The sequence below is a fragment of the Methylibium sp. Root1272 genome (assembly GCF_001425905.1).
In the GTDB taxonomy this organism is placed as follows: domain Bacteria; phylum Pseudomonadota; class Gammaproteobacteria; order Burkholderiales; family Burkholderiaceae_C; genus Methylibium.
The window spans coordinates 1-178,938 of sequence record NZ_LMDY01000018.1 but is presented as its reverse complement, the minus strand read 5'-3'; the positions used below and the strand labels follow the sequence as shown (position 1 = coordinate 178,938).

General features: G+C 69.9%; 175 protein-coding genes and 1 tRNA gene. 108 read left to right on the top strand and 68 right to left on the bottom strand.

Annotated elements, in window-relative coordinates; genetic code table 11:
- Positions 1 to 215: 215 nt before the first annotated feature.
- The 5 genes from ASC67_RS20735 to ASC67_RS19305 all read right to left on the bottom strand — a co-directional run bounded on the left by ASC67_RS20735 (position 216) and on the right by ASC67_RS19305 (position 3,138).
- On the bottom strand, positions 216 to 548 hold the full coding sequence (locus ASC67_RS20735; protein WP_156466835.1) for a hypothetical protein: 333 nt from the start codon (positions 546 to 548) through the stop codon (positions 216 to 218).
- A 415-nt stretch (positions 549 to 963) separates the two neighbouring features.
- Positions 964 to 1,215, bottom strand: coding sequence for a hypothetical protein (locus tag ASC67_RS20730; RefSeq protein WP_156466834.1), 252 nt, complete (start codon positions 1,213 to 1,215; stop codon positions 964 to 966).
- A 296-nt stretch (positions 1,216 to 1,511) separates the two neighbouring features.
- Positions 1,512 to 1,928 carry a hypothetical protein gene (locus tag ASC67_RS20725; protein WP_156466833.1) on the bottom strand — a complete coding sequence of 139 codons (417 nt, stop codon included), beginning with the start codon at positions 1,926 to 1,928 and terminating at the stop codon, positions 1,512 to 1,514.
- Between the two features lie 57 nt (positions 1,929 to 1,985).
- Complete coding sequence (locus tag ASC67_RS19310) at positions 1,986 to 2,588, bottom strand: hypothetical protein (protein ID WP_056325970.1); 603 nt, start codon at positions 2,586 to 2,588, stop codon at positions 1,986 to 1,988.
- A gap of 88 nt (positions 2,589 to 2,676) precedes the next feature.
- A complete protein-coding gene (locus ASC67_RS19305) occupies positions 2,677 to 3,138 on the bottom strand; it encodes a hypothetical protein (RefSeq protein ID WP_056325967.1) in 462 nt (153 codons plus the stop codon).
- Between the two features lie 472 nt (positions 3,139 to 3,610).
- Here ASC67_RS19305 and ASC67_RS19300 point away from each other — a divergent pair, with 472 nt between their 5' ends.
- The 8 genes from ASC67_RS19300 to ASC67_RS19265 all read left to right on the top strand — a co-directional run bounded on the left by ASC67_RS19300 (position 3,611) and on the right by ASC67_RS19265 (position 12,607).
- Entirely contained in the window at positions 3,611 to 4,633 is a 1,023-nt protein-coding gene (locus ASC67_RS19300) for an integron integrase (RefSeq protein ID WP_056325964.1), read from the top strand.
- A 132-nt stretch (positions 4,634 to 4,765) separates the two neighbouring features.
- Positions 4,766 to 6,043 (top strand): urea ABC transporter substrate-binding protein, encoded by a 1,278-nt coding sequence (gene urtA / locus ASC67_RS19295; RefSeq protein WP_156466832.1) that lies wholly within the window; start codon positions 4,766 to 4,768, stop codon positions 6,041 to 6,043.
- Positions 6,044 to 6,184: 141 nt separating this feature from the next.
- Positions 6,185 to 7,780, top strand: coding sequence for an urea ABC transporter permease subunit UrtB (gene urtB, locus ASC67_RS19290; RefSeq protein WP_056325961.1), 1,596 nt, complete (start codon positions 6,185 to 6,187; stop codon positions 7,778 to 7,780).
- Positions 7,777 to 8,913: an urea ABC transporter permease subunit UrtC gene (urtC, locus tag ASC67_RS19285; RefSeq protein ID WP_056325958.1), complete on the top strand. Its 1,137-nt coding sequence runs from the start codon at positions 7,777 to 7,779 to the stop codon at positions 8,911 to 8,913. The genes urtB and urtC overlap by 4 nt, the downstream gene beginning before the upstream one ends.
- Positions 8,910 to 9,794, top strand: coding sequence for an urea ABC transporter ATP-binding protein UrtD (gene urtD, locus ASC67_RS19280; RefSeq protein ID WP_056325953.1), 885 nt, complete (start codon positions 8,910 to 8,912; stop codon positions 9,792 to 9,794). The genes urtC and urtD overlap by 4 nt, the downstream gene beginning before the upstream one ends.
- Before the next feature lies 1 nt (position 9,795).
- Complete coding sequence (gene urtE, locus ASC67_RS19275; RefSeq protein WP_056325950.1) at positions 9,796 to 10,488, top strand: urea ABC transporter ATP-binding subunit UrtE; 693 nt, start codon at positions 9,796 to 9,798, stop codon at positions 10,486 to 10,488.
- 117 nt (positions 10,489 to 10,605) lie between these two features.
- On the top strand, positions 10,606 to 11,685 hold the full coding sequence (locus ASC67_RS19270; protein ID WP_056325946.1) for a GGDEF domain-containing protein: 1,080 nt from the start codon (positions 10,606 to 10,608) through the stop codon (positions 11,683 to 11,685).
- 151 nt (positions 11,686 to 11,836) lie between these two features.
- Positions 11,837 to 12,607, top strand: coding sequence for a hypothetical protein (locus ASC67_RS19265; protein ID WP_156466831.1), 771 nt, complete (start codon positions 11,837 to 11,839; stop codon positions 12,605 to 12,607).
- Positions 12,608 to 12,646: 39 nt separating this feature from the next.
- On the opposite strand, the gene ASC67_RS19260 is transcribed toward ASC67_RS19265, so the two are convergent.
- Positions 12,647 to 14,140 carry a deoxyribodipyrimidine photo-lyase gene (locus ASC67_RS19260; protein ID WP_056325940.1) on the bottom strand — a complete coding sequence of 498 codons (1,494 nt, stop codon included), beginning with the start codon at positions 14,138 to 14,140 and terminating at the stop codon, positions 12,647 to 12,649.
- 34 nt (positions 14,141 to 14,174) lie between these two features.
- Between ASC67_RS19260 and ASC67_RS19255 the strand changes: the two genes are divergently transcribed.
- From ASC67_RS19255 to ASC67_RS19225, 7 genes are all read left to right on the top strand, one after another.
- Entirely contained in the window at positions 14,175 to 14,777 is a 603-nt protein-coding gene (locus ASC67_RS19255; protein WP_056325937.1) for a YqgE/AlgH family protein, read from the top strand.
- On the top strand, positions 14,770 to 15,180 hold the full coding sequence (ruvX, locus tag ASC67_RS19250; RefSeq protein ID WP_056325934.1) for a Holliday junction resolvase RuvX: 411 nt from the start codon (positions 14,770 to 14,772) through the stop codon (positions 15,178 to 15,180). The genes ASC67_RS19255 and ruvX overlap by 8 nt, the downstream gene beginning before the upstream one ends.
- Positions 15,177 to 15,677 carry a bifunctional pyr operon transcriptional regulator/uracil phosphoribosyltransferase PyrR gene (gene pyrR, locus ASC67_RS19245; RefSeq protein ID WP_056325931.1) on the top strand — a complete coding sequence of 167 codons (501 nt, stop codon included), beginning with the start codon at positions 15,177 to 15,179 and terminating at the stop codon, positions 15,675 to 15,677. The genes ruvX and pyrR overlap by 4 nt, the downstream gene beginning before the upstream one ends.
- The gene (locus ASC67_RS19240) at positions 15,677 to 16,639 is read left to right on the top strand and encodes an aspartate carbamoyltransferase catalytic subunit (RefSeq protein ID WP_056325928.1); all 963 of its coding nucleotides are present in this window, start codon (positions 15,677 to 15,679) and stop codon (positions 16,637 to 16,639) included. The genes pyrR and ASC67_RS19240 overlap by 1 nt, the downstream gene beginning before the upstream one ends.
- Entirely contained in the window at positions 16,636 to 17,955 is a 1,320-nt protein-coding gene (locus ASC67_RS19235) for a dihydroorotase (RefSeq protein ID WP_056325925.1), read from the top strand. Before ASC67_RS19240 ends, ASC67_RS19235 begins: the two co-directional genes overlap by 4 nt.
- 28 nt (positions 17,956 to 17,983) lie before the next feature.
- Positions 17,984 to 18,733 (top strand): 1-acyl-sn-glycerol-3-phosphate acyltransferase, encoded by a 750-nt coding sequence (locus tag ASC67_RS19230; protein ID WP_056325923.1) that lies wholly within the window; start codon positions 17,984 to 17,986, stop codon positions 18,731 to 18,733.
- A 110-nt stretch (positions 18,734 to 18,843) separates the two neighbouring features.
- Positions 18,844 to 19,980 (top strand): HD-GYP domain-containing protein, encoded by a 1,137-nt coding sequence (locus tag ASC67_RS19225; protein WP_056325920.1) that lies wholly within the window; start codon positions 18,844 to 18,846, stop codon positions 19,978 to 19,980.
- Positions 19,981 to 19,989: 9 nt separating this feature from the next.
- Here ASC67_RS19225 and gpmA read toward each other — a convergent pair whose 3' ends face one another.
- Positions 19,990 to 20,733: a 2,3-diphosphoglycerate-dependent phosphoglycerate mutase gene (gene gpmA / locus ASC67_RS19220; protein ID WP_056325918.1), complete on the bottom strand. Its 744-nt coding sequence runs from the start codon at positions 20,731 to 20,733 to the stop codon at positions 19,990 to 19,992.
- Between the two features lie 93 nt (positions 20,734 to 20,826).
- Here gpmA and ASC67_RS19215 point away from each other — a divergent pair, with 93 nt between their 5' ends.
- The 12 genes from ASC67_RS19215 to ASC67_RS19160 all read left to right on the top strand — a co-directional run bounded on the left by ASC67_RS19215 (position 20,827) and on the right by ASC67_RS19160 (position 31,919).
- Positions 20,827 to 21,243: a rhodanese-like domain-containing protein gene (locus tag ASC67_RS19215; protein WP_056325914.1), complete on the top strand. Its 417-nt coding sequence runs from the start codon at positions 20,827 to 20,829 to the stop codon at positions 21,241 to 21,243.
- Between the two features lie 140 nt (positions 21,244 to 21,383).
- On the top strand, positions 21,384 to 21,659 hold the full coding sequence (gene grxC / locus ASC67_RS19210) for a glutaredoxin 3 (protein ID WP_056325911.1): 276 nt from the start codon (positions 21,384 to 21,386) through the stop codon (positions 21,657 to 21,659).
- Between the two features lie 184 nt (positions 21,660 to 21,843).
- Positions 21,844 to 22,332, top strand: a complete 489-nt coding sequence (gene secB / locus ASC67_RS19205; RefSeq protein ID WP_056325908.1) for a protein-export chaperone SecB — start codon at positions 21,844 to 21,846, stop codon at positions 22,330 to 22,332.
- A gap of 25 nt (positions 22,333 to 22,357) precedes the next feature.
- On the top strand, positions 22,358 to 23,359 hold the full coding sequence (locus tag ASC67_RS19200) for an NAD(P)H-dependent glycerol-3-phosphate dehydrogenase (protein WP_056325906.1): 1,002 nt from the start codon (positions 22,358 to 22,360) through the stop codon (positions 23,357 to 23,359).
- Between the two features lie 104 nt (positions 23,360 to 23,463).
- Positions 23,464 to 24,312: a GDSL-type esterase/lipase family protein gene (locus ASC67_RS19195; RefSeq protein ID WP_082536129.1), complete on the top strand. Its 849-nt coding sequence runs from the start codon at positions 23,464 to 23,466 to the stop codon at positions 24,310 to 24,312.
- Between the two features lie 55 nt (positions 24,313 to 24,367).
- Positions 24,368 to 25,564 carry an acyltransferase gene (locus tag ASC67_RS19190; RefSeq protein ID WP_056325900.1) on the top strand — a complete coding sequence of 399 codons (1,197 nt, stop codon included), beginning with the start codon at positions 24,368 to 24,370 and terminating at the stop codon, positions 25,562 to 25,564.
- A gap of 182 nt (positions 25,565 to 25,746) precedes the next feature.
- Entirely contained in the window at positions 25,747 to 26,688 is a 942-nt protein-coding gene (xrtB, locus tag ASC67_RS19185) for an exosortase B (protein WP_082536128.1), read from the top strand.
- Entirely contained in the window at positions 26,685 to 27,431 is a 747-nt protein-coding gene (locus tag ASC67_RS19180; RefSeq protein ID WP_056325898.1) for an exosortase C-terminal domain/associated protein EpsI, read from the top strand. Before xrtB ends, ASC67_RS19180 begins: the two co-directional genes overlap by 4 nt.
- 5 nt (positions 27,432 to 27,436) lie before the next feature.
- A complete protein-coding gene (locus ASC67_RS19175; protein WP_056325896.1) occupies positions 27,437 to 28,495 on the top strand; it encodes a glycosyltransferase family 2 protein in 1,059 nt (352 codons plus the stop codon).
- Entirely contained in the window at positions 28,495 to 29,685 is a 1,191-nt protein-coding gene (locus ASC67_RS19170; protein ID WP_056325892.1) for a glycosyltransferase, read from the top strand. The genes ASC67_RS19175 and ASC67_RS19170 overlap by 1 nt, the downstream gene beginning before the upstream one ends.
- A complete protein-coding gene (locus tag ASC67_RS19165; protein WP_056325889.1) occupies positions 29,682 to 30,566 on the top strand; it encodes a family 16 glycosylhydrolase in 885 nt (294 codons plus the stop codon). Before ASC67_RS19170 ends, ASC67_RS19165 begins: the two co-directional genes overlap by 4 nt.
- Before the next feature lie 183 nt (positions 30,567 to 30,749).
- Positions 30,750 to 31,919, top strand: a complete 1,170-nt coding sequence (locus ASC67_RS19160) for a hypothetical protein (RefSeq protein ID WP_235566391.1) — start codon at positions 30,750 to 30,752, stop codon at positions 31,917 to 31,919.
- Here the strand turns inward: ASC67_RS19160 and ASC67_RS19155 are convergent.
- The 8 genes from ASC67_RS19155 to ASC67_RS19120 all read right to left on the bottom strand — a co-directional run bounded on the left by ASC67_RS19155 (position 31,916) and on the right by ASC67_RS19120 (position 40,570).
- Entirely contained in the window at positions 31,916 to 32,737 is an 822-nt protein-coding gene (locus ASC67_RS19155) for a hypothetical protein (protein ID WP_082536127.1), read from the bottom strand. The genes ASC67_RS19160 and ASC67_RS19155 overlap by 4 nt on opposite strands.
- Before the next feature lie 22 nt (positions 32,738 to 32,759).
- The gene (locus ASC67_RS19150) at positions 32,760 to 33,773 is read right to left on the bottom strand and encodes a polysaccharide pyruvyl transferase family protein (RefSeq protein ID WP_235566390.1); all 1,014 of its coding nucleotides are present in this window, start codon (positions 33,771 to 33,773) and stop codon (positions 32,760 to 32,762) included.
- Between the two features lie 62 nt (positions 33,774 to 33,835).
- Positions 33,836 to 35,290 (bottom strand): lipopolysaccharide biosynthesis protein, encoded by a 1,455-nt coding sequence (locus tag ASC67_RS19145; RefSeq protein ID WP_056325880.1) that lies wholly within the window; start codon positions 35,288 to 35,290, stop codon positions 33,836 to 33,838.
- Positions 35,291 to 35,344: 54 nt separating this feature from the next.
- On the bottom strand, positions 35,345 to 36,463 hold the full coding sequence (locus ASC67_RS19140; RefSeq protein ID WP_082536134.1) for a glycosyltransferase family A protein: 1,119 nt from the start codon (positions 36,461 to 36,463) through the stop codon (positions 35,345 to 35,347).
- A gap of 26 nt (positions 36,464 to 36,489) precedes the next feature.
- On the bottom strand, positions 36,490 to 37,434 hold the full coding sequence (locus ASC67_RS19135; RefSeq protein WP_056325875.1) for a polysaccharide biosynthesis tyrosine autokinase: 945 nt from the start codon (positions 37,432 to 37,434) through the stop codon (positions 36,490 to 36,492).
- Complete coding sequence (gene epsF, locus ASC67_RS19130) at positions 37,431 to 38,867, bottom strand: chain length determinant protein EpsF (RefSeq protein ID WP_056325872.1); 1,437 nt, start codon at positions 38,865 to 38,867, stop codon at positions 37,431 to 37,433. Before epsF ends, ASC67_RS19135 begins: the two co-directional genes overlap by 4 nt.
- A 31-nt stretch (positions 38,868 to 38,898) precedes the next feature.
- On the bottom strand, positions 38,899 to 39,885 hold the full coding sequence (locus ASC67_RS19125; protein ID WP_082536126.1) for an EpsD family peptidyl-prolyl cis-trans isomerase: 987 nt from the start codon (positions 39,883 to 39,885) through the stop codon (positions 38,899 to 38,901).
- Positions 39,886 to 40,090: 205 nt separating this feature from the next.
- The gene (locus tag ASC67_RS19120) at positions 40,091 to 40,570 is read right to left on the bottom strand and encodes an FxDxF family PEP-CTERM protein (RefSeq protein ID WP_056325866.1); all 480 of its coding nucleotides are present in this window, start codon (positions 40,568 to 40,570) and stop codon (positions 40,091 to 40,093) included.
- A gap of 441 nt (positions 40,571 to 41,011) precedes the next feature.
- Between ASC67_RS19120 and ASC67_RS19115 the strand changes: the two genes are divergently transcribed.
- Both ASC67_RS19115 and ASC67_RS21220 read left to right on the top strand, forming a co-directional pair.
- The gene (locus tag ASC67_RS19115) at positions 41,012 to 41,689 is read left to right on the top strand and encodes a sugar transferase (protein ID WP_056325862.1); all 678 of its coding nucleotides are present in this window, start codon (positions 41,012 to 41,014) and stop codon (positions 41,687 to 41,689) included.
- A 68-nt stretch (positions 41,690 to 41,757) separates the two neighbouring features.
- Positions 41,758 to 42,993 (top strand): glycosyltransferase family 4 protein, encoded by a 1,236-nt coding sequence (locus ASC67_RS21220; RefSeq protein ID WP_082536125.1) that lies wholly within the window; start codon positions 41,758 to 41,760, stop codon positions 42,991 to 42,993.
- Here the strand turns inward: ASC67_RS21220 and ASC67_RS19105 are convergent.
- Positions 42,917 to 43,810, bottom strand: a complete 894-nt coding sequence (locus tag ASC67_RS19105) for an urease accessory protein UreD (protein WP_056325854.1) — start codon at positions 43,808 to 43,810, stop codon at positions 42,917 to 42,919. The two genes, ASC67_RS21220 and ASC67_RS19105, sit on opposite strands and share 77 nt — an antisense overlap.
- 271 nt (positions 43,811 to 44,081) lie before the next feature.
- On the opposite strand from ASC67_RS19105, the gene ASC67_RS19100 reads away from it, so the two are divergent.
- Together ASC67_RS19100 and ASC67_RS19095 are read left to right on the top strand one after the other, a co-directional pair.
- The gene (locus ASC67_RS19100; protein WP_056325851.1) at positions 44,082 to 44,981 is read left to right on the top strand and encodes a CmcJ/NvfI family oxidoreductase; all 900 of its coding nucleotides are present in this window, start codon (positions 44,082 to 44,084) and stop codon (positions 44,979 to 44,981) included.
- Complete coding sequence (locus ASC67_RS19095; RefSeq protein WP_056325847.1) at positions 44,978 to 45,613, top strand: 2-hydroxychromene-2-carboxylate isomerase; 636 nt, start codon at positions 44,978 to 44,980, stop codon at positions 45,611 to 45,613. The genes ASC67_RS19100 and ASC67_RS19095 overlap by 4 nt, the downstream gene beginning before the upstream one ends.
- 29 nt (positions 45,614 to 45,642) lie before the next feature.
- On the opposite strand, the gene ASC67_RS19090 is transcribed toward ASC67_RS19095, so the two are convergent.
- Positions 45,643 to 46,605: a LysR substrate-binding domain-containing protein gene (locus ASC67_RS19090; protein WP_056325842.1), complete on the bottom strand. Its 963-nt coding sequence runs from the start codon at positions 46,603 to 46,605 to the stop codon at positions 45,643 to 45,645.
- A gap of 230 nt (positions 46,606 to 46,835) precedes the next feature.
- Between ASC67_RS19090 and ASC67_RS19085 the strand changes: the two genes are divergently transcribed.
- The 7 genes from ASC67_RS19085 to ASC67_RS19055 all read left to right on the top strand — a co-directional run bounded on the left by ASC67_RS19085 (position 46,836) and on the right by ASC67_RS19055 (position 51,998).
- Complete coding sequence (locus ASC67_RS19085; RefSeq protein ID WP_056326014.1) at positions 46,836 to 47,996, top strand: MFS transporter; 1,161 nt, start codon at positions 46,836 to 46,838, stop codon at positions 47,994 to 47,996.
- On the top strand, positions 47,993 to 48,871 hold the full coding sequence (locus ASC67_RS19080) for an isocitrate lyase/phosphoenolpyruvate mutase family protein (protein ID WP_056325838.1): 879 nt from the start codon (positions 47,993 to 47,995) through the stop codon (positions 48,869 to 48,871). The genes ASC67_RS19085 and ASC67_RS19080 overlap by 4 nt, the downstream gene beginning before the upstream one ends.
- A gap of 67 nt (positions 48,872 to 48,938) precedes the next feature.
- Entirely contained in the window at positions 48,939 to 49,220 is a 282-nt protein-coding gene (locus tag ASC67_RS19075) for a putative quinol monooxygenase (protein WP_056325834.1), read from the top strand.
- Positions 49,221 to 49,275: 55 nt separating this feature from the next.
- On the top strand, positions 49,276 to 50,142 hold the full coding sequence (locus ASC67_RS19070; RefSeq protein ID WP_056325831.1) for a dienelactone hydrolase family protein: 867 nt from the start codon (positions 49,276 to 49,278) through the stop codon (positions 50,140 to 50,142).
- 30 nt (positions 50,143 to 50,172) lie between these two features.
- Positions 50,173 to 50,634: a cupin domain-containing protein gene (locus ASC67_RS19065; protein WP_235566389.1), complete on the top strand. Its 462-nt coding sequence runs from the start codon at positions 50,173 to 50,175 to the stop codon at positions 50,632 to 50,634.
- 34 nt (positions 50,635 to 50,668) lie between these two features.
- A complete protein-coding gene (locus ASC67_RS19060) occupies positions 50,669 to 51,505 on the top strand; it encodes a PhzF family phenazine biosynthesis protein (protein WP_056325824.1) in 837 nt (278 codons plus the stop codon).
- Positions 51,506 to 51,629: 124 nt separating this feature from the next.
- Positions 51,630 to 51,998, top strand: a complete 369-nt coding sequence (locus tag ASC67_RS19055; protein ID WP_056325820.1) for a DUF2917 domain-containing protein — start codon at positions 51,630 to 51,632, stop codon at positions 51,996 to 51,998.
- Positions 51,999 to 52,024: 26 nt separating this feature from the next.
- On the opposite strand, the gene ASC67_RS19050 is transcribed toward ASC67_RS19055, so the two are convergent.
- The 4 genes from ASC67_RS19050 to ASC67_RS19035 form a co-directional block, all read right to left on the bottom strand.
- Positions 52,025 to 53,818, bottom strand: a complete 1,794-nt coding sequence (locus ASC67_RS19050) for a PAS domain S-box protein (RefSeq protein ID WP_056325816.1) — start codon at positions 53,816 to 53,818, stop codon at positions 52,025 to 52,027.
- A gap of 101 nt (positions 53,819 to 53,919) precedes the next feature.
- The gene (locus ASC67_RS19045) at positions 53,920 to 55,692 is read right to left on the bottom strand and encodes a methyl-accepting chemotaxis protein (protein WP_056325813.1); all 1,773 of its coding nucleotides are present in this window, start codon (positions 55,690 to 55,692) and stop codon (positions 53,920 to 53,922) included.
- A 149-nt stretch (positions 55,693 to 55,841) separates the two neighbouring features.
- Positions 55,842 to 56,204 carry a hypothetical protein gene (locus ASC67_RS19040; RefSeq protein WP_056325809.1) on the bottom strand — a complete coding sequence of 121 codons (363 nt, stop codon included), beginning with the start codon at positions 56,202 to 56,204 and terminating at the stop codon, positions 55,842 to 55,844.
- Positions 56,205 to 56,277: 73 nt separating this feature from the next.
- The gene (locus ASC67_RS19035) at positions 56,278 to 57,705 is read right to left on the bottom strand and encodes a PLP-dependent aminotransferase family protein (RefSeq protein ID WP_056325804.1); all 1,428 of its coding nucleotides are present in this window, start codon (positions 57,703 to 57,705) and stop codon (positions 56,278 to 56,280) included.
- Between the two features lie 152 nt (positions 57,706 to 57,857).
- Here ASC67_RS19035 and ASC67_RS19030 point away from each other — a divergent pair, with 152 nt between their 5' ends.
- From ASC67_RS19030 to ASC67_RS19020, 3 genes are read left to right on the top strand one after another with little or no spacing between them, the layout of a single operon-like run.
- A complete protein-coding gene (locus ASC67_RS19030) occupies positions 57,858 to 58,049 on the top strand; it encodes a DUF2970 domain-containing protein (RefSeq protein WP_082536123.1) in 192 nt (63 codons plus the stop codon).
- Positions 58,050 to 58,787, top strand: a complete 738-nt coding sequence (locus ASC67_RS19025) for a cytochrome c (RefSeq protein ID WP_056325800.1) — start codon at positions 58,050 to 58,052, stop codon at positions 58,785 to 58,787.
- 10 nt (positions 58,788 to 58,797) lie between these two features.
- Positions 58,798 to 60,114, top strand: coding sequence for a cytochrome c (locus tag ASC67_RS19020; RefSeq protein ID WP_056325796.1), 1,317 nt, complete (start codon positions 58,798 to 58,800; stop codon positions 60,112 to 60,114).
- Between the two features lie 100 nt (positions 60,115 to 60,214).
- On the opposite strand, the gene ASC67_RS19015 is transcribed toward ASC67_RS19020, so the two are convergent.
- Positions 60,215 to 61,078 carry a dioxygenase gene (locus ASC67_RS19015; RefSeq protein WP_056325793.1) on the bottom strand — a complete coding sequence of 288 codons (864 nt, stop codon included), beginning with the start codon at positions 61,076 to 61,078 and terminating at the stop codon, positions 60,215 to 60,217.
- 162 nt (positions 61,079 to 61,240) lie between these two features.
- Here ASC67_RS19015 and ASC67_RS19010 point away from each other — a divergent pair, with 162 nt between their 5' ends.
- The 4 genes from ASC67_RS19010 (at position 61,241) to ASC67_RS18995 (ending at position 63,544) form a co-directional block, all read left to right on the top strand.
- The gene (locus ASC67_RS19010) at positions 61,241 to 61,570 is read left to right on the top strand and encodes a hypothetical protein (RefSeq protein ID WP_082536133.1); all 330 of its coding nucleotides are present in this window, start codon (positions 61,241 to 61,243) and stop codon (positions 61,568 to 61,570) included.
- A 136-nt stretch (positions 61,571 to 61,706) separates the two neighbouring features.
- A complete protein-coding gene (locus ASC67_RS19005; protein ID WP_056325785.1) occupies positions 61,707 to 62,087 on the top strand; it encodes a YciI family protein in 381 nt (126 codons plus the stop codon).
- Positions 62,084 to 62,923: a hypothetical protein gene (locus ASC67_RS19000; RefSeq protein WP_056325782.1), complete on the top strand. Its 840-nt coding sequence runs from the start codon at positions 62,084 to 62,086 to the stop codon at positions 62,921 to 62,923. The genes ASC67_RS19005 and ASC67_RS19000 overlap by 4 nt, the downstream gene beginning before the upstream one ends.
- 252 nt (positions 62,924 to 63,175) lie before the next feature.
- Complete coding sequence (locus tag ASC67_RS18995; RefSeq protein ID WP_056325778.1) at positions 63,176 to 63,544, top strand: DUF1428 domain-containing protein; 369 nt, start codon at positions 63,176 to 63,178, stop codon at positions 63,542 to 63,544.
- A 49-nt stretch (positions 63,545 to 63,593) separates the two neighbouring features.
- On the opposite strand, the gene ASC67_RS18990 is transcribed toward ASC67_RS18995, so the two are convergent.
- Positions 63,594 to 64,274, bottom strand: coding sequence for a hemerythrin domain-containing protein (locus tag ASC67_RS18990; protein WP_056325773.1), 681 nt, complete (start codon positions 64,272 to 64,274; stop codon positions 63,594 to 63,596).
- A gap of 186 nt (positions 64,275 to 64,460) precedes the next feature.
- Here ASC67_RS18990 and ASC67_RS18985 point away from each other — a divergent pair, with 186 nt between their 5' ends.
- The gene (locus tag ASC67_RS18985; RefSeq protein ID WP_056325769.1) at positions 64,461 to 67,124 is read left to right on the top strand and encodes a LuxR C-terminal-related transcriptional regulator; all 2,664 of its coding nucleotides are present in this window, start codon (positions 64,461 to 64,463) and stop codon (positions 67,122 to 67,124) included.
- Positions 67,125 to 67,830: 706 nt separating this feature from the next.
- On the opposite strand, the gene ASC67_RS18980 is transcribed toward ASC67_RS18985, so the two are convergent.
- The 16 genes from ASC67_RS18980 to ASC67_RS18905 form a co-directional block, all read right to left on the bottom strand.
- On the bottom strand, positions 67,831 to 68,526 hold the full coding sequence (locus ASC67_RS18980; RefSeq protein WP_235566388.1) for a cysteine hydrolase family protein: 696 nt from the start codon (positions 68,524 to 68,526) through the stop codon (positions 67,831 to 67,833).
- Positions 68,523 to 70,124, bottom strand: a complete 1,602-nt coding sequence (locus tag ASC67_RS18975; RefSeq protein ID WP_056325764.1) for an ABC transporter ATP-binding protein — start codon at positions 70,122 to 70,124, stop codon at positions 68,523 to 68,525. Before ASC67_RS18975 ends, ASC67_RS18980 begins: the two co-directional genes overlap by 4 nt.
- A gap of 163 nt (positions 70,125 to 70,287) precedes the next feature.
- Positions 70,288 to 70,983 carry a cysteine hydrolase family protein gene (locus ASC67_RS18970; protein ID WP_056325761.1) on the bottom strand — a complete coding sequence of 232 codons (696 nt, stop codon included), beginning with the start codon at positions 70,981 to 70,983 and terminating at the stop codon, positions 70,288 to 70,290.
- Between the two features lie 15 nt (positions 70,984 to 70,998).
- The gene (locus ASC67_RS18965) at positions 70,999 to 71,916 is read right to left on the bottom strand and encodes an ABC transporter permease (protein WP_056325756.1); all 918 of its coding nucleotides are present in this window, start codon (positions 71,914 to 71,916) and stop codon (positions 70,999 to 71,001) included.
- Positions 71,913 to 73,013: an ABC transporter permease gene (locus ASC67_RS18960; RefSeq protein WP_056325752.1), complete on the bottom strand. Its 1,101-nt coding sequence runs from the start codon at positions 73,011 to 73,013 to the stop codon at positions 71,913 to 71,915. The genes ASC67_RS18965 and ASC67_RS18960 overlap by 4 nt, the downstream gene beginning before the upstream one ends.
- A 609-nt stretch (positions 73,014 to 73,622) precedes the next feature.
- Complete coding sequence (locus ASC67_RS18955; protein ID WP_056325748.1) at positions 73,623 to 74,747, bottom strand: BMP family ABC transporter substrate-binding protein; 1,125 nt, start codon at positions 74,745 to 74,747, stop codon at positions 73,623 to 73,625.
- Positions 74,748 to 74,966: 219 nt separating this feature from the next.
- Positions 74,967 to 75,734, bottom strand: a complete 768-nt coding sequence (locus ASC67_RS18950; RefSeq protein ID WP_056325744.1) for a GntR family transcriptional regulator — start codon at positions 75,732 to 75,734, stop codon at positions 74,967 to 74,969.
- A gap of 31 nt (positions 75,735 to 75,765) precedes the next feature.
- Entirely contained in the window at positions 75,766 to 76,158 is a 393-nt protein-coding gene (gene hpxZ / locus ASC67_RS18945) for an oxalurate catabolism protein HpxZ (protein ID WP_056325739.1), read from the bottom strand.
- A 19-nt stretch (positions 76,159 to 76,177) separates the two neighbouring features.
- Positions 76,178 to 77,596 (bottom strand): AtzE family amidohydrolase, encoded by a 1,419-nt coding sequence (locus ASC67_RS18940; protein ID WP_056325733.1) that lies wholly within the window; start codon positions 77,594 to 77,596, stop codon positions 76,178 to 76,180.
- Positions 77,593 to 77,802: a DUF4089 domain-containing protein gene (locus ASC67_RS20720; protein ID WP_056325728.1), complete on the bottom strand. Its 210-nt coding sequence runs from the start codon at positions 77,800 to 77,802 to the stop codon at positions 77,593 to 77,595. Before ASC67_RS20720 ends, ASC67_RS18940 begins: the two co-directional genes overlap by 4 nt.
- Before the next feature lie 46 nt (positions 77,803 to 77,848).
- Positions 77,849 to 79,714: an allophanate hydrolase gene (gene atzF / locus ASC67_RS18930; RefSeq protein WP_056325723.1), complete on the bottom strand. Its 1,866-nt coding sequence runs from the start codon at positions 79,712 to 79,714 to the stop codon at positions 77,849 to 77,851.
- A gap of 82 nt (positions 79,715 to 79,796) precedes the next feature.
- Positions 79,797 to 80,297, bottom strand: a complete 501-nt coding sequence (locus tag ASC67_RS18925; protein WP_056325718.1) for a nucleoside deaminase — start codon at positions 80,295 to 80,297, stop codon at positions 79,797 to 79,799.
- 1 nt (position 80,298) lies between these two features.
- On the bottom strand, positions 80,299 to 81,528 hold the full coding sequence (locus ASC67_RS18920; protein ID WP_056325713.1) for an ArgE/DapE family deacylase: 1,230 nt from the start codon (positions 81,526 to 81,528) through the stop codon (positions 80,299 to 80,301).
- Complete coding sequence (gene uraD / locus ASC67_RS18915; protein ID WP_056325706.1) at positions 81,525 to 83,348, bottom strand: 2-oxo-4-hydroxy-4-carboxy-5-ureidoimidazoline decarboxylase; 1,824 nt, start codon at positions 83,346 to 83,348, stop codon at positions 81,525 to 81,527. Before uraD ends, ASC67_RS18920 begins: the two co-directional genes overlap by 4 nt.
- 82 nt (positions 83,349 to 83,430) lie before the next feature.
- Positions 83,431 to 84,366 carry an allantoinase PuuE gene (gene puuE, locus ASC67_RS18910; RefSeq protein WP_056325703.1) on the bottom strand — a complete coding sequence of 312 codons (936 nt, stop codon included), beginning with the start codon at positions 84,364 to 84,366 and terminating at the stop codon, positions 83,431 to 83,433.
- 39 nt (positions 84,367 to 84,405) lie between these two features.
- Positions 84,406 to 85,167 carry a GntR family transcriptional regulator gene (locus ASC67_RS18905; protein WP_056325697.1) on the bottom strand — a complete coding sequence of 254 codons (762 nt, stop codon included), beginning with the start codon at positions 85,165 to 85,167 and terminating at the stop codon, positions 84,406 to 84,408.
- A gap of 183 nt (positions 85,168 to 85,350) precedes the next feature.
- Here ASC67_RS18905 and uraH point away from each other — a divergent pair, with 183 nt between their 5' ends.
- From uraH to panB, 5 genes are all read left to right on the top strand, one after another.
- Entirely contained in the window at positions 85,351 to 85,704 is a 354-nt protein-coding gene (uraH, locus tag ASC67_RS18900) for a hydroxyisourate hydrolase (RefSeq protein WP_056325692.1), read from the top strand.
- 27 nt (positions 85,705 to 85,731) lie between these two features.
- Complete coding sequence (locus ASC67_RS18895; protein ID WP_056325687.1) at positions 85,732 to 86,937, top strand: urate hydroxylase PuuD; 1,206 nt, start codon at positions 85,732 to 85,734, stop codon at positions 86,935 to 86,937.
- 57 nt (positions 86,938 to 86,994) lie between these two features.
- Positions 86,995 to 88,596 carry a nucleobase:cation symporter-2 family protein gene (locus tag ASC67_RS18890; protein ID WP_056325684.1) on the top strand — a complete coding sequence of 534 codons (1,602 nt, stop codon included), beginning with the start codon at positions 86,995 to 86,997 and terminating at the stop codon, positions 88,594 to 88,596.
- Positions 88,597 to 89,178: 582 nt separating this feature from the next.
- Positions 89,179 to 90,549, top strand: a complete 1,371-nt coding sequence (locus ASC67_RS18885; RefSeq protein WP_056325679.1) for an 8-oxoguanine deaminase — start codon at positions 89,179 to 89,181, stop codon at positions 90,547 to 90,549.
- 104 nt (positions 90,550 to 90,653) lie between these two features.
- Complete coding sequence (gene panB / locus ASC67_RS18880) at positions 90,654 to 91,535, top strand: 3-methyl-2-oxobutanoate hydroxymethyltransferase (protein WP_056325673.1); 882 nt, start codon at positions 90,654 to 90,656, stop codon at positions 91,533 to 91,535.
- Positions 91,536 to 91,560: 25 nt separating this feature from the next.
- Here panB and ASC67_RS18875 read toward each other — a convergent pair whose 3' ends face one another.
- The 10 genes from ASC67_RS18875 to ASC67_RS18830 form a co-directional block, all read right to left on the bottom strand.
- Positions 91,561 to 92,322, bottom strand: a complete 762-nt coding sequence (locus ASC67_RS18875; protein ID WP_056325668.1) for a GntR family transcriptional regulator — start codon at positions 92,320 to 92,322, stop codon at positions 91,561 to 91,563.
- A 156-nt stretch (positions 92,323 to 92,478) separates the two neighbouring features.
- Entirely contained in the window at positions 92,479 to 93,294 is an 816-nt protein-coding gene (locus ASC67_RS18870) for a fatty acid hydroxylase (protein ID WP_056325663.1), read from the bottom strand.
- A gap of 146 nt (positions 93,295 to 93,440) precedes the next feature.
- Positions 93,441 to 94,364: an acyltransferase domain-containing protein gene (locus ASC67_RS18865; protein WP_056325659.1), complete on the bottom strand. Its 924-nt coding sequence runs from the start codon at positions 94,362 to 94,364 to the stop codon at positions 93,441 to 93,443.
- A gap of 12 nt (positions 94,365 to 94,376) precedes the next feature.
- Entirely contained in the window at positions 94,377 to 95,237 is an 861-nt protein-coding gene (mdcB, locus tag ASC67_RS18860; protein WP_056325654.1) for a triphosphoribosyl-dephospho-CoA synthase MdcB, read from the bottom strand.
- On the bottom strand, positions 95,231 to 95,920 hold the full coding sequence (gene mdcG / locus ASC67_RS18855; protein ID WP_056325649.1) for a malonate decarboxylase holo-[acyl-carrier-protein] synthase: 690 nt from the start codon (positions 95,918 to 95,920) through the stop codon (positions 95,231 to 95,233). The genes mdcB and mdcG overlap by 7 nt, the downstream gene beginning before the upstream one ends.
- Before the next feature lie 13 nt (positions 95,921 to 95,933).
- Positions 95,934 to 96,653, bottom strand: a complete 720-nt coding sequence (locus tag ASC67_RS18850; protein ID WP_056325646.1) for a biotin-independent malonate decarboxylase subunit gamma — start codon at positions 96,651 to 96,653, stop codon at positions 95,934 to 95,936.
- On the bottom strand, positions 96,646 to 97,590 hold the full coding sequence (locus tag ASC67_RS18845) for a biotin-independent malonate decarboxylase subunit beta (RefSeq protein WP_056325641.1): 945 nt from the start codon (positions 97,588 to 97,590) through the stop codon (positions 96,646 to 96,648). The genes ASC67_RS18850 and ASC67_RS18845 overlap by 8 nt, the downstream gene beginning before the upstream one ends.
- Positions 97,587 to 97,895 (bottom strand): malonate decarboxylase acyl carrier protein, encoded by a 309-nt coding sequence (gene mdcC, locus ASC67_RS18840; protein ID WP_056325634.1) that lies wholly within the window; start codon positions 97,893 to 97,895, stop codon positions 97,587 to 97,589. The genes ASC67_RS18845 and mdcC overlap by 4 nt, the downstream gene beginning before the upstream one ends.
- Positions 97,896 to 97,911: 16 nt before the next feature.
- Positions 97,912 to 99,558, bottom strand: coding sequence for a malonate decarboxylase subunit alpha (gene mdcA, locus ASC67_RS18835; RefSeq protein WP_056325628.1), 1,647 nt, complete (start codon positions 99,556 to 99,558; stop codon positions 97,912 to 97,914).
- Positions 99,559 to 99,613: 55 nt separating this feature from the next.
- On the bottom strand, positions 99,614 to 100,600 hold the full coding sequence (locus ASC67_RS18830; RefSeq protein WP_056325622.1) for a tripartite tricarboxylate transporter substrate binding protein: 987 nt from the start codon (positions 100,598 to 100,600) through the stop codon (positions 99,614 to 99,616).
- 246 nt (positions 100,601 to 100,846) lie between these two features.
- Between ASC67_RS18830 and dctA the strand changes: the two genes are divergently transcribed.
- Positions 100,847 to 102,160, top strand: a complete 1,314-nt coding sequence (dctA, locus tag ASC67_RS18825; RefSeq protein ID WP_056325618.1) for a C4-dicarboxylate transporter DctA — start codon at positions 100,847 to 100,849, stop codon at positions 102,158 to 102,160.
- 314 nt (positions 102,161 to 102,474) lie between these two features.
- Here the strand turns inward: dctA and xdhC are convergent, their stop codons facing one another.
- From xdhC to xdhA, 3 genes are all read right to left on the bottom strand, one after another.
- Complete coding sequence (xdhC, locus tag ASC67_RS18820) at positions 102,475 to 103,302, bottom strand: xanthine dehydrogenase accessory protein XdhC (RefSeq protein WP_056325614.1); 828 nt, start codon at positions 103,300 to 103,302, stop codon at positions 102,475 to 102,477.
- 7 nt (positions 103,303 to 103,309) lie between these two features.
- Positions 103,310 to 105,685: a xanthine dehydrogenase molybdopterin binding subunit gene (gene xdhB, locus ASC67_RS18815; protein WP_082536121.1), complete on the bottom strand. Its 2,376-nt coding sequence runs from the start codon at positions 105,683 to 105,685 to the stop codon at positions 103,310 to 103,312.
- A 309-nt stretch (positions 105,686 to 105,994) separates the two neighbouring features.
- On the bottom strand, positions 105,995 to 107,542 hold the full coding sequence (xdhA, locus tag ASC67_RS18810) for a xanthine dehydrogenase small subunit (RefSeq protein WP_056325609.1): 1,548 nt from the start codon (positions 107,540 to 107,542) through the stop codon (positions 105,995 to 105,997).
- 127 nt (positions 107,543 to 107,669) lie between these two features.
- On the opposite strand from xdhA, the gene ASC67_RS18805 reads away from it, so the two are divergent.
- From ASC67_RS18805 to ASC67_RS18760, 10 genes are all read left to right on the top strand, one after another.
- The gene (locus ASC67_RS18805; RefSeq protein ID WP_056325606.1) at positions 107,670 to 108,650 is read left to right on the top strand and encodes a LysR family transcriptional regulator; all 981 of its coding nucleotides are present in this window, start codon (positions 107,670 to 107,672) and stop codon (positions 108,648 to 108,650) included.
- Positions 108,651 to 108,670: 20 nt separating this feature from the next.
- A complete protein-coding gene (gene guaD / locus ASC67_RS18800; protein WP_056325599.1) occupies positions 108,671 to 110,008 on the top strand; it encodes a guanine deaminase in 1,338 nt (445 codons plus the stop codon).
- A gap of 199 nt (positions 110,009 to 110,207) precedes the next feature.
- Positions 110,208 to 111,068 carry an outer envelope protein gene (locus ASC67_RS18795; RefSeq protein WP_082536132.1) on the top strand — a complete coding sequence of 287 codons (861 nt, stop codon included), beginning with the start codon at positions 110,208 to 110,210 and terminating at the stop codon, positions 111,066 to 111,068.
- Positions 111,069 to 111,119: 51 nt separating this feature from the next.
- Positions 111,120 to 112,643, top strand: a complete 1,524-nt coding sequence (locus tag ASC67_RS18790) for an ABC transporter ATP-binding protein (RefSeq protein ID WP_056325588.1) — start codon at positions 111,120 to 111,122, stop codon at positions 112,641 to 112,643.
- The gene (locus ASC67_RS18785; protein ID WP_056325583.1) at positions 112,636 to 113,799 is read left to right on the top strand and encodes an ABC transporter permease; all 1,164 of its coding nucleotides are present in this window, start codon (positions 112,636 to 112,638) and stop codon (positions 113,797 to 113,799) included. Before ASC67_RS18790 ends, ASC67_RS18785 begins: the two co-directional genes overlap by 8 nt.
- Positions 113,796 to 114,716 (top strand): ABC transporter permease, encoded by a 921-nt coding sequence (locus tag ASC67_RS18780; protein ID WP_056325580.1) that lies wholly within the window; start codon positions 113,796 to 113,798, stop codon positions 114,714 to 114,716. The genes ASC67_RS18785 and ASC67_RS18780 overlap by 4 nt, the downstream gene beginning before the upstream one ends.
- A 58-nt stretch (positions 114,717 to 114,774) precedes the next feature.
- Positions 114,775 to 115,929 carry a BMP family ABC transporter substrate-binding protein gene (locus ASC67_RS18775; protein WP_056325575.1) on the top strand — a complete coding sequence of 385 codons (1,155 nt, stop codon included), beginning with the start codon at positions 114,775 to 114,777 and terminating at the stop codon, positions 115,927 to 115,929.
- A 105-nt stretch (positions 115,930 to 116,034) separates the two neighbouring features.
- Complete coding sequence (locus ASC67_RS18770; protein WP_056325570.1) at positions 116,035 to 117,012, top strand: aromatic ring-hydroxylating dioxygenase subunit alpha; 978 nt, start codon at positions 116,035 to 116,037, stop codon at positions 117,010 to 117,012.
- A 77-nt stretch (positions 117,013 to 117,089) separates the two neighbouring features.
- On the top strand, positions 117,090 to 118,154 hold the full coding sequence (locus ASC67_RS18765) for an adenosine deaminase (protein ID WP_056325566.1): 1,065 nt from the start codon (positions 117,090 to 117,092) through the stop codon (positions 118,152 to 118,154).
- Positions 118,155 to 118,562: 408 nt separating this feature from the next.
- Positions 118,563 to 121,142 carry an ABC transporter permease gene (locus ASC67_RS18760; protein WP_056325561.1) on the top strand — a complete coding sequence of 860 codons (2,580 nt, stop codon included), beginning with the start codon at positions 118,563 to 118,565 and terminating at the stop codon, positions 121,140 to 121,142.
- 25 nt (positions 121,143 to 121,167) lie between these two features.
- On the opposite strand, the gene ASC67_RS18755 is transcribed toward ASC67_RS18760, so the two are convergent.
- From ASC67_RS18755 to ASC67_RS18745, 3 genes are read right to left on the bottom strand one after another with little or no spacing between them, the layout of a single operon-like run.
- Entirely contained in the window at positions 121,168 to 121,476 is a 309-nt protein-coding gene (locus tag ASC67_RS18755) for a DUF1330 domain-containing protein (RefSeq protein WP_056325557.1), read from the bottom strand.
- Between the two features lies 1 nt (position 121,477).
- Complete coding sequence (locus tag ASC67_RS18750; RefSeq protein WP_056325552.1) at positions 121,478 to 122,263, bottom strand: hypothetical protein; 786 nt, start codon at positions 122,261 to 122,263, stop codon at positions 121,478 to 121,480.
- Positions 122,264 to 122,310: 47 nt separating this feature from the next.
- On the bottom strand, positions 122,311 to 122,979 hold the full coding sequence (locus tag ASC67_RS18745; protein ID WP_011828425.1) for a TetR/AcrR family transcriptional regulator: 669 nt from the start codon (positions 122,977 to 122,979) through the stop codon (positions 122,311 to 122,313).
- Positions 122,980 to 123,111: 132 nt separating this feature from the next.
- On the opposite strand from ASC67_RS18745, the gene ASC67_RS18740 reads away from it, so the two are divergent.
- From ASC67_RS18740 to tatC, 18 genes are all read left to right on the top strand, one after another.
- Positions 123,112 to 124,056 (top strand): ABC transporter ATP-binding protein, encoded by a 945-nt coding sequence (locus ASC67_RS18740; RefSeq protein WP_056326004.1) that lies wholly within the window; start codon positions 123,112 to 123,114, stop codon positions 124,054 to 124,056.
- A 94-nt stretch (positions 124,057 to 124,150) separates the two neighbouring features.
- The gene (locus ASC67_RS18735) at positions 124,151 to 124,906 is read left to right on the top strand and encodes an ABC transporter permease (RefSeq protein WP_056325547.1); all 756 of its coding nucleotides are present in this window, start codon (positions 124,151 to 124,153) and stop codon (positions 124,904 to 124,906) included.
- A 20-nt stretch (positions 124,907 to 124,926) separates the two neighbouring features.
- The gene (locus ASC67_RS18730; protein WP_056325544.1) at positions 124,927 to 125,205 is read left to right on the top strand and encodes a BolA family protein; all 279 of its coding nucleotides are present in this window, start codon (positions 124,927 to 124,929) and stop codon (positions 125,203 to 125,205) included.
- A gap of 95 nt (positions 125,206 to 125,300) precedes the next feature.
- Positions 125,301 to 126,578 (top strand): UDP-N-acetylglucosamine 1-carboxyvinyltransferase, encoded by a 1,278-nt coding sequence (gene murA / locus ASC67_RS18725; RefSeq protein ID WP_056325540.1) that lies wholly within the window; start codon positions 125,301 to 125,303, stop codon positions 126,576 to 126,578.
- Positions 126,579 to 126,654: 76 nt separating this feature from the next.
- Positions 126,655 to 127,299, top strand: a complete 645-nt coding sequence (gene hisG, locus ASC67_RS18720) for an ATP phosphoribosyltransferase (RefSeq protein ID WP_011828430.1) — start codon at positions 126,655 to 126,657, stop codon at positions 127,297 to 127,299.
- 2 nt (positions 127,300 to 127,301) lie between these two features.
- A complete protein-coding gene (gene hisD, locus ASC67_RS18715) occupies positions 127,302 to 128,645 on the top strand; it encodes a histidinol dehydrogenase (protein WP_056325535.1) in 1,344 nt (447 codons plus the stop codon).
- Positions 128,642 to 129,760: a histidinol-phosphate transaminase gene (hisC, locus tag ASC67_RS18710; RefSeq protein WP_056325529.1), complete on the top strand. Its 1,119-nt coding sequence runs from the start codon at positions 128,642 to 128,644 to the stop codon at positions 129,758 to 129,760. The genes hisD and hisC overlap by 4 nt, the downstream gene beginning before the upstream one ends.
- Positions 129,757 to 130,356, top strand: a complete 600-nt coding sequence (hisB, locus tag ASC67_RS18705) for an imidazoleglycerol-phosphate dehydratase HisB (protein WP_056325524.1) — start codon at positions 129,757 to 129,759, stop codon at positions 130,354 to 130,356. Before hisC ends, hisB begins: the two co-directional genes overlap by 4 nt.
- Before the next feature lie 31 nt (positions 130,357 to 130,387).
- A complete protein-coding gene (gene hisH / locus ASC67_RS18700; RefSeq protein WP_056325521.1) occupies positions 130,388 to 131,044 on the top strand; it encodes an imidazole glycerol phosphate synthase subunit HisH in 657 nt (218 codons plus the stop codon).
- A 23-nt stretch (positions 131,045 to 131,067) separates the two neighbouring features.
- Complete coding sequence (gene hisA / locus ASC67_RS18695; protein ID WP_056325518.1) at positions 131,068 to 131,814, top strand: 1-(5-phosphoribosyl)-5-[(5-phosphoribosylamino)methylideneamino]imidazole-4-carboxamide isomerase; 747 nt, start codon at positions 131,068 to 131,070, stop codon at positions 131,812 to 131,814.
- Positions 131,815 to 131,833: 19 nt separating this feature from the next.
- Positions 131,834 to 132,595 carry an imidazole glycerol phosphate synthase subunit HisF gene (gene hisF / locus ASC67_RS18690; RefSeq protein WP_056325513.1) on the top strand — a complete coding sequence of 254 codons (762 nt, stop codon included), beginning with the start codon at positions 131,834 to 131,836 and terminating at the stop codon, positions 132,593 to 132,595.
- A 170-nt stretch (positions 132,596 to 132,765) separates the two neighbouring features.
- Positions 132,766 to 133,155 (top strand): phosphoribosyl-AMP cyclohydrolase, encoded by a 390-nt coding sequence (hisI, locus tag ASC67_RS18685; RefSeq protein ID WP_056325508.1) that lies wholly within the window; start codon positions 132,766 to 132,768, stop codon positions 133,153 to 133,155.
- A gap of 7 nt (positions 133,156 to 133,162) precedes the next feature.
- Positions 133,163 to 133,525 carry a phosphoribosyl-ATP diphosphatase gene (locus ASC67_RS18680; RefSeq protein WP_056325505.1) on the top strand — a complete coding sequence of 121 codons (363 nt, stop codon included), beginning with the start codon at positions 133,163 to 133,165 and terminating at the stop codon, positions 133,523 to 133,525.
- On the top strand, positions 133,522 to 133,899 hold the full coding sequence (locus tag ASC67_RS18675; protein WP_056325501.1) for a hypothetical protein: 378 nt from the start codon (positions 133,522 to 133,524) through the stop codon (positions 133,897 to 133,899). The genes ASC67_RS18680 and ASC67_RS18675 overlap by 4 nt, the downstream gene beginning before the upstream one ends.
- Before the next feature lie 21 nt (positions 133,900 to 133,920).
- Complete coding sequence (locus ASC67_RS18670) at positions 133,921 to 134,271, top strand: histidine triad nucleotide-binding protein (RefSeq protein WP_056325496.1); 351 nt, start codon at positions 133,921 to 133,923, stop codon at positions 134,269 to 134,271.
- A gap of 82 nt (positions 134,272 to 134,353) precedes the next feature.
- Positions 134,354 to 134,587 carry a Sec-independent protein translocase subunit TatA gene (gene tatA, locus ASC67_RS18665; protein WP_056325492.1) on the top strand — a complete coding sequence of 78 codons (234 nt, stop codon included), beginning with the start codon at positions 134,354 to 134,356 and terminating at the stop codon, positions 134,585 to 134,587.
- 20 nt (positions 134,588 to 134,607) lie between these two features.
- Positions 134,608 to 135,123, top strand: coding sequence for a Sec-independent protein translocase protein TatB (gene tatB / locus ASC67_RS18660; RefSeq protein ID WP_056325489.1), 516 nt, complete (start codon positions 134,608 to 134,610; stop codon positions 135,121 to 135,123).
- A gap of 3 nt (positions 135,124 to 135,126) precedes the next feature.
- Positions 135,127 to 135,915, top strand: a complete 789-nt coding sequence (tatC, locus tag ASC67_RS18655) for a twin-arginine translocase subunit TatC (protein ID WP_056325485.1) — start codon at positions 135,127 to 135,129, stop codon at positions 135,913 to 135,915.
- A gap of 36 nt (positions 135,916 to 135,951) precedes the next feature.
- Here tatC and ASC67_RS18650 read toward each other — a convergent pair whose 3' ends face one another.
- Positions 135,952 to 137,112, bottom strand: a complete 1,161-nt coding sequence (locus ASC67_RS18650) for a S1C family serine protease (RefSeq protein WP_056325481.1) — start codon at positions 137,110 to 137,112, stop codon at positions 135,952 to 135,954.
- Positions 137,113 to 137,124: 12 nt separating this feature from the next.
- Between ASC67_RS18650 and ASC67_RS18645 the strand changes: the two genes are divergently transcribed.
- Positions 137,125 to 137,874 carry a Nif3-like dinuclear metal center hexameric protein gene (locus ASC67_RS18645; protein WP_056325478.1) on the top strand — a complete coding sequence of 250 codons (750 nt, stop codon included), beginning with the start codon at positions 137,125 to 137,127 and terminating at the stop codon, positions 137,872 to 137,874.
- A gap of 11 nt (positions 137,875 to 137,885) precedes the next feature.
- Entirely contained in the window at positions 137,886 to 138,899 is a 1,014-nt protein-coding gene (gene pdxA / locus ASC67_RS18640) for a 4-hydroxythreonine-4-phosphate dehydrogenase PdxA (protein WP_056325473.1), read from the top strand.
- A 13-nt stretch (positions 138,900 to 138,912) separates the two neighbouring features.
- On the opposite strand, the gene ASC67_RS18635 is transcribed toward pdxA, so the two are convergent.
- A complete protein-coding gene (locus tag ASC67_RS18635; protein ID WP_162245641.1) occupies positions 138,913 to 141,579 on the bottom strand; it encodes a DUF1631 family protein in 2,667 nt (888 codons plus the stop codon).
- 55 nt (positions 141,580 to 141,634) lie between these two features.
- The gene (mscL, locus tag ASC67_RS18630) at positions 141,635 to 142,048 is read right to left on the bottom strand and encodes a large conductance mechanosensitive channel protein MscL (protein WP_011828448.1); all 414 of its coding nucleotides are present in this window, start codon (positions 142,046 to 142,048) and stop codon (positions 141,635 to 141,637) included.
- Between the two features lie 206 nt (positions 142,049 to 142,254).
- Here mscL and petA point away from each other — a divergent pair, with 206 nt between their 5' ends.
- From petA to ASC67_RS18600, 6 genes are all read left to right on the top strand, one after another.
- Positions 142,255 to 142,854 (top strand): ubiquinol-cytochrome c reductase iron-sulfur subunit, encoded by a 600-nt coding sequence (petA, locus tag ASC67_RS18625; RefSeq protein WP_056325464.1) that lies wholly within the window; start codon positions 142,255 to 142,257, stop codon positions 142,852 to 142,854.
- A 16-nt stretch (positions 142,855 to 142,870) separates the two neighbouring features.
- Positions 142,871 to 144,271, top strand: a complete 1,401-nt coding sequence (locus ASC67_RS18620) for a cytochrome bc complex cytochrome b subunit (protein ID WP_056325461.1) — start codon at positions 142,871 to 142,873, stop codon at positions 144,269 to 144,271.
- A 20-nt stretch (positions 144,272 to 144,291) separates the two neighbouring features.
- Positions 144,292 to 145,059 (top strand): cytochrome c1, encoded by a 768-nt coding sequence (locus ASC67_RS18615; RefSeq protein WP_056325458.1) that lies wholly within the window; start codon positions 144,292 to 144,294, stop codon positions 145,057 to 145,059.
- 128 nt (positions 145,060 to 145,187) lie between these two features.
- Positions 145,188 to 145,802 (top strand): glutathione S-transferase N-terminal domain-containing protein, encoded by a 615-nt coding sequence (locus ASC67_RS18610; protein WP_011828452.1) that lies wholly within the window; start codon positions 145,188 to 145,190, stop codon positions 145,800 to 145,802.
- A gap of 22 nt (positions 145,803 to 145,824) precedes the next feature.
- Entirely contained in the window at positions 145,825 to 146,346 is a 522-nt protein-coding gene (locus ASC67_RS18605; RefSeq protein ID WP_056325454.1) for a ClpXP protease specificity-enhancing factor, read from the top strand.
- Between the two features lie 78 nt (positions 146,347 to 146,424).
- Positions 146,425 to 146,500, top strand: a tRNA-Thr gene (locus ASC67_RS18600).
- An 11-nt stretch (positions 146,501 to 146,511) separates the two neighbouring features.
- On the opposite strand, the gene styC is transcribed toward ASC67_RS18600, so the two are convergent.
- Positions 146,512 to 146,997 (bottom strand): styrene-oxide isomerase StyC, encoded by a 486-nt coding sequence (styC, locus tag ASC67_RS18595; protein WP_056325450.1) that lies wholly within the window; start codon positions 146,995 to 146,997, stop codon positions 146,512 to 146,514.
- Positions 146,998 to 147,152: 155 nt separating this feature from the next.
- Here styC and ASC67_RS18590 point away from each other — a divergent pair, with 155 nt between their 5' ends.
- A complete protein-coding gene (locus ASC67_RS18590) occupies positions 147,153 to 147,470 on the top strand; it encodes a muconolactone Delta-isomerase (protein WP_056325447.1) in 318 nt (105 codons plus the stop codon).
- Between the two features lie 7 nt (positions 147,471 to 147,477).
- Here the strand turns inward: ASC67_RS18590 and ASC67_RS18585 are convergent, their stop codons facing one another.
- The 3 genes from ASC67_RS18585 to ASC67_RS18575 are packed head-to-tail and all read right to left on the bottom strand — an operon-like array spanning position 147,478 to position 152,164.
- Positions 147,478 to 148,410, bottom strand: a complete 933-nt coding sequence (locus tag ASC67_RS18585; protein ID WP_056325444.1) for a DmsC/YnfH family molybdoenzyme membrane anchor subunit — start codon at positions 148,408 to 148,410, stop codon at positions 147,478 to 147,480.
- 14 nt (positions 148,411 to 148,424) lie between these two features.
- Positions 148,425 to 149,219, bottom strand: coding sequence for a 4Fe-4S dicluster domain-containing protein (locus ASC67_RS18580; RefSeq protein WP_056325440.1), 795 nt, complete (start codon positions 149,217 to 149,219; stop codon positions 148,425 to 148,427).
- The gene (locus ASC67_RS18575; RefSeq protein ID WP_056325436.1) at positions 149,216 to 152,164 is read right to left on the bottom strand and encodes a molybdopterin oxidoreductase family protein; all 2,949 of its coding nucleotides are present in this window, start codon (positions 152,162 to 152,164) and stop codon (positions 149,216 to 149,218) included. The genes ASC67_RS18580 and ASC67_RS18575 overlap by 4 nt, the downstream gene beginning before the upstream one ends.
- Positions 152,165 to 152,246: 82 nt before the next feature.
- Between ASC67_RS18575 and ASC67_RS18570 the strand changes: the two genes are divergently transcribed.
- Positions 152,247 to 153,221 carry a LysR family transcriptional regulator gene (locus ASC67_RS18570; RefSeq protein WP_235566387.1) on the top strand — a complete coding sequence of 325 codons (975 nt, stop codon included), beginning with the start codon at positions 152,247 to 152,249 and terminating at the stop codon, positions 153,219 to 153,221.
- 24 nt (positions 153,222 to 153,245) lie between these two features.
- On the opposite strand, the gene ASC67_RS18565 is transcribed toward ASC67_RS18570, so the two are convergent.
- Positions 153,246 to 153,812, bottom strand: coding sequence for a cysteine dioxygenase (locus ASC67_RS18565; RefSeq protein ID WP_156466827.1), 567 nt, complete (start codon positions 153,810 to 153,812; stop codon positions 153,246 to 153,248).
- Positions 153,813 to 153,936: 124 nt separating this feature from the next.
- Between ASC67_RS18565 and ASC67_RS18560 the strand changes: the two genes are divergently transcribed.
- The 14 genes from ASC67_RS18560 (at position 153,937) to ASC67_RS18495 (ending at position 166,902) form a co-directional block, all read left to right on the top strand.
- Positions 153,937 to 154,236 carry a YciI family protein gene (locus ASC67_RS18560; RefSeq protein ID WP_056325429.1) on the top strand — a complete coding sequence of 100 codons (300 nt, stop codon included), beginning with the start codon at positions 153,937 to 153,939 and terminating at the stop codon, positions 154,234 to 154,236.
- Between the two features lie 75 nt (positions 154,237 to 154,311).
- Positions 154,312 to 155,214: a MurR/RpiR family transcriptional regulator gene (locus ASC67_RS18555; protein ID WP_235566386.1), complete on the top strand. Its 903-nt coding sequence runs from the start codon at positions 154,312 to 154,314 to the stop codon at positions 155,212 to 155,214.
- A gap of 159 nt (positions 155,215 to 155,373) precedes the next feature.
- Complete coding sequence (locus tag ASC67_RS18550; RefSeq protein WP_235566385.1) at positions 155,374 to 157,059, top strand: alkaline phosphatase family protein; 1,686 nt, start codon at positions 155,374 to 155,376, stop codon at positions 157,057 to 157,059.
- Complete coding sequence (locus ASC67_RS18545) at positions 157,056 to 157,778, top strand: ABC transporter ATP-binding protein (protein WP_200946979.1); 723 nt, start codon at positions 157,056 to 157,058, stop codon at positions 157,776 to 157,778. Before ASC67_RS18550 ends, ASC67_RS18545 begins: the two co-directional genes overlap by 4 nt.
- Positions 157,775 to 159,001 (top strand): ABC transporter permease, encoded by a 1,227-nt coding sequence (locus ASC67_RS18540; protein WP_056325423.1) that lies wholly within the window; start codon positions 157,775 to 157,777, stop codon positions 158,999 to 159,001. The genes ASC67_RS18545 and ASC67_RS18540 overlap by 4 nt, the downstream gene beginning before the upstream one ends.
- The gene (locus ASC67_RS18535) at positions 158,998 to 159,462 is read left to right on the top strand and encodes a hypothetical protein (protein ID WP_056325422.1); all 465 of its coding nucleotides are present in this window, start codon (positions 158,998 to 159,000) and stop codon (positions 159,460 to 159,462) included. Before ASC67_RS18540 ends, ASC67_RS18535 begins: the two co-directional genes overlap by 4 nt.
- Positions 159,463 to 159,649: 187 nt before the next feature.
- On the top strand, positions 159,650 to 160,591 hold the full coding sequence (gene phnD / locus ASC67_RS18530) for a phosphate/phosphite/phosphonate ABC transporter substrate-binding protein (protein ID WP_056325993.1): 942 nt from the start codon (positions 159,650 to 159,652) through the stop codon (positions 160,589 to 160,591).
- Positions 160,578 to 161,429, top strand: a complete 852-nt coding sequence (phnC, locus tag ASC67_RS18525; protein WP_235566384.1) for a phosphonate ABC transporter ATP-binding protein — start codon at positions 160,578 to 160,580, stop codon at positions 161,427 to 161,429. Before phnD ends, phnC begins: the two co-directional genes overlap by 14 nt.
- A complete protein-coding gene (phnE, locus tag ASC67_RS18520; RefSeq protein ID WP_056325419.1) occupies positions 161,426 to 162,217 on the top strand; it encodes a phosphonate ABC transporter, permease protein PhnE in 792 nt (263 codons plus the stop codon). Before phnC ends, phnE (ASC67_RS18520) begins: the two co-directional genes overlap by 4 nt.
- A 17-nt stretch (positions 162,218 to 162,234) precedes the next feature.
- Positions 162,235 to 163,035 carry a phosphonate ABC transporter, permease protein PhnE gene (gene phnE, locus ASC67_RS18515; RefSeq protein ID WP_056325987.1) on the top strand — a complete coding sequence of 267 codons (801 nt, stop codon included), beginning with the start codon at positions 162,235 to 162,237 and terminating at the stop codon, positions 163,033 to 163,035.
- Positions 163,036 to 163,112: 77 nt separating this feature from the next.
- Positions 163,113 to 163,409 carry a cupin domain-containing protein gene (locus ASC67_RS18510; protein ID WP_056325415.1) on the top strand — a complete coding sequence of 99 codons (297 nt, stop codon included), beginning with the start codon at positions 163,113 to 163,115 and terminating at the stop codon, positions 163,407 to 163,409.
- 112 nt (positions 163,410 to 163,521) lie between these two features.
- On the top strand, positions 163,522 to 164,409 hold the full coding sequence (locus tag ASC67_RS18505; RefSeq protein WP_056325983.1) for a transglutaminase family protein: 888 nt from the start codon (positions 163,522 to 163,524) through the stop codon (positions 164,407 to 164,409).
- A gap of 89 nt (positions 164,410 to 164,498) precedes the next feature.
- Complete coding sequence (locus ASC67_RS18500; RefSeq protein ID WP_310731992.1) at positions 164,499 to 164,810, top strand: DUF4212 domain-containing protein; 312 nt, start codon at positions 164,499 to 164,501, stop codon at positions 164,808 to 164,810.
- Complete coding sequence (locus tag ASC67_RS18495) at positions 164,803 to 166,902, top strand: VC_2705 family sodium/solute symporter (protein WP_056325411.1); 2,100 nt, start codon at positions 164,803 to 164,805, stop codon at positions 166,900 to 166,902. Before ASC67_RS18500 ends, ASC67_RS18495 begins: the two co-directional genes overlap by 8 nt.
- Before the next feature lie 25 nt (positions 166,903 to 166,927).
- On the opposite strand, the gene ASC67_RS18490 is transcribed toward ASC67_RS18495, so the two are convergent.
- The 4 genes from ASC67_RS18490 to ASC67_RS18475 form a co-directional block, all read right to left on the bottom strand.
- Positions 166,928 to 168,412, bottom strand: coding sequence for an efflux transporter outer membrane subunit (locus ASC67_RS18490; RefSeq protein WP_200946976.1), 1,485 nt, complete (start codon positions 168,410 to 168,412; stop codon positions 166,928 to 166,930).
- Between the two features lie 44 nt (positions 168,413 to 168,456).
- Complete coding sequence (locus tag ASC67_RS18485) at positions 168,457 to 171,699, bottom strand: efflux RND transporter permease subunit (protein WP_056325407.1); 3,243 nt, start codon at positions 171,697 to 171,699, stop codon at positions 168,457 to 168,459.
- A gap of 63 nt (positions 171,700 to 171,762) precedes the next feature.
- Positions 171,763 to 172,992, bottom strand: a complete 1,230-nt coding sequence (locus ASC67_RS18480) for an efflux RND transporter periplasmic adaptor subunit (RefSeq protein ID WP_056325403.1) — start codon at positions 172,990 to 172,992, stop codon at positions 171,763 to 171,765.
- A complete protein-coding gene (locus tag ASC67_RS18475) occupies positions 172,989 to 173,903 on the bottom strand; it encodes an alpha/beta hydrolase (protein WP_056325400.1) in 915 nt (304 codons plus the stop codon). The genes ASC67_RS18480 and ASC67_RS18475 overlap by 4 nt, the downstream gene beginning before the upstream one ends.
- A gap of 166 nt (positions 173,904 to 174,069) precedes the next feature.
- Between ASC67_RS18475 and ASC67_RS18470 the strand changes: the two genes are divergently transcribed.
- Positions 174,070 to 175,029, top strand: coding sequence for a LysR family transcriptional regulator (locus tag ASC67_RS18470; protein ID WP_056325396.1), 960 nt, complete (start codon positions 174,070 to 174,072; stop codon positions 175,027 to 175,029).
- 16 nt (positions 175,030 to 175,045) lie between these two features.
- Here ASC67_RS18470 and ASC67_RS18465 read toward each other — a convergent pair whose 3' ends face one another.
- A complete protein-coding gene (locus tag ASC67_RS18465) occupies positions 175,046 to 175,972 on the bottom strand; it encodes a LysR family transcriptional regulator (RefSeq protein WP_056325392.1) in 927 nt (308 codons plus the stop codon).
- A gap of 181 nt (positions 175,973 to 176,153) precedes the next feature.
- On the opposite strand from ASC67_RS18465, the gene ASC67_RS18460 reads away from it, so the two are divergent.
- The 3 genes from ASC67_RS18460 to ASC67_RS18450 all read left to right on the top strand — a co-directional run.
- Positions 176,154 to 177,326 carry an ABC transporter substrate-binding protein gene (locus tag ASC67_RS18460; RefSeq protein ID WP_235566392.1) on the top strand — a complete coding sequence of 391 codons (1,173 nt, stop codon included), beginning with the start codon at positions 176,154 to 176,156 and terminating at the stop codon, positions 177,324 to 177,326.
- Between the two features lie 41 nt (positions 177,327 to 177,367).
- The gene (gene mmsB, locus ASC67_RS18455; RefSeq protein ID WP_056325383.1) at positions 177,368 to 178,267 is read left to right on the top strand and encodes a 3-hydroxyisobutyrate dehydrogenase; all 900 of its coding nucleotides are present in this window, start codon (positions 177,368 to 177,370) and stop codon (positions 178,265 to 178,267) included.
- Positions 178,268 to 178,379: 112 nt separating this feature from the next.
- The coding region (locus tag ASC67_RS18450) for an amino acid synthesis family protein (protein WP_156466826.1) at positions 178,380 to 178,938 on the top strand (559 nt) is incomplete at its 3' end.

Below are 178,938 nucleotides of genomic sequence, written 5' to 3'. Positions count from 1 at the left end.
CACTGTCTCTCCGACGCGTGGAAGGTGCATGAACTCCAACGGTCCGGAAACCCTTCCAACCGCGGAGCTTTCTGTAAGCAATGAAGCGTCAATCTCGACCAGCATAGGTATCTGCCTAACGTTCGACATGAGCGGCGGTTGGAGGCATGCGAAGCATGCCGGAGACCGTCCGCTCGATGAAGTGGTTAGACCGCATTTGATGCTCCTACTGTTGGCTAGTACGGGCGCTGCGGTAGCTGACCGAGCAGCCGTTCCTTCCACCACGCATAGCCGGATGGCAACCAGAAACGGGTGGCATTCACCTTGAACCTTGGCACGGACAGAGCGCTCACAAACGGATCATGGCCGAACCGGCGACGGTAGGCCGCAAGAAGGCGGAACCGAATACGGCGCTGCACCGACTTTGTCGACGAAGGATGCAGTAGCCGCTCACGATTTGCTGCGCCGCGAATGGCACCGCGAACGCGCTCCTGAGGCAGCAGCGCCAGCTGCCAAGGCTTGTGATTGATGTGCCTCAGCGGGCGGCCGTAGAACTGTGAGACGAGCATGATAGTGACAGGGCCGTGCGGTCTAACGTGCAAGGTAAGCGGCGTGCCGAAGGCACGTCCGCTTGAACGACGGGTTAGCTGTCATCGGACGCACTTCTCGATGAGAGATAGATAGCGAGTGCAAATAGCGACGCAATGCCTGCAAACGCGAGATGTACCCATGCGACACCTCTGGGCCCAAAGGACTCTTTGGCCCAAAGGAACAGAGACTCGGTGCGGCCAGAAGGCGTAAGCCCACCGGGATGTACCCATTCATATGCAGCCAAGCACAAGCACACGAACGCCATTCCCCAGCCGATAAGCAGAGCAGCCGATCGCGGCATCCCACCTGGCGAACCAATGTTGTTCATTGCTGGCAGCTAACGTTTGAGGTAAGCGGCGCCGTTAGGCGTCCGCTTGACCGAATGGTTAGGCCTCAGTGGCCGCGCCCGAATGGCTGTTCGATTGCCCAACCTTTGCCCATTGTGTACTCGGGTGCGAGCTTGGCGAGGACCAGCCCGCCCCAGATTGACCGTGGATCGGGGAACTGGGATGCAAGCGCAGGAACTATTGCGCCTGCTTGCCATGCAACGAGGTCGCCGGGCTGCAGCGCCGGGCCGTGGCTGCTGGCGGTGGCCGCCATGACCATGAAGCCGTTGTCTTTGGAGCAGACACGCAGCATCACCATTTGGGTACCGTCAGGCTGGCGCTTAACTGAGACCTCTCCTCAGACCGCCTTTGCGTCCAAGACGAGCGCGGGGAGCACGGCCCCTGCTGCGAGTTCGCTCTGCATGAACTCGCATGCGTATGCGAATGCTGCGGCTGCGTCTTTGAAGCGAAGTGGCGGCACAGCAGGGCCTTGAGGCTGGGATTTCGACTTCTTCAACCAACTGAACATGCGACTCCTCCGATTCTGAGGCCTAACGTTTGACATGAGGGGTGCACAAAAGGCGCAGCCTTTTGGGCATCCCCTCGATGGAAGGGTTAGGGCGCATTCTTCGCCTTGAGCTGAGTTGCCAATGCTTTGACGCTCTGCTGCAGAGCTGGAAGAAAGCTCTGATCGATTTCGAACGCACCTTTGAGAACGGTTGGGACCCCGGCCGGCCTTTCGCTCTCGAAGCTGAACTCGCCCAAGATGCCACCAAGTGGCTGCATTTCTAGGTGGACCAGAACATCTGGTTCGGCTGACGATAGCTCTGCGGTCACGGACTTTCCTACAGCCAGGTACATAGCACCGAGTTCCTGTTCGAATCGTTCGAGGTCAGCGAGTTGAAGCCACGCTTCAAAGTTTCCAGTGAAGCCGGTCGCCGCAAGAATGACTTGCACACGCACCCAGTCTTCCTCATCTGCGGCTCGGGCGGGCAGGAGTTGAATTTGGAGGCCTCGAGTAACGAGATTCATGCGCTCTAACGTTTGAGGTAAGCGGCGTGCCGTAGGCACGTCCGCTTGACCGAATGGTTAGGCCTTGGGCGGCAGAGGTGCATAGCATGCGGCAACGAAGGCTTGGACATAACGCGTGACCTCCGGTTGAAGGCGTGTGTAAACAGCGCCCAGTTCGGCCAAATCTTCGCCCACCTTCCAGGACGGAAACGAGCTTGCAAGCTCCTTCGAAACCTTGCCCTCATGCTTGACGGCGTTGTTTATGAGGCGCAACTCGTCGAATGCGCCGAAACATTGCAGTGACTCAAGTTTGAATGGCATGGCCTTCTTGAGCGCCGCAAAGTTGAACAGCTGCTCTGCATTCACAGACGGGAACCTCTTCTTCGCAACTCGCTTTGTGTGCAGTTCAAGTTGCTTGAACAGGGCCACTATGGCTAGCTCGTCGGCCAAGCGTTGCACTTCGTTGGTGAAGTACCAGCGATCTTCAAGGTGCATTGTGTAGTTCTGGAAGTCGTTCTCATCGTCAAACTGAAGCTCTGAGCAAGACGCCTCATCGTGCCCGATTGATTTGCGTTGTCGGCCGATGGACGCTGCGACGAGGTCGCGAAACTCATCCAGTTCTTCGGTCTCGAAGCGCCTGTCCCAGCTTTCAAGCAACTTCACGAGGGGCGGCATTGCCATGTTCACTCCTGAAAAGGCCTAACGTTTGAGCTCACCTGCGGGCGACAGACGGCGTAGCCGGCTGGCGAACGTCAGGTGGAGCGAAGGGTTAGACCGCACGGGTGACCCGAACATTCTTGTTCCACCGATAGTCGGCGGTATTGCTTGGAACGGGGATGATCTTCCGGTTCTCGAGCTGCTGAACTAAGCGCGCGTATGTGGCGGGTTTGTGCTCACCCGACCAGAAGGAGGGTGCAGGCAAGACGAACCGCTTGTTGTCTCCATGAAAGACGAGTGTGCCTCCGGTGCCAAACTCGACGTGCTTCACTTCGGACCATGCCATGCGGTAGTGCCAACCAATCGGAGTAACCGCGTACACAGCGGTTTCATCCACGGCATAGCGCCCGTACGCGCCGACAAGCAAGTAGATGCCCAGCAATGAAAAAACGACGAAGCCCAGGGCCGGCCACCTTGCGCCACTAGTGAAAGCAAAGCCGGCGGCGACAAGGAAGCCGACAAAGACCAGCCACCCAAGCGGGCGTACCGTACCTAAAGTGACGTACTGAAGCATACGAGTTGTGCGGTCTAACGTTCAAGCTCAGCCGCGGCCGGAGGCCGTCGGTTGGAGCGTTGGGTTAGCCAGCGTACGAAAGCGCCGGCCCAAAAGCACGGCAACTACTGAGCCACCCAGGCTCGCAATTGCGAGCAATCCTGCGACAGGAGGTTGCCTGCATCGCGGGTTCTGTGCGAACAGATCGTACTGGCCCGCGCAGTCGGTGAAGGCCATGCTTGAAGACGACACAACCCACAGCAAGCACCAGAGTGCAACAAGCAGCAGCATCAACGCCAGCGAGTACCAAGCGTATCGGCCAACGATTCGGGCGTTCATTTGTGATGGCTAACTAGATTTAGACATACGTGACCGTACTGGCGCTGTTGATCTAACGCAACCCCTGCGTCGGTGTCACGGCGTGCACGACGCCCGGGAGAGGGCCCCTTTCTGGCCGATGGGCGCGGGCGTTTAGCCGGCCTAAATTTCCTGGATGCCTGTTCCCGATCCAGAACCCGTAACGCCCGCCGAACCGTCGACGACGTCGCTCGCGCCGCCGCCCCGTCTGCTCGACCAGCTCCGCGAGCGCATCCGCGTCAGGCATTACGCCTTGCGCACGGAGCGCATCTACGTGGGGTGGGTGCGCCGCTACATCCTGTTCCACGGCAAGCGTCATCCGCGCGACATGGGCGCGTTGGAGATCGAAGCCTTTCTCAGCCACCTGGCCGTGGAGCGCGGAGTGTCCTCGGCCACGCAGAACCAGGCCAAGGCAGCTCTGTTGTTCCTCTACAAGGAGGTGCTGGGCGCGGTCGATCTGCCCTGGCTCACCGAGGTGGTGGCCGCCAAGGCCTCGCGCCGGCTGCCGGTGGTGCTGACGCAGCGTGAAGCGCGCGAACTGCTGATGCAGCTCCACGGTGCGCACTGGCTCGCCGCGTCGCTGCTCTATGGCAGCGGCCTGCGGTTGTTGGAGTGCCTGCGGCTGCGCGTCAAGGACGTGGAGTTCGAACGCCGCGAACTCATCGTGCGCCAGGGCAAGGGCAGCAAGGACCGCGTGACGGTGCTGCCTGAGAACCTGCTGCTGCCGCTGCGCAACCAGCTCGCGCAGGCCCGCGCGCTGCACGAGCGCGACCTGGCCGCCGGGCGCGGCGCGGTCTGGCTGCCCGACGCGCTGGCGGTCAAGTTCCCGCGGGCGGCCCGCGCCTGGGGCTGGCAGTGGGTGTTTCCGTCGCGGTCGCTGTCGGTCGACCCGCGCGGCGGCACGGAGCGCCGGCACCACCTGGCCGAGCAGGGGCTGCAGCGCGCGGTGTCGCTGGCGGCCCGCCGCGCCGGGATCGACAAGCCGTGCTCGCCGCATGTGCTGCGCCATTCCTTCGCCACCCACATGCTGCAGGCCGGCTACGACATCCGCACGGTGCAGGAGCTGCTGGGCCACGCCGACGTCAAGACCACCATGATCTACACCCACGTGCTCAACCGCGGCGGCCGCGGGGTGCTGAGCCCGCTTGACGCGCTCTGAGCCGGCGGTGGCTCCGGTCTGCCGGCGCCGGCGGGTGTCTCTACGCCACCTTGCGTATTCCGCCGCCCGGGGGTTCTGCCTAACCTGCAGCGGTCCGTGAACCCAACCGATCCCCCGAGGAGGAAACACCCCATGTCCCACACCACCCGCCGCGCCTTTGCGGCCTCGCTTTCCGCCGTGGCGCTGGCCGCCGCCGGCGCCTTCGTGCCCAGCGCCTTCGCGGCCGACACCATCAAGGTCGGCGTGCTGCACTCGCTGTCGGGCACCATGGCCATCTCGGAAACCGTGCTCAAGGACACGGTGCTCATGACCATCGACGAGATCAACGCCAAGGGCGGCGTGCTGGGCAAGAAGCTCGAGCCGGTGGTGGTGGACCCGGCCTCCAACTGGCCGCTGTTCGCAGAGAAGGCCAAGCAGCTGATCAGCCAGGACAAGGTGGCCGTGGTGTTTGGCTGCTGGACGTCGGTGAGCCGCAAGTCGGTGCTGCCGGTGTTCGAGGAAACCAACTCGCTGCTGTTCTACCCGGTGCAGTACGAGGGTGAAGAACTGTCGAAGAACGTGTTCTACACCGGTGCGGCGCCCAACCAGCAGGCCATCCCCGCGGTGGAATACCTGATGAGCAAGGACGGCGGCAGCGCCAAGCGCTTCGTGCTGCTGGGCACCGATTACGTGTACCCGCGCACCACCAACAAGATCCTGCGCGCCTTCCTCAAGAGCAAGGGCGTCGCCGAGGCCGACATCATGGAGGAGTACACCCCCTTCGGCCATTCCGATTACCAGACCATCATCGCCAAGATCAAGAAGTTCTCGTCCGAAGGCAAGAAGACCGCGGTGGTGTCCACCATCAACGGCGACTCCAACGTGCCCTTCTACAAGGAACTGGGCAACCAGGGCCTGAAGGCGACCGACGTGCCGGTGGTGGCGTTCTCGGTGGGTGAGGAAGAACTCCGCGGCGTCGACACCAAGCCGCTGGTGGGCCACCTGGCGGCGTGGAACTACTTCATGTCGATCAAGAACCCGACCAACACCGCCTTCATCAAGCAGTGGAGCGACTACGCCAAGGCCAAGGGCATCGCCGGCCACAAGGACAAGCCGCTGACCAACGACCCGATGGAAGCCACCTACATCGGCATCCACATGTGGGCGCAGGCGGTCGAGAAGGCCAAGTCCACCGACACCGACAAGGTCATCGCCGCGATGGCGGGCCAGACGGTCAAGGCGCCGGGCGGCTTCACCAGCACCATGGACAAGGAAAACCACCACCTGCACAAGCCGGTGTTCATCGGCGAGATCAAGGCCGACGGCCAGTTCAACGTGGTCTGGAAGACGCCGGGCCCGGTGGTCGCCGATCCGTGGAGCGACTACATCGCCGAGAACAAGGGCAAGAAGAACGTGCCCGAGAAGAAGTAATAGCAAGCCGGCTCTCGATGTTGGCGCGCGCCGGCCGGGCCGGCGGCGATCGGACTGTCCACCCGGTCGCCGCCGGTCCTGCCGGCGCGCAGCCTCTTCTTATGGCTTTCTACTCTCCACGGTGACGACGAATTGAATGCCTTGCGTGCTTTCCTGCTGAGTCTGTGCGCTGCCGGGTTGCTGTTGCTGGCCGCGGCACCCGCCCGCGCCATGACTCCGGCGCAGGCACTCGCCATCGCGGCGGGTGACACCGACGCCCGCGTCGCCGCCCTGCAGCAGGCCATCGCCGCGCTCGACCCGCGCGTGCCGGTGCTGGTGCAGGCGCTGCTCGACGGCGAGGTGAAGGTCGACGACAAGCAGGCCTACATCGTCGCGGCCGACGGCTCGGCCGTCGACGCCGCCAGCGGCCAGCCGGCCACGCCCCCCGAGACCGCGGAAGACGCGGTCAACAACAACCGCATGCGCGGCGAACTGCAGGCCGCGCTGGCCGCGCTGCAGCTCATCACCGGCGATCTGTCGCAACGCCGCGCCGCCATCGGCTCGCTGCGCGAGGCGATGGACGAGGCTAAGCTGCCGCTCATCGAGCAGGCGCTGGCGAAGGAGGTCGATCCCGCCATCAAGTCCGAGCTGGAAACGCTGCGCGCCAAGGGCCTGATCGCCTCCACCGACCCGGCCAAGCGCCTGCTGGCCGCGCAGGCCCTGGCCAGCAGCACCACGCCGGCCACCCGCAGCCTGCTGCTAGAGCGCCTGAAGCCGGCCACCGAAAGCGGCGAGCCCGACCCCGCGGTGCGCGCGGCGCTGCAGGCCTCGCTCGACGGCGTGAACTCCATGCTGGCCTGGGGCGAGCGCGCCGGCGTCGTGTTCACCGGCATCAGCCTGGGCTCCATCCTGCTGCTCGCGGCGCTGGGCCTGGCCATCACCTACGGGCTGATGGGCGTGATCAACATGGCGCACGGCGAGCTCATCATGATCGGTGCCTACGCCACCTACCTGACGCAGAACGCCTTCCGCGCCTGGCTGCCCAATCACTTCGACTGGTACATCGTGGCCGCGATCCCGCTGTCCTTCCTGGCCGCGGCGGCGGTGGGTGCGGTGCTGGAGCGCGGCGTCATCCGCTTCCTGTACGGCCGCCCGCTCGAGACGCTGCTCGCCACCTGGGGCATCAGCCTGGTGCTGATGCAGAGCGTGCGCTCGCTGTTCGGCGCGCAGAACGTTCCGGTCGAGAACCCGGCCTGGCTGTCGGGCGGCGTGCAGATCATGAGCAACCTGGTGCTGCCGTGGAACCGCATCGCCATCGTGGTGTTCGCGGCCATCGTGCTGGGCGGCATCGCCTTCCTGATCGCGAAGACGCGGCTGGGGCTGTTCGTGCGCAGCGTCACCCAGAACCGGCCCATGGCCTCGTGCATGGGCGTCAACACCGCGCGCGTCGACACGCTGGCGTTCGCGCTCGGGGCCGGCGTGGCCGGGCTGGCGGGCTGCGCGGTCAGCCAGGTCGGCAACGTGGGGCCCGACCTGGGGCAGGGCTACATCGTCGACTCCTTCATGGTGGTGGTGCTGGGCGGCGTGGGCCAGCTCGCCGGCACCGTGTACGCGGCGCTGGGGCTGGGCGTGATCAACAAGTTCCTCGAAGGCTGGGCCGGCGCGGTGCTGGCGAAGATCATCGTGCTGGTGATCATCGTGGTGTTCATCCAGAAGCGGCCGCAGGGGCTGTTCGCATTGAAGGGGAGAGAGGCATGAGCGCTGTGCTGACTCCGCCTCTGCCCGTGGCGCCGCCGCGCAGCCGCCTGCTGCAAGGCAAGGCCTGGACGGCGCTGCTGGCCGCGGTGATCACCGTGACCGTGCTGGTGCCGATGCTGAACCTGGTGGTGCCGGCCGGCAGCGCCTTCCACCTGAGCGACTACGCGGTGGCGCTGATCGGCAAGATCATGTGCTACGCGATCTGCGCGCTGGCCATGGACCTGATCTGGGGCTACACCGGCATCCTGTCGCTGGGCCACGGCCTGTTCTTCGCGCTCGGCGGCTACGCGATGGGCATGTACCTCATGCGCCAGATCGGCCGCGACGGCAACTACCAGTCGGACCTGCCCGACTTCATGGTCTTCCTCGACTGGAAGGAGCTGCCCTGGCACTGGAGCTTCAGCGACTCCTTCGTGGCCACGCTGTTCCTGATCGTCGCGGTGCCGGGCCTGCTGGCCTTCGTGTTCGGCTTCTTCGCGTTCCGCTCGCGCATCAAGGGCGTGTACTTCTCCATCATCACGCAGGCGCTCACCTTCGCCGCGATGCTGCTGTTCTTCCGCAACGAGACGGGCTTCGGCGGCAACAACGGCTTCACCGACTTCAAGCGCATCCTGAGCATCCCGATCGCGCAGCCGTCCACGCGTATGGTGCTGTTCGTGTTGACCGGGCTCACGCTGATCGGCTTCTTCCTGCTGGCGCGCTGGCTCATCCACACCAAGTTCGGCCGCGTGCTGCAGGCCATCCGCGACGCCGAGAACCGCGTCATGTTCTGCGGCTACGAGCCGCTGAACTACAAGCTCGCGATCTGGACGCTGTCGGCGGTGATGTGCGGCATCGCCGGCGCGCTGTACGTGCCGCAGGTCGGCATCATCAACCCGGGCGAGATGTCGCCGGCCGCCAGCATCGAGATCGCGATCTGGGCAGCGGTGGGCGGCCGCGCCACGCTGATCGGCCCGATCGTCGGCGCCTTCTTCGTCAACTTCGCGAAGAGCTGGTTCACGCAGGTCTTCCCCGAGTTCTGGCTCTACTTCCTGGGCGCGCTGTTCATCGCGGTCACGCTGTTCCTGCCGGACGGCATCGTCGGCGGCGTGAAGCGGCTGCTGGGCCGCGGCGGCAAGGAGAAGCGCGCATGACGCCCGACCTGATGGAAGCCGGCGTTGGCACCCGCGAGCGCGCGGCCGCGAAGCCCGATGCCGGCAAGTCGGGTGGCCGGACCGCGAGCTACAGCCGCGTGGTCGAGCCGGGGGCGCTGGACACCGCGCACGGCGGCATCCTGTACCTGGAAGACATCACCGTCAGCTTCGACGGCTTCCGTGCGCTGAACAAGCTGTCGCTGAACATCGCCGCCGGCGAGCTGCGCTGCATCATCGGCCCCAACGGCGCCGGCAAGACGACGATGATGGACGTGATCACCGGCAAGACGCGGCCGGACGCCGGCAGCGCCTTCTTCGGCTCCACCATCGACCTGCTGCGCCTGCGCGAGAGCCAGGTGGCGAGCATCGGCATCGGCCGCAAGTTCCAGAAGCCCAGCGTGTTCGAGCAGCTCTCGGTGTTCGAGAACCTGGAGCTCGCGCTGAAGGCCGACCGTCGCCCGCGCGCAGCGGTGTTCGCCAGGCTGTCGGGCGCGCAGCTCGACCGCATCGGCGAGATCCTCACGCTGATCCACCTGAAGGGCGAGGCGCAGCGCCTGGCCGGGCTGCTGTCGCACGGCCAGAAGCAGTGGCTGGAGATCGGCATGCTGCTGATGCAGGACCCCAAGCTGCTGCTGCTCGACGAGCCGGTGGCCGGCATGACCGACGAGGAGACCGAGCGCACCGCGCAGCTCTTCGTGTCGCTGCAGGGCGCGCATTCGCTGGTGGTGGTGGAGCACGACATGAAGTTCATCGACGAACTCACCCGCGACGACCCGGCCAAGAAGGTGACGGTGCTGCACGAAGGCAGCGTGCTGGCCGAGGGGTCGCTCGCGCAGGTGCAGGCGAACGACAAGGTGGTCGAAGTCTATTTGGGGCGCTGACATGCTGAAGGTCGAAAGCGTCAACCAGTACTACGGCGGCTCGCACATCCTGCGCGGGCTGGACTTCGAGGCCAGGGCCGGCGAGGTGACGGTCGTGCTGGGCCGCAACGGCGTGGGCAAGACCACGCTGCTCAAGAGCTTGGTCGGTCTGGTGAACATCAAGTCCGGCAGCATCAGGCTCGACGGCACCGAGGTGCAGCGCCTCACGCCCTACGAGCGCGTGCGCCGCGGCATCGGCTATGTGCCGCAGGGCCGCGAGATCTTCGGCCGCCTTACGGTGGAGGACAACCTGCGCATGGGCCTGGCCAGCAAGCCCGGCAGCACGCCGATCCCGGCCGAGCTCTACGAGCTGTTCCCGGTGCTCAAGCAGATGCTCGGACGGCGCGGCGGTGATCTGTCGGGCGGGCAGCAGCAGCAGCTCGCGATCGCGCGCGCGCTGGCGGCCGGCCCCAAGCTGCTGATCCTGGACGAGCCGACCGAGGGCATCCAGCCCAGCGTCATCAAGGACATCGGCCGCGTGATCCGCAAGCTGGCCGACCGCGGCGACATGGCGATCATCCTGGTCGAGCAGTACTACGACTTCGCCGCCGAACTGGCCGACCAGTACCTGGTGATGGAGCGCGGCGAGATCGTGCTGCGCGGCCGCGGCGCCGACATGGAAGCCGACGGCGTGCGCCAGCGCATGTCCATCTGAGCGCGTCGCCCCGCGCGGCCGGGGCCTGGGTGCGTGCATACTGCGCGCGCCCGGCGCGGGGGTTCTCAAGCGTGCAGTGGGCGCACCGATAGCCGATCGAGCCCAATCCACACGCCCATGACAGACCTGCTCGGATCCGTCGTCAGCCTCACCGGCTACCGTGACCGCGACCTGCTCGACGCAGCCGCGGTGACGATGCTGGCCGACTGGCTGCGACCGCTGAGCCTGAGCCTGTACCGCTGCGTGGGCGAGGCCGGCGACACGCGGCTGCTGCTGCAGGCCTGCGCGCGCGACGGGCCGCCGGCGGTGGCGGGCGACCCGCCGTGGACCCCGCTGGAGGCCTTGCCTTCGCTGGACGACTGGCCGCCGCACCGTGACGCGCTGACCGGTGGCGAGCCGCTGCTGGCGCTGCCGACCAGCCGCCCCGGCCCGCGCGGCCGTCCGGTGCTGCTGAACGTGTTCCCGCTGTGGATCGGCACCGAGCGCTTCGGGCTGGTCGAGGTCCTCGCCGAGAAGCCGCTCGACGCCGAGCAGCTGCGCTTCGTCGATGCCGTGCTGAAGATCTACCGCAACCAGGTCGGCCTGCTCGACTACAGCGAGCGCGACACGCTGACCGGCCTGCTGAACCGCAAGACCTTCGACGAGCAGTTCAGCAAGTGCCTGCACGAATGTGCCCGCTCCGCACCGCTGTTCCTTCCGCCGCCGACCGACGACCAGTCGCCCGAGCGGCGCGCCCGCGAGTCGCTGAGCTACTGGATCGGCGTGGTCGACGTCGATCACTTCAAGCGCGTGAACGACCGCTTCGGCCACCTGATCGGCGACGAGGTCCTGCTGCTGATGGCGCGCATCCTGCGCGGTGCCTTCCGCCACGGCGACCGCCTCTACCGCTTCGGCGGAGAGGAATTCGTCATCGTGCTGCGTGCCGATTCGCGCGTGCACGCCTCGCTCGCCCTCGAGCGCTTCCGCGCCCGCATGGAGATCTTCCGCTTCCCGCAGGTCGGCAGCGTCACCGTCAGCATCGGCATGACCGAACTGCGCGCCGGCGACACCCCCAGCGCGGCCTTCTCGCGCGCCGACCTGGCGGTCTACCACGCCAAGCAGAACGGCCGCAACCAGTTGCAGTGCCACGACCAGCTGGTCGAGCGCGGTGCACTGGTCGAGGCGGGCGGCAAGGTCGGCGAGATCGAGCTGTTCTGACGCCGGCGCTGCGCCGGCACGGCAGCTCCCCGCTGCCGTAAGCGAAAACTTCCATGGCCGCAAGCCCCCTGTACGGCAGGCGGGGCAAGCGCGTTCAACCTTCCTTGGTGCCCACAGAATCCGGCGATTCAAGAACCGGGGAGGATGACAAATGGGATATCGAGTTTCGGCGCTGGGTCTGACATGGGCTCTCGCGGTGTGTCTGGCCGGCTGCGGTGGCGGAGGCGGGGGCGGCGACGACGCAACCGAAGGCCCGGCCACGGACGCGACGCCGCTGGAGGGCGGCTATCTCGTGGCCAGCAGCACCGGTGCCAGCGGGCAGGCGCTGGTCCTGCCGGACCGCTCGTTCTGGAGCCTCAGCGGCTTCGAGTCGAGTGGCGTGCTCTACATCGACACGCTGACGCAGGGCACCGTGAGCCGTGCTGGTGCGACGGTGAGCGCGAGCGATCTGCGCCAGTACGACTTCGGGAATGGCGTGGTCCGGACGGCCGGCTTCTCGGGCTCGATGACGGTGTCGGGCGTCGTGTCCGGCACGTTCAGTCCGAGCGGCGCCTCGGTGACCAGCCTGACGCTGACGCCGGCCGAGGCCTCCGATTTCGATTACCACGCCGCCGCGAGCCTGGGCACGATTGTCGGCACCTGGAATGGAGACTCCCTCGACGGCAGCAGCGGCAGCGTCACGGTAAGCGCCGGTGGCGCCGTCACCGCCTCGCTGAGCGGCTGCAGCATCACGGGGAACGTGGCGCCCCATCCCAGCGGCAAGAACCTCTACGCCGTGTCGGTGGCCTTCGGCCCGGCGCCCTGCATCCTGGCGAACTCGACGGCCAGCGGGATCGCGATCATCGGCACCGCGCAGCAACTCGTGGTGGCCCTGACGAGCGCCGATCGTTCGGCCGGCACGGTGTTCCTCGGAACCCGTTGACGGACCTCGGGCGCGCGGTGGCCCCGCGCCGCCACCGTCTCATCGCGCGCCCTTCACCACCGCATAACGCTCCAGCGTGCGCTCGCGCGCCAGCTCGTGGCGCACGATGGGCTCCGGGTAGTCGCGCCCGAGCACCAGGCCGGCGGCGACCAGGTCGAGCGGCTTGGCGTCCCACGGCGCGTGCAGCGCGGCGTCGGGCAGGGCGGCGAGCTGCGGCAGGTAGCGGCGGATGAACTTGCCCTGGGCGTCGAACTTCTGGCTCTGGCTCACCGGATTGAAGATGCGGAAGTAGGGCTGGGCGTCGCAGCCGCTGGAGCTGGCCCACTGCCAGCCGCCGTTGTTGGCGGCGAGGTCGTAGTCGTTCAGCTTCTCGGCGAAGTAGCGCTCGCCGCGGCGCCAGTCCAGGCCCAGGTCCTTGCACAGGAAGCTCGCCACCACCATGCGAAGGCGGTTGTGCATGTAGCCGGTCTGGTTGATCTGCAGCATCGCCGCATCGACCAGCGGATAACCGGTGCGACCCTCGCACCAGGCGGCGAACAGCGCGTCGGCGTGCTTGCCGTGCTCCCACTTGATCTTGTCGTACTCGGGCTTGAAGCTGCGGTCGACGACCTGCGGATGGTGGTGCAGCACCTGGTGATAGAAGTCGCGCCAGATCAGCTCCGACAGCCACACCTCGGCGCCACGCGAGCCGGCGCGCGCGCGGTCCCAGGCCAGCCGCGCCAGCTCGCGGATCGACACGGTGCCGAAACGCAGGTGCACGCTCAGGTAGCTGGGGCCCTTGACGGCGGGGAAGTCGCGCGTCTGGTCGTAGCGATCGATGCGTTCGTCGCTGAAGTCTTCCAGCAGCGCGCGGCCGCCGGCGGTACCGGGGGCGAGTTTCAGCGCCGCCAGGTTGGTGGGTTCGAAGCCGATCGTGGCCAGCGACGGCACGCCGGCGGCCTCACCCGCCGGGCGCGGCGCCAGCGCGCCGGCATGTCGGGCCACCGGGTAGGCCTGCAGGTAGAAGGATTCCAGCTTCTTCAGCCAGGCGTTCTTGTAGGGCGTGAACACGCCATAGGGCGTGCCGGCGGCGGTCAGCACCTCGTCGGTGTCGAACACCACCTGGTCCTTGGCCGGGTGGAAGGCGATGCCGGTCTGGGCCAGCGCGCCGCGCACCTGGGCATCGCGCGCGACGGCGGCGGGCTCGTAGTCGGTGTTCGCGTAGACCGCCTGCACATGCAGTGCGGCGGCCAGGCGCGGGATCTCGTCGCGCGCGCGGCCGTGGCGCACGATCAGCCCGACGCCTTCGGTGCCGTGGCTGCGGCCCAGGGTGTGCAGCTGTGCGTCCAGGTCGACCAGGCTGTCGCGGATGAACTCGACGCGGCGGTCGGTGCGCGGCAGCGGGTCCAGGATCTCGGTGTCGAACACGAACGCCACCCAGACCCGCCGCGCGGCGCGCAGTGCGTGGTAGAGCGCGGCATGGTCGTGGGCGCGCAGGTCCCGGCGGCACCACACCAGCGCGGCGTCGAGTGTTTTTACCGGGGCCTTGTCCATGCGCCGGAGTGTGCCCGGTCACTACAATCGCCGCATGGCCTCGGACTCCGCCACCAACCTGACGAATCAGTTCCTGATCGCCATGCCCGGCATGGCCGACGACAACTTCGCCGGCTCGGTGGTCTACCTGTGCGAGCACACCGAGCGCGGCGCGCTCGGGCTGGTGATCAACAAGCCCAGCGACATCAAGCTTGGCCGCCTGTTCGAGAAGGTCGACCTGCCGCTCGACCGCGAGGAGCTGGCCGAGCAGCCGGTCTACATCGGCGGGCCGGTGCAGACCGAGCGCGGCTTCGTGCTGCACGAGCGCGGCGAGGACGACGCGGCCGACATCGACGCCGACGGTGCCACCTACACCTCCTCGCTGCGCATCCCCGGCGGCATGGCCATGACCACCAGCAAGGACGTGCTCGAGGCGCTGGCCAACGGCGCCGGCCCGAAGCGCGTGCTGGTCACGCTGGGCTACGCCGGCTGGAGCGCCGGCCAGCTGGAGGACGAGATCGCCCGCAACGGCTGGATCACCGTCGACGCGCAGCCCGAGGTGATCTTCGAGACGCCGATCGAGCAGCGCTACGACAAGGCGCTGTCGCTGCTGGGCATCGACCCGCGCATGCTGAGCAGTGAAGCGGGCCATGCCTGAGCCGGCCGGCACCCCGCAGCCCCTGCAGACCCTGCTCGCTTTCGATTTCGGCCTCAAGCGCACCGGGGTGGCCGCCGGCAACACGCTGACGCGCAGCGCGCAGCCCTTGCGCACCGTGGCCGCCGAGGGCGACGCGCGCTTCGACGCCATCGCCAGGCTGATCGCCGAATGGCAGCCCGCCGCGCTGGTGGTCGGCGTGCCGTTCCACCCCGACGGCGCGCCGCACGACAATACCCGGCGCGCACAGCGTTTCGCCCGCCAGCTGCACGGCCGCTTCCGGTTGCCGGTGCACGAGGTCGACGAGCGCTGGTCCACCACCGAGGCCCTGGCCGACGGTGCGCGCGACGCCGATGCCGCCGCGGCGGCGATCCTGCTCGAACAGTATTTCCGGGAGCATGAATGACGACCCTGCACCTCGACGCGGAAGCGCTCTACGCCGATCTGCTGACCCGCGTGCGGCCGCTGCTCAAGCCCGACACCGTGCTGGTGGGCATCTGGTCCGGCGGCGCTTGGCTGGCCGAGCGGCTGCAGCGCGACCTGGGACTGGCCGGTCGCCACGGCGTGATCTCGAGCGCGCTGCACCGCGACGACTTCGGCTCGCGCGGCATGAGCGCCACCACCGACGCCACGGCGCTGCCTTTCGAGATCGAGGGCCGCCACATCCTGCTGATCGACGACGTGCTCTACACCGGCCGCACGGTGCGTGCGGTGATCAACGAACTGTTCGACTTCGGCCGGCCGGCCAGTGTCGGCCTGGCGGTGCTGGTCGACCGCGGCGGTCGCGAGCTGCCGATCGAGCCTGCCGTGTCGGCCGCCCGCGTGGTGGTGCCGCGACACCAGCGGTTGGCGCTGGTGCGTGACGAGGCCGGCGGCTTCACCCTCCAACTCGAAAGCGCCTGATGCTGAACAAGCGCAATCCGCAGCTCAACGCCCACGGCGAGCTGATCCACCTGCTGTCGATCGAAGGCCTGCCGAAGGCGGTGCTGACGCAGATCCTCGACACCGCGGGCACCTTCCTGAGCGTCAACGACCGCGAGGTGAAGAAGGTGCCGCTGCTGCGCGGAAAAAGCGTGTTCAACCTGTTCTTCGAGAACAGCACCCGCACCCGCACCACCTTCGAGATCGCCGCCAAGCGCCTGAGCGCCGACGTCATCAACCTCGACATCGCGCGCAGCTCCACCGCCAAGGGCGAGAGCCTGCTCGACACCATCGCCAACCTGTCGGCGATGCATGCCGACATGTTCGTGGTGCGCCACGCCGAGAGCGGCGCGCCCTACCTGATCGCCCAGCACGTGGCACCCCACGTGCACGTGGTCAATGCCGGCGACGGCCGCCATGCGCACCCCACGCAGGGGCTGCTCGACATGTACACGATCCGCCACTACAAGAAGGACTTCAGCAACCTCGTGGTGGCGATCGTCGGCGACATCGTGCACTCGCGCGTCGCGCGTTCCGACATCCACGCGCTCACCACGCTGGGCGCGGCGGAGGTGAGGGCGGTCGGCCCGCGCACCCTGGTGCCGGCCGACCTGAAGCACATGGGCGTGCGCGTCTGCCACGACATGAGCGAGGGCATCCGCGACGCCGACGTGGTGATCATGCTGCGGCTCCAGAACGAACGCATGAGCGGTGCGCTGCTGCCCAGCGCCGGCGAGTACTTCAAGAGCTTCGGCCTCACCGAGGAGAAGCTCGCGCTGGCGAAGCCCGACGCCATCGTGATGCACCCGGGCCCGATCAACCGCGGCGTCGAGATCGACTCGGCGGTGGTCGACGGCCGGCAGAGCGTGATCCTGCCGCAGGTGACCTTCGGCATCGCGGTGCGCATGGCGGTCATGAGCACGATCGCGGGGAACAACGCATGAAGATCCTGATCAGCAACGGCCGCGTGGTCGACCCCGCCTCGGGCCGCGACGGGCCGGCCGACATCGCCATCGCCAATGGGCGCATCCTCGCCATCGGCAAGGTCGCGCCCGACTTCGCCGCCGACCGCACGATCGATGCCGCGGGCATGGTGGTGGCGCCCGGCCTGGTGGACCTGGCGGCGCGCCTGCGCGAGCCCGGCCACGAGCACGAAGGCATGCTCGAGAGCGAGCTCGCGGCCGCGGCCGCCGGCGGCGTGACCAGCCTGGTCTGTCTGCCCGACACCGACCCCACGCTCGACGAGCCCGGGCTGGTGGAGATGCTCAAGTTCCGCGCCCGCAAGCTCAGCCGCTGCCGGCTGTTCCCGCTCGGTGCCCTGACGCGCGGCCTCGCCGGCGAGGTGCTGACCGAGATGGCCGAGCTCACCGAGGCCGGCTGCGTGGGCTTCTCGCAGGCCGATGCGGTGCTGCGCGACACCCAGGTGCTGTCGCGCGCGCTGCAGTACGCGGCCACCTTCGGCTACACGGTGTGGCTGCGCCCGAACGACCCGTGGCTGGGCGGCGGTGTGGCGGCCAGCGGCGCGGTCGCCACGCGGCTGGGTCTGTCGGGCGTGCCGGTCGCGGCCGAGACCATTGCGCTGCACACGCTGTTCGAACTGGTGCGCTCCAGCGGCGCGCGCGTGCACCTGTGCCGGCTGTCCAGCGCGGCCGGCGTGGCGCTGCTGCGGGCGGCCAAGGCCGAGGGGCTGCCGGTCACGGCCGACGTCAGCATCAACTCGCTGCACCTGACCGATGTCGACATCGGCTACTTCAACCCGGCGATGCGCCTCGTGCCGCCGCTGCGCCAGCAGCGCGACCGCGACGCGCTGCGCGCCGGGCTCGCCGACGGCACGATCGACGCACTGGTGTCCGACCACACGCCGGTCGACGAGGACGCCAAGACCCTGCCGTTCGCCGAGGCGGAACCTGGTGCCACCGGCCTGGAACTGCTGCTGAGCCTGGCGCTCAAGTGGGGCGAGGACAGCGGCGCCGGCCTGCACCGCGCGCTGGCCACCGTGAGCTGCGAGCCGGTGCGCGTGCTGGGCGACGCGCTGGGCTCGCTGGCCTCGAGCGCTGGCCGGCTGGTGGAGGGCGGCGTGGCCGATGTCTGCGTGTTCGACCCCGACGCGCGCTGGACGGTCACGCCGGCCGCGCTGCGCAGTCAGGGCAAGCACACGCCGTTCGCCTTCGACACCAGCGGCTTCGAGCTGCCGGGTCGCGTGCGCGCCACGCTGGTGGCCGGGCACGTGGCGCACGAAGCGGCGCGCGACGCGGCATGAGCCGCTGCGTCCTCTTCGCGCTCTGCTGATGGGCCGCCGACTCCGCGCCGCGTGGCGGCTGCTGCGCGTGCTGCTGCACGTGTTGCACGGCGTGGCCATCGTGCTGACGAGCTTCCGGGCGCTGGGCCGCACCGAGCGGCGCGAGCGCGTGCGCTGGTGGGCCGGCAGGATGCTACGCGTCGCGGGCGTCGGCTACCGCAGCAGCGGAGAGCCCTGGCCCGGCGGGGCGCTGCTGGTGGCGAACCACATCTCCTGGCTGGACATCGTGGCGATCCACGCGTTCTGCCCGCAGGCCCGCTTCGTGTCCAAGGCCGACGTCAGGCACTGGCCGCTGCTGAGCCGGCTGACCGAAGCGGCCGACAGCCTCTACCTCGAGCGCGAGCGCAAGCGCGACGCGCTGCGCGTGGTGCACCAGATGGCCGAGGCACTGACGGCCGGCGATACGGTGGCGGTGTTCCCCGAAGGCACCACCGGCGAGGGCCACACGCTGCTGCCGTTTCACGCCAACCTGCTGCAGGCCTCCATCGCCACCGGCACGCCGGTGCAGCCGGTCGCGCTGCGCTATCACGACCGCTTCGATGCGGTCAGCCGGGCGGTGGCCTACGTCGGCGACACCACGCTGGTGCAGAGCCTGTGGTGGGTGGCCTGCGCCGACGACTTGCAGGTGCACGTGCAGTTCCTGGTGCCGCTGGCGAGCGCGCACGCCGAGCGTCGCGCGCTCGCCGAGCGCCTGCGTGCCGCGATCGACGACGCCCTGCAAACGCCACCGACCACGTGACGCTCGGAGTGCGGCTATGTCCGCATTGCCGCACCGCCGTTCGCGCCCTAGCGTTCAGGCACGCTCCGCCATCGACGGCACAGAGAGCGGTCGAACATGGAGGGGTCGCCATGCAGCTGCTGAGACTGGTCGCGCACCACATCAAGGTCGGCGTGCCCTTGCCGTTCGGCGTGCGCAGCGAAGATGCCAAGCTGCTGCTGGCCTGCGGCCAGGTCGTCGCCAGCGAGGCCCAGCTCGAGGCGCTGCTCGATCGCGGCGCCTACGCCGACGTCGAGGAGATCAAGGCCTGGCAGCGCGCCTTGCAGGAGGCGGCCCAGGGCCAGAAGCCGCAGCGCCAGCTCACGCTGTTCGACCACTGGGCGCAGATGAACCGCCGGCTCGACCAGCTGCTGCGCAGCCTGGGCCGTGGCGACGACTTCCCGGCGCTCGTCGACGCCTTCGTCGGCGAGTTCATCGCGCTGGTCGACCGCGATCCCGATGTGGCGATCTACGGCTCGATCCGCCAGGACCCGCGGCGCCTGGCGGAATACGGCGTGGCGCATGCGCTGCACACCGCGCTGGCGGGCCAGCTGATGGCGCGCCGCGCCGGCTGGGCCGAGGAGCGTGTGGAGACGCTGGTGCGGGCGGCGCTGACGATGAACGTCGCCACGCTCGACCTGCAGGGCGCGCTCGCGGTCCAAGGCGAGCGCCCGACGACCGCGCAGCTCGCGCAGATCCGCGCGCACCCGCAACAGGCGGTGGACCGCCTGCGCGCCGCCGGGGTGTGCGACGAGGCCTGGCTGCAGACCGTGCTCGAGCACCACGAGCAGCCCGGCGGCGGCGGCTATCCGCAGGGTCTGGGCGAGGTCTGCGAAGCGGCCGTCGCGCTGCGGCTGGCCGACGTGTTTCTGGCCAAGATCAGCCTGCGCACCGGCCGCGTGCCGCTGTCGATGCAGGAGGCCGCGAAGCAGCTGTTCCAGCAAAGCGGCGGCAGCCCTCTGGCGGCTGCGCTGATCAAGGAATACGGCATCTACCCGCCGGGCGACTTCGTGCGGCTCGCCTCCGGCGAACTGGCGGTCGTCACGCGCCGCGGGCCCAGCGCCCATGCACCGATGGTGGCCGCCATCACCGACCGGGCCGGCCTGCCCACGGTGCGCACCACGCCGCGCGACACCGCCCAGCCGGGCTACCAGATCGCCGGCCGGGCGACCGACCTGCAGCTCGTCCTGCGCGTGGTGCCGGAGCGGCTCTACGGCCTGGTGGGCTGAGGCGCGGCCTCAGCCGTCCGCCTGCAGTGCCGACACCGAGGCCGCCTGCGCGGCGGCATCGGCCCCGCCGAGGTAGTACTTCGACGTCGGCCTCAGGTTGGCATCGAGGTCGTAGACCAGTGGGATGCCGTTCGGGATGTTGACGCCCACGATGTCGGCGTCGGAGATGTTGTTCAGGTGCTTCACCAGCGCGCGGATGCTGTTGCCGTGCGCCACGATCACCAGCCGCTGGCCGGCGGCGATGGCCGGCGCCAGCGTGCCGTACCAGAGCGGCAGCACGCGCGCCACGGTGTCCTTCAGGCACTCGGTCAGCGGCACCTGCGAAGGCGCGAGCTTCGCGTAGCGCACGTCGCCGCGCTCGCTGCGCGGGTCGTTCGCTTCCAGCGGCGGCGGCGGCACGTCGTAGCTGCGGCGCCAGAGCAGCACCTGCTCGTCGCCGAACTGCTTGGCCATGTCGGCCTTGTTCAGACCCTGCAGGCCGCCGTAGTGGCGCTCGTTGAGGCGCCAGTCCTTGATGACCGGCAGCCAGGTGCGGTCCATGCCGTCGAGGCAGTGCCAGGCGGTCCAGATCGCACGCTTGAGCACCGAGGTGTAGACGGTGTCGAAGTCGATGCCGGCCTGCTTCAGCAACCGGCCGGCCTGCTGGGCCTGGGCCACGCCGGTGGGCGTGAGCTCCACGTCGGTCCAGCCGGTGAAGCGGTTCTCGAGGTTCCAGGTCGATTCGCCGTGTCGGATCAGCACGAGTTGGGTCATGAGGCAGGTCGCTGCAGCAAGGGGAGTAGCCGCAGATTCTAGAATCGCTGTCTTTCCGCCTCCCTGACCGCGCCGGCCGCGCGCGCCCCCACCGTGAAGTTTCTCCTCGACAACTGGTATCTGGTCCTCGCTGCGCTCGCCTCCGGCGGCTTCCTGGTGTGGCCGCTGATCGCGCGAGGCAGCGGCCCGAACCGCGTGTCCACCGCCGAGGCGGTGATGCTGATCAACCGCGAGAAGGCGGTGCTGATCGACGTGAGCGAGCCGGCCGAGTACGCCGCCGGCCATGCCAGCAACGCCCGCAACATCCCGCTCGCCGGGCTGGAAAGCGGCGCCAAGGGCCTGCCCACCAACAAGAGCCTGCCGGTGCTGGTGATCTGCCCGACCGGCGCGCGCGCCAGCCGCGCCGTGGCCATGCTGCGCAAGCTCGGCTACGAGAAGGCCAGCGCCGTGATCGGCGGCCTGGCGGCGTGGCGCGAGGCGCAACTGCCGGTGGAGAAGTCGGCGGCCTGAGCCGGCGCTGAACCCTCACCCCAGCCCCTATCGCCCAGATAGCGCCAAATGCCGCGCATTGGTGCGGAAATCAATCCCGCAGCCCGGCAAGGTCGTGTCGATTCCGTGACACTGGCGGCTCGTTCCACCGATTGCCCGCCATGTCGTCGTCCACCGTCAAGATGTTCACCACCCAGGTCTGCCCGTTCTGCATCCGGGCCAAGGCGCTGCTGAAGCAGCGCGGCGTGGAGCAGATCGAGGAGATCCGCATCGACCTCGATCCCGTCCAGCGCGACGCCATGATGCAGGCGACCGGCCGGCGCACCGTGCCGCAGATCTTCATCGGCGATACCCACGTGGGTGGCTGTGACGAACTCATCGCGCTCGACCAGCGCGGTGGCCTGATGCCGCTGCTGCAGCCGCAGTCCCAGGCCTGACGGACGGCTGTCCGGCGGCGCGGCCGGCGCCACCCCGCTGCGACATAATCCGCTGGTTCCATGCCCACGGGCCCGCCGACGTCGACGACGGCGGGCCGTTTGTTTGTTTACGGCCCCTCCAGCCCGCGATGCGCCCCACGGCCCCGCGCGTTCGAGCCGGCCCAGCCCCTGACGGATGCCCACCATGGCCGAGCAAGACTCCAACCCCGTGTTCCAGATCCAGCGCGTCTACCTCAAGGACGTGTCGCTGGAGCAGCCCAATTCGCCGCAGATCCTGCTCGAGCAGTCGCAGCCGCAGGTCGACATCAGCCTGGGCGTCAATGCCGAAACCGTGGCCGATGGCATCTACGAGGTGTCGGTGACCGCCACGGTCACCACCAAGGTCGCCGAGAAGACGCTGTTCCTGTGCGAAGCCAAGCAGGCCGGCATCTTCGAGATCCGCAACCTGCCCGACGGCCAGATCCAGCCGGTGCTGGGCATCGCCTGCCCCGGCATCGTCTACCCCTACCTGCGCGCCACGGTGGCCGACATCATCACCCGCGCCGGCTTCCCGCCGGTGCACCTGGCCGAGGTGAACTTCCAGGCCATGTACGAGGCGCAGCAGGCCGCCGCGCAGCAGCAAGGCGCGGTGAGCAACGGCAACGGCGGCTCGCCGATCATCACCAACGCCTGATCCGCGCAGCGAACCGGGCCTGCGCATGCGCATCACGGTCCTCGGCGCCGGTGCCTGGGGCACGGCGCTCTCCGTCGGCATCGCGCCGCGCCACGACACCCTGCTGTGGGCGCGCGATGCGGCCCAGGCCACGCAGATCGCGGCCACCCGTGACAACCAGCGCTACCTGCCTGGCGTGGTGCTGCCCGCCGCGCTGCGCCTCACGGCCGACCTGAACGCGGCGATCGCGCACGCCCAGGTGGACGGCGGCCTGATCGTCATCGCCACCCCCATGTCGGGCCTGCGCGAGATGCTGGCGTGCTGCGCCGCCAGCGGCGCCGGCCTGTGGTGGCTGTGCAAGGGCTTCGAGGCCGGCACCGGCGCGCTCGGCCACGAGGTGGCGCGCGAAGTGGCGCCGGCCGCCCGGGTGGGCGTGCTGTCGGGCCCGAGCTTCGCGCTCGAGGTGGCGCGCGGTCAGCCCTCTGCGCTGGTGGCCGCCAGCACCGACGAGGCGTTGCGCAACCAGGCCGTCGAGGCCTTCCACAGCGAATCGCTGCGCCTCTACACCTCGGCCGACCCGGTGGGCGTGGAGGTGGGCGGCGCGGTCAAGAACGTCATCGCCATCGCCACCGGCATTGCCGACGGCATGGGCCTGGGCCTCAACGCGCGCGCGGCGCTCGTCACCCGTGGCCTGGCCGAGATCACGCGCCTGGGCACGGCCCTGGGCGCGCGCGTCGACACCTTCATGGGCCTCAGCGGCCTGGGCGATCTGGTGCTCACCGCCACCGGCGACCTGTCGCGCAACCGCCAGGTCGGCCTGCAGCTCGCCCAGGGCCGCTCGCTGCCCGAGGTGCTGGCTGCGCTGGGCCACGTGGCAGAAGGCGTCTACAGCGCCGCCACCGTGCTGGCGCGCGCGCAGGCGCTGGGCGTCGACATGCCCATCACCGCCGCCGTGGTGGCCGTGCTCGACGGCCGGCTGACGCCGGCGCAGGCGCTGGAGCGGTTGATGCGAAGGCAGGCGAGGGCCGAGGCCGGCGGCACGGGCTGACGCCGCAAACCTTGGCGCATCAACGTGTTGTCGTAGTCGCCGGGAGAAACGCACAGTCACGGTTGACACGTTTGTGCGGTGCAGCAGATGCGTAAACTGCATCGATGAATCCACTCATCGCTTCTGCTGCGCCGGTCGGTCCTGCCGCGCTGCCATCGGGTGCTTTCTCTCGGTGGCGGCGGCCTTGGCTCGGCCTGATGCTGGTTGTTGTTGTCGCGTGCATTCAACCTCCGGTGTCGGCGCAGTCGGCCGACGCGTCCCGCGGCGTCGGCGCGCCCGCGGCCACTGCGCCTGGCCCCCGGCCCTATCCCACCGAAGCAGCCCGATGGCCCGGCAGGGGAGTCGTGCGCGTCTTCGGTTGGATGACGGATAACCGGCGCGAGTTCTGGCTTCGGCGGGAACAGGAGCAGGGCAGTGTCGTGTTCGCCGGCGATTCGTTGACGGCGGGCTGGACCTCGTTGAAGAAGGACTTCCCGTCGGTGCCGACGGCCAATCGTGGCATCGGCGGGGACGTCAGTCGCGGGCTGCTGTTCCGCTTCGAGCAGGACGTGCTCGAACTCCACCCGAAAGCGATCGTTCTGCTGATCGGAACCAACGACCTCAGTGCACAGCAGCGGCCGGCGGACACGCTCTCCAACATCGCGGCGATGGTGAGCATGGCGCGGCAGCGCAATGCCGGCGTCCCGATCGTCTTGTGCACGCTGCCACCACGCGCGCACGCCCAGGCACCCGTCGAGCCGGCAAGGCTCGCAGAACTCAACGCGGGCATCAAGGCGATGGCGGCCCCCGAGCGCGGCGTGGCGGTCGTCGACCTGTTCGACGCCTTCACCGGACGCGACGGTTCGATCGAGTTTCGCTACTTGGCGCCGGATCGTCTGCACCTCTCCGCTGAAGGCTACGCAAGATGGGGAAGCGTCCTCGCGCCCGTGCTCGCGATGCTTCAAACGGGCTGAGGCCCCTGACCACGCCGTGACCGAGTCCACACCCCGTCGTTCCCCGCACGACTCCATGAACGCCAACACCCTCGAGCGCCGCGCGACATCCGTCCCGGCCTTGTCCGGCGCAGCCAGCGCCTACCTTGACGCCTTGCGGGCGATCGCGGCGAATCTGGTCGTTGTCTCGCACATCGTGCTGATCCACTTCAACGGCAGCATTCGGTATGGCGGCGGCAGCATCGCGGTGTCGCTGTTCTTCCTGCTGTCGGGCTTCCTGATCACGCAGTCGATGCTGAACTGGCAAAAGAGGCCCGGGCCGCGGTTGCCGGGCTTTCTTGCCGATCGCGTCGCGCGAATCATCACGCCCTATGTGCCGGCGCTGCTGCTCATTACCGCGGCCAATGTCCTGTTCATCACCACCAAATGGGGCGCGCCGGAGATCAACACCGGCGTGCGACCGTTCGTGGGCAATCTGCTGATGCTCCAGGATCACAGCGCATTCCAGTTCCTCGAGATGCTGCGCTTCGACATTCCGTGGCGTATCCGCCCCTACAACACCGCGGAGCCCTTCTGGACGGTGTCCATCGAGCTGTGGATCTACGTCTCGGTGGGCCTGTTCTTCTTCTGCGTGCTGTGCCGCGAGCCCGTTCGCCGCCGCTACCTATGGCCCTTGGTGGCGTTGAGTCTCCCCGTCGTCATCTGGAACGCGGCCGCAGGTGGTGGAAAGTCCCTGACGCTGATCTGGCTGCTCGGCGCGGTGGCCGGGTGCGCACTCGCTCGGTTGACGTCGGGCGGCGACCGACGCACCGGATGGATGGCGTTCTGGCTGGTGACGTTCGGCGCGGCGGGACTGGTCGGCCGTGCAGCGAAAGTCGGCTTCGACGGCTACGATCTGCAGACGGTGGCGCTGATCGCGATCGTCGTCTTCGGCGTGCTGATCGGTCTGGCCAATGTGAGGTCGGTGCCGCCGCTGCTGGAGCGCGCTTGCCGCTTCTTCGCGTCCTACAGCTACAGCCTCTACCTCATCCACAACACGGTGCTGATCGTCGTGTGGGAACTGACCCGCGATGCAGCACCGCGTTGGGTGTCGATCCTTTCCGGCGTGCTGCTGTCCCACGTGGTGGCCTATCTGCTTTACCTCGCGTTCGAGCGTCACTATCGGCACGTGGCCCGCTGGTTGAGACCACGGTTCGAGCGGGCGCTGGTCCCGAAGCGTGCCGAACCCGGCGCGGCGTCGGCGCTGCCGGCCACCTCGACGTCGCGCCCCTGAAACACGCGCCGCAGCCGTTCAGAGGGCCGATTTCTGCGCGGTCAGGAAGAAACCCACAGTCACGCTCGTCACATTTGTTGCATCGCAACAAGTGCGTAAACTCGAACGATGAGAACACCTTGGTTCGCATCGGCTTGCCGTGCCTCGCCATCCTTCGGCGCGGCTCGCAACGCGGAGGCCGGATGACGCGCGCCGAGCGCCTGGCGGTGGTGTCCGGCGGCCTTGCTGCGCCGGCGGATCGGAGCTCGCTGATCGCACGCGCCTGGCTCGCTCCGGCGCTGCTGGCCTTGGGCCTGCTGTTGCTGTACGTGCCCACCTTCGTCGGCCTGGCGCAAGGCCTGTGGCAGACCGGAACGCACTCGCACGGACCGGTGGTGCTGGGTGTCGTCGTGTGGTTGTTCTTCCGCCAGTTCAGGGCCGAGGGTGCATCACGGACGCAACCCGCCGCGTCCGCCGATCTGCGCCCCCGCACCGGCTGGTCGCTGCTGGTCCTGGGCCTGCTGGTGTATGTGGTCGGCCGGTCGCAGTCGTTTCCGGTGCTGGAGGTGGCCTCGCTGCTGCCGGTGCTGCTGGGCGGTTCGCTGCTGCTGCTGGGCGCCGCGGTCACACGGCGGATGGGGTTTGCCTTCTTCTTCCTCTGCTTCCTGATTCCCTTGCCCGGCTCGGTGGTCGACGCCATCACCCAGCCGCTGAAGATCGCGGTGTCCTATGTCGTCGAGCACCTGCTGCACGCGGCCGGCTACCCCATCGCCCGTGCCGGCGTGGTGCTGACGGTCGGCCAGTACAAGCTGCAGGTGGCCGATGCCTGCTCGGGCCTGAACTCGCTGTTCATGCTCGAGGCCTTCGGGCTGCTCTACCTCAACGTGGTGCGCCACGCGTCGGCGCTGCGCAACGCCTTGCTCGCGGTGCTGATCGTGCCGATCTCGTTCGCCTCCAACGTGCTGCGCGTCGTGGTGTTGGTGCTGATCACCTACCACTTCGGCGACGCCGCGGGGCAAGGCTTCATCCACGGCTTCTCGGGCATGGTGCTGTTCGCCGCCGCACTGTGCATGACGGTGCTGGCCGACACGTTGCTGCGCCGTCTTCCCGCGCTGCCCGGCTTCCGGCGCGAGGTGCTGCGATGAGTGCGGCCACGACAACGGCGCCCGCAGGCCCGCGGCCGGGTCTGCCCTGGCGCTCGAGCCTGGCGGTCTTCCTGCTGATGCTGATGGCCGCCGTGGCGGCCTGGATGCTCACGCCGAGATTGCCGCCTGCGCCGAACGGCGCAGAACCGCTGCCGCGGCTCGAAGTGGCTGTGCCCTCGGTCATCGGCGAGTGGCAGCTGGTGCCGTCGCTGCACGAGCAGGTCGACCTCGCCGTCGATGGCGACGGCGAGCGACTCATCAGCCAGCCCTACGACCAGACCTTGCTGCGCACCTACCAGAACGCTCGCGGCGAGCAGATCCTGCTGGCCGTGGCCTACACCCGGCAGCAGAGCCAGGAGGTCAAGGTCCACCGGCCCGAGGTCTGCTACACCGCGGTCGGCTTCGAGGTGCTGTCGCTCGATCCGGCCCGGCTGGATGTGGCGGCGGCAGGCACGCCACCGGTCGATGGCATGCGCATGGTGGCGCGCAGCGTGCACCACACCGAGGCCGTGAGCTACTGGATCCGCATGGGCAGCATCTACAGCCAGAACGCCGTCGACACGCGCCTGCACCTGCTCGCCGAGGGCCTGCAGGGCCGGCTGCGCGACGGCGCGCTGGTGCGCGCCTCTCGCGTCATCGCCGATCCGGCCGAAGCGCCGGCTGCCTATCCGCAGGTCGAAGGTTTCCTGGCCGAGTTCGCTGCCGCACTGACGCCCGACGCGCGTGCGCTTCTACTGTTGTAGTCCGCATGTCCACCGAAACGCCATCGTCGTCCGGCCCCGCCCGGGTGCTGCTCGTGATCCCCACGCTCAACGAGGCGGCCCACATCGACGGCCTGCTTGCGGGGCTGCTGGCGGATCCGCCGGCCGCCGCGAGCTGGCGCATCGTCGTCGTCGACGGCGGCAGCACCGACGGCACCGTCGCGAAGGTCAAGGCCGTGGCGGCACAGCAACCCGCGGTGCAGTTGCTGCACAACCCGGCGCGCATCCAGAGCGCGGCGGTCAATCTCGCGGCGCGGCAGTTCGGCCGCGAGGCCGACGTGCTGATCCGCTGCGATGCGCACGCCGTCTACCCCGCCGGCTTCTGCCAGCGCCTGCTCGATTCGCTGGCCGGCTCCGGCGCCGATGCGGTGGTGGTGCCCATGGATTCCATCGGCCACGGCTGCCTCGAGCGCGCCGTGGCCTGGGTGTCCAACTCGCCGGTCGGTACCGGCGGATCGGCGCATCGCGGCGGGCAGCGCAGCGGCTTCGTCGACCACGGCCACCATGCCGCGTTCCGCATGGACACGTTTCGCCGCGCCGGCGGCTACGACGAGAGCTTCACGCACAACGAGGACGCCGAGCTCGACTGCCGGCAACGAGCCCTCGGTGCCCGCATCTACCTGGACGCCGGCATCCGCCTCGGCTACCACCCGCGCAGCAGCCTGCCGGCGCTGGCGCGCCAGTACTTCCGCTACGGCGCCGGGCGCTCGCGCACCGCGCGCCGCCATCCGGGCTCGCTGCGCCTGCGGCAGCTCGCGGTGCCTGCGCACCTGCTGCTGACGGTGGCAGCGTTTGCGGTCAGCCCCTGGTTCGCCGGGCTGCTGGCGTGGCCGGTGCTGTACGTCGGCGTGCTGCTGCTCACGTCGCTGCTGATGGCGGTGCGGCACCGCTCCGCCTGCGGACTGCTGGCCGGCGTGGCCGCCGCCACCATGCACACGGCCTGGGCGCTCGGCTTCCTGTCGGGTCTGCTGAGCCGCCGCGAGCAGGCCTGGCAACCCGTCCTGGCCGCCCCCCTGTGGCCCGCTGAATCGAGAACCACCGCCTGATGAGCCTCCCACCCTTGAACGCCCTGCTGGTCGATCCCTCGCTGTTCACCGCGCCCTACGACGCGGCGCTCACCGAAGGCCTGCTCGCGGCCGGCGTGCAGCCCACGTGGGCCGTGCGGCCCACGCGCAAGGGCGACCGCCCCGAGCTCCCCGAGGCCCACGTCGACGCCTTCTTCTACAAGGTCATCGACGAGGCCCCCGGCCTGCCGCGCGCGCTGCGTGCGCTGGCCAAAGGCCTGTCGCACGCGGTCGGCCTGCTGCAGCTGTGCCGGCGCGTGGTGGTGCGCCGCCCCGCGGTCGTGCATTTCCAGTGGGTGGTGGTGCCGCCGCTCGACACGCTGGCCATCCTGTTCATCCGCACGCGCTGCCCGGTGGTACTGACGGTGCACGACACGGTGCCCTTCAACGGCGAGCGCATGTCGCTGCTGCAGAACCTGGCGTTCGACCTGCCCGTCAAGCTGGCCAACCGCGTGGTCGTGCACACGCAGGCCGGCCGCGAGCGGCTGGTGAAGCGCGGCGTGTCCGCTGCCAAGCTGGCCGTCATCCCGCACGGCCCGCTGCGCCTGCAGGCCACGCCGTCGCCGGCCGGCCTGCGGCGCGACGACCCGCGCTGGAGCTTCGTGCTGTTCGGCGAGATCAAGCCCTACAAGGGGCTCGACGTGCTGATCGAGGCCGTGGCCCGCCTGCCCGCCGACGTGCGCCGCCAGTCGCGCTTCATCGTGGCCGGGCGGCCGCGCATGGATCTCGCGCCGCTGCAGGCGCGCATCGCGGAGCTGGCGCTCGGTGACGCCTTCGAGCTGCGCCCCCAGCGCCTCTCCGAGCAGGAGATGGCCGACCTGTTCGCTCAGGCCCACGCCTTCGTGTTCCCCTACCGCCAGATCGACGCCAGCGGCGTGTACTACCTCGTCAAGTCGCTCGGCAAGTGGATGATCGCCAGCCGCGTCGGCATCTTCGCCGAAGACCTGCAGCCCGGCACGCAGGGCGCGCTGGTGCCGCCGGAAGACATCGGCGCGCTGGCGACGGCGCTGGCCGACGCAGTGGTTCATCGCTCCATGCCGCGCCCCCTGCCGCCCGGCAGCACCTGGGCCGGCATCGGTGTCGCGACGCGGGCCCTGTACCAGCAGGCCATCGACGCCCGCTCCGCCGGCGCACGGCCGCCCAAGGTCCAGGCGCAGCCGCCAGCGCAATGAATAACCGCCGCCACCTCATCGCCCGCCTGGCCGTGATGGCCGCTGCGGTCGCCTGCGGGCCCGGCCTGCTGACGGCGTGCGCGCAGCCGCAGGGTGGCAGCGTGGCCGCCAGCGTGCCCAGCCAGCCGGTCGCGCCGGTGCGCGAGTCGGGCTACAGGCTGGTGAAGAACTGGGACTTCAAGACGCTGATCCGCGACGCCGCCGCATTGCGCAAGGAGTTCTTCACCCGCTACATCTTCGCCAACGGCACGCTCGACCACGTGAACGACGAGTGGAGCCGCTACCGCGACAACGACAACCACGTCTTCACCGACACCGGCCTGTCGCTGGTGGCCCGGGCGCCCGGCGAACTGAAGCCCGGCAAGGTGGAGAGCGGCATGCTGCGCTCGCGCTGGAGCGGCCAGTACGGCGTGTACGAGATCCGCATGAAGGCGCCGCCGGGCCGCGGCACCTGGCCCGCGTTCTGGCTCAACCCGCAGGACCAGACCTGGCCGCCCGAGATCGACGTGGTGGAGATCGTGAACAACGGTGACGGCGGCACCCGGCGCAGCTTCCACTTCCTGCACGGCGTGGGCACCAAGAACGCCAAGCAGCGCGTCAGCAAGCTCGACGCGCAGAAGACCTACGTGCCAGGCACCGACTTCGCCGAGCAGTTCCACGTGTTCTCGGTCGAGTGGACGCCCGACAGCGTGCGCCACTACGTGGACGGCGTGCTGGTGACCGACCGCGACTACCTCTGGGTGCACAACAATGGCCAGGATGGCGGAGCCGCACACGTGCTGGTCAATTTGGCGGTGGGCGGCAAGTGGCCGGGGTCGCCGAACGCCGATTCGCTGCCGGCGCACCTGGAGATCGACTACATACGCGTCTGGCAGCGCTGAGCCCGCCCGCGTTTCGCACCAGCCATGAACACCGCGACCGTAGACAGTCCGTCCCTCGAGCCCGGTGCTGCACCGCAGCTGATGAGCCGGGGCATGCTGTTGCGGGCATCGATCGTGTTTCTGCTGCTGTCGACCACCGTGCTGCAGCGCTTCGGCCTCAATCTGGGCAGCTACTCGGCCAACGTGACCTTGCTGGCGATGTATGCGGTGCTGGGCATAGCCGTCGCGTCCGGGCGCTTGAGCTTCTCCATGGACCGCCTGTTCATCTACGTGCTGTGCATTGCATTGGCCGCGGGCAGCATGCTGGCCAACGTCAATCTCGCGCAGATCGATCGGTCCTCCTTCTCGTCGCTGATCCTGCTGGCGGCCATGTTCTTCCCTTTCGTGTTCGTCCTGGTGCCCGATCCGCAGGGGCGCAACGATGCCGACTGGGCGATGCGTGCCTTCCTGAATGTCGCGCTGTTCTGTGCTGTGGCCGGCATCGCGCAGTTCTTCGCGCAGTTTGTGGTCCGACCGCCGTGGTTGTTCGACTTCACCGAGTACATCCCTTACGTGATGCGCGGGCCGAGCGGCTACAACACGGTCATTCCGGTCGGCTCGCTGTTCAAGTCGAACGGCTTCTTCTTCCGCGAGCCGTCATTGTTTTCGTTCGTGATGGCACTGGCGCTGCTGGCCGAGGGTTTGCTGTACCGGCGGATGGTCCGCATCGCCATCTTCGGCCTGGCGCTGCTGCTCACCTATTCGGGCACCGGCATCCTGACGCTGTTCATCGGGCTGCTGTTTCCCCTCGGCCTGAGAACGCTGCTGCGCCTCGGCGCAGTCGCCCTGATCGGGGGCCTTGCCGTGCTGCTTCTGGGTGATGTGCTGAACCTGTCGTTCACTCTCGGGCGCATTGGTGAGTTCGGCTCCGAGCGCAGCAGTGCTTACATCCGGTACATCGCTCCGTTCCGCGTCATTGCCGACACGATGATGAGCGACATCTGGACCTTCTGGCTGGGCCATGGGCCCGGCACCATCTACCGACTCGGGCCGTCATCGTCCTACGAGTTCCACGATCCGACCTGGGCCAAGCTGCTGTTCGAGTACGGCGTGCTGGGCTTCGTCGCTTTCGTGGCGATGTTCCTGGTGATGCTGAACCGCCCGCGTATACCGATCCAGGTTCGCGCCGCGTTGTTCTTTTCCTGGCTGATCATGGGGGGACACCTGCTGATGCCGGAGAACAACTACCTTGCGCTGGTCGTGGTCGGCTTCATGCCGCTGGCAGGAGGAGCACTTGCAGACCTGCATGCGCGGAGCGCGGACCTTGCAGGTCGCGTCGAGAGCGAACCACCGGTACGGTCCTGGAGCAGCTAACTCGAGGACGGTGTTCCGAAGAACTCACGCTGGAGCCTGTCATCGATCTTCCGCATCGACAGCAACCTTCGACAGGTGCGCCGAGGATGTGCCAGCGCATCGCGGCTGAACAACAACTGGCGCATCAGGCCCGGCGATCCGCTGTGTGCCCCGGCATGACCGACGCGATAGATCGAGCCGGGAAACGGCAGCGGGTCGAGTGCGAATCCCAGGTGCTCGAGGTCTTCCTTGATGTAGACATGACTCCCGAGCCGCCGCTTGATGTAGTCGGGCTCGGCCGTCTCGATCGAGCTTGGCAGACCCAGAAGGCCGCGTCTGATGATGTGCGAGGTCCCGCAGAACCGCGAGAAGTCGTCGTGAACATAGGTCCAGCGGCCGCCGTCCTGCCACACATGGCCGTGCTGGAAGAACCAGCCATTGCTGTCCGCACGCGAGGCTGCGAACTCGGTGAGCCGGCAACTGATCAGATCGTCGTCGTCGACGATCATCACGTATTCCGAAGGTGCGCAGGCCAGCAGCCCCGCCAGAATCCGTTTGCCCTTGTCCAGGCGGACAGCCTCTCGAAACTCGTCCAGGCTCGATGTGCCGCGTTCGTACAGTGGGTTCGGCGCGAAGTCCACGCGTTCGAGCTCGATGCCGCGCGGCATGACCGGAACCGTCGCACCATGGTTCACGACGACCACGGCCGACCAGCGGCTGTCCGTTTGGCCGGCGATCGATCGCGCGGCTTGTTCGAGCTTGACGCAAAGAAGACCCCAATCGGGTGAATTCTCCGGGTGTCGCACGGGAACGATGAAGCTGAGGATCTTCTTCTGCACGGTGCTGGCGATCGCGGGGAGGTCAGGTCGGCGCAGACTCGGCTCGACACAGGCGAGCCAGGCGCTCCTGCGTCAACGAAAGTGCGTCCGCATGCGACCGATCGGTGCTCAGGTGGCTCGGTCCGGAGGCCGCTCGACGCAAAGACGCCGCGCACTGTTCAATGCGCACGGACCGGCTGAGCCGCAGCCCACGCTCGACCCGGGACAGGCGCTTGAGAACGATCTCGCCCCATCGTGCCAGGCCCTGCCCGGGTGTCCGGTCATCGTTGCCGTTGCTTCGGAGGTAGGACTCGATCAACGCCTCGGGGTCCAGCAGCGCGGCGCGTTCCGGTTCGAGGCCTATTTCTGGATTGACGTACCGAACGAGATGGGTTCGCGTGGCTTCGATGAAGGAACTCGCAGGTAGTTGAACAGGAGCGTAGGGAAGCGCCAACGAACTGGCCCAGTCGCGCCACTTGAATGCCGACACTTCAGGAGAGAGAAGAACCGGAATCCAGGGCACCCTGAATGTGTCGGCCACGATGGCAGCATGCATGGATTCCGCGATGACGAGTTCGGCGTCCTGGATCTGGCGAATGACCTGTTTCGCGTCCTGGCAGGGGTCGATCAGGCGAATGCCGGCCGCTTGACAAACGGCGTTCCAGAAACCGTAGTTCATCGATTTCCAGTGGGGCACGAAGGCGATGCCTCGCCGGGTCGATGAGGCGTTGCGGAGTTCGGGGCACGCGGCCAGCAGGATCGCGGGGTCCGACATTGCGCGGTCGGTTGGAAGGTCGAGCAGACGCTGAGTCAACTCGCCGCGCACACCATAGACCTGCCAGCGATCGCCTCGGCACCTGTCGATGGGCGGCGGCCCGTAGCCAACGCCTGAGCCGAACACCACGTAGCGCGGTGCTGCCGGGAGATTGGCGCTCAGGATCGTGCCGATTCCCAAGAACAGCGTGGGGTCGCTTGACTCGGCGAATGTCTCTGGAGCCAAGCGATTCCAAAGCCAGTCGTTCAACTCATCGCCGAAATTGCCTTTCACGCCCGGCACTTTGAATATTCTCAATTGCGGAACTTTCTCATGTTCGAAAAATGGGACTCGGTTTCACCGGTTCATGGTGCCTTCAGCGTTCTTGTCGCTGCGGAGAGCAATGACGCGAGGCGAGCCCTGAGACGGTGATCGATCATCAGCAGGACGCTGGCATAGACAAGGCATCCGAGCATCGCGAGGACCGTGAGATTGGTCTTGCTGACGGAGTCGATGGGAGCGATCTGCATCCAACCCAGCAATGCGGTTGCCATGACGGCCACGGCGACTGCAGGTTTCAGCGCGCCGACCAGCTGGCTTCTGAGATGGATATTCATGTTTCGATGCAGCATGGCGATGACGAGCACCACACCGAGCGTCTCGCGCGTGACCCAGATCGCCAACGCGTCGTTCAACGTGGAGCAACCGAGCAGCGCGATCATCGACAGCAGCGCAATCAGCTCGAATGCAGCACCGATCGTGATCGATCCCTGAAAACCAGAGGCCTTCAGCATCGGGACACCGACGGTCTTCTGTGCTTGAAGCATGGTCAGCAGCGCGAGTATCGTGACGAGATAGGCGCTGTCTGCCCATTGCGGTCCGAAAAGCACGGGCATCAGGATGGGCGCGGTCACGGCGATACCGACGAACATCGGAAAGAACGCCGCACACGCCAGTCCGGAGGCCTCCTGGTAGGCCTGCCTGAGCTTCTCTGGATTGCCTTGCAAGCGCGACAGCACCGGAAAGGCGACCTGGCCGGCTGCGGTCGCCACGATATTCCACAGCATGTCGACCACCTTGAAGGCCATGTTCAGGTAGCCCGAGGCCTGTGCGCCCAAAGAGACGCCACAAACGACGATGAAGATCCGTCTGGAGGCGAACGCGATGAAGACCGAGCCGAGGCTCAACAGTCCGAAGCGCAGGAACGGCGAAATGTCGTTGAACTTGAATCGGAGCCGAGGTTTCGTCTTGGTTCCGTACCACAGGATCAAGGAGGCCACAAAGCTGGTGATCAGGTGCTGAGCCACCAAGGACCAGATGTTGTATCCGCTCAGCACCATGACGAGCGCCACCCCCGAGCCCATGAGCCGCGAGACGATCGACCGGCCTGCGAGCAGCTTGAACTCAAGCTGCCTTTGGTGATCCGCAATGAGTGTTGCGGACCAGCCGCTGAACGGAATGGAAAGGGCCGTGAGCAAGAAGATGGCTTGGCTTTGCGGGTGCGGTACGTAGTACTCGAACAGTGGCGCAATCGCAATGCAAAGCCCGAAGACGATGACGCTGCAGAACAAGGTGGCGGTCCACGCACTGTCCAGGTGCCTGGCTTCCAGATGCGGGTGCTGGACAAGCGCGTCGCGGAGCCACATCGTGACAACCAGCCCCAGCAGTTCAGTCACTGCGAGTGCAACCGCAAAGACGCCGAAATCCTGCGGACTGATGAATCGCGCCGCGACCATCAGCGTGATGAACGAGATCGCGGCAACGCCTCCGTGTTCGGTCGCGCTCCAGAGAGCCGATCGAATCGCCTTCTGCCTATTCATGACCGGCCACCGGTTCGGCCTCGATGGGCCAGCCGCTGTCTCCAGCGCCGCACGTCATCGCACGATACCCAGTGCGCGCATCGAACGGACCAGCGCTTGAGGTCGCGTCCCGGTCGCAAATCGCCAGAGCACGATGCGACTGGCGAGCCACATCGGGGCGAACAGCACCAGGACACTCCAGATCGAGATGGCGGCGCGCGCTCGCCACGTCATGCCCTGCGGTCGGCGCAAGCCGTGGAACAGGTCACCCAGCAGCGACACGCGATGGTCGCGCGGCAGAGGATGCGCCGTGGGGTCGAGTCGGAACGAGGCGACGCGGTAGGGCAGCAACGAGAGGCTGTAGCGTATGGCGTCATCTGCGACGCTCAGGCCCGCCGACGCTGCGATGCGCTGCGCATAGCCGAACAACTGTGTGGCGCGAGCGACCTCGCGGCCGAAGCGCCGCGTATCGAGTTCGCTGAACGCGCCGTCGTTCTTGCCGTGGATGCGGTAGGACACCAGAGGTTTGGGCAAGGTGATCACGTCGCCGAGGAAGGGTGCGGCAGCGATGCAGCACGAGTCGCTCGCCCGACCGCCGGCATGGTCGAGCGGGAATATCTTCTGCAGGAACTCCCGGCTGTAGACATTGCCCGAGCCGGGCGGCGTGGGGTAGGTGCCCGTGCTCGTCGCCCAACGTCGCACTTCGTCCGGCGTCGGCACCTGGTGGTACTGAGGAAAGAACGAACCGTGCGGCACGAGGTCGGCGTCCACGCTGCGCATCTGGAACTGCAGCTTGCTGATGCCTGGCCGCCACGCCGCGGCGGCCTCGCGCACCACGCTCGGGTCGAGCACGTCGTCCGAGTCGAGGAAGATCACCACGTTGCCGTGCGAGGCGACGAAGCCGGTGTTGCACGCCCCCACCTGGCCCTGGTTGGGCTGGAACAGGGCCGTGATGCGCGGTCCATAGGCCTCGATCACCGCGCGTGAGCCGTCTGTGGAGCCGTCGTCGACGACGATCACCTCCACGTGAGGCCAGTCCAGCCCGAGGGCGCTGTCGATCGCATCGCCAACGAAGCGCGCATAGTTGTAGTTCGGGATGACGACGGAGAGACGAATCTCGTCGCCTGCGCGAGCCGGCGCGTGAATGCCGCCGCCTGTGCCTGCGGCACCTCCCGTCCCTTGTCGCGCTTCCATCACCATGGCCCGTGCGTGTGGGCCGCCTACTGCTCGTTGACGATCACGCCCGCCAGCTGGGCGGGGCCCTTGGCCAGGGCATTGACCAGCGTCTGCATGCTCTTCATGCGGCTGCGGCCCTTGCGGCCGATCGCCAGCGCAGCGCCACATTTGGCGGCCAGCACACGCGCATCGGCGCCATGCACCGAGGCCGGCGTGTCCACCACCACGTGGTCGAACTTCGACAGCAGCTCGTGTATCAGCAGGCTGAAGGCGGGGCGCTGCACCAGTTCCAGCGGGTTGGGGGGCACCGCGCCGACCGGCAGCACGAACAGCGTCGGCAGGTCGGGCACCTGGTGGATCACGTTCTGCCGCGACCGTCCGGACAGGATGCCGCTCAGGCCGTTGCTGTTGTCGATGCCGAACACCTTGTGCTGGCGCGGCGTGCGCATGTCCGCGTCCACCAGCAGCACGCGCCCGCCGAGCTGACTGAAGGCGACGGCCGTGTTGGCAGCCACGAAGGTCTTGCCGTCGCCCACGTCGGGGCTCACCACGGCCAGCGCGCGCCGCGGCTCGGTGAGGCTCAGCACGCCCATCATCAGTTGGCTACGCAACTCCCGGAAGGCCTCGGCCTGGTCGCTGAACGGGTTGGCGGCGACCACCAGTTCCGGGTTGCAGTCCGACTTGCCGTCGGGCGCATAGGGGTAGTGAAACTGCTGCGACAACGCCCACAACACGTCGTCGTTGCTTGCCAGCTTCAGCGCGACGGCGGCTTCGCCGAAGCGAACCCCGTGCTTGCGCTGGTAGGCGAGGATCTTGTCGATCTGCGCGTCGCTCAGTCGCCTGGCCTGGCGAAGGATGTCGCCGATGGAGCGGTCGCGCAGGGTGTCGATGTCTTCCGCTGCGCCGAGACCGGGGGGCTCATCGGCAGAGGCAGTCGCCGCCGCCGGCTCGAGCAGCGGGTGGTGGGCGATGAGGGGTTCGCGTCTCATGATCGTGCCGGGCCGGCGAGGCCACGAACCACGCGCGCCTTGGCGAGCCGCAAGTTTGAGCCGCCGCGGGCGTTCTGGCGGCTGGCGCGTGGCAATACCACCAGCAAGGGCTGGCGCAGGCCGCTGACCACGTCGTCGACAGTGCGCATGCGTCGGTCGAGCAGTTCGCGTGCCAGCATCAGCCCGATGCCCAGCAGCGAGCCCATGACGAGGGCGACCGCCACGTTCAGCAACGGGCGCGGCGACGACGGGAACGCCGGCGGCGTGGCCTGCTTGAGCACCGAGACGTTGGTCTGCGTGTTCTGGCTTTCCATGCTGGTCTGGTTCACCCGGGTGAGCACCGCGTCGTAGCTGCGCTGGGCATTCTCGACGTCGCGCAGGAGCACGGCCGCCTCGTCGCGCTGGCCCTTGAGCTGCAGCAGCTTGCTGCGTTGCTGCTGGATCTCCGCATTGAGTTGCGCCAGGCGGACCTGGTTCACGTTGTTGTTGGCGTTCAGGCTGCCGGCCACGCGGCTGGTCTGGGCCTGCACGCGCTTGCGAAGTTCCTCGATGTTGGCGCGCAGTTCCACCACCTGCGGGTGGTTGTCCCCCAGGCGCTCATTCAGTTCGTTCAGCCTGGCCTGCTGGCGCGACAGGTCCGCGGTGAGCGCGCCCACCACCGGGTTGGCCAGCACCTCCTGCATGCGGTCGTTGTTGCCGTTCGCTTCGTCCTGCCGGCCGCGCGATTCGGCGGCTGCGCCCTGCAGCACGACCATCTGCGTGGTCAGCTCGCTGAGCCGTGCGTTCTCGACGTCGAGCCGCTCGTCGGTCGCCACGATGCCCTTGGCCTGCTGGTAGGCCGACAGCTTGGCCTGCGCCTGCTCCAGCGCGTCGCGTGTCTGCTTGGCGCGGTCATCGAAGAAGGAGTTGTACTGCTTGGCCGGCTCGACCTTCAGGTCGAGCGTGGTGTCGATGTAGGCCTGCATGAAGGCATTGGCCACGGCCGCGGAGAACTGCGGGTCCGGCGACGAATAGGCCAAGGTGATGACGTTGGATTCGCGCGACGGCAGGATGTCGAGCTTCTTCTGGATGAGCGCGGCCAGCCAGGCCTCGAAGTCGCCCTGACCCTCGGTGGCGGCCTGCCATTGCGCACGCAACTCCAGGCTCTCGTTGAGTTTCAGTCCAGGGCTGCGCAGCGCCCGCAAGGCCACCCGCTCGCTGCGCACCACGTCGAGCTGCGTTGCCATGAAGCCCAGCGGCACGACGCCGCCGGCCGCCGCGGTATTGCCGCCGAGGTCGGGTAGCTTCACGTCGATCAGCACCGAGGCGGTCGACGTGTACTGCTTCGGCAGCAGCAGGCTGACCGCGACCGCACAGGCCACGATGACCGCGAGGACAAGGAAGCCCGAGGTCCAGCGGGCGCGGACGATGGTGAAGAACTGGCTGAATGTCATGGGTGTGAGCGTGTTCGAAGAGGCCAGAGGTTCAGCGCAGGCCCTGGATGCCCTTGCTGCGCGCCTCGGCATCGAGCGCGGCACGCGCGGCGGCCTGGGCCGACGCCGATGCCGCCGCTGCGGGCGGGGCGACGGCCGGCTCCTCACCGGCTGGCGCAGCTTGGGCGAACTTGCCGAGGTACTTGACCTCCGCCGTGCTGCGCAGGGCCTTCAGCTCGGTGTCCACCTTCTGTTGCTTGCGTTCGTTCACTAGGAACTGCTCGATGCTGGCGCGCGCCTCTTCCAGGCTGCGAGGTGCCGGCGAGGCGGCCGTCAGCACCAGCATGCGCAGCCCCTGTGGCTGCGCGAGGAACTCGACCTGACCTTCCTTCATGCCCGCCAGCTTGTCGAGCAGCGGCAGGGGCCAGTCCTCCGCGGGCCGGGTGGCCGAGGTCAGCGTGTAGGGGAGCCCGGCGTTGGCAAGCTCCGCCAGCAAGGCGGGCGTCGTCCTGGCCGCGACAAGTCGTGCCCGCACTGCCTCCAGTGCGTCTCCTGGGGCCGCGATGCCGATGTCCTGCACCGAGTAGATGCGTCGGGTCTTGAACAGGGCGGGGCGCTCGTCGTAGAAGCGGTCGATCTCCTGAGGCGTGGGCTTGGCGGCGGCATCGGCGAGGCGGTCGATGTAGGCGCGCGCCAGCACCTCACGGCGCGCGAAATCCACCGCCTGCACCACTTGCGGGTCGCGATCGATCTTGGCGTCGTTGGCCTTCTGCACGGCGAGTTCCATCTGGATCAGGCGCTCCAGGGCGGTGCGGCTGGCGGCCTCGACCTGCTCGGGGCGCAGGTCGGCCTGCCGCTGCAGCACCAGGTTGACCTGATGGATCGAGACCTCGCCCGCGCCCACCTGGGCAGCGACCTGCGAGCTGCGTGCGTCCTGGCGCTCACCGCAGGCAGCGAGCGCCACGAGGCAACAGCTCGCGAGAGCAACGAGGCGAACTCGGTTGCCGCGGTGGCTGGGGGATCGGTTTGAAAGCTTCATCGAATGAAAGAGGCGGGATAACCCTGACCATAGCAAGACTGGTGCGCGATCACGACGAAAGCGAGCACAAAACCCGTGTGCGGCTGTATCTGGATCTGGTGTCGCTGCGCAGTGACCGCAGCACCGGTGATCGATTGCGCAACGAAAAAGACAAAGGCGCCCCGGAGGGCGCCTCGTATCGGCACATCACCGGAGTTCGAAAAACTCAGCCGACCGCGTTCGACGACTTGCGCTTGCGGCGGGCCGCGACGGCCAGCCCACCCACGCCCATCAGCGCGAGCACAAGGGCTGCCGGCTCCGGCACGGCGGTGGCGGCGGACTGGAGGCTGTAGCTGCCCTTCGGGAAGAAGCCGCCGAGCACGCCGTAGTAATAGTTGCCGCTCGAGAGATTGGCGAAGCTCTGCGTGGCCGTGGTGCCGCTCGAGCCGCCGAACAGCAGGCCGCCGAGGTAGCTGTTGTCGTTGGCGTTGAACAGGCCCAGGCCGAGGATGCCGCTGCTCTTGGTGATCTCGAGCGTGGTCTGCAGCGTCGACGGGGCGGACAACTGGAAGTTGAAGACGTCGGCCACGACGAACTGCTTGCCCGAGTTGTAGCTGAAGGACCCTTCGGTGTAGTTGCCCACGAAGGCGTTGGCATGCAACGCGACGGCGGCCAGCGCCGCGACGAGATAACGCTTCAGATTCATGCAGTCTCCTGAGGGCTCGGCGCTTCAATATGAGCGCTATAGCTCTAGTTTGATCGACGACGACCGATGCAGTGTTGCGCAATTGCTGCAGTGTGTCAAAACATGTAGATTTTCGGGTTTCTCGGGACTCATCGTCGTCGGCTGAACGACACGACGCAACTCGAACTCCGGAACTTCTCGATATCACTCTATCCAATATCGGGAGATTCATCTGTTCGCTTTCGAACAGACCACCGGACAGGGCCGGTTCACTATGAAAACGAGTCTGGTCCGCGCTCGGGATTCGGGGCGCCACAAGTTCTTACAAGATTGGTGTTCGGCGAAGCCCGAATGACCGAATTGCCTGTGAATCGGTAATCGCAGGTAACTCCCACTTCATTTTTGGCGTGGATCTTGCACTGCAGCATTACTGCCGCAAAATCGGTCGATGGGAGATATCGAATGACTGCTGCGTCCTACGTGTTCAATGCTCTGCAAGTCAAGGGCCGGACCGGCCCTCGACATTCGCCGCTCGATGCGGTGAGCACGGTGTTCAATCAGGTGCTCGCGCTCATCATCCTGGTGCTCTTGAGCCCGGTGATGCTGCTGGTGTCCTGGCTCATCTGGCGCCGTGACGGGGCCCCGATCTTCTTCGGCCACTATCGCGTGGGCCGGGATGGCCGCCTGTTCCGCTGCCTCAAGTTCCGCAGCATGTACGTCAATGCCGAGCAGATGCTCGCCGACGTGCTGCGCAACGATGCGGACGCCCGGGCCGAATGGGAGCGTGATCACAAGCTCACGAAGGATCCGCGCGTCACGCCCGTCGGCGACTTCCTGCGGCGCACCAGCCTCGATGAGCTGCCGCAGCTCTTCAATGTGCTGCGCGGCGAGATGAGCCTGGTCGGGCCCCGGCCCATCACGGTGTCCGAACTCACGCGCTACGGCCGCGTGCGCTGGCACTACCTCAGCGTGCGGCCGGGCATGACCGGGCTGTGGCAGGTGAGCGGTCGCAACGAGACGTCGTATGCGGAACGGGTCGCGATGGACCGCTACTACGTCGGGCGGCGATCGCTGTGGCTGAACGCCTGGATCCTGTTCCAGACGATCGCCGTCGTCGCCACGCGGCGTGGTGCTCGCTGAAGCCCGCAGCACGGGTAGGCCGGCGGCCAGCGGGTCATCGCATCCCCGACCGAGCTGAGAGGGCCCCGATGCCAGGCGCTGGAACCTCGCTCGGCCCCGCGACGGGCCGCGTGGTGCATTTGGTGGGCCCGCTGACCGACGAGATCTTCAGCTTCCTCGGCCCGGCGACCGAGACGCTCGCCGACTCCGGGCTGGAGCAGACCGTGCTCATCGTCGATGACCTGCGCTATCGCTACCAGCTTCCGCGCTTCCATGCCCGCATCGACCTCGTGTTGGTGCCGGCGCATGGCGGCGTGGCTCAACGTGCGCAGGCCGCGATGCAGGCCCTGCGCGATGTCGTCCAGAGCGCGAAGGACGTGAGGGCGGTGCACCTGCACGGCTTCCTGCCGTCGTTGATCGGCTCCTACGTGGCGCGCTCGGTCGGACTCGACGTGCCCATGTACTACTCGCCGCACGGCTCGAAGTCGCTGGGCTCGTTGCGACGGGTGGGTGACCTGATGCTGTGGTCGCTCCGACCGGTGATCGGCTCGCTGCGCGATCTGCGCGCCATCACCAGCCTGGCCCAGGAGGCACGGGTGCTGCACACGCAGACGGAGACCCAGTCGATCGACGTGGTGGAGAGCCCGGTGGCGGCGGCCTTCTTCGAGGTCGAGCGCCACGAGGTGCCCCACCCGCTGATCGTCACGGGCAGTCGGATTCACGACCCGCGTGCGGCCGAGCTGTTCGCGCAGCTGGCGGTCTTGCTGAGCGACAAGGCCTTGCGCCTGAGCTTCAACTGGATCGGCAGCACCGACCAGAACTCGCTGGTGCGCCTGAGCGCGGCCGATGTCAGCGTGCACGACGTCCGACTGGACGCCGACCTCGCGTCGCGCCTGGCCGCAGGCTGGATCTACCTGGCGCCGGGACGGACGCGCGGGTTCCCGGTGTTCCTGGCCGAGGCGATGGCGGTCGGTCTGCCCTGCGTCGCGATCGACACGCCCGACCACCGCGACATCATTCGCCACGGCGAGACCGGCTTCCTGTGTCGCAACGAGGAAGAGATCCTCCACAGCATCGCGCAACTGATCGACCTGCCGGTGCTGCGTGCCGAGGTCGGAGAGGCCGCACGCGCCTCGGCGAAGCGGCGCTTCAGCGAGGCGCGCTTCCGCGATTCCCTGCTGTCAGCCTACGACCTGCCGGCCTCCGGGCTCGGCGGACTGTCGCCGCTCGACCTGGGTGCCGGCGGCCTCACGTCCGCCACACCCTCGGCTCCGCCCCCGCGCAGTCCCACGCCAGCCGGCGCCATCGACCTCTCACCGCTCTGAGCCGCTGCATCAGCGGCTCCACCCGCGCGCCCAGCATGCGCAGCACGACCACGTGGTCGTGCGGGGCGGTCACGCCCAGCGGCTCGGCGCCCGGTTCTGCGGCGGCCGAGTCGGGCGTGCGCGCGGCGTCGATCAGGGCCTCACGCCGCGCGTTCGCGAGCGCTGTGCCGCTCGCGAACCACAGCGTCGCCAGCACCGTGTGGCCGGCCCAGCCCAGCGGGCTGGCCAGCAGGCGCCGCGTGGTGGGGGCATGGCGCGGGTCGTCGAAATCGAGCACGCCGCGCTCCAGCCAGGGCAGCGGGTGTTCGGCGCTGCGCACCTCGATGCTCTGCTCGAAGCAGCCGCTCGCGTAGCGCTCGCCCGCCGCCGGCAGGCCCAGGGCCAGCAGGTCCCAGCCGATCATCTCGGCACCGGGCGCCAGCTCGAAGCGCAGCGCGTTGCGCGCGCGCGCGCCGTCGTGCACCAGGGTCTCGAGCGGCAGCCATTCCAGCCGTGCACCGTCGGACACCCGGGCGGTCAGGGTCTGCAGCGCGGTGTCGCCGCCGCTGCGGTAGAAGCGTGTGGCGCCCGGGGTGGTGAGCAGGGCGTGCGCGCCGGTGTCGACGCGTGCCGTCAGTGCCAGCTCGTCGCCGCCCACGATGCCGCCGGGTGGATGCACCAGCACGTGGTGGCAGATGCCCGGGCCTTCGGGGTAGAGGCTCTGCAGCACCCGCAGCGGGCCGCTGTGCACGCCGCGGCCGATGGTGCGGGGCGCCGCTGCCGCGGGGGCGTCGGGATCGAGGCGGTAGTGCAGGTCGAGGCTGCCGAGCCAGGCCATGGAATGCGTGCGGATCGGGGGAGGGATGCGGGGTGCGCGAGCGGTTGGCCGCAACTCTAGCCGCTCACCTGGACCGCGTGGCGTCGGCCTCGGCCTGGCCGACGGACCGGACCTCCAGACATGCGTCCGGCGCATGCGAAGCGCCCGAGATGTCGCTTGAGGCGGGCGATGGCGATGGGTTCAATGGATCTCGCAGCAGCGCCCGCGGCGTTTCGACTCAGGCGTTCGACCCCGGGACTGCTCGCTCGATGAACGAACCTCCGGAGCCCCCATGAACACGCTGACCCATCCGCTCGAGCACGTGCGCGCAACCCCAGGCCCATCGCATCGCAAAGGCAGGCATGTCCTGGCGCGACTGAACTACCTCCAGCCCACCGCGGAGCGTCCCTGGAGCTACGCCTGCGAGCCGCCGCCGGGAACCCCGTGGGAGAACTGCGAATACGAGGCGCGGCAGATGGAGATCCGGGACGCACGCCTCGCCGACAGGCCGCCGTGCATCGATCGCGAGGGCTTCGCGCTGTGGGACGCGCCCACGTCCGTCACCGACTTCCTCGATACCGAAGCGGTCCGGGCGCGCTACTACCCCGAAGCCGCCGAGCTGGCGCTGGCCGCCACCGGCGCGACGCGGGCCCATGTCTTCGACCATCTGGTGCGCCGGCGCGAACCCGATCGCGCCGCGCTCACGTTCGGCCGGCAACGCGCTCACGACGTGGCCGCGGCCAACGGGCGCATCCACAACGACTACACGGAGGCGTCCGGTCGCAAGCGGCTGCAGCTCGTGCTCGACGATCCCGAGGCGGCAGCCCGCGTCGGGCGGTACGCCATCGTCAACGTGTGGCGCTCGATCAAGGGCCCGGTGCTGGACACGCCGCTCGCGGTGTGCGACGCCCGCACGCTGACGGTCTCGGACCTCGTGGTCAGCGAGGTGCGGTATCCGCGCCGCACCGGCGAGATCTACGTCGCCTTGCACTCGCCGCTGCATCGATGGTCCTATTTCTCGCAGATGGATCGCCATGAAGCGCTGGTGTTCAAGCAGTACGACTCCCGGGTCAGCGGCGTGGCCCGGTTCACGCCGCACACCGCCTTCGACCTGCCCGACATTCCCGTTGACGCGCCGCTGCGCGAGAGCATCGAACTGCGCTGCCTCGTGGTCTACGGAGACGCGCGATGAGCGCCGTGCAGGAGCGTGCGCCGCACGCGGAGGCCACACCGATCGAGTTCTGGTTCGAGTTCGCCAGCAACTACAGCTACCTGAGCGTGATGCGCATCGAGGCGTGCACCGCCCGGCGGGGCGTGCCGGTCCGATGGAGGCCGTTCCTGCTGGGGCCGATCTTTCGGAGCTTCGGCTGGAAGACATCGCCCTTCGTGCTGCAGAAGGCCAAGGGCGACTACGTCTGGCAGGACATGGCGCGCCAGTGCCGCAAGTACGACCTGGCGTGGACCCCGCCTTCGGCCTTCCCCCGTTCGGCGCTGCTGCCGTTGCGTGTGGCGCTCGTGGGGGCCGAGCGTGACTGGATCGGCGCCTACTGCCGGCGCGTGATGTCGATCAACTTCGGCGAGGACCGGGAGATCGATACGAACAAGGTGGTGACGGAGGTGCTCGCGCAGCTCGGCTTGCCGGCGCGGCAGATCATCGACGAGGCGCAGTCCGAAGAGAACAAGCTGCGGCTGAGGCAGCAGACGGAGATGGCTGCGCAGCGAGGGATCTTCGGGGCGCCCATGTTCTTCGTGGGCGAAGACATGTTCTGGGGCAACGATCGCCTGGACGACGCCCTGGACCACTGTGTCCGGGGGCCTGCATAACAGGAAAAGAGGAAAGAAAAGACGGCGCCTCAGGCACGGCGAGCGCGCTTCTTCGGCGCCGTCTGCGGGGTCGCGTGAGCGGGCTCCGCGGACGTTCGCGCCTCGCTTTCTATCCACTCCGCCACGCGACGGATGTCGGCGCGCGGATGCTCGTTGGCGAGGATGAGCCAGTAGGCGTGTTCCATGTCCGCACGGTGGGTGGGCGGGGCCAGCAGCACCAGCCGGCCGGCGTCCAGCAAGGGCTGGATCAGCTCGAGGCGCCCCAGCGCCACGCCCTGGGCGGCCAGCGCGGCCTGGATCACCTGGTCGTACTGGTTGAAGTGCAGCATGCCCTGGTGCCGCACATCGGACCAGCCCGCCGCGTCGAGCCAGTCGCCCCATTGCAGCCAGGGATGCGTCGGGTTGTCGAACTCCAGCAGCGAGACCTTCGCGAGCGCCTGGGCCGACCGCAAGGACTTGATGCCCAGGGACGGGTGCGCCACCGGAGCGACGGTCTCGCCGAACAGGCGGGTCGCCCCTTCGGGCGCCAATGCCGGCGTGGTGTAGCGGATGGCCAGGTCGATGTCGTCGCTGCGCAGGTCGGCCACGCGGTTGTTCGCGGACACACGCAGGTCCACGCCCGGATGAAGTTTCTGGAACCGGCTCAGCCGCGGCAGCAGCCACAGGCCCGTCACGCCGATGCTCGCACTCAGCATCACCGGCCGGAGCACGCCGGTCGTGTGGATCTCGCCCATCACGTCCTGCATCTGCTGCACCGCGCCGTCCGCGCTGCGGAACAGCCGTTCGCCTTCGGCCGTGAAGGCAATGGAGCGGTAGCCGCGGACCAGCAGCTTCACGCCGAGCTGCTCTTCCAGCGCGCCGATCTGCCGGCTGACGGCGGATTGCGTGAGGCACAGGTCCTGCGACGCGAGCGTGATGCTCATGCGGCGTCCCACCGCGACGAAGCCCCGGATCAGGTCGAGCGATGGCAGTCGTACGAGAGGGAGTGACATTCCTGGAGCGTATGCGATGCGACGGAATGATCGATTGAAGCACAGGCGGCGCCGTCCTGTAATCCGAACCTCGAACCGGCGTGCGTGCCGGCCCCAACCGCAACCGGAGGCCCCAGGTGACAACAGCCCCGTCCCGTCGATCGACGTCCGCGGTCGCCGCCCGCCGCCAGACGCCGCCGCCACACGGCTGGCAGCAGGCCTGGCTGCCGGTGCTGGCGGGCGGGATCGTCATGGGGCTCGCACTGGGCGTGCGTCATGTGCAGGGGCTCTTCCTGCTGCCCGTCACGATGGATCGGGACTGGTCACGAGAGACCTTCGGCCTGGCGCTGGCGATCCAGAACCTGACCTGGGGCCTCGCGCAGCCGTTCACCGGCATGGTCGCCGACCGGTTCGGGTCCGCCAGGGTCGTCGTCGGGGGGCTGGCGGCCTATGCCGCCGGGCTGGTCCTCATGGTGCATGCGGACACGCCCGCCGGCTTCGTCTGGGCCGCGGGCGTCTGCATCGGGATCGGCCTGTCGGGCACCACCTTCGGGGTCGTGTACGGGGCGCTCAGCAGGCAGGTGGCGCCCGAGCTCAGGAGCTGGGCGCTCGGGCTGTCGGGCGCGATCGGCGGGTTCGCGCAGTTCGCGATGGTGCCGGCGGCGCACCAGATCCTGAGCGCCTGGGGCTGGCGCGGGGCGCTGCTCGCGCTGTCGGTCGTCATGCTGCTGGTCCTCCCGTGCGCGCTGCCGCTGCGCAGCCGTCCCGACACGTCGGCGGCGGCCGAGGTGGACATGCCGCTCTCCGCCGCCTTGTGCGAGGCCTTCCGCCACCCCGGCTTCTGGATGCTCAACCTCGGCTTCCTCGCCTGCGGCTTCCAGTTGGCGTTCATCGCCACGCACCTGCCGGCCTACCTGCTGGACCGGGGCATGGGGCCCGCCCACGCGGTGACGGCGCTCGCCCTCATCGCACTGACGAACGTGCTCGGCACGTACGGCTGCGGCCTGCTGGGCGCGAGCCACCGCAGGAAGAAGCTGCTGGCCGGCATCTACCTGCTGCGCACCGCGGCGATGGCGCTGTTCGTGCTGCTGCCGCTCACGCCGACCAGCCTGTACGTGTTCGCCGCGGTGATGGGCTTCGTCTGGCTGGGAACGGCACCGCTCACCAACGGGCTGGTGTCGCAGGTGTTCGGCGTGCGCTACATCACCACGCTCTTCGGCTTCGTCTTCTTCGGCCATCAGCTGGGGTCCTTCCTCGGCGTGTGGATGGGCAGCCATCTGTTCGAGGCCACCCGGTCCTACGAGCTGATCTGGTTCGTTGCGATGGCCTTGGGCGTCGCCGCAGCGGCGCTGCACTGGCCCATCGACGACCGGCAGCTCCGCCGGCCCGCGATGGCGAGGGCGTCCGCATGAAACGCCCGACGCCGGCGCCGCAGCACGACCCGTCGCCGCCCTCCCAGCGCTCAAGGGCGCTGGCATTCCGGGCCCTGCATGCCCGCGCCGACGGCTTCATCGTGCCGAACCCGTGGGACGTCGGCAGCGCGCGGCTGCTCGCGCAACTGGGCTTCGAGGCCCTGGCGACGACCAGCGCCGGCTACGCCTTCTCGCGCGGCGTGCCCGACAACTTCGTGCCGCGCGACACACTCATGGCGCACCTGGCCGAGATCGCCGCGGCCACCTGCCTCCCGGTCACCGCGGACCTCGAGAACGGCTTCGGCGACGCGCCCGAAGACGTGGCCCGGACCCTCCGGCTGGCGGCCGAAGCGGGCGTCGTGGGCGGCTCCATCGAGGATGCGCGCAGCGGCCCCGGTGACCGGCTCTACGCGCGCGAGTTCGCCGCCGAGCGCATCCGCGCCGCGGCGGAAGCGGCGCGGTCGCTGCCGTTTCCGTTCGTGCTGACGGCGAGGGCCGAAAACTACCGTGTCGGCCAACCCGATCTGGCGGACACCATCGCGCGGCTGCAGGCCTACCAGGAGGCCGGCGCCGATGTGCTGTTCGCGCCGGGCCTGATCCGCCAGCAGGACATCGCGACCGTCGTGCGTTCCGTGGACCGGCCGGTCAACGTGATGCTCGGCGATCCTTGCCTGGTGCTGGGGGCGCCGGAGCTCGCGCAGCTCGGGGTGCGACGCGTCAGCGTCGGCGCATCGCTGGCGCGCGCCGCGTTCGGCGAGTTCCTGCGGGCGGCGAGCGAGTTGCGGAACCTCGGCAGCGCGTCCTACGCACGGGCCGCCGTGAGCGCGGCCGACCTCGGCCGATGCTTCTCGCCCTACACCGGCGGGCCGGCATGAGATCGGCGCCAGGCATCCCGCACCGTACCGGCGACGCACCCCCACCGATCCACTTCCAGGAGACCCGATGGACCATGTGCTGATCATTCACTCCGTGCACGACTACGCGGCCTGGAAGCAGGTCTTCGACGAGGCCGCCACGCTGCGCAAGCGCGCCGGTGAATTGAGCTACCAGCTCCTGCGCGACGAGCACGATGCCAACCGCGTCGTCCACTTCTCGCGATGGACATCGCTCGCGGAAGCCCGCGCCTTCTTCGAATCGCCGGGGCTGGTGGAGATCCGGCGACGTGCCGGTGTCGAAGCTCCCGAGTTCAACTACCTGCACGGCCTGGAGCAAGGCACGCTCTGAGCGCCCGCGCCACTCGCCGGGCTCCTGGAGCGCACCGCAAGAAGGAGAACACACGATGACCCAGCGCAGCCTGGAGGAAGACGATGCGCTCGAGGACTTCGCGCATCGCGAGATCACGCTCGACGGCGTTGCCAGGGTGGTGCATGTGGCCGGCACCGGGCCGGCTGTGATCGTGATGAGCGAGATGCCAGGCATCAGCCCCCATGTCGCGCGTTTCGGCCGCTGGGTGCGCGACGCGGGGCTGACCGTCTACATGCCGTCGCTGTTCGGCCGCGATGGCGCGGTTGCCCGTGCCGACGAGGGGGCCGCCGTGTTCCGCCGGGCGTGTGTGAGCGCGGAGTTCCGGGCGTTCGCCGGCCGCGACGGGAGCCACCGTTCGAGCCCGGTCACCCACTGGCTCAGGTCGCTGGCCCGGCTGGCGCACCAGGAGTGCGGCGGGCTCGGGGTCGGCGCCATCGGCATGTGCTGGACCGGCAACTTCGCGCTGTCGATGATGCTGGAGCCCGCGATGCTGGCGCCGGTGCTGTCTCAGCCGTCGCTGCCGCTGGACGACCCGGGCGGCATCGAGATCTCGCCCGCCGAGATCGCGGCCGTCCGCCAACGGCTCGACAGCGAGGACCTCTCGGTCCTCGCCTTCCGCTTCGAGGGTGACCGGTTCTGCAGGGCCGAGCGCTTCGCGGCCTATGCCGCGGCGCTGGGCGAACGGTTCGTGGCACGGGTGCTCCCGGACCATGCCGCGAACACGCAAGTCCCGCCGTTCTTCGCGCAGCATGTGCCCACGCCTCACAGCGTGCTGACCGCGCACCTGATCGACGAGGCAGGGCAGCCCACCTTGGCTGCGCGTGATGAGATCCTGGCGTTCCTGGTCCGCCGCCTCGTCGAGCCCCGGACCCTGGCGCCGAACCACCGCCATGCAGAGTAGGAGAACGCGATGAGAGACGACAAGAGGCCGGTGGCGATCCACGCGCTCCAGGCCGCGGCGCGGACGAAGCCGTCGAACTATCCGGAGCCCTTCGCGTCCCGCATGGCGGGGCGTGTCATCCGTCCGCTCGGCGATGTCTTCGGCCTGTCGAATTTCGGCGTCAACCTGACGCTGCTGGCGCCCGGCGCGGTGTCGGCGCTGCGGCACGCGCACAGCCGACAGGACGAGTTCGTCTACATCGTGGCGGGCTCGCCGACGCTGGTCACCGACGCGGGCGAGACGCCGCTGCAGCCCGGCATGTGCGCCGGATTCCGCGCGGGAAGCGGCGACGCGCACAGGCTGGTCAATCGCGCCGACCACGATTGCCTCTTCCTGGTGGTGGGCGACCGGACTGCCGGCGACAGTGCGATCTACCCGGACGACGATCTCGTGGCGCAGTTGGGCGAGGGCGGCCGGTGGCAGTTCCTGTACAAGAACGGTGATCCGTATTGACGCGCTCGCGCCGACCTCTTCGAGGAGTGAAGACATGAACGTCCTGAAGATCGCCGCGTTCTCCGACGGCGCTGCCGGAGGCAATCCGGCGGGCGTCGTGCTGGTCGATGCGTTTCCCGGCGATGCCGACATGCAGCGCATCGCCGCCGAGGTCGGGTTCTCGGAGACCGTGTTCGCGGTGCCGGCAGATCGCGGCTGGCGCGTCCGCTACTTCTCGCCGGAGGCCGAGGTCCCGTTCTGCGGCCACGCGACGATCGCGCTCGGGGCGGCACTCGCGCTCAGCCAGGGCGACGGGGCATTCGCCTTGTCGCTCAACGCGGCCGACATCACGGTGGAGGGCCGACGGAGCGAGGGGAATGCGGTGTGGGCGGCGCTGCAATCGCCGCCCACGCGCAGCATGCCGGCCACGCCGCAGCTGATCTCGGACGTCCTCGCGCTGTTCGGCTACGCGGTCGATGACCTCGATCTCGCCCTCCCGCCTGCCCGCATCCACGCGGGCGCGGACCACCTGGTGCTGGCCTTGAAGACTCGCGCCGGGCTGGCCTCGATGGCGTACGACCTGGAGGCCGGTCGTGCCCTGATGAAGCGCGAGGGCCTGGTGACGGTCCTGTTGCTGCATGCGCAGACGAAGCAGTTGTTCCACGCGCGCAATGCGTTTGCGTACGGCGGTGTCTACGAGGATCCCGCGACGGGCGCCGCGACGGCCGCCCTCGCGGGCTACCTGCGCGACATCGGGTGGCCGCACGGCGGCGTGATCGACGTCGTGCAGGGCGAGGACATGGGCATGCGCTCCTGCCTGCGGGCTGAAATTCCGGCCCGGCCCGGCAGCTCGATCCGCGTCTCCGGCGCCGCGAGGCTCATGGCGGCCTGAAGGCGCGAGCGCGCACGAGGCGCTCACCCGGCGCGGCCGGAATGCGGTGCGGCAGAAAAGTCGTTTGAGCGAAGCTGCCGCGCGGGCTGCAATGAGCAGGTCATCTTTTCGAGGCCGCGCCAGCATGATGAAGTCGAGCTCTCGCCACGTCCTGATCGCGTGGAACGAACGCCTGGAGCGCGCTGTCGGCGCCGCGCCTCGCCTCTGGCGTCGACCGGGCCTCGTGTCCCGACCTGGCGCCCTGGTGGTGGAGGTCGCGTTCGCCCAGCCCTACCGCATCGACTCGTCGACGGACCTGTGGGTCGCGTGCCTGAGCGGGACGGCGTGGTTGACGCGGGAAGGTTGCCGCGCCGACACGATCCTTTCGCCGGGCGACGTTCAGCGCGTGCCGTGTACCGGGAAGCCACTGGTCGTCGGCATGCCACGCTGCAGGCTCCGGATCGCCCTGCAGCGCGAACACCTGGCGGAGCGACACGACATGCCGACGGCCTGAGGCCTGACGGCGCTCCCGGTGGCCGGTCAGGCGAGCAACGCGAAGCCCGAGTCGCGCGGCGGCTCGTCGGCCGAGCGGGCCTTGGCGCGGCTGGAGAGCGAGAAGAACACCGTGGTGCCCTCGTCGGGCTGCGAGCTCAGGCGGATGTGGCCGCCGTGGCGGCGCACGATGCGCTGGCAGGTGGCCAGTCCGACGCCGGTGCCGCTGAACTCCGACGCTTCGTGCAGCCGCTGGAAGGGCTTGAAGAGCTTGTCCGCCTGGCGCGTGTCGAAGCCGACGCCGTTGTCGCGGACGAAGAACTCCGCGCCGTCCGGCGATTCGACGCGCCCCACCTCGATCACGGCGCGCGTGCGCTTGCCCGAGTACTTCCACGCGTTGCCGATCAGGTTCATCAGCAGCGAGCGCGCCAGGCCGGGGTCGGCCTGCGCATGCAGCCCGTCGTGGATCTTCACCTCGGCCTGGCGGCCAGGCTCGGACTGCCGCAGCTCGGCCACCACCTCGCGAGCGATGTCGCCCAGGTCCACGGGCACCGGCTGCAATTGGTGCGTCGCCACCTGCGACAGTGCCAGCAGGTCGTTGATCAGGTGGTTCATGCCGCGCGCCGAGCGCTCCACGTGGCTGGCCATCCGGTCCCCCTCGGCGCCCAGCGCAGGCGCATGCCGCGCCCGCAGCAGGCCGATGAATCCGATGATGGCGTTCAGCGGTGTCTTCAGGTCGTGGGCGGCCGTGCGGGCGAAGGCGTCGAGCTCCTCGTTGGCGAACTGCAGCGCGGCGGTGCGGGCCTGCACGCGTTCCTCCAGTTGCTCGTTGGCGTCGCGCAGGGCCTGCGCGGCCGCCCGGACGTCGGTGATGTCCTCGATGATGCCGCCCACCAGCCGCGAGCCGTCGCTCGCATCGACGATGCGGCGCTTGCGGTCGGCCACCCAGCGCACGCTGCCGTCGGGACGGCAGATGCGGTACTCGCACTGCGCGCTGCCGAAGGCCACCAGGTTGAGCAGCGATTCCTCGACGATCGGCCGGTCCTCCGCGTGCACCAGCGACAGCCACAGCGTGCGGTCCTGCATCAGTGAGCGTGCCGGGTGGCCGCAGATCGTCACGAACGCCGGGCTGGCGTAGAGCATCTCGCGCACGTCGTCCTTGCCGATCCACAGCGCTTCCTGCAGGCTGTCGTGCAGCTGGCGGAACTGGAGCTCCTGGCGCTTGAGCGCGTCGCGCGTTCGGACCTCGTCGGTCACGTCGTCGGCGATCACCAGCACGCTGTCGCGGTGCCGGATGCGCATGCGGTGCAGGCTCACGTGCACATGGCACAGCTCGCCGTTCTTCTTGCGGTGGCGCACGATGCCGGCGTCGTGGTGCGGCAGCAGCGTCTCGCTCAGCAGGCTCATCATCTTCGGCACGTCCTCGGGCGGGCGCATGTCGGTGGCCACCATGCCCAGGAACTCGGCTTCCGTATAGCCGTAGTGCGCGACTGCGGCGTGGTTCACCGCGATGAAGCGCAGCGTCTCCTCGTCGAAGGCCCACATCGGCTTCGGGTGGTGCTGGAACAGGTCCTGCACCCGCACCTCGCCGATGTGCAGGCGCTGCTGGGCCTTCAGCAGGGCCAGGTTGCCGGCGCGCACCAGCGTGACGACCAGCAGACCGCTCAGCAGCACGAAGGCGATGCCCTTGTAGCGCTGGGCGAACGTCAGCCAGTCGACGTCGCTGGAGACCGTGAGCACCAGCGCATCGGACAGCAGGATCCAGGCGATGCCGGCGACGATGTAGGTCGCGCCGATGCCCAGCGCGACCTGCGTTGCCCGACGTCGAAAGACCGAATCCATGCGGCGCTCTGCCCCCGGGAACAGGACGAAGCGCCGACTGTAACGCTGCGCGGGTGCCCGCGATCAGCGTTTTGCCGGCGCGTCGCGCGGGGCGCGAACGGTTAGAAGGATTCCCAGTCGTCGGTGCCGCTGCGGGCCGCCGGCGCCGCGGTGGCCTGAGCCGCTGCCTTGGCTTGGAAGGCCGGTCGCACCACGTTGGTGGCGCGGTTCGGACCACGCCGTTCGATCGTCGGCGCGGTGGCGGCCTTGTGGGGCTTGGCCGGGGCCGGCGCCGGCAGTGCCAGCGGCGCGCGGCTCGACGAGCCGTGAGCCGGGGCCGAGGAGGCGTCGTGCGCCAGCTTGAACACCGCCACGGCCTGCACCAGCTGCTGGGCCTGGGCCTTCAGGCTCTCGGCGGCGGCGGCGCTTTCCTCCACCAGCGCGGCGTTCTGCTGCGTGGCCTGGTCCATCTGCGTGACGGCCTCGCCCACCTGCGCCACACCGGCGCTCTGCTCTTTGCTGGCCGAGCTGATCTCGCCCATGATGTCGGTCACGCGGCGGATCGACGAGACCACCTCGCTCATCGTCGCGCCGGCCTGGTCGACCAGTGCGCTGCCTTGCGCCACGCGCTCGACGCTGGCGTTGATCAGGCTCTTGATCTCCTTGGCGGCATCGGCGCTGCGCTGCGCCAGATTGCGCACCTCGCTGGCCACCACCGCGAAACCGCGGCCCTGCTCGCCGGCGCGCGCCGCTTCCACCGCAGCGTTCAACGCCAGGATGTTGGTCTGGAACGCGATGCTGTCGATCACGCCGATGATGTCGGCGATCTTCTTCGAGCTGTCGTTGATGCCCTTCATGGTGTCGACCACCTGGCCGACCACGTCGCCGCCCTTGACCGCCACGGTCGAGGCGCCCAGCGCGAGCTGGTTGCCCTGCTGCGCGTTGTCGGCGTTCTGCTTCACGGTGCTCGACAGTTCTTCCATCGAGGCCGCGGTCTCTTCCAGTGCGCTGGCCTGTTCCTCGGTGCGGCTGGAAAGGTCGTTGTTGCCCTGGGCGATCTGCGCCGAGGCGGTGGCCACGCCCTCGGCGTTGCGACGCACCTCGCCCACGATCGCCGCGAGGCGGGTCTTCATGTCGTGCAGCGCGCCCAGCAGCACGCCGGTCTCGTTCTTGCCGTCGGCGGCGAACTCCATCGCCAGGTCGCCGCCGGCGACGGCGCGCGCGATCGAGGCCGCCTCGGCCAGCGGCCGGGTCGTCGTGCGGATGATCCACAGCGCCATCACGCCGGCGACCACGAAGGCGGCGGCCAGCAGCGCGGCCACGCTGGAGATGGTGCTGGAGACGGCCTGGCCGACCTCGTCGGCCGAGGCCGTCATCAGGTTTTCCTGGATCCGGATCAGCTCGTCGAGGCTGGTCATGTAGGCCACCTGCTTGGGCGTCACCTCGCGCACGAGCACGAGCTTGGCCTCGTCGACCTGGCCGGCGCGCAGCAGCTCGAGCACCTTGTCGCGCGGTCCGCGGTAGTCGGCGCGGGCGGCCATCAGCTTGTCGAGCGCGGCCTTGCCCTGCGCGCTGGTGATGCTGCGCTTGAGCGTGTCGATGTTCGCGTTGGTGCGCTTGCTGCTGTTGGCGATCACGTCGAACTGGGCCTTCACGTCGGCCGGCTCGCTCATCACGAACAGGTTGCGGATCGCCAGCGAGACCTCGTTGTTCACCGTGCGGATGTCGCCGGCGGTCTGGATCTTCGGGTAGCGGTCGTCCATCACGTCGGCGAACTCGCCCTGGATGTCGGTCACCTTCAGGATGGCCAGCGCGCCCAGCAGGCTCATCAGCACGGCCATCGCCGCAAAGCCCAGCGTGAGCCGGGTCGAGATCTTCATGTCTTTCAGGTTCATGGCGTCGTGTCGAGGGGATCGAGAGCAGGGGGCCGGGCGGGCGCAGCACGGCGCTGCCCCATCACACTGCCATGGTGCCGGCGATCCGGCGCCCCGACTCGGTCGATAAGGCCGCCGAAACCCGGCCAGTTCGAGCCGACGAAGGCGGCTCAGGCGGTGCGGGCCGGCGGCGCCACCGTCTTCCGCAGCGCCAGCTTCAGCAGCAGGCTCAGCAGGCCGGCGACGGCCAGCATGGCGATGCAGCCCAGGCCCCATACCGCCCACACGATCCACGGCGCGGCGCTGCCGACCCAGGCGAGCCCGGCCTGCGTCAGGTCGATACCCACGCGCAGCAGCTCCTGCCATCCCGGCAGCCAGGTGGCGAGCCAGTCGCCCCAGGGCAGGTGCGCGGCCGCGGTGTTCACGTCGTCGAGCCAGGCGGGATCGAGGGTCAGCAGCGTGTGCAGTCCCCAGGCGCACAGCGACCACAGAGCGATGCCGAAGGCGGTCAGGATCCAGAGGGCGAGCAGCATGGTGTCGGAGGCGAGGAGTAGGGGGGAAGTGCTTCGAGCCGCCGGGTGGGCCAGGGTTCCGGCCGCCCTCGCCTCAGGCGGCGCCCGTGGCGGCCAGCTCGCCGGCCAGCCGGCCCACCGTCTGCAAGGCCGCCTCGAAGCGCGGGTCGTCCGGGTGGCCGTGGTTCAGGCGCACGTGGTGGCGGAAGCGCCGGTCGGTCGAGAACAGCTGGCCCGGCGCAAGGCTGATGCGTTGCGCCAGTGCCAGCCGGTGCAGGGCCAGCGCGTCGACGCTCGCCGGCAGCTCGATCCACAGGAAATAGCCGCCCTCGGGCCGGGCCACGCGCGTGCCGGCAGGGAAGTGGCGGGCGATGGTGCGCAACGCCAGCGCCTGCTGGCGCGCGAGCGCCTGGCGCAGCCGGCGCAGGTGGCGGTCGTAGCCGCCGCGGTCGAGGTACTCCGACAGCGCCAGCTGCGACGGCACCGCCGCCGACAGCGTGGTCATCAGCTTGCGCCGCTCGATCGCCTGCGCGTGCCGGCCGGCCGCCACCCAGCCGACGCGGTAGCCCGGCGCCAGGCTCTTGGAGAACGAGGCGCAGTGCAGCACGCCGCCCGCGCGGTCCCAGGCCTTGGCGGGCGGCGGGCGGCGCGTGCCGTGGTGCAGCTCGCCGTAGACGTCGTCCTCGATCAGCGGCACGCCGCGCGCGGCCAGCAGCTCCACCAGCGCCTGCTTGTTCGCGTCGGGCATCAGGCTGCCCAGCGGGTTCTGGAAGTTGGGCATCAGCCAGCAGGCCTTGACCGTGTGGCGGTCGAGGGCCTGCGCCAGCGCGGCGAGGTCGATGCCGGTGCGCGGATGGGTCGCCACTTCCAGCGCCTTCAGCGACTGCTGCTCCAGTGCCTGCAGCGCGGCGTAGAAGGTCGGCGACTCGACGATCACCGTGTCGCCCGGCCGCGTGAGCGCCTGCAGGCTGAGGTTCAGCGCCTCCAGCGCGCCGTTGGTGATGACGATCTCGTCGGCGTCGACCTCCAGGCCGTCGAGCCGGTAGCGCAGCGCGATCTGCTCGCGCAGCCGGGCGCTGCCGGGCGTCAGGTCTTCCACCGTGCGCCAGGGGTCCAGGCGCTTCAGCCCGGCCGCCAGCCCGCGCGCGAGTTGCGCCATCGGGAACAGTTGCGGGCTCGGGAAAGCCGAGCCCAGCGGCACCACGTCGCGGTCCTTCACCGAGCCCAGCACCTCGAACACCAGCTCGCTGACCTCGACACCGCTGGAGCGCCGCCGCGGCCGCGACAGCCGCGGCTCGGCCGGCGCCGGCAGCGCCCGCGCCGCCACGTAGTAGCCGGAGCGGGGCCGCGCCTCGGCGAGCCCGCGCGACTCCAGCAGGTAGTAGGCCTGGAACACCGTGGACGGGCTGATGCCGCGGTGCGCGCTGGCCTGGCGCACCGAGGGCAGGCGATCGCCGGGCTGCAGCGAGCGGTCGGCGATCAGCCGGGCGATCTCGTCGGCATAGCGTTCGTAGCGTTTCATCGGGCGGCGGAGGCAACGTCCGACTGTACTGATCAGGATGGGGTGAATTTCAGAACAGCCATCAAACTGATCTGGTTTTTTTACCTCGATCTGAGTCTTCAAAACCGCCGGGCCGAAGCGCACAGTGCTGGCATGTCTGCCGGAGTCCGACCATGTTGAACGCGCTGCGCTATGTCCAGATCGTGCTGTGGAGCTTCTTCGGTGTGCGCAAGCGCGCCGACCACGCGATCGACCTGCAGCGCGCCCGGCCGGTGCCGCTGCTGCTGGTGGCGATCGGCCTGGCGGCGCTGTTCGTCGTGGGCCTGGTCTCGCTGGCCGGGCTGGCGGTGCGATCGCTGAGCTGAATGACCGTGAACGCGAACGGGCGCTGGCGCCATGCGCTCGCCGCGCTGCTGGCGGGCCTGGGGCTCGCGTCGGCCGCGGTGGCGCAGGGCACGCCACCGGCGCCGCACCGGCCGGCCGAAGACACGCTGTCCCAACGTGTCGTGGCCTGCACCACCTGCCACGGCAAGGAAGGCCAGGCCACCAACCTCGGCTACTTCCCGCGCATCGCCGGCAAGCCCGCCGGCTACCTGCATCACCAGCTGCTCGCGTTCCGCGACGGGCGGCGCCACTACCCGCTGATGAGCGCGCTGCTCGAGACGCTGTCCGACGACTACCTGCGCGAGATGGCCGAGTACTTCGCCGCGCTCGACCTGCCGTACCCGCCGCCGCAGGCGCGCGATGCGCCGGCCGCGCTGCTGGAGCGTGGCCGCGTGCTGGTGCGCGAGGGCGATGCGGCGCGCCGGCTTCCGGCCTGCACGCAATGCCACGGCGAGGCGATGCTCGGCGTGCAACCGGCGATCCCCGGCCTGCTGGGCCTGCCGCGCGACTACCTGAACAGCCAGCTCGGCCAGTGGCGCTCGGGCCAGCGCCATGCGCTCGCGCCCGACTGCATGGCCGACATCGCCCGGCAGCTCGCGCCGGAGGACATCGCGGCGCTGTCGAGCTGGCTGTCGTCGCAGCCGGTGCCGGCCGGCGGCAAGCCGGCCGCCGCGCTGCCCGCGAAGCTGCCGCTGCCCTGTGGCGGCGTGACGCCATGAGGGCCGCGGCATGAAGAACACGTGGCCACTTCCAAGGCTGGCGCTGTGGGCGGCGCTCGGTCTCGTGCTGATCGTCGCCGCGCTGTGGGCCGCGGTGTGGGCCCTCAACGTCCGTGGCGAGTCGCCGATCCCGGCCGACGCGGCGCCGTTCGTGGCGACGCCTCAGCAGGTGGAGCGTGGCGCCTACATCGCGCGCGCCGGCAACTGCGCCACCTGCCACACCGCGCGCGGCGGTGCCGCCTATGCCGGCGGCCGCGGGCTGGAGACGCCGTTCGGCACCGTGTTCTCCTCCAACCTCACACCCGACGACGCCACCGGGCTGGGCCGCTGGAGCGCCGCGCACTTCTGGCGCGCCATGCACCACGGCCGCTCGATGGACGGCCGCCTGCTCTACCCGGCCTTCCCCTACACCGACTACACCCTCGTCACGCGCGAGGACAGCGACGCGCTGTTCGCCTACCTGCGCAGCCTGCCGCCGGTGGCGCAGGCGCGGCCCGCGCACGCGCTGCGTTTTCCGTACGACACGCAGGCCGCGCTGGCGGTCTGGCGCGCGCTGTACTTCGAGCCGGCCCGCTTCGAGGCGGTGGCGGATCGACCGGCCGACTGGAACCGCGGCGCCTACCTGGTGCGCGGCCTGGGCCACTGCAGCGCCTGCCACACCCAGCGCAATGCGCTGGGTGCCAGCGAACTGGGGCTGCAGCTCGGCGGCGGGCTGATCCCGGTGCAGAACTGGTACGCGCCCTCACTGCTGTCGGCCGACGAAGCCGGCGTGGCCGGGTGGTCGGCGCAGGACGTGGTGGACCTGCTGAAGACCGGCCGCTCGGCCCGCGGCTCGGCGATGGGGCCGATGGCCGAGGTGGTGGCCCGCAGCACCCAGCACCTGGATGAGGCCGACCTGCGCGCGATGGCGGTGTACCTGCAGTCGCTGCCGCAGCACGGCGCACGCCGTTCGCGTGCGGCGGCGCACGCCGATGGGGCCGCTGCAGAGCAACCCAACTCGCGCGGCGCAAAGCTCTACGAACAGCACTGCGCGCAATGCCACGGCGCGGCCGGTGAGGGCGCTGCGGGCCTCTACCCGCCGCTGGCCGGCAACCGCGCCGTGACCATGGACTCGGCCGCGAACCTGGTGCGCATCGTGCACGGCGGCGGCTACCTGCCGGCCACCGCCGGCAACCCGCGACCGTTCGGCATGCCGCCGTTCGCGCACGTGCTCGACGAGGCCGACACGGCCGCCGTGGTCAGCTACGTGCGAGGCGCGTGGGGCAACGACGCGGCGCCGGTGACGCCGCTGGAGGTGCTGAGGCTGCGGCCGGGGGCACTGCGGTGAGCGTCACCCTCACCCCGGCCCTCTCCCGCGAGCGGGAGAGGGAGTAGAAAACCCCCCTCTCCCCCGGCACGGGGGAGAGGGCAGGGTGAGGGGGCTTATGTCACTCCGCCAACGCCTCCGCCAGCGGCTGCGCACCCGCCCCGAAGGCATAGGCATCCATCGCCAGGCAGCCATAGGTCACCGCGTCGTGCAGCCGCAGCCCGGGCGCCGCCAGCCCGCCGGCGCCGGCGGCGATGTAGAGCGGCAGCCAGTGCTCGTCGGTCGGGTGCATTAGCGCCGCGTGCGGCGCCTGGGCGCGGTACGCCAGCAACGCGTCGCGGTCGCGCGCCGCGCTGCGGCCGGCAACCCAGTCGCGGAAGGCGCGGCTCTCGGCCATCTCTTCGCCGTCCTCGGCGCCCGTCGCGTCGACACGGCGGTTGCCGAACACCAGCCGCAGGTTGTGCGTGAGGCTGCCGCTGCCGAGCACCAGCACGCCCTCGGCCAGCAGCGGCGCCAGCGCCTCGCCCAACGCCCATTGCGTGGCGGGCGGCTGCTGCGGCGCCAGCGCCACCGGCAGCACCGGCACGTCGGCCTCGGGCCAGGCGAAGCGCAGCACCGACCAGATACCGTGGTCGAGGCCGGCCTCGTCGCTGGGCTGCACGGCGATGCCCCGCGCGGCCAGCAGATCGGTCACGCGCGCGCCGAGCGCGGGGGCGCCGGGCGGGCTGTACTGCAGTTCGTAGAGCGCGGGCGGAAAGCCGCCGAAGTCGTGCACCGCGTGGTGCGCGGCGCTGCCCAGCACCAGCGGCATGCGGGCGGCGGTGTGCGGCGAGACGACGACGATGGCCTTGGGCCGGCCGAAGTGCGTGTCGATCGCCCGGCCCAGGCGCTGGAAGAACGGCCCGGTCGTGCCGGGCTCGAGGGCCAGCATCGGCGAGCCGTGCGAGACGAACAGGGCGGGCAGGGGCGTGTGGGCAGTGTCCATGCCCCGATTGCATCACCGCGCCTGCGGCGCGGCGTTCAGCGGCTTTGCATGCAGCGTTCGGCGGCGGTGAGCAGGGGGTGTGCCGGGGGAGGGCTTGAGCCACGTCAAGCCCCTTCCGGCGACGGGGCTCCATGCTGGGCCATGCACATCTTGGAGATTCCCATGAAGCTCGCACTGGCGGTACTCGGCGGTTCACTCGCACTCGTTCTGGCGGGCTGCGCCACGGGTCCCAAGGAGGAGGACCACGCCGCGCATCACGCGCCCGGAGCCGCGGCGCCGACGCCGGGGCAGATGGACGCGATGATGATGAAGTCGATGCAGGACATGCACGACAAGATGATGGCCGCGAAGACACCGGAGGAACGCGCCGCGCTGATGCAGGAGCACAGGAAACTCATGCACGACAACATGGGCATGATGTGCCGCATGCACGGCGGCCAGGGCGGGATGGGGATGGGCGGCGAGGCGATGAAGCCGCCAGCGGCCAGGTAACCGCGAGAGCGGTGTCATGGACCGCTCTTGTTCCTTGGCGCGCGGTGACGAGGCCCGCTGAAAATTCTTCCTGGACGGTGTCGATTTCCGATCGTCAACTTCGTCGTGAGTGCATCACCCACCCTGAGGACGCCCCGTGAAATACCTCGGCCTTGCCTACTTCACTCCCGAAAAGTTCGCCGCGATGGCGCCAGACGACGTCAAGGAACTGGTTCGCCAATGCCCGGCATTGGACGAGAAGATGCGCGCCACGGGGAAGGTGCTGGTCTCCGCGTCGCTCGGCGATCTGGACGGGTGGCGGACGCTTCGCCCGCGCAGCGGCAAAACGCAGATCAGTGATGGGCCTTACACCGAATCGAAGGAAGTGGTCGGTGGCCTGTTCATCATCGACGCGGACAGCCATGACGAGGCGCTGCGCATCGCCGCCATGCACCCGGCCGCCATGCTGGGCGAAGAAGGCGGATGGGCCGTAGAGTTGATCCCCATGGATTTCTACCTGGCGTTGAGGTCGACGTGACCGGTAATGCGCCGCAGCGCTGGCAACGGGCCTTCTCCGTGGAGGTGCGTCACGCCTACTTGGATGACGTCGGGGCCTCCGCGCCTCTCGCGTGGCAACTGGTGGAGCCGTCTCCAGCACGGTTTTCAGAGCTGGGTCTGATGTACCGCGTCGACAACAGAGGGCTGTCTGCCTTCCGGTCCGATGGCCCGGGCGGCGACGCCGCTGCCGATCTGGTGTTTCAACTCACGGCGACGGACCCCGCATTCTTCGGGTACACCGACATCGACGTTGCGGACTTGGACTCCACGCTGTGGTTCGACAGCACTCTGGCCCCTGCTGCCGACAGCGACGGCGACACCGCTCGCAGGCTGCACATGAGCGCGACCGTCTCCGCGGCTGATCGGGCCGCACGGGAGGCGCTACCTCTACTGCGCTCGACCACGCAGCACGCCCCGAATGCACTCGTCGGCTTCGTCCGCATCCGGTGGTCGTCGGCCGACCCGCCGGGGCTGGCCTGGTTCATTGCCTTCGATGCCCGCGCGATCGTCTGGAGGTATTCGGTGCGGGGCGCTTCCGGTCGCTCGCTCGTCATCCGAGACGCGGATGGCCAGGTCGATTTCGAGCCGGCCACGCCCACGCAATGGCCGGGCACTACAGACACCGTGGTCCTGCGTTCCACCGCTGCAATTCCGTTCAGCCAACATTCGCCGCGCCGCTTTCAGCTCATGGAGGCGACTCCTCACGGTGAGCGGGTCCTGATCAAGCGACTGCCCGTCCCCTCGCCGAGCGCCTTGGCAAGGGAAACGGTAAATGGTCGTGACCTCAGGATTGCCGAGATCCATGTCGACCTCTGAGAGAAACCTCGGATGTTGTCGCGCTTTGCACTGGGTGAAGGCGCTATTGGCGGCTTGCGAAGCGCCCATCCACCTATCCCTTGGTTAGTTGGCTGCGGTCAGGCTCGAAGTCGAACGAGCCATCGCCGCCACAGGACGAGCGCTCGCGCACCGAGCAGTCATGTCGAATCAGCTTCCTTTCGTTCGTCGTCAAGGCACGAGGCGCGCTCAGGCGGGTGTGCCGACCGGTCCACCCCCACCAGGAGTTCAGGCATGTCCTATATCGACGGTTTCGTGATCGCGGTTCCCACGGCCAACAAGCAGAAGTTCATTGAGCACGCGCGTCATTTCGACGCGCTGTTCATCGAGCTGGGTGCGATCCGTGTGATCGAGAGTTGGGGCGACGACGTCCCCGACGGCAAAGTCACCGATTTCCGCCGCGCGGTCCAGGCTACGGCCGAGGAGACGGTGGCGTTTTCGTGGGTCGAATGGCCGGACAAGGCCACGCGCGACGCCGCCATGAAGAAAATGCTGGAAGACCCGCGCATGGACCCATCCACACCCGGCAATCCGCCCATGCCCTTCGACGGCAAGCGAATGATCTTCGGTGGCTTCGAACAGGTGGTCGAAGTGAAGGCTTGAGCGGCGGTGCCATGCTGGACCTGCACTGGTTGTTCGGCTCCACTCAGGCTCAAGCCTCCACCAGCCCCGGCACCGCCGCGCGGCCCAGCGCCCTGCAGAGCTTCCCCCACGCCACGTCGTCCAGCAGCGCGCGGGCCGAGTCCAGCACCGGCGCCTGCGCCTCGGGGGGCATGCCGGCGATCAGTTGTGCGCGTTCGGTGGGGTTGAGCGCCGGGACCAGCCAGCGCAGCCACAGGCTCATCTCCTGCGGGCCGATCCTGGCCAGGATGCGGCCCTCCATCGCCTGCAGCTCGGCATCGCTGTAGGCCGCCCACAGCGCCTGGTTGTGGCGGGTCTCCTCCATGTCCATGTGCTCGAAGTTCTCTGCGATGAAGGCGGCCAGTTGACGGTACAGCCGGTGCGCCGCCGCGGCCTCGGGCGCGGCGCGCAGGGCGGCGGCGTGCGCGCGCAGCGTGGCGATGGTGTCCAGGTGCTCCCGGTGTTCGGTGGCGACGCGGTGGCTGAGGCCGTTGTGGCGTGCCTCGATGGCCGGGTGGATGACGTCGTTCTCGTGCTGCAGGTGGCTGCTCGCGGCCTCCAGCAGCGTGTCGAGCTGGGCCAGGCCGGCGGCCACGTCCTGCGGGTCGTCCAGGTCCATCCGGCCCAGGCGCAGCAGCGTGTCGGTCATGAACTGGCGCAGGGCCTTGTGGATGGGCGCGTAGATGTCGAAGCGGAGCGAGGTGGTGCTCATGGTGGGGTCCGGCGTGCGGTGTGAAGGAGACGCCAGTGTTGCGATCCGCTGGCGCGCCGGCATCGCTCCGAGGAGCCATCGCGCGCCCCCGTGCGGGCATGGCTCCTGGTTCCGCAACAGCGCCCCGCATTCCTAGAATCGGGCTGCTGCCTCCCGCTGCCTTCGCCGCCACTGCCGCTGCTGTCCATGGACGCCCGCACCGCCCTGACCGCTCCCTCTGCCAGCAACAAGTACCGCATCCCGCGGGCGCGGCGCGATGCCGTGCCGCGCCCGGCGCTGCTGGCGCACACGCTGGAGCGGGCGGCAGACGCCCGGCTGGTGCTGGTGCAGGCGCCGGCCGGCTTCGGCAAGACCACGCTGCTGGTGCAATTGGCCGCCGCGCTGGCCGCCGCACCCGGCGCCCAGGTGGTGTGGGTGTCGCTCGACGCCGAGGACAACGACGCCAACCGCCTGTTCGCCGCGCTGATCGGCGCTCTCGCGGCGCTGGAGCTGCCCTGGGCCGTGCCGCCCGCCACGGTACTGGCCCAGCTGAAGGACGCCAGCCCCGCCGCGCGCACCGCGCTGGGCCTGCTGATCGACGCCCTCGGCGGGCGGCCCAATGCGCGCATTGCCCTCGTGCTGGACGACCTGCACCACGTCACCGATGCGGCGGCGCTGCAGTTGCTCGACACGCTCATCGCCCGTGCGCCGCCGGAGCTGTGCCTCTTCATCGGCAGCCGCGTCGCGCCGCCGCTGTCGCTGGCGCGCTGGCGCGCCGGCGGCGAGCTGGTGGAGCTGGGCTTCGAAGACCTGCAGTTCGATCTCGTCGCAGCCCAGGCGCTGTGCCGGCTGCGTGGGCTGCAGGCCCCGTCCGAAGAAGCGCTGCAGGCCGCGCTGGCGCGCACCCACGGCTGGGTTGCCGGCCTGCACCTCCTGCTGGGCAGCGCGCGCCCCGGGGCCGGCAGCCTGCCCGCACTCACCGGCCCGGCGGCCCACCGCCACCTGTTCGACTATTTCGCGCAGGAGGTGCTGGCCGAGCTGCCGCCGTCGCTGCAGCCCTTCGTGCTGTACGTCAGCGTGCTGCCGGAGCTCAGCCCCACGTTGTGCCAGGCCGTCACCGGCCGCGGCGATGCCCGGGCCGTGCTCGACGACCTGTTCGAGCGCCAGCTGTTCCTGAGCGCGCTCGACGACACCGTGCCGGTGCTGCGCTTCCACGACCTGTTCCGCGATTTCCTGCGCAGCGAGCTGGAGCGGCGCGAGCCCGGTCGTGCCGCCGCGCTGCATGCCCTGGCTGCCGCTGCCGAGACGCGCGCGGAGCGCGCCGTGCCGCACTGGTTGGCCGCGGGCCGCTGGTCCGAAGCTCTGGCCGCGCTGCGCCAGATGGCCGACAGACTGCTGGCCGTGGGCGGCACGCACCGTCTCGAGCGCTGGCTGGAGCAGCTGCCTCCCGACTGGCGCGAACTCCAGGCCGACGCGGCCCTGCTGCGAGGCCTGTGCGCCTGGTCCCGCTGGGACTGGGTGCTCGCGCGCGACGAATTTCAGCGCAGCCATGACGCGTTCGCACGCCAGGATCGGCAGCGCGACCGACTCGTGGCGCTGGGCATGCTGGGGGCCTGTCACAACGCCCTGGGCGAGCTGGAGCGGGCCGAGGGCGTGCTGGCCGACGCGGCCGATGCGCAGCTGCCGCCGGCGCTGCAGGTGGCCTTCGATTCGCTGCAGGCATGGAACGGCCTCGCGCGGGGCGATGGCGCAGCCGTGCTGGCCGGCCTGGGCGCGATGGCGGACAACGCGGCGCGGGCCCAGGAGGCGCGCTATCCGAACATCGTGGACATGAGCTACGGGCACTTCACCGGCCTGCCCGGCACGCGGCCCTTGATGGAGCGGCTGCGCCGGCTGTGCCGCAGTGAGCAGCCGGGCGGCGAGGTGCAGGTGCCGGCGCTGGACGCCTGGCTGGCCTTCTGGCACGGCGAGCCCGGCCCGGCCCGCGACGCCTTGCAGGACCTGCTGCAGCGGCAGCGCCAGTTGCCCGGCGACATCATGCTGGGCATCGGTGCGCTGCACCTGCACAGCCTGCACCTGGCCGCGCAGGGCCAGGGCAGCGAGGCGCTGTCCGTCATCGCGCAGGTGCCGGACCGCATGACCGCCGGCTTCAGCCAGGGCTGGCGGCGCACCTATGCGCATGTGCAGGCCCGCATCCACTGGCGATCCGAGGACGCCGACGGCCTGGCCGCGCTGCTGCCCGACCTGGCCCGGCCGCGCTCGGCGCGCGAATGGCCGGTGCTGGACACCGGTGCCGCGCTGGTGCAGGGCCAGCACGCGCTGCTGCGCGGTGAGCTGGCGGCCGCAAGGGCGCTGCTGGAGCGCGCCGTCGAGCTGCAACGCGGCGGGCGGCTGCCGGCCTTCATGGGCGATGCGCGCTTCGCGCTGGCGGTCTGCCGCGCCGGGCAGGGCGAGCTGGACGCCGCGGCTGCGGCGCTGGACGAGGTGCTGCGCGAAGCCGTTGAAGAAGACGGCCTGGGCCTGCTGCTGGAGCCGCCCGGCCGGCTGAAGACGCTGTGTCAGACCCTGGCGTCCCGCCTGCGCAGCCCGGCCGCGGCGCAGGCCCGGCTGCGCAGGCGCCTCGCGGCCTGGCAGGTCGAGGGCGCGCCCGCTGCCGCCGCCTCCGTTGCCGACGCGGTGCCGCCGGACGAGCCGCTGTCGGCCCGCGAGCGCGAGGTGCTGGCGCTGCTGGCCGAGGGCCAGAGCAACAAGCTCATCGCCCGCGCGCTGGACCTCAGCCTGCACACTGTCAAGCGCCACGTGGCCAACATCCTGACCAAGCTCGCGCTCGACAGCCGCACGCAGGCGGCGGCTTACTGGCACCGGCGCTGAGCCGCGGTGCGTGCGTTGTCGCGGCAGGCGCTGCCCGCTGGGGGCTCAGGCTGGGGCGGTCGGCCTTGGAGGCCGACTGCGCTGCGATGCTCGCGCCAGGGTCGTGCCGCAGAACTCACTGCGCGCCCTGCGGTCGCTCCGTTCAGACAACTGCGGCAAGTCAGACAACGAAGCGCGCTGGCGCGCGCCGACCCTGGCGCTGTGCTTCTCGTCGCCCCAGACATCGCCCCCAGCGGGCAGCGCCTGCCGCGACCACCACCATCGGTGGCCTGCCGCGATCTCCACCATCGGTGGCCTGTCGCGATCTCCACCATCGGTGGCCTGTCGCGATCTCCACCACGCGTGGTCTGCGGGTCGACCACCACCACGGCTCCGCGAAGGCGGGCTCGGGCAGGCGGCGGCGCGCCTCCGAGGCGCCGAGAAGCACAGGGCTCGTGGCCGCGCGCGCAGCGCGCATCGTGGTCTGACTCGTCGCGGTTGTTTGAACGGAGCGAGCGTAGCGAACGGAGTGAGTTCCGCGACGCAGCCACGAGACCGCGCATCGCAGGGAAGTCGGCGCCCGGCGCCGACCGCCGAGGCGAAGCGCCGCCGCTTGCCCGGGCCCGCCTTTGCCGCACCGACCGCCCCCGAATCGCAGACTGCGAACTTCAGCAACGTAGGCCGACACCCTGTCTGTCGACCGAACCAGTCACGACGAACGAACGACTCAAGGCTCCGGCAACGCCGCCAGCACCGCCGCACTCGGCGCATGCCAGCCGACGATTGCGCCCTGGGCCGCGATCATCTCCAGCACCGCGGCCTTGTAGGCCGGGAAGTAGCTCTCGGTGCCGTCTTCCACCAGCAGGCAGTCGTAGCCGCGGTCGTTGGCCTCGCGCATCGAGGTCTGCACGCAGACCTCGGTGGTCACGCCGGTGAACACCAGGTGGCTCACGCCCAGAGACTGCAGCCGCTCGTGCAGCCCGGTGGCCCAGAACATGCCCTTGCCGGGCTTGTCGAGCACGATCTCGCCGGCCTGCGGCGCCAGCGCCGCGATGATCTCGGTGCCGGGTTCGCCGCTGATCAGCAGCCGGCCCATCGGGCCGGGGTCGCCGATGCGCAGCGTGGGTTCGCCGCGCAGACGCTTGGCCGGCGGGCAGTCGCTCAGGTCGGCCTTGTGCGCCTCGCGGGTGTGCACCACCGGCCAGCCGCGCGCGCGCCAGGCGGCCAGTAGCGCGGCGATCGGCGCGATGGCTGGCACCAGCAGCGACACGTCGTTGCCGAGCGAGGCGCCGAAGCCGCCGGGCTCGATGAAGTCGCGCTGCATGTCGATCACCACCAGCGCGGTCGTGCCGGGGGCGAGCCGGTAGTCGAACGGCGTGGCCGGCACGCTCACGGCCTGCTGCGGTGTCGTCGTGCTCGTCATGCGGCCTCCGGCAGTGGCTGGGCGTGCCCGTGGTCGGCACCGCCGCCCATGTGCGAGCCGATGGTGTGGCGGTCGACGTCGGCGGCCGGCGTCTCGAACACGATGCGGCCTTCGCTCATCACCGCGATGCGGTCGGCCAGCTCGATCAGCTCGTCGAGGTCCTCGCTGATCAGCAGCACCGCGCCGCCGCGCTCGCGCACAAGCAGCAGCCGCGTGTGGATCTCGGCCACCGCCGCGAAATCGAGGCCGAACACCGGGTTGGCGGCGATCAACACGTTCACGTCACCGGCCAGCTCGCGTGCCAGCACCGCGCGCTGCACGTTGCCGCCCGACAGCGAACCGATCGGCGCGTTCTCGCCGCGCGTCTTGATGCCGTATTCGGTGATCCAGGCGCGGGCGCGTTCCTTCCAGGCACCGAAGCGCAGCCAGCCGCGCTGCAGCGGCGGCTGGTCGAAGTCGCGCAGCGCCATGTTCTGCGCCACGCTGAGCTCGGCCACGCTGGCGCTGCGCAGCGGCTCCTCGGGCAGCGCGCGCAGCTTCAGCACACGGTTCTCGTGGCGCTTGGCGCCGTAGGGCACGCCGGCCACGCGCACCGTGCCGGCCAGCCGCGGGCGCTGGCCGACCAGCGCTTCGACCAGCTCGCGCTGGCCGTTGCCGGACACGCCGGCGATGCCGAGGATCTCGCCGGCCTTCACCGCCAGGCTCAGGCCGTGTACCGCGAGCGTGCCGCGGTCGCCCAGTGCATCGAGCCCCTGCACCTGCAGCGCCACCGGCGCGTCGGCTGCGACCGGCTTGCGCACCACCGGCTCGTCGTGCACCGGCGCCCGCGCGCTGCCGCCGGCGGTCTCGCCGATCATCGCCTGCGCCAGCTCGGCCGGCGTGGTCAGCGCGACCTGCGCGCCGTGCACCTTGCGGCCCCGGCGCAGCACCGTCACGCCGTCGGCATAGGCCATCACCTCGCGGAACTTGTGCGTGATCATCAGCACGGTGCACTCGCCGCGCCGCGCCACCGCGCGCACGAAGGCCAGCACCTCGTCGGCCTCCTGCGGCGTGAGCACCGAGGTGGGTTCGTCGAGGATCAGCAGCCGCGGCTTCAGGTAGAGCTGCTTCAGCAGCTCGAGCTTCTGCTTCTCGCCGGCCGCCAGCTGGGCCGGCGTGGCGTCGAGGTCGAGCGTGAAGGGCGTGGTGGTCAGGAACTCGGCCAGCGCCTTGCGCTCCTTGGCCCAGTCGATCAGCGCCGGGGTTCGGCCGCCGGCCAGCAGCAGGTTCTCGGCCACGGTCATGCCGGGGGCGAGCGTGAAGTGCTGGTAGACCATGCCGATGCCGAGCGTGCGCGCGACGATGGGCGAGGCGATGTCCTGCTCGCGCCCGTCGATCAGCACCGCGCCCTGCTCCGGCGGGTGGTAGCCGGCCACGCACTTGACCAGCGTGCTCTTGCCCGCACCGTTCTCGCCGAGCAGCGCGTGCACCGAACCGGCGGCGACCTGCATCGACACGCCGTCGAGTGCGGTGAAGCTGCCGAAGCGCTTGGTGAGCTCGAAGGTGTCGAGCGCCAGCGCGCCGTCGAGGCGGGGCTTGGGGTCGAGGGGGGCGGTCATGGCGCTGTTCCTTCGTGGGAGCGAGCGAAGTCGGAGGACCGGGTGGCCCCGACTTCGTTCAGCCAATTCCTATTCACTCCGTCGGGGCCACCCGGCCCTCCGACTTCGCCGGCGAGGCTTGTTGCCTGCCCAGGAGTTGCCGCACGCGTCCACGAAGCGGCCATCACGCCAGCGCCTCCAGCACAGCCCCCGAAGACGCGACGGCCCCGAACACTCCGCCCTGCATCTTCACCATGTGCAGCGCCGCGCGGTGGTTGCCGGGGTCGGTGGCCGCGGTGCAGTCCGACAGCAACAGGCATTCGTAGCCGCGGTCGTTGGCGTCGCGCATGGTGGTGTGCACGCACACGTCGGTGGTGATGCCGGCGAGCAGCAGGTTGCGGACGCCGCGCACGCGCAGCAGCATGTCGAGGTCGGTCGCGTAGAACGAGCCCTTGCCGGGCTTGTCGATCACCGGCTCGCCGGGCAGCGGCGCGAGCTCGGGGATGATCTCCCAGCCCGGCTCGCCGCGCACCAGGATGCGCCCGCAGGGCCCGGCGTCGCCGATGCCCACGCCGTCGGTGCCGGCGCGGCGCGAGCGCCAGCGCTTGTTGGCCGGCAGGTCGGCGAGGTCGGGGCGGTGGCCCTCGCGGGTGTGGATGATGTGGAAACCCAGCGTGCGCAGGCGGGTCATCAGCGTCTTGATCGGCTCGATGGGCGCGCGCGTCAGCGCGAGGTCGTAGCCCATCTTGTCGACGTAGCCGCCGACGCCGCAGAAGTCGGTCTGCATGTCGATGACGATCAGCGCCGTGTTGTCGGGGCGCAGGTCGCCGTCGTAGGGCCAGGGGTAGGGCTCGGCATTGACGAAGGATTCGTTGGGCATCGCAGGCTCCTGCTCTCAGCGCGCGGACGACAGTTCGCCCGGGCTGCCCTGGGCCACGCTGCCGGGCCGGCAGCTCAGCACCAGGATCACCAGCGTCAGCACGTAGGGCACGGCGCTGAACAGGTAGTAGCCCTGGCTGATGCCGATCGACTGCAGCGCCGGGCCGATGGCGCCCGCGCCGCCGAACAGCAGCGCCGCGCCCACGCAGCGCAGCGGGCTCCAGCGCGCGAAGATCACCAGCGCCACCGCGATCAGGCCCTGGCCCGAGGAGATGCCCTCGTTCCAGCTGCCCGGATAGAACAGCGTCAGCGACGCCCCGCCCAGCCCGGCGATCGCGCCGCCCGCGGCGGTGGCGGCGATGCGGATCGCGCCGACCGAGTAGCCGAGTGCACGCGTTGCATTGGCCGAGTCGCCGGCCAGCCGCACCAGCAGGCCCCAGCGGGTGCGCGCGAAGCCCAGCCACAGCACGACCGCGAGCACGATGCCCAGCGGCAGCAGCGGGTTGATCTGCAGCGCGGCCTGCACCACGCTCGACTCGCTCCAGCCGCCCAGCGCGATGGGCGTGAGCTGCGGCGCCTGCGGCTGGATCAGCGGCTTGCCGAGGTAGAAGGCCAGCCCGGTGCCGAGCAGCATCAGCGCGATGCCGGTGGCCACGTCGTTGACGCGCGGCAGCGTGCATAGCAGGCCGTGCAGCAGCGCCAGCAGCGCGCCGGCGCCGGCGGCGACCAGCACGCCAACCCAGACCGAACCGCTGAGGTAGGCGCCGCCGAAGGCGGCCATCGCCGACAGCACCAGCACGCCCTCGAGGCCGAGGTTGATGCGGCCGGCCTTCTCGGTCAGGCACTCACCGAGGCTCACGAACAGGAAGGGCACGCCGACGCGCAAGGCGCCTCCCAGGATGGCGGCGGAGAAGGCGATCAGGGTGTCGCTCATGACGCTGCCTTGGGTTCGACTTTCAACTGCACCGGCGTCACCGGCCCCGACGGCGGTCGCAGCTTCACTGCCGCCGCGCGCCAGTCGATGCCGCGCAGCGCCTCGCTGGCGAGGATCAGCACGAAGGCGATGCCCTGCAGCACCTGGACCGAGGCGTCGGGCAGGTCGAGCCGGCGTTGCAGCAGGCTGCCGGCCGCGCCGAAGCCGCCGAACAGGATGGCGACCGGGATGACGGCGATCGGGTTGTGGCGCGCGATGAAGCTCACCAGGATGCCGGCGTAGCCGTAGCCGGCGATGATCGATGCGTTGGCGTTGGTGTGCACCGCGGCCACCTCGATCGCGCCGGCCAGCCCGGCGCACGCACCGCCGATGGCGCAGGCGATCAGGATCAGCCCGCTGGCCGGCAGGCCCACCAACTGGGCGGTGCGCGGGTTGCCGCCGACCACCCGCACTGCGAAGCCGCGCGCGGTGAGCGCCAGCCACAGCCCCAGCGCTACGCAGGCCAGCAGGCCCAGCACCAGGCCCCAGTGCACGTCGGAGCCGAACATGCCGCCGATGCGGATGCCTTCCTCCAGCGCGCGCGTCGACGGCTTGTTCAGCGTGCTCGGGTCGCGCAGCGGGCCCTCGACGATCTGCTTGAACAGCGCGATCGCGATGTAGGCGAGCAGCAGGCTGCTGATGGTCTCATTGACGCCGCGGTACTGGCGCAGCGCGCCGGCCAGCGCGATCCACGCCGCGCCGGCCGCCATGCCGGCCGCGCAGACCAGCGCGGTGCCGATCACGTTGCCCGGCAGCGGCACCGCGTACGGCAGCGCCGCGGCGGCCAGGCCGCCGAGCACCAGTGCGCCCTCGCCGCCGATGATCACCAGGCCGGCGCGCGCCGGCAGCGCGACGCACAGCGCGGTGAGCATCAGCGGGGCGGCGCGCTGCAGCGTGTTCTGCCACGAGAACCAGTCGCCGAAGGCGCCCTTGAACAGCAGCACCCACACCTCGACCGGGTCGGTGCCGCCGAACCACACGAACACGCCGAACAGCAGCAGCGCGGCGGCCAGCGCGCCGATCGGCAGCAGGATGTCTGCGAGGGCGGTGCTGCGCATGGCGGTCGACTCCTGTGGCGTTCTAGTGGTGCGCGCAGGCGCGGCAGGCGGTGGGCGCCGGGGCGGTGATGGGGTGCGGTCGGCGCGCTGCGCCGACTGCGCTGCGGTGCGCGTGCCGCAGGCGCGTCGCGCAACTCGCTCTGTTCGCTGCGCGAACGGCGCTCGGACAAGCGCGACGGATCGGATCACGATGCGCGCTGCGCGCGCCGCCTTCGGCCCTGTGCTCCTCGCCGCACCCCGACACCGCCCCGGCGCCCACCGCCTGCCGCGCCGCAACCGCAGAGGTGCACGAACGCAATGCATCCGTAGCGTGATGGCCGGAGTGAGGGTGGCCGGGCCGGGGGGCGCGTGCGAGGCGCCGAGGCGCGCAGGGGGCGTGGCCGGCGCGCACGGCGCGCCTCGTGGACTGACTGGCCGCGGTTGTCCGAGCGCCGTGAGCGCAGCGAACAGAGCGAGTTCCGCGGCCTGGCCACGACGCCGAGCACCGCAGGGCAGTCGGCGCGAAGCGCCGGCCGCCGACCTCGCGCTCCCCGGCCGGGCCGCCCGCGCTCCGGCTGCTTGCCACGAGCAGGAACCTGAGCCGATCAGCACCCATGATCCACGCCCACCTCAGATCGACCCGACCACACCCTCGACCAGGTAGTTCATCTTCTCGAGCTCGAGGTCGGTCTGCTTCAGCACCTTGCCGGCCGGGATGACCACCGCGCCCTTGTTGTCCTTCAGGCCGCCGGCGAAGATGTCGAAGCTGCCCGCCACCATCTTGGCCTTGATGCCGTCGGCCGCCTTCTTCGCGGCCTCCGGCACCATCGGTCCGTAGGCGGACATCTTCACGTAGCCCTCCTTCAGGCCGCCGCGCAGGAAGTTCGGATGCGGCTTGCCGGCCTGCGCCGCCTCGATGATGGTCTTGTAGGCGGTGAGCCAGTTCCACTCGGCGCCGGTCAGGTAGGCATTGGGTGCCAGTTTGGCCTGGCTGGCGTGGTAGCCGCAGACCATCTTGCCGCGCTTGGCGGCGGTTTCGACGATGACCTTCGGCCCGTCGACGTGCATCGTGAACACGTCGGCGCCCTGGTCGGCCAGGCTGTTGGTGGCCTCGGCCTCCTTGACGGCCATCGACCACTCGCCGGTGAAGATGACCGTGCAGGTGATCTTGGGGTCGACCGAGCGCGCGCCCATCGTGAAGGCGTTGATGTTGCGCAGCACCTGCGGGATCGGCTTGGCCGCCACGAAGCCGAGCTTCTTGCTCTTGCTCATGTGGCCGGCGATCACGCCGTTGAGGTACTGGCACTCGTCGATGTAGCCGAAGAAGCTGCCGGTGTTCTTGGGGTGCTTGCCCTCGGTCCACATGCCGCCGCAGTGCGAGAAGCGCACGTCGGGGTACTTGGCGGCGAGCGCCAGCATGTGCGGGTCGAAGTAGCCGAACGAGGTAGGGAACAGCAGCTTGGCGCCGTCCTGCACGATCATGCCGGTCATGGTCTTCTGCACCGCGGTGGTCTCGGGAACGTTCTCCTCCTCGACGACCTTGATGCCGGGCAGCTTCTTGACCTCGGCCGCGGCCGCGGCCTGCGCCTGGTTGTAGCCGAAGTCGTCCTTCGGGCCGACGTAGATCACGCCGATGGTCATCTTGGTCTGGGCCTGCGCGGCGCGCAGCGCCCACGGCGAGGCGGTGGCCAGGCCGGCGGCCGACAGTTGCGCGAGCGCGCGGCGGCGGGAGGCCCGGAAATCGTGTTGCGTCATGGTGGCTCTTCCTCTACGTGGATGGCAGGGCAGCAGCGGGGCGGGGCATCCGCAACCGGCGTGGCCGGTCTTGGTGCACGTATTGGTATACAAGATGGAATACGCAAATGCCGTGCCTGCGCCGTACCGGTCGCGGGCGGCACCGAGGGGCCGGCCGGAATGCCCGCGCTCCGACCACGACGCCGGGGCAGCGCGGCGGTGAGCGGGCGGGCTCGGGCGTCAGCGCGCGAGCTGGGTGCGCGCCTGCTGGAGCATCGCGAGCGTGATCTTGCGGACCTCGGACTTGCTCTGCTCGACGTGGCTGCGCAGCAGCAGCTGGGCCTGGTCGAGCTTGCGCTGCATCACCGCGCGCAGGATCTTGGCGTGCTCGGTGTAGGTGGCGTCGATGCGGTCGCCGCGCGTGAAGTCGAGCCGGCGGATGATGCGGATGCGCTCGGTCACGTCCCAGTGCACGCGGGCGATCTCGGCGTTGCCGGCGGCGCGCACCAGCGTGGCGTGGAACTGCTCGTCGAGTGCACCGACTTCGCGCCCGTCGCTCAGGCGCTCCGCCACCGGCAGCAGCCAGGTCTTCTTCAGCGCATCGAGCTCGGGAGCGTCGTCGGCCCGCGTGCACAGCTTGGCCACGCTGGCCAGCTCCAGCAGCACGCGCAGGTCGTAGAGCTGCTCGAGCTTGTCGAAGTCGATCGGCCGCACGTACCAGCCCGATTTGGACTCGACTTCCAGGAAACCCTCGTTGCGCAGCCGGAACAGCGCCTCGCGCACCGGGGTGCGGCTGACGCCGAGGCGGGTGCCGATCTCCGCCTCGGAGAAGCGGTCGCCGGGCACCAGCAGGAAATCGTGGATCTCGGCCTTGAGCCGGGCATAGGCCTGCTCGGCGAGGTTGCTGCGCACCGCGGTGGCGGGCAGCGTGGTGGCCGGGGCTACGGCGGCGGTGGCGCGCGCGCGGGAGGCGGCGGTTGCGGGACGGCGGGCGGGACGCGTGCTCATCGCGCGAGTCTAGACGGCACGCCGCGCAGCATCAGCCATCGATCAGGCTCACGTGCGCGGCCACCACGCGCCAGCCGCCGTCGGCGAAGCGCACCCAGGTCTGGCTCTGGCGGCCGATGCGGGCGTCGCCGTCGCGATGGAACTCGGTCATCGCGGTGGCGAAGTCCTGCCCGTAGGTGGTGATCACGGTGAGCGCGAGGCGGCGCGCCAGGCCCTGCGACGGCCGGGCGCGCCGGAAGGCACGGATCGCGTCGATGCCGACCAGGTTCTCGGCCGTGCCGTAGCGCACGGTGTGCGCGCTCGGCCAGAACAGCGCGTCGAGCACGTCGACGCGGTTGTGGACCAGCGCGTCCTCGTAGCGCGCGAACACCGCCTGCATCTCGGCCAGTACCTCGGGGCGGTTGATGTCGGAGTCGTCGGTCATCGGCGGGCTTCCTTCGGGTTCAGTCGAGCGTGGCGACCGGCGAGTGCACCACACCAGCGGCCTCGAGCGCGGCGCCGACGCGCAGCGCGTGGTCCTCGCGCCAGGGCGCGGCGATCACCTGCACGCCGATCGGCAGGCCCGGCAGCGCCGGGTTCGTGCCCCACACCGGTACCGCGCACACCGGCAGGCCGATGCAGGAGATCGGCTGCGTCAGCAGTCCCAGGCTGGGTCGGGCCGGCAGCCGCTGGCCGTTCAGCTCCAGCCACTCGGTGCCGAGCAGGGGCGCGACGCAGGGCGTGGCCGGCGCCAGCAGCACGTCGACCTCGCCGAACAGCTCGGCCGCGCGCTGCGCGAACCAGCGCCGCACGCGCTGTGCCTGCAGCACCCAGGCGGCCGGCAGCAATGCGCCGGCGAGGAAGCGGTCGCGCGACAGCGGCTCGAAGTCGTGGGCGCGCGTGCGCAGGTCGCCCAGGTGCAGCGTGGCGCCCTCGGCGTTGCTGATCAGGAAGGCGGCGGCACGGGCACGCGCCACCTCCGGCAACTCGACGTGGCGCGTGACGCCGAGCGCCGCCGCGACCCGCTCGACCGCGGCGCGCGCCTCGGGCAGCGCATGCTCGTGGAAGTAGCCGCCGAGCACCGCGATGCGCAGGCCGTCCGCGCCCAGCGCCAGCGTGGCGTGAGTCGGCTCGATGGGGCGCTGCACGCAGCCCGGGTCGGCGGCGTCCCAGCCCTGCAGCAGGTCGTAGCTCAGCGCCAGGTCGGACACCGAGCGCGCGAAGGGCCCGAGGTGATCGAGGCTGGCGACGAAGGGGTAGGAGCCGTGGCGCGGCAGCCGTCCGTAGGTGGGCTTGAGGCCGAACACGCCGCACAGCGAGCTCGGCACGCGGATCGAGCCGTTGGTGTCGGAGCCCAGCGTCAGCGGCACCTGGCCGGCGGCGATGGCGGCGCCCGAGCCGCCGGAGGAGCCGCCCGCGCTGCGTGCCAGGTCGTGCGGGTTGTGGGTGGCACCGGCGTGGCTGTTCTCGGTGGTGAAGCCGTAGGCGTACTCGTCCATGTTCAGCGCGCCCACCAGCACCGCACCGGCCGCCTCGAGCCGCTCGACCAGCGGCCCGTCGCGCAGCGCCGGCGCGTGCTCGCGCTCGATCTTCGAGCCGGCCAGCGTGGCCAGGCCCTGCACGTCGAACAGGTTCTTCACCGCGAAGGGCACGCCCAGCAGCGGCAGCGCCGCGGTGTCGCCCGCCACGTGGCGCGCGTCGAGCGCGGCGGCGCGCTCCAGGGCGCGCTGCGCGGTGAGGTCGGTGAAGGCATTGACGCGAGCGTCGGTGGCGGTGATGCGCGCCAGGCTGGCCTGCACCATCGTGCTGGCACTGACCTCGCCGCGCTGCACCGCGGCGGCGATGCCGGTGGCGGTGCCGGCGAGCAGCGTGTCGGCGCTCACGATGCGGCGTCCTGCGGCGATAGCGGCACGAACTGCGGCGCCGGTTCGTCCTCGACCGCGAGCGGCAGGCCGTTCACCAGTGCGGCCATCTGCGACGCGAGCGCGAAGTAGCGCAGCACGCCGGCGCGGTGTTCGGGCGCGAGCGGCAAGGCCAGCGCCGCGGCGGCGGCGTCGACGTAGGCCTCGATCGTGTCGGCGGGCAGCATGGCGGTCTCCTGGAAATCTGGGCAGGTGAGGTCGGGTGCGGCGAGCCTAGGCCGCGGCACGGCGCAGCGACGCCACATAGGCGCGCCAGCCCCCGAAGGCGCTGACATCGGGGGCGCCGGCCAGCGCATGCGATTCGCACAGGAAGCCGTGCACCCAGCGGCCGTCGGCCAGCTCGATCGAGCCCAGGCCCAGCGGCGGCGGGATCAACGCGAGGAAGGACCCGACGGCGCGCTGCGGCAGCGCCCAGACCTCGACCGCGATCGCATGGCCGTCGTCGCCGCCGGCGGCGCGCACCAGGCCCGGCTTCGGCGGCGTGGTGCCGGGCAGCGCGTGCAGGCGGTAGCGCGGCGCGGTGGTGGTGGCCTCGAGCAGGCTCGCGCCGCGCTCGGTGAGCTGGCCGTTCAGCGGCAGGCCCGACAGGTGGGCGCCGACCACGGCCAGCGCCAGGGTCGGCTCGGCGGCCGGTGCCGGCCCCGCGGCAGTCGCGGGCAGGTCCTCGAGGTGCCGGCGCGAGCCGCCGAGCGGCAGGTCCATCGCGCGCTGCCACTGCGCCCCGAAGCGGGCCAGCGCCGCATCGGCGTTCGCCGGGGCGATGAAGGTGATGCCGAACGGCAGCCCGACGGCCGGTCCGCCGGGCGCCGCCGTCGCGGTGAAGCCGGCCGGCACGGCCAGCGCGCACCAGCCCAGCAGATTGACGAAGTTGGTGTAGGTGCCCAGGCCGGCGTTGGCGCCCAGCGGGTCGGCGTCGACCTCGTCGAAGCGCGGGTGCCCCGGCGCGGTGGGCACCATCAGCACGTCGACCTGCTGCCACAGCGCGGCGGCGTCGCGCTGCGCCGCCCGCAGCCGGTACTGGCCTCGGAAGGCGTCGGTGGCGCTGAAGGCCGTGGCCGACTCGACGATCTGGCGCACGCTCGGGTCCAGCGCCTGCGGGTCGCGCGCGAGCAGCGCCTGCACCACGGCATGGCGCTCGGCCACCCAGGGGCCGGCATACAGCAGGTCGGCCACCCGGTGCAGCGGCGCGAAGTCGATCGGCACCGCACTGTGGCCGAGCCGGCGCAACTCTCCGAGCGCCTGCTCGAAGGCCGCGGCATAGCCGGCGTCGCCGCTGAAGACCGCATCGCGCGGCACGCCGACGCGCAACGGGCCGTTCCAGCCGGCCGGCCCCGGCGCGAAGGCGCTGTAGGCGTCGTCGGCGTCCGGCCCCTCGATCAGCGCGAGCACGGTGGCCGCGGCCGGCACGGTGTGCGTGAACACCGACACGCAGTCCAGCGAGCGGCAGGCCGGCAGCACGCCGGCAGTGGACACGCGGCCCGGCGTGGGCTTGAGCCCGACGATGTTGTTGAAGCCGGCCGGCACGCGGCCCGAACCGGCGGTGTCGGTGCCCAGCGCGAGCGGCACGTCGCCGCGCGCGACCACCACCGCCGAGCCGGAGCTGGAGCCGCCGCTCACGCGGTCGGCGGCGAACACGCTCGCCGGCCGGCCATAGGGCGAGCGGGTGCCGACCAGGCCGGTGGCGAACTGGTCGAGGTTGGTCTTGCCCAGCCACACTGCGCCCGCCTCGACGAGCCGCTGCACCGCGCGCGCCGAGCGCTCGGCGGTGTGCGAGAACGCCGGGCAGGCGGCGGTGGTCGGCAAGCCGGCGATGTCGATGTTGTCCTTCACCGCGAACGGCACGCCGTAGAGCGGCAGGGCCTGTGCGCGCGCGGCCTCGTCCGCGCAGCCGGCGGCGCGTGTGGCCAGGGCAGCGAGCTGGTCGTCGAGCTCGGCCTCGCTGGCGAGCAGGATCCACGCCGGATCGTCGCCTCCGCTCTTGAGCTGGCGCAGCCGCTCGGGAAGCAGCGTGCCGGGCGTTGCGCCATCGCGGTAGGCCTGCTGCCACTCCTCCAGCGTGAACGGGTTCGGTGCGTGCATGGTGTGTGCTGGTGCACTGTCTTGTGTACCAGATGGGATGCAGCAGGAACCATGCCGACCGCGCGCGGCCGCGCCGCCCCGTTCAGCGGCTGGCCCAGAAGCCTTGGTGCGGGGCCAGCAGCTCGGCCTCGAGTTCCGGGACCGGCCCGAACACCCGCACCGGCTTCTGGCCGCGTGCGAACAACTCGCGGCAGGGCAGCGCCAGCGTCGGGTTCTCGGCATGGTCGCCGGTCAGTGCGAGCAGGGCTTGCTCGCCGGCGCCGTAGACGATGCGGCCGATGTTCGCCCAGTAGGCGGTGCCGGCGCACATCGCGCAGGGCTCGAAGGTGGTGACCAGCGTGCAGTCCCACAGGAAGTCCGGCGCATGCCGACCGGCCGCGCCGCGCGCCAGCGTGGACTCGGCGTGCTGCACGGTGTCGATGTTGCCCTGCTCGGCCAGCACGGTCCGGTGATCGGGGGCGAGCAGCAGCGCGCCGAAGGGGTGCCGGCCGAGCGCCAGCGCGCTCAGCGCGACGGCGTTGGCGCGGCGCAGCGCGGCGGTGATCTGCGCGGCGCTGGGGTCGGGGTGGCTGAACGCATGCATCTCAGCCCAGCAGGTCGTACAGCGTGCGTGCGACGACCTTGGTCGCCCGCCTCAGATCGTCGAGCACGACGTGCTCGTCGGCGCGCTTGGCGTTGCTCTCCAGCACCGTGCGCGGCCCGGCGCCGTAGATCACCGCCGGGATGCCGTGTTCGCAGTACAGCCGCACGTCGGTGTAGAGCGGCGTGCCGGTGGTGCGGATCGGCTCGCCGAACACCGCCGAGGCCTGCTTCTCCAGCGCGGCCACCAGCGGTGCGTTGCCGGGCAGCGGCGTCAGCGCGCGGCACATCAGCATGCGGCGGATGTCGATGGTGATGCCGTCGGTCTGCGCGGCGGCATCGGCGATCACGCGGCGGATGTCGGCCTCCACCTGCTCGGGGTTCTCCTCGGGGATCATCCGGCGGTCGAGCTTGAACACCACCTTGCCGGGCACGACGTTGGTGTTGGTGCCGCCCTCGATCATCCCGACGTTGAGATAGGGATGGGTGATGCCCGGCACCTTGGACGAGATGCCCTTGTAGAGGGCGTTCTGCGCATACAGCGCGTTCAGGATCGTCACCCCACCCTGCAGTGCGTCGACGCCGGTGTGCGGGATCGCGGCGTGGGCCATCCTGCCGTGCACCGTGACCTCCATCTGCAGGCAGCCGTTGTGCGCGGTGACGATCTGGTAGCTGAAGCCGGCGGCCATCATCAGGTCGGGCTTCGTCAGGCCCTGGGCCAGCAGCCGGCCGGGGCCGAGCTCGCCGCCGAACTCCTCGTCGTAGGTGAAGTGCAGCTCGACACCGCCCTTCAGCGGCGCGCCCAGCGATTCGAGCGCGCGCACCGCGAAGCTGTAGGTCGTGAAATCGCACTTGCTGACCGCGGCGGCGCGGCCGTAGAGCTTGCCGTCGGCAATCTCTCCACCGTAGGGATCATGGGTCCAGCCCTCGCCGGGCGGCACCACGTCGCCGTGGGCGTTCAGCGCGATCGTCGGGCCGCCGGCGCCGTAGCGGCGCCGCACGATCAGGTTGGTGAGCGACTGCAGGCCGTAGGCGCGCACCTCGTCGGCTGGCACCGGGTGCTTCTCGGCCTCGAAGCCGAAGGCCGCCAGCAGCTCGGCGGTGCGCTCGGCGTGCGGCGCGTTGTTGCCGGGCGGGGAGTCGGTGGGCACCTTCACCAGTTCCTGCAGCAGCGTCACCTGCTCGTCGAAGTGGGCGTCGATCCAGGCGTCGAGTCGGTCGTGGGGGGTGCTCATGGGGTGTCGTGGCTCAGAGTGCCGAGCAGGTGCATGAAAGCCTCGACCGCGAGCTGCATGTCGTCGGCCGTGGTGGATTCGAGCGGGTTGTGGCTGATGCCGGCGTTCTCGCCGCGCACGAACAGCATGGCCTGCGGCATCACCTCGTGCAGCTTCATCGCGTCGTGGCCGGCGCCGCTGGGCAGATGGTGCACCGGCAGGCCGGTGGCGGCGACGGCGGCTTCCCAACGGCGCTGCCAGGCCGCGTCGCTGGGAGCGGCCGCGGCGCGCACGGTTTCCTCGAGGTGGTAGGCGAGGCCGCGGCGCTCGCAGATCGCGGCCAGCCGGTCCCGCACGTCGGCCGCCATCGCATCGCGCACCTCGTTGGTGGTGGAGCGGATGTCGAGGCTGAAGCGGCAGCGGCCCGGCACGACATTGATCGAACCGTTGGGCACCTCCAGCATGCCGACGGTGCCGACCAGGTGCGGCGCCGCGGCGGCGCGCTGCTCGACATAGAGCGCCAGCTCGGCGACCGCGGTGGCGGCGTCGCGCCGGCGGTTCATCGGCGTGGTGCCGGCGTGGCTGGCGACGCCGCTCACCTCGCCGAGGTAGCGCAGGCTGCCGTTGATGGAGCTCACCACGCCCAGCGGCAGGTCCAGCTCGTTGAGCACCGGCCCCTGCTCGATGTGCACCTCGACGAAGCCGAGGTAGCGCGCCACGTCGCGCGCCTCGGCCGCGATGGCCTCCAGCGTCGCCGGCAGGCCGGCGGCCTGCATCGCGGCGCGCATCGTCACGCCGTCGGCGTCCTGCTGATCGAGCCAGGTGGGGTCGAAGTGGCCGATCACCGCGCCGGAGCCGAGGAAGGTGGCCTTGTAGCGCTGGCCTTCCTCTTCGGCGAAGCCGATCACCTCCAGGCCGAAGGGCAGGCGCCGGCCGGCGCGGTGCAGTTCGCGCACGCAGGCCATCGGCACCAGGATGCCGAGCCGGCCGTCGTACTTGCCGCCGTTGCGCACGGTGTCGTAGTGGCTGCCGGTCAGCAGGCGGCGAGGTCGCTGCTTGTCGTCGATCGGGCCACCGTGGTAGACGCCCACCACGTTGCCCACCGCATCGATGCGCACCTCGTCGAAGCCGCAGTCGTCACGCATCCAGGCCTGCAGCTGTGCCGCGCAGGCGCGGTGCGCCTCGGTCAGGTAGGTGACGGTGAGTTCGCCGCGTTCGCCGTAGCCCGGGTCGGTGTGCACCGCCAGTCGCTCGGCCCAGTCCCACACCTGGTCGCCCAGCACCGGCGTGATGCCGAACTTGTCGTTCAGGCGGATCTCGGCGATGCGGTCGATCTGGCGCAGGCACTCGGCCAGCTCGAGCTCCGGGTGGCCTTGCAGCCGGCGTTCGAGGGTGGCGATGATCTGCCGTCGGTGCAGGCCCGTGCCGCGCGCGCCGCGTACCGCCATCACGAACGGCCAGCCGAAGCGCTCGCCGTAGGCGGCGTTGAGACGCTGCACCTGCGCGAACTCCTCCGGCGTGCAGTGATTCAGGCCGGCTGCTGCCTGCTCGTGGGTCGACTCGGCCGTCAGCGCGCCGGCCACCGCCGCCTTGCCGGCCAGTTCGGGGTGGGCGCGCACCAGCGCGAGCTGGGCGTCGCGGCCGCTCGTGCGGACGATGCCGACCAGCGCATGCTTCAGCTGCGCGAGGCTCGCGAACGGCCGCTGCTGCAGCGCCGCCGCGGCAATCCAGGGCGAGTGTTCGTAGAGCCCGTCGAGCGCGGCCAGCGCCGGGCCCGGCGCCGCGGCATTGAGCCAGTCCAGCGTCAGCGGCCGAGGGATCACGTTGCCGTCGGTGTTCATGTCTGCCCCTCGCTTGCGGTGGCGCGCCGCTCTCGATCCCCCGAGGGGATCTCGCCCGCCTTCGGGCGGCCGTTCGTCGGGCTCATGGCGTCTGCCACGGGTGGGTGGCCTGCCAGTGCCGCGCGATGTCGATGCGCCGGCACACCCAGACGCGGTCGTGCGCCTCGATGTGGTCGAGGAAGCGTTGCAGCGACGCGATGCGGCCAGGCTTGCCGAGCAGGCGGCAGTGCATGCCGATCGACATCATCTTGGGGGCGTCCTCGCCTTCGGCGTAGAGCGCGTCGAAGCTGTCGCGCAGGTAGGTGAAGAAGTGCTCGCCGGTGTTGAAGCCCTGCGCCTGCACGAAGCGCATGTCGTTGGTGTCGAGCGAGTAGGGCACCACCAGGTGCGGCTGCGTGCTGCCGTCGGTCTTGGTGACCGTCATCCAGAACGGCAGGTCGTCGCCGTAGTAGTCGCTGTCGTACTCGTAGCCGCCCTGGTCGGCGACGAGCCGGCGGGTGTTGGGGCTGTCGCGCCCGGTGTACCAGCCCAGCGGCCACTCGCCGCCGGTCAGCTCGCGCAGCAGCTGCGTGCCGATGCCGATGTGGCGCCGCTCGGTGGCCTCGGGCAGGTTCTGGTAGTGGATCCAGCGCAGGCCGTGGTTGGCGATCTCGTAGCCGCTCTCCATGAAGGCGGCCAGCAGCTCCGGATAGCGCTGCAGCGCCATGCCGACGCCGAACACCGTGAGCGGCAGGCGACGCTTCTCGAACTCGCGCAGGATGCGCCACACGCCGACGCGCGAGCCGTACTCGTACATCGACTCCATCGTCATGTGGCGGTTCTCGTAGGCCTGGGCGGTGATCAGCTCGGACAGGAAGGTCTCCGAGGTCGGGTCGCCGTGCAGCGGGCTGTTCTCGCCGCCTTCCTCGTAGTTCAGCACGAACTGCACCGCGATCCTCGCGCCGCCGGGCCAGCGCGCGTGCGGGACGTCGCGGCCGTAGCCGCGCAGGTCGCGGGGGTAGGGAGGGATCGGGTCCATGGCGGCGGGCCTTGCAAGAAACGAGCGCAGTCCGTCCGCTCACCCGGCCGGCCGCAGCGCGGCGTCGAGGTCGTGGACGCGCGGGTTGAGGCGCAGGTTGCGCTCGACGTTGTGCAGGTGGGCGTCGAGCAGCTTCACCGCGGCGCGGGCGTCGCGCCGTTCCAGCGCGTCGACGAGGGCCACGTGCTCGGCCTGCGAGTGCTCGGCCGAGTGCGAGGACTGGTACATCAGCGAGATCAGCGACGAGCGCGACAGCAAGTCGGTCAGCAGCTGCGCCAGCACCTCGTTGCCGACCATGCGGGCGAGGATCATGTGGAAGTCGGCCAGCAGCCGGGTGCGGCCGGGCACGTCGGTGCGCAGCACGGCCTCGCGCTCGGCACGCAGGTGGGCGCGCAGCTCGGCGATCTGCGTGTCGGTGATCGTCGCGCACAGCTTGCGCACCATCGCGGTCTCCAGCATCTGCCGCACCTCGAACACCTGGCGCGCCTCCTGCACGCCGGGCCGGGCGACGAAGGCGCCGCGCGCCGGCTCGAGCGTGACCAGGCGGTCGCGGCTCAGCTGGTTGAGGGCCTGGCGCACCAGGGTGCGCGAGACCTTGAAGAGGTCGGCGATCTTCTGCTCGGCCAGCTTGGTGCCCGGCATCAGCCGGCGTTCGACGATGGCGGTGGTGATCGCGTCGACGATGCGCTGCGTGGCACTGGTGTCGGCCTCCGGCGCGGCGCGTGCCGCCGCGCCGGCACGGCGGCGCCGCGACGGTGCGGGCTTCAGGGCCTGGAGCGGGGCGGCGGCGGTGCGAGGCATCGTTTCGGTGCGGTATCGGCGGCGTCGCGGCCCGGCAGGTCCATGGCACGGTGCTTGCGACGACCGGCAAAGTGTATACACTTTTGTGCACAGCTCGAGCCGGCGGCGCCGCGTGATGCGGCCCGCCGACACGGACGACACGCCCCATCCCGCGACCACCACCGGAGCGCCGCCGCCACGACCATGGGACGACTCACCACCCACGTGCTCGACACGATGAACGGCTGCCCCGCCGCCGGCATGGCGGTGACGCTGTGGCGCCTGGCGCCGCAAGGCGCCGAGTGCCTCGCCGAACTGCGCCTCAACGACGACGGCCGCGCCGACGCACCGTTGCTGGAGGGCACGGCGATGCAGCCGGGCCGCTACCGCCTGGTCTTCGCGGTGGCCGACTACTTCCGCGCGCGCGGCGTCGCGCTGCCGGAGCCGCCCTTCCTCGACGAGGTGCCGCTGGAGTTCGGCCTGGCCGACCCGGCGCTGCACTACCACGTGCCCTTGCTGGCCAGCCCCTGGGCCTACTCCACCTACCGCGGCAGCTGAGCGGCGCGATCGACGACGACAACCACGATGGACGCCTACCTGCTCGATTGGGCCAACCTGCTGCTGCGCTGGCTGCACGTGGTCACCGCGGTCGCCTGGATCGGTGCCTCGCTGCACTTCGTGCTGCTCGACGACAGCCTCTACAAGCCCGAGGACCCGGAGCTGAAGATGAAGGGCGTCGACGGCGAGGCCTGGGCGGTGCATGGCGGCGGCTTCTATCACTCGAACAAGTACCTGGTGGCGCCGCCCAACCTGCCCGAGAAGCTGCACTGGTCGTACTGGGAGAGCTACGTGACCTGGCTGTCGGGCTTCGCGCTGCTGTGCGTGCTGTACTTCGTCAACGCTTCGTCCTTCCTGGTCGACAAGGCGGTGTTCGACTGGTCGCCCGGCGCCGCGGTGGCCGGCGCGCTGGCCTACCTGGTGCTGGGCTGGGTGGTCTACGACGGCATCTGCCGCGTGTTCGGCCGCAGGCCCGACGGCTCGGTGGGCGGTGACCTGAAGGTCGGCATCGGTGTCTTCCTCTACACCTGCGTGGCGGCCTGGATCGCCTGCCACCTGTTCGCGGGGCGCGCCGCCTTCCTGCTGACCGGCGCGATGCTGGCCACGGTGATGAGCGCCAACGTGCTGATGGTCATCATCCCCGGCCAGCGCAAGGTGGTGGCGGCGCTGCGCGCGAAGCAGCCTGTCGACCCGAACCACGGCAAGCGCGGCAAGCAGCGCAGCGTGCACAACACCTACTTCACGATGCCGGTGCTGATCGCGATGCTGTCCAACCACTACGGCATGGTCACGCAGCACCACCTCAACTGGCTGGTGCTGGTGCTGATGATGCTGGCGGGTGCACTGATCCGGCTGTTCTTCGTGCTCCGGCACAAGGCGCCGCCGCGCTGGGAGATCGCCGCCGCGGCCGTCGCCCTCCTGGCCGGCGTGGCGCTGCTGGTCGCGCCGCCGAAGGCCGACGCCGTCGTGGGGCAGGCGGCTGCGGCGGTTCCGGTGAGCTTCGCGCAGGTGCAGGCGGTGGTCGGCGAGCGCTGCGCGATGTGCCACAACGCCCAGGTCGTCAGCAAGAACGTCCAGCTCCACACGCCCGAGCTGATCGCCAGCCACGCGCAGCAGATCTACCAGCAGGCGGTGGTGCTGAAGGCGATGCCGATGAGCAACGCCACGCAGATGACCGACGCCGAGCGCGCGCTGCTGGGCCGCTGGTACGAGGCCGGGGCATCGCCCAGGTAGCGGGCACCGCCTGGGTACGCGCCTTGCAAGCGCCCGAGGGCATTCGAGGAGAACGCCATGACTTCGGGCACCCCCCCCACCGTCCATCCGGTCGACGAGAAACTGCCTGCAGGCCGGCTGACGGCGCTGGGCCTGCAGCACGTGCTGGTGATGTACGCCGGCGCGGTGGCCGTGCCGCTGATCGTCGGCCGCGCGCTCAAGCTGAGCCCCGAGCAGGTGGCGCTGCTGATCTCGGCCGACCTGTTCTGCTGCGGCATCGCCACGCTGATCCAGTCGCTCGGCGCGACGCGCTGGTTCGGCATCAAGCTGCCGGTCATGATGGGCGTGACCTTCGCCGCGGTGGGCCCGATGGTGGCGATGGCCGGACCGGGCGGCACCGAGGCCGCGCGGGCCATCTTCGGCGCGATCATCGGTGCGGGCCTGCTGGCCATCTTCATCGCGCCGGTGATGGGCCGCCTGTTGCGCTTCTTCCCGCCGGTGGTGACCGGCACCATCATCGCGGTGATCGGCATCAGCCTGATGCGCGTGGGCATCGGCTGGGCGATGGGCGGGCCGGCCCACCTGGCCCAGTTCACCGACGTGCCGCGGCTGGTGGTGATGGTCGACCAGGCCAAGGCCGAGGCGCTGGCCGGCAATGCGGCGGTGGCCGCGCTGTCGGCCGGCTCGGCCCCGGCGGCGGGTGTCGCGACGCAGGCGGCCGCCGCGGCCACGGCCTCGGCCAATGCCGGCACGAACGCAGGCACCGCCCCCGTGCCGGTCGTCACCAGGCTGCCCGGGCCGGTGCCGCAGAAGGACAACCCGGCCTACGGCGCACTGGACAACATGGCGATCGCAGCCTTCGTGCTGGTGGTGATCCTGCTGATCTCCAAGTACGGCCGCGGCTTCATCGCCAACATCTCGGTGCTGCTGGGCATCGTGGTGGGCTGCGTGGTGGCCGCCTCGATGGGCAAGATGGGCTTCGACAAGGTGGCCAAGGCGCACTGGTTCGACGTGGTCACGCCGTTCGCCTTCGGCACGCCGGTGTTCGACCCGGTGCTGATCGCGACGATGACGCTGGTGATGATCGTCGTGATGATCGAGTCGACCGGCATGTTCCTCGCGCTGTCCGACATCACCGGCAAGCCGATCGACCAGAAGGAACTGACGGCCGGGTTGCGCACCGACGGGCTGGGCACGCTGATCGGCGGCATCTTCAACACCTTCCCGTACACCAGCTTCTCGCAGAACGTGGGCCTGGTGGGCGTGACCGGCGTGCGCAGCCGCTACGTGTGCGTGGCGGCGGGCCTGATCATGATCGTGCTGGGCCTGCTGCCGAAGATGGCAGCGCTGGTCGAGTCGGTGCCCACCTTCGTGCTGGGCGGCGCGGGGCTGGTGATGTTCGGCATGGTGGCCGCCACCGGCATCCGCATCCTCGCCGCGGTGGACTACAAGACCCACCGCCACAACCTCTACATCGTCGCCATCTCCATCGGCTTCGGCATGCTGCCGCTGGTGGCGCCGCGCTGGACGCAGCAGATGCACCACAGCCTGCATCCGCTGCTGGAGTCGGGCATCCTGCTGGCGGCGCTGAGCGCGGTGCTGCTGAACCTGTTCTTCAATGGCGCCAAGGGCGGCGCGGCGGATGCGGTCGAGGCGGCGAAGCTGGCCGAGGCGCATTGATTTTCTGGGTGGTGGTGTGTGGTGCGGTAGGCGGTGTGCGCCGGGGGCTCGGGTGGGGGCGGTCGGCGCCGCGCGCCGACGCCACTGCGGTGCTCGCGTCGGGGTGGCGTCGCGGAACTCGCTGCGTTCGCTGCGCTCACTGCGCTCGGACAACCGCGACGGGTCAGTCAACGAAGCGCGCTGCGCGCGCCCACCCCGACGCTGCGCGCCTCGTCGCCCCCGACCTCGCCCCCGGCGCACACCGCCTGCCGCACCCGTCAAGCTCGTGGTGCTCCGCCAGCCCCACCCGTCTCTGCCGACGAGGGGTCGGATCGCATCGGGCGCGCATGCGAGGCGCCGAGGCGCGCAGGGTGCTTGGCCGCGCGCGCAGCGCGCTTCGTCCTCCGATCCGTCGCGGCTGTCCGAGCGCAGCGAACGCAGTGAGCGCAGTGAGTTCCGCGACGCGGCCACGCACCCGAGCACCGCAGGGCAGCCGCCGCGCAGCGGCGGCCGCCGACCCTGCGCGCCTGGTGTGGTCCGACCCCTCGTCGGCCGCCCGTCTCGACGCATGAACGTCTCGCAACCCCTCCAAGCGCCGCCACCATGCCCACCCTGCTGATCCACAACGCCCGCCTCGTCGTCACGATGGACGCGCAGCGGCGCGAGATCGCCGACGGCAGCGTGTTCATCCGCGACCACGTGATCGAGGCGGTCGGTCCGGCCGCCGAACTGCCGGCCACCGCCGACGAGGTGATCGACGCCCGCGACCACATCGTCGTGCCCGGGCTGGTCAACACCCACCACCACATGTACCAGTCGCTGACGCGCGTGATCGCGCAGGACTGCGAACTGTTCGACTGGCTGGGCACGCTCTACCCGATCTGGGCCGGGCTCACGCCGGAGATGGTGCAGGTGTCGACGCAGACTGCGATGGCCGAGCTGCTGCTGGCCGGCTGCACGACCAGCAGCGATCACCTCTATCTCTATCCCAACGGGGTGACGCTCGACGACAGCATCGAGGCGGCCACGGAGATCGGCATGCGCTTCCACGCCGCGCGCGGCTCGATGAGCGTCGGCCAGAGCCAGGGTGGCCTGCCACCCGACCGCGTGGTGGAGGCCGAGCCGGCGATCCTGAAGGAGACGCAGCGGCTGATCGAGCGCTGGCACGACCCGGCGCGCCACGCGATGCTGCGCATCGTCGTCGCGCCTTGTTCGCCGTTCTCGGTGAGCCGCACGCTGATGCGCGAGTCGGCGGCGCTGGCGCGCAGTTTCGGTGTCTCGCTGCATACCCACCTGGCCGAGAACGACAAGGACATCGACTACTCGCGCCAGAAGTTCGGCATGACGCCGGCCGAGTACGCCGAGGACCTGGGCTGGGTCGGCCGCGACGTGTGGCACGCGCACTGCGTCAAGCTCGACGGGCCGGGCATCGGCCTGTTCGCCCGCACCGGCACCGGCGTGGCGCACTGCCCGTGCTCGAACATGCGGCTGGCCTCCGGCATCGCCCCGGTGCGGGCGATGCGCGACGCCGGCGTGGCGGTCGGCCTGGGCGTCGACGGCTCGGCGTCGAACGACGGCGGCCACCTGCTGGCCGAGGCCCGCATGGCGATGCTGCTGCAGCGCGTGGCCCACGGGCCGGAACGCGGGCCGTCGGCGATGGGGGCGCGCGAAGCGCTCGAGCTCGCCACCCGGGGTGGGGCCGAGGTGCTGAACCGCGACGACATCGGCGCGCTGGCGCCGGGCATGGCGGCCGACCTGGCGATCTTCGCGCTCGACGACGTGGGCCTGACCGGCGCGTTGCACGACCCGCTGGCCGCGCTGCTGTTCTGCCAGCCGCCGCGCGCCCGCCACACGGTGGTCCACGGACGCCTGGTGGTGCGCGACGGACGCCTGACGACGGTGGACCTGCCCGCGCTGGTGAGGCGGCACAACCGGCTGGCGCGGCAGCTCGTCGAGAGCGCCGGCCGCTCCTGAAGGGCCGGGCGGCCGGCCCCGGCTCGGCGCGGCGTTTCCCCGTATCCGCGTGCCGCGGAACATTGATATGCTAGTGACATATCAATTGATCGAAGGAGACCGCCATGGCCGACGCCGCCGCCCCGATCGAGCGCAAGAAGCGCACGATCACCGAGATCCGCGACTCGAAGAAGAGCGGCGAGAAGATGGTCTACACCTCGGTACCCGACTACACCTCGGCGAAGTGGGCCGAGATGGCCGGCGTCGACGTGGCCGTCGTCGGCGACAGCCTGGCGATGGTCGCGCACGGCCACACGAACACCGTGCCGGCGACGATGGACATGATGGTGATGCACGCGCAGGCGGTGCGGCGCGGCGCGCCGCGCACCTTCACGCTCGGCTGCATGCCCTACCAGAGCTACAACACGGTGGACCGCGCGCTGGTCAACGCCACACGCTTCATGCAGGACGGCGGCTGCGACGCGGTCAAGCCGCAGGGCGGCAAGTCGCAGGCGCACATCCTGAGGGCGCTGGTCGACTCGGGCATCCCGACCGCCTCGCACATCGGGCTCACGCCGCACACCATCGCGATGTTCGGCGGCTTCAGGATCCAGGGCCGCACCGCCGACGCGGCGATGAAGATCCTGGAGGACGCCTTCGCGATCCAGGACGCCGGCTGCTTCATGCTGGAGTTCGAGGCGGTGCCGGCGAAGATCGCGAAGGTGATCTCGGAGCAGCTCGAGATCCCCACCATCGGCATCGGCGCCGGCGCCGGCTGCGACGGCCAGATCCTGCTGTCCTACGACCTTCTGGGCGTGTTCACCGACTTCAAGCCCAAGTTCACCAAGCGCTACGCCAACCTCACCGAGGTCGCGGTGCAGGGCCTGAAGGCCTATGTCGACGAGGTGAAGACCGGCCGCTTCCCGGACGACGACCACAGCTACGGCGTCGACGACCGCGAGTACGAGCAGTTCATGACACTGGTGGAGAAGCGCCGCCACGTGTGAGGCACGGCGGGCCCGGCCCGCCCGCTCAGACCTCGACCGACACCGTCGCCTTGGTGAATTCCTCGAGGTTGTCGAGCAGCGCGTCGAGGGCGTGGGCCGCTGCGGCCTCGTCCCGCGCCACGATCGCGCGGGCCAGGCGGCCGTGCAGCGCGGCCATCGCCGGCAGGTCGGCGGCCTGGCGGTAGTGCAGGAACCAGAAGCGTCGCGACAGCCCGTGCATCAGGCCCATCGCGCCGGCCGCGAACTCGTTGCGCGCAGCCTTCAGGCTCAGGTCGTTGAAGGACTTGTCGGCGCGCATGAAGGCGGTGGCGTCACCGCTGATCGCGGCGGCCTCGAAGGCCTTGGCAAGCGCGGTGAACTCGGCGAGTTCGTCGTCGCTCGCGCGGCGTGCGGCGCAACGCACGATCAGCCGTTCGACCTCGCGGCGTGTCTCCAGCAGTCGCAACTGCTTGCGCACGTCGATCTCGGACACCAGGTTGCCGCGCTGCGGCAGGATCGACACCAGGTGTTCGCGCGCGAGCCGCTGCAGGGCCTCGCGCACCGGCGTGCGGCCGATGCCGAGGCGCTGGGACAGCTCGGCCTCCGACATGGCGGTACCGGGGCGCAGCTCGAGCGTGACGATCAGCTCCTCGATTTTCCGGTAGGCCTGCCCGGTCAGTGTCTCGGGGCGGACGGTCGGCGATGCGGTGAGCGGATCGGGCGCGGGCCGCTCGGTGGGCCGCCGTGGCGGGCGTTGTAGGGGCGCGCGGCGCGGCGCGGTCTTCGTCGGGGCGGGGCGTGCTGGCATCTTGCTGCTCTTCTACGGATCGGCCGCTGTGACCGCGCCCCGGGGTCGCCAGGCGATCCGGGGCGCAGCACCCGCATCGATCGGCTCGGCGGCAGGTGGCCGTGGGCGGCGCGATCGACGCGCCGCCGCAGTGTAGAGCCAGGCGTCGGGCCGGCCCTACAGCGCCATCGCGCGCCGCTCGTCGTTCTCGAGGATCGGTCCGTCGAGCGTGACGCGGGTGTTCTGCACGTCGGAGGTACGGAAGCGCGCGATGATGGGCCGCAGCTCTTCCTTCACGTGCTCGTTGCTGTAGCCGTTGAACAGGTGGCCGAGCAGCCCGCGCCGCAGGTCGCTGGTCCCCATCAGGTAGTCGGCGATCGGGTACGACAGGTTCATGTTGTACTTCATCATGATCCCCTGGTTGTGGTGCGCGGTGTGGTGGCGCCGGATCGTGTTGATGAAGGGCATGTTGCGCACGAACCAGTTGTCGTGCACGTGGCAGCAGTAGTGGAAGATCTCGTAGTTCAGGTACATCGCCACCATCGTGATGAAGACGATGTAGCCCGCGTTGGCGTTCCACACCAGGCTGGTCAGGAAGCCCAGCGTCGTGCCGCCGATGCCCAGCACCGTGAGCACGCGCCACGGGAAGAACACGATGCGGAACTCGCGCGTCGTGTCGATGGTGGGCTCGTTATCGGTGAAGTACTGGTGGTGTTCGCGGGTGTGGCGCTCGTAGATGGCGCGCAGTGCGAACACGTCGATGCGACGGTGCATCACGTGGGTGTGCATCGCCCACTCGACGAAGTTGCCGAACAGGAACACCGGCGCGACCATCAGCCACTCCCAGGTCGGGTTCTGCAGCTGCGTGGCGCAATACCAGATGCCACCGATGCCGGCGGCGAACATCACCGCGACGTGGAGCAGCCCGTTGTAGAGCGGACTGATGTTGGACTTGTACTGTTCGCGGAACTTGCGTTGACGTTCGGTCATCATGGCGGGTCTCCGATTGTCGGTATGGTACTGACATATTAGTTGCCGACAAAGGCTTCGTCAAGTCCTCCGGTCTCGGGGTTTCACCGGGGCCGCGTCGCTGGTCAGCGGGAGGGCGCGGCGCGCGCCGCGACCCGGAGGCCGGCGCCTCAGGCGTCGAGCCGCGTGCGCAGCCAGTCGACCACGCCGCGCCAGGAGCGGAAGTCCGTGACCGAGCGGACGTCGATGTCGGGCTGGGCCTCGGCCAGCAGCTTGGCCAGCGAGCGGCCGGGGCCGAGCTCCAGCACCACCCGCACGCCGCTCTCGGACAGCTCGCGCATGCAGTCCGCCCAGCGCACCGGCTCGGCGATCGCGCGGGCCAGCGCCGCCAGGCCTCCCGCGGCGTCGAAGCAGCGTCGTCCGTCGATGCCGCGCAGCACCGGCGCGGCTGGCGCCTGCGCCGGCGTGTCGGCGATCACGGCCGCGAAGCGGTGGGCTGCGGCCGCCAGCAGCGGCGTGTGCGAGGGCACATGCACCTCGAGTCGGCGCAGCCACGCGCCGCGCGGCGCCAGCGCGGTCTCGGCCGCGTCGAGCGCGGCGGTCGGTCCGGCCAGCACCGCATGGTCGTCGCCGTTGACGATGGCCACGTGCAGGCCCGCGGCGTCGGCCTGCTCGACAATCGCCCGCAGCGGCAGGCCGCGCACCGCGAGCATGCCGCTGCCCGGCGGGCTGGCTTCGTCCATCATCGCGGCGCGCGTCGCCGCGAGCCGCGCCGAGGTGGCGACGTCCCAGGCTCCGGCGCAACTCCAGGCCGACACCTCACCGACGCTGTAGCCGGCAAAGGCTGCCGGCGCCGCCGGCAGATCGGGCGCCAGGATCTCCCAGCTGGCGCGGGCCAGCGCGACGAGCGCCGGCTGCGCCCAGGCATTCGCGTTCAGGCCGATGCCGGCCTGCGCCTCGGCCACGAGGTCGCAGCCGAGCGCCGCGCCGAAGGCCTGCAGTACGGCGCGGCCGCGCGGGTGCGTAGCCACCAGGTCGAACATGTCGGGCGACTGCGTGCCCTGGCCGGGGCAGACGATGGCGAAGTCGCGCACCCGGATGGGCCTTCAGCGTGTGGGTTCGAGGGCGGCGACGAACAGGCAGGCCGCCAGCAGGTCGGCGCTGCCGCCGGGGCTCAGCCAGCGTTCGACCAGCTGCCGGTGCACGCGCACCGCGTGCGACTGCCAGCCGCTGCGGTGCACGCCGCCGGCGTCGAGGAACTGCCGCGCGGCCGTCTGCGCGAACGCGAGCCCGCCCGCTCCGCCGCGATGCAGCAGGTTGGTGTCGGCCAGTTCGGCCATCAGCGCGAAGAAGGCCTGCACGCGCGCCGCGTTGGCCGCGCCGCTGCGCGCCAGCGCGTCGCGGTAGGCCGGCAGCGCGATGCGGTAGACCGACGGGAAGCCGGCCGCCGCCTCGGCCTGCGCGCCGCCGGCGCCGTGCGTGGCGGTGACGCGGCTGCCGTGACTGCTGCCGTCGCGCCGGTGCGCAGCGATGTCGGCGCCCCAGAGCTGCCGCACGCGCTGGCCGAGCGGGGCGCGATCCTGCGGTGCGCACTCGCCGGCCGCCGCCGCCAGCAGACCGAGGTTGAAGATCGCGCCACGGTGCGTGTTGATGCCGCCGGTCGCGCGCAGCATGCGCGCCTCGGCCTCGCGACCGAGTCGGTTCAGCGTGGCGAAGCGCGCGCCCTGCGCACCGGCCGCGGCGGCCTGCTCGAAATAGCGGCGCAGTGCCAGGCTGCTGCGCACGAAGCTCGCCGCGTCCATGTCGCGGTGGCTGCCGCTGTCGCACAGGCTCACGAGCCCGGGCTTGGGGTAGGTGACCAGCTCGCCCAGCAGCGCCCGCACCGCGGCGTTGCGCACGGCGCGCGGCGCGTGTCCGCACGCCGGCTCGACGTGCGGGAACGGGAGCTGATTCGGCAGGCTCAGCATGGTGCCGACACGGTACCCCAGGCGGCCCACACCGCGGCCCGTTCGCGCAGCGCAGGACCGTGGTCGGACTTCAGCAGCAGCTGCGCCGGCGCAGCCGCCAGTTCGCGCCAGGCCACGCCGGCACCGTCGGGCAGCTGGATCTCGCCGTCGAGCCGGGTGGCGCTGTCGGCCTGCACCTCGGCGAGCGCCTGCAACCAGTCGCGCGCGGTGGCTGCGGTGGGTGGGCAGGCCAGCAGGTCGAGGTCGGATTGCTCGGTCAGGTAGTCGAGCCCGCTGGCCTGCTGCCAGAACGCCGAACCGAACACATAGACCGGCAGGCCGAGCGCGAAGGCGCGGGACTCGAGCAGCGCGGCCGGTTCGCGCAGGCGCGGCGGCAGGTGGGCCAGCGCGTCGCCCAGCGCCGGCGGCGCCGAGACCAGGCGCACGGCAGCCGGTGCCACGGTGAACGACAGGCGGCGCTTGCGCGGCTGCGGCGGCAGCGCCAGCCCGAGCGGCAGGCGGCCCGGGTCATCGCCGGGCAGTGTGGTGCGGCCGATGAAGGGCCGACCGGCCCGCGCCCAGTCGACCACGGCCTGTGCATCGGCCGCGTCGCCGAGGCCGGCCAGCTCGGCCGCGCCGAGATCCGGTGCGAGCCACACGCGCCGGTGCCGCCACGGCCTGGCGCTCAGCGGAGAGGCTTCCATCGCAAGTCCCGGCTCAGGCCGCCGTCAGCACCGCCTGCACCACGTCGTGGGCGAGCGTGCGGCCGCCGCGCTCGCGGCCGAGCGCAGCCCGCGGGTCGGGGCCCGCCGGCACGCTCAGTGCCTGCGCCAGGCCCTCGGCGAGCGCGCCCTGCGGCCACACCGCCTCGACCGCCCCGAGCCGTGCGTAGTTGTCGACGCCGGGCCCGAAGATCGCCGAGCTGCGGCAGAGTGCCTGCAGCTCCTCGATCGGGATCTGCGTGATGCGCGCCATGGCCGGCAGCGCCATCACGCGGATCTGCGCGTCGGCCAGCGCATAGGTGCGGTCGGCGATCATGCCCAGCGCGAGGAAGCCGCCGCTCACCGCCTCGCCGTACACCAGGCTCAGCAGCAGGTGGCCGCGCAGGCGCGCGACCTCGAAGCACTTGGCCAGGTGCGCCAAGTAGCCGCCGTTGCCGAGCAGCTCGTCGCGCCGCGACAGCTGCTGGCCCTGGGTGTCGACCAGCATCAGGATCGGCCGGCCGGGGTGCTCGCGCACCACCTGCAGCACCCGGCCGGCCAGCGCATAGGCGAGGTCGACGCCGATCGCCGCGTGGTCGCGGGTGCCGATCACCGCGACCGGCCCGTTGGCGCTGTGGCCGCTGCCCCAGACCAGCAGGCCCTCCGTGCGCACGTCGTGGCCGCCGGGGAACAGGGCATCGCACAGGGTCAATACGTCGGCACGTGCATCAGGCATCGCTGCGCTCCTTCACGCGGTCGGCGAGGGCGGTGAAGGCCGCGGTGTCGAGCAGCGGCAGCTGCCTCGGCTCGGCCACGCCCAGGCCCGACCAGATGTCGACCGCGTCCGGCGACGCGCCGAAGCGCTCGAGCCGGCGGCCCAGCGCCGCGTGCTCGCGCTCCATCGCCTCGAGCGTCAGCGGCACCGGCCGGTCGAAGAAAGCCGCGACCGCCTGCCGCAGGTCGTCCATCGTGTCGCGCGCGAAGCCGTCGGCTTCGCCGATCAGGTAGCGGTGCTTGCCGCCCATCGTGCGCCACACCAGCGCGCGGTCCTTGGCGTCGAACTCCTCCACGCCCTTCTGCGACTCGATCACCTCCGGCCCCGACACCGACAGCCGGCCTTCCTCGGTCATCACGATGTGGTCGCAGCAGCGCGCGACGATGCCCAGCCCCCCGTAGCAGCCGTTGGCTCCCCCCGAGACCACGATCACCGGCACGCCGGCGGCGCGCGCGGAGAACACGGCGCGCTGGATCTCGGAGATCGCGATCAGCCCGGCGTTGGCCTCGTGCAGACGCACGCCGCCGGTGTCGAGCAGCAGCACCACGGCGGCCGGCCGGTCGCGCGCGGCGCGCTCCAGCAGGCCGGTGAGCTTGGCGCCATGCACCTCGCCGACGGAGCCGCCCATGAAGCCCGGCTCCTCGGCGGCGAACAGCACAGGCCGGCCGGCCAGCGTGGCGCGGCCGATCATCACGCCGTCGTCCAGCGCGCGTGGCTGGCCGAGCTGTTCGAGGTGGGGGCTGACGATGCGCTGCGACGGCGGCAGCCATTCGCTCACCGAGCCGGCGTCGAACAGCCCGCGCACGCGCTGGCGCGCGGTGGCCTCGTAGAAGCTGCGCGCCGCGTCGGGCGTCGGCACCGCAGCGGCGGCGGGCGGATCGATGGGATCGTTCGTCATCCGCGCAACTCCTCCATCGCCTGCGCCAGGCGCAAGGCGACCACCGACGGCGTCGCGCCGGCATCGTTCACGGTGACCAGCAGGTTGCCGATGCGGTGGCGCGCGGCGAAGTTCGCGGCCACGGCCTGCCAGGTGTCGGTGTAGCCCTCGATCGAGGTGTCGATCACGAAGCGCAGGCGGCCGTCGAGCGCCTTCGGTTCGAGCAGCGCCTCCATGTTGCCGGAGCTCACCACGCCGGCCAGCGCGGGCGCCTGCCCGGCCGGCAGCGGCTCGAAGGGGCCGAACTCGTATTCCAGATGTTCCATCGCGCGGCTCGCTCGTTCACCAGTTGCGGAAGCGGTTGGGCGGGTCGTAGAGCCCGCCGGACCAGCGCACCAGGTCCTTGATCGACTTCGCGGCCAGCAGGTCGCGCGTGGCCAGGCGCGGGTCGATGTCCAGGTCCTCGGGCCGCTGGATGATGCCCTGGCGGCGCAGCGCCTCGACCGCGAGCGGGTCGCGCGCCAGCCCCACCGGCGTGTAGCCGGCCACGCCGCGGATCGCCTGCTCGCGTTCGGCCAGCGTGTTGCAGCGGTGCAGGTGGGCGATGCCTTCCTCGGTGACGATGTGGGTCACGTCGTCGCCGTAGATCATCACCGGCGGCAGATCGAGGTCGAAGTCCTGCTGCAGCTGCCAGGCGTCGAGCCGGTCGACGAAGGTCGGCTGCATCTTCTCGCGGAAGGTCTCGACCAGCTGCACCACCAGCTTGCGGCCGCGCGGCATGGACGACATGCGCGAGGCCGCGCTTTCCTCGCCGGCCTTCAGCCAGCCGGGGCTGGCGTGGCGCCGCCCGCGCGACTCGGAGCCGAAGTTGGGCGCGCCGCCGAAGCCGGCGATGCGGTTGAGCGTGGCGGTCGACGAATTGCCTTCCAGGTCGATCTGCAGCGTCGAGCCGATGAACAGGTCGACGTAGTGGCCTGCGAGCTGGCAGAACACGCGGTTCGAACGCATCGTGCCATCGGGGCCGTTGAAGAACACGTCGGAGCGCTGCTCGATGTAGCGCTCCATGCCGAGCTCGGAGCCGGCGCAGTGGATGCCCTTGACGAAGCCGGCCTCGATCGCCGGGATCAGCGTCGGGCAGGGGTTGACCGTCATGTAGCTGCAGATCTTGTCCTTCAGCCCCAGCGACGCGGCATAGGTCGGCAGGATCAGCTCGATCGCCGCGGTGTCGAAGCCGATGCCGTGGTTGAGCCGGTTGATCTGGTAGGGCGCGTACAGGCCCTTGATCACCATCATCGCCATCAGCACCTGGATCTCGCTGATCTGCGCCGGGTCGCGCGTGAAGATCGGCTCGATGTAGTGCGGCTTCGGCGAGGGCACCACGAAGCTCACCCAGTCGGCCGGCACGTCGACGCGCGGCACGCGCTCGACGATCTCGTTGACCTGGGCGATCACGATGCCGTTCTTGAACGCGGTGCCTTCCACCACTGCCGGGGTGTCCTCGGTGTTCGGCCCGGTGTAGAGGTTGCCCTGGGCGTCGGCGCTCTGCGCGGCGACGAAGGCCACCTGCGGCGTCAGGTCGACGAAGTAGCGGCTGTAGAGCTCGAGGTAGGTGTGGATCGCGCCGACCTCGATGCGGCCCTCCTTGATGAGCCGCGCCATGCGCACGCCCTGTTCACCGGAGTAGCAGAAATCCAGCCGGGCGGCGATGCCGCGCTCGAACACGTCGAGGTGCTGCGGCAGCGCGAGATTGGACTGCACGATGTGCAGCCCGTTCACGCGCGCCGGGTCCACCTTGGCGAGGCAGGCCGACAGGAAGTCGGCGTGCTTCTGGTTGTTGCCCTCGACGCACAGGCGGTCGCCCGGCGTCAGCACCGCTTCCAGCAAGTCGATCGCCCGATCGGCCGGCACCAGCTTGTCCAGCCCCTGCGCCCGGGCCGCGGCCAGGCGCTGCTGCTTCTGCTCGGCGCCGCGGTTCCAGCTCTTCGTCATTCAGCGTCGTCCTTCGCGCGATCCGTCCCTCTCCACGGCGCCAGCGTAGCCGGCTTCAGCTGTCGACGGTGATGTGGGCATCCTTGATCACACGGCCCCACTTCTCCATCTCCGATTTCACCAGCGCGGACACCTCCTGCGGCGTGCGGGGGCCGATGTCGTCGTTGCCCAGCTTTTCCAGTTCGCGGATCAGTTCGGGGTCGACCAGCGACGCCTGCAGTTCCTTCTGCAGCCGCGCGGAGATCGGCGCGGGCAGGTTGGCCGGGCCGACCATCGAGAACCACAGCACCGCCTCGTAGCCGGCGAGGCCCTGTTCGGCCACAGTGGGCACATCGGGCAGCGCCTTCGAGCGCTTCGCCGAGGTGACGCCCAGCGCCTTGACCTTGCCGGCCGCGATCATCTGCAGCGACGGGCCGATGGTGGCGAACATCACCGGGATCTGGCCGCCGACCAGGTCGGTCAGCGCCGGGCCGGCGCCGCGGTAGGGCACGTGCGCCATCTTCACCCCGGCCTGCGACTTGAACAGCTCGCCGGCCAGGTGGTGCACCGAACCGACGCCCGAGCTGGCGTAGTTGTACTTCTCGGGATCGGCCTTCGCCAGCGCGATCAGTTCCTTGATGTTGTTGGCCGGCACGCTGGGGTGCACCAGCACCGCGAGGCCGGTCGCGCACACGTAGGACAGCGGCGTGAAGTCCTTCAACGGGTCGTAGGCCAGCTTGCGCAGGTGCGGCACCACGGCCATCGGGCCGGTGTCGGTCAGGCCGATCGTGTAGCCGTCGGCCACCGACTTGGCCACGAACTCGGCCCCCATCGAGGCGCCGGCGCCCGGCTTGTACTCGAACACCATCGGCTGGCCGAGCCGCTGCTCGAGCTGGCGGCCCACCAGGCGGGCGGTGGCGTCGGTCGAGCCGCCGGTGCTGTAGCCGATCACCAGCTTGATGGGCTTGGACGGCCAGCTCTGGGCCCGCGCCGCCATCGGCGCCGCCAGGGCGGCCGCGCCGGTGCCCAGGTAGGCCAGCACTTCACGTCGATTGAATTTCATTCGGGTCTCCTCGGAGGGGGTCGAGCGGCGGGCCAGCGCGGATCTCGCGTCGGGACCGGGCGGTCTTGCAGGGCATTTTCTGCTTCTTGCACACCAATGATATGTTAGTGATGTAGTAGTTGCATAAGGGAAAGCCCGCGTGGTGCGACAGCCCGCTCGGCGGCGGCCCGCCGCCTTGCAGGCATCGAGCTTGCATGAAGTGCGCGCCACTTCGCGGTCCCACCGCTCGCTACCCGGGAGCCTGCCATGCCCAAGTTCTTGCGTTCCCTGTTCGGCCAGGTGGTGCTGGCCCTCGCGCTGGGCGTGTTGCTGGGTCTGCTGTGGCCCGAGACGGCGGTCAAGCTCAAGCCGCTGGGCGATGCCTTCATCAAGCTCATCAAGATGATCATTCCGGTGCTGGTGTTCTGCGTCGTGGTGCATGGCATCGCCGGCGCGGGCGACCTGAAGCGGGTCGGACGCGTGGGCGTGAAGGCGCTGGTGTACTTCGAGGTGGTCACCGCGATCGCGCTGGCGCTGGGCCTGGCGCTCGCCTACCTGTTCCAGCCGGGCGTCGGCATGAACGTCGACCCGACCACGCTCGACGCCAAGGCCATGAGCGCCTATGCCGACAACGCCAGCAAGCTCACCGGCGGCGGCACCGTCGAGTTCCTGCTGAAGCTGATCCCGACCACCGTGGTGGCCGCCTTCGCCACCGGCGACGTGCTGCAGGTGCTGCTGTTCGCGGTGCTGTTCGGCTGCGCGCTGGCGATGGTGGGCGAGAAGGGCCGCGCGGTGACCGGGCTGATCGACGAACTGTCGCTGGTGCTGTTCAAGATCATGGGCCTGATCATCAAGCTGGCACCGCTGGGCGTGCTGGGTGCGATCGCCTTCACGGTCGGCAAGTACGGCGTCGGCTCGCTGAAGCAGCTGGGCCTGCTGGTGCTGCTGTTCTATGCGGCGGTGTTCGTGTTCGTGGCGGTGGTGCTGGGCGGCATCATGCGCTGGTCGGGCTTCAGCCTCTGGAAGCTGCTGCGCTACCTGCGCGAGGAACTGGCAGTGGTGTTCGCCACCACCTCTTCCGACAGCGTGTTGCCGCAGATCATGGCCAAGCTGCGCCACATGGGCATCCGCGACTCGACGGTCGGCCTGGTGATCCCGACCGGCTACTCGTTCAACCTGGACGCGTTCTCGATCTACATCACGCTCGCCGCGGTGTTCATCGCGCAGGCCACCAACACGCCGATCACGATGACCGACCTGCTGACCATCCTGGCGATCTCGCTGGTCACCAGCAAGGGCGCGCACGGCGTGCCCGGCTCGGCCATCGTGGTGCTGGCGGCCACGCTGCAGGCCATCCCCGCGATTCCCGCCATCGGCCTGGTTTTGGTGCTGTCCGTCGACTGGTTCATGGGCATTGCGCGTGCGCTCGGCAACCTGATCGGTAACTGCGTGGCGACCGTGGCGGTGGCGGCCTGGGAAGGCGACATCGACCGCGAGCGCGCGCACAAGGTGCTGGACGGGGAGCCGGTGCCGGCGCAGGAAGTAGGGGGCGCGCCGGGCGGGGTGGTTCCTGCGTCTTGAGTAGGTCATTGGCGCAGGCAGTCCAGTTTCGGCGCGGGCGCCGCGCCGGTCCGCTGTGTTGCGTTCGTGTCCCCCGGCGTCGGCCTGACCGGCCGCCCCCTCCTCCTCTACCTCACTCCACACAGCGGCCCGTCACGGCGCTTCGATACACCGTGGACTGCGGGGGTTTGAAGACCCACCCACGCAACGGTGGTGCGTGCTGACCGGGGCGTCGGGTGAATGGCGGAGTGAGGTAGAGGAGGAGGGGACGGCCGTGAGGCCGGCGCCGGGGGACACGAACGGAGTCGTTCACCCGACGCCCCGGTCAGCAGCGCTCAGCCAACAGCAGATCCCGTGGCTTGCAGCAACTGCGCCACCGCTGCGATTGCCAGCACCGCGGGCTCCTTGCCGGTGATGCCGGGCACGCCGATGGGGCAGATCAGGCGTGCGATCGCGGCTTCGGGCACACCGCGCTCCTCCAGGCGATTCACGAAGCGCGCGCGCTTGGTGCGGGAGCCGATCAGGCCGCAGTAGGCGAAGTCGCCGCGCCGCAGGATGGCCTCGGTGATGCGCAGGTCAAGGTCGTGCTCGTGGGTCAGAACCAGGTAGCAGGCGCCAGGCGGCGCATGGGCCACCTCGGCCTCGACCGCGTCGACGCACAAGGCCTGCACGTGCGGCGGCAGCGGCGCCTGCGAGACGAAGGCGTCGAACTCCGCTTCGCGCTCGTCGATCCACTGCACGCGGCAGTCGATCGTGGCCAGCAAGGCCACGATCGCGCGGCCCACGTGGCCGGCACCGTAGAGCTGAAGGTGAAAGCGCGGCGGTGCTTCGGGCCAGGCGGCCAGCGCTGCCGCGTCGAGCGGTGCATAGCGCAGCGTGACCTCGCCGCCGCAGCACTGGCCGAGCGAAGGGCCGAGCGCCAGCGTCTGCTCCTGCGGCGCTTCGTCGCTGCGGGTCGTGCGGCGCGCCAGCCGTGCGCGGGCCTGTGCGATGGCCTGCCACTCGAGGTGGCCGCCGCCGATCGTGCCGCACACCGCGTCGGCGGCCACCAGCATGCGGGTGCCGGCCTCGCGAGGCACCGAGCCGCGCGCGCCGGCCACCTCGACGACGATCGCCGGGCGGGCGTCATCGAGCCAGCGCAGGGCGTGGGCGCGCAGGATCATCGGCGGCTCATCGCGTTGCGCGCAGCGCGTCGATCGCGTCGAGCACTGCCTCGGGCGTGGCCGGCGCGCGCAGCGGCGGGTCGACGCGGTGGCCGCCGACCGCCGAGACCGCGTCGCGGATCGCCAGGAACACCGAGAACGGCAGCAGCAGCGGCGGCTCGCCGACGGCCTTGCTGCGGTGGATGCTGTCCTCCACGTTGTCGTTGTTCTCGAACAGCGCGGTGCGGAACACCGGCGGGCAGTCGTTCGCGGTCGGGATCTTGTAGGTGCTGGGGGCATGCGTCATCAGCAGCCCGGTCTTCGGGTGCCAGACCAGCTCTTCCATCGTCAACCAGCCCATGCCCTGGATGAACGCACCCTCGACCTGGCCGATGTCGACCGCCGGGTTCAGCGAGCGGCCCACGTCGTGCAGCAGGTCGGCGCGCAGCAGGCGGAACTCGCCGCTCAGCGTGTCGATCACCACCTCGGCGACCGCAGCGCCGTAGGCGAAGTAGTAGAACGGCCGACCCTGCAGCGTCTCGCGGTCCCAGTGCAGGCCCGGCGTGGCGTAGAAGCCGTCGCTCCACAACTGCACGCGCGCGGCGTAGGCCTGCGCCACCAGGTGGTCGAACGGCAGGCTGTGCCCGTTGACCAGCACGTGGTCGTCGGCGAAGCGCACCGCCTCCGGCGTGCCGCCGTGCGTCGCGGCGGCCAGCGCGGCGAGGCGCTCGCGCAACTGCCGCGCCGCGTCCTGCGCGGCCTTGCCGTTCAGGTCGCTGCCGGTCGACGCCGCGGTGGCCGAGGTGTTGGCGACCTTGTGGGTGTCGGTGGCGGTCACGCGCACGCGCTCGAAGGCGATGCCGAGCTCGTGCGCCACCACCTGCGCCACCTTGGTGTTCAGGCCCTGGCCCATCTCGGTGCCGCCGTGGTTCACCAGCACCGAGCCGTCGGTGTAGATGTGCACCAGCGCGCCGGCCTGGTTGAAATGCGCCACATTGAACGAGATGCCGAACTTCACCGGCGTCAGCGCCAGGCCCTTCTTCAGCACCGGGCTGGTGGCGTTGTAGGCGGCGATGGCGGCGCGCCGTGCTGCGTAGTCGCTGCTCTCGGCTAGCGTGTCGACCAGTGGCGCGATCACGTTGTCGTCGACCTGCTGGCCGTAGGGCGTGACGTTGTTCGAGGTCGTGCCGTAGAAGTTGGCGCGCCGCACCGCCAGCGGGTCGATGCCGAGCCGGCGCGCCACCGAGTCGAGGATGACCTCGATCGCGATCGCGCCCTGCGGCCCGCCGAAGCCGCGGAACGCGGTGTTGCTCTGGGTGTTGGTGCGCGCGCTGTGGCCGTGCATCGCCACCTCGGGCAGCCAGTAGGCGTTGTCGAAGTGGCACAGCGCGCGCGTCATCACCGGGCCCGACAGGTCGGCGCTCCAGCCGGCGTTCGAGACCATCGTCACCTCGGCCGCCAGCACGCGGCCGGCCTCGTCGCAGCCGACCTCCCACGCGTACTCGAAGCCGTGGCGCCGGCCGGTGACGAGGAAATCGTCGTCGCGGTCCACGCGCAGCTTCACGGGCCGCTGTAGCCGGGCTGCAGCCACCGCGGCGACGCAGGCGAACACCGCCGACTGCGACTCCTTGCCGCCGAAGCCGCCGCCCATGCGCCGGCACTCCACCTGCACCTGGTTCGAGCGCCAGCCCAGTGCATGCGCGACCAGGTGCTGCATCTCGCTCGGGTGCTGGGTCGAGCAATGCACCTTGAGCCCGGCGTTCTCGGTCGGGCAGGCATAGGAGATCTGGCCTTCCAGGTAGAACTGCTCCTGGCCGCCGACGCTGAGCGTGCCTTGCATGCGGTGCGGTGCGGCGGCGAGCGCGGCGCGCAGCGCGCCAGGCGCCGACTCGCGCACCAGGTGCATGTCGGGCAGCACGTACTGCCGCTTCGCGTGCGCCTCCAGCGCGTTCAGCACCGGCGGCAACGGTTCGATCTCGAGCACCGCCTTCGCCTGGGCGGCGGCGCGGCGCGCCAGCTCGCGATCGGTCGCGATCACCGCGAACACCGGCTGGCCGAGGTAGTGGACGTGGCCGGCGGCGAGGATGGGCTCGTCGTGCACGATCGGGCCGCAATCGTTGGGGCCGGGGATGTCGGCCGCGGTCAGCACCGCCACCACGCCGGGCAGGGCCTTCAGCCGCTCGACGTCGATCGCCTTCAGCACGCCGTGCGCCACCGGCGACAGACCCAGTGCCGCGTGCAGCGTACCGGCCAGTTCGGGCAGGTCGTCGATATAGGGTGCCGCGCCGGCCACGTGCAGGTGAGCCGACTCGTGCGGCCGTGCGCGGCCGGCCTCGGGGGCGTTCTGCGCCGAGAGGGGCTGGGTGTCGCTGTCGACGAGGAAGGCGTCGGCCTGCTTGTTCACCGGAGTCTCCTGTTCATGGCCGAGGCTCCTGTGGCCGCGCTGCGGCGAGGTGGCGGGTGGGGCCGGCTCCGCTTAGCGGGGGTACCCGATGCGCTACGCCGACCCCACCCGCCACCTCGCCGCGGAGGCATCGGTGTGATGGTCGAAATGAACCGCGCGTTCGGCGGGGTCGTGGGCGGGTGAGTGGCAGCGCGCATCGGGTACCCCCGCTAAGCGATGACGCTCGCCCGCCCATGACCCCGCACGCGCCCGCCAAGAACGACAGGATCAGACAACAAAAGGGTGCTCATGGAAGCGGTACGGTCCGACTCAGGCGGCCGCCCACACGTTGGTCTGCGTGATCGGCAGCGGCGCGACCGGCCGCGTCTCCAGCCACAGCCGCATCAGCAGGTTCTGCGATGCGCGCAGGCGGTAGCCGGCCGACGCCCGCATGTCGGTCAGCGGCGCGTAGTCGGTGGCCAGCGCGGCCATCGCCGCCCGTACAGTGGCCTCGGTCCAGGGCTGCCCGACGATGGCCGCCTCCGTGGCCGCAGCCCGCTTGACGACCGCTGCCATGCCGCCGAACGCGAAGCGCGCCTGCACCACCGTCTCGCCATCGAGCGTGAGGGCGAGGCCGGCGCACACCGCCGAGATGTCGCAGTCGAAGCGCTTGCTGAGCTTGTAGGCCCGCACCTGCGTCGCCGCGGCCGGACGCGGCAGCTCGATGGCCTCGATGAACTCGCCGGGTGCCAGCCGGTTCAGCATGTAGTCGACGTAGAAGTCGGCGAGCGGCAGGCGGCGCTGCTGCGCGCCACGGCGCAGCAGCAGCACGGCGTCGAGCGCCAGCAGCACCGGCGCGCTGTCGCCGATCGGCGAGCCGTTGGCGACGTTGCCGCCCATCGTGCCGGCGTTGCGCACCGGCAGCGACGCGAAGCGGCGCCACACCTCGGCGAGCGCCGGCGCGACGCCGACCAGCGCGCGCCAGGCGTCCTCGAGCGGCGCGCCGGCACCGATACGCAGCGTGTCGCCCTGCCACTCGATGCGCTTGAGCGCGTCGACATCGCCCAGGTAGACGATCTCGCCGAGCGCGCGGAACTGCTTGTTGACCCACAGCCCGATGTCGGTGGAACCGGCCAGCAGCCGTGCCTGCGGCCGCGCTTCGACCAGCGCAGCCAGCGCCTCCAGCGTGCGCGGGGTGTGGAAGCCGGCCGCGGGTTCGGCGGTGTCATCGCCGGGCTGCTGCGCTTGCAGCGAGCGCAGCGCCGCGACGATGGGCGCGGTGTCCAGCCGCTTCGGCGGCAGCATGAACATGCGCTCGCCGGCGTCGAGGATGGGGCGGTAGCCGGTGCAGCGGCACAGGTTGCCCGACAGCTCGTCGGCCAGGTCGGCGCGCGTCGGCTGCGTGCCGGCCTCGCAGTGCCGCTCGTAGCAGGCCGCGAGCGACATCGTGAAGCCCGGCGTGCAGAAGCCGCATTGCGAGCCGTGGCAGTCGACCAGCGCCTGCTGGACCGGGTGCAGCGTGGCGTCGCCGGGCGTCGCCACGGCCGCACCCTGGGCAATCGCCTGCAGGTCCTCGACCGTCAGCAGCGCCTTGCCGTGCAGCGTGGGCAGGAACTGGATGCAGCTGTTCACCGTGCGCAGGCTCAGGCCGCCGACCACGGTGGCGCGGGCCGAGGCCGTGCCTACCGCGTCGGCGTGCTCGGCCAGCTCGGCGACCACCACCGTGCAGGCGCCGCAGTCGCCCTCGTTGCAGCCTTCCTTGGTGCCGGTGCAGCGGGCGTCCTCGCGCAGCCAGTTCAGCACGCTGCGCGTCGGCGCCGCGTCGTCGACGGCGACGACGCGGCCGCGGTGGAAGAAGCGAACGGCTGGCAGGCTCATTGCGTGGCGTTGGAGGCGGCGGGCGGGCAGGGCGCGTCGGAACGAACGGTGCGCTTCGTTCCGAAGGTACTCCAGGCCGGTCCCATGCGAATACGATGCCAGCGATAACCGGTATGCAGATGACGATATGAGCCAGCCCACGCTTTTCGACAAGATCGAGCTCCATCTCGTCCGCGTCCTCCACACCGTGATCACCGAACGCAGCGTGTCGCGCGCCGCCCTCAGGTTGCGCACCACCCAGCCGGCCGTCAGCGCCCAGCTGAAGCGCCTGCGTGCGCTGGTCGGCGACCCGTTGTTGGTGCGCTCCGGCACCGGGATGGCGCCGACCGCGGTGGCGCTGCAGCTGCTGGAGCCGGCCGCCGAGCTGCTGCGCAGCGCCGAGCGGCTGTTCGGCTCGCGCGCCGAGGCGCTGGCCTTCGATCCGGCGCACAGCGAGACGACCTTCCGCGTCGCCGCGAGCGACTACCTCGATCCGCAGTTCCTGCCCGAGCTCGTGACGCGGCTGCGCGCCGAAGCCCCTGGGACGCGGGTGGAGGTGCTGCCGCTGTCGGCCGAGTTCGACTACCGCAAGGGCCTGGCGCGCGGCGAGGTCGACCTGGTGATCGGCAACTGGCTGCGGCCGCCGGCCGAACTGCATCTCGGGCGCCTGCTGTCCGACGAGATCGTCTGCCTGGTCGCCGAGGACCACCCGGCGGTGAAGAGCCCGCGTGGCTGGACCGCCGAGCGCTACCTGGCCAGCGAGCACATCGCGCCGACGCCGCTGCATCCCGGCGCGCGCGGCGTGATCGACGAGCACCTCGACGCGCTGGGCCTGGCGCGCGACATCGTGGTGCGCAGCCCCTACTTCGGCCTGGGGCCGCAGATGGTGGCGCGCTCGCGCCTGGTGCTGACGACCGGCCGGCTGTTCTGCAGCCGCTACGTCGGCCAGGTGCCGGGACTGCGCATCGTGCGCTGCCCGGTGGCATTCCCGGCGCTGGTGTACTACCAGCTCTGGCACGAACTCAGCCACCAGTCGGCCGCCGGCCGCTGGCTGCGCGGCGTGATGCGAGACGTGGCGCGCGGCCTGCCGAAGCCCGGCGCTGCCGCCGCGCGCGCCGGCGTCCACTGATCCACTCACCGGAGCGCCACATGAGCAAGCGGCTGGCCCTGTTCGGCGACCTGCTCGACATCGAGGCCGATCCCGGCTTCGCAGCGCCCGGCGACGCCGCCGGCGTGCGCTACCGGCCCGACCACTGGCTGCTGGTCGAGGACGGCCGCATCGTCGGCGCCGAGCCGGCCCGCGCCGGCAGTGGCCCCGACGCGAGCTGGCAGCGCGTGGACCACGCGGGGCGGCTGATCACGCCGGGCTTCATCGACACCCACGTGCACTGCCCGCAGCTCGACGTGATCGCGAGCTACGGCACCGCGCTGCTCGAGTGGCTGAACACCTACACCTTCCCGGCCGAGCTGCGCTATGCCGATCCGCTGGTGGCGGCCAGCGGCGCCGAGCGCTTCGTCGATGCGCTGCTGGCGCACGGCACCACGTCGGCGGTGGTGTTCCCCACGGTGCACAAGGTCGCGACCGAGGCGCTGTTCGCGTCGGCCCGCTCGCGCGGCATGCGGCTCGTCGCCGGCAAGGTGCTGATGGACCGCCACGCGCCCGATGGCCTGCGCGACGACGTGCTGCAGGCCGAGCGCGATTGCGCCGAGCTGATCGCGCGCTGGCATGGCAACGGCCGCCTGTCCTATGCGGTGACGGTGCGTTTCGCAGCCACCAGCACGCCCGAGCAACTGGCGATGGCCGGTCGGCTGTGCCGCGAACACCCGGGCGTCTACATGCAGACCCACGTGGCGGAGAACACCGACGAGGTGCGCTGGATCGCCGAGCTGTTCCCCGAGGCGCGCAGCTACCTCGACGTCTACCACCGCCACGGCCTGCTGCACGAGCGCGCGGTGCTGGCGCACGGCATCTGGCTCGACGACACCGACCGCGCGCTGCTGCGCGACACCGGCGCGCAGATCGCCTTCTGCCCGTCCAGCAACCTGTTCCTCGGCAGCGGGCTGTTCGACTGGCAGGCCGCGGTCGACACCGGCTACCGCGTGTCGATGGCCAGCGACGTGGGGGGCGGCACCAGCCTGTCGATGCTGCGCACGCTGGCCGACGCCTACAAGGTGCAGGCGCTGCGCGGCGTGAAGCTCAGCGCCTGGAAGGCGATGCATGCCGCGACGCGCGGCGCTGCCGAGGCGCTGGGCCTGGCGCACGAGATCGGTCACCTCGGCAACGGCGTGCTGGCCGACCTGGCGGTGTGGGACTGGGCGGTCGGTCCGGTCGCGACACACCGCGATGCGGTGGCGCGCCGCGGCCGTGCCGGCGTGTCGCCGCTGGCCGCGCTGCACGAGCGCGTGTTCGCCTGGATGACATTGGGCGACGAGCGCAATCTGGTCGCGACCTACGTGGCCGGTGCGTGCCGCCACGAGCGCGGCTGAACGCGGGTCCGCGGGCTCGTCGAGCACCGGCCGCATCGACGGTGGGCGAACCGGTTCGTCGTTGGATTCAACATGGTGCACAAATTGGTATACCAAAAGTGCGATGCCTCCTTTGGTGGCATCCGGGCCGCTGGAGAGGCCTTTTCTTCTGGTACGGAAGTTGCGGTCCGACGCCTCACCACTCCTCCGAAGGACCATGATGAATCCGACCTGCAAGACCGCCCTGGCGCTCGCGCTTGCCGCGCTGAGCTGCACCAGCTTCGCCGCCGACTGGAGCGACACCGCGATCAGCGTTCGTTACGGCACCAAGTTCGCCGAGCCCTACAACAACAACCCCGACGGATCGCGCAACGACATCACCAAGACGATCGTCGGCCTCACGCATGTGAGCGGCTACAAGTACGGCGTCAACTTCTTCAACGCCGACCTGCTGCTGTCGGACCGCAACGATCCGGGCGACGGCACGCCCGGTGCCTCCGGTGCGCAGGAGGTCTACATCGTCTACCGCCACCTGCTCGACTTCGGCAAGGTCATGAGCAAGGACCTCAAGGTCGGCCCGGTGCGCGGCTTCGGCTTCACCGCCGGCTTCGACTGGAACACCAAGAACGACGGCTACGCGTCGAAGAAGCGCATGTTCGTGTTCGGCCCGACGGTGATGTTCGACGTGCCGGGCTTCGCCAACCTCTCGCTGCTGGCCTTCAAGGAAAGCAACTCGCCCAAGGGCATCGCCGACCGCTACACCTACGACACCCATCCGGCACTGGCGGCGGAGTGGGGCATCCCGATCGGCAGCCTGCCGCTGGCCTTCGAGGGCTATGCGCTCTACATCGGCGACAAGGGCACCAACGAGTTCGGCGGCCCGACCAAGCCCGAGACCCACATCGACATGAAGCTGATGCTCGACGTCGGCGTGCTGGCCGGCGGCCCCAAGGGCACCTTCAAGGTGGGCCTCGCCTACGAGTACTGGAAGAACAAGTTCGGCAACCCGACCGAGACCCCGGGGGCCGGCGACGGTGCGACCGCGCGCACGCCGATGATCCGGGCCGAGTACCACTTCTGATCTGCAGCGGGCGAGCCGCTCCCCCGGCTCGCCCCTGACCGTCTGCCGCCCATGCTCCGTCTCGAACTCCTCGGCATCAGCAAGCAGTACCCCGCCGTCAAGGCCAACGACGGCGTGAGCCTGCGCGTGGCGCCGGGCCAGATCCATGCGGTGCTGGGCGAGAACGGTGCGGGCAAGTCCACGTTGATGAAGATCATCTACGGCGCCGTGCGGCCCGACGCCGGCGAGATGATCTGGGACGGCCGCCAGGTGCAGATCGCGAGCCCGGCGCAGGCGCGCCAGCTCGGCATCAGCATGGTCTACCAGCACTTCAGCCTGTTCGACACCCTGACGGCGGCCGAGAACGTGTGGCTCGGCCTCGACAAGAGCCTGTCGCTGGCCGAGGTGACGGCGCGCATCGTGGAGGTCTCCAAGGTCTACGGGCTCGAGGTCGACCCGCAGCGGCCGGTGCATTCACTGTCGGTCGGCGAGCGTCAGCGCGTCGAGATCGTGCGCGCGCTGCTCACCGATCCCAAGCTGCTGATCCTCGACGAGCCGACCTCGGTGCTGACGCCGCAGGCCGTCGAGACGCTGTTCGTCACGCTGCGCCAGCTGGCCGAGCGCGGCTGCTCCATCCTCTACATCAGCCACAAGCTCGACGAGATCCGCGCGCTGTGCCACCACTGCACGGTGCTGCGCGGCGGCAAGGTCACCGGCGAGGTCGATCCGCGCACCGTCGGCAATGCCGACCTGTCGCGGCTGATGATCGGCGCCGAGCCGCCGAAGCTGCAGCACATCCAGGCGCGCCTCGGCGACGTGGCACTGCAGGTGAGCGGCCTGACACTCGCGAAGCAGTCGCCGTTCGGCACCGACCTGAAGGACATCGGCTTCGAGGTGAAGGCCGGCGAGATCGTCGGTGTGGCCGGCGTCTCGGGCAATGGCCAGCAGGAGCTGATGGCCGCGCTGTCGGGCGAAGACCCGCGCGCGCCGCTCGGCGCGGTGAAGCTGTTCGGGCAGGACATCGGCCGGCAGCCGCCGCGCGCCCGCCGCGCGCTGGGCCTGCACTTCGTGCCCGAGGAGCGGCTGGGGCGCGGCGCGGTGCCGACGCTGTCGCTCGCCGCGAACACGCTGCTGACGCGCACCGAGGCGGTGGGCCGCGGTGGCTGGCTGCGCATGGCCCAGGTGCAGCGCCTGGCCACGGCGCTGATCGCCGCCTTCAATGTCAAGGCTGGCGGGCCGAAGGCGGCCGCGAAGAGCCTGTCGGGCGGCAACCTGCAGAAGTTCATCGTCGGCCGCGAGATCGACGCGCGGCCGAAGCTGCTGATCGTCTCGCAGCCGACCTGGGGCGTCGACGTCGGTGCGGCCGCACAGATCCGCGGCGCGCTGCTGAAGCTGCGCGACGAAGGCTGCGCGGTGCTGGTGGTCAGCGAGGAGCTCGACGAGCTGTTCGAGATCAGCGACCGCCTGCTGGTCATCGCGCAGGGCCGCCTGAGCCCGAGCGTCGCGACGATGCGGACCACGGTCGAGCTGATCGGCGAGTGGATGAGCGGCCTGTGGCCGAAGGCCGATGCCCCCGGGGACCTGCGCCATGCTTAAGCTCGAGGCCCGGGCCCAGCCGTCGCAGGCGATGTCGCTGGCGTCGCCGCTGATCGCGCTGGCGCTCACCGTGCTGCTGGCCAGCCTGCTGTTCGTCGCGCTCGGCAAGGACCCGCTGAAGGGCCTGGGCATCTTCTTCCTCGAGCCGCTGAACGGCCTGCGCTCGGTATCGGAGGTGCTGCTGAAGGCCACGCCGCTGATCCTGTGCGCGCTGGGCCTCGCGGTCTGCTACCGCTCGAACGTCTGGAACATCGGCGCCGAAGGGCAGTTCTTGCTCGGCGCCATCGCCGGCGGCGGCGTCGCGCTGTGGCTCACCAACCTGGGCGTCAGCGGCGTGCGGGGCCTGTACTCGCCGCTGGTGCTGCTGGCCGGCGTGGTGGGCGGCATGGCCTGGGCGGCCGTCACCGCGCTGCTGCGCGACCGCTTCAACGCCAGCGAGATCCTGGTCAGCCTGATGCTGGTCTACGTGGCCCAGCAACTGCTGAACTACCTGGTGTTCGTGCCCTGGAAGGATCCGGGCGGCTTCAACTTCCCGCAGACGAAGACCTTCGACGCGTCGACCTGGCTGCCGACCCTGCTGCCGGGCTCGCGGCTGCACTGGGGCTTCGTGCTGGCGCTGGTGATGGTGGTGCTGTTCTGGGTCTTCCTGTTCCGCTCCTGGCGCGGCTACCAGTTGCAGGTCGGCGGGCTGGCGCCGGCGGCGGCGCGCTATGCCGGCTTTTCGGCGCGCGCCTCGCTGTGGACCGCGCTGCTGATGTCGGGCGGCATGGCCGGCCTGGCCGGTGCGATGGAGGCGGCCGGGCCGCTGCGCCAGCTCACGCCGCATGTCTCTACCGGCTATGGCTTCACCGCGATCATCGTCTGCTTCGTCGGCCGCCTGCATCCGCTGGGCATCGTGTTCTCCGGCGTGCTGCTGTCGATGCTGCTGATCGGCGGCGAACTCGGCCAGTCGCGCCTGGGTCTGCCGAACGCGCTGACCGGCGTGTTCCAGGGTCTGCTGCTGTTCCTGCTGCTGGCCTGCGATACCTTGATCCACTACCGCGTGAAATGGAGCCCCCCCGTTGCGGCTGCGCCGCTCCCCCCCGGGGGGGCGCCGCTGGCGGGCCGGCGGAGCCGGACCCGCGGCGGCCGCTCGGTCGAGGAGTCGGCGCCATGAACGAGGTCGCGCTGCTGATCGCCGCGACGCTGGCCTCGGGCACGCCGCTGGCCATCGCCGGGCTGGGCCTGCTGCTGAACGAGAAGGCCGGGGTGCTGAACCTCGGCGCCGAGGGGATGATGCTGGTCGCCGCGATCGCCGGCTTCGCCGCGGCGCTGTACACCGGCAGCGACACGCTGGCCTTCGCGGCCGGCGCGCTGGCCGGCATGGCGATGGCGGCGCTGTTCGCGCTGCTCGTGATCGGCCTCAACACCAACCAGTACGCGACCGGCCTGGCGCTGAGCCTGTTCGGCGCGGGCTTCTCGGCCTTCGTCGGCGTCGACCTGGTGGGCAAGAAGCTGGCCGATCGCGCGCCGTTCGAGATCCCGCTGCTGGCCGACATCCCCTTCTTCGGTCCGGCGCTGTTCCGCCAGCACCCGATGGTCTACCTGGCGATCGCCGCGGTGCTCGGGCTGAGCTGGTTCCTGTACCGCAGCCGCGCCGGGCTGGTGCTGCGCGCGGTCGGCGAGTCGCCCGAGTCCGCCCATGCGCTGGGCTACCCGGTGCGCTCGATCCGCTTCGCCGCGGTGGTGGCCGGCGGCGCGCTGTGCGGCGTGGCCGGTGCCTTCCTGTCGGTGGTGTACGCGCCGCTGTGGGTCGAGGGTCTGGTGGCCGGGCGCGGCTGGATCGCGCTGGCGCTCACCACCTTCGCCACCTGGCGACCGGCACGTGTCTTGCTCGGTGCCTATCTGTTCGGCGGCGTGACGATGCTGCAGTTCGCGTTGCAGGGCGCGGGCGTGGAGGTGTCGAGCCAGCTGCTGTCGATGCTGCCCTACATCGCCACGATCGTCGTGCTCGCCCTCATCTCGCGCAACCCGCTGTGGATCCGCATCAACATGCCCGCCTCGCTCGGCAAGCCTTTCCATCCCGGTTCGTGACGGGCAGGCCGGCCGGGCCCTCTCTTCTTTCTTCATCCTTCGCCTCACAGGAGTCAACATGAACCTACCGAGCCAGCGCCGCGCGCTGCTGAAACTGGCGGCCCTGTCGTCCCTCGCGGCGAGCGCGGCGCTGATGGGCTGCGGCAAGAAGGAGGAGCCGGCCGCGCCCGCGCCGACCACGGCGCCTGCCGCCGCCCCGGCCGCGGAGCCGCTGAAGGCCGCCTGGGTCTACGTCGGTCCGGTTGGCGACGCCGGCTGGACCTACGCCCACGACCAGGGCCGCAAGGCCGTCGAGGCGGAGTTCGGCGACAAGGTCAAGACCACCATCGTCGAGAAGGTGCCCGAAGGGGCCGATGCCGAGCGCGTGATCCGCGATCTGGCGGCCCAGGGCAACAAGATCATCTTCGCCACCTCGTTCGGCTACATGGAGCCGATGCTGAAGGTGGCCGGCGAGTTCCCGGACGTGAAGTTCGAGCACGCCACTGGCTACAAGATGGCGCCGAACATGCGCCTCTACGACGCCAAGTTCTACGAGGACGCCTATGTGGCCGGCATCATCGCCGGCACGATGAGCAAGAGCGGGACGATCGGCTTCGTCGGCTCCTTCCCGATCCCCGAGGTGCTGCGCAACATCAACGCCTACACGCTGGGCGCGCAGAGCGTGAACCCGAAGATCAAGACCAAGGTGGTGTGGGTGAGCACCTGGTTCGATCCGCCGAAGGAAGGCGAGGCCGCGCAGTCGCTGATCAACGGCGGTGCCGACGTGCTGCTGCAGAACACCGATTCCTCGGCCGTTCTGCAGACCGCCGAGAAGAATGGCAAGTACGCCTTCGGCTGGGACAGCGACATGAGCGCCTTCGCGCCCAAGGCCCACCTGGCGAGCTGCATCGTCGATTGGGGCGGCTACTACAAGAAGGCCGTCAAGGACGTGATGGACGGGACCTGGAAGAGCGAGCGCACCGTGTGGGGCGTCAAGGAAGGCCAGAACGATCTGGTCAAGGTGGCCGACGTGGTGCCCGAGGACACCAAGAAGAAGGTCGACGAGGCGAAGGCCGGCATGAAGGCCGGAACCTTCGAGGTCTTCACCGGCCCGGTCGTCACCAACGACGGCAAGGAGGTGCTGGCCAAGGGCGTGGCGGCCGACCAGGCCTGGAAGGACAAGATCGACTTCTACGTGAAGGGCGTCGAAGGCAAGATACCGTCGGCCAAGTAGGCGACTCGCGTCGCCGCGCCCCCGGCGCGGCCCTGCGGTCCGGTACGCCGCCTGCGCAGCGCCGCAGGCGGCGTCCTGCCTTTCGATGACGAAGAAGGGAGCGCGATGAACGACGAGCAGCGCTGGTGCTATCCGGTGGCCGCGGCGAAGGATCTGGGCGCCAGCCCGCTGCCGGTCACGCTGTTCGACGAGGATCTGGTGCTGTGGCGCGACGAGACCGGCACGCCGCACGCCTTCACCGACCGCTGTCCGCACCGCGGCACGCGGCTCTCGCTCGGCGCGGTGCGCGTGGTCGACGGCCGGGCGCAGCTCGAGTGTCCGTACCACGGCTGGCGCTTCGACGGCGATGGGCGCTGCCTGCACATCCCGGCGCTGCCCGACTTCATGCCGGCGGCCGGCCATGCGGCGCGATCCCATCCGCTGCGCGAGGCGAACGGCCTGCTGTGGGTCGTGCCCGATGGCGACGCCACGGCCTGCCTGCCCGACCCGGGCCCGGTACCGGGCCGCGCTGTCGTCTGCGGCCCCTACGATGTCGCGACCTCGGCGCCGCGGGTGGTCGAGAACTTTCTCGACACCTCGCACTTCGCCTTCGTGCACGAGGGCTGGCTCGGCGACCGCGGCCACACCGAGGTGCCGGCCTATGACGTGGTGCTCGGTGCCGACGGTGCGCCCGGCGTGCCGCACTACCGCGCGTGGCAGCCGCAGGCCAGTGCGCAATCGGCCGCCGGGGCCTGGGTCGACTACCGCTACCAGGTGCTGTCACCCTGCAGCGCCTTGCTGGTCAAGCAGGTCGGCGACGACGCTCAGGCGACGCAGGAGGCCTATGCGCTGTGGGTCGTGCCGCTGGAACCCGAACGCAGCCGCGTGTGGTTCACGTTGTTCACCGGCGATGCCGCCACGCCCGAGGCGACGCTGCGCGCGTTCCAGCACGGCATCTTCGCGCAGGACCGGCCGGTGCTCGAATCGCAGCGGCCGCGCCGGCTGCCGCTGAGCGGCGGCGAGGCCCACTGCGCGGCCGATCGTCTGAGCGCTGCCTACCGCCGCTACCTGCAGACGCAAGGCTTCACCTACGGCACCTGCTGAGGGGCGCGGGTCGCTTGGCAGCCTCGGCCGCATGCCATGCTCGGGCAACCGACAGACGATCGTGAAGGAGCCTAACGATGAATCGACCGACCCGCACGCTACCGTTCGACCCGGCCCGCGTCGGGCGCGAGGCGCTGCCGGCGTTGCTGCACGGCATGCCGAAGGCCGAACTCCACATCCACATCGAGGGCTCGCTGGAGCCGGAGCTGATCTTCGCGCTGGCCGGCCGCAACGGCGTCACCTTGCCCTATGCCGGCGTCGATGCGCTGCGCGCGGCCTATGCGTTCAGCGACCTGCAGAGCTTCCTCGACATCTACTATGCCGGTGCGAGCGTGCTGCTGGAGGAGGCGGACTTCTTCGACATGGCCATGGCCTACTTCCGTCGTGCCGCCGCGGACTGCGTGGTCCACGCCGAGCTGTTCTTCGACCCGCAGACGCACACCGAGCGCGGGGTGCCTGTCGAGACGGTGATCCGGGGCCTGACTCGCGCTCGCGCAAAGGCGCAGCAGGAGCTGGGTGTGAGCAGTGAACTGATCCTGTGCTTCCTGCGCCACCTCAGCGAGGACTCGGCCTTCCAGACGCTGGAGCAGGCGTTGCCCTGGCGCGAGCATTTCATCGGCGTCGGCCTCGACAGCAGCGAGCGCGGCCATCCGCCGGAGAAGTTCGCGCGGGTGTTCGCGCGCTGCCGGGAGCTCGGGCTGCGCCTTGTGGCCCATGCCGGCGAGGAGGGACCGCCGGCCTATGTGTGGAGTGCGCTCGACGTGCTGAAGGTCGAACGCATCGATCACGGCGTGCGCAGCCTCGAGGACCCGGCGCTGGTGGCGCGCCTGGCCGCCGAGCGCATACCGCTGACGGTGTGCCCGTTGTCGAACGTGAAGCTGCGCGTGTTCGACACGATGGCGCGGCATCCGCTCGCGGCGATGCTCGACGCTGGCCTGTGCGCCACCGTCAACTCCGACGACCCGGCCTATTTCGGCGGCTACCTGAACCAGAACTTCACCGAGACCTTCGAGGCGCTGCCGGCACTGGGCGCCGCTCAGGCCTACCAGCTGGCACGCAACAGCTTCGAGGCCAGCTTCGCGAGCGCGGCGCAGAAGGCGCGGTGGTGCGATGCTCTCGATGCGCACTTCGCGGCGATCTGATGCGAAAGGGAAAGGCCGGTCGACGAGCGACTGCCTTCGGGCTGACCGCTCCTCCTCTACTTCGCTCCACACAGCGGCCCGTCACGGCGCTTCGATACACCGTGCTGCGCCGGGGTTCGAAGACCTTCGCAAGTCACGGTAGTGCGTGCGACCAGGGCGTCGGGTGAATGGCGAAGAGAGGTAAAGGAGGAGCGGTCGGCCGCAAGGCCGGACGCGGGGGACACGAACGGAGCCGTTCACCCGGCGGCCTGGTCAGCAGCGCGCGGTGCGTGCAAATAGCACCCAACAAGCAATCAGCAATCAGCCAAGCGGCAAACAGCCGCAAAGCCCCGCGCGGCGCTCGCCGTGAGCGCTGCGCTACCGTGCATCTTTTGCCGATACGCTCCCCGCTCCTTGCCTGCCTCTCCGATGAACGCGTCCGCCCCGACCCCGCTGACCCCGCCGACCTTGTGGACCCTGGCACGCCGGCAGCTCGTGCGCGACTTCCGCGCCGGCGAACTGCGGCTGCTGATCGTCGCGGTGATGCTGGCGGTTGCGGCGCTCACCGCAGTCGGCTTCTTCGCCGACCGGCTGAACCAGGGCCTGGCGCGCGACGCGCGGTCGCTGCTCGGCGGTGACGCCATCGTCGCGAGCGACCAGCCGGCACCGTCGGGGCTGACCGATCGGGCCCGCGCCGATGGCCTGGTGGTGGCCAACACCGTGAGCTTTCCCAGCATGGGCCGTGCGCCGGAGGCGCAGGGCGGGGCCTCGCGCCTGGTGGCCGTGAAGGCGGCGAGCGACGGCTATCCGCTGCGCGGCCAGCTGAAGATCGCCGATGCGCCGGGGGCACCCGAGCGCCGCGCTGCCGGCGTGCCGGCCCCCGGCAGCGTGTGGGTCGATGCGGCCATCCTCGACTCGCTGAACCTGAAGCCCGGCGATCCGCTGTTGCTCGGCGACGCCAGCCTCACGATCGCGGCGGTCATCACCCTCGAGCCCGATCGCGGGGCCGGCTTCATGAGCTTCGCGCCGCGCGCGCTGCTCAACATCGCCGACCTGCCGGCCACAGGGCTGGTGCAGCCGGCCAGCCGAGTGACCTACCGGCTGGCGCTGGCCGGGCAGGGGCCGGGCGGCGACGCGGCGGTGCGCGGCTACGTGGCGTGGGCCGAGGCCGAAGCCAAGGCGCAGGGCTGGCGCGGGCTGCGCATCGAGTCGCTCGACAGCGGCCGCCCGGAGATGCGCCAGACGCTGGACCGCGCCGCCAAGTTCCTGAACCTCGTCGCGCTGCTGGCTGCGCTGCTGGCAGCCGTGGCGGTGGGCATCGCCGCGCGCGACTTCGCCGGCCGCCACCTCGACGACTGCGCGATGCTGCGCGTGCTGGGCCAGCCGCAGCGCCGCATCGCCGGCGCCTACACGATGGAGTTCGCGGCGGTGGGGTTGATCGCCAGCGGGCTCGGCGTGCTGCTGGGCCTGGCGGTGCACTTCGTGTTCGTCGCCTTGCTGGCCGGGCTGGTCGACTCGGCGCTGCCTGCGCCCAGCGTGTGGCCGGCGCTGTTCGGCCTGGGCGTCGGGCTCACGCTGCTGCTCGGCTTCGGTCTGCCGCCGGTGCTGCAGCTCGCGCAGGTGCCGCCGCTGCGGGTGATCCGGCGCGACCTGGGGGAACTGCGGCCGGCCTCGGTCGGCGTGCTGCTGGCCGGCTTCGCCGGCTTCTCGGCGCTGCTGCTGGCGGTGGCCTCGGACCTGAAGCTCGGGCTCATCACGGTGGGCGGCTTCGCGGTCGCGATCGCGGTGTTCGCGCTGTTGTCGTGGCTGGCGGTGCAGGCGCTGCGGCGCGCGGTCCCGTCGTCGGCCGCCGGCGCACCGCGCTGGCTGGTGCTGGCGACGCGCCAGGTCGCGGCGCGGCCCGGTTTCGCGGTGCTGCAGGTCAGCGCGCTCAGCGTCGGCCTGCTGGCGCTGGTGCTGCTGGTGCTGTTGCGCACCGACCTGATCAGCAGCTGGCGCCAGGCCACGCCGCCCGACGCGCCGAACCGCTTCGTCATCAACGTGCAGCCCGAGCAGGGCGAGGCCTTCCAGCAGCAGCTGCGCGACGGCGGCGTGAAGACCTACGACTGGTACCCGATGATCCGCGGCCGCCTCGTTGCAGTGAACGGCAAGCCGGTCAAGCCCGAGGACTACGCCGAGGACCGCGCACAGCGCCTCGTCGAGCGCGAGTTCAATCTCAGCCACGACGCCCGCCTGCCGGGCCACAACCAGGTCGTCGCGGGCCGCTGGACGGCCGACGAGGCCGGCGCCATCAGCGTCGAGGAAGGGCTGGCGGCGACGCTGGGCGTGAAGCTCGGCGACACGCTGCGCTTCGACATCGCCGGCGTGCAGCAGGACGGCCGCATCACCAGCCTGCGCAAGGTCGACTGGGGCTCGATGCGGGTGAATTTCTTCGTGCTGTTCCCGACCGCGACCCTGCCCGAGGAACTGCCGGCCACCTACATCGCCGCCTTCCGCGCGCCGCCGGCCCAGCCGGGCGCGCCGGGCTTCGACAACGCGCTGTCGCGCGCCTTCCCGAACATCACCAATGTGGACGTGTCGGCCTCGATCGCCCAGGTGCAGCGCGTGCTCGACCAGGTGATCCGCGCGGTCGAGTTCCTGTTCGGCTTCACGCTGGCGACCGGCCTGGTGGTGTTGTTCGCCGCGGTCACCGCGACGCGCGAGCAGCGCGCCCGCGAGTTCGCGGTGATGCGGGCGCTGGGCGCCGGCGGCAAGCTGCTGGCGCGCGTGCAGCGCGCCGAACTGCTGGGGGTGGGCGCGCTGGCCGGCGTGCTGGCCTCGGTAGCCGCGCTGGCGGTCGGCTGGGCGCTGGCGCGCTATGCCTTCGAGTTCACCTGGAGCGCGCCGCTGTGGGTGCCGCTGGCCGGCGGTGCGGCCGGTGCGCTGCTGGCGCTGGCGGCCGGCTGGTGGGGCTTGCGCGAGGTGCTGACGCGTCCGGTCGTCGAGACGCTGCGTCGCGCAGCGCAGTAAGGCGCGGGCGCCGCCCCGCTTGGCGCTACATCGCGTAGCCCACCAGCACCACCTCGGCCGCCTGTTCGCGCAGCGGGATCAGCGCCTGGTAGGCCGGTGAGTGGTACCAGCCCTCGACCGAAGCCGTGTCCGGAAAGCGGATGACGACGGTGTCGGTGAAAGGCGAGCGGCCGCTCAGCTCGACCGCGCGCCGGCCACGCACCAGGATCTCGCCCTGCCAGGGCAGCAGCGTCGCGGGCACCTGGTCCCGGTAGGCCACCCAGGTGTCGGGGTCCCTGATGACGATGTGGCCGATCACGTAGGCGGCGGCGGGGGCAGGGGGCGTGGCGCTCACGTCAGTCGTCCAACTCGGCCTTCGCCATCTCCACGTCCAGGCGCTCCATCGCGTCGGCCGGCTTGCACGCGGCCGCCTGCGCGTAGAGCTGCTCGGCCTCCTTCATGCGCTTGTCGCCCTCCAGCATGACCAGCCCGTTGGCGTACTCCACCATGGCGATCGCGCTGCCGGGATTGAGCTTCAGCGCGGCCTGGAACATCTTCAGCCCGGTCGCGGCGTCGGCGCCCTGGGTCCTGCCGAGCAGCTTGCCGACCTTGTCGATCACCTCGGCGTGGAAGGCGCCGAGCGCGATGTGCGCATCGGCGTGCTTCGGGGCCAGCTTGATGGTGGTCTCCAGCGCGTTCTTCACCTTGCTGCCCAGCCCCTGGGCAAGCGCCTTGGCGACGCTGATGCTCTGGCCGTAGCGGCCCACCGCGTAGGCCATCAGGTAGTGCGCATTGGCGTTCTTCGGCTCGGCGGCCGCCTGGGCCTCGGCGCGCTCGGCGAGTTCGAGGAAGAGGTCGAGCTTGACCTTCTCGCTCTTCTCCAGGTAGTTGGCGTAGATCGCCTGGGCCTTGTTGGCGGCGGTGATGCCTGCTGTTGCCCCATTCGCGCCGGCCTTCAAACCGGCGTCGACCGCCTTCCTGAACTCGCCGGCGTGGAACAGCGCCCAGGCCTCCTGTACCGCGGCGTCCTTGGGCCAGGGCTCGGCGTCGCCGGCGTGCAGCCGGGCCCAGTGCTTCTTCAGCGCCACGGCGTCGTGCACGTAGTCGGCGTTGTCGTAAGGGAAGGCGGTCCACTTGGCCATAGTGCTTGTCTCCTGCGTCGTTCCGGGCAATCGGTCGTTCTTTTCGTTCAGTCGCGCTGGTAGCTGCCGGCCAGCATCAGCAGGTGCTCGCGCTGGCCCGGGTCGAGGTAGGGCATCAGCAGGCTGAGCACGTGCTGGGCGCCGCGCAGCAGCGCCGCGCCGGCGCTCTCGGGCTCCAATGCCTTGCGCGGGTCGCGCACGTACTCGTAGCTGAGCCAGTAGGTCAGCACCACCACCATCGAGGTGGCCACCGGCTCGGCCTCGCGCGCGTCGATGCGCATCGCCTGCGCGCGGCTCAGGCCGTCGAGCACCGCCTTGACCGCATGCTGCTTGTTCTTCAGCACGAACTGGAAGTGGGTCTCGAGCCGCCGGTTCTTGCTGAGCAGGTCGTTCAGGTCGCGGTACAGAAAGCGGTACTGCCAGATCAGCTCGAACAGCATGTGGAAGAACAGCCAGGCGTCCTCGACGTTGCGCACGTTGTCGGCCGCCCGCAGCAACTCGGTGAGCGCGGCCTCGTAGCGGTCGAACAGGCTGTTGATCAGCTCGTCCTTGGCGGGGTAGTGGTAGTAGAGGTTGCCCGGGCTGATGTTGAGCTCGGCCGAGATCAGCGTGGTGCTGACGTTGGGCTCGCCGAAGCGGTTGAACAGTTCCAGCGTCACCTCCAGGATGCGCTCGGCCGTGCGGCGCGGTGCTTTCTTCGGGACCCGTGGGCTCATGGCGCGGTCGTCTCGCGGTGGGGCGAGAGGGCTGGTTTGCGGTCAATCTAGCATCAAGATCACGCGCCACCAAGGCGGCCAGCACCGATGGCGAGGCCTGCCTACAATCCCCGGCTGTCCTCCGAGACCTTCATGCCGGCCGTTCGTTTCGACTCCGTTTCCAAGACCTACCTTGCCCCGCGCGGCAGCCAGCGCAACGATCTGCATGCGTTGCAGGACGTGAGTTTCGACATCGAGCCGGGCGACTTCTTCGGCCTGCTCGGCCCCAACGGTGCCGGCAAGACCACGCTGATCAGCATCCTGGCCGGCCTGAGCCGTGCGACCCGCGGGCGCGTCACGGTGCAGGGCCACGACGTGGTGGACGACTACGCGGCCGCGCGCCGCGCGCTGGGCATCGTGCCGCAGGAGCTGGTGTTCGACCCGTTCTTCTCGGTGCGCGAGACGCTGCGCATCCAGAGCGGCTACTTCGGCGTGCGCGTCGACCGCCAGGCCAACGATGCCTGGATCGACGAGCTGCTGCACCACCTGGGCCTGGCCGACAAGGCCGATGCCAACATGCGCCAGCTGTCGGGCGGCATGAAGCGCCGCGTGCTGGTGGCGCAGGCGCTGGTGCACCGGCCGCCGGTGATCGTGCTCGACGAGCCGACCGCCGGGGTCGACGTGGAACTGCGCCAGACGCTGTGGCAGTTCATCGCGCGGCTCAACCGCGAAGGGCACACGGTGCTGCTGACCACGCACTACCTCGAAGAGGCCGAGGCGCTGTGCGGCCGCATCGCGATGCTCAAGCAGGGCCGCGTGGTGGCGCTCGACCGCACCGCCAACCTGCTGGCCGGCACCGCGAGCACCATGCTGCGCTTCAAGACCGACCAGACGCTGCCGCCGGCGGTGGCGGCGCAGGCACGTGTGACCGGCCGCATCGTGCAGCTCACCGCGCACGACGCGGCCGAGGTCGAGACGCTGCTCGCGATGCTGCGGAGCGCCCAGGTCCGGGTGGAGGAGCTGGAGATCGGCCGCGCCGACCTGGAGGACGTGTTCCTCGAGATCATGCAGGGCGAACCGCAGAAGGTGGCGGCATGACCGGTGCGCCGCGGGCCGAGCGCCGGGCCGCTCCCAAGCCGGCCCGCATCCCCGCGGGGGATCGGCCGACGTACTCGTCGGACGAGGGGCAGTCATGACCGGCGCGCGCACGCTGCTCTACAAGGAGATGCTGCGGTTCTGGAAGGTCAGTTTCCAGACCGTGGCGGCGCCGGTGCTGACGGCGGTGCTCTACCTGCTGATCTTCGGCCACGCGCTCGAGGCGCACGTGAAGGTCTACGGCAGTGTCGGCTACACCAGCTTCCTGATCCCGGGTCTGGTGATGATGAGCGTGCTGCAGAACGCCTTCGCCAACAGCAGTTCCTCGCTGATCCAGAGCAAGGTGACGGGCAACCTGGTGTTCCTGCTGGTGACGCCGCTGTCGCACTGGGCCTGGTTCGCGGCCTACGTGGGCGCGTCGGTGGTGCGCGGCCTGGTGGTGGGCGCCGGGGTGCTGGCGGTCACCGTGTGGTTCGCGCCACCCGGCCTGGCCGCGCCGGGGTGGGCACTGGTGTTCGCGGTGCTGGGGGCGGCGATGATGGGCGCGCTGGGCCTGGTGGCCGGGCTGTGGGCCGAGAAATTCGACCAGATCGCGGCGTTCCAGAACTTCGTCGTGATGCCGATGACCTTCCTGTCCGGCGTGTTCTATTCGGTCGACTCGCTGCCGCCGTTCTGGCAGGCGGTGAGCCATCTGAACCCCTTCTTCTACATGATCGACGGCTTCCGGGCCGGCTTCTTCGGCGTCAGCGACGTGAGTCCGTGGATCAGCCTGGCGGTGGTCGCTGCCAGCCTGGTGGCCGTCTCGGCGGTGTCGCTGCGGCTGCTGAAGACCGGCTACAAGCTGCGGTCCTGAACGCCCGATACACTCGCGTCATGGCCGATCCCACCGCAGACGACGTGCAGCGCTACATCGCGCAAGGGCTCGCCTGCGAGCACCTGCAGGTGGAGGGCGACGGCCGCCATTTCTTCGCCACCATCGTGTCGGCCGAGTTCGACGGCCTGAGCCGCGTCCGCCGCCACCAGCGGGTCTACGCGGCGCTCGGCGATAGAATGCGCGAACAAATCCACGCGCTGTCAATGAAGACGCTGACGCCGGCCGAATTCGCGGTGCAGGGCTCCCCGGCCCGCACCGCCGCTGCCCACCACCACTGATCCACAAGCCGCCCTGTGGCGCGGCTTGTGCGCTCCCTCGTGGCGAGGGCGGTCCGTGCAAGCGCGTGATGCAGGGCGGTGACGAGCACCGCACCATGGACAAACTCATCATTCGCGGCGGCCGCCGTCTCCACGGCGAGGTCACGATCTCGGGCGCCAAGAACGCGGCGCTGCCGGAGCTGTGCGCCGCCCTGCTGACGGCCGAGCCGGTGCAGCTGTTGAACGTTCCGCGCCTGCAGGACGTGTCGACCACGCTGAAGCTGCTGCGCAACATGGGCGCCGTCGCCGAACGCAGCGAGAGCCGTCCCGACGAGGTCACCATCGACGCCGGTCCGGTGAGCAGCCCCGAGGCGCCCTACGACCTCGTGAAGACCATGCGGGCGTCGATCCTGGTGCTGGGGCCGCTGCTGGCGCGCTTCGGCGAGGCCACGGTGTCGCTGCCGGGCGGCTGCGCGATCGGTTCGCGGCCAGTGGACCAGCACATCAAGGGACTGCAGGCGATGGGCGCGCAGATCAGCGTCGAGCACGGCTACATCATCGCGAAGGCGCCCAGGGCCTCGGGCGGGCTGCGCGGCGCGCGCATCACGACCGACATGGTGACCGTCACCGGTACCGAGAACCTGTTGATGGCCGCGACGCTGGCCGATGGCGAGACGGTGCTCGAGAACGCCGCGCAGGAGCCCGAGATCCCCGACCTGGCCGAGATGCTGATCGCGATGGGCGCGAAGATCGAGGGCCACGGCAGCAGCAAGATCCGCATCCAGGGCGTGGCGCAACTGCACGCCCCGCGCGGCGGACATCGGGTGGTGCCCGACCGCATCGAGGCCGGGACCTTCCTGTGCGCCGTCGCGGCAGCCGGCGGCGAGGTGCTGCTGAAGCACGCGCGCGCCGACCACCTGGACGCGGTGATCGACAAGCTGCGCGAGGCCGGCGTCCGCATCGAGGCCGGCAGCGACTGGATCCGCGTGGCCTCCGACGGCAAGCTGAAGGCGGTGGGCTTCCGCACCAGCGAGTACCCGGCCTTCCCGACCGACATGCAGGCGCAGTTCATGGCGCTCGACTGCATCGCCGACGGCACCGCGCGCGTCACCGAGACCATCTTCGAGAACCGCTTCATGCACGTCGACGAGATGGTGCGCCTGGGCGCGAAGATCGAGGTCGACGGCCACACCGCCATCGTCACCGGCGTGCCGCAGCTGTCGGGCGCGACGGTGATGGCCACCGACCTGCGCGCGTCCGCCAGCCTGGTGATCGCCGGCCTGGTGGCCAGCGGCGAGACCCTGGTCGATCGCATCTACCACCTGGACCGCGGCTACGACCAGATGGAAACCAAGCTGCGCGCCCTGGGCGCGGACATCGAGAGAGTGAAATGACAGCCCCCACGCGCACTTCGTTCGCTTCGCCCCGAGGGCGCAAAGTCTGCCTTGGGGCGGACCGGCGGGAGGCCCCATGAGCATCACCCTCGCGCTGTCGAAAGGCCGCATCTTCGAAGAGACGCTGCCGCTGCTGAAGGCGGCGGGCATCGAGGTCACCGAGGACCCCGAGACCTCGCGCAAGCTCATCCTGCCGACCAACCGCCCCGACGTGCGCGTGGTGCTGGTGCGCGCCACCGACGTGCCCACCTACGTGCAGCACGGCGGCGCCGACCTCGGCGTGGTCGGGCTCGACGTGCTGCTGGAGCATGGCGGCCAAGGCCTCTACCAGCCGCTGGACCTGCGCATCGCCAAGTGCCGCATGAGCGTGGCGGTGCGGGCCGACTTCGACTACGCGGCGGCAGTGAAGCAGGGCTCGCGCATCCGCGTCGCGACCAAGTACGTGAGCGTCGCGCGCGACCACTTCGCCGACAAGGGCGTGCACGTCGACCTGATCAAGCTCTACGGCTCGATGGAGCTGGCGCCGCTGACCGGCCTGGCCGATGCCATCGTCGACCTGGTGTCGACCGGCAGCACGCTCAAGGCCAACCACCTGCTCGAGGTGGAGCGGATCATGGACATCTCGTCGCGCCTGGTGGTGAACCAGGCCGCGCTGAAGCTCAAGCGCGAGGCGATCCGTCCGCTGATCGACGCCTTCGCGGCGGCCATTCCCCAGGAGTGATCATGAGCGCCCCAGCCCGCGTGAACCTGCGCCACCTGGCCACCACGCAGCCCGATTTCGAGGCGGCGTTCCGGGCCGTGCAGCACTGGTCGGCGGAGACCGACGATGCGATCGAGAGCCGCGTCGCCGCGATCCTGGCCGACGTGCAGCAGCGCGGCGACGCCGCGGTCCTCGAGTACACCGCGCGCTTCGACGCGTTGCCGGTCGCCTCGATGAGCGAACTCGAGCTGACGCAGGCCGACTTCGCCGCGGCGTTCGAGGCCATCACGCCGGCGCAGCGCGACGCGCTGCAGCAGGCCGCGCGCCGCATCCGCAGCTACCACGAGCGCCAGCTCGACGCCTGCGGCCGCAGCTGGAGCTACCGCGACGAGGACGGCACGCTGCTGGGCCAGAAGGTCACGCCGCTGGACCGCGTGGGCATCTACGTGCCGGGCGGCAAGGCGGCCTATCCGTCTAGCCTGCTGATGAACGCGGTGCCGGCCCACGTGGCGGGCGTGCCCGAGATCGTGATGGTGGTGCCCACGCCGAAGGGCGAGCGCAACACCCTGGTGCTGGCCGCCGCGCACGTGGCGGGCGTGACGCGTGCCTTCACGATCGGCGGTGCGCAGGCGGTGGCCGCGCTCGCCTACGGCACGGCCACGGTGCCCCAGGTCGACAAGATCACCGGGCCCGGCAACGCCTACGTGGCGAGCGCGAAGAAGCGCGTGTTCGGCACGGTGGGCATCGACATGATCGCCGGGCCCAGCGAGATCCTGGTGCTGGCCGACGGCAGCACGCCGGCCGACTGGGTGGCGATGGACCTGTTCAGCCAGGCCGAGCACGACGAGCTGGCGCAGAGCATCCTGCTGTGCCCCGATGCCGGCTACATCGCCGAGGTGCAGCGCCAGATCGACCGTCTGCTGCCTTCGATGCCGCGCGGCGCGATCATCCGCGCCTCGCTGGAAGGGCGTGGTGCGCTGATCCACACCCGCTCGATGGAGGAGGCCTGCGAGATCAGCAACCGCATCGCGCCCGAGCACCTGGAAGTGAGCTCGAACGAGCCGCACCGTTGGGAGCCGCTGCTGCGCCACGCCGGCGCGATCTTCCTCGGTGCCTACACCAGCGAATCGCTGGGCGACTACTGCGCCGGGCCGAACCATGTGTTGCCGACCTCGGGCACCGCGCGCTTCAGCTCGCCGCTGGGCGTCTACGACTTCCAGAAGCGCAGCAGCCTGATCGAGGTCAGCGAGCAGGGCGCGCAGACGCTGGGGGTGATCGCCGCCGAGCTGGCCTATGGCGAGGGCCTGCAGGCGCACGCGCAGGCGGCCGAGATGCGGCTGGCGAAGAAGCCGGGGGCGGCACGATGAGCATCGGCAGCAGCGACGACAACGGCGGCGGGCCGCTCGCGCCACGCCTCGCGCGCTTCATCCGCCAGGACGTGCAGAACATGCACGCCTACGCGATCCAGCCGTCGGACGGTTTCGTGAAGCTCGACGCGATGGAGAACCCGCACCGCCTGCCCGAGGCGCTGCAGGCCGAGCTGGGCCGCCGGCTCGGCGCGCTGGCGATCAACCGCTATCCCGGCACCCGCACCGACGCGCTGCGCGCGGCGCTGGCCCGCCACGCCGGCCTGCCCGCGGGCTGTGCGCTGATGCTCGGCAACGGCTCCGACGAGCTGATCTCGCTGCTCAGCATGGCCTGCGACGTGCCGGGCGCCACCGTCCTGGCGCCGCTGCCGGGCTTCGTGATGTACGAGATGTCGGCCCGGCTGCAGGGGCTGCGCTTCGTCGGCGTGCCGCTGACCGCCGACTTCGAGCTCGACGCCGAGGCGATGCTGGCCGCGGTGCGCGAGCACCGCCCGGCGATCACCTACCTGGCCTATCCGAACAACCCGACCGCGAACCTGTGGGACGACGCGGTGATCGAGCGCATCGTCGACGCGGTGCGCGAGCACGGCGGCCTGGTGGTGATCGACGAGGCCTACCAGCCGTTCGCGAGCCGCAGCTACATCGGCCGCCTGGCGCACCACGACCACGTGCTGCTGATGCGCACGCTCAGCAAGTTCGGCCTGGCCGGCGTGCGGCTGGGCTACCTCATGGGCCCGGCCGCGCTGGTGGCCGAGATCGACAAGGTGCGCCCGCCCTACAACGTCAGCGTGCTGAACTGCGAGGCGGCGCTGTTCGCGCTGGAGCACGAGGACGAGTTCGCACGCCAGGCCGCGGTGCTGCGCGCCGAGCGCGCGCGGCTGCAGGGTGCGCTGCGCGCGATGCCGCACGCCAAGCCGTTCCCGAGCGAGGCCAACATGGTGCTGGTGCGGGTGCCCGACGCGAAGGCGGCCTTCGAGGGCCTGAAGGCGCGCGGCGTGCTGGTCAAGAACGTGTCCGGCCTGCACCCGCTGCTGGCAAACTGCCTGCGCCTCACCGTCGGCCTGCCCGAAGAGAACGACCAGATGATCGCGGCCTTGAAAGGCATCCTGTCATGAGTGAATCCAACCGAGTTGCCGAAGTTCGGCGGGATACCGCCGAAACGAAAATCCGCGTGCGCATCGACCTCGATGGCACGGGCGTGGCCAAGCTCGCCACCGGCATCGGCTTCTTCGACCACATGCTCGACCAGCTGGCGCGGCACGGGCTGATCGACCTGGAGATCGAGGCCGATGGCGACCTGCACATCGACGGGCACCACACCGTCGAGGACGTCGGCATCACGGTCGGCCAGGCTTTCGCGAAGGCCGTCGGCGACAAGGCGGGGATCCGCCGCTACGGCCATGCCTACGTGCCGCTCGACGAGGCGCTGAGCCGCGTGGTGGTCGACTTCTCCGGCCGGCCCGGGCTGCACATGCGCGTGCCGTTCAAGGCCGGCATGATCGGCGCGCTCGACACCCAGCTGGTCTACGAGTTCTTCCAGGGCTTCGTGAACCATGCCGGCGTCACGCTGCACATCGACAACCTGCACGGCGACAACGCGCACCACCAGTGCGAGACGGTCTTCAAGGCCTTCGCGCGGGCGCTGCGCATGGCGCTGGAGCGTGACCCGCGCATGGCCGGCGTGATCCCGTCGACCAAAGGCAGCCTGTGAGCCACCCGTCCTGAGCCGTGGAAGGTCTGAGATGAGCCGCACCGTCGCCGTCGTCGACTACGGCATGGGCAACCTGCGCTCGGTGTCGCAGGCGGTGCTGCACGCGGCCGCCGGCACCGGCTTCGACGTGGTCGTCACCGCCGAGCCGGACGTGGTGCGCGCCGCCGAACGCGTGGTGCTGCCGGGCCAGGGCGCGATGCGCGACTGCATGCGAGAACTGCGCGAGGCGCATGCAGGCAGCCTGTTGGCCGCGGTGCTGGAGGCAGCGGCCAGCAAGCCGCTGATGGGGGTGTGCGTCGGCATGCAGATGCTGCTCGACCACAGCGAAGAACAGGACACGCCAGGCCTGGGGCTGATCCGCGGAAGGGTGCGGCGCTTCCAGCTCGAAGGCCGGCTGCAGCCCGATGGCAGCCGTTACAAGGTGCCGCAGATGGGCTGGAACCAGGTGCTGCAGGCGCGGCCGCACCCGGTGTGGGCGGGCGTGCCCGACGCCAGCTGGTTCTATTTCGTGCACAGTTTCTATGCCGTTCCGGCCGATCCGGCGCACAGCGTTGGTGAAACCGACTATGGCGCGCGCTTTACCAGTGCGGTGGCACGCGATAATATTTTTGCCACCCAGTTCCACCCCGAGAAGAGCGCTGCACACGGCCTGGCCCTGTACCGCAACTTCCTCGGCTGGTGCCCCTGACCCTCCCCCACCCCCTGACAGCCATGTTGCTGATCCCTGCCATCGACCTGAAAGACGGTCGCTGCGTGCGCCTGAAGCAAGGCGACATGCAAGCCTCCACCACCTTCGGCGAGGATCCGGCCGCGATGGCCCGGCGCTGGCTCGACGCCGGGGCGCGCCGCCTGCACCTGGTCGACCTGAACGGCGCCTTCGCCGGCAAGCCGGTCAACGAGCCGGCGATCAAGGCCATCCTGAAGGAAGTGGGCGACGAGATCCCGGTCCAGCTGGGTGGCGGCATCCGCGACCTCGACACCATCGAGCGTTACCTCGACGACGGTCTGTCCTACGTGATCATCGGCACCGCCGCGGTCAAGAACCCGGGCTTCCTGCGCGACGCCTGCACTGCCTTCGGCGGCCACATCATCGTCGGGCTCGACGCCAAGGACGGCAAGGTCGCGACCGACGGCTGGAGCAAGCTGACCGGCCACGAGGTGGTGGACCTGGCGAAGAAGTTCGAGGACTACGGCGTCGAGGGCGTGATCTACACCGACATCGGCCGCGACGGCATGCTGACCGGCATCAACATCGACGCCACCGTCAAGCTGGCGCAGGCGCTCAGCATCCCGGTGATCGCCTCGGGCGGCCTCAGCAACATCGCCGACATCGAGCGCCTGTGCGCGGTCGAGGGCGAGGGCATCGAGGGCGTGATCTGCGGCCGGGCGATCTACACCGGCGATCTCGACTTCGCCGCGGCACAGGCGCGGGCCGACGCGCTGAACGGCGACGCCTGAGCGGCGCCGGCGTCCCCGCATGCTCGCCAAGCGCATCATTCCCTGTCTCGACGTCACCGGCGGGCGCGTCGTCAAGGGCGTCAACTTCGTCGAGCTGCGCGATGCCGGCGACCCGGTGGAGATCGCCGCCCGTTACAACGAGCAGGGCGCCGACGAACTCACCTTCCTCGACATCACCGCCACCAGCGACGGCCGGGACCTCATCCTCCCCATCATCGAGGCGGTGGCCTCGCAGGTCTTCATCCCGCTCACCGTCGGCGGCGGCGTGCGCAGCGTCGAGGACGTGCGTCGCCTGCTCAACGCCGGGGCCGACAAGGTGAGCTTCAACTCGGCGGCGGTCGCGAACCCTCAGGTCATCCGCGACGCGTCCGACAAGTACGGCGCGCAGTGCATCGTGGTCGCGATCGACGCCAAGCAGCGCGTCGGTGGCGAGGGCTGGGAGGTCTACACCCACGGTGGGCGCCAGAACACCGGCCTCGACGCGGTGGCCTGGGCACGGCAGATGGCCGAGTTCGGCGCCGGCGAGATCCTGCTGACCAGCATGGACCGCGACGGCACGCAGATCGGCTTCAACCTGCCGCTGACGCGCGCGGTCAGCGACGCGGTGTCGGTGCCGGTGATCGCCTCCGGCGGCGTCGGTGCGCTGGAGCACCTGGCCGAGGGCATCCAGATCGGCGGCGCCGACGCGGTGCTCGCCGCCAGCATCTTCCACTACGGCACGTTCACCGTCGGCCAGGCCAAGGCCCTGATGGCCGAGCACGGCATCCCTGTCAGGATGTGAGCCACCTCCGTTGCGTGTGGCCCACCCCCGTTGCGGCTGCGCCGCTCCCCCTCGAGGGGGCGACGCTGGCGGGCCGGCGGAGCCGGACCCGCGGCGTCCACTGGGTTTCTCCAGCGCGGGCCGATGCCGTAGAGCGACGGCAGCTATCGCGAGTCGCTAAACTGCTGCGCATGACTTGGCTGGACGATATTCGCTGGGACCGCGACGGCCTGTTGCCGGTGATCGCGCAGGAAGCCGCGAGCGGCGACGTGCTGATGTTCGCGTGGATGAACCGCGAGGCGCTGGCGCGCACGGCAGAACTCGGTGAGGCGGTGTACTGGAGCCGCTCGCGCGGCCGGCTGTGGCACAAGGGCGAGGAGTCCGGTCATACCCAGAAAGTGCGCGACATGCGTCTGGACTGCGACAACGACGTGCTGCTGCTGAAGGTCGAGCAGCTCGGCCACGAGCCCTCGATCGCCTGCCACACCGGGCGCCACAGCTGCTTCTACCAGCGCTACGAGGCTGGCGCCTGGCACGCGGTCGAGCCGGTGCTGAAGGATCCGGAGCACATCTACAAATGAGCTACAAATGAGCGGCGACGACACCCTGGCCCGCCTGGCGGCCGTGATCGAGTCGCGCCGCGGCGGCGACCCCGACGCGAGCTACGTCGCGCGCCTGTTCCACAAGGGCACCGACGCGATCCTGAAGAAGGTCGGCGAGGAGGCCACCGAGTTCGTGATGGCCGCCAAGGACGGCGACCGCCCGAAGATCGTCAACGAGGCGGCCGACCTGTGGTTCCATGCGATGGTGGCGCTGGCGCATTTCGGCCTCACGCCGGCGCAGGTGCTGGCCGAGCTCGAGCGTCGCGAGGGGCAGTCGGGCCTCGAGGAATTCGCATTGCGGAAGGTCAAGGGCCGCGAGGCCGAGTCGACGAAGGAGCGTGGCACATGAACACCGTGATCGACAGCGACGAGCGCGAGCGCTCGCTCAAGACGGTCGGTACCGTCAGCTATCTGCTGCACCTGGTCGTCGCCGTCGGCGCGGTGTTGCCCGGCGTGCAGGCCAGCGTGGCGCTGCTGATCGTGGCCTTCATCATCGACATGGTGAAGAAGGACGAGGCCGCTGGCACCTGGCAGGCCTCACATTTCAGCTGGCGCATCCGCAGCGTGCTGTGGGCCGGCGGCCTGTACATCGTCACCTCGTGGCTGTGGCTGCTGTTCTTCGTCCCGGGCTGGATCGCCTGGGGGCTGATCTCGATCTGGTTCCTCTACCGCATCGTGCGCGGCTGGTTGAACCTGAACGGCAACCAGCCGATGCCGTCCTGACCCCTTTCTGCCCTGTCCCCCATGAGCGACCACGATCCGAACTGCGTCTTCTGCAAGATCATTGCGGGGCAGATCCCGTCCCGCAAGGCCTACGAGGACGAGCACCTGCTGTCCTTCCACGACATCAACCCCTGGGCGCCGGTCCACGTGCTGGTGATCCCCAAGCGCCACATCGCGACGCTGGCCGACATCGGCCCCGGCGACCAGGAGCTGATGGGCCGCATGCTGGCGCTGGCCCCGAAGCTGATGCGTGAGCTGGGGGTCACCAACGGATTTCGCACGCTGATCAACACCGGCAAGGACGGGCTGCAGGAGGTCTACCACCTGCACATGCACGTGATCGGCGGCCCCCGCCCCTGGGCCAAGGGGTGAACCTCGGCCCGCTTCGCGGGTCTGTCATGCAGGGCTGGCCTAAAATCCGGGGCTGCCCTTACTGGGTCTTCAGGAGAACGACATGGGTTCCTTCAGCATTTGGCACTGGTTGATCGTGCTGTTGATCGTGGTGCTGGTATTCGGCACGAAGAAGCTCAAGAACATGGGCAGCGACCTCGGCGGGGCCGTGAAGGGCTTCAAGGACGGCGTGCGCGACGGCTCGACCGCGGCGCCGGCTGATCCGACGCAGCAGGTCACGGCGAACAAGAGCGCCGACTCGAACACGGTCGACGTTGAGGCGAAGCAGAAGTCCTGAGCGGTCGGAGCGACACGCGCATGATCGACTTCGGCTTCGACAAGATCGCCCTGATCGGCGCGGTGGCGCTGATCGTGATCGGTCCCGAGCGCCTGCCGAAGGTGGCGCGCACGGTCGGCCACCTGATGGGCAAGGCCCAGCGCTACGTTGCCGATGTCAAGGCCGAGGTCAATCGCTCGATCGAGCTCGAAGAGCTCAAGAAGATGAAGACCGACTTCGAGGATGCCGCCCGCAACGTGGAGCAGTCGGTGTCCAGCGAAGTGAACAAGACGAGCAGCGAGATGAACCAGGCCTGGGAGTCGTTGTCGTCATCCGACGGCAGCAGCAGTGGCGGCAGCGGCGGCGGTGCCACCGACAGCTACCATGCCGGCGAGCCCTTGAGCGAGCCGCCGCCGGCCTACACGCACCCGCGCAAGAACTGGCGGCTCAAGCGGGGTGCGACGCCGCAGTGGTACAAGCAGCGGCATGGCGTGCGGGCCAAGGCGCAATCGGGCGCCGCCCGCGTGGCGCGCTTCCGGCCGCCGCGCCCGCTGTAGTCCGTGGGCGCCCCTGAATCCCGCGACGAACTCGAAGGCAGCGAGCAGCCTTTCGTCGCCCACCTGATCGAACTGCGCGACCGGCTGATCCGCGCAGTGCTGGCGGTCGTCGTCTGCTTCGGCGCGCTCGCGCTCTGGCCCGGCCCGTCGATGCTCTACGACCTGCTGGCGGCACCGTTGGTGGCGCACCTGCCAGCGGGCACGACACTGATCGCGACCAACGTGATCTCGCCGTTCCTGGTGCCGCTGAAGATCACGCTGATGGCGGCCTTCATGGTCGCGCTGCCGGTGGTGCTGTACCAGGTGTGGGCCTTCGTCGCCCCGGGCCTCTACATGCACGAGAAGAAGCTGGTGCTGCCGCTGGTGGTGTCGAGCACGTTGCTGTTCCTGCTGGGCGTGGCGTTCTGCTACTTCTTCGTGTTCGGGCAGGTGTTCAAGTTCATCCAGAGCTTCGCGCCGAAGAGCATCACCGCGGCGCCGGACATCGAGGCCTATCTCGGCTTCGTGCTGAGCATGTTCATCGCCTTCGGCGCGGCTTTCGAGGTGCCGGTGGTGGTGGTGGTGCTGGCGCGCATGGGCATCGTGTCGATCGAGAAATTGAAGGGCTTCCGGGCCTACTTCATCGTGGTCGCGTTCATCATCGCGGCGGTCGTCACGCCGCCCGACGTGATCTCGCAGCTCGCGCTCGCGATCCCGATGTGCATCCTCTACGAGATCGGCATCTGGGCCGCCCAGGTGTTCATCAAGCACACCCAGGCGCCCGATGCGGCGGCCGAGGACAGCACTGCCTGAACCCGCGGCGCGCCCGGTGGGCGCGCACTCGCCGCGTCACTGCTCGCGCTGCTGCCGCGGCGCCTTCGGCCGTTGCGCGACGATGACCTTGAGCGTGACCTCGCTGTCGCCCCGTTGCACGACCAGCCGGGCCGTCGTGCGCGGCTTGAGCGAGGCCACGACATTGAGAAGCTGAGAGGTGTTGCCGACCGGCGTGTCGGCCACCTTCACCACCACGTCGCCGGGTCGCAGGCCGCCTTCGCTGGCCGGGCCGTTCTGCAGCACGCCGGTGATCAGCACGCCCTGCGACACCTTCAGGTTGAAGGTCTCGGCGATCTCGGGCGTGAGGTCGCGCGGTTCGACGCCGATCCAGCCGCGCGTGACCTGGCCGTCCTTGATCAGACCTTCCATCACCTGGCGCGCCGTGGACACCGGGATCGCGAAGCCGATGCCGAGGCTGCCGCCCGAACGCGAGTAGATCGCGGTGTTGATGCCCATCAGGTTGCCGGCGGCATCGATCAGCGCCCCGCCGGAATTGCCGGGGTTGATGGCCGCGTCGGTCTGGATGAAGTTCTCGAAGGTGTTGATGCCGAGCTGGTTGCGCCCGAGCGCCGACACGATGCCGGAGGTGACCGTCTGGCCGACGCCGAAGGGGTTGCCGATCGCCAGCACCACGTCGCCAACCTGCAGCACGTCGGAATCGCCGAAGCTCACCGAGGGCAGCTTGTCCAGCTTGATGCGCAGCACCGCGAGGTCGGCTTCCGGATCGGTGCCGATCACCTCGGCCTTGGTGCGCCGCCCGTCGGACAGCACGACCTCGATGTCGTCCATGCGCTCGACCACGTGGTTGTTGGTCAGCACGTAGCCATCGGGCGATACGATGACGCCCGAGCCCACACCGCTCTGCGCCTGCGAGTCGGGGTCGCCGAAGAAATAGCGGAACCAGGGGTCGGCGGCGCGCGGGTCGCGCGCAGTCGGCGTCTTGCTGGTGATGACACTCACCACCGCCGGTGCCGCGCGCTTGGCCGCTGCAGCGTAGCTGCTGCCGCCGGCCGCGGCGGGTGCCAGCGTGATCTGCGGAGCCGGGTTGGACGATGATCCCACCGCGGTCGACAGCGGCCTGTTCTGCACCCATTCGGGCTTGAGCGTGGCGACGACGAACCACATCGCCAGTGCGACCGTCACGGCTTGGGAGAAAATCAACCAGGTCTTGCGCATGGGAGAGAAGAATTGACGAGCCGTGAAGAGCTAGAAAACTACCTGTCCACGCTGCTCGAGCTCGAGCGGTTCAAGGATTATGGGCCGAACGGTTTGCAGGTCGAGGGCAAGCCGCAGATCCGCAAGCTCGTTTCCGGCGTCACCGCGAGCCTGGCCTTTATCGAGGCCGCGGCAGCGGCCGGCGCCGATGCGGTGCTGGTGCACCACGGGCTGTTCTGGCGTGGACAGGACGGCCGGCTCAATGGCTGGCTGAAGAAGCGGGTGGCGGCCCTGCTGGGCCATGACATCAGCCTGTTCGCCTACCACCTGCCGCTCGATGCCCATCCGGAGCACGGCAACAACGCCCAGCTCGGCGCCAAGCTTAAGTTCGTCAGCGAGGCCCGCTTCGGCGAGCAGCAGCTCGGCTTCATCGGCCGGCCGCCGCAGCCGCTGACCGGCGCGGCGCTGTCGGCGCTGGTGCAGTTCCGGCTCGGCCGCGCGCCGACGGTGATCGAGGGCGACGGTCGGCCGATCCGTCGCGTCGCCTGGTGCACCGGCGGTGCCCAGGGCTACTTCGAGGCGGCGATCGCGGCTGGCGCCGATGCCTACCTGACCGGCGAGATCTCCGAGCCGCAGACCCATATCGCGCGCGAGACCGGCGTGGCGTTCTATGCCTGCGGCCACCACGCGACCGAGCGTTTCGGTGCCCCCGCGCTCGGCGCCCACGCGGCGCAGCTGTTCGACCTCGAGCACGAGTTCATCGACATCGACAACCCGGCGTGAGCCCCCCTCGCATGCGACTGCCGCTGGCGATCACGATGGGCGATGCCTGCGGCATCGGCCCGGAGATCATCGCGTCGGCCTTCCTGCGCGGCGCGTTGCCGGGCGGTTTCGCGGTCGGCGATGTCGGCGTGCTGCGGCGCGCCGCGGCCATCGTGTCGGCGCCGGACCGCACGGGCTTGCCGGTGGCGCTGATCGAGCGCCCGGCCGACGTGGCCGCGCTGCCGCCGCGCTGCCTGCCGGTGCTGGTGCCGCCGGGGCTGCCGGCCGGGTTGGCGGCGCTGCCTCTCGGCCGCATCGACGCGATAGCGGGGGTGGCCGCGGCCGCCTGCATCCGGCACGCCGTGGCGCTGGCGCAGGCCGGCGAGGTGGCCGCGATCGTCACCGCGCCGATCCACAAGGAGTCGCTGGCCGCCGCCGGCGAGCCCTATCCGGGTCACACCGAGCTGCTGCAGGCCGAGGCCGGCGCCGGGCCGGTGCGCATGATGCTCGCGAACGACGAGCTCAAGACCGTGCTGGTCAGCATCCACGTCTCGCTGCGCCGGGCGATCGAGGCGGTGAGCCTCGCATCGGTGCTCGAGACGCTGCGCATCGCCCACGTCGCAGCGCAGCGCTGGGGCCAGGTGGCCCCGCGCATCGCCGTGGCGGGGCTCAATCCGCATGCGGGCGAGGGCGGCCTGTTCGGCGACGAGGAGCTGCGCCTCATCGCGCCGGCCGTCGAGGCGGCGCGCCGCGAGGGCATCGACGCGCGCGGCCCGTTCGCGCCCGACACCGTGTTCATGCGCGCGCGCCACACGTCCGACCACCCTGGCGAGTTCGACATCGTCGTGGCCATGTACCACGACCAGGGCCTGATTCCGGTCAAGTACCTGGGCGTCGAGCGCGGCGTCAACGTGACGCTGGGCCTGCCCTTCGTGCGCACCAGTCCCGACCACGGCACCGCGTTCGATCTGGCCGGCAGCGGCCGGGCCGATCCGTCCAGCCTGATCGCCGCCGGCGAGATGGCGCGCCGACTCGCGGCCGGCTGACGCGCTGGCGGGCTCAGTGGCGGCTGCTGGTCGCCGCGCTGCGCGGGGCGGCGGCGCCCAGCTGTGCCAGCTGCTTGCGGGCACGCGCCGTCGCGCGCTCGATCAGCTCGGCCTGCTCGAAGGCGCGGAAGCGCTCGGTGTCGCACATGCGGGTGAGCATGCGCGAGGTCATCGAGATCGTCTTCTGGTGTGCCTTGCCGTGCGTGAACACGAAGAAGGCCCGGCCCGGGCTGATCCAGTTCAGGCGTACGCGCTGCCAGCGTCCCTCGACATGCATGCGGTAGGCGATGCCGGTCTGCAGGTGGTGGATCAGCTGCGGGCCGTGCGTCGGCTCCGCAGGCTCGGGCGCCAGGGCCTCCAGCACCACATCGACCTCACCGGCCTCCGCCTCGGCGGACGGACCGCCCTCGCCGAGGTCGATGTCCACCTGGCCGTCCCAGTCGACTGCGTTCTCGTCGACCAGGCCGATCTTCTCGGCCTCCTCGGCCGAGAAGGTCAGCGGCGCGGCATGTTCCTGCGGCGGCGGCAGTTCGGCATGCGCGCTCGGCGCGAGCTCGTCAGCCGTGGGGATCGAGACCTTCTCGACCTGGTCGAGGTAGTGCTTGAGCTGGCGCTGCTCGAAATCGGTGGGTGGCGCAGTCTTCAGCGAGGCGGCGTGCTCGGGCAGCAACTTGCCGAAGAAGTCCTTCTTGGCGGGCTCCGGCCAGCGGATCAGCTCCAGGCCCTCGTTGAGGTCCTTCATCAGCTGCGGCAGCGCCATCAGGAAGTGCTTGCGCAGCTGCGGCTCGCCCTTGGGCTGCACGCTGAGCGCCAGCTCGCGCGCTGCGCGGTTGGCGCGCTGCGCCAGCTCGGGCGAACCGAACGGGCCGGCAGCCTGCACCTGCACCTGGCTCCACACCTGGGCGAGGAAGTCGCGCACGAAGCCGGGCAGGGCGACCGGCTCCAGGTGCGACTTGAGCTCGCGCATGTAGCGCTGCTGGATGCGCAGCTGCGTTTCCTTGTTGTCGAGCAGCGTGGCGGCCGTCGCGTGCGTGCCGACGTCGCGGGCGCTCTGTTCCTGGACCAGCGTCTCGATCGCCTGCAGCTTGGACTCGTACAGATCCATCTGGTCGAAGTCGCCCTCGACGATCTCCTGCACCAGCGAGCGCACGCGCTCGATGAAGTCCTTGCCGGGGCCCTGGTCGAGGTCTTCGTAGGCCGCGGCCAGCGAGGCGATGCGGTTCACGAAGCGCCGCACCGGGTGGCGCCGCGAGCTGAAGAATCCCACGTCCTTAAGGGCGGCGCGCAGTACCGGCAGCTGCAGCCGTGCGATCTGGCGCGCCATCTGCGGCGGCACCTTGCTGTCCGACAGCACCTGGTCGAACAGCGCGCCGACCACGTCGATCACCATGTGGTCGAGCGTGCCGGACGAGGCCCGCATCAGCTCGTCGCGGTGCTGGCGGATCACGTTCACCGCCATCAAGCCGGCCAGCGGTGTGATACCGGAGGGCCCCGAGACGCCGGACAAAGGTCCGGGGCGCGAACTGCCGGCGGGCTGACCGCCGCGCGAGTCGGTGCCGAGTCCGGCGGTCTCGCCAGCCGCGGCGTTCACGACGACCAGGCGGCGCAGGATGTCGAGCATCTGCGCGTCGTTGTTGTAGGCCGGACTCGAGGAACGATCGGATGCGGCGCCCGACCCGTTCGACCGGCCACCCGGGCCCGGCCCCGAGCCACCGTAGCCGCTGCCGGGCGCACCGTAGCCGCTGCCCGCTCCACCGTAGCCGCTGCCGGAGGTGCCCTGCCCGCCGCCGTGGCTGCCGCCGCCCGATCGGCCACCGCCGTAACCGGACGGTGCGCCCGACCCGGAAGGCAGGCCCAGGCCGCCGGCCCCGGAGGCCGCTTGCAGCGCCTGGGGCAGGGCGATGCCGAACAGCGTCTGCAGCATCTGCTCGGCCTGGGCCAGGTCGCGCGCCGAGGCCTGGAAGGCCGAGCCATGAAAACCCGAAGTCTGGTAGCCGGAACTCTCTCGCAGCGCCTCGCGCGGCAGGTCGTTGCCGGGTCCCTGCACCGTCTTCAGCGCCAGGCCGATCGGGCTGACGCCGCGTGCCTGAAGGTCGGCGATGATGCCGGCGTAGCAGGCGCGCATCGCGGTGGCCAGCGAGCGGCCGAACTCGGTGGCGAGCAGCCGGTGCGAGGCCGGATCGTCGTTCACCGCGTGGATCGCGCGGCGCAGTGCGCGGCCGACGATCTCGGGGCGCAGCGGGTTGCGATCGGGATCGGGCTCGCCGTTGTGCAGCAGGGCGGCCATGTAGCCGTCCAGCTCGCGCATCTCCCACTCGCACTCGTGCACGATCTGCGTGCTCAGGCGCTCGGCCGAGACACGCTCGTCCACCTCGTCGTCGCCGACCAGGCTGAGCGACTCCCAGGAGGTGGTGGCCAGCGAGCGGGTCGAACTGCGCGGCTCGGCGGCCTCGAGAACGCGGTCGCGCAGACCCGCGCTGAAGACCAGGTTGAAGTCGGGCAGCTTGCGGCGCAGGTCGAACTGCGTGCTCGCCATCAGCTGGCGTGTCGTGATGCTCGCGAAAGACGAGGATTGCAGCGCGAGCGTCTCCACCAGACGTTCGGCGGTGGCCGTGACGGTGGCCTGGATGCGCAGGCATGCCGCGTTCAAGGCGGCCTGGACGTTGGGTGCGGCGTTCACTGGGTCGGCAAGGAGGCGGGCGGGCCGGTGCACCGGCATCGCGCCCGCAGGCGGGTCACTTCTTCAGGGCGTCGCGGATCTCGCGCAGCAGCACGATGTCCTCGGCGGGGGGCGCAGGCGGTGCGGCCGGTTCGTCCTTCTTCAGTCGGTTGATCTGCTTGATCATCAGGAAAATGATGAAGGCGAGGATCGCGAAGTTCAGCGCCACCGTGATGAAGTTGCCATAGGCGAACACCGCGCCGGCCTTCTTGGCCTCCGCGAGCGGCAGTCCGGCCGCCTGCCCCGCCAGTCCGACGTAGTAGTTCGAGAAGTCGAGGCCGCCGAACAGCTTGCTGACGATCGGCATGATCAGGTCGCCGACGATCGAGTCGACGATCTTGCCGAAGGCGCCACCGATGATCACGCCGACCGCGAGATCGATCACGTTGCCCTTGACGGCAAACTCCTTGAATTCACTGAAGAATGACATGCACGGCCCCTGAGGATGTTGAAGGTTTGTCGGCGTGAGCGCCCGGGCCCACCGTGAGCGAGTATTCCCGAGCTTTGCGGCAAGTCAAGCCGAGCTGGCGCGCAGCTTGCTGCAATGGCTGGCGCCGCGTCGGCCTCGGCGCGGTGCGCGCTGTCGATTAGAATCGATGGTTGTTCCAGAATCAAAGCGCTAGCCCAAGGAATTCCATGAGTGAGCAGCAAGTCGATCACAGCAAGCGGACCTGGCTGATCGCCTCGTCCTGCGCCGGCGCCGTCGGCGGCATCGCGACCGCGGTGCCCTTCGTTTCCACCTTCCAGCCGTCGGAGCGCGCGCGTGCGGCCGGTGCAGCAGTGGAGGCCGACATCAGCGCCCTCAAACCGGGCGAGAAGTTGACGGTGGAGTGGCGCGGCAAGCCGGTCTGGATCCTGCGCCGCACGCCGGAGCAGCTCGAATCGCTGAAGAAGACCGATGCGCTGGTGGCCGACCCGAAGTCCGAGCGCAAGCCGGCCGAGGTCACGCCGATGGAGACCACCCGCAACGAATGGCGCTCGATCAAGCCGGAGATCCTGGTGGTCGTCGGCATCTGTTCACACCTGGGCTGTTCGCCGTCGGACCGCCTGGTGGCCGGCCCGCAGCCCTCGCTGCCGGACGACTGGCAGGGCGGCTTCCTGTGCCCCTGCCACGGCTCGACCTTCGACATGGCAGGGCGGGTGTTCAAGAACAAGCCGGCGCCGGACAACCTCGAGGTGCCCCCCTACACCTTCCTGACCGATAGCAAGCTGCTGATCGGCGAGGCCAAGGCCTGAGCATCACGAGGACACCATGGCCGAATTCAAGACCGCTCCCGCCGACGCGCCCGTGGCCCAGAAGCTGATGACCTGGGTCGACAACCGCTTCCCGGCGACCAAGCTCTACAAGGAACACCTGTCGGAGTACTACGCCCCGAAGAACTTCAACTTCTGGTACTTCTTCGGTTCGCTGGCGATGCTCGTGCTGGTGATCCAGATCGTCACCGGCATCTTCCTGGTGATGCACTACAAGCCCGATGCCAACCTCGCGTTCGCGTCGGTCGAGTACATCATGCGCGACGTGCCCTGGGGCTGGCTGGTGCGCTACATGCACTCCACCGGAGCCTCGGCGTTCTTCGTCGTGGTCTATCTGCACATGTTCAGAGGGCTGATGTACGGCAGCTACCGCAAGCCCCGCGAGCTGGTGTGGATCTTCGGCTGCGCGATCTTCCTGTGCCTCATGGCCGAGGCCTTCATGGGCTACCTGCTGCCCTGGGGCCAGATGAGCTACTGGGGTGCGCAGGTGATCGTCAACCTGTTCGCCGCCGTCCCGTTCGTCGGTCCTGACCTGGCGCTGCTGATCCGTGGCGACTACGTGGTGAGCGATGCCACGCTGAATCGCTTCTTCAGCTTCCACGTCATTGCGGTCCCGCTGGTGCTGCTGGGCCTGGTGGTCGCGCACATCATCGCGCTGCACGAGGTCGGTTCGAACAACCCCGACGGCGTCGAGATCAAGCAGAAGAAGTGGCCGAACGGCACGCCGATGGACGGTATCCCCTTCCATCCGTACTACACGGTGCACGACATCCTGGGGGTCAGCGTGTTCCTGATGATCTTCAGCGCGATCATCTTCTTCGCGCCGGAGTTCGGCGGCTACTTCCTCGAGTACAACAACTTCATTCCCGCCGATCCCCTGAAGACTCCGGCGCACATCGCCCCGGTCTGGTATTTCACGCCGTACTACTCGATGCTGCGTGCGACCACCGACACGATGGTCAACGTGCTGGCGGTGCTGACCGGCGTGGGCGCCACGCTGGCGATCGTCAAGGGCAAGTTCGGCGGCGTCGCGAAGATCGCGGTGCTGGTCGTGGCCGCAGTGGCCATCGTGCTGCTGAAGACCTTCGATGCCAAGTTCTGGGGCGTGGTCGTGATGGGCGGTGCGGTCGTGATCCTGTTCTTCCTGCCGTGGCTGGACCACAGCCCGGTCAAGTCGATCCGCTATCGCCCCGACTGGCACAAGATCGTGTACGGCGTGTTCGTGCTGTTCTTCTTCGTCCTCGGCTACCTGGGCATCCAGGCCCCGACCGACATCGGCACGCTGGTATCGCAGATCGGCACGCTGTTCTACTTCGGCTTCTTCCTGCTGATGCCGTGGTGGAGCCAGCTCGGCACGTTCAAGCCGGTGCCCGATCGCGTGACCTTCGCCGCCCACTGAGCCCGCAGGAGCCCGAAAACATGAAGAAGCTGATCGCCCTGCTGCTGGCTGCCTGCGCCTTCGCCGGCACGGCCCGCGCGTCCGAAGGCGGTATCGCCTGGGACAAGTTTCCCGAGAACAAGATGACCGACGTGGCGGCCCTGCAGCACGGCGCCAAGCTGTTCGTCAACTACTGCCTGAACTGCCACTCGGCCGCCTACATGCGCTACAACCGGCTGCAGGAGATCGGCCTGAGCGAAGCGCAGATCAAGGGCAACCTGCTGTTCGCGACCGACAAGGTCGGCGAGACGATGAAGGTCGCGCTCGATGCCAAGCACGCCAAGGAGTGGTTCGGCGGCGTGCCGCCCGACCTGACCGTGATCGCGCGCTCGCGTGCCGGCGCGGCCGGGACCGGCGCCGATTACCTGTACACCTACCTGCGCAGCTACTACCGCGACGAGACCAAGGCGACCGGCTGGAACAACATGGCCTTCCCGAGCGTCGGCATGCCGCACGTGCTGTGGGAGCTGCAAGGGCAGCGGGCCGCGAAGTTCGTCGAGGAAGCCGATCCGCACAACGAGAGCAAGAAGGTGCACCGCTTTGCCGGCTACGAGCAACTCACCCCCGGCACGTTGAGCCCGCTGGCCTACGACGAAGCCGTCGGTGACCTGGTGGCCTACCTGCAGTGGATGGGCGAACCGGCGCAGAGCCAGCGCAAGCGACTCGGCGTCTGGGTGCTGCTGTTCCTCGGCGTGTTCACCATCATTGCCTGGCGGCTGAATGCGGCCTACTGGAAAGATGTGAAGTAAGTGACCCGCAGGCCGGGGCGCATCAGGCGCCCGTCGGTCTGTGACGGTGCGAGCGGAGCGGGATGCATGCATCCGCTCCGCTTGCGTTTTTTCTGATGGCCCTCGAAGAACCCTAGGAGCCCGCCGCCATGATGGTGCTTTACTCCGGAACGACCGACCCCTACTCCCACCGCTGCCGTTTCGTGCTGTTCGAGAAGGGCATGGATTTCGAGATCCGCGACGTCGACCTGTTCGCGAAACCCGAAGACATCGCGCTGATGAACCCGTACAACGAGGTGCCCATCCTCGTCGAACGCGACCTCATCCTGTACGAGTCGCACATCATCAACGAGTACATCGACGAGCGCTTCCCGCACCCGCAGCTGATGCCGGGCGACCCGGTGGCGCGCGCGCGCGTGCGGCTGTTCCTGTTCAACTTCGAGAAGGAGCTGTTCGCGCACGTGAACCTGCTCGAAGGCCGCAGCGGCGTCAAGGCGACCGACAAGCAGCTCGAGAAGGCGCGCAGCCAGATCCGCGACCGGCTCACGCAGCTCGCGCCGATCTTCCTGAAGAACAAGTACATGCTCGGCGATGACTTCTCGATGCTCGACGTCGCGATCGCGCCGCTGCTGTGGCGCCTGGACTACTACGCGATCGACCTGTCGAAGAACGCACTGCCGCTGCTGAAGTACGCCGAGCGCATCTTCTCGCGCCCGGCCTACATCGAGGCGCTGACGCCGTCCGAGAAGGTGATGCGCAAGTAGGTCGGGCCGCAGGAGCGCCACGATGACGATCCCCGTCTCGCCGGACACGCAGGGCGCCTCGACGCGCCCCTACCTGATCCGTGCGCTGCACGACTGGTGCACCGACAACGGCTACACGCCCTACCTGGCGGTGTACGTGGACGGCTCGGTGCAGGTGCCGGCCGAGTACGTCAAGAACAACGAGATCGTGCTGAACGCCAGCTTCGAGGCCACCAGCAGCCTGCAGCTCGGCAACGACTTCATCAGCTTCAAGGCGCGCTTCGGCGGTACTGCCCGCGAGATCGTCGTGCCGATCGATCACGTGATCGCCATCTATGCGCGCGAGAACGGGCAGGGCATGGCGTTTCCCGCGCCGCCGGCCGGCGGCGAGCCGCCGCTCGTCGAGGGCAGCGGCGCGACGGATGGCGGTGCCGCACCTCGCGGGCTCCGGCTGGCCGAGGCTCCGGCTCCCGGCGATGATGCGGCGCACGCCTCGGCAGAGGACGACGAGTCACCGCCCGAGCCACCCGGCGGCGGGCGCCCCTCGCTCAAGCGCGTCAAGTAGTGACCAACGCAGGCGCCGCCGCCTGCGCTGCTGCTGCCGCGTCGTCGCGCACCGACGCTCCTACAATCCTCACCGCGCGCCGGCTTAGCTCAGTTGGTAGAGCACCCGCCTTGTAAGCGGAAGGTCTTCGGTTCGATTCCGAAAGCCGGCACCACGCGATCGCTCTCACGCGGCTGAACGCCCGGACCGAATGCCCTCCCAGCCGATGATGGCCAGCACGACGACGGCGATCACGCCGAACAGGTAGGCCGGCGCCAGCGCGATGGCGCTGTACACGTTGCCCTCGCCGAAGACGTTGGGGCCGAAGCTCAGGCCGCGATTCGGCGACAGGTTGCTGAAGAAGTAGAAGACGACGTTGGCCCAGCCGTCCGCGACGACCAGCCAGCCGAGCCACGAGGCCTTCCTCTCGGGGAAGTTCAGCGCCGGCAGGACCAGCGCCACCGCGATGACCATCAGGCCGTTCAGGGCCGGCCCGGCGTGCGCACGGCGCCAGCCCTCGGCCGACCCCGGCAGCTGGAAATGGAGGATGTAGCCGGGCACGATCTCGAAGCCGCCGACCAGGAACATCCAGAGGCCGACCCCGCCGAGCAGCGTGGCCAGGATCATCAGCACGCCATGCCCGAACCACTGCTTCTGCATTGAACTCAGCATCGCCGTCTCCCGTGTTTGTCGTCGTGGTGTCTCCGCGCGGCATGGTGCCAGGGAGTGAGGGTCGATGTCGACCGGTGCGCTGGCAGGGTAATCCGCGGGCATCGACGGCCAGCGCCGACCCTAAAGTGGACGCTTCACCGATACGGAGGAGATCCATGCAAGTGCTGCTTCACGCCCATCTTCGCAAGCCCGACCGCATGTCGAACCAGGAATTCTTCGGCGCCTGGAAGCAGGAGTCCGCGGCGGTGGCCGCCGGCGTCGCGGCCGGCGTGATCCAGAAGGTCTGGAAGGTGCCGGGGCGCTACGAAGTGATCGCGATCGTCGAGGTCGAGTCGGTCGAGCAGATCGACGCGCTGACGCACAGCCTGCCGCTGTTCAAGCTCGGCTACGACTTCATGTGCGACTTCCAGTGGACCCTGCTCGGCTCCTACGAAGAATGGTCGCAGCGGCTGGAGGTGCTGGCCGGCGAATAGCCGCGGCTCACGACACCTGCTGGTAGTACAGGTTCTGCGGATGGCGCGCCTGGGCGAAGAAGAACCAGCGTTCGGCCACCAGCCCCGGCGCCTGCACCAGCAGCGTCAGCCACCAAACGATCGCCGGGCCGCCGAGCAACCCCCAGGCCAGCAGCACCGACGGCAGCGCGAAGCCGAGCACGATGAAGGCGAGCTTGGTCTGCCGCATCGCCGCGAGGCCCGCGCCGTGGAAGAACTCGCGCGTGTTGAACGAGCCGGCCGACATGCCCATCGACTTCTGCACCAGCTGCGGCGCGCGGATGCCGGTGGCCGACTGCAGCGTCGACTTCGGCTTCAGCGCGGCATTGCGGCGCAGCGCCAGCGTGCGCGTGAACCAGGCGGCCAGCGTCGCGATCAGCGCCCAGGGCGCCACGGCGCCCAGCAGTGCGGCCTCGCCGTAGCCAGCGGCCAGCGCGCAGGCCAGCACCAACCCCGACGACAGGCCGATCAGGGTGTAGTTCACCAGCGTCAGCGGGTGGGCCCATTCCTGGATGAAGCGCACGCAGGCGTAGATCATCGCCGTGCAGTACCAGAGCGCTGCGGCCCCGACGAGCGCCGCCACCGGCAGCAGCGCTGCCCACGGCGTGACGACGCCCCATTGCAGCGCCAGCCACCACAGCGCCACGATGCCGATGAAGGCCGGCAACACGATGACCTCGCGCGACATCCACGAGGTGCGCCACATCAGCGCCGCGCGCCAGGCCCGCTCGGGCCGGCCCAGGTGCAGGAAGGAGGCGCCCAGGCCGAGCAGCAGCAGCACGCCGGCCAGCAGCAGCGCCGCACTCAGGAAGCCGACCGACGGCGCCGGGCCGAGCAGCACCGCCAGGGCGAGCGCCACCACGAGACCCTGCGCGATGCCGGCCAGCGTGGTGAAGAAGACGATCGAGAACGCGGGGTGCATGCGTCTCTCCCCGCTCAGTGCGCCGTGCCGGCGGGTCCGGGCGCGCCGTCGGGCCGCTGCCCGGCCACCTCGGTGATGCGGCGCGGCAGGTACTGGTTGGCGGGTTGCGTTTCCCACTCCGGCATCAGCGCGTAGCCACCGCGTTCGCGGATCGCCTTGGACACATCGGAGTCCGGGTCCTTCACGTCACCGAACAGGCGAGCGCCGGTCGGGCAGGCCATCACGCAGGCGGGCCGGCGATCGGCCTTGGGCAGCAGTTCGTCGTAGATGCGGTCGACGCACAGCGTGCACTTGGTCATCACCTGCCGTTCCTCGTCGAGCTCGCGCGCGCCGTAGGGGCAGGCCCAGGAGCAGTACTTGCAGCCGATGCACTTGTCGTAGTCGACCAGCACGATGCCGTCTTCCTTGCGCTTGTAGCTCGCGCCGGTCGGGCACACCGGCACGCACGGCGGATCCTCGCAGTGCAGGCAGCTCTTCGGGAAATGGATGGTGTCGGTGCCGGGGAAGACGCCGGCCTCGTAGGTCTGCACGCGGTTGAAGAAGGTGCCGGTCGGGCTGGCCGCGTAGGCGTTCTCGTCGGCCAGCGGGCCGGCCGAGCCGGAGGTGTTCCATTGCTTGCAGGCGGTGACGCAGGCGTGGCAGCCGACGCAGACGTTGAGGTCGATCACCAGCGCCAGTTGCTTGGCCAGCGTTTCCGGCGGCTCGGTGCCATCGCCGTGGCCGCGGCGCGCCGACGGCGCCTCGGTCCTTCGGGCCGGGGCCTCGGCGACGAGGTCGGACTTCAGCAGGTCTTTCAGCCACTGGATCATGATGTCTTGCGTCCTGCGAAATAGGTCAGCACCCGCGACGTCGTGCCACGCACGCCCGGTGGCGCCGGCGTCGCCTTCACCTGAGGGAAGGTCTCCTCGGGCTCCTCGGGGTCGGCCGGGCGGATGCGCACCCGCACGTCGTACCAGCCGGCCTGCCCGGTGATGGGATCGGAGTTGCTGATCGTGCGCGCCACGCCGTCCGGGCTGCCGGCCAGCGGCAGTTCCTCGGAGATCAGATGGTTGAGCAGGAAGCCCTTGCGCGACTCGTCGGCGCCGGGCGCGAGTTGCCAGGCGCCGTCGGCCTTGCCGATCGCGTTCCAGGTCCACACGGTGCCGGGCTCCACCGCCTCGCTGTAGCGCAGCATGCAGCGCACCTTGCCCCACTGGCTTTCGACCCAGCACCAGCCGCCGTCGGCGATGCCCGCGGCCTGCGCGGTGAGCGGATTGACCTGCAGGTAGTTGTGGCTGTGGATCTGGCGCAGCCAGGCGTTCTGCGAATCCCAGGAGTGGTACATCGCCATCGGCCGCTGCGTGATCGCGTTGAGCGGGTAGGCGGCCTCGTCGGTGGCCGCGTACTCGAGCGGCGGATACCAGAACGGCAATGGATCGAAATAGGTCGCGATGCGTTCGCGCAGGTGCTCGGGCGGCTGGCGGCCGGGTGTCTTGCCGAGCGCGGCGAGGCGAAAGCTCTGCAGCGTGTCGGAGTAGAGCGCCAGCTGCACCGGATCGTTGCGCTGTCGCCAGCCATGCTCCTTGGCGAAGTCGAGGTAGCCGCGGTTCCAGTTGCGCATGTACTGCATGTCCTTGGGCAGGTGGTACTGGAAGACGCAGTTGTTCTTCTCGTACATCTCCCACTGCTTCGGGTTGGGCGCGCCGCGCAGGTGCTTCTCGCCGTTCTCGCCGCGCCAGCCCATCAGGAAGCCGATGCCGGGCTGCGGCTCGAAGCGGACGACGAAGTCCGGGTAGCCGGTGAACTTGCGACCGCCCTCGGCGGTGGTGAAGGCCGGGAACTTGAGCCGCGAGGCCAGTTCGATCAGCACCTCCTGGAAGGGCTTGCACTGGCCGGTCGGCGGCAGCACCGGCACGCGCACCGAGTCGACCGGACCGTCGAACTCCGAGATCGGCCGGTCGAGCATGCTCATCACGTCATGGCGCTCGAGGTAGGTGGTGTCCGGCAGCACCAGATCGGCGAACGCCACCATCTCGCTCTGGAAGGCGTCGCACACCACCAGGAAGGGGATCTTGAACTCGCCGTCGTCGGCCTTGGCGTTGAGCATCTCGCGCACGGCCATGGTGTTCATGGTCGAGTTCCAGGCCATGTTGGCCATGAAGATCAGCAGCGTGTCGATGCGGTAGGGGTCGCCCTTGGTGGCGTTGCTGATCACGTTGTGCATCAGCCCGTGCGCCGAGAGCGGGTGCTCCCACGAGAACGCGTGGTCGATACGGATCGGCGAGCCGTCGGGGTTGATCGCCAGCTCGTCGGGGCTGGCCGGGAAACCCAGCGGGGCCGCGTTGAGCGGCGTGTTGGGCTGGATCATCTCCGGCGAGTTGAAGGCCCGGTAGTTGGGCACGATGTGGCGCGGGTAGGGCGCCTTGTGGCGAAAGCCCCCGGGCGCATCGATCGTGCCCAGCACGCTCATCAGCACCGCCAGCGCACGCACCGTCTGGAAGCCGTTGGAGTGCGCCGCCAGGCCGCGCATCGCATGGAAGGCGACCGGCCGTGCGCTGGTGGTCGGGTGCTGCTTGCCCCAGGCGTCGGTCCAGGGAATCGGCAGCTCGAAGGCCTGCTGCAGTGCCGTCTCGCCCAGCTCGCGCGCCAGCTTGCGGATGCGCTCGGCCGGGATGCCGGTGATCTGCGACGCCCACTCCGGCGTGCAGGTGGCCACGCGCTCGCGCAGCAGCTCGAACGAAGGTGCGACGCGCGTACCGTCCGCCAGCCGGTATTGACCTTCCAGCGCCGGCTCGCAGCCCTCGGCGATGCCCTCCGGGTAGGCCGCCTTCACGCTGCCGCTGGCGAGGTCCCACACCAGCTTGTTGTGCGGGTTGCGGCCGTCGCCCGGCGGGCCCGCTGCCGGATCGAAGGCGAACAGGCCCTCGCGCTCGCCGTCCTCCAGCACCACCAGCTGCGGCGCGTTGGTGTAGCGCTGCAGGAAGGGCCGATCGACCAGGTCCGACGCGATCAGCTCGTGCAGCAGCGCCATGAACAGCGCACCGTCGGTGCCCGGCTTGATCGGGATCCACTCGTCGGCGATCGCCGAGTAGCCGGTGCGCACCGGGTTGATCGAGATGAAGCGTCCGCCCGCGCGCTTGAACTTGCTCAGCGCGATCTTCATCGGGTTGCTGTGGTGGTCCTCGGCGGTGCCGATCATCACGAACAGCCTGGCGTGGTCGAGGTCGGGGCCGCCGAACTCCCAGAACGAGCCGCCGATCGTGTAGATCATGCCGGCAGCCATGTTCACCGAGCAGAAGCCGCCGTGCGCCGCGTAGTTGGGCGTGCCGAACTGACGCGCGAACAGGCCGGTGAGCGCCTGCATCTGGTCGCGGCCGGTGAACAGCGCGAACTTCTTCGGGTCGGTGGAGCGGATCTTCTGCAGCCGCTCGGTCAGCATCTCGAACGCGAGGTCCCAGCTGATCGGCTCGAACTCACCGGCGCCGCGTTCGCTGCCCTTCTTGCGCAACAGCGGCTGCGTGAGCCGTGCCGGCGAGACCTGCTTCATGATCCCCGAGGAGCCCTTCGCGCAGATCACGCCCTGGTTGATCGGGTGCGCGGGGTTGCCGTCGATGTAGCGCACCTCCGGGCCGTTCTCGCCCTGCCGCAGGTGCACGCGGATGCCGCAGCGGCACGCGCACATGTAGCAGGTGGTGCACTTGACCTCGGTGCGCGCGGCCGGCAGCGGCGGTGCGAGCGGGTCGTGGATCGGATCGCTGGAGAGGAACTTGAACACGGTCCGGTCCCGGGTTGGCTGGAGGCTGCGATCGATGGTAGTGATCGGTCCTCAAAGGAAAAAGCGGAGAATATTGCTCACGATGATCGATAAATCAGATCGAAAGAATCGCCCGGTTCGGGCCGCTGCGGCGGCCGAACTGCCCGCGGCGCACGCGCCCGCCCGGCTGCGCCTGGGGATGCGTCAGCTCGAGGTGTTCGTGGCCACGGCGCGTGAGGGCAGCACGCGCGCCGCGGCCGACCGCGTGGCGCGATCGCAGTCGGCGGCCAGCACCGCGCTGGCCGAGCTGGAGGCGGTGGTCGGCGTGCAGCTCTTCGATCGCGTGGGCCGGCGCCTGCTGCTCAACGAGAACGGTCGTGCGCTGCTGCCGCGGGCGCAGAGCCTGCTCGACGATGCCGCCGAGCTGGAAGGTCTGTTCAGCGGCGAGCACGCGGCGCCGCTGCGCGTGGCCGCGAGCTTCACGATCGGCGAGTACCTGCTGCCCGAGCGGGTGTCGCGCTGGATGCTGACGCACCCGGCCAGTCCGGTGCAGCTGCGCATCGGCAACACGCGCGAGGTGGTGGAGGCGGTGGCGGCGTTCGATGCCGACGTCGGCTTCATCGAGGGGCCACAGACGCACCCGGATCTCATCGTGCACCCGTGGCTGAGCGACGAGCTCGTGATCGTCGCCGCGCCGGATCATCCGCTCGCGGGGCGGGTGGCCACGCAGCGCCAGCTCGCGCAGGCCACCTGGGTGCTGCGCGAGCAGGGTTCCGGCACGCGCCAGGTCGCCGACGCCTGGCTGGTGCAGTACCTGCCGCAGGTGAAGGTGGGCATCGAACTCGGCAGCACCGAGGCCATCAAGCACGTGGTGGCCGCCGGCGGCTGGCTCGGTTGCCTGTCGCGCCACGCGGTCGCGCAGTCGCTGGCCGACGGACAGCTGGTGGCGCTGGGCACGCGGCTGCCGCTGCCGACGCGCCGCCTGTCGATGGTGCTGCGCCGTGACAAGCGCCCGGGCCGCACGACGGCGGACTTCATCCGCCACTGCGGCGGTCAGCCCGCTGCCGGCGGGCGCTGACGGTGGCCCGCGGTGGAGCGCCGCTCAGCCGTGCACCGGGTTCGAGTAGCCGGAGATGAAATCCTTGGCCGCGCCGCCCTCGGGCGGGAACACGTGGCGGCGGATCTTGCCGATGTTGCCGCCGTAGGCGTGGATGCTGATCGACACCCGGTCGTCGTGGGCGTTGCTCACGCGGTGCACATCGCCGATGCGCGGCGACACGCTGGCCACATCGCCCGGCGCCAGGTGTTCCTCGGCGCCGGTCGGCCGTGGCGTGCCGTCGTCGGCCAGCGCGTAGGCCTGGGCGCGTTCGGCGCCGCGCAGCATGCCGATCACGCCCCACACCGTGTGGTCGTGGATCGGCGTCTGCTGGCCGGGGCCCCAGACGAAGCTGACCACCGAATAGCGGTCCTGCGGATCGGCGTACAGCAGGTACTGCTGGTAGTACTGCGGGTGCGGCTGGGCCATCGCGGGGTCGAGCCAGTCGTCATGCGCCACCAGCGCGCGCATCAGCGCCTCGACGCGCGGCAGCAGCAGCGACTCTGCGCCCGCGGTCTCGGTCCAGCAGGTTTGAAGATCGTGGACGAATCGGTCCAGTGCGCCGGTGGGCATGGGGGTCTCCTGCATGAAGTGGATGCCGAGGCGTTCGTTCGAGCGCCGGCCGCAACCATCGGGACATTGTGGCGCCGTGTCGCCTCAGAATCGAGCCTTCCCCTTCCACGACTCCGGAGTCCGCATGCTCTTTGCCCTGCACATGATCGACAAGCCCGCCAGCCTCGAGCTGCGCCAGCGGCTGCGTCCGGCCCACCGGGCCCACCTCGACCAGATCGCGGACCGCCTGGCGATCGCCGGCCCGTTGCTCGACGAGGCCGGCGCGATGGCCGGCAGCCTGATCGTCGCCGAGTTCGCCGACCGCGCCGCGGTCGAGGACTGGCTGGCGAACGAGCCGTTCACGGTCGGCGGCGTCTACGCCCGTGTCGACATCCGTCCCTTCCGCAATGTCTATCCGCAGCGGGCGGGGTTCGCGGAGGTCTGAAGGGGCAGGCGCTATCCTTCGCAGGGTCGTCGGCGGGTGCTTGCCCGCCGCGCGGCGAGCCACGGGAAGCTGCGAGTGAACCACAAGAAGCCGGTGAGACGGGAGACGGTGACGCCGGTCGTGCAGACGCTGACGGCCAGCGCGGTGCTCTCGCGCATCCACACCCTCTACCCCAGCCTCGGTGCGGCCGCGCAGCGTATTGCGGACTACGTCGTCGAACATTCCGCCGACGTGGTTCACATGTCGGTCACCGAGGTCGCCGAGCGGGCCAACGCCAGCGAGGGCAGCGTGGTCGGCTTCTGCAAGCGCGTCGGCGCCACCGGCTTCCAGCAGCTGAAGATCCTGCTGGCCCAGGAGATCGTGCGGCCGGTGCAGCTGATCCACGAGGACCTGCAACCCGAGGACGATGCCGGTGTCGTGATCCGCAAGATCTTCCAGAGCAACGTGCAGACCTTGCGCGACACCCAGGCCAACCTCGACGTGCAGGCGATGGAGAAGGCCGTGCGGCTCATCAAGTCGGCACGGCGCATCGAGATCTACGGCGTCGGCAGTGCGGCCTGCATTGCCGAGGACGCGCAGTACCGTATGTTGCGCATCGGGCTCGACGTCAAGGTGGTGATCGACCCGCACATCCAGGCCGTCAGCGCCGCGCTCACCGGCCCGGATGTCGCTGTGCTGACCGTCTCGCACTCCGGAAGCACACACGAGACGGTCACCGCCACCAAGCTGGCGCGCGAGGCCGGTGCGCGCACCGTCTGCATCACCAACTTCGGCAAGTCGCCGATCCAGGCCTTCGCCGACGTGGTGCTGTTCACCATGGCGCGCGAGACCAACTTCACCACCGAGGCGATGACGAGCCGGCTGGCCCAGCTGGCCATCATCGACGTGCTGATCGCCTGTCTCGCGCTGACCGACTACGACCGCGCGGTGGACATCGTGCGCCGCACCTACCAGGTGCTGTCGCTCAAGCGCTACTGAGCCGCGGCGCCTGCGCCACGGCGTGGTGGTCAGCCCGGAGAGGGCAGCAGGGAAACCGCACTTGACGTTGAATAAAGCTCAGCGTAGATTAAATATAAACTGAGCTTTACTCATTTGCGCGGTATCGATGCCGTCGCCCAAAGAACGAGGAGACAAGTCATGACCGGTCCTTCAGGGATATCCGCGGCGCTGCGTGCCATGGCCGCAGCCAGCATGTTGGCGCTGTCCTGGCCCGTGGCCACCGCGGCCGACGCACCGGCCAGCAAGCCCTTGCCCAAGCTGGTGGTGTTCATGGTGGTCGACGGCTTCCCGCAGGAGCAACTGGTCAAGTACTACGACCTCTACGCGCGGCGCGGCTTCAAGCTGCTGCTCGACGACGGGGCCTGGTTCAGCAACAACCACTACAGCCATGCGACCACCTACACCGGTGTCGGGCATGCCACGCTGCTGTCCTGCGCGCATCCCTACAAGCACGGCGTGGTCGGCAACGACTGGATCGACAGGAAGAGCCGCAAGCGCGTGTACTCGACCGAGGACGCGCGCTACAAGTACCTGGACGAGGAAACCCCGGAGCACGCAGGCACCTCCCCGTTCAACATGAAGGTCACCACCGTCGGTGACGAGCTGATGTACGCGAATGGCAGGTCCAAGACGATCGCGATCGCCGGCAAGGATCGCAGCGCGATCGGCCTGGCCGGGCAGCTCGGAACGGCCTACATGCACAGCACCACGACGGGCCGCTTCATCACGTCCGACTACTACATGAAGGACTACCCGGACTGGTGGAAGAAGTTCTATGCCGGCAAGCCGCAGGACCGCTACTTCGGCAAGCAGTGGACGATGCTGCTGCCCGAGGAAGCCTACGCGCGCTCGGCCCCCGACGACCGCCCCTGGACCACCAACTACAAGGGCCTGGGCACGCGCTTCCCGCACGCCATCAGCGGTGGCGCCGATCAGCCGAACAAGAGCTACTACGACGCGATGCTGTGGACGCCCTACGGCGACGACCTGACGCTCGACTTCGTCAAGGCTGCCGTCGAGGGCGAGAACCTGGGGCAGAACCCGGCCGGCGTGCCCGACATCCTGGCCGTCAGCTGGACCAGCCACGACTACGTGAACCACCTGTTCGGCCCCGAGAGTCGTCAGTCGCAGGACCAGACGGTGCGCCTCGACCGCGTGCTCGCTGACCTGTTCGACTTTCTCGACCGTCGCGTCGGGCTGCGCAACGTCGTCGTGTCGCTGTCGGCCGACCATGGCTTCATGAACATCCCCGAGTTCAGCAGCAGCCGCCGGCTCGACGCCGGCCGCATCGACCCCGAGAAGATGGTGGCCGACGTCAACGCCGCGTTGTCGGCGAAGTTCGGCGACGGCAAGTACATCATCACCTGGTGGAACCCGAACCTCTACGTGGACTACGACCTCGTCGCCGCGCGCAAGCTCGACAAGGTGGCGGTCGAAAACGCTGCGCAGGAGTTCCTGCGCAGCTACCCCGGCGTGGAGGCGGTGTACACGCGCACCCAGCTCGAGACCGGGCAACTGCCCAACACCAAGCTCTCCAAGCAGGTGTTCCTGGCCTGGCACCAGCAGATCAGCGGCGACATCGTCGTGATGAACAAGCCCAACTGGTATCTGTTCGCCAAGCCCAAGGGCTATGCGTCGACCCACGGTTCGCCGTGGGCCTACGACACCAACGTGCCGCTGGCGATGTACGGCGGCAGCTGGGTGAAGCCGGGCAAGTTCGGCGACTCCGAAACCGTGGACCTGGGGCGCACGCTGGCGCACATCCTGAACGTGCGGCCGCCCAACGGCTGCGAAGGGCGCGTGCTGACGGAAGCCCTGCGTTGACCGTCGCTGTGCCGGTCGGTCCGACGGGCCGAGTGGCGGCCGTCGAGGCCTTCGGTCTGCGCAGGAGTTTCGTGCAGGGCGGCGAGCCCGTCGACGTACTCGACATCGTCGCGCTGTGCATCCCGGCCGGTGCGATCTATGGGCTGGCCGGGCCGAGCGGCTGCGGCAAGACGACCCTGCTGCACCTGTGCGCCGGCCTGCTGCAACCCAGCGCCGGCGAGCTGCGCGTGCTCGGCAGCGCGGTCTCGCTGCTGCCGCAGCACGAGCGCGACCGCTTCCGCGCGCGGCACGTCGGCTACGTGTTCCAGAGCTTCAACCTGATCCCGGCATTGAGTGCGATCGAGAACGTGCTGCTGCCGATGGCCTTCGCGGACCGGATGCCCCGCGCGCAGCGCCGCAGCCGAGGGGAGATGCTGCTGCGCCGCGTCGGGCTCGGTCACCGCCTGCACCACCGTCCCGCCGCGCTGTCGCACGGCGAGCAGCAGCGGGTCGGCATTGCCCGCGCGCTGGCCAACCAGCCGGCCCTGCTGCTGGCTGACGAGCCGACCGCCAACCTTGACGCCGGCCGGCGCGATGCGGTGCTCGAACTGCTGATCGAGGTGGCCACCGAAACCGGCGCGGCGCTGCTGCTGGCCTCGCACGATGCGCGGGTGCTGGCCCGGCTCGACCACGTGCTGCAGATGTCGGTCTTCAACGGCGTGGTGCCGGCGCCACCATGAACACCTGGGCGCTCGCCTGGCGCTACGTCGCGTCGCGGCCGGCCTCCAACCTGCTGACCGCGCTGGGCGTGGGCATCGGCGTGCTGCTGCTGACGGCCACGCTGGCGCTGACCGCCGCCACCCGGGAGAGCCTGCAGCGCGGCGCCGGCGGCTACCAGCTGCTGATCGCCGCCAAGGGCAGTGCGGTGCAGGCGGTGCTGTCGACGCTGTTCTTCATGGACGCGCCGACCGGCAACATCCCGGTCGCGCTGTACCGGCAACTGCAGGCCGACGCCGGCGTGACGCGGCTGGTGCCGTTCATCTTCGGCGACAGCTACCGCGGGCATCTGATCGTCGGCACCACGGTCGACTATTTCGCGCTTCTCGACGAGTCGGGACGCGGGCCCTCCGCCGCGGACCCGGGCCGCCTTGCCCGACCCTTCGACGCCGTGGTGGGTGCAACGGCGGCCCGGCAGGCCGGCCTCGCCGTCGGCAGCCGCTTCGTCGCCAGCCATGGCCTCGTCGAGCTACCGGCCGAACTGGCGACAGATCATGCGGACCGGCAGTACCACGTGACCTCGGTGTTGCCTGCAACGGGCTCCCCCGCCGATCGGGCGATCTTCACGGCGCTCGAGACCGGTTGGCTGATGCACGAACAGGAGGGCGATCACGCGCCGGCCGCGGAGGCCTCGCCGCGCGGTGAGATCACCGCGCTGCTGGTGCAGGGGCGCAGCTATGGCGACATGGCGCGCATCGCCGCCTCGCTGGCGCGCGATACCCGCGTGCAGGCGGTCGTTCCCGGGCGCGAGGTCACGCGGTTGCTGCAGTATCTGCGCGCCGGCGAGGAGGTGGTGCTCGGCCTGGCCTGGCTGGCGACGGCGGTCGCGTTCTTCGCCGTCATGCTGTCGATGGCCGCGGCCGGCATCGACCGTCGTCGCCAGATCGCCACCCTGCGTGCGCTGGGCGCGTCGCGCGCGATGCTGGCACGGCTGCTGATCGCCGAGTCGCTGCTGATCGCGGGTGCCGGCGCCGCGCTGGGTTTCGTGCTGGGCCGCGCCGCGGCCGCCGCGATCGCCTGGCATGTCGAAGGCAGCCGGGGCTTCCCGCTCGAGCTGACCGGCATCACACCGGGCGAACTCGCGGCGCCGGGGGCGGCGCTGCTGCTGGGCCTGGTGGCCGGTGCAATCCCGGCCTGGTTCACCTGCCGGGAGGACATCGTGCCCCATCTGTCGAACGCGCCATGACGACCCGACGCCAGGTCCTTCGCGCCGGCATGCTGGCGCTCGGCGCGCCCTGCGCGGGCATCGCGCTGGCAGTCGACGATGCGGCGCCGCTGCGCTTCGCCGACCTGTACGTCGGCGCGACCTTCCAGGAGGGGGTCGGCGCCGGACCGGAGCTGAAGCTCTCGGCGAAGGCGCTCGCGCTGTCCGGCCGGCGTGTCACGATCGTCGGCTTCATGGACGGCATCCTGCCGCGCGACGGCATGTACTTCATGCTGATCAAGGAGCCGTCCTTCCTGTGCCCGTTCCACACGGTGAGCTTCGACTGGGCTGGCTTCGTGCCGATCTTCGTCGCGAGGCCGGTGGAATACGTCGACGGGCCGGTGCGCGTGACGGGGCGTTTCGAGGCCGGCAGGAAGACCGACGAGATGGGGCTGGTCAGCCATGTGCGGATCTACGACGCGCAACTGACACGCGCCCGATAGCGCCGCTCGCGGGCGATGCTGCGCTGCACCGTGTGGTCGAACATGGTGCTTACCCGCAAGGCGAAGCATGGTTTCGTCGCCGGATCGCAGGTACGCTTTCCTGACCTCGATGGGCATCGAACCGAAGCGCCCGCGCGCCTCGCGCCGCATCCGGCGCCTCGTGCAGCTGCGGAGTTCCTGGACGGATATGAAACAGCTCCTGTGCGCCGTCATGGCGGCGTTCGCGACGTTCACCGGCAGCGCCATGGATGCGCGCTATGTCGACGCCGACGGCGACCTGGTGGCCGACGCGCCCGCGAACCCCTCGGCACGCGTGGACCCGCCGACGCTGGTGTTCGCCTACTCACCGGTCGAGGACCCGGCCGTCTACGCCAAGGTCTGGGACGGCTTCATCCAGCACCTCGGGCGCGTGACCGGCAAGCGCGTGCAGTTCTTCCAGGTGCAGGGCAATGCCGCACAGATCGAGGCCATGCGCGCCGGGCGCCTGCACGTGGCCGGCTTCAACCCGGGCTCGATCCCGCTGGCGGTCAACTGCGCGGGCTTCGTGCCGTTCGCGGTGATGGCCACCCGCGAGGACCGCTTCGGCTACGCCATGGAACTCATCACCCATCCCGGCAGCGGCATCCGCAAGCTGGCCGACATTCGCGGCAAGAAGATCGCCTTCACTTCGGAGACTTCCAATTCCGGCTTCAAGGCTGCATCGCTGCTGCTGCGCGACAAGTTCGACATGACGGCCGGGCGTGACTACCAGCCGGTGTTCTCGGGCAAGCACGACAACTCCATCCTCGGCGTTGCCAACGGCCACTACCCCGCCGCAGCGATCGCCGATTTCGTGCGCCTCGGCATGGAGCGCCGCGGCCTCGTGAAGCCGGGGCAGACGGTGGTGCTCTACACCTCGGAATCGTTCCCGACCATCGCCTACGGCCATGCGCACAACCTGACGCCCGAGCTGGCGGCGAAGGTGCGCCAGGCCTTCTTCTCGTTCGACTGGCGCGGGTCCGCGCTGGCCGGCGAGTTCGGGCGCAGCGATCCGCCGCTGGAGAAATTTCTGACCGTCAGCTACCGGGATACCTGGCGGATCGTGCGCGAGATCGACCAGGCCATGGGGGTGAGCCATGCCTGCCGCTAGCGCCGCGGCGCGCGCGCCGGCGCTGCTGGAGCTGTGCGGGCTGCACAAGCGGTATGCGAACGCCGAGGCGGCACTGGTCGACGTGAGCCTGCGGCTCGGCGCCGGCGAGGTGATCGGCCTGATCGGCCCGTCCGGCGCGGGCAAGTCGACGCTGATCCGCTGCGTGAACCGCCTGGTCGAGCCCACCGCGGGCCGGGTGCTGTTCTGCGGGCAGGAGCTGCAAGGCCTGTCGCGTACTGCGCTTCGGCACGTGCGCTGCCAGATCGGCATGGTGTTCCAGAACCACGCGCTGATCGACCGTCTCACGGTGATGGAGAACGTGCTGTCGGGGCGGCTCGGCAGCACGGGCTTCTGGCGCAGCTGGTTCCGGCGCTTCAAGCCGGCGGACATCGGCGAGGCCTACCGGCTGCTGGCGCGGCTGGGCCTGGCGGGCCTGGAGAACCAGCGGGCCGATGCGCTGTCGGGCGGCCAGCGCCAGCGCGTCGGGCTGGCCCGCGCGCTGCTCCAGCAGCCGCGGCTGCTGCTGGTGGACGAGCCCACCGCGAGCCTCGATCCGAGAAGCTCGCGCGAGACCCTGCGCCTGCTGCTCGAGCTGTGCCGCGAGCACGGCATCGCCGCGATCGTCAGCAGCCATGACGTGCGGCTGGCGACGGAACTGCTGCCGCGCATCGTCGGCCTGCGTGCCGGGTCGGTGGTGTACGACGGCACGGCCGCGGCGGTGACGGCGGCGGAACTCGACCGCATCTACGGCCGCGACGACGAACCACCGGCGCCACAGCAGCCCACCCTGGCCGACCCGCGACGCGTGGCGTCGGCCCTCGACGTCGCGTTGGAATGACGGCCCTTGCGTGGCGCAGGCCGCCGCTGATCCGTCGGCGTAGCCACCGGTGGGCGCTGGCGGCTTGCGTCGTGCTCTACCTGGGGCTGGCACTCGCCACGCTGGAGGTCGACACCGCGCGCCTGGCCGAAGGACTGGCGCGCGGCGCCCGCTTCGTCGCCGCATTCGGGCAGCCCGACTTCCTTTCGCGCCAGGACGACTTGCTGGCCGGTTTCCGCGAAAGCCTCACGATGACGATCACCGCCACGGCGGTCGGCATCGTGCTCTCGTTGCCGCTCGCGGTCGGTGCCTCGCGCAATCTCAGCCCGCGCTGGATCTACCTGCCGTGCCGTGGCGTGATTGCGGTGTCGCGCAGCTTCAACGAGGTGATCGTCGCGATCCTTCTGGTGGTGCTGTTCGGCTTCGGGCCTTTCACCGGTTTCCTCACGCTCACCTTCGCCACGGTCTCCTTCATGGCGAAGCTGGTGGCCGAGCGGGTGGAGGACATCGAGGACGGCTCGCTCGAGGCCCTGCGTGCCACCGGCGCCGGCTTCCTGCAGCAACTCGACTTCGCGGTGCTCTCGCAGATCCGGCCTCGCCTGGTCGGGTTGTCGCTTTACCGGCTCGACATCAACTTCCGCGAGTCGGCGGTGATCGGCGTGGTCGGTGCCGGCGGCATCGGCACCACGCTGCACACCGCGATGGACCGCTACGAGTACCGGACCGCGGCGGCCGTGATCGTCGTGATCGTCGTCGTGGTTGCCGCCACGGAACTGCTGTCGGGCTGGCTGCGGAGGCGTGCTCTGTGACGACGGCCCGCCCGGCGATGACCGAACCCGCCCGCTGGCGGCGACGCAGCACGCGCGCCGAATGGCTGGGCTTTGCCGTGTGGGTCGTCGGGCTGTGCGGGGTCTGCGCGGCGTTTCAGGCGATGACGCAGGAGACCATCTGGAGCTTCGTGCTGGATGCACCGGCGCAGGCCGCGGACATCGGCGCACGCATGCTGCCGCCTGACTGGGGCTACATGGCGCAGCTCTGGCAGCCGCTGTGGGAGACCTTCAACATCGCCACGCTCGGCACGCTGCTCGGCGGCGTGCTGGCGCTGCCCATCGCCTTCCTCGCGGCCCGCAACACGACGCCGAGCCGCCGCCTGCTGCGGCCCGCGGCGCTGGGGATCATCGTGGCCTCCCGATCCATCAACTCGCTGATCTGGGGCCTGCTGCTGGTGGCGGTGCTCGGAACGGGCGTGGTGGCCGGCATCGTCGCCATCGCGCTGCGCTCGATCGGTTTCATCGGCAAGCTGCTGCACGAGGCGATCGAGGAGATCGATCCCGTCCCGCTGGAGGCGATCGCCGCGACCGGGGCCGGCAGCGCCCAGGTCATGGCCTGGGCGGTCGTCCCGCAGGTGGCACCGGCAGCGGCAGCCATCGGCATCTTCCGCTGGGACATCAACATCCGCGAGTCGACCGTGCTCGGACTGGTCGGCGCCGGGGGGATCGGCATGAAACTCGACGCGGCGCTCGGCGTGCTCGCCTGGCCGAAGGTCGCGATGCTGCTGCTGTGCGTGCTGGCCACCGTGGTCTTCAGCGAGTGGCTGAGCGCGCGAGTGCGCCGCGGGCTCCGCTAGCCTCGGTAGACCCTGGGCGCCGGCGCGTCGCCGCAGGCAGAATCCGGACTCGTAGCAACCGACATGCGGAGAAGCTCATGAGCGCTGTCACATTCCCGGAGTTCGAGGCGGCCGCGCTGGCGCAAGGCTACGACGAGGTGCTCGAGCGCGCCTGGCAACCGCTCGTCGAGCTCGACACCCACACGCACCCGTTCGCGGTCGAGGCCCTGGTGACCCAGGGCGAGATGTGGTTGACGGTGGGCGAGCAGACCCGCCACCTGCGCCCCGGTGACCGCTTCGACCTGGATCACGACGTGCCGCACGCCGAACGCTACGGCAGCGAAGGCGCGACCTACTGGGTCGCCCGTCGCAACGCCGCTGCCGCCGCGGCCTGAGCCGCGCAGAAATATCCCGGTCCGCCGGCGGCCCCGGCGCGCACACTAGTGCGATGCACGACCACCGAACAGCGCCTTCGCCCCGCCGCCTTGCGGCCGGGCCTCCTTGCCCGTGATCCGCATCGACCTCAAGGTGGATTTGGGCTACGACGTCGGCGAGCACGGTGCCGACTTCATCTTCAACATCCACGCGGCGCACACCCGCAGCCAGGTGATCTCGGGCGAAAGCCTGCAGCTGAGCCAGCCGATCACGCCGCAGATGCACACCGACCCGGTGTCCGGCAACCGCTACATGCGGCTGCGGGCGCTGCCCGGCGAACTGCGGCTGGCCTATGCGGCGACGGTGGACCTGACGCACCACGCCGCCGATCCCGCGACGCTGGGCGAGGTGCCGGTGCGTCAGTTGCCGCCCGACGTGCTCGGCTACATCTACCCCAGCCGCTACTGCCAGTCGGACCGTTTCGTGAAGCTGGCGATCCGCGAGTTCGGCGCGCTCTGGCAAGGCCATGGCCGCGTGCAGGCGATCCAGGACTGGGTGAAGAGCCGCGTGGTCTTCACGTCGAACACCTCCAACTCCAATACCTCGGCGGTCGACACGCTGCTCGAGCAGGTCGGCATCTGCCGCGATTTCTCGCACCTGATGATCGCGCTGTGCCGCGCGGTCAACATCCCGGCGCGCTTCACGACCGGCACCGACTACGGCGCCGACCCGGTGCTCGGCCCGCCCGACTTCCATGCCTATGTCGAGGTCTTCCTCGGCGACCGCTGGTACATCTTCGACCCGTCGGGCACGGCGATACCGATGGGCTTCGTGCGCTTCGGGACCGGGCGCGACGCCGCCGACGTGGCCTTCGCCACGATCTTCGGCGCGGTCACCTCCGAAGCACCGTTCATCCGCACCACCGCGCACGAGGATGCGGCGCGCGGCATCGAGTTGCCGCACCACACGGGCCACGCACTGTCCACCGACCGCGCGGCGGCCTGGGTGCCGGTCGGCTGACCCGCGCGCGCAACGCGGGCCAGGGTTCAGCCGCGTGCGACGACCGCCGACGCGAATCACAATCGGGCGGCGCGCCCGGTCGCGGCGCGATGCGGGTGGACGCGATGGATGGCCCGGCGGGCGATGAGACCCAGAAACAGGCAGGCTACTGGCGGCGCGTGCTGCGCCTGACGGCTGCGCTCGTGGCGCTGTGGATCGGCGTCACCGTGCTCTTTCCCTGGCTGGCGCTGGAGCTGCCGGACACCGTGGCCGGGTTTCCGCTCGGCTACTGGATCGTGGCCCAGGGGGCGTTGCTGGTCTACCTGGCCCTCGTGGTGGGCTACGCGGTGGTGATGGAACGGCTGGACACGCGCTACCACGGCGAGGAGCCGGCCCCACCGCAGGAGCGCACGCTTGGCTGATCCGGCCCGCGGCTTCGAGCGCCGCCTGCACCGCATCTACGGTCTGTTCGCGCTGGGCGTGCTGGCCTTCATCGCGCTGGTCGGCATGGTCGATCGCGGCGGCGGCCGGCACGGCTGGGTGGGCGCCACTTTCCTGATCGCGACGATCGGCGTCTATGCCGTCATCGGCCTGCTGTGCCGCACCACCGACGAGACCGAATACTTCGCCGCCGGCCGGCGCGTGCCGGCGATGTACAACGGCATGGCCACCGCGGCCGACTGGATGTCGGCCGCCTCGTTCATCGGAACCGCCGGCGTGCTCTATCTGCAGGGCTTCGCCGGCCTCGCCTACATCCTCGGCTGGACCGGCGGCTACTGCCTGGTCGCGGTGCTGCTGGCGCCCTACCTGCGCCGTTTCGGGCAGTTCACCATTCCGGATTTCCTGGGCGCCCGCTACGGCGGCTCGCTGCCGCGCCTGGTCGGCGCGGCAGCGGCGGTGCTGGTGTCCTTCGTCTACCTGGTGGTGCAGATCTACGGCGTGGGCCTGGTCACCTCGCACCTGGCCGGCTTCAGCTTCGAGATCGGCGTGTTCGTCGGCCTCGGTGGCGTGCTGATGTGCTCCTTCCTCGGCGGCATGCGGGCGGTCACCTGGACGCAGGTCGCGCAGTACATCGTGCTGATCGTGGCCTACCTGGTGCCGACGGTGTGGCTGTCGGTCAAGCAGACCGGCAACCCGGTCGCGCCGCTCGCCTACGGGGCGCAGCTGCAGCAGGTGAGCGAGCGCGAACGCCAGATCGTCGCCGATCCGGCCGAGCGCGAGGTGATGGCGCGCTATGCGCAGCGTGCGGCGCAGGCCGATGCCAAGCTCGGCGACGTGCGGGCCAGCATGGCGGACGACGACCGCCAGTTGTCGGCGCAGATCGCGCAGCTGCGCGCCGAGGCCGCTCCGCTGGCCCAGATCCAGCAGCTGCGGCGGATGCAGGCCACGCTGCCGCGCAACGAGGAAGACGCCCGCGAGCACTACGTGAAGGCGCGCGACGAGGCCGCCGCGCGGGCCCGACCGCTCGGCGGGCTGCCGCCACATGCCGGGCCGGTGCGCACCGTCGCCGACGGCACGGACGCGCCACCTGGCGGTGCCGACGCGACGGAGAGCTCGGCCCGGCGCAACTTCCTCGCGCTGGTGCTGTGCCTGATGGTCGGCACCGCCGCGATGCCGCACGTGCTGATGCGCTGCTACACCACGCCGTCGGTGCGTGCCGCGCGGCGCTCGGTGGGCTGGGCGCTGTTCTTCATCCTGTTGCTCTACCTGATGGCACCCGCGCTCGCGGTGTTCGTGAAGCACGAGGTGCTGACGCACGTGGTGGGCCTGCCGTTCAACGAGCTGCCGGGCTGGCTGCTGCGCTGGTCGCGGTTGAGCGGCTCGCTGGTGTCGGTGGAGGACGTCAACGGTGACGGCCTGCTGCAGTTCGGCGAGCTCAAGTTGAGCAGCGACATGATCGTGCTGGCCGCCCCGGAGATCGGCGGGCTGCCGAGCGTCGTGACCTACCTCGTCGCGGCCGGCGGCCTGGCCGCGGCGCTGTCCACCGCCGACGGCCTGCTGCTCACCATCTCCAATTCGCTGGCGCGCGACGTCTACTACCAGTCGGTCAACCCGCAGATCAGCCCGGCGCGCCGCGTGCTGATGGCGAAGATGGTGGTGCTGCTGGTCGCGCTGCTGGCGGCCTACGTCGCGTCGCTGCACATCGCACAGGTGGTGCCGCTGGTCGCGGCGGCGTTCTCGCTGGCGGCCGCGGCCTTCTTTCCGGCGCTGGCGCTGGGCATCTTCTGGCCGCGCGCCAACGGCATCGGCGCCTCCTCCGGCATGCTGGCCGGCCTGGGCCTGTGCGTCTACTACATGGCGGTCAACTTCGAGATGGGCCGCGCGCTGTTCGGACTGGGCCCGCCGACGGCGGTGACCCGCTGGTTCGACATCCATCCGGTCGCGGCAGCCGTCTTCGCGGTGCCGTTCGGGCTGGCGGTGGCGGTGGTCGTGAGCCTGCTGACCAAACCGCCCGACGCCGAGCGGATGCGCTGGCTCAGGAACCTGCACACGCCCCAGCCCGGCGAACGCTGAGACCGCGAGCGGCCCGCCTCGCCGTTCAGCTGCCGATGGCGGCCTGCACCGGCGCCGCACCCACCACCCCGGCCGGCGCGTCCCACGCGCCGCCCAGCGCGCGCACCAGGCCCACCGTCGCCTGGTACTGCGCCGAGCGCACCTGCAGCGCCTGCCGGCGGTTGGCGAGTTCGCTGCGCTGCGCATCCAGCAGGTCGAGCTGGCTCACCAGGCCGTTGCGGTAGCGCGAGCTCGACAGCACCGTCGCACGGCTCGCGGCCGCGACCGCGCGGGCCTGCGCGCTGTCCTGCGCGGCCAGATAGCGCAGCGCCGACAACTGGTCCTCGACGTCGCGGAAGGCCACCAGCACCTGCTCGCGGTAGCCCGCCAGCGCGGCGTCGAGCTCGGCGCTCGCGTTCTGCACGCCGGCCTCGCGCCGGCCGCCGTCGAACAGCGGCAGCGACAGCAGCGCGCCGATGCCCCAGGAGCGCGCCGACCACTGGAACAGGTCGCCCAGCTCCGGCGATGCGTAGCCACCCGAGGCGGTGAGCGCGAGGTTCGGGAACCACGCCGCCTTCGCGACACCGACGCGCGCCTGCGCGGCCAGCATCGCCTGCTGCGCGGCCGACACGTCGGGGCGGCGCGCCAGCAGCGTGCTCGGCACGCCAGCCGGGATGACCGGCAGCGCGCTGCGCCAGTCCGCCATGTCCACGTGGAAGTCGGACGCCGCCGCGCCGACCAGCACCGCGAGCGCATGCTCCAGCTCCGCACGGCGGCGGTCGAGCGCCAGCGCCTCCGACTCGGTCGACGCCACCTGGGTGCGCACCCGCGCCACGTCGAGCTCGGCGATGTCGCCGGCGTTGAAGCGCCGCTCGATCAGGCTCAGCGTGTCGCGGTAGGCCGTGACGGTGTCGCGCACCAGCGCGCTTTCCTCGTCGAGGGCGCGCAGCGCCAGGTAGGTCTGCGCCACGTCGGCCTGCACCAGCAGGCGGGTGCTCTGCAGCAGCGCCTCGCGGGACCGCGCGTCCAGCGCGGCGGCGCGGCTCGCGCCGGCCAGGCGACCGAACAGGTCGACCTCGTAGCCGAGGTTGGCGCCGGTGCTGATCAGCGTGCCGGGGCGCGGGCCGGCGCCGGCCTCGGTGCCGCGCGTGACGCCGGCACCGACACCGACCTGCGGCGCGCGGTCGGCGTCGGCGGCACGCACCAGCGCGCGCGCCTGCGCCAGCCGCGCCGCGGCGGTCTGGATGCTGTTGTTGGCCTGGCCGGCGCGCTCCACCAGCTCGTCGAGCGTGGGGTCGGCGAAGGCCTTCCACCACGTGCCGCGCGGCTGCGCGTCGGCCGGGGCGGCGGTGGTCCAGCGGCCGTCGCCTTCCTTGAAGGTCACCGGTGTGACCGGCAGCGCCGCGGGATCGATGGCGGGCGCGGTGGCGCAGCCGGCCAGCACCAGGGCTGCGAACAGCGGGGCCAGCACGGCCCGCGGAAGCCGTTGCAGGCGGCCGGTGAGGGATGGCGAAGAAGAAAGAAGCTTCATGACGTTCTCTGCTCGGAAGGAGGGAAGTGCAGCGGTCCGCTGCTTCAGTCGTGGTGGGCCACCGGCGCGGCCGGCAGCGGCTTCAGGTTCGCGCCGCCGGTGCCGGGGGTGCCGGCAAAGGCCTCGGCGTGCGGCACCTCGCCGTGCTGCGTCAGCGGCCGGTTGCCGGCGAGGCGGCGCAGCAGCACGTAGAACACCGGCGTGAGGAAGAGGCCGAAGGCGGTCACGCCGATCATCCCGGCGAACACCGCGACGCCCATCGCCTGGCGCATCTCGGCACCCGCGCCGCTCGACAGCACCAGCGGCAGCACGCCCATCACGAAGGCCAGCGAGGTCATCAGGATCGGGCGCAGCCGCAGTCGGCTGGCCTCGATCGCCGCCTGCACCGGCGTGCGGCCGGCGAACTCCAGCTCGCGCGCGAACTCGACGATCAGGATCGCGTTCTTCGCACTCAGGCCCACCAGCACGATCAGCCCGATCTGCGTGAACACGTTGTTGTCGCCGCCGTCGAGCCACACGCCGGTCATCGCCGCGAGCAGGCCCATCGGCACGATCAGGATGATCGACAGCGGCAGCGTCAGGCTCTCGTACTGCGCGGCGAGCACCAGGAACACCAGCAGGATCGCCAGCGGGAACACCCACATCGCCGAGTTGCCGGCCAGGATCTCCTGGTAGGTCAGTTCGGTCCACTCGTAGCCGATGCCCGCTGGCAACGTCTCGGCGGCGATGCGGTTCACGGCGTCCTGCGCCTGGCCCGAGGAGTAACCGGGGGCCGGGCCGCCGTTGATGTCGGCCGACAGGTAGCCGTTGTAGCGCATCGCGCGCTCCGGGCCGAAGCTCGGCTGCACCTTCATCAGCGCCGACAGCGGCACCATCTCGCCGGAGGCCGAGCGCACCTTCAGCAGGCCCACGTCCTCGGCGCGTGCGCGGTGCGAGGCGTCGGCCTGCACGCGCACGGTGTAGGTGCGGCCGAACTTGTTGAAGTCGTTGACGTACAGCGAGCCGAGGTAGATCTGCATCGTGTCGAACACGTCGGTCACCGCGACGCCGAGCTGGCGCGCCTTGGTGCGGTCGATGTCGGCATAGAGCTGCGGCACGTTGACCTGGTAGCTCGAGAACAGCCCTGCCAGCTCGGGCGCCTGCTGGGCCTTCGCCATGAAGGCCTTGACCGCGCCGTCCATCGCCGCATAGCCGAGCGAGCCGCGGTCCTCGAGCTGCAGCTTGAAGCCGCCGGTGGTGCCCAGGCCCTGCACCGGCGGGGGCGGGAACATCACGATGAAGGCGTCCTCGATCTGCGAGAACTGGCGGTTCAGGTCGGCCGCGATCGCCGCGCCGCTCAGGCTCGGGTCGCGCCGCTCGTCGAAGGGCTTCAGCGGCGTGAACACGATGCCGGAGTTGGAGCTGTTGGTGAAGCCGTTGATCGACAGGCCGGGGAAGGCCACCGCGTGCTCGACGCCCGGCGTCTTCAGGGCGATGTCGCCCATGCGGCGGATCACGTCCTCTGTGCGGTCGAGCGTGGCGCCGTCGGGCAGCTGCGCGAAGCCGATCAGGTACTGCTTGTCCTGAGCCGGCACGAAGCCGCTGGGCACGGCCTTGAACAGGCCCACGGTCACTGCCAGGAACACCAGGTACACGCCGACCATCACGGCCTTGCGCGAGATCGCGCGCGTCACGCCGCCGCTGTAGCCCTCGGCGCCGCGCTTGAAGGCGCGGTTGAACAGCGCGAAGAAGCGGCCGAACACGCGGTCCATGCCGCGCGTCAGCGCATCCTTCGGCGCGCCGTGGCCCTTCAGCAGCAGCGCGGCGAGCGCCGGCGACAGCGTGAGCGAGTTGATCGCCGAGATCACCGTGGAGATCGCGATCGTCAGCGCGAACTGGCGGTAGAACTGCCCGGTGAGTCCGCTGATGAAGGCCAGCGGCACGAACACCGCGATCAGCACCAGCGCGATCGCGATGATCGGCCCCGAGACCTCGCGCATCGCGCGGTAGGTGGCGTCGCGCGGCGACAGGCCGGCCTCGATGTTGCGTTCCACGTTCTCCACCACCACGATCGCGTCGTCGACCACGATGCCGATCGCCAGCACCAGGCCGAACAGGCTCAGCGCGTTGATCGAGAAGCCGAACAGGTGCATCACCGCGAAGGTGCCGATCACCGACACCGGCACCGCCAGCAGCGGGATGATCGACGCGCGCCAGGTCTGCAGGAACAGGATCACCACCAGCACCACCAGCGCCACCGCCTCGAGCAGCGTGTGGATCACCGATTCGATGGAGGCGCGCACGAACTGCGTCGGGTCATAGACGATCTCGTAGTCCACGCCCTCGGGCATGTACTTCTTGAGCTCGGCCATGGTCTCGCGCACGTGGTTCGAGATCTCGATGGCGTTGGAGCCCGGCGCCTGGAAGATCGGCACCGCCACCGCCGACTTGTTGTCGAGCAGCGAGCGCAGCGCGTACTCGGCCGCGCCGAGCTCGATGCGACCCAGGTCGCGCAGCCGCGTGACCGCGCCGTCGGCGCCGGTCTTGACGATGATGTCGCCGAACTCCTCCTCGTTCTGCAGCCGGCCCTGCGCATTGATCGACAGCTGCAGGTCCACGCCCGGCAGGCCCGGCGAAGCGCCCACCACGCCGGCGGCCGCCTGCACGTTCTGCTCGCGGATCGCCCGCACCACGTCGCTGGCCGACAGGCCGCGCTCGGCCACCTTCTGCGGGTCGAGCCACACGCGCATGGAGTAGTCGCCCGAGCCGAACAACTGCACCTGTCCCACGCCGTCGATGCGCGCCAGCCGGTCCTTGACGTTGAGCACCGCGTAGTTGCGCAGGTAGGTCATGTCATAGCGGTCGTTCGGCGACAGCAGGTGCACCACCATCGTCAGGTCGGGCGAGCTCTTCACGGTCGTGATACCGAGGCGGCGCACCTCCTCCGGCAGCCGCGGTTCGGCCTGCGAGACGCGGTTCTGCACCAGCTGCTGGGCCTTGTCGGGGTCGGTGCCGAGGCGGAAGGTGACGGTCAGCGTCATCAGCCCGTCGGTGGTCGCCTGGCTGCCCATGTAGAGCATGCCCTCGACGCCGTTGATGGCCTCCTCGAGCGGCGTGGCCACCGTCTCGGCGATCACCTTGGGGTTCGCGCCCGGGTACTGCGCTCGCACCACCACCGAGGGCGGCACGACCTCGGGGTACTCGGAGATCGGCAGGCCGCGCAGCGCGATCAGCCCGGCAATCAGCATCAGCAGCGACAGCACGCCGGCGAAGATCGGCCGGTCGATGAAAAACTTGGACAGGTTCATGGCTCCCTCCCTCGGGGATACAACGGAGACGCCGGGGGTCGGGCCCCCGGTCGCGTCAGGTCATCAGGATTGCGGGGCCGCGTCGCCGCGTGCCTGCACTTCGGGCTTGGCGTCCATCGCCACCGGCTTGGGCGCGACCAGCGCGCCCGGGCGGATGCGCTGCAGGCCATTGACGACGATGCGCTCGTCGACCTTCAGGCCCTCGGTCACGACGCGCAGTCCGTCGACGTGGGCGCCGAGCCGCACCTCGCGGTATTCGGCGCGGTTGTCGGCGCCGATCACCATCACGAACTTCTTGCTCTGGTCGGTGCCGACCGCGCGCTCGTTGACCAGCAGCGCACTGCCGTTGCGGGCCTGGCCCATGCGCAGCCGCGCGAACTGGCCGGGCATCAGGCTGCCGTCGGCGTTGTCGAACACGGCGCGCACACGCACGGTGCCGCTCTTCGCGTCGACCTGGTTGTCCACCAGCTGCAGCTTGCCGAGCCGCGGCGTGTCGCTGTTCGCGGCGGTGCCCATCTGCACCGGGATGCGCTCGAGCTGGCTGCGCGCACTGGCCCCGCTCGGCAGGTCCTTCAGCGCGCGTGCCACCACCTGCTCGTCGGCGTCGAAGCTCGCGTAGATCGGGCTCACCGACACCAGTGTGGTCAACACCGGCGCGCCGGGGCCGGCGGCCACCAGGTTGCCGACGGTGATCTCGAGCCGGCCCACGCGGCCGGCCACCGGCGCACGCACCTGCGTGTAGCCGAGGTTCAGGCGCGCCGACTGCAGCGCGGCCTGCGCGGCGCGCAGGCTGGCGTCGGACTCGAGCTGGCCGCTCACGCGCTCGTCGTACTCACGCTGCGCGATGGCGCGTTCGTCCCACAGGCGCTGGGCGCGGTCGCGCTCGCTGCGGGTGTAGGCCACGCGGGCCTGGGCGGCGACCACCTGGGCCTCGGCGCGCTCGACGTCGGCCGCATAGGGCGCCGGGTCGATGGTGATCAGCAGCTCGCCCTGCTTGACCAGCGCGCCCTCGCGGAAGTGCACCGACTGCACCGCGCCGGCCACGCGCGAGCGCACGTCGACGCGCTCGACCGCCTCGAGGCGGCCGGAGAACTCGTCCCACGCCGCGACCTGGCTCTGCACCACGGTGGCCACCGAGACCGGCGTCGCTGCGGGCGCGGTCGGCGCCGGGTTGGCCTCGGCATTGGGGCTGTTGAGCCCGAAGAAGGTGGCCGACACCGCGATCAGCGCAGTGAGGGCGGTGCCGGCGGCCCACAGGCGGCGCGGGCGGGGCGAGGAAGAGGGCTGGTTCATGAGGGGCTCCCGGAGCGGTGGTTCTGGATGGAGGAAGACGTGGAGACTGGAACGGAGACGGGCGCGTGGGCGCGCTGGAAGAAGGCCTGGAACTGCCCGCGGACCACGGGCGCCCAGGCCGCCTTCGCGCTGGCGGGCTGCTTGCAGGCGCAGGGCCAGCCGGTGGGCTGGTCGAGGAAGGCTTCGTCGACCTCGACGCCGGCGTCGCGCAGCCGCCGTGCGTAGGCCTGCGCCTCGTCGCGCAGCGGGTCGTCCTGCGCGGTGATCAGCAGCGTGCGCGGCACGCCGGTCAGCCGCATCGCCGAGGCCGGTGCCGCATACGGGTGGTCGGCGGCGGCCGCGTCGGGCAGGTACTGGTGCCAGCCGTCGGCCCACAGGCAACCGACCGGGCCGGCGTCGGCATCGCGCAGCGAGGCGGTGGCCACGCAGGGGTCGAGCATCGGCGACATCAGGATCTGGCCGGCCAGCGGCGGGCTGCGCCGATCGCGCGCCATCAGTGCCACGGCCGCAGCCAGGTTGCCACCGGCCTCTTCACCGGCGACCCAGACCGTCGAGCTCTGGCCGGCCAGGCGGCTGCGGTGGCGGTGCATCCAGGTGAGCGCGGCGTGACCGGCCTCGATGGCGGCGGGGAAGGGCTGGGCGGGTGCCAGCGGATAGTCCAGCGACACCACCACCGCACCGGCCTCGGACAGCAGGCCGGCGATTGCCGCGCCACTGTCCAGCCCGCCGGCGACGAAGGCGCCCCCGTGGAAATGCAGCACCAGCGGTGCCGAGCGGCCGCGCGGGCGGCTGCCGTAGACGCGGGCCTTCAGCGGCTCACCGTCGCCGACCGGGATCCACTGATCCGCCCAAGCGACCGCGCCGCCGAGGGGCGGAGCGAGCGGGGCGGGCCGGGAAGGGAGGGTGGACATGAGGACCTCGGGCCGCCGGAGCGGCATAGAGCGTGTTGCGATGCAGCAGAAGATAGTGGCGGTCGTTGAAACAATAAATAGCCGCTTTGCTCATGCTTTGTTTCACCAACGCAATAATCCGGCCGCCGCATCGGTGCGGCATCACCAGCACGGGGAGGCGAGGCTCATGGACAAGTTCTCTGCGATGCAGGCCTTCGTGCGGGTGGTCGAGGCCGGCAACTTCACCAAGGCGGCCGACTCGCTGCAATTGCCCAAGCCCACCGTGACCCGGCTGGTGCAGATGCTCGAGGCGCAGTTGCAGACCAAGCTGTTGAACCGCACGACACGGCGCGTGACGGTCACGCCCGACGGCGCGGCCTACTACGACCGCGCGATCCGGCTGCTGGGCGACATCGACGAGCTCGAGTCGAGCATGTCGCGCGCCAAGACCAGCCCGCGTGGGCGGTTGCGCATCGACGTGGGCGCGTCGGTCGGCACGCTGGTGCTGATCCCGGCGCTGCCGCAGTTCCACGCGCTCTACCCCGACATCCAGATCGACCTCGGCGTCAGCGACCGCCCGGTCGACCTGCTGAGCGAGAACGTCGACTGCGTGCTGCGTGGCGGCGAGTTGAGCGACCAGTCGCTGGTGGCACGCCGCGTCGGCGAACTGCAGTTCCTGGCCGCCGCGTCGCCCGATTACCTGAAGCGCCACGGCATGCCGCGCCACCCGCGCGAGCTCGAGTCGGGCGCGCACGCGGTGATCGGTTTCTTCTCGGCGCGTACCGGTCGGCAGTACCCGTTCGACTTCCACAAGGACGGCGAGCGCATCGAGGTGGCCGGCCGCTACGTGCTGTCGGTCAACGACTCCAACGCCTACGTGGCGGCATGCCTGGCCGGGCTGGGCATCGTGCAGGCCGCGACCTTCATGCTGCAGACCCACATGAGCCGCGGCGAGCTCGAGCCGGTGCTCGTCGACTGGTGCTCGGAGCCGGTGCCGATCCACGTGGTCTACCCGCCCAATCGCCACCTCAGCGCCAAGCTGCGTGTGTTCGTCGACTGGGTCGCGGAACTGTTCGCGCGCGACGATCTGATGCAGCGCAAGAGCAGCTTGCCGCGGGTGCAGCCCACGGCGCGCTTCGCGCGCTGAGCGCAGGCGGTAGCAGTTAGGCCGCGGCGCCCTCGAACACCTGCTGCGTCGTCGTGCCCATCAGGTAGGCGTGGTTGCGCTGGCCCACGTCGAGCAGGTAGTTCCACAGCGCCGCCACGCGCGCGGTGTGCCGCAGCTCGGTCGGCGAGACCAGCCAGAAACTGCGGACCAGGTCGATCTCGTCGTCGAGCACCGACACCAGGTCGTCGCTCTGCTGCGCCAGGAAGCACGGCAGGATGGCCAGCGCGAGGCCGCGCCGCGCCGCCATGTACTGCGCGATCACACTGCTGCTCTGCATCTTGCGCGGCGCGTTCGGCGCGATGCTGTTCATGTAGCGCAGCTCGTCGCTCAGCACCAGGTCCTCGAGGTAGGTGATGAAGGCGTGCTGGTCCAGGTCCTTCAGCTGCCGGATCGGCACGTTGCGCTCCAGGTAGGCGGGCGTCGCATAGAGCTTGAGCCGGTAGTCGGACAGCTTGGTGACGACGTAGCTGCCGGTCTGCGGCCGCTCGATGATGACGGCCAGGTCGGCCTCGCGCTTGGGCAGGTTCACGAAGCGCGGCACCGTGAGGATGTCCACCGTGATGGCCGGGTGCAGCCGGCAGAAGCTGGCCAGCTGCGGCGCGAGGATGGTCGAGCCGAAGCCCTCGGTCGCGCCCAGCCGCACCGGGCCGGCGAGCGAGCGGTTCACGCCGCCCAGGTCGTCGGCCAGCTCGTGCACGCGGGTCTCGATCTTCTCGACGTACTCCACCAGCCGCTGCCCCTGGGGCGTGAGCAGGTAGCCCAGCGTGTTGCGCTCGAACAGCGGCGACTCGACCTGCGCCTCCAGGCGCTTCATCCGCCGCAGCACCGTGGTGTGGTCGATGCCGAGCTTCTTGGCGGCGTCGGTCAGGCTCTTGCTGCGCGCCATCACCAGGAAGATCCGCAGGTTGTCCCAGTCGAGCATGGCAAAAGTTTCCTTCGAAGACTCTGCAAATTTGCAGAAACATGCTGCGCTCCTTGGCATTGTGGCTGCAGATTCGCAGACCCACAATCGCTGAAAACAAGCTCACCAACGAGCCACACAGGAGACAAAGACCATGCGCAGACGCACTTCCGCCCGGCTGTCGATCGCCATCGCCTCGTCGATGCTCGGCCTCGCCGCTCATGCCCAGACCGCTTCCGACACCGTGAAGATCGGCGTGCTGACCGACATGTCCGGCCCCTACTCGGGCATGGGCGGACCGGGCTCGCTGGTGGCCGCCAAGATGGCGGTCGACGACTGCCTGAAGGCCGAGTGCAAGGGCCTGAAGGTCGACATCGTCTACGCCGACCACCAGAACAAGGCCGACATCGGCTCGTCCAAGGCCCGTGAGTGGATCGACCGCGAGAAGGTCGAGGCCATCGTCGACCTGACCAACTCGTCGGTCGCGCTGGCGGTGCAGAAGTTGATCAAGGAGAAGGGCGCGATCGCGATGTACAGCGGCCCCGCCACCACGCTGCTGACCAATGCCGACTGCACCGAGAACGGCTTCCACTGGATGTTCGACACCTACTCGCAGTCGGTCGGCCCGGCGGCGGCGCTGACCAGCCAGGGACTCAAGAGTTGGTACTTCCTGACGGTCGACTACGCCTTTGGTCACTCGCTCGAGCGCGATGCCAGCGCGGTCATCAAGAACGGCGGCGGCAGCGTCGTCGGCGCCGTGCGCTTCCCGCTGAACTCCGCCGACCTGTCGTCCTTCCTGATCCAGGCCGGCACCTCGAAGTCGCAGGTGGTGGCGGTGGCCGCCAGCGGCCAGGACGCGGTGACGGCCGTCAAGCAGGCGCGTGACTTCGGCGTGGGCACCGGCGCGCAACGGCTGGTCGCGCTGAACCTGTTCCTGACCGACGTGCATGCGCTCGGCCTGCCGGTCGCGCAGGGCCTGACCTTCACCGACGGCTACTACTGGGACTTCGACAACGAGACCCGCGCCTTCGCATCGCGCTTCGAGGCGCTGCACAAGGGCAACAAGCCGACGATGGTGCAGGCCGGCGTGTACTCCAGCACCTACCACTTCCTGAAGGCCCGCGCCGCGGCCAAGACCTCGGACTGGAAGACCGTCGCCAAGACCATGCGCGAGATCCCGATCAAGGACCCGGTGATGAAGAACGCGTCGATCCGCGCCGACGGTCGCGTGATCCACGACATGTTCCTCTACCAGGTCAAGACGCCGGCCGAATCGAAGGGCGCCTGGGACTACCTGAAGCTGATCACCACCATCCCCGCGCAGCAGGCCTTCAAGCCGGCCGACCCGACGACCTGCCCGCTGGTCAAGGGCTGATCTCTGCGTCTTTCTCCACTGCAACACAACAAGGCGCCAGGATGAACTGCGATGTCGTTTTCGTCGGTCTCGGGAACATGGGACTGCCGATGGCCAAGAACCTCGTGCGCGGCGGCTACAGCGTCGCCGGGCACGACCTGGACGCGGCCGCCGTCGCCGACCTGGTGGCGGCCGGTGGCACGGCCGCCGTCGACCTGAAGGCCGCGGTGCGGCAGGCGAAGGCGGTGGTCACGATGCTGCCGACCGGCGACCACGTGGCCGCGCTGTGCCTGGGCGACGATGGCTTCCTGGCCCACGCGCAGCCGGGCACCGTGTTCATCGATTCGTCGACCATCGCACCCGAGAAGGCGCGCCAGCTGGCGAAGGCCGCTGCCGAGCGCGGCGTGGCGATGGTGGACGCGCCGGTGTCTGGCGGTGTCGGCGGCGCGACCGCCGGCACGCTGACCTTCATGGTCGGCGGCACGCCCGAGGCTTTCGCCGCGGCCACGCCCTTGTTGCAGAAGATGGGCAAGGCGATCTACCACGCCGGTGTCAGCGGCAGCGGCCAGACGGTCAAGATCTGCAACAACATGCTGCTCGGCGTGCAGATGATCGGCACCGCCGAAGCACTGCGCCTGGGCATCGCGAACGGCATGGACCCGAAGGTGCTGTCCGAGGTGATCGCCAAGAGTTCGGGCAACAACTGGGTGCTCGCCACCTGCAACCCCTGCCCCGGCGTGATGGAGAAGGCGCCGGCGTCGAACGGCTATGCGGGCGGCTTCGGCGTGGACCTGATGCGCAAGGACCTGCGACTGGCCGTCGAGAGCGCGATCCAGACCGACAGCGCCGTGCCGCTGGGCGCGATGGCCTGCAACCTCTACGACCTGCTCAGCAAGTCGGGCGCCGGCCGGCTCGACTACGGCAGCATCTTCCTCATGCTCGGCAAGGCTGCCCCGCACTGAGCCCCGCCGGGCCGGCAGCGGCCCGCACCCGATGTCCGGTGCGGCCTTCGCACGCCGCCGGTGTGCCTGTTCTTCACGGTCTTCGTCATCGTCTCAATCTCAAGGAGTCCTCATGTCCCTGCTTCAAGTCCGCAAGATCGTCATCCAGCTCGAGGAAACCCACACCGAGATGGGCCGCGCCGTCAGCCCGCCCGCGCGCAAGGTCACCGTGGCCGCGGTCATCAAGAACCCGTATGCCGGCCGCTACGTGGAAGACCTGGCACCGCTGTACGACCTGGGCGCCGAAGTGGGCGACCTGATCGCCCGGCGCGGCGTGCAGGCGCTGGGCGTGGCACCCGACGAGGTGCAAGCCTACGGCAAGGGCGCCATCGTGGGCCTGGACGGCGAGATCGAGCATGCGGCGGCCATCCTGCACCCGAAGTTCGGCGCACCGGTGCGCAAGGCCGTGCACAAGGGCGACGACATCATCCCCGGCACCAAGAAGATGGGCGGACCGGGCTCGCTGATCGTGATGCCGGTGACGAACAAGAACAGCATCTGGAACTTCGACGACATGGACGGTGCGGAGATCGCGATCGCCGACGCACCGCGCCCGGACGAGATGCTGATCGCGCTGGTGCTGGCGATCGGCGGGCGAGATGCTGATCGCGCTGGTGCTGGCGATCGGCGGG

Excerpts from the sequence above, each read along its gene's own strand:
- ASC67_RS19060 (WP_056325824.1), top strand. The coding sequence starts at position 50,669 with ATGAACGTCCTGAAGATCGCCGCGTTCTCCGACGGCGCTGCCGGAGGC.
- xdhC (WP_056325614.1), bottom strand. The coding sequence starts at position 103,302 with ATGATCCTGCGCGCCCACGCCCTGCGCTGGCTCGATGACGCCCGCCCG.
- ASC67_RS20730 (WP_156466834.1), bottom strand. The coding sequence starts at position 1,215 with ATGGTGATGCTGCGTGTCTGCTCCAAAGACAACGGCTTCATGGTCATG.
- ASC67_RS18885 (WP_056325679.1), top strand. The coding sequence starts at position 89,179 with ATGCCCACCCTGCTGATCCACAACGCCCGCCTCGTCGTCACGATGGAC.
- hisH (WP_056325521.1), top strand. The coding sequence starts at position 130,388 with ATGAGCCGCACCGTCGCCGTCGTCGACTACGGCATGGGCAACCTGCGC.
- ASC67_RS18770 (WP_056325570.1), top strand. The coding sequence starts at position 116,035 with ATGAACGACGAGCAGCGCTGGTGCTATCCGGTGGCCGCGGCGAAGGAT.
- ASC67_RS19310 (WP_056325970.1), bottom strand. The coding sequence starts at position 2,588 with ATGGCAATGCCGCCCCTCGTGAAGTTGCTTGAAAGCTGGGACAGGCGC.
- ASC67_RS19035 (WP_056325804.1), bottom strand. The coding sequence starts at position 57,705 with ATGAAACGCTACGAACGCTATGCCGACGAGATCGCCCGGCTGATCGCC.
- secB (WP_056325908.1), top strand. The coding sequence starts at position 21,844 with ATGGCCGAGCAAGACTCCAACCCCGTGTTCCAGATCCAGCGCGTCTAC.
- ASC67_RS19200 (WP_056325906.1), top strand. The coding sequence starts at position 22,358 with ATGCGCATCACGGTCCTCGGCGCCGGTGCCTGGGGCACGGCGCTCTCC.
- ASC67_RS18460 (WP_235566392.1), top strand. The coding sequence starts at position 176,154 with ATGCTCGGCCTCGCCGCTCATGCCCAGACCGCTTCCGACACCGTGAAG.
- ASC67_RS18965 (WP_056325756.1), bottom strand. The coding sequence starts at position 71,916 with ATGAGCGACACCCTGATCGCCTTCTCCGCCGCCATCCTGGGAGGCGCC.
- styC (WP_056325450.1), bottom strand. The coding sequence starts at position 146,997 with ATGCTGAGTTCAATGCAGAAGCAGTGGTTCGGGCATGGCGTGCTGATG.
- hisB (WP_056325524.1), top strand. The coding sequence starts at position 129,757 with ATGAGTGAATCCAACCGAGTTGCCGAAGTTCGGCGGGATACCGCCGAA.
- ASC67_RS18565 (WP_156466827.1), bottom strand. The coding sequence starts at position 153,812 with ATGCCCACCGGCGCACTGGACCGATTCGTCCACGATCTTCAAACCTGC.
- ASC67_RS19170 (WP_056325892.1), top strand. The coding sequence starts at position 28,495 with ATGAGCCTCCCACCCTTGAACGCCCTGCTGGTCGATCCCTCGCTGTTC.
- ASC67_RS18785 (WP_056325583.1), top strand. The coding sequence starts at position 112,636 with ATGCTTAAGCTCGAGGCCCGGGCCCAGCCGTCGCAGGCGATGTCGCTG.
- ASC67_RS18605 (WP_056325454.1), top strand. The coding sequence starts at position 145,825 with ATGACGATCCCCGTCTCGCCGGACACGCAGGGCGCCTCGACGCGCCCC.
- dctA (WP_056325618.1), top strand. The coding sequence starts at position 100,847 with ATGCCCAAGTTCTTGCGTTCCCTGTTCGGCCAGGTGGTGCTGGCCCTC.
- ASC67_RS19015 (WP_056325793.1), bottom strand. The coding sequence starts at position 61,078 with ATGGACACTGCCCACACGCCCCTGCCCGCCCTGTTCGTCTCGCACGGC.
- panB (WP_056325673.1), top strand. The coding sequence starts at position 90,654 with ATGGCCGACGCCGCCGCCCCGATCGAGCGCAAGAAGCGCACGATCACC.
- ASC67_RS18905 (WP_056325697.1), bottom strand. The coding sequence starts at position 85,167 with ATGCCTCGCACCGCCGCCGCCCCGCTCCAGGCCCTGAAGCCCGCACCG.
- ASC67_RS21220 (WP_082536125.1), top strand. The coding sequence starts at position 41,758 with ATGCCAGGCGCTGGAACCTCGCTCGGCCCCGCGACGGGCCGCGTGGTG.
- ASC67_RS18675 (WP_056325501.1), top strand. The coding sequence starts at position 133,522 with ATGAACACCGTGATCGACAGCGACGAGCGCGAGCGCTCGCTCAAGACG.
- ASC67_RS19050 (WP_056325816.1), bottom strand. The coding sequence starts at position 53,818 with ATGGATTCGGTCTTTCGACGTCGGGCAACGCAGGTCGCGCTGGGCATC.
- ASC67_RS18730 (WP_056325544.1), top strand. The coding sequence starts at position 124,927 with ATGGCCGATCCCACCGCAGACGACGTGCAGCGCTACATCGCGCAAGGG.
- ASC67_RS20720 (WP_056325728.1), bottom strand. The coding sequence starts at position 77,802 with ATGCTGCCCGCCGACACGATCGAGGCCTACGTCGACGCCGCCGCCGCG.
- mdcA (WP_056325628.1), bottom strand. The coding sequence starts at position 99,558 with ATGACGAAGAGCTGGAACCGCGGCGCCGAGCAGAAGCAGCAGCGCCTG.
- ASC67_RS18470 (WP_056325396.1), top strand. The coding sequence starts at position 174,070 with ATGGACAAGTTCTCTGCGATGCAGGCCTTCGTGCGGGTGGTCGAGGCC.
- ASC67_RS18895 (WP_056325687.1), top strand. The coding sequence starts at position 85,732 with ATGGACGCCTACCTGCTCGATTGGGCCAACCTGCTGCTGCGCTGGCTG.
- ASC67_RS19070 (WP_056325831.1), top strand. The coding sequence starts at position 49,276 with ATGACCCAGCGCAGCCTGGAGGAAGACGATGCGCTCGAGGACTTCGCG.
- mscL (WP_011828448.1), bottom strand. The coding sequence starts at position 142,048 with ATGTCATTCTTCAGTGAATTCAAGGAGTTTGCCGTCAAGGGCAACGTG.
- mmsB (WP_056325383.1), top strand. The coding sequence starts at position 177,368 with ATGAACTGCGATGTCGTTTTCGTCGGTCTCGGGAACATGGGACTGCCG.
- hpxZ (WP_056325739.1), bottom strand. The coding sequence starts at position 76,158 with ATGACCGACGACTCCGACATCAACCGCCCCGAGGTACTGGCCGAGATG.
- ASC67_RS18765 (WP_056325566.1), top strand. The coding sequence starts at position 117,090 with ATGAATCGACCGACCCGCACGCTACCGTTCGACCCGGCCCGCGTCGGG.
- ASC67_RS19100 (WP_056325851.1), top strand. The coding sequence starts at position 44,082 with ATGAACACGCTGACCCATCCGCTCGAGCACGTGCGCGCAACCCCAGGC.
- ASC67_RS18845 (WP_056325641.1), bottom strand. The coding sequence starts at position 97,590 with ATGACGAACGATCCCATCGATCCGCCCGCCGCCGCTGCGGTGCCGACG.
- ASC67_RS19055 (WP_056325820.1), top strand. The coding sequence starts at position 51,630 with ATGATGAAGTCGAGCTCTCGCCACGTCCTGATCGCGTGGAACGAACGC.
- ASC67_RS19145 (WP_056325880.1), bottom strand. The coding sequence starts at position 35,290 with ATGAATAGGCAGAAGGCGATTCGATCGGCTCTCTGGAGCGCGACCGAA.
- ASC67_RS18550 (WP_235566385.1), top strand. The coding sequence starts at position 155,374 with ATGACCGGTCCTTCAGGGATATCCGCGGCGCTGCGTGCCATGGCCGCA.
- tatA (WP_056325492.1), top strand. The coding sequence starts at position 134,354 with ATGGGTTCCTTCAGCATTTGGCACTGGTTGATCGTGCTGTTGATCGTG.
- phnC (WP_235566384.1), top strand. The coding sequence starts at position 160,578 with ATGCCTGCCGCTAGCGCCGCGGCGCGCGCGCCGGCGCTGCTGGAGCTG.
- xdhA (WP_056325609.1), bottom strand. The coding sequence starts at position 107,542 with ATGAGCCTGCCAGCCGTTCGCTTCTTCCACCGCGGCCGCGTCGTCGCC.
- ASC67_RS18735 (WP_056325547.1), top strand. The coding sequence starts at position 124,151 with ATGACCGGCGCGCGCACGCTGCTCTACAAGGAGATGCTGCGGTTCTGG.
- mdcC (WP_056325634.1), bottom strand. The coding sequence starts at position 97,895 with ATGGAACATCTGGAATACGAGTTCGGCCCCTTCGAGCCGCTGCCGGCC.
- hisF (WP_056325513.1), top strand. The coding sequence starts at position 131,834 with ATGCTCGCCAAGCGCATCATTCCCTGTCTCGACGTCACCGGCGGGCGC.
- ASC67_RS19095 (WP_056325847.1), top strand. The coding sequence starts at position 44,978 with ATGAGCGCCGTGCAGGAGCGTGCGCCGCACGCGGAGGCCACACCGATC.
- phnE (WP_056325419.1), top strand. The coding sequence starts at position 161,426 with ATGACGGCCCTTGCGTGGCGCAGGCCGCCGCTGATCCGTCGGCGTAGC.
- ASC67_RS19125 (WP_082536126.1), bottom strand. The coding sequence starts at position 39,885 with ATGAAGCTTTCAAACCGATCCCCCAGCCACCGCGGCAACCGAGTTCGC.
- ASC67_RS18465 (WP_056325392.1), bottom strand. The coding sequence starts at position 175,972 with ATGCTCGACTGGGACAACCTGCGGATCTTCCTGGTGATGGCGCGCAGC.
- ASC67_RS18590 (WP_056325447.1), top strand. The coding sequence starts at position 147,153 with ATGCAAGTGCTGCTTCACGCCCATCTTCGCAAGCCCGACCGCATGTCG.
- guaD (WP_056325599.1), top strand. The coding sequence starts at position 108,671 with ATGAGCAAGCGGCTGGCCCTGTTCGGCGACCTGCTCGACATCGAGGCC.
- ASC67_RS18980 (WP_235566388.1), bottom strand. The coding sequence starts at position 68,526 with ATGACGAGCACGACGACACCGCAGCAGGCCGTGAGCGTGCCGGCCACG.
- ASC67_RS18775 (WP_056325575.1), top strand. The coding sequence starts at position 114,775 with ATGAACCTACCGAGCCAGCGCCGCGCGCTGCTGAAACTGGCGGCCCTG.
- tatB (WP_056325489.1), top strand. The coding sequence starts at position 134,608 with ATGATCGACTTCGGCTTCGACAAGATCGCCCTGATCGGCGCGGTGGCG.
- phnE (WP_056325987.1), top strand. The coding sequence starts at position 162,235 with ATGACCGAACCCGCCCGCTGGCGGCGACGCAGCACGCGCGCCGAATGG.
- ASC67_RS18830 (WP_056325622.1), bottom strand. The coding sequence starts at position 100,600 with ATGAAATTCAATCGACGTGAAGTGCTGGCCTACCTGGGCACCGGCGCG.
- ASC67_RS19030 (WP_082536123.1), top strand. The coding sequence starts at position 57,858 with ATGTTGAACGCGCTGCGCTATGTCCAGATCGTGCTGTGGAGCTTCTTC.
- ASC67_RS18580 (WP_056325440.1), bottom strand. The coding sequence starts at position 149,219 with ATGATCCAGTGGCTGAAAGACCTGCTGAAGTCCGACCTCGTCGCCGAG.
- ASC67_RS18610 (WP_011828452.1), top strand. The coding sequence starts at position 145,188 with ATGATGGTGCTTTACTCCGGAACGACCGACCCCTACTCCCACCGCTGC.
- ASC67_RS19265 (WP_156466831.1), top strand. The coding sequence starts at position 11,837 with ATGGGATATCGAGTTTCGGCGCTGGGTCTGACATGGGCTCTCGCGGTG.
- ASC67_RS19190 (WP_056325900.1), top strand. The coding sequence starts at position 24,368 with ATGAACGCCAACACCCTCGAGCGCCGCGCGACATCCGTCCCGGCCTTG.
- ASC67_RS18570 (WP_235566387.1), top strand. The coding sequence starts at position 152,247 with ATGATCGATAAATCAGATCGAAAGAATCGCCCGGTTCGGGCCGCTGCG.
- pdxA (WP_056325473.1), top strand. The coding sequence starts at position 137,886 with ATGCGACTGCCGCTGGCGATCACGATGGGCGATGCCTGCGGCATCGGC.
- phnD (WP_056325993.1), top strand. The coding sequence starts at position 159,650 with ATGAAACAGCTCCTGTGCGCCGTCATGGCGGCGTTCGCGACGTTCACC.
- ASC67_RS19195 (WP_082536129.1), top strand. The coding sequence starts at position 23,464 with ATGAATCCACTCATCGCTTCTGCTGCGCCGGTCGGTCCTGCCGCGCTG.
- ASC67_RS19080 (WP_056325838.1), top strand. The coding sequence starts at position 47,993 with ATGAAACGCCCGACGCCGGCGCCGCAGCACGACCCGTCGCCGCCCTCC.
- ASC67_RS19260 (WP_056325940.1), bottom strand. The coding sequence starts at position 14,140 with ATGGACAAGGCCCCGGTAAAAACACTCGACGCCGCGCTGGTGTGGTGC.
- ASC67_RS19040 (WP_056325809.1), bottom strand. The coding sequence starts at position 56,204 with ATGCTGCTCGCCCTCTGGATCCTGACCGCCTTCGGCATCGCTCTGTGG.
- ASC67_RS18745 (WP_011828425.1), bottom strand. The coding sequence starts at position 122,979 with ATGAGCCCACGGGTCCCGAAGAAAGCACCGCGCCGCACGGCCGAGCGC.
- ASC67_RS18680 (WP_056325505.1), top strand. The coding sequence starts at position 133,163 with ATGAGCGGCGACGACACCCTGGCCCGCCTGGCGGCCGTGATCGAGTCG.
- hisD (WP_056325535.1), top strand. The coding sequence starts at position 127,302 with ATGAGCGCCCCAGCCCGCGTGAACCTGCGCCACCTGGCCACCACGCAG.
- ASC67_RS18805 (WP_056325606.1), top strand. The coding sequence starts at position 107,670 with ATGAGCCAGCCCACGCTTTTCGACAAGATCGAGCTCCATCTCGTCCGC.
- ASC67_RS19025 (WP_056325800.1), top strand. The coding sequence starts at position 58,050 with ATGACCGTGAACGCGAACGGGCGCTGGCGCCATGCGCTCGCCGCGCTG.
- ASC67_RS19230 (WP_056325923.1), top strand. The coding sequence starts at position 17,984 with ATGGGCCGCCGACTCCGCGCCGCGTGGCGGCTGCTGCGCGTGCTGCTG.
- murA (WP_056325540.1), top strand. The coding sequence starts at position 125,301 with ATGGACAAACTCATCATTCGCGGCGGCCGCCGTCTCCACGGCGAGGTC.
- ASC67_RS18740 (WP_056326004.1), top strand. The coding sequence starts at position 123,112 with ATGCCGGCCGTTCGTTTCGACTCCGTTTCCAAGACCTACCTTGCCCCG.
- ASC67_RS18760 (WP_056325561.1), top strand. The coding sequence starts at position 118,563 with ATGAACGCGTCCGCCCCGACCCCGCTGACCCCGCCGACCTTGTGGACC.
- ASC67_RS18975 (WP_056325764.1), bottom strand. The coding sequence starts at position 70,124 with ATGACCGCCCCCCTCGACCCCAAGCCCCGCCTCGACGGCGCGCTGGCG.
- ASC67_RS18480 (WP_056325403.1), bottom strand. The coding sequence starts at position 172,992 with ATGAACCAGCCCTCTTCCTCGCCCCGCCCGCGCCGCCTGTGGGCCGCC.
- pyrR (WP_056325931.1), top strand. The coding sequence starts at position 15,177 with ATGACGACCCTGCACCTCGACGCGGAAGCGCTCTACGCCGATCTGCTG.
- ASC67_RS20735 (WP_156466835.1), bottom strand. The coding sequence starts at position 548 with ATGCTCGTCTCACAGTTCTACGGCCGCCCGCTGAGGCACATCAATCAC.
- ASC67_RS18890 (WP_056325684.1), top strand. The coding sequence starts at position 86,995 with ATGACTTCGGGCACCCCCCCCACCGTCCATCCGGTCGACGAGAAACTG.
- hisI (WP_056325508.1), top strand. The coding sequence starts at position 132,766 with ATGACTTGGCTGGACGATATTCGCTGGGACCGCGACGGCCTGTTGCCG.
- urtC (WP_056325958.1), top strand. The coding sequence starts at position 7,777 with ATGAGCGCTGTGCTGACTCCGCCTCTGCCCGTGGCGCCGCCGCGCAGC.
- mdcB (WP_056325654.1), bottom strand. The coding sequence starts at position 95,237 with ATGCTGAGCCTGCCGAATCAGCTCCCGTTCCCGCACGTCGAGCCGGCG.
- ASC67_RS20725 (WP_156466833.1), bottom strand. The coding sequence starts at position 1,928 with ATGAATCTCGTTACTCGAGGCCTCCAAATTCAACTCCTGCCCGCCCGA.
- ASC67_RS18955 (WP_056325748.1), bottom strand. The coding sequence starts at position 74,747 with ATGACGCAACACGATTTCCGGGCCTCCCGCCGCCGCGCGCTCGCGCAA.
- ASC67_RS19090 (WP_056325842.1), bottom strand. The coding sequence starts at position 46,605 with ATGTCACTCCCTCTCGTACGACTGCCATCGCTCGACCTGATCCGGGGC.
- ASC67_RS18850 (WP_056325646.1), bottom strand. The coding sequence starts at position 96,653 with ATGCCTGATGCACGTGCCGACGTATTGACCCTGTGCGATGCCCTGTTC.
- ASC67_RS18475 (WP_056325400.1), bottom strand. The coding sequence starts at position 173,903 with ATGTCCACCCTCCCTTCCCGGCCCGCCCCGCTCGCTCCGCCCCTCGGC.
- ASC67_RS18485 (WP_056325407.1), bottom strand. The coding sequence starts at position 171,699 with ATGAACCTGTCCAAGTTTTTCATCGACCGGCCGATCTTCGCCGGCGTG.
- ASC67_RS18875 (WP_056325668.1), bottom strand. The coding sequence starts at position 92,322 with ATGCCAGCACGCCCCGCCCCGACGAAGACCGCGCCGCGCCGCGCGCCC.
- ASC67_RS19045 (WP_056325813.1), bottom strand. The coding sequence starts at position 55,692 with ATGAACCTGAAAGACATGAAGATCTCGACCCGGCTCACGCTGGGCTTT.
- ruvX (WP_056325934.1), top strand. The coding sequence starts at position 14,770 with ATGCCTGAGCCGGCCGGCACCCCGCAGCCCCTGCAGACCCTGCTCGCT.
- ASC67_RS19020 (WP_056325796.1), top strand. The coding sequence starts at position 58,798 with ATGAAGAACACGTGGCCACTTCCAAGGCTGGCGCTGTGGGCGGCGCTC.
- ASC67_RS18950 (WP_056325744.1), bottom strand. The coding sequence starts at position 75,734 with ATGAGCACGCGTCCCGCCCGCCGTCCCGCAACCGCCGCCTCCCGCGCG.
- ASC67_RS19135 (WP_056325875.1), bottom strand. The coding sequence starts at position 37,434 with ATGAGACGCGAACCCCTCATCGCCCACCACCCGCTGCTCGAGCCGGCG.
- ASC67_RS19270 (WP_056325946.1), top strand. The coding sequence starts at position 10,606 with ATGACAGACCTGCTCGGATCCGTCGTCAGCCTCACCGGCTACCGTGAC.
- ASC67_RS19115 (WP_056325862.1), top strand. The coding sequence starts at position 41,012 with ATGACTGCTGCGTCCTACGTGTTCAATGCTCTGCAAGTCAAGGGCCGG.
- urtE (WP_056325950.1), top strand. The coding sequence starts at position 9,796 with ATGCTGAAGGTCGAAAGCGTCAACCAGTACTACGGCGGCTCGCACATC.
- ASC67_RS18560 (WP_056325429.1), top strand. The coding sequence starts at position 153,937 with ATGCTCTTTGCCCTGCACATGATCGACAAGCCCGCCAGCCTCGAGCTG.
- ASC67_RS19075 (WP_056325834.1), top strand. The coding sequence starts at position 48,939 with ATGGACCATGTGCTGATCATTCACTCCGTGCACGACTACGCGGCCTGG.
- ASC67_RS18650 (WP_056325481.1), bottom strand. The coding sequence starts at position 137,112 with ATGCGCAAGACCTGGTTGATTTTCTCCCAAGCCGTGACGGTCGCACTG.
- ASC67_RS19120 (WP_056325866.1), bottom strand. The coding sequence starts at position 40,570 with ATGAATCTGAAGCGTTATCTCGTCGCGGCGCTGGCCGCCGTCGCGTTG.
- uraD (WP_056325706.1), bottom strand. The coding sequence starts at position 83,348 with ATGAACACCGACGGCAACGTGATCCCTCGGCCGCTGACGCTGGACTGG.
- hisG (WP_011828430.1), top strand. The coding sequence starts at position 126,655 with ATGAGCATCACCCTCGCGCTGTCGAAAGGCCGCATCTTCGAAGAGACG.
- ASC67_RS18780 (WP_056325580.1), top strand. The coding sequence starts at position 113,796 with ATGAACGAGGTCGCGCTGCTGATCGCCGCGACGCTGGCCTCGGGCACG.
- ASC67_RS18620 (WP_056325461.1), top strand. The coding sequence starts at position 142,871 with ATGGCCGAATTCAAGACCGCTCCCGCCGACGCGCCCGTGGCCCAGAAG.
- mdcG (WP_056325649.1), bottom strand. The coding sequence starts at position 95,920 with ATGGAAGCCTCTCCGCTGAGCGCCAGGCCGTGGCGGCACCGGCGCGTG.
- ASC67_RS18615 (WP_056325458.1), top strand. The coding sequence starts at position 144,292 with ATGAAGAAGCTGATCGCCCTGCTGCTGGCTGCCTGCGCCTTCGCCGGC.
- ASC67_RS18500 (WP_310731992.1), top strand. The coding sequence starts at position 164,499 with ATGCGGGTGGACGCGATGGATGGCCCGGCGGGCGATGAGACCCAGAAA.
- grxC (WP_056325911.1), top strand. The coding sequence starts at position 21,384 with ATGTCGTCGTCCACCGTCAAGATGTTCACCACCCAGGTCTGCCCGTTC.
- hisA (WP_056325518.1), top strand. The coding sequence starts at position 131,068 with ATGTTGCTGATCCCTGCCATCGACCTGAAAGACGGTCGCTGCGTGCGC.
- ASC67_RS19305 (WP_056325967.1), bottom strand. The coding sequence starts at position 3,138 with ATGCTTCAGTACGTCACTTTAGGTACGGTACGCCCGCTTGGGTGGCTG.
- ASC67_RS18535 (WP_056325422.1), top strand. The coding sequence starts at position 158,998 with ATGACGACCCGACGCCAGGTCCTTCGCGCCGGCATGCTGGCGCTCGGC.
- ASC67_RS19225 (WP_056325920.1), top strand. The coding sequence starts at position 18,844 with ATGCAGCTGCTGAGACTGGTCGCGCACCACATCAAGGTCGGCGTGCCC.
- urtD (WP_056325953.1), top strand. The coding sequence starts at position 8,910 with ATGACGCCCGACCTGATGGAAGCCGGCGTTGGCACCCGCGAGCGCGCG.
- ASC67_RS18795 (WP_082536132.1), top strand. The coding sequence starts at position 110,208 with ATGAATCCGACCTGCAAGACCGCCCTGGCGCTCGCGCTTGCCGCGCTG.
- ASC67_RS19240 (WP_056325928.1), top strand. The coding sequence starts at position 15,677 with ATGCTGAACAAGCGCAATCCGCAGCTCAACGCCCACGGCGAGCTGATC.
- ASC67_RS19180 (WP_056325898.1), top strand. The coding sequence starts at position 26,685 with ATGAGTGCGGCCACGACAACGGCGCCCGCAGGCCCGCGGCCGGGTCTG.
- atzF (WP_056325723.1), bottom strand. The coding sequence starts at position 79,714 with ATGCACGCACCGAACCCGTTCACGCTGGAGGAGTGGCAGCAGGCCTAC.
- ASC67_RS18925 (WP_056325718.1), bottom strand. The coding sequence starts at position 80,297 with ATGCATGCGTTCAGCCACCCCGACCCCAGCGCCGCGCAGATCACCGCC.
- ASC67_RS19175 (WP_056325896.1), top strand. The coding sequence starts at position 27,437 with ATGTCCACCGAAACGCCATCGTCGTCCGGCCCCGCCCGGGTGCTGCTC.
- ASC67_RS19235 (WP_056325925.1), top strand. The coding sequence starts at position 16,636 with ATGAAGATCCTGATCAGCAACGGCCGCGTGGTCGACCCCGCCTCGGGC.
- ASC67_RS19010 (WP_082536133.1), top strand. The coding sequence starts at position 61,241 with ATGAAGCTCGCACTGGCGGTACTCGGCGGTTCACTCGCACTCGTTCTG.
- epsF (WP_056325872.1), bottom strand. The coding sequence starts at position 38,867 with ATGACATTCAGCCAGTTCTTCACCATCGTCCGCGCCCGCTGGACCTCG.
- ASC67_RS19085 (WP_056326014.1), top strand. The coding sequence starts at position 46,836 with ATGGGGCTCGCACTGGGCGTGCGTCATGTGCAGGGGCTCTTCCTGCTG.
- ASC67_RS18960 (WP_056325752.1), bottom strand. The coding sequence starts at position 73,013 with ATGCGCAGCACCGCCCTCGCAGACATCCTGCTGCCGATCGGCGCGCTG.
- hisC (WP_056325529.1), top strand. The coding sequence starts at position 128,642 with ATGAGCATCGGCAGCAGCGACGACAACGGCGGCGGGCCGCTCGCGCCA.
- uraH (WP_056325692.1), top strand. The coding sequence starts at position 85,351 with ATGGGACGACTCACCACCCACGTGCTCGACACGATGAACGGCTGCCCC.
- ASC67_RS18510 (WP_056325415.1), top strand. The coding sequence starts at position 163,113 with ATGAGCGCTGTCACATTCCCGGAGTTCGAGGCGGCCGCGCTGGCGCAA.
- puuE (WP_056325703.1), bottom strand. The coding sequence starts at position 84,366 with ATGGACCCGATCCCTCCCTACCCCCGCGACCTGCGCGGCTACGGCCGC.
- ASC67_RS19165 (WP_056325889.1), top strand. The coding sequence starts at position 29,682 with ATGAATAACCGCCGCCACCTCATCGCCCGCCTGGCCGTGATGGCCGCT.
- gpmA (WP_056325918.1), bottom strand. The coding sequence starts at position 20,733 with ATGACCCAACTCGTGCTGATCCGACACGGCGAATCGACCTGGAACCTC.
- ASC67_RS18995 (WP_056325778.1), top strand. The coding sequence starts at position 63,176 with ATGTCCTATATCGACGGTTTCGTGATCGCGGTTCCCACGGCCAACAAG.
- ASC67_RS18490 (WP_200946976.1), bottom strand. The coding sequence starts at position 168,412 with ATGAAGCTTCTTTCTTCTTCGCCATCCCTCACCGGCCGCCTGCAACGG.
- ASC67_RS19105 (WP_056325854.1), bottom strand. The coding sequence starts at position 43,810 with ATGGCCTGGCTCGGCAGCCTCGACCTGCACTACCGCCTCGATCCCGAC.
- ASC67_RS19300 (WP_056325964.1), top strand. The coding sequence starts at position 3,611 with ATGCCTGTTCCCGATCCAGAACCCGTAACGCCCGCCGAACCGTCGACG.
- ASC67_RS19140 (WP_082536134.1), bottom strand. The coding sequence starts at position 36,463 with ATGGAAGCGCGACAAGGGACGGGAGGTGCCGCAGGCACAGGCGGCGGC.
- ASC67_RS19255 (WP_056325937.1), top strand. The coding sequence starts at position 14,175 with ATGGCCTCGGACTCCGCCACCAACCTGACGAATCAGTTCCTGATCGCC.
- urtA (WP_156466832.1), top strand. The coding sequence starts at position 4,766 with ATGTCCCACACCACCCGCCGCGCCTTTGCGGCCTCGCTTTCCGCCGTG.
- ASC67_RS18585 (WP_056325444.1), bottom strand. The coding sequence starts at position 148,410 with ATGCACCCCGCGTTCTCGATCGTCTTCTTCACCACGCTGGCCGGCATC.
- ASC67_RS18920 (WP_056325713.1), bottom strand. The coding sequence starts at position 81,528 with ATGAGCACCCCCCACGACCGACTCGACGCCTGGATCGACGCCCACTTC.
- ASC67_RS18970 (WP_056325761.1), bottom strand. The coding sequence starts at position 70,983 with ATGCCCAACGAATCCTTCGTCAATGCCGAGCCCTACCCCTGGCCCTAC.
- ASC67_RS18990 (WP_056325773.1), bottom strand. The coding sequence starts at position 64,274 with ATGAGCACCACCTCGCTCCGCTTCGACATCTACGCGCCCATCCACAAG.
- ASC67_RS18750 (WP_056325552.1), bottom strand. The coding sequence starts at position 122,263 with ATGGCCAAGTGGACCGCCTTCCCTTACGACAACGCCGACTACGTGCAC.
- ASC67_RS18985 (WP_056325769.1), top strand. The coding sequence starts at position 64,461 with ATGGACGCCCGCACCGCCCTGACCGCTCCCTCTGCCAGCAACAAGTAC.
- ASC67_RS18670 (WP_056325496.1), top strand. The coding sequence starts at position 133,921 with ATGAGCGACCACGATCCGAACTGCGTCTTCTGCAAGATCATTGCGGGG.
- ASC67_RS18790 (WP_056325588.1), top strand. The coding sequence starts at position 111,120 with ATGCTCCGTCTCGAACTCCTCGGCATCAGCAAGCAGTACCCCGCCGTC.
- xrtB (WP_082536128.1), top strand. The coding sequence starts at position 25,747 with ATGACGCGCGCCGAGCGCCTGGCGGTGGTGTCCGGCGGCCTTGCTGCG.
- petA (WP_056325464.1), top strand. The coding sequence starts at position 142,255 with ATGAGTGAGCAGCAAGTCGATCACAGCAAGCGGACCTGGCTGATCGCC.
- ASC67_RS18540 (WP_056325423.1), top strand. The coding sequence starts at position 157,775 with ATGAACACCTGGGCGCTCGCCTGGCGCTACGTCGCGTCGCGGCCGGCC.
- ASC67_RS18870 (WP_056325663.1), bottom strand. The coding sequence starts at position 93,294 with ATGATGACCGAACGTCAACGCAAGTTCCGCGAACAGTACAAGTCCAAC.